Below are 202943 nucleotides of genomic sequence, written 5' to 3'. Positions count from 1 at the left end.
TTCCTTGCGTTTGCGTGGCATAAAGTGGCTCCTTGGCCATCAGTTTATGCCTCACACACAAAGGTTCGGATAGGCTCTTGCCAAATACCCAATCGCCCCCGCCCCCCTCACTCCACCGTCACCGACTTCGCCAGATTCCTCGGCTTATCAATATCCGTCCCCCGCGCCAACGCAGCGTGATAAGCCAGCAATTGCATCGGCACCGTATGCAGAATCGGCGACAGCGGCCCGTAGTACTCGTTGAGCCGAATCACCTCGATCCCTTCGCTCGGCACCAACCCGCAGTCCACATCCGCGAACACAAAAAGCCTGCCATTACGCGCACTGACTTCATGCATGTTCGACCGAAGCTTCTCGAGCAGCGCATCATTCGGCGCCACCGCAATAACCGGCATTTCATTACTGACCAACGCCAGCGGCCCGTGCTTCAACTCCCCGGCGGGATAAGCCTCCGCGTGGATATACGAAATCTCCTTCATCTTCAGCGCGCCTTCGAGCGCGATCGGATAATGCATCCCGCGTCCGAGAAACAGCATGTTGTCGCGTCGCGCGAGCAGCTCCGACCAGCCCATGATCTGCGGCTCCAGCGCGAGCACCTTCGACATCGCATCGGGCAGATGCCGCAGCGCACGCAGATGCGCCTTCTCGTCGTCTTCACTCAACCGCCCGCGCACCTGCGCAAGCGCAAGCGTGAGCAGGAACAACGCGACGAGCTGCGTCGTGAACGCCTTCGTCGACGCCACGCCGATCTCGATCCCGGCACGCGTGACGAACTGCAACGCGCATTCGCGCATCAGCGCACTCGTCGCGACGTTGCAGATCGCGAGCGTATGCATCATCCCGCGCTGCTTCGCGACATGCACGGCGCCGAGCACGTCGGCCGTCTCGCCGCTCTGCGACACCGCGACGACCAGCGTGCGCGGATTCGGCACGCTGTCGCGATAACGAAACTCGCTCGCAATCTCGACACTCGCCGGCAGCTTCGCGATGCTCTCGATCCAGTACTTCGCGGTCAGCGCCGCGTGATAACTGCCGCCGCACGCGAGCAGCAACACTGAATCGACATCGTTGAACACGCGCCACGCGCCGTCGCCGAACAGCTCCGGCATGATCGACGTGACGTCGAGCAGCGTATCGGCCACCGCCTGCGGCTGCTCGAAGATTTCCTTCTGCATGTAGTAGCGATACGACCCGAGATCGGCCGCGCCGCTGTGCGCCGCCACCCGCTGCACCGCGCGCTCGACGCGCTGGCCGGCCGCATCGACGATCCAGTAGCGATGCAGCTGGATATCGGCAACGTCCCCGTTCTCCAGATACGCGACGCGATCGGTGATGCCCGACAATGCGATCGCATCCGACGCCAGGAAATTCTCGCCATCGCCGACACCGACGACGAGCGGCATCCCGTCGCGCGCACCGACGATCCGGTGCGGCTCGTCGCGGCACATCACCGCGATCGCGTAGCTGCCGCGCAGTCGCGCGACCGCGCGGCGCACCGCGTCGAACAGGTCGCCGTCGTACAGATGATCGATCAGGTGCGCGATCGCCTCGCTGTCGGTCTGGCTCGCGAACACGTAGCCGTGCGCCTGCAGCTCCGCGCGCAGTTGATCGCAGTTCTCGATGATCCCGTTGTGCGATAGCGCGATGCGCGCGTTGTCGTCGCTCGGCGAGAAGTGCGGATGTGCGTTGAGCGTGACGGGCGCGCCGTGCGTCGCCCAGCGCGTATGCGCGATGCCGGTATAGCCCGACAGCGCTTGCGCGGCGATCTCGCGCTGAAGGTTGGCGACGCGGTCGACGCTGCGCGCGCGTGCCAGCGCACGGTCGCGATAGACCACGACGCCGCACGAATCGTAGCCGCGGTATTCGAGCCGCTTCAGCCCGTCGACGAGGTTCGGCAGGATGTCCCGCTGGGCAACCGCCCCGACAATTCCACACATATCGCGCTCCGTTAATGTCCTGTCTGGACCCGTGACAGCGATGGTAGAGGCGAGTCTATGGAATTAAATTTCAAAATACGTCGATAAATGAAACGAGACGGCGATCAGCTATCATGTTGAAATTAAATTTCACACCGTGACCGGAAGGAGCCGCCGATGGCCGGCATCACGCTCGATGATCTCGACCTGCGCATTCTCGCGATCCTGCAGGACGACGCGTCGGTGTCGAACCTGCAACTGGCCGAGCGTGCGCTGTCGTCGCCGCCGACCTGCATGCGCCGCGTGCGGCGGCTGACGGAGGCGGGCGTGATCCGCCGCCAGGTCGCGGTGCTCGATCCGGTCGCGATCGGCACGGCGGTCACGGCGTTGATCGAGATCAGCCTCGACCGGCAGACGGCCGAAGACTACGACGCGTTCGAAGCCTACGTGTGTGCGGAGCCGGCGGTCACGCAGTGCTACCGCGTGTCGCCGGGGCCGGACTTCGTGGTGGTGGCCGATCTGGCCGACGTCGCCGAATACGACGAATTCGCGCGGAGGCTGTTCACCGGCGCATCGAACGTGCGCAACGTGCGGACGTTCTTCTCGACGCATCGCGCGAAGTTCGAGGCGAACGCGCGAGTCGCGCATGCGATGCGCAAGCGCGCATAGCGTGAGGTGAACGCGTCGTTCGTCTTACGTCACACCGTTGCGCCCGCATCGGCCAGTTGCAGCGGCTTCCCATATCCGAAGCAATGCGCGGGCTCCGGAAATACGCGGTGCCGCACGTCATGCGCGTACTGGCGGATCGCGTCGCGCATCACCGCATTCGCATCCGCGTAACGCTTCACGAAGCGCGGCGTGTACGCATCGAACGCGCCGATCATGTCCTCGGTCACGAGCACTTGCCCGTCGCACGCGGGCGATGCGCCGATGCCGATCGTCGGGATCGTCAGCGTTCCGGTCAGGTGGCGCGCGAGCGCCTCGGCAGTGCCTTCGATCACGACGCTGAACGCGCCGGCCCGTTCGGCCGCACACGCGGCGTCGAACACCTGCGCGGCCGAATGCGGGTCCATCCCCTGCGCGCGAAAGCCGCCCGTCGCGTTGGCCTGCTGCGGCATGAGGCCGACATGCGCCATCACCGGAATGCCGCGCTCGGTCAGGAAGCGGATCGTATCGGTCATCTCGCAGCCGCCTTCGAGCTTCACGGCCTGCGCGCCGGTTTCGGCGAGCAGCCGCGCGGCGGAGCGGTACGCCTGCGCGGGCGATTCCTGGAACGTGGAGAACGGCAGGTCGACGACGACGCACGCCTGCGCGGCGCCGCGCACGACGGCCGCGCCGTGTGCAATCATCATGTCGAGCGTGACGCGCAGCGTATCGGGCATCCCGTACAGCACCATGCCGACGGAGTCGCCGACGATGATCACGTCGGCCACGTCGTCGACGAGTTTTGCCATTGGCGCGGAATACGCGGTCAGCGACACGAGGCTGCCGATCCCTTTGGTCGAGCGGATCGCGGTGACGGTCTTGCGGGTGGTGCGGGTATGAGCGCTCATGAACGGAAGCCGTGTGAAAGAAGAGCCGCCACGGTAGCATCGCGCTCGTTCGTGCAATGACCTTCGGAGGACGTCTTATGTTGCTGGCAGGACAACCCGGCGACCCATATGCAGTGCCGCCGATGGCGCGCCTGCCGAGGCCGCTGTACGTGCGCGCCTTCGGGATTCCCGGCAACGTGAGCGTCGATGCGCACAGTCATCCGTGGGCCCAGCTAATGTATGCGACGAGCGGCGTGCTCGAGGTGTCGACGCCGTCGGGCCGGCAACTGCTGCCGCCGCACTATGCGATGTGGATTCCGCCGCACGTGCCGCATGCGGTATCGACGCGCGATTGCGTCGCGTTCCACAGCCTGTATCTCGATGCGGCGATCGCACGGAGCGACGTGAACGACGATTGCACGATCCTCTGCATGACGCCGCTGCTGCGCGAGCTGGTGATCGCGACTCGCGAATTGCCGGTGAATTACGACGAGACGGGGCCGGACGGTGCGCTCGTGTGCGTGATCGCGGACCGGATCGCCCGCATGCAGCCCGCGCCGCTCACGGTGCCGCTGCCGCGCGATCCGCGCCTGCTGAAAATCGCGCGCGCATTGCATGCGGCGCCGGGCGATACGCGCAGTCTCGACGAATGGGGCCATCAGGTCGGCGCGACGCGGCGCACGCTGTCGCGGCTGTTCCGGCAGGACACGGGGCTGTCGTTCACCGAATGGCGGCAGGCCGTGCGGCTGCTCGCGTCGCTGCCGCTACTCGACGCGGGCGAGCCGATCGGCACGGTGGCCGCGCGGCTGGGTTACGACTCGACGTCGTCGTTCATCGCGCTGTTCCAGGCGAAATTCCGCGTGACGCCCGGCGCGTATGCGAAGCGTGAAGCGCGTCGGCCCGTATTGAGCGCGTGACGCGCGGCATGGGTCAGAACGCGAGCGTCTGCTGCACCGGATCACGCACGCCGCGCGCGAACCCGGCGCCTTCGAGCGACAACAACGCGCGTTTCCGTTCAATCCCGCCCGCATAGCCGGTCAGGCTGCCCGACGCGCCGATCACGCGATGGCACGGCACCATGATCGACACCGGGTTGCGGCCGACCGCGCCGCCGACGGCACGCGCGGCACTCATCGGCAGCCCGACGCGTTCGGTGATGTCGCCGTACGACACGAGCTCGCCGAACGGAATCGCGAGCAGTTCCTTCCACACGCTGCGCTGAAACGCGGTGCCGCGCAGATGAATCGGCACCGAGAAGGTTTCGCGCGTGCCGGTGAAATAGTCGGCGACTTCTTCGGCAACCTTGCGCGCGAGTGGCGACGCATTGCGCGCGTCCGCATCCGGCGCGATTGCCAGCGACGGATAGTATTTCTGGCCGACGAAGAACAGGCCCGTGAGCGCATCGTCCTCGATACGAATGGCGATGTCGCCCAGCGGGCTCGGAATCAGATGAGCGAGAGTCATCGCGAAGCTTCTCCTATGACTGTCCGGCCGGCGGCATCACAAACAGGCGCTCATCCCACACGACGGGTTGCGGCTCGTTCACGACGATTCGCGCGGCGTCGGGATGCGCGGGATTGACCAGCACGTTGGACTCGGCTCGGACGACAACGGAAGGCACGACCAGGAGCGCGGTGCGGGATTCGGTCAGCCATGCGTCACCGAACCGGCGCGCCTCCTGCAGTGCAGCCGCATTCCATCCTGCCGGCAAGGTTTCAGTCGTATGACGTTCAACGGGAACATCGTCGGGAACCGTTGCTTCGACCCATCCGTGTGTCTTCGGCACCTTGCCGATGCGCGCGTGCACGAGCACTTCGAGCATCGCGCCCGCGAAGGTCGATGCCGCATAGATCACCGGGCGGCCCGGACTATTGAAGCGGCCGCCGACCAGCATCGCGCCGGTACCGCTCCAGATCGCGTGTCGCGTGTCGGCAATGCGGAACAGCTTCATGCCGGCAGCCCATAGAACAGCTTCCAGAGCAGCTCTTCGACCCGGCGCGCACCGAGCTCGGTCAGCGCGACATCGAGCGGCGCGCGCCCCTCGAGTTCCGGATGCGGCGTCGACAGGAATTCCCGCGCGTCTTCTTCGTCATTCCAGACGTAGGTGGTCGTCGCAACGATCCGGGCCAGGCGCTCGGTCTTCTCCGATTCGTCTTGCGTTAGTCGATCGCGGCGGCGCTTATAGGTCGCCTCGGGAATGATGCGGGCGAGGAGCGCGCGCCGGGCGTCGGCACCTTGCGTCGCATGTTCGACGCCGGCGCGCAGCGCAGACTTCGGCAGACCTTCGCGCACAAGCGCCTCGAGCTCGGCCAGCGTATGCGGAACGGGTTGCAGATCCATGACCGCGGCCACCGCTTCAGGGGTAACAAGTGACATGGCCGACTCCCGGGTGAGGTATCAAATGATGCTTGATTATAGGCCATATGATACCGCGCGCGATATGCGCGTGCGATGACTGTGAACCATCGTTGCCGCCGATTCTGGCCGGAATCGGACCTGTGTCTCGGCGCCGCGGGCTCGCGTCACGGCCCCGTTTTGCCCGCAGGAAAATTCCGGAAAAACGATTAATGCCAATCTGCGAAACAGTCGTCTCTTTTTGCGCGGTCAATTTCGAGATGACTCATCGAAATCCCCGACTGACACGGCACCGGCCCACGCCCTATGCTTTGAAAAACGTTTTCCACGACTCGACAGGCAATCGGCCGCGCCACGAAAGGGCGGGCCGCCGCCCGTCCCGGCGCCCGTCGCCGGTCACGGACAGGCAACAACTTGCGGCGCGACGGGCGCGGCCGCGCATCGGAGACACTCATGCAATCTGCCGTCGTCGGCGCCGTGCGCGCCGCCGCCAGCCGCTACCGCTGGACCGTCTGTGCGCTGCTGTTCTTCGCGACCGTCATCAACTACATGGATCGCCAGATCCTCGGCCTGCTCGCGCCGATGCTCCAGCACGACATCGGCTGGAGCCAGGTGCAGTACGGCCGCATCGTGATGGCGTTTTCGGCGTTCTATGCGATCGGCCTGCTTTGCTTCGGTCGCATCGTCGACTGGCTCGGCACGCGCATCTCGTATGCGGTCGCGATGCTGGTGTGGAGCATCGCGGCGATGATGCACGCGATGGTCGGCTCGGTGATGGGCTTCGCGGCGGTGCGCGCGTTGCTCGGGATCGGCGAGGGCGGCAACTTCCCGGCCGCGATCAAGACCACGGCCGAATGGTTTCCGCGCCGCGAGCGCGCGCTCGCCACCGGCATCTTCAACTCGGGCGCGAACATCGGTGCGGTGTTCGCGCCCGCGATCATCCCGGCGATCGCAGTGGCCTACGGGTGGCGCGCGGCGTTCGTGATCGTCGGCGCGATCGGCATCGTGTGGCTCGCGGTGTGGCTGGTGCTGTATCGCAAGGCCGACACGCGCGCACTCGCCGACGCCTACGACGAGCCGCGCGACGAAGTCGAAGCGCTCGACGCGGCGAACGTGAACGCCGGCGCGCCGCGCTGGGGCGAACTGATCCGCAAGCGTGAGACGTGGGCGTTCCTGATCGGCAAGTTCCTGACGGATCCAGTGTGGTGGTTCTATCTGTTCTGGCTGCCGAAGTGGCTCAACGAGTCGCGCGGGATGGACATGCAGCATATCGGCCTGCCGCTCGTGTGCATCTATGCGCTGACGACGATCGGCAGCATCGGCGGCGGCTGGCTGTCGTCGGCGTTGCTGCGCGCGGGCTGGAGCGTGAACGGCGCGCGCAAGACGGCGATGCTGATCTGCGCATGCTGCGTGCTGCCGATCGCGTTCGTGTCGCAGGTGCAGAACCTGTGGATCGCGGTGCTGATCGTCGGCCTCGCCGCGGCCGCGCACCAGGGCTGGTCGGCGAATCTGTTCACGACGGCGTCCGACCTGTTCCCGCGCCGTGCGGTCGCGTCGGTGGTCGGCATCGGCGGGATGGCCGGCTCGATCGGCGGCGTGCTGTTCTCGGAAGTGATCGGCCAGGTGCTGCAACGCACGGGCCATTACTGGGTGCTGTTCGCGATCGGCGCGCTGGCCTATCTGCTCGCGCTGGCGGTCATGCACATGCTCACGCCGAAGATGAAGCCCGCGAAGCTCGACGCGTGATGACGTGTTGACGTGTTGGTAAACGAACGCGCCGCCCGGAGGCGGCGCGTTTTCATGTGCGGGGCGAGGAAGCGCCGGGTATCGCAGAAGGCGCGTGCGTCAGCCGACCGCGGCCGTCGATGCGCGCATGATCAGCCGCGGCTCGAACGTCGAATAGCTTGCGTCGGTGCGCCCGGCGAGCGCGTCGATCAGCTTCTGCATCGCGAGCTCGCCCATGTTCTCGCTCTGGATGTCGATGGTGGTCAGCGCGGGCGCCGCGTACTCGCCGTACGGCACGTTGTCGATGCCGGCAACCGACACGTCCTGCGGCAGCCGGAACCCGAGCGACGCGGCTTCCTTCATGAAGCCGAGCGCGATCAGGTCGTTGTAGCAGATCACCGCCTGCGGACGCTGCGGCCCGAGCATCACGCGCGAGCATGCGCGCTCGCCGGCCTCGGCGGTCGGCGCGTGCGCGTCGTGCACGTCGAGCGTGAGGCCTGCCTCGGCGAGACAGTCGCGCGCGCCCTGGATCCGTTCGTCGTTCACGCGCGCCGGCCCGAAGCCGAGGTACGCGATGTGCGTATGGCCGAGATTGAGCAGGTGACGCGCGAGCATGTAGGTGGCGAGCCGGTTGTCGATGCCGACGCTCGGAATCGGCAGGCCGGGGCTGCGCCGCAGCAGCACGAGCGGCTTGTGCAGGTCGAGCATCCAGCCGGCTTCCTCGTCGGGCATCCGCGTGCTGACGATCAGCCCGTCCACGCGCTGCGCGAGCGCCTCGATCAGCGAGCGTTCGCGCGCCTGATTCTCTTCGGTATCGACGAGCAGCAGCGTGTAGTCATGCTGGAGCGCGACGCGGTTCGCGCCTTTGACGACATTCGTGAAATACGGGTTGCTGATGTCGAGGATCACGACGCCGATGGTGCGCGTGCGTCCGGTGATCATCGAGCGCGCGAGCGGGTTCGAACGATAGCCGAGCCGCTCGATCGATTCCTTGAGGCGCGCCTCGACGGCCGGCGAAAAGCGCTGCGTGCCGTTCACGTACTTGGATACCGTCGCGACCGACACGCCGGCTTCCGCCGCCACGTCGCGGATCGTCGGGGAAACTTTTTTCATGAAGAGGGTAACGTTTTCGTTCCGTTGCCCCGGATTGTGGCAGAAAAAGCCGGCATCCGGCCACCGGCCCATATCGGGAAAGTTCGGATGGCTGCGGGCGGGTTCAAGCATTGACGGTCGGCTTTTGTCCCGAGTATAGTTGGAAAACGTTTTCCGCTTTCGGCTGATTTCACCGACTTCGGGCAACTTCCCGGACACCCTTCAGGACAGATTCAAGGAGACTCGATGAACGCCTCATCCACCGGCGCACGCAAGCCGTTCGGGCGCCTGCTGCTGACCGGCGCGGCCGGCAATCTCGGCCGCCAGGTGCGCGGCGCGCTGGCGAACTGGGCCGACGTCGTGCGCGTGAGCGACATCGCCGCGCTGGACGACGCGGCGCCGCACGAAGAAACCCGTGTCGTCGACCTGGCCGACCGGCCGGCGGTGATGGAACTCGTCGACGGCGTCGACGCGATCGTCCATCTCGGCGGCATTTCGGTCGACGCGCCGTTCGACGATCTCGTCGATGCGAACATCACCGGCACGTACAACCTGTACGAAGCCGCGCGCAAGCACGGCGTGAAGCGGATCGTGTTCGCGAGCTCGAACCATGCGATCGGTTTCCATCCGGTCACGGAAGTGCTCGATGCCGATTCGCCGCTGCGCCCGGACAGTCTCTATGGCGTGACGAAATGCTTCGGCGAGTCGCTGTCGCGCTACTACTTCGACCGCTTCGGGATCGAGACGGTGTGCCTGCGGATCGGCTCGTCGTTCGAGGCGCCGAAGAACCCGCGCATGCTCGTGACGTTCCTCAGCTATCGCGACTTCATCGAGCTCGTGCGCTGCTCGCTGTTGACGAACCGCGTCGGGCACGCGATCGTCTACGGCGTGTCCGACAACCCGGTGAAGTGGTGGGACAACACGAAGGCCGGCTTCCTCGGCTTCCGGCCGCAGGACAGCTCCGAGCAGTTCGCGGGGATGTTCCCGCTCACCGCGCCGACCGCCGACTACGACGATCCCGCGCAGCGCTACCAGGGCGGCGGGTTCGTCGTCGGCGAGCCGATGGAGCGCAACGCGAAGTAAGCGCCGCGCACGGCGTCGCTCAGCGCAGGATGTCCGTCGCCTTGTGCCGTTCATCCACGCCGTCGATCAGGATCAACGGGCCGCTCGCGTGCCGCGCGCGCAGCGGCTGGATCTGCTGGTACGCGTCCGATTCGTACCAGGTGCGAGCGGTGTCGAGATCCGGAAACGCGATCGCGATCAGGTCGCCGCGCCACTCGCCTTCGCGCACGTCGGGCCGCGCGCCGTGAATGACGAAATGGCCGTCGAACGGCGCGAGCGTGCCGTCGATGCGCTCGAGGTAGTCGATGATGTCGTCGCACATGTGAACGTCGTGCAGGTGGGCGATGGCGTAGGCGGTCATGGCGGGCTCCGTGGCGTCGATGCGATGCGTCGATCGATTCATTGATCGGTGCAGCCATGATCGGTGCGCGCGCGGCGCGCGTCGATTACCTGCGACGTAAGCAAATCCATCCGGCCGGGCGCGTCATGCGCGCTTGCGCATCAGTCGCGGATGCGGCACCGCCTCGGGTGCCGGCGCCGACTCGGCCGCTTCCTTGCCTAGCTTGTCGAGCATGCGTTGCGCGGCGCCCGCGCAATCCTCGCCGGCCTGCGATCCGCTGGAAGAACAAGGCGCTGCGCGCGCTGGTGTCGCAGCAGATGGCCGCGCAGTGCCAGACGCGGCGCTACCGCAAGTGGATGGCGGGGCGGGCGGCGCGTTAGGCGCGAGGGCGATGCGGCTCAGACCGGATACGCATCGTCGACCTTCAGGTTCGCGAGCCGGAACAGCGTGCGCAGCGTCTGCGGATGGATGTCGCGGCGCGCGGCGAGCGACGTCAGCATGAAGTCGAGCACCTTCGCGTAACGCAGCAGCACGAGGCAGCGCGCGAGGTCCGCATTGCCGCCGCGCATGCCTTCGGCGAAGTGGACCATCTGGGTCGACAGCGAGCGTGCCATCTCGAGTTCCATCTGCTGTTTTTCGGTCCATTCGAGCTGCGGCTGTTCGAGCAGTTTCGCGAGAAAGAGCTGGAACGACGTATCGGATGAGTTGGGCAGCGCATCCATGGGGAGCCTCGTTGCTTGCGTGGATCGTTCGGGCGTATCCGATGGACGGATCGCGATCCGGTTCATGTCCGCGCCGTCCGGTGACGCGGTTGTCGCTGCAATGCGAATGCAGGTTTCGTACCAGCGGCGCGATCCGGTTGTCGAGCAATGTCGACGCGGGGCGCGGCCGCGGTCATCGCGTCCCGCCGGTGCTGGCTTGCGTGGAAAATCGACGAAGGGATCCATACGCCGCGCGCGGTCACGATCGATCGCGCGTCAGGGCCCGGACGGATGAAATGCTTCAGCGATGTAACGTAACGCCGGGTGGAAACCGGTTGCATGTTTCGGTCGACGGATCGCCGGCATGGCGCGACGCCTGTGTGTCGGCGGTGCCCCCTGGCCTCGGACGGCTGCGTGCCGCGCGCCGCGACCGGGTTCGCCGCGCCGTCGAACGCCGCGGCACCTGCGCTGGATGTTTCATATCCGAGACGTTTTCGCGCGAGGCGATCGAGGTGCGTATGCGTATCCAACCGACGCCGCCTGCGCGATCCAACTGGCCCTGCGAATAACCGGACAATTGTGCATGGGCGGCCGCGCCGTGTTTGCGAACAATCTCCGCATCGTCCCTGCGAGGTTCGACATGAGCGTCCACGCCTTCTTCTCGGCCAACCTGCTGCTTGCCTACACGGCGTATTTCATCGGCACGGCCAGCCCCGGCCCGAGCAATCTCGCGATCATGTCGGTCGCCGCGAACCATGGCCGCAAGGCGGCGCTCGCGTTCGCGCTGGGCGTCATCTCGGGATCGATGTTCTGGGCGACGGTGGCCGCGCTGGGCGTGTCGGCGGCGCTGCTCGCATGGTCGAAGCTGCTGGTCGCGATCAAGCTGTTCGGCGGCGCGTATCTGCTGTGGCTCGCGTTCAAGTCGGGCCGCACCGCGTGGTCGGCCAGATCGGCCGATACGCTGAAGGCGGCGCCCGAGCAGAACCTGTCGCGCCTCTACGCGCGCGGCGCGATGCTGCACCTGACGAATCCGAAAGCCATCCTGGTGTGGGTGTCGATCGTCGCGCTGTCGTCGAACGGCGCGGGCGCGTCGCACGGCGCCGTCGTGCCGGGCTGCATCGCGATCGGATGCGTGGTGTTCGGCGGCTACGCGCTGGTGTTCTCGACCGACAGCGCACGCCGGCTGTACGTGCGCGGCCGGCGCGCGATGGAAGCGTGTCTCGCGGTGGTGTTCGGCGTGGCGGGCGTCCGGTTGCTGGCGTCGAACGTATAGGGCGGCGTGCGCAGCGCCGCGTCGGTGCTCCCGGCCCGCGCGTGGCGCGCACGCGCAAAAAAGCCGCTGCACCGGCGCGGGCAGCGGCTTGTTCGGGGCACCTTGCTTCAGAAAATGAAGCCGGTGTTGATGAACTTCGAGTAGTGATCCGACACGATCGAATCGAGCAGCTGCTTGCTGCCCTCGGTCTGCTTGGCCGCGACCATCGAGCGGATCGAGAACGCGCGCAGCGCATCGGTCACCGACAGCGTGCCTTCCGCCGAGTCCTTGCGACCCGCGAACGGGAACACGTCCGGCCCGCGCTGGCACTGGCAGTTGATGTTCACGCGGCAGACCTGGTTCACGAGCGGATCGACGAGCGCGCCGATCTGCGCGGGATCGGAACCGAAGATGCTGACCTGCTGGCCGTGGTCCGACGTCGTCACGTAGTCGAGCGCGGTTTCCACGTCGTCGAACGGCGCGACCGGAATGATCGGCCCGAACTGCTCCTCGCGATACAGCTTCATGCCTTCGGACACCGGATACACGACAGCCGGATAGAACAGCGTCTTGCTGAACTCGCCGCCCGAATGGTTGACGACCTGCGCGCCCTTGGCCTTCGCGTCGTCGATTGCGTCGGTCATGTACGCGGTGCGATGCATGCCCGGCAGCGGCGTGATGCTGACGCCTTTCTCCCACGGCATGCCGATCTTCAGCTGTTCGAGCGCGGCGGTGAAGCGTTTCAGGAACTCGTCGACGATCGAGCGATGCACGAGCAGCATCTTCAGCGCGGTACAGCGCTGGCCGTTGAACGACAGCGCGCCGAGCAGACACTCCTTCACGGTGAGGTCGAGATCGGCGTCGGGCAGCACGATCGCCGCGTTCTTCGCGTCGAGGCCGAGGATCGCGCGCAGCCGGTGCGACTTCGGATGCTGCTTCTTCAGGTGATCAGCGACCTTGCTCGACCCGATCAGCGCGAGCACGTTGATCTTGCCCGACGCGAGCATGTGCGGCACGACCACCGCGCCCGGCGCGTAGATCGTGTTGATCACGCCCTTCGGGAACGCGTCGCGGAACGCCTCGAGCAGCGGCTCGAACAGCAGCGTGCCGTACTGAGGCGGCTTGAACACCACGGTGTTGCCCATCAGCAGCGCGGGGATCAGCGTCGCGAAGGTTTCATTCAGCGGATAGTTGTACGGCCCCATGCACAGCACGACGCCGAGCGGCGTGCGGCGGATCTGGCCGATCGTGCCTTCCGCGATCACGAAGCGCGAGTTCGCGTTGTCGAGCTCCTTCAGCGCGTCGATCGTCTGCGTCATGTACGTGACGGTGCGATCGAACTCCTTCTGCGAATCGGCGAGGCTCTTGCCGATCTCCCACATGATCAGGTTCACGACCAGCTCGCGCTGCGCGACCATCCGCTTGATGAAGTCCTGCATGCACGCGATGCGCTGCTCAACCTTCATCGTCGGCCACTCGCCGCGGCCCGAATCGTACGCGCGCACCGCGGCGTCGAGCGCCGCGTCGCTTTCCGTCTCGCCCATCACCGGATAGCTGCCGATCTCCATCTGCGCGACGCTGCCGTCCGGCTGGCGCACGCACACGGGCGACAGCACCGTTTTGGTCGTGCCGTCCCACGGGCGCAACTCGCCGTCGACCAGCGACACGCGCTGATGGATCGGGGCGGCGAGCCGGAATTCGGCGGGGATGTCTTGATAGGCGGGAAATAGCTGCTGCAGGGAGGCGGAATCGGGCATGACGGTCTCGTTTGACAGGTGTCCGGAAAGGACGGGCGATGCGGAATCCTGAGCTGAATGATCCTCGATCCTTGAATCGGCATGATGACGCGCGCACGTCTTGACGTCACGCTACGTCACGCGATGGTGTGGCCGAAACCCGGATTGGAACCAGTTCCATTTAAAAGGAACGCCGAGCCGATTGCAACATTTACCGAACGCGATCGTTTGGCGCGTAAGCATTCTGTAGGACTGTTTCCAAATGCCGGAAATAAGCCGATCGGTGCGTTCGCAAACGTTTCACGGCGGCCGGTTTGGGCGGATAATGGCCACGCGCGGCGCAGAAAAAATTGCCCGGGGACCTGAGAGAAAACATAAGCAGTGAAGAAACGAGAGAAGGTGCCGCCGCGCTGCCGAAGCGAGGTCGGCTGCCCGGAGCGCCGGGTCGGGGTTGCCCGCCCGGCGCGCACCGGACTGTCGCGGTACGCCGCGATCATTCGACGTCTTCGTCGTCCTCCGCATCGAGATCGTCTTCCTCCCCGTCCCGCCCCGGCGCCGCATACGCGCTCGCCTGTTCCAGCAACCACGCGCGAAACGACTCCAGTGGCTTGCTGTGGCTGAGTTCCGTCGGATACACGAGGTAGTACGCCGAATCGCCGACCGTCGCCGCGTCGCACGGCACGACGAGGCCGAGCTGCTGCAGCTGTTCCTCGACGAAGAACTTCGGCACGAGCGCGATCCCGAGCCCGGCCGCGGCCGCGCTGATCAGCATCGTGTGGAGTTCGTAACGCACGCCCTGCATCGTGCGGATGTCCTCGACGCCGTGCGTCTCGAACCATTGCGCCCATGCGCCCGGGCGCGTCGTCGAGTGCAGCAGCGGATACGCGAGCAGATCCTCCACGCGTTCGACCGGTCCGTCGAGCAGCGCGGGCGAGCAGATCGGCACGACTTCCTCGCCGAACAGATAGTCGGACGACGTGCCCGGCCAGGTCGGCTTGCCGTAATGGATCGCGGCTTCGAAGTGCGTGTCCTCGAACGAGAACAAGTCGGTGCGGCTGCCCATGTTCACGCGCACGTCCGGCGTGCGGTCGTAGAAGCTCTTGATGCGCGGGATCAGCCAGTGCGACGCGAAGGTGGGCAGCACGGCGAGCTCCAGGTAGCCGCCGCCGCTGCCGTGCGCGATGATCGACAGCGTGTCGCGATCGAGCGCCTCCAGCGCGCGCCGCACCTGCGTGCCGTACAGCTTGCCGGCGCGCGTCAGCACGACGCGCTGCTTCACGCGCGCGAACAGCCGCACGCCGAGGCTCGCTTCGAGCGTCGCGATCTGCCGCGATACCGCGCTTTCGGTCAGGAACAGCTCCTTCGCCGCGTGCGTGAAGCTCTCGTGGCGCGCCGCGGCTTCGAAAGCCACGAGCGCACCCATGTTGGGGATCTTGAATTTGCGCATGAATTTGTCTGACGAAGGAACCCGCCCGAAGCGGGCCGGCGGACGAGGGCGGGAACCGTGAATAATTCCAAAAACTCATCACGTGTCAATTTAATCTCGCTTTACGCCCGGCTGCAACCCTTTGAATAATGCATCCCACGCAAGGTCAGGCGCCCGCTGGGCGGCCGGCCAACCGAGATGCCGGCACGTTTGCCGGCGATCCCCGACACGAGAATCCTGATGCGCAATCCGAATATCGACAGCCTGCTGACGAAGCTGCTGGGACAGGCAAAGACCGACGCCCTGTTCGCGACCCTGAACATGCCGGCCATCCTCGACGAATGGGAAACCGACGTCGTCACGCGCGCGGAAATCGCGCAGGCGATGAACATGGCGCTGTTCGAAGGGCTGCTCGAGCGTTCGGCGAATGGCCGCGCGTACACCGCCGAAGCCATCGAAAACGGCGGTTCGGTCTACTTCGACCACGGCGCGCTGCGCACGGTGCGCTGGCCGCACACGGGCGCGCTGCCGCCGGGCGAAGCCGCGTTCACGCGGATCCTGCGTCCGCTCGGCTTCCGCCTGAACGGCCGTTATCCGCTCGACAAGCTCGGCATGACCGGCCGCGCGTACGCGCATGAAGATGCTCCGGACGAGATCGCGCAGTTCTTCGTCAGTGAACTGCATCCGGAACGGTTCTCGAAGGAATTCCAGCAGGCCGTGACGAACGTCGTGAGCTCGTCGCGCGATCCGCTGTCGCCGGCGGCCGTCGCGCTGCTGTGGGAGATCGAGCGCGAAGGCTGGCTGCCGCTCGACGCCGCGCATGCATTGCTGCCCGAGATTGTCGGCGCATTCGCGCGCCAGCACGATGTGCCGAACGAACTCGACTACGAAACGCTGCTGCTCGAATCGGCCGAGATGGCATGGATCGCGACCGAAGGCAACGCGTTCAACCATGCGACCGATCGCGTGACCGACGTGTTCAAGCTGTCCGACGACGAGAAGGCGAAGGGGCGGCCGATGAAGCCGGAAGTCGAGCGCTCGCGTTCGGGCCGCGTGTTCCAGACCGCGTATCGCGCGGACATCGTCGAGCGCGAGTTCCGCACGCGCGACGGCGGCACGGTGAAGCGCAACGTGCCGGGCTCGTTCTATGAATTCATCACGCGTCGTCGCACGTTCGACCAGGCGGCGCGGCGCTGGGTGACGGACCTGCGTTTCGACGCGGGCAACGCGCAGGGCATCTTCAAGATGACGGCGAACGCGGCGAAGTAAGCGCGACGCACGCAAGACAAAAGGGCCGGCGGCTGATGACAGCCGCCGGCCCTTTTGCGTTGCATGAGCGCGTCGAGCGTCAGAACAGATGCGTGATCAGGTAGAACAGCACCAGCACGCCGAGCGGTACGCCCAACAGCCATGCGATCAGATACTTGCCCATGTCGTGGTCCTCCGCGTGGCCGCGACGCGGGACGCGTCGCGGCGGTGTGAGGAGACTGACGCGTTACAGCTCGCGATCGAACTCCTTCATTTGCTTCTCGGCTTCGTCGCGTGCGATCCCGTAACGCTCCTGGATCTTGCCGACCACATAGTCGCGGTTACCTTCGGCGACGGCCAGGTCGTCGTCGGTCAGCTTGCCCCACTTGGCCTTCAGCTTGCCCGACAACTGCTTCCACTGACCCTTGATCTTGTCTTCGTTCATGGTGTGCTCCTGTCGTAAAGGGAGAAAAGTGCGGCGCTAGGCCGCGTGACACCTCAGGCCTTCGCCTTCAGGCCGGATGCGTCGACGTGCTTCACGCCCTTCACCGAGCGTGTCACGGCGATCGCTTTCTTTACCGCGAGCTTCGAATGCAGCACGCCCGTCAGCGTGACGACGCCGTCCACCGTCTTCACGTCGATGTCCGTGCTCTTCACGCCTTTGGTGGTCGCGAGTTCGCTCTTCACCTTGGTCGTGATCCATGTATCGGTCACCGGCTGATCCGATTCGGCCTTCATGGATTTCTCGGTCGACGACGCCTGTGCGTACGCGGTCGTGAGCGGTGCGCCAGCGAGCAGGAAAGCCGCGCTGACGGCGAGCAGCGTCGAAAGGTGCGAGGTCTTGTTCATTGATGTTCTCCTTCGAGTGGCGTGAGTGAATGAATGCGGATGCAATGCGGATCGCGCCGCGCGTTATCGCGTCATCGCGCGATCGGCGTGTCGTAGCCCGGCTCGCGCGGCGGCATGTCCGGGCGCGGTACGTCGGGGGGTTGGGGCACAGGCGGGTCGGTGCCGGGCGACGGTTCGGGCGGATGGTCCGGAGCCGGTTCGGGCCGCGTCGGATCAGGTGTCTGATGCAGCTTCATCGGGTCGTCCTCCTCTGCGGTAGTTCAGCGCGTGAGCGCCGATGCAGTACCAGCGTACCGGCGCGAACGCACGCACACATCGCGCAAATTCACCGGGTTGCCTAGTGCGTTTGCACGGGGACGGAACGGCGGAGCAGGAACGGGAAATGCGCCGAGGGATGTGCGAGGCGCGACGGCATGCGCGGGTGCCGCCATGCGCGCCGCTTGGCGGGATAGCGCACGCTGGCGGCGCGGCACGCGAATGTACTATTGCGCATGGTGCATCCAAGCGTGCCGAGCGTATCGACGGCACGCGACCATCGCGACACGCGTCGGGCCGGCGCATGTGGGCGCCTGATGGCGCGGATGCGGCCGAACCGGCAACCATGCACACGACGTGGACGACCCTTCAATGGACGATCGAGTAAACGAACAGACGCTCAAGTCGCATACCGACCGGCGTCAGCTGTATCAGATCATCGCGGGGCTCACCGAAGGCGTGATCCTCATCGAACCCGACCAGCGCATCGTGTGGGCGAACGAGGCCGCACTCGCGATGCACGGCGTCACCGAGCTCGACGCGCTCGGCGCGGACGTGACCGAGTATCGCGAGCGCTTCCGGCTGCGCTACCGCAACAACAATCCTGTGAGCGACGGCCACTATCCGATGGATCGCGTGATCGCGGGCGAGGAGTTCAGCGACGTGACGGTCGAAGTCGAATCGGCCGCCGACGAGAACGTGAGCTGGGTCCACCGGATCCGCAGCCTCGTGCTGACGAACGCCGCCGGCGAGCCCGACTGCCTCGCGCTCGTGCTGCACGATGCGACCGAATGGGCGAGCGCCGAGGAGCGCTTCGAGCTCACGTTCAACGCGAACCCGGCGCCGGCCGTGATCTGCCGGCTCGACGACCTGCGCTACGTGAAGGTCAATCAAGGTTTCCTCGACATGACGGGCCACGCACGCGACGACGTGCTCGGCCGCTCCGTCTACGAAGTCGATGTGCTTGATCAGGCCGAGCATCGCGAACTCGCGATCGAGCGGCTCGGCGAGGGCGCGACGATCCCGCAGATGGAGGCCATGCTCAAGCGCGCGGACGGCGGCACGAAGGCGGTCGTCGTCGCCGGGCAGCCGATCGACATGAACGGCGAGGCATGCATGCTGTTCACGTTCATGGATCTCGAGCCGCGCAAGCAGGCCGAGCTCGCGCTGCGGCAGAGCGAGGAGTGCTTCGCGAAGGCGTTCAGGATGGCGCCGGTCGCGACCGCGATCGTCACGGCCGACCGCTTCGAGCTGCTCGACGTGAACGACGCCTTCGTCGCGATGGCCGGCCATGCGCGCGACGATCTGCTCGGCAAGTCCGCGGACGAGATCGGGCTGTGGGCCGAGCGCGGCGCGCGCCAGCAGATCGACAGCGCACTTGCGCGCGACGGCAACGTGCGCAACGCGGACGTGCAGATCCGCACGGGCGATGGCGACGTGCGCGATTGCGTGGTGTCGGCCGAACCGGTCGCGATTCACGGGCAGGATTGCCTGCTGATCGCGTTGCTCGACATCAGCGATCGCAAGCGTACCGAGATGGAGCTCGTCTACGCGATCGAGACCGCGATGCAGGATGCGTCGTGGTTCAGCCGCACGCTGATCGAGAAACTGGCGAACGTGCGGCGCGAGAATGCGCCGGACGCGGGCGCGCAGCTGTCGGATCTCACCGCGCGCGAGCGCGACGTGTTTGATCTGCTGTGTCACGGCCTCGCCGACAAGGAGATCGCCGGCCGCCTCGGGCTCGCGCCGAACACCGTCCGCAATCATGTCGCGACGATCTACGCGAAGCTCGACGTGCATAGCCGCGGCGAGGCGATCGTGTGGGCGCGCGAGCGTGGGATCGTCGGCGCGGCCGATGCGAATGGCGCGCGTGGCGACAAGGGCGCCGAGAAGGGCGGCGCGAACGTCAAGGGCTGACGCCGGGCGCGGGCCGTCTCCCCCATCGGTGCGAATGCACCATGTAGGCTGGTGCATCCGCATCTGCCGCGCGCGGTGCGCGGCTGCGATCCTGTCCACTCGGCGGTGCGACGCGGGCTGCGGCACCGTCGGCTCTCTCCCCAATTCGTTGCAGGAGACGACCATGGACAGGAATCGCATCGAAGGCAAGCTCAAACAACTGAAAGGTTCGGTCAAGGAAGCACTCGGCAAGGTGACGGGCGACCGCGCGACGGAGGCGGAAGGCGTAGCGGAACAGCAGGCCGGCAAGATCCAGGAGAAGGCCGGCGAAGCGGCCGACGAAGTGCGCCGTCATACGGGCAGCGACCGGCACTGAGCGCCGTTGACGCATCGCGCGATGCGTCGACGCTGCATGACGCGGTGATGATGCTCCATCGGCATCACCCCGCGCAGCCTTGATCCGAAGGCGTTTTTGCGCATACCGCCCGATCTTTCTCCCTTCCCGGCTCGCCATCGCGCGGGCCGGCGCCGTCCGTGCACACGGAACTTGATGACTATTCCTCACAACGTAGTTCCGATATTTCGTTTGCTGCACGCGTATTGGCTACCCACAATCGGTTCACCTCTTTCGCGCTGACAGGTTCTTCGGAGACGGAACCGCGGTGATCGACCGGCAGGCGCGCGCCTTTGGCGCGGCCCCGGCGACAGCAGAATTCACCGGCACGCGGGAGGTTGCCGCCGCGCGATGGTCGTGCGGCGCATCCGACCCATAGAAGAAGGATTGGCCGATGACGTTCCGCATTCGTTCGCTTTCCGGCATTGCACTGACCGCCGCGATCCTCGCGTTCCAGACGGGCGCGGCCCACGCGCAGGAAACGGTCGTCAAGGTCGGTGTGGCCGTGCCACTGACTGGCGGTGGCGCTGCCTACGGCAAGGACATCGAGAACGGCGTGCGCATGGCCGTCGACGAGGCGAACGCCGCGCATACGACGATCGGCGGCAAGCCGGTGAAGTTCGTCGTCGCGTCGCAGGACGACCAGAGCGACCCGCGCATCGGCGTACAGGCCGCGCAGCAGCTGACCGACGCGCAGGTGGCCGTCGTGATCGGCCACTTCAATTCGGGCACGACGCTGCCCGCGTCGAAGATCTACGCGAAGGCCGGCATTCCGATGATCACGCCGTCGGCGACCAATCCCGACATCACGCGCGCCGGGCTCGGCACCGTGTACCGCGTGATCGCCACCGACGCGCAGAACGCCGGCAACGCCGGCGCCTATGCGGCGAGCGTGACCAAGGCGAAGCGCATCGCGATCATCGACGATCGCACCGCGTTCGGCCAGGGCGAAGCCGACGAGTTCGAGAAAGCCGCGAAGGCGAACGGCGGCACGATCGTCGCGCGCGAATTCACGAACGACAAGGCCGTCGACTTCAGCGCGCAGCTCACGAAGATCAAGAGCACGAACGCCGACCTCGTGTTCTTCGGCGGCCTCGACGCGCAGTCCGCGATGCTCGTCAAGCGCATGCGCCAGCTCGGCATCCGCGCGCAGTTCCTGGCGGGCGGCGGCGTGATGAACGCGAACTTCATCAAGCTCGCCGGCAACGCGGCCGAAGGCGCGTCCGTGTGGGAGTACGGTCAGCCGCTGTCGCGTCTCGCGAAAGGCAAGCAGTTCGAAACGAAATTCAAGCAGAAGTACGGCGTCGACATGCTCGCGTATGCGCCGTTCGCGTACGACGCGACGTGGATCGCGATCAACGCGATGCAGAAGGCGAACTCGGCGAAGCCGGCCGATTTCAACGGCGCGCTGAAGGGCACGCGCTACGACGGCATCACCGGCACGATCGCGTTCACGAACACGGGCGACCTGAAGAACCCGAGCTCGACGCTGTATGAAGTGAAGAACGCCGCGTGGCAGCCCGTCACCACGCAAACGGCGGACTGAATACCCGAACGCGCGCGGACTTTCGCGGCGACGCCCAACGTGCTGAAATACCCAGGGCGATCGAATGTGATCGCCGCGCATGTCGGGGCGATTCGCCGGGCGGTCCGCACGCACGGCGCCGCGCGTGACGCGGCACGAACAACCTTCGGGCGCGGCCGGCTGGCCGCGCCTTTCACGTGCAACTGGAGTCAGTCGTGAGTTCTCAAGTCGTCATCGTCGGCGGTGGTGTGATCGGCAGCTCGATCGCCTATTTTTTGCGTGCTACCGATCCGACGGTGTCCGTTACCGTCATCGAACGCGATCCGACCTATGCGAGGTCGTCGTCGGCGCTGTCGGCCGCATCGATTCGCCAGCAGTTCTCGACGCCGCTGTCGATCGAGATGTCGCTGTTCGGGATCGACTTCCTGCGCACGATCGGCGAGCGGCTCGAGGTCGACGGCACGCGGCCGTCGATCGATCTGCATGAAGGCGGCTACCTGTTCCTCGCGACGCCGGCAGGCGATGCGACGCTGCGCGAGAATCATGCGCTGCAGACGAAGCTCGGGGCCGATATCCGCTTGATGGATCGCGATGCGCTGCGCGCGAAGTTCCCGTGGCTGAACGTCGACGATCTCGTGTCGGGCGCTTATGGCGCAAGCGGCGAAGGATGGTTCGACGGCTACGGGCTCGTGCAGGCGCTGCGCAAGAAGGCGCAGGCATTGGGGGCGCGCTACGTGCCGACCGATGTCACCGGCGTGGTTCGCGACGGTCGCAAGGTCACGCATGTGATGACGAGCGACGGCGAGCGCTACGCGTGCGACACGCTCGTCAACGCTGCGGGCGCGTGGACGCGCACGCTGTCGTCGATGATGGGTATCGACATTCCCGTGTATGCGCGGCGTCGCAGCATCTTCAACGTGTCGTCGCCGGCGCAGCTCACCGGTTGTCCGCTGCTGATCGATCCGACGGGCGTGTATTTCCGGCCGGAAGGGCGCACGTATATCTGCGGGACGTCGCCGAGCCCGGATCGCGATCCCGACGATCTGCCGCTCGACGAGGTCGATCACGACCTGTTCGACGAGGTGATCTGGCCGACGCTCGCGAATCGCGTGCCGGCGTTCGAAGCGCTGCGCGTGGAGAACTGCTGGTCCGGGTACTACGAGTACAACGTGTTCGATCACAATGCGATCATCGGGTATCACCCCGAGCTCGATAACGTCGTGTTCGCGAACGGCTATAGCGGGCACGGGCTGCAGCAGGGGCCCGCGACCGGGCGTGGGGTGAGTGAACTGATTCTGGGCGGGCGGTATGAATCGCTCGACCTGTCGTCGCTCGGCTGGGAGCGCGTGCTCGAAAACCGGCCGATCGTCGAAAAGAACGTCGTGTAGCGCGGCGTGACCGCCCGGTGTGGGGTGGGCGGGATTCTCCTTGTGTCTCAATCTGATTGGCCCGGCTTTTTGCCGGGTTTTTTTTGTTCTTTTGGGGAATGGGTGGGGGGGGCGGCAATCGGCCATGAAGCGCCGTTCGCCTACATGCACATTCGGACACTCGAGCGACCGCTCCAGTCGGCAAACGGCCGTTCCGATGAGAATGATTCAGATTCCGTTATCTGCCAAAGCGCTCCTGACCTGCACTCAGGGTGTTCAGAACCCGGTGAATTCTCAACCCGACGGATTGGCGCTGCGGCGACATGCTACGATCAACGCGATCCGACTTTCATCCCGACGCACAATGACGACAATGTATGAATTGCTCGGTGTGTGCGAGAACGCGACCAACGAGGAAATCAAGCGAGGCTACCGAAAGGCGGCGATGAAAGCGCATCCCGACCGCAACGTCGGGTGCGAAGCGGACGCGCATGCGCGATTTCAGGAGATCAAGGAGGCATACGCGATTCTCTCGGACCCGGAGCTGCGCCGCGTCTATGACACCGCTTACGCAGAGGAAATGCTCCGTCACGCACGGCTTCGCGAAGAAGAGGAGCGCTTGAACGCGGAGCGCGAAGCGGAATATGCGCGGTTCGTGGCATGGGCGATGCGCTTCGCCGAGCAAGGGCACAACCGCGACGTCGTGTTCGGTGTTCTGCTAGGCCGTGATTGCGATGTTCAACTCGCCGAGCGCATTGCCGGCAGCGTGGTCGAGTTGCATGCGTCGCGCCAGCCGGGCGCATCGCGGGACGGGGAGCGTGATGAGCAGATGCCGCAATGCGACGAGAGGGCGACACAGGCGGCATCGGCGCAGGCGTCAAAGAGCGACGCGCGAAGGAGTGGCGAACACGCGCATACGGACTTTTTCAGCGCTCTCTGGCACGGCGTGTTCGGGCTGCGCCGGTGAGCCTTGGTGTGTGACCAGTTCCGCGAACGCAGAACTCGACCGCGATCGGTGCCAACTTCGGGGGAGTTTTTTTGATCGACTGCTTCATGAATTGACGGCTAATTGGGCAGTAATCGGCCAAGAAGCGACATTCGTGCATCTGAGTACAATCGTCAACAATCAGCCCCAGACTTGATGGCCGTTTTCGGTTTGCGAGACGAAGCGATGAAGGTAACGATTGCGTACATCGAAGAACCCCCATTCGGCTGGACCGAAGCGGATGGCACCGCTACCGGTGCTGATATCGAGCTTGCGGAGACGATTCTGCGCCAGATCGGCGTCGATAAGATCGAGTATTGCCTGACGACGTTCAGCGAATTGCTACCCGGCGTTGAGGCAGGTCGCTGGGACATGAATGTCCCTCTCTTTGTGACGCCGCAGCGAGCCAATGCGGTTGCGTTCAGCTTACCCGTGTGGGCAAACGAGGACGGTTTTCTGGTTCGACCTGGAAACCCGAGAGCGCTCGTTAGCTATTCGTCAATCGCCAAATGTCCTGATGCGCGCCTCGGCATAATTGCGGGACAGGTGCAGCATGATTCGGCGACGGCGTCAGGTGTAAGCGAAGAGCAAATCGTCATCTTTGAGCACCAAGCCGACGCGATCTCGGCCATTCTCTCTGGCGCGATTGACGCATACGCGAGTACAGCCTTGGGAAATCGAATTATCGCGAGCCGGATGGGAAGTTTGGTGATCGAGGCCGTCGCGCACGAGCGAGATAGAAGTGGCAGCCGGCGGACGCCTCAGCTTGGAGCGTTTTCATTAAACCAAGGGAACGCGGATCTTCTAAAAGCGGTCAATCAGCGACTTCGTTCATATCTCGGCTCGCCGGATCATCGCGCTCGTATGGCGAGATTCGGGCTGACGGACCGCGAGATCGATCCAAGTGTCCTGAATGCAGGATAGGTCGGTGCTCGGCCAACAGGAGACGTTCCGCGCAATGGCATGAATCGTTGACAAACTGCTGACCGTCGGCACAGCATCAAGTCTTGGCGGCAGCCAGTGGCCATCTAGGACCGGCGATTGCTCTTAAGCAGCCCGTACAGCGCGCTATCCGACACCTCATCGCCAACCACCCACCGATCACGCAACAATCCTTCCCGGACAAATCCGAGCCGTTCGAGAAGGCGCGCCGAGGCTACGTTGCGCGGGTCGATATCCGCCTCAATTCGGCGTAAGTTCAGCGTGCCGAATGCGTGCTCGATCAGCGCGGAGGTGGCCTCTGTCATATAGCCGCCTCCCCAATGATTACGTTGCAGACTAAAGCCTATCTCCGCACGTCGGCATTGCTCATCCGCATGAAAGAGAGCGCAGTCCCCGAGCACTTCGCCGGTTGTCCGCAATTCGAGTGCCCAAATGAACTCCTGACCGTTAGCGGAGGTCCTCAACTTACGCGCGACGCGATCCATCGCCTGATCTAAGCAAGTCATCGTCGGAAACGGCAAATAGCGCATCGCGTCCGCGTCCGACCAGATGGCGAAAAGCGCTTGCACGTCTTCATCACGAAGCGGCCGCAGAATGAGGCGAGAGGTAGTCAGCGTGACGGGTTCGAACAACGGCATGACGGCTGGCAGGCGAGAATATAGAGGCCCCATTAAAACATGTGAGCCGCGCACCAACAACCGCATGCGTCGAACCGCATGGCGGCGCAGTGTGAGTGAGTCCGCTTTCGGGATTTGAATCCGTCCCTTCAGGGTCGATCGGCGCCGGTCGCGCGTTGCAGGGCGGCGGCTGGCCGCGTTCGGCCACTTTCGGTCGTTCAACCGCGCGCTCAGCCGGACGTTCGGATGTCCGTTGCACCTTGGATAACGGTTGCTCCCTCGGTCGCGTCGCTACTTGATGGGCTTCAACAGCCCGCTATCGGGCAAGCTCTGCTGGTCGGCCAAGCCGGATGCGCTCGTGATTACCCATCACGAGCGTCAAGCGATCGGGCAACCCGAAAGCCAAGATCATCGATTGCAAACGTCGGATGGCTACGGCGTCGATTCGTCGCAAGGCAGCCTCGTTCGGCATCCGCCCATCCGCCGCCACGAAACACGCGATACGAACCATAGACTTCCGGGTCGTATAGATCGGCGCACCACTCCCAAACGTTTCCTAGCGTGTCGAAAAGCCCCCAGTCATTTGCTTGTTTTTGACCCACCTCATGCGTGTGGCCCCCCGAGTTTTCTCTATACCAAGCTATATCGCCGAGTTTGCCGTATCTCGGACCATTTGTTCCCGCGCGGCAAGCGTACTCCCATTCAGCTTCGGTGGGCAGGCGATAGCCGTTACTTTCCGGGACAAGAGAAGCCCCCGTTCCATCGCCATGAAATTCATAACAGTCGAGAAGGCCGGCTGCCTTTGAAAGCATGTTGCAGAACCGGGTGGCATCAATCCAGGATACGTTGACTACTGGACATTGCGCGGCGACATGCGACGATGGCCATTGTCCGGTTACCGCAGCATATTGCGCCTGCGTGATGGGATAGCGGCCGATCAAAAAAGGCGGCAGCTCGACAGACCATCTACGACCAATTCTGTCGTCCCTCAATGCAATCGTTCCTGCGGGAACGCGTATCGTTTGTATATCGAGTGTTTCAGACAGATGTTCCATTTTCCTCATGACAATAGAAACTGCTTACAGCGGCAAAGGCCTCCAACGCAGTATCTAACAGGGCTTACCTCGTATTCACGGAAGCAGCATGAGTCGGGAGCGAGGTGCGCCAAAACGAAGGATGCGTTGGATCAAATGCGCGCGCGTTCGATAGCCGGGCGAAGCTGACGTCGCGCGAGCGACTGTTGTATGTTGAAAGCCGTCATTGTCGTCGAGCTGGGCCGAAGTGGGTCGGAAAGCACCATTCGTCCCCCCACAGCTAGCGGACCCTGAACGTCTGCAACTTAGCAGAGAGAAGCCGTTCCGCCGGCGCTCGTTGTCGTCAACTCGGCACGCGGAATACAACAGCCGACCCGTAGAGCTTTCCTAGAAGAAGTCAGCGCAGAATGCGACGGTTTGACGATTGATTCGTGTGCCGCGGCTGCATCCATTCGAACACCGCCCCTCACTCGACCGGCGGAACCGCGCCTTCTGACAAGGTTTTGATGAGCCTCTTGCGACGTCGTTCGAGATCCGCGATCTGACGATCGATAGCTTCGAGGCGTTGTCGCTGGATATCGGTGATCTGGTCGCACGAACGCGCGCCTTCGATCAGAAGCATGCAGTCCGGGAAACCGAGAATGTCTTCAATGGTGAAACCGGTCGCGATCATGCGCCGGATCTGCTTGACCTGCGTGACCGCCCTGTCGGGGAACATCCGGTATCCATTGTCCGCGCGCACCGACGCGAGCAAACCGTGTTTGTCGTAGTGACGGATCGATCGCACGCTTACGCCGGTGCGTTGCGAAACTTCTCCGATAGTCAGCAGTTCCTTTGGGGGCATCTTGTCCATGAAAAGCAGGCTAGCACAAAGCGCTTGACTCCGACATTAGTGTCAGGGTTCAGACTGAGCGGCCGATTCACATCAAGGCCTTCTTCATGCTCACCCGAATGCTCAGATACCTGCTGGCCGCCGCAGTCTCCGCGGCAACGCTATTTGCGTCGATACCTGACGCGGTCGCTGCTCCGACAAGCTATATGGTTACATCGAAGGATGGTGTAAGGCTTTCGGTTCATGAAAGCGGTAACCCCAACGGCCCACCGGTCATTTTCATTCACGGTTTGCTTGGCAGTCGCCTGAACTGGGAAGCGCAAGTGCAAAGCCCCGAATTGCGCAAATACCGGATCATCACCTACGATCTGCGCGGCCACGGCCTGTCGGATAAACCATCTGGCGCCACGCCGTATCACGATGGACGCCGGTGGGCCGACGACCTCGAAGCAGTCATCGCCGGCTCGCATGCGAGAAAACCCGTCGTGATTGGTTGGTCGCTTGGCGGTGTGGTGATATCGAACTACCTCGCAACGTATGGCGATGACAACATCACCGGCGCCGTATACGTCGATGGCGTCGTTGAACTCGCCCCCGGTCAGATCGTCGATCATCCCGCGGTCTATCGGGACATGAATTCGCCGGACCTGAAAACACATCTCGATGGCGAGCGTACCTTCATTGGGCTGTGCTTCAACCGTCGTCCGGATGCCGACACTTTCAGCCGATTGCTCGCCAACGCCGCGCTGGCGTCGTGGGACATGCAGAAGGAAATTCCGACGATGACGGTGTTTGCCGCCGAGGCGCTCAGCAAGACACGCGTGCCGTTGCTGTTCATATACGGCAGCCGCGATGCGCTGGTCGACACGCCCGCGACGCTGGCTCGCGCGACGGCGTTGAATCCTCGCATCCAGAGCAAAGTGTACGTCGATGCGGGTCACGCACCGTTCATCGAGGAACCCGACCGCTTCAATCACGATTTGGCGGAGTTCGTCAGGTCGGTGTCCGGGAAATGAAGCACTGGTGCTTTTAACCCGCACGCACCTTACGCCAGCAAGCACGCGATCAGATCATGCGTCGTGCGCACCTCGTACTTCCGCAGCAAGCTCGCGCGATGGATGTCGACCGTGCGCGGGCTGATGTTCAGCTCCTTGCCGATCTCCTTGCTCGTCAGGCCGTGAACCAGGAATGCCGCGACGTCGCGCTCGCGATCGGTCAACGTGCTCGTGACGTCGGGATGCTTTGCGCTCTCCGACAGATCGGTGAAGGTCCACACGGCCAGCTCGAAGGGCCGCTTCGAGTTGTATCCGAAGCCGCACACGGTGACCCAGAAATGGCTGCCGTCGACACGGCGCATGATGCGATCGTCGCTGAACCCGGCATGTTTCGCGAGCAGCGGCGCGAGGCGGCGGCCGGTCGTCGCGAAGTCCTTCTGCTGCGGGTACAGCTTCGCGAACGACTGGTCGATGATGTCGTCGCGGGTCGCCCTGAACAGTTGCAGTGCCTTCTCGTTGCACTCGACCATGATGCGCTCTCTGGCCACGATCGCCGCGACGGGCAGATGTCGGAAGAGATCTTCGTAATCGAGACGGGGCGTCGTGTCGGTCATGTTCGGCATCGTGTCGACGGGCCCGAACCGCGTTCGGACCAAGGCTATCGGGCAGGTTCGCTCCTGCCGGATTGTAGCGCTTGCCGAACACTCACCCGACTTGAAAGATGCAGCAATCGTGTCCTTCGCCCGCGCACTGGACTTCGGCCGAGTGCGCGCGCGGGCCCTTGGCAGCCGGGTGGGACGCGGTGTCGTTGACCCAGTCCATCGCGCCGGCGAACCAGCCCGCGAACATGTAGCACAGCTTGCCGTGCTTGTCGGGCTGGGCCAGCACGAACGACGAATGGTGCAGATGGATGCGCGCATGCGACGTTGCCGGATCGGCTTCGACGAGCGTGAACAAGCCCCAGCCGCGCTGCGACAGCCGCTTCAGATAATGCTCGAACACGGCCATGCCGCCGATGCCGTGTTGCTTTGCTTCCTTGTCGCACCAGTGATAGGCCGACTTGTAGCCGGCCGTATAGAGAATCGACGCATAGGCTTCGCGACCGAGCGCCTCTTCGACAGCGACATGATTGTTCGTGAAGAAGTGGCGCGGCACGTACAGCATCGGCAGCGCGTCGGTCGTCCAGACACCGGTATCCGGATCGACGTCGATGGGCAATTGCGGGTGCATGGCGGGTGCGTGGGAGTGCGTGGGTATCGGGCGATTCAACCGTTCCAGACTTCGCCGAATACCCGCAGCCAGTTTTCGCCCATCACCTTCTTGATGCGGGATTCGCTCCAGCCGGCACGCTGCATCGCGGCCGTGAGGTTCGGGAATTCGCCGATCGTTCGGATACCTTGCGGATTGACGACCTTGCCGAAGTCCGTCAGACGACGATAGCGGCCCTTGTCGTGCGTGATCCAGTCGAAGAACTCGGTGCTGTAGCCCTGCGTGAAGTCCGTGCCGATACCGACCTTGTCTTCGCCGATCACGTCGATCACGTATTCGATCGCCTCGAGATAATCGTCGATGGTCGCGTCGGCGCCGCGCCGCAGGAACGGCATGAACATCGTGACGCCGACGAAGCCGTTGGCCTCCGCGATCTCGCGCAGTTGATCGTCCGTCTTGTTGCGCGGATGCTCTTTCAGGCCGGACGGACAGCAGTGCGAGTAGGTGACCGGCTTCGTCGAACAGGCGATCGCGTCGGACGACGTCTTCGCGCCGACATGCGAAAGATCCACCATGATGCCGACCCGGTTCATCTCCTGAATCACTTCGCGGCCATAGCCGGACAATCCGCCGTCAGGTTCGTAGGAGCCCGTGCCGACGAGGTTCTGCGTGTTGTAGCAGAGCTGCACAACGTTCACGCCGAGTTCCTTGAACACTTCGATGTAGCCGATGTTGTCCTCGAACGCATACGAGTTCTGGAAGCCGAAGATGATGCCCGTCTTGTTCTCTTTCTTCGCGCGCAGGATGTCGTCCGTCGTGCGCACCAGCGTGAGGATTTCACTGTATTCGCGGATGTGCTGCTTCATTTCCGCGATGTTGTCGATCGTCTTCTGGAAATCGTCCCACACGGAGACCGTGCAGTTGACGGCCGTGACGCCGCCCTTGCGCATGTCTTCGAACACCGAGCGCTCGAACCTGGAAATGTTCAGGCCGTCGATGATGATGCTGGATTCATGAAGGCTGGTCATCGTGTCGCTCCGTGCGTTGATGTTGTGCGGGACGGCCGCTCAAACGGCACGTTCGACGCCGCGCTTGGCGGACTGGGCGGCTCTCCCCGTTGCCGGGCCGGCTTCCTCGAGTGCCGTCTTCGACGTTTCCGGCAGCGACAGACCGCCGATCATCGCGAAGATCGACACGGCGATCAGGTAGTACGCAGGCGACAGATTGGTGCCGGTCGCGGAGATCAGCCACGTAGCGACGAGCGGGGCGGTGCCGCCAAAGATCGTGTACGCGAGGTTGTAGGTGATCGCGGACGCCGTATAGCGGGTTTTCGTCGCGAACACTTCCGACATCAGCGGCGCCGTCACCACGCCCGAGAACACCGCGCCGATCGCGAGCAGCGCGACGCCGAGCAGCGAGTGCGACAACACGCCCGAGCCGCCCAGCGAGAAGGCCGGATACACCGACACGATGATGAAGATGCCGGTCGTGGCGATCGTCGCGCGGCGGCCGACGAGGTCGGAGAAGAGGCCGGCGACCGGGCACAATGCCGCGGCGAAGAGGAGAGCCAGCACCGTGACGAGGAGCGACGTGCCGCGCGACAGGTGCCCGGCCACTTGCAGGTAAGTCGCGAAATACGTCGTGAACGTGTAGAAGGACAGCGCCGTCACCGACACGAACGCGCCGAGCTTCAGGATGTTCCGCGACTGCGAATGCAGCGTTTCCATCAGCGGGGCATGCGCGATGTCGTGCTTGCCTTCGAGCGCCTGGAACGCGGGCGTTTCATTCAGGTTGACACGCAGGTAGACGCCGATGAGGCCGACCGGTGCCGCGATCAGGAACGGCACGCGCCAGCCCCACTCGATCATCGCCTGCGACGACAGCGACGACTCGAGCAGATAGGCGACCACCGCCGCGCAAGCGAACGACGAGAACGTCGATACCGGCACGAAGCTGCCGAAGAACGCGCGGCGGCGGCGCGGCGCATGTTCCATCACATAGGCGCATGCGCCGGCGTATTCGCCGCCGGCGGAAAAGCCCTGCACGCAGCGGATGATCGTGAGCAGCAACGGCGCCCAGTAGCCGATGCTCGCGTAGGTCGGCAGCAGGCCGATCAACGTCGTCGAGCCGGCCATCATCAGGATCGTCAGCGCGAGCGTGCGCTTGCGGCCGATCCGGTCGCCGATGACGCCGAAGATGAGCCCGCCGAGCGGGCGGAATGCGAACGCCACCGCGAAGACGGCGAATGTCTTCAGGAGTCCGATCGTCGGGTCGCCGCTCGGGAAGAATTCGCGGGTCAGGATGGTGGCGAGAAAGCCGTATGCGGCGAAATCGAACCATTCGACGAAATTGCCGATCGACGCTGCAGCGATCACGCGTCGTAACGTTCTGGTGTCGACGTCCTGGGTGGTCATGGTCGTGTCCTCTTCGTGTGGGGCGCTTTGGGTCGCGTCGAAACCCATGGTAGGGAGGACAATTACCTAGGTCTATACGTGTCAATTACCTAGGTAATCGGGGGCGGGGTGGGGGCGTGCGCCATGCGGGGCGCGGTATGTGGCGGGCTCAGGACCGTGATCGACAATCGCAGTGCCTGGGCAACGGTGTGTATGGGTTCGGCGGTTTAACGATTGCGCGAGGCGTGAGTCGCCCATGGGCTACAAAAAAACCGGATTTGCCGATTTTTGATGCTTTGGAACGACAGATGACATCGAGGCTACCGGCCGCTACTGATCTGCGCGAGGGTGTCACAATTGAGCCACTTCTAATCCTCGCCACTCGCTATGTTCCGTCCCGTCCTGCGGTTCGCATCGTTGCTTCTGTCGTTGATGATTGCCACCACGGCGCTGGCCGACCCTGCGTACTTCCACAAGACCTTTTCTGGCCGTATCGGCGACCGCTATGCGTTCGTGATGGATCTGAAAAATGTCGACGGAGTGCTGACGGGAAGCTATCGCTATGCCGGCAAGCGCGACGCTATCTACCTGAGCGGCAAGATTGACCCCTCAGGCAGATTCACGATGGACGAGACTGGAAGCGCTGGGCAGCGCACCGGCACGTTTACCGGCAAGGTAGCCAACGACTCGCTCGACGGCACTTGGGCGTCGGCTGATCGCGCGCGGCGCTTGCCCGTCGACGCACATCAGACCTCGGAAATTATCGTTGGCTCGAAACGAGAAATTCTCACGCAGGCGATCGGCACTTATGTGCTGGACGGCATCTCGGGAGCAGCGGGCGCCAACGGCATGTCCGATACGTGGCGAGAAAAGGGCCGGTGGAAAGCACAGGTTTCGTCCATCAGCATGGGGCGTCGCGAGTTCTCCGATGTGGCGCTGACTCGCGAGGACTTGCGCCGACTCAACAGCATGACGATCACGGTAGACGCGTCGCTCGCCACGCGCTTGAATGTCGATGGCAAGGTACTGCTGTCGATTCCTTACCGTGACGCGGGCATGCGGTACGAGATCGGCCAATCCCATAGCACTGTGATCGAGGCGGAGCTGAAGACGATGTCGCCCACCACTACAGTGCATGACGAACATCTCTACCTGCTCGCCAGCGACGCGATCGATCTCAGGGAGCCGATGTCAGGTAGCTATTTACCGGAAGAGAACCTGAACATCGTAACGGTCAGCTATGCCGTCGTGGACAAGACCTTCGATGTCTACCTGAGGGATGGCGACTGCTGCAGCGGTACGATATTCACCTTTCGGCGCAAACCCGCCGCCAATTAATGACCAAACCGCAAGACCTAGTGCATAGATATCGTTTGCGGCGGCGTTAATGACTATCGACAATCGTGGCTCGAATTCCCGCCCGTGCGCCAGAAGCGCCTTGGGCGGGCGGCACCTGTCGGCTATCCCGGCCGTCCGTGCGATCCAGCTCACGACGACATGTACGCGTTTACGCCCTCATTCCAGAATCCTGCCGGTTCGCCGATCCGCGAGCTGTTCAAGTACCTCTCCGAGCCGGGGATGATTTCGTTCGCGGGCGGCTATCCGGCCAGTGACCTGTTCGACGTCGACGGCCTGAACACGGCCGCCGAACGCGCATACGCCCAGCCGGTGCGCTGCCTGCAATACGGCCCGACCGACGGCCTTGCCGAACTGAAGCAGCAACTGATTGCGTTGATGGCGCGCCGCAACGTCGCGTGCACGCCGGCCGAACTGCTCGTCACGACCGGCTCGCAGCAGGGCCTCGACCTGCTGCTGCGCGTGATGGTCGCGCCGGGCGACGTCGTGCTGACCGAGCAGCCGGCTTATCCGGCGACGCTGTCGGCGATGCGCCTGCAGCAAGCGCGCATCGTCACGATCCCGGTCGACGGTGAGGGCCTCGACGTCGACCGCCTCGCGTCGCAACTCGCGTCCGGCGCGATCGCGCAGCCGAAACTGCTCTACACCGTCCCGACCTTCGCGAACCCGACCGGCGCGACGCTCACGCGCGAACGCCGGCTGAAGCTGCTGCGTCTCGCGGTGCAATACCGTTTCCTGATCGTCGAGGACGATCCGTACGGCGACCTGCGTTTCGCGGGCGAACCGGTGCCGTCGATGCTCGCGCTCGCGAGCGAAGTGGAAGGCGCGCGCGACTGGATCGTGCATTTCGCGAGCCTGTCGAAAACCGTCGCGCCGGGGCTGCGCGTGGGCTGGACGATCGCGCCGGCCGAGATCGCGCGACGCTGCGTGATCGCGAAGCAGACGGTCGACCTGTGCAGCACGCCGTGGACGCAAGCCACCGCCGCCGAGTATCTCGCCGACGGCGCGCTCGAACGCCATCTGCCGCGCATCACGGCGGCTTACCGGCGCAAATGCGACGCGATGTGCGATGCGCTGCGCGACGGTTTCGGCGATGCGATCACGTTCCATCGCCCCGAAGGCGGGATGTTCGTGTGGGCGCGGATCGGCGCGGTGTCGTCGGACGTGCTGCTGCAACAGGCGATCGCGAACAAGGTCGTCTTCGTGCCGGGCAAGGCGTTCTTCGCGGACAACGTCGACGCCGCATCGCTGCGGCTGTCGTTCGCCGCGCCCGACGTTGACGCGATCCGGGAAGGCGTGGCGCGCCTGGTGCGCGCGTATGGTGCGGCGCTGGCCGCGTGAGGAGACACCCATGAACATCGTCATCAACGACACCGCATGGCTGGATGAAGCGCCGGGCATGGCCGATATCCGTCCCGTCGAGCACAAGTCGTCGCAGATCGGCGCGGGGCCGCAATACGTCGCGGACGTGCTCGGCCGCTTCGGCGCGGATTCGACCGACACGAGCGACGCCGCACCGGTCGTCCTCGGCTATAACTGAACCGCGCGGCGTCGGGTTTGCAACGGACATCGTGGGCGCGTCGCGCGCTTCGCCACCGAAGAAACGGTTAAGCTAGCGCGACCGAATCCCGCAAGATCGCCGCGCCATCATGTCCGATCCCGCTTCCGAATCGCTCACGCACACCTACGACCGTCTCTGGTCGTGCCTCGAGTCCGGCGTCGGCACGCAGCGCTCGCCGTTCACGATGGTGCAGGCCGCGACGCTCGGCCTCGACGGCGCGCCGAAGGTGCGCACGATCGTGTTGCGGCAAGTGAGCCGCGCCGATCGTCTGCTGGCGTTCCATACGGATGCGCGGTCGGAAAAGGTGGCGGAGCTGCGCCGGGACCCTCGCATCGCCGTCGTCGCGAACGATCTCGACGCGCTCGTGCAGATTCGCGCGGAAGGCGTAGCGTCGATCTGCGACGACGAAGCGCAACGGCGCGCGATCTGGCAATCGAGCCGTCCGCATACGTTGCTGCTGTATCGCGCACCGTTGCGGCCGGGCACGCCGATCGAGTCGCCTGAAAAAGCGCACGTCACGCCCAGCCCGGGCGACGCCCCCAGCGACGACGGCTATCGGAACTTCTGCCTCGTCCACGTCACGGTAACGCGCATCGACTGGCTCGAACTCGCTCGCGCCGGCCATCGTCGCGCGATCTTCGACGTGAACGACGACGGCTACGAAGGCCGGTGGATCGCACCCTGACGTCGACGTTCGCCCGCCCGCTACAAACGCGTACAAATCAGACACATCCCGGATACATCAGACCTTTCAAATGGGTGACCGCCGCGTGACTGCCGCGTGCCCGAATGAAAGCGAAGGCGCGCCCGGGCGCGCGGCATGTTCACTTTCAACCTCACGAAAGGAGATGCCGAGCGATGTCTTCCACACCGTTTTCCCCGATGCGTCGGCACCTGCTGGCCACGTCCGTGGCCGCGGGTGTATCCGCGATGCTGCCCACCGCGCTGCATGCGGCAACCGGCGACACCGGCATACGCCCGTTCACCGCCCATATCCCCGATGATGCACTGGTCGACCTGCGCCGCCGCATCACCGCGACACGCTGGCCGGGCCGCGAAACCGTCGCGGACGAATCGCAGGGCGTGCGGCTCGCGCGCATGCAGGCGCTGCTGCGCTACTGGGGCACCGACTACGACTGGCGCAAGGGCGAGGCGCGCCTGAACGGCTTCCCGATGTTCATCACGGAAATCGACGGGCTCGACATTCATTTCATCCACGTCCGGTCGCGGCACGCGAATGCGATGCCGATGATCATGACGCACGGCTGGCCCGGTTCGGTCTTCGAGCTGGTGAAGGCGATCGGCCCGCTGACCGATCCGACCGCGCACGGTGCGAGCGCCGACGATGCATTCCACGTCGTCGTGCCGTCGCTGCCGGGCTTCGGTTTCTCCGGCCGCCCGACGAAGACGGGCTGGGGCTCGGACCACATCGCGCGCGCATGGGGCGAGCTGATGGCGCGCCTCGGCTATACGCGCTTCGTGTCGCAGGGCGGCGACTGCGGCTCGGTGATCTCGCACCGGATGGCGATGCAACGCGTGCAGGGCTTGGCCGGGATTCACGTGAACATGCCGGCGACGGTGCCGCCCGACATCGCGACGCTGCTCCAGGTCGACGCGCCGGCGCCGGCGTCGCTGTCGCCGAAGGAGAAGGCCGCGTACGAGAAGCTCGCGACGTTCTATCGCGACAACTGCGGCTACTCGGCGATGATGGTCACGCGTCCGCAGACGGTCGGCTACGCGCTCGCCGATTCGCCGTCGGGGCAGGCCGCATGGATGTACGACAAGATTTCGCAGTGGACGTACAGCGGCGGCGTACCCGAACGTTCGATTCCGCGTGACGAGATACTCGACGACATTTCGTTGTACTGGCTGACCAACACGGCGACGTCCTCCGCGCAGATCTACTGGGAGGATCACTCGAACAACTTCAACGCGGTGGACATCTCGCTGCCGGCCGCGATCACGGTGTTCCCCGGCGAGATCTATCAGGCGCCGCGCAGCTGGGCCGAGCGCAGCTATCACAACCTGATCTACTTCAACGAAGTCGACAAGGGCGGCCATTTCGCGGCATGGGAAGAGCCGGAACTGTTCGCACGCGAAGTGCGTGCCGGGTTCCGGCCGTTGCGTCGCGCGTAAGCACGGCTCGACGGGCGCGCGCGGGCCGGTTGCGATGCCGGCCTGCGTCCGTTGCCGCATCGGTGCAGGGGCGCGCCTGTGTTGCGCAGGCCCCGAAACGCACCGCGTCGCGGGCGTTTTTTGAATCGCTCTGTGTCGTATCCGAACACAGATACGTTGGGATACAAAGCGTCCGAATGGTTCGGATATAAATCCGGTGAAGCGATTCACACGGCGGCGCGAAGCGATGCGCGGCCGGCGTGAACGGCGATACCGGAGCGCCCGCACTTGCCGCGGGCCCCTTCCTTAGCGATCGACAATGGAGAACCAGTCATGCCTGATACCGTGAATAGCCGCCGCCGCCTGATCCTGGGTACGACAATCGCAAGCCTGAGCCTCGCCGATATCGGCTTCGGCTCGCTGGCGCATGCGCAGTCGGCGCCCGATGTACCGACGAACCGCGCGGCCGGCGCGGCGTCGCTCGGCACCATCCACCAGATCGACGCGGGCGTGCTGAACGTCGGGTATGCGGATCTCGGACCGAAGAACGGCCCCGTCGTGTTCCTGCTGCACGGCTGGCCGTACGACATCTACAGCTACGCGGACGTCGCGCCGCTACTCACGGCGGCCGGCTATCGCGTGATCGTGCCGTACCTGCGCGGCTACGGATCGACGACGTTCCGCTCGGCCGACACGCTGCGCAACGGCCAGCAGGCGGTGACGGCCGTCGACATCGTCGCGCTGATGGATGCGCTGAAGATCGACCGTGCGATATTCGGCGGCTACGACTGGGGTGCACGCACGGCCGACGTCATCGCGGCGCTGTGGCCGCAGCGCGTGAAGGCGCTGGTGTCGGTGAGCGGCTACCTGATCGGCAGCCAGCAGGCGAACACCAAGCCGCTTCCGCCGCAGGCCGAACTCCAGTGGTGGTATCAGTTCTACTTCTCGACCGAGCGCGGCGCGCTCGGCTATGCAGAGAACCTCGATGCGTTCAACAAGCTGATCTGGCGGCTCGCATCGCCGAAGTGGCAGTTCTCCGACGAAACCTTCGCGCGCAGCGCCGCGGCGTTCCAGAACCCCGATCACGTGGCGGTCGTGATCCACAACTATCGCTGGCGCCTCGGTCTCGCGAAGGGCGAAGCGAAATACGACGACATCGAGCGTCGGCTCGCGGCCGGCCCGGTCATCACCGTGCCGACGATCACGATGGAAGGTGACGCGAACGGCGCGCCGCATCCGGCCCCGGCCGCGTATGCGAAGAAGTTCACCGGCAAGTACCAGCACCGCACGATCACCGGCGGCATCGGTCACAACTTGCCGCAGGAAGCGCCGCAGGCGTTCGCCGAGGCGATCCTGCAAGTGGAGCATCTGTGATGCGGGCGCATATCGGAGTGGTGCGTCACGGCGCGAGCCGTGCGCTCGTCGCGGGTGTGTTGCTGGCCGGTGCGTTGTCGGCGAGCGGCCCGGCCGCGTTCGCGGAGCAGCCGAAGCCGGCCGCGTCGCCGATCTACGGTGTGACGATCCCGCCCGGCTACCGGAAGTGGGAAATGGTCGCGCCGGCCGAGGAAGCGGCGCCGCTCGACGAATTGCGCGTGGTGCTCGGCAACCCTGTCGCGATGCGTGCGCTCGAAAAGTCGACGCTGCCGTTTCCGGACGGCACGATCCTCGTGAAGCTCGCGTACAAGCGCAAGCAGTCGGACGAGTTCCCGTCGGCGACCGTGCCGGGCCAGGCGACCACCGTGCAGGTGATGGTGAAGGATTCGCGTCGCTATGCGTCGACGGGCGGCTGGGGCTTCGGGCGCTTCATCAACGGCGTGCCGGCCGATATCGGTCAGCACCAGACGTGCTTTGCGTGTCACCAGGCGCGCGTGAAGAATCACGACTATGTGTTCACGCGGTTGGCGCCGTGACGTGATTTGACGGGATCGGCTTGACGGAAAGGCGTGCCGCGCGAGGCACGCCTTTTTTTGTCGTGCGCGGATGACGGGAGATGGATCGGCATGCGGGTTTGTATCGCAGTGTGTCTGCGGCCCCTTCTGAAAAACTGGCATGCAGGAAGCACCGGTTTCGGAAACATGCCGGATACGTGGGCGGGTTCTACTGTCGACATGCAGGAAACATTCGATGCCAGCCATCTGGATCGGATGCCGAATGTTCGATACACCCACTTCCTTCTAGGAGAACACTCATGAAAGTCGCTCGAATCCTCGCCGTTGCCGTCCTCGCTTCGATCCCCGCATTGTCGTTCGCCGATACCGGCCACGGCCTCACGCGTGCCGACGTGCGCGCCGATCTCGTCCGGCTCGAGAAGGCCGGCTACAGCCCGGCCAGCGGCGAAGCCAACTACCCGGACGATATCGCTGCCGCGGAGAACGCCGTTGCCGCACAGCAAGTCGCGCGCTCGGACCAGAACGGTCCGTCGAAGTCGCAGGGTGACAACGTCGCCGCCGCGTCGGTGCCGGCCGCCCGCTACGCCGCGGCCGGCGACGCACGCACGGATGCCGCCAACGGCCTGTACGCGCATTCGTGATCAGCTGCCGCGCCTGCCATGCGCAGACGCGGCCGCATCGTAAACATTTCAGATGTACAACACGACAGGAAGGAGCAAGACGATGGTCGGTTTGACGAAACGGGTGCTGGTGTCCGCGGCGGTGCTGGGCGGCTTGTTCGGTGCGGTCGCGGCGCAGGCTGCGCCGAAGGAGGACCTGAAGGGCACGAACGTCGTGCTGGTGCACGGCGCGTTCGCCGACGGGTCGAGCTGGAACCGCGTGATTCCGCTGCTCGAGGCGCGCGGCCTGCATGTCGTAGCGGTGCAGAATCCGCTCAGCTCGCTCGCCGACGATGCCGCCGCGACGAAGCGCGCGATCGACGAGCAGAAGGGGCCTGTCGTGCTGGTCGGCCATTCGTGGGCCGGCGTCGTGATCAGCGATGCGGGCAACGACGACAAGGTGAAGTCGCTCGTCTATGTCGCCGCGTTCGCGCCGGACAACGGCCAGTCGATCGCCGATGTCACGCAGGGGCTGCCGGCGCCGGCGTGGGCCGGTGAGCTGCGCAAGGACACGGGCGGTTTCGCGACGCTGTCGGACAAGGCGATCGCGCAGGATTTCGCGCCGGACCTGTCGCCCGCGCAGCAGCGCGTCGTCGCGGCGACGCAAGGGCCGTGGTACGGTGGCTGTATTTCGCAGAAGGTCACGCAGGCCGCGTGGCATGAGAAGCCGTCGACGTTCGTCGTCGCGACGCAGGACCGGATGATCGATCCGAAGCTGCAGGAGACGATGGCGAAGCGAATCGGCGCGACGGTCACGCGTGTGAACGGCAGCCACGTCTCGATGTTGAGCCAGCCGAAGGCCGTGGCCGACGCGATCATCGCGGCGGCGGAGCGTGCGAAGCACGATACGCAGTAAGCGATGCGGCGCCGCGATGCGAATGGCGCGCGGCGCCTCCTTCCGGCCATCCGCCTCGAAGGAAGCCCCGTTGGGGGCATGGCGGAGTTTCTCGGAGCATATTCTGATGACGCAGCAACTCTGGCAACTGTCGGCGACTGAAATCGCGAAGCGGGTGCGGCAACGCGAAGTGTCCGCGCGGGAAGTGGCGGATGCGACGCTGGCCCGTCTCGATGCGGTGAACCCGGCGATCAACGCGGTGGTCGAGCATCGCCCGGACGATGTGCGGCGCCAAGCCGACGAAGTCGATCGCGCGATCGCGCGCGGCGACGATCCGGGGCCGCTCGCCGGCGTGCCCGTGACCGTGAAGATCAACGTCGACGTCGCGGAATTCGCGACGACCAACGGTACGCGCCTGCAGGAAAACCTGATCGCGAGCGCCGACAGTCCGTCGGTCTCGAACCTCAGAAAGGCCGGCGCGGTGCTGCTCGGCCGCACCAATTCGCCGACGTTCGCGCTGCGCTGGTTCACGTCGAATCTCGTGCACGGCCATACGTACAATCCGCGCAATCGGTCGCTGACGCCGGGCGGATCGAGCGGCGGCGCGGCGGCTGCGGTGGCCGCCGGGATCGGCCCGCTCGCGATCGGCACCGACATCGGCGGCTCGGTGCGTTACCCGGCCTATGCATGCGGCGTGCACGGGATCCGGCCGTCGCTCGGACGCGTGCCGGCGTTCAATGCGTCGTCGCCCGAGCGTGCAATCGGCGCGCAGTTGATGTCGACGACGGGGCCAATCGCGCGCACGATCGACGATCTCGCGCTGGCGTTGCGCGCGTTCGCCGCGCCGGACCCGCGCGACCCGTGGTACGTGCCGGTGCCGTTCGAAGGCCGCGCGGTGCCGAAGCGAGCGGCGCTGTGCGTGCGGCCGGGCGGCCTGCAGGTCGTGCCCGAAGTCGAGGCTGCGTTGCGCGATGCCGCGCGCCGGCTCGTCGATGCAGGGTGGACCGTCGATGAAATCGACGATACGCCGCCGATGCGCGAGGCCGCGTTGCTGCAGGAGCAGCTCTGGCTTGGCGACGGATTCGACGTGTTGACGAACGCGGTCGAGAGCGACGGCGATCCGGGCGCGGCCGCGGTGATCGCGGCTGTGCGCGGCAAGGTGCGTGATCTGCCGGCCGACGTGATCAGCCGCGCACTCGTGCGGCGTACGACGCTGACGCGGCAATGGCGGCTGTTTCTCGATGAATACGCGGTGCTGCTGCTGCCTGTGTCGTCGGAGTTGCCGTTCCCCGACGATCTCGACAGGCAAGGACCGGAAGGGTTCGAGCGCGTATGGGAGGCGCAGCTCACGCTGCGTGCGCTGCCGGCGATGGGGCTACCCGGGCTGGCGGTGACGACTGGGATCGTCAATGACGTGCCGGTTGGTGTGCAGGTGGTCGCCGCGCATCATCGCGAGGATTTGTGCCTGCTCGCCGGGCGCGACATCGAGGCGCGCGGCGCGGCGGTGACGGTGGTCGATCCGATCGTTTGAGGCGGCGACGGGCGCGGTGCATCGGCGATGCATCGCGTCCGTCGGGATCGTTATTCAGGAAGTTATGCCTGTGTTCGTATCAGGAGCGGGGAAGCGGCGAAAGCAGTTTCCATTCATCGTGTTCGCAGGCTCCCTCCACGACAACGCCGCTCAACGCCCCGTCAACATCCGCCCGCCAAGCCCCATCAGCAGCAGTCCGGCCGTCGTATCGAGCACGGCCTTGCGCTTGATCAGCAGCCGGCGCACGAACGGATGCGACGCGAGCAGCGCCATCGTGCAATACCACGCGCCCGAAATCCCGATCGACAGCGCGACGACCGTGAGATCGAACCACGCCGGTGTGTGGGCCGGCACCATCAGCGCGAAGACACTGCCGTAGAACGCGACGGCTTTCGGGTTCGTCATGCTGACCACATAGCCTTTCTTCGCGGCGTGCCAGCCGGAGGATGAAGCCGGCGCGGCGACGGACAACGGCTTGCGCGCGGTCAGCACCATTTTCAGGCCGAGCCAGATCAGGTAGGTCGCGCCCGCCAGCCGCAGTGCGGTGTGCACCCATGCGACGTGGGTCACGAGCAGGCTCAGCCCGCCGATCGCGATCGCGGCCCAGGTGCCCGATGCGGCAGCGAGGCCCAGCCCGGTCATCACGCCGGCGCGGCGCTGCGCGACCGCGCTCGACGTGACGATCACGAAGTTCGGGCCGGGGCTGGCCACGCTCAGCAGCAGGACGCCGGCGAGCGGCAGCAGGGTGTTGATGGTGGTCGACATGGATTTGGGGCCCGTGACGCGGAATGGGCCTTCATCTTACCCGGTCGACCTGCCGTACCTGCGTGCGATCCAGAAAAAAACGCGTGACGATCGACGTCGCCACGCGTTGCATTGCTTCGGAAACACCGCGCATGCCGGCGAACCGGCACGCCGCGGCACATCGTCGAATCGTCGGCTCGTCAGAAATCGAACCCCGGCCCGCCCGCACCCGGGCCGCCCGGCGCCGCGGCCGGCGCCGCATCCTTCGGCGCCTCGGACACCGTCGCATCGGTCGTCAGCAGCAGCCCGGCCACCGACGCCGCATTCTGCAGTGCGGTGCGCGTGACCTTGGTCGGATCGAGCACGCCCGATTCGACGAGATCGCCGTATTCGCCGGTCTGCGCGTTGTAGCCGAAATTGCCCGAACCTTCTGCCACCTTCGCGACGACCACGCTCGCTTCCTCGCCCGCGTTCGTGACGATCTGGCGCAGCGGTTCCTCGAGCGCGCGCAGCACGATCTTGATGCCCGCGTCCTGGTCGGCATTCGCACCCTTGAGTTCGCGGATCGCCTGCCGCACGCGGATCAGCGCGACGCCGCCGCCCGGCACGATGCCTTCCTCGACGGCCGCGCGCGTCGCGTGCAGCGCGTCGTCGACGCGGTCCTTCTTCTCCTTCACCTCGATCTCGGTCGCGCCGCCGACCTTGATCACCGCGACGCCGCCCGCGAGTTTGGCCACGCGCTCCTGCAGCTTTTCACGATCGTAGTCGGAGGTCGCCTCGTCGATCTGCACGCGGATCTGCTTCACGCGCGCCTCGATGTTCTTTGCATCGCCCGCGCCGTCGATCACGGTCGTGTTTTCCTTGCCGACCTCGATGCGCTTCGCCTGGCCGAGTTCGGCGAGCGTCGCCTTCTCGAGCGTGAGTCCCGTTTCCTCCGCGACGACTTGCCCGCCGGTCAGGATTGCGATGTCCTCGAGCAGCGCCTTGCGGCGATCGCCGAAGCCCGGCGCCTTGACCGCGACCGTCTTCAGGATGCCGCGAATGTTGTTCACCACCAGCGTCGCGAGCGCTTCGCCCTCGACGTCTTCCGCGATGATCAGCAGCGGCCGGCCGGATTTCGCGACCTGTTCGAGCACGGGCAGCAGGTCGCGGATGTTCGAGATCTTCTTGTCGTGCAGCAGGATGTACGGGTTCTCGATCTCGGCGATCTGCTTGTCGGGATTGTTGATGAAATACGGTGACAGGTAGCCGCGATCGAACTGCAGCCCTTCGACGACGTCGAGCTCGTCGGCGAGCGACTTGCCGTCCTCGACGGTGATCACGCCTTCCTTGCCGACGCGGTCGATCGCTTCGGCGATGCGCTGGCCGATCGATTCCTCGCCGTTCGCGGAGATCGTCGCGACCTGCGCGATCTCCTTGCTCGTGGTGGTCGGCTTGCTGATCGTCTTCAGCACGTCGACGGCCGCTGCCACGGCCTTGTCGATTCCGCGCTTCAGGTCGAGCGGATTGAGCCCGGCCGCGACGTACTTCTGGCCTTCGCGCACGATCGCTTGCGCGAGCACGGTGGCCGTCGTCGTGCCGTCGCCGGCGGCATCGCTGGTGCGCGACGCAACTTCCTTCACGAGTTGCGCGCCGATGTTCTGCAGCTTGTCCGCGAGTTCGATTTCCTTCGCGACTGACACGCCGTCCTTCGTGACGACGGGCGCGCCGAAGCTGCGCTCGAGCACGACGTTGCGGCCTTTCGGCCCGAGTGTGACTTTCACCGCGTTCGCGAGAATGTTGACGCCTTCGGTGAGCTTCGTACGCGCGACGTCGCTGAAAATGATTTCCTTTGCTGCCATGATTGCGCTCCGTTATTGATTGACGACCGCGACGATGTCTTCTTCGCGCAGCACGAGGAATTCGTTGCCGTCCACCTTGACGGCCTGGCCTGCGTACTTGCCGAACAGCACGCGCTCGCCGACCTGCAGGTCGGGCACGAGGCGCTGGCCGTCGGCGTCCTTGCGGCCGGGGCCGACAGCGATCACTTCGCCCTGGTCGGGCTTTTCCGCGGCGCTGTCGGGGATCACGATGCCCGAGGCGGTGGTGGTTTCCTGGTCGAGTCGCTTCACGATGACCCGGTCGTGCAAGGGGCGTAGGCTCATCTGTCCGTCCTGTTCTGTTGCGTCGAGATTGGTTGGCACTCTTTATCGGAGAGTGCTGACGAGTATAGGAACGCGTGGTGGCGCGATCCAATAACGGATTCGGAAAAGCATTTGCTTGGATGCGCTATGGATGCGTAGCGGGCGTCGGCGTGGAGCGCAAGCGTATGATTCCGACATCGCACACTCGCCCCGGGGAGTCCATGAGCGTGGCAACGACACCGGAAGCCGGACGTCAGCCGGGCTGGCTGCGTTTCGCCCCCGCGCTGTTCCTGCTGCTGTGGGCGAGCGGCTTCGTGTTCCTGAAGCTCGGGCTGCGCGACGCGGATCCGCTGACGTTCCTCGCGCTGCGCTATGCATGCGTGGTTGCGTTGCTCGCCGGGCCGTTCCTGTGGCTGCGTCCCGCATTGCCGCGCACACGCGACGAATGGCGCAATCTCATCGTCGTCGGCTTGCTGCTGCAGGCCGGCTATTTCTCATTTACCTATCTGAGCCTGAAGCACGGGATGTCGGCCGGCGCCGTCGCGCTCGTCACGTCGCAGCAGCCGATTCTCGTCGGGCTGCTCGCGCCGATGATCGCCGGCGAGCGCGTCGGCGTGATGCGCTGGATCGGCCTCGCGCTCGGCGCGGCCGGCGCGGTGATGGTGATCCTCGCGCGTTCGTCGGTTGCGGTGTCGTCGTCGTGGGCGCTGGCGTTCGCGCTGCTGGCGCTCGCGTGCATCACCGGCGGCACGCTGTGGGAAAAGCGCTTCGGCACTGACGTCCATCCGGTCACGGCGAACCTTGTGCAATACACGGTCGGCCTCGCGGTGACCGCGCCGCTCGCGTTCGCGCTCGAACCGATGCACGTGCACTGGACCGCCGGCCTCGCCGGTTCGCTCGCGTACCTCGTGATCTGCAATTCGCTGATCGCGATCTCGCTGCTGCTCGCGATGGTGCGATACGGCGAAGCGTCACGCGTGTCGGCGCTGTTTTTCCTGATTCCGCCGGCCGCCGCGTTGATCGCGCTCGTCGTGCTCGGCGAGACGATCGGTACGCTCGCATGGCCCGGCATGGCGCTTGCGGCCGGCGGCTTGTATCTGGTGATGCGGTATTGAGCGAGCGGCACGGGACACGTCGATCTCGTAACACAATTTATAGGTTCTGATGCGTGGGTGTCTTTGTGTGCGTGCGCGCGGTATGCCTCCACCCTGTTCGTGCCCAACCCGCGGTCCGTAGCGCCTCGCCGGCGTCTTGCAACGCGCCCATGTCCGCTTTCGGCCTGGCCGAGTGACGGGTCCGTTCCGTTCCATGAAAGCCGCGAGGTTGTCGCATCGTGTTTCGAAAAGTAGATTCGCCCGACGGTAACACCGGAGGGTCGAATGACTTCGATTGCGATCGAGTTGGGTTCGGGAAAGCGCGCGATGCTGACACGCGCGGGAGGTGCGCCGTTGTCGGCCAAGCAACGCGCTGCGGTCTCCGAATTGATGCTGCACTGGCCGAGGTACGTGGGCCTGACGACGAACGCGATGACGTACTTGCGGCAATTGGGCCTTGACGCATTCCGTGGTGCCCCGCTCGATGTGCTCCGGTCTGCCATCGAGGACGGCCGACTCATGGTCGAGATCGAGCGTCCAGCGGTTGCTGGCGGCGCTTGTGGTGATCTGCCGTCCACGCCGCCTTTCCCACGGGCGAATCGGTTCGCCCGTGTGGCGCCGCAGGCGTCGCTGCCGGTAGACAAGCCTATTCCGAGTTGGGCGCGACCAAGTGATGTATCGGCCGATGAGTTGATAAGCTACCTGGAAAGCGTCCTGGGGAACGCAGACAGCGGCGGCGCCGGTACGGCAACCGGGCTGGTTGGTACGCCGTTCGGCGACGCCGCACCGTTCTTGCCGCGGGACTTGCCTTTGCGCGACGATTCGTTGAATCTGGCCGCGCGTCGGCCGAACGAAGGGTTGGAGGCTGGCTGCATGGAGAAATACGAAGCGGCTATCGAGTTGTGCAATCGGCTGGCAAAGGTCATGGGCGGCCTTGCCGGTCTCGCACTGTGCAAGCAGAATGCGTTTATGGATTACCAAGAGTGCAGGGGATTCTAAATGGCTAAGCATTCGCCTTATGCCGTCGTGGTGATTTACGACGAAGACCAGCAAAGACTGACCGTAAAAGCGGCCGATCCGGACAAGCTCGCGCCGCAATTACAAGGCGTTCTCGAAATGCCGATCCTGTTGGACGAGTTCGACTATCGGATAGATGACGAGTTTGCGCGTCGCCTGGGTGCCGCAATGCTGAATCTCATCGCTGCCGGTCAGCCCGGCATCGAGAAATACATGAGTGTGACGCTTGAACCTATTCCGAGGCGGGGCGACGGCAGCCCCTGATGCTCGTAGAGGAATGCGACATGAGCAAACCGAGACGCGCAACCATCGTGTTTTACGACGAAGACACAGAACAGGTTACGTTGTGCACTGTGTTTCGCAAGGACGTGCAGGCCGTGCTTGATCGCGAAATGAATGCAGGCGTCGCCATCACGATTCCGCCACATGCCGAACCGATCGATGGGTGCCCGATTACAGATGAGGACGCGCGGCGACTATGCGGCATGGCACTGCTGATGCAGGCGGGCGTGCATCCTGAATTGCGCGAACGGCTCAAATTCGCGGCCGGGTCCGTCGACTGGTCGCCGGTTGGGCGTCCGGACGCAGACTGAGGATTCAGTGCATGAGCCGCAGGATTGCCGCGACGATCCTGCCAAAGATGCTGGATCATTGCCTGCCGTTTTCCTGCGGTTTGATAGCCAGTCCTATCGTTCGATTCCCTTCACTCGCTCCGGCGTTGAATGCCCGCGTAACGCACGGGTTGAGCAACGCCCGCGACGACGACCGTACGCATTTTCCCCGCCTGACGCACAATCGATCGCGTCATGCATGCGCTGCGCGCGCGAGCGCGCACCGCACCGTCTTCGATTCTTTCGTCAGAGGCACGAATCATGTCATCCCGCACCTATCTCGTTACCGGCGCGTCGCGCGGCATCGGCCTCGCAACCAGCACGCTGCTCGCTCGGCGCGGCCATCGCGTCATCGGTCTCGCGCGACATGCGCAAGGCATCGACTTTCCCGGCGAACTGATCGCGTGCGATCTCGCCGATATCGAACGGACGGCCGCGATGCTCGCCAACATCGGCGAGTCGGACGAGATCGACGGCATCGTGAACAACGCGGGCATCGCGTTGCCACAGCCGCTCGGCAAGGTCGATTTCGCATCGCTGCAGGCGGTGTTCGACCTCAACGTGCGCGCAGTGATCCAGGTCACGCAGCATTTCGCCGACGCGATGAAGGCACGCGGATATGGCCGCATCGTCAACGTATGCAGCCGCGCGATCTTCGGCAGCCTCGATCGCACCGCGTATTCGGCCGCGAAAAGCGCGCTCGTCGGTTGCACGCGTACGTGGGCGCTTGAACTCGCCGAGCACGGCGTGACAGTCAACGCGGTCGCGCCGGGCCCGATCGAGACGGAACTGTTTCGCCAGACGAGGCCGGTCGGCAGCGAAGCCGAACGCAAGGTGCTGGCAACGATCCCCGCACGCCGTCTCGGCACACCGCACGATGTGGCCGCGGCGATCGCGTTCCTGCTGTCGGACGATGCAGCCTTCGTCACGGGGCAGGTGCTCGCGGTGGATGGCGGCGGCAGCCTCGGCGGACGCAGCTGACGCAACACAACCATCGCGGCGCGCGTCGTAAAACACGAGCCGTGCCGCATATTCTCCTGCCCCGTTAGCATGTGACGAATCCGACTTTGGGCGCCGCGCGGGCGACGCTAAGATCGCCGATCCCGTAGATCGTGCGATCAACAACAATGAAAAAGTCCGCTTCGTCCTTGCTTGCCGTTCGTTTCCGTGTGGTCTGCGCCGCGATCGCGGGTGCGCTGTCGCTTGCGTCGTGCGGCGGCGTCGACAGCGATCCGCCGCCGCAGGCGAATGCGACGCCCGCGGCCAAGCGCCCGAACATTCTGTACATCATGGCCGACGATCTCGGCTATTCCGACATCCATGCATTCGGCGGCGAGATCAACACGCCGAACCTCGACGCGCTCGTCGCGTCGGGCCGCATCCTGTCGAACCATCACACCGGCACCGTATGCGCGATCACGCGCGCGATGCTGATTTCCGGCACCGATCACCACCTCGTCGGTGAAGGCACGATGGGCGTGCCGACCGACGAGCGGCGCGGCCTGCCGGGCTACGAGGGCTACCTGAACGATCGCGCGCTGTCGTTCGCGCAACTGCTGAAGGACGCCGGCTATCACACGTACATCGCGGGCAAGTGGCACATCGGCTCGGGGATCGTCGGCAGCGCGACGGGCAGCGGACAGACGCCGGACCAGTGGGGCTTCGAGCGCAGCTACGTGCTGCTCGGCGGCGCCGCGACGAACCATTTCGCGCACGAGCCGGCCGGCTCGTCGAACTACACGGAAGACGGCCGCTACGTGCAGCCCGGCCAGCCCGGACAACCGGGCGGCGCGGGCGGCAGTCCGGCCGTGTTCTACTCGGCGGACTTCTATACGCAGAAGCTGATCGCGTACATCGATTCGAACAAGCGGGACGGCAAGCCGTTCTTCGCGTATGCGGCCTACACGTCGCCGCACTGGCCGCTGCAGGTGCCGGAGCCGTGGCTGCACAAGTACGCGGGCGTGTACGACGCCGGCTACGACGCGATCCGCAACGCACGCATCGCACGGCAGAAGGCGCTCGGTCTGATTCCGGCCGACTTCAAGCCGTTCGACGGCCTGCCCGAAACGACGTCGGCGTCGCCGGCAACGGCGAACAACGGCACCGCGAACGCGAAGTACATCAGCGCCGTGCATTCTGCCGCCGACGGCTATGCCGACTACGGCACCGGCAAGGTCGACAAGCTGTGGGCGAGCCTGAGCTCGGCCGAGCGCCGTGCGCAGGCGCGCTACATGGAGATCTACGCGGGGATGGTCGAGAACCTCGACTACAACATCGGCCTGCTGATTCAGCACCTGAAGGACATCGGCGAATACGACAACACGTTCATCATGTTCCAGTCGGACAACGGCGCGGAAGGCTGGCCGATCGACTCGGGCGCGGACCCGACGGCGACCGACACCGCGAACGGGCAGGAGCCGATCTATTCGACCCTCGGCACCGACAACGGCAAGCAGAACGCGCAGCGGCTGCAATACGGGCTGCGTTGGGCCGAAGTGAGCGCGGCGCCGTTCCGGCTCACGAAGGGCTATTCGGGCGAAGGCGGGGTGTCGACGCCGACGATCGTGCGTCTGCCCGGGCAGACGCAGCAGTTGCCGACGCTGCGCGCGTTCACGCACGTGACCGACAACACGGCGACGTTCCTCGCGCTCGCGGGCGTCACGCCGCCGTCGCAGCCGGCGCCGCCGCTCGTGAACACGCTGACCGGCATCGACCAGAACAAGGGCAAGGTCGTCTACAACAACCGCTACGTGTATCCGGTGACGGGGCAGTCGCTGCTGCCGGTGCTGACCGGCTCCGCCACAGGTGAAGTGCATACGACGCCGTTCGGCGACGAAGCCTACGGCCGCGCGTACCTGCGCAGCGCCGACGGTCGCTGGAAGGCGTTGTGGACCGAGCCGCCGCTCGGCCCGCTCGATGGTCACTGGCAGCTGTACGACCTCGCGGCGGATCGCGGCGAGACGACCGACGTGTCCGCGCAGAACCCGTCGGTGATCGGCACGTTGGTCGACCAGTGGAAGACCTACATGAGCAACGTCGGCGGCGTCGAGCCGTTGCGTCCGCGCGGCTACTACTGAGGACGACACGATGCGGTTGCGCTTCTGGACGCTCGGCGCGGCGCTCGCGGCCACGCTGTTCGCGGCTGCGTTCGCGGCCGGCTATGCGAGCCCGTCGGCGTCGCCCGCCGGCGCCTTCGACGACGCGAATCGCGGCCGCCCGCTCGCGCCGCTCGGCTCGGAGCGGCAGTGCGAGCGCTACTCGGGCCTGCCCGCGGCGTGGCGCGACGACCCGAAGGCCGGGATGGTGCACCTGAGCGGCGGCGCGTTCGTGTTCGGCAGCACGCGCGGTTATGCGGACGAGCGTCCGATCGGCGACGGCAGGACGCATGTCGGCGGCTTCTGGATCGACCAGACCGACGTGACGATCGCGCAGTTCGCCGCCTTCGTGAAGGCGACCGGTTACGTGACCGAGGCGGAGCAGCAGGGCAGCGCGGCGGTGTTTCACGTGCCGGCGCGCGACGAGCTGAATGTACGTGACCTCGCGTGGTGGAGCTGGGTGAAGGGCGCGTCGTGGCGGCAGCCGCGCGGCCCGGGCAGCAGCGTCGATGAGCTCGGCAACCTGCCGGTCACGCTCGTCACGCAGCGCGACGCGCTCGCGTATGCGCACTGGCTCGGCCGCGACCTGCCGACCGAAGCCGAATGGGAATACGCGGGCAAGGCCGGTCGCGACGACGCGTCGCTCGACGCGGCGCCGCGCGACGCGCAGGGCAAGCCGGCCGCGAACTACTGGCAGGGTGCGTTCCCGGTGCTCGATACGGCCGAGGACGGCCATGCGGGCCTGGCGCCGGTCGGCTGCTACGCGGCGAACGGCTTTCACCTGTACGACATGATCGGCAACGCGTGGGAATGGACGAAGGACGCGTACACGGGCCCGCATCAGTCGCACACGAACGGCGACACGGCGGCCGTCGCGCCGCCGACGCGCCGGCACGACACGCCGATGGTGATCAAGGGCGGCTCGTTCCTGTGCTCGCGCGACTACTGCGTGCGTTATCGCGCGTCGTCGCGCGAACAGCAGGAAGCCGATCTCGGTGCGTCACATATCGGATTCCGTACGATTCTGAGGGATGCATCGTGAAACGCGTCGCGCATTGCGTCGCCGTATGGCTGGCCGTTGTATGCGGCCTCGTTCATCCGGATTGGGCCGTTGCCGCGGAAACCACCACGCGCACGGTGCGCGTCGGCGTGACGCGCGGCGTGCATGCGGAGATCCTCGACGCGGTGAAACGCGTCGCCGCCACGCGCGGGCTCGATGTCGACGTCGTCGAATTCGACGACGCGTCGCGCATCGATGCCGCGCTTGCGGACGGCAAGATCGACGCGGCGAGCTTCGAGGATGCACAGCGCCTCGCCGCCACCCGCACGGCGAAAGGCTACGCGCTGAGCGCCGTCGCACCGACCGTCACGCTGCCGATGGCGCTCTATTCGCGAAAGCTGAGGAGTCTGAACGAACTGCAGCCCGGCGCGACGGTCGCGATCCCGGCCGATCCGCGTGGAATGGCCCGTGCGCTCGTGCTGCTGCAGAACGACACGCTGGTGACGCTGCGCGCCAAGGTCGGCCTGCATGCGACGCTGCGCGACGTGACCGGCAACCGGCTCGCGCTGAAATTCGTTGCGCTGCGTCGCGACCAGCTCCATGCGGCGCTCGACTCGGCCGCGTTCGTCGCGATCGACAGTGACGACGCCACGCGCATGGGCCTGCAACCGGCGCGCGACAGCATCAACCTCGAGGACGCGCGCTCGCCGTATGCGAACGTGCTGACCGTGCGCGAGGCCGATCATACGAAGCCGTGGGTCGCGCAGCTCGTCGCCGCGTATCACTCGGACGACGTCGCGCATTTCATTCTGACGCGCTATCAGGACTCGGTGCGGCGGCCGTGGTAGACGACTACCGCCTCACGGCAACGCGTGCGGCCGCTGCTGCAACAGCGCGCCGACGCTGTCGTTGCGCGAACTGTTCCGGCATCGGCATCGCTTCATCGGCGCACTGACGGTGCCGACCGCCACGGTGGCCACGTCGCACGTGAGGAAAGCGGCACGCGATGCGTGCCTTACACTTGACGCTCTTTCAATCGTCTCCCAACGGAGCGCGCATGTACGCATCGACCTTCATTTTCCGCGCCGGGCAATACGACGACGAATTCCATCGGCTCGACCAGCAGATCGCCGACATGGCGCGTGCGACACCCGGCTATCTCGGCGAGGAAACCTGGGAGAACGCCGAAGCCGGGCTGATTCAGAACGTCTACTACTGGGAATCCGAGGCGGCGCTGCAGCAGCTGATCCAGCACCCCGCGCATCGGGAAGCGAAGGCGAAGCAGGCGCGCTGGCTGGACGGTTATCGCGTGGTGATCTCGCAGGTGCTGCGCGAGTACGGCGACGGCAAGCTCGCGCAACCGCATGCGGGGCAGCCCGCGTGAATTGACTGTCGAATCGGCGCGTCGGGCGTTCTGCGCGAACCGCCGCGCATCCGCCTGCCGCGTCAAAGCGCCTCGACCAGCAACCGGTTGCTCTTTTCGCAGTACTCGTGACACGCGGCACGCGCGGCGATCGATGCGCCGTGCACGAACTTCGGCGCGTCGGCGCGGCGCGACATCGACACGACGATCGACGGCGGCGACGGTTGCAGCGGCAGCTCGACGACTTCGCCGCTCGCGATCAGCGCATCGACGAACAGCACCGGAATCGCGGCGACGCCGAAGCCGTCGCGCACGAGCTGCACGATCACCGAGATCGACGGCGAGCCCGTGATGCGCGTCTCCGACAGCGGCACGCCATGCGCGTGCGCGAGCGTGCGCACGATGTCCTCGAGCGCACGATGCGGCGCGGTCCCGCGCCCGTAGGTGAGGATCGGCTGGCGCAGCACCTGGCGCGCGAGGCCCGTGCGCGTGGTCGGCAGCAGCCCCGCGCGCGCGATCCAGCGCACCGGATAGTTCGCGAGCGCGTCGCAGACGACCGACGCCTCGTCGCTGCCCTCCACCCGAATGATCAGATCGAGCTCGCCGGCCATCAGCCGGCGCTGCAGCACGACGCTGACGTCGACGGTCAGGTCGACCTCCAGTTGCGGATAGTCAGCGGCGAGGCGGCGCAGGTAGTGCGGCAGCCAGCTGTGCACGACCGTCTCGATCACGCCGAGCCGCAGCTTGCCGCGCAGCGCGCTTTCGCCGGCCGCGGCGGCCTGCAGCTCGTGCGTCGCCTCGACGACGGCCTTCGCATAGCCCAGCAGATACTCGCCGTTCGGCGTGAGCCGGAACTCGCGGCTGTCGCGATCGATGAGCACGGTCTGCAATTCATCCTCGAGCGCCTTCAGGCGCTGCGAGATCGCTGCCGGCGTCGCGTGCAGCGCGGTGGCCGTCGTGCGGAAGTTGCGCAGCTTCGCGAGCGTGACGAAGGTTTCGAGAAAACGCGTGTTCATGGCGGTCGGCGGGACGGTGGACGCGCAGCTTGTCGGTGAAGAAAAATGAACGGGACCGGGGAAAACCCGAGGATGCGTTAAGAAATTCTATACACCGGGCGCAAAAAAACTCGTTGGCGGCCAATTTTTTTCTTTTCTATTCTTCGCCGTAACCGCTGACGCAATTGCGTGAGCCCGACGACATCCCCGATCCGCCGACCACCATCATGACGCCTTCCGAATTCCGCCAGTCCGTACGCAGCGGCGCGTTCCGCCAGCCGACCGCCGGCCAGTGCGGCCCGTTCGCGCAAGCGAATCTCGCGATCCTGCCGAACGCGTACGCGCACGATTTCCTGCGCTTTTGTCAGGCGAACCCGAAGGCGTGCCCGCTGCTGGGCGTCGGCGAGCCGGGCGCGTTTCGGCTGGACGTGCTCGGCGAGGATCTCGACATCCGCACCGACGTGCCGAGCTACAACGTATACCGCGACGGCCGCCTGACCGAGCGGGTCGAATCGCTCGAGGCGCTGTGGCGCGACGATTTCGTCGTATTCGCGATCGGCTGCTCGTTCTCGTTCGAGGACATGCTCGCGCGGGAAGGCATCGCGCTGCGTCACATCGAAGAGGGTCGCAACGTGCCGATGTACCGCACGTCGATCCCGAACCGCCGTGCGGGGATCTTCGGCGGCCAGTTGGTCGTGTCGATGCGCCCGCTGCGCGGCGCCGACGCGATCCGCGCGGTGCAGATCACGAGCCGGTTCCCGGGCGTGCACGGTGCGCCGGTCCATATCGGCCATCCGCTTGAGTTGGGCATCGCCGATCTCGGCACGCCCGATTTCGGCGACGCGGTGACGGTGCGCGACGGCGAGCTGCCGGTGTTCTGGGCGTGCGGCGTGACGCCGCAAACCGCGCTGATGGAAGCGAAGCTACCGCTCGCGATCGCGCATACGCCCGGCTACATGCTGATGACCGACATCACGAACGCGTCGCTGGCCGTGTTCTGACCGGTCGGCACCCGCGGCCCGTACGGCCGCTGGGCCGGGCCCGACGCGGCGGAATGCCGCGAGGCGCAGACGATTCGCCCGGCCGCAGGGCAGCACGCAGCTGCGGCCCGACTAGCGCGACGCATGTACGCCCACACACGACACGCACCGCACGTACCACGAGCACGACACGCACCACACGCACCACAAGCCCGGCATTGACCGCACATTTCGACAGGAGCTTCACCATGGAAAGCAAGATCCTCGCGGCGCCCGCCGCCGACCCCGCGGGCCCCGCGCGCAACGGCCTGTTCGGATGGTATGCGGACGCGCAGCCGCGCGAGCGCCGCGCGTTCTGGAGCTGCAAGGTCGGCTACATGCTCGACGGGATGGACACGCAGATGCTGTCGTTCGTGATCCCGACGCTCGTCGCGACCTGGGGCATCTCGCTCGCGGACGCCGGCTTCATCGGCACGATGACGCTGCTCGCGTCGGCGGTCGGCGGCTGGCTCGCCGGCATCCTGTCCGACCGGATCGGCCGCGTGCGCACGCTGCAGCTGACCGTGCTGTGGTTCGCTGTGTTCACCGCATTGTGCGGGCTCGCGCAGAACTATCACCAGCTGCTCGCGGCGCGCGCGCTGATGGGCTTCGGCTTCGGCGGCGAATGGACGGCCGGCGCGGTGCTGATCGGCGAGGTGATCCGCGCGCGCGATCGCGGCAAGGCGGTCGGCCTCGTGCAGTCGGGCTGGGCGATCGGCTGGGGGCTGTCGGCGCTGCTGTATGCGCTGCTGTTCTCGGTGCTGCCGGCCGAACAGGCCTGGCGCGCGCTGTTCCTCATCGGCCTCGCGCCGGCGCTGCTGGTGGTCGTGATCCGCCGCTACGTGAAGGAACCGGACGTCTACGAGAAGGAGAAGGCCGCGCAGGCGCAGGTGGCCGGCAGGCCGCGCCTCACGGAAATCTTCGCGCCGAAGCTGCTGTCGACGACGCTGCGCGCGGCGCTGCTGACGACCGGCGCACAAGGCGGCTACTACGCGATCACGACCTGGCTGCCGACGTTCCTGAAGACGGAGCGGCACCTGACCGTGATGGGCACGGGCGGCTATCTCGCGACGATCATCATCGGCTCGTGGGTCGGCTACCTGACGAGCGCCTACCTGACCGACCGTCTCGGCCGCAAGCCGAACTTCATCCTGTTCGCGCTCGGCTCGATGGTGATCGCGTTCGCCTATACGTCGCCGGTGCTGAACCTCACGAACGCGTCGATGCTGTGGCTCGGCTTCCCGCTCGGGTTCTTCGCGTCGGGCATCTTCTCCGGGATGGGCGCGTTCCTCACCGAGCTGTTCCCGACGCGGGTGCGCGGCTCGGGGCAGGGCTTCTGCTACAACGTGGGCCGCGCGGTCGGCGCACTGTTCCCTTTCCTGATCGGCGCGCTGTCGAAGCACTACGGGCTCGGCGCGAGCATCGGCATCTTCGCGGTCGCCGCGTACGGCGTGATGATCGTTGCCGCGTTGACGCTGCCCGAAACCCGCGGCCGCGAACTCGACGCCGCGTAAGCGGGCGCCGGCCCGCCACCTTACCTCTTCCCTTTGATCGAAGCCCTCACGCGGCGCGCGACGCGCGCCGTGCGGCGGCGCTCGTCCTTCGCTTCAACGACGCATCGAGTTCATCGCCATGACTGACCGACACACTTTCCCCGTTTCTTCCGACGCCGCACGCTGGCAATTCTGGATCGACCGCGGCGGCACTTTCACCGACATCGTCGCGCGCCGGCCCGACGGCTCGCTCGTCACGCACAAGCTGCTGTCGGAGAATCCCGAGCAGTATCGCGATGCGGCCGTGGCCGGCATCCGCCACCTGCTCGGCCTGGCCGACGGCGAGCCGATTACGCCCGAACGCGTCGACATGGTGAAGATGGGCACGACGGTCGCGACCAACGCGCTGCTCGAACGCAAGGGCGAACGCACCGCGCTCGCGACGACGCGCGGCTTTCGCGACGTGCTGCGCATCGCGTACCAGAACCGGCCGCGCCTGTTCGATCTCGACATCGTGCTGCCCGATGCGCTGTACGAGACCGTCGTCGAGGTCGACGAGCGGATCGGCGCGCACGGCGACGTCGTCGTGCCGCTCGACGTGCAACGCGCGGAAGCCGAGCTGCGCCGCGTGTTCGACTCGGGCGTGCAGGCGCTGGCCATCGTGCTGATCCACGGCTATCGCTACACCGCGCACGAGCGCGCGCTGGCCGAACTCGCGCGCCGGATCGGCTTCACGCAGGTGTCCGTGTCGCACGAGGTGTCGCCGCTGATGAAGATGGTGTCGCGCGGCGACACGACCGTGGTCGACGCGTACCTGTCGCCGATCCTGCGCCGCTACGTCGAGCAGGTCGCGCACGAGATGCCCGGCGTGAACCTGCAGTTCATGCAGAGCAGCGGCGGCCTGACGCGCGCCGATGCGTTCCAGGGCAAGGACGCGATCCTGTCCGGCCCGGCCGGCGGCATCGTCGGGATGGTGCGCGCCGCGCGCGCGGCCGGCTTCGACCGCGTGATCGGCTTCGACATGGGCGGCACGTCGACCGACGTGTCGCACTACAACGGCGAATTCGAGCGCGTGTTCGAGACGCAGGTGGCCGGCGTGCGAATGCGCGCGCCGATGATGAGCATCCACACGGTCGCGGCCGGCGGCGGCTCGGTGCTCGGCTTCGACGGCGCGCGGCTGCGCGTCGGGCCCGAATCGGCCGGCGCGAACCCGGGGCCGGCCGCGTACCGGCGCGGCGGCCCGCTGACCGTGACCGACTGCAACGTGATGCTCGGCAAGATCCAGCCCGATCATTTCCCGCGCGTGTTCGGCCCGCACGCGAACGAACCGCTCGACCGCGACGGCGTCGCCGCGAAATTCGCGGCGCTCGCCGACGAGATTCACGCCGCGACCGGGCGGCGCGAGACGCCCGAGGCGCTGGCCGAAGGATTCCTCGAGATCGCGATCGGCAGCATGGCGAACGCGATCAAGAAGATTTCGGTGCAGCGCGGCCACGACGTGTCGCGCTACGTGCTGACGACCTTCGGCGGCGCGGGCGGCCAGCACGCGTGCGGCGTGGCCGACGCGCTCGGCATGACGCAGGTGTTCGCGCATCCGCTCGCGGGCGTGCTGTCCGCCTACGGGATGGGCCTCGCCGACCAGACCGCGATGCGCGAGCGCGCGGTGGAGGCGGTGCTGTCCGACGCGTCGCTGCCGGCGCTGAACGCGACGCTCGACCGGCTGACCGACGACGCGGTCGGCGCGCTGCTCGAACAGGGCGTGCCGCCGGAACGCATCGCGACCGAACGGCGCGTGCACTTGCGCTACCAGGGCACCGATTCCGCGCTCGACGTGCCGGCCGGCAGCGTCGCCGCGATGCAGCAGGCGTTCGAAGCCGCGTACCGGCAGCGTTACGCGTTCCTGATGCCCGGCACGCCGCTGGTCGCCGAACTGGCCTCGGTCGAGGCGATCGGCCGCTCCGATGCGCCCGTCGAGATCGCGCCGCTCGCGCCGCGCGACGAGGGCGCGGCGCCGCAGGCCCACAGCGCGGTGCGGTTCCATTCCGGCGGCCAATGGCATGACGCGGCGCTGTACGTGCGCGACACGCTGCTCGCCGGCGACACGATCGACGGCCCGGCGATCGTCGCGGAGCAGAACGGCACGACCGTCGTCGAACCCGGCTGGCGCGCGCGGATGACCGCGCAGGGCAACCTCGTGCTGACGCGCACGACGCCGCTGCCGACGCGCCGCTCGCTCGGCACCGACGCCGATCCGGTGCGGCTCGAGATCTTCAACAACCTGTTCATGTCGATCGCGGAGCAAATGGGGCTGCGGCTGCAGAACACCGCGTACTCGGTGAACATCAAGGAGCGGCTCGACTTCTCGTGCGCGATCTTCGACGGCGACGGCAACCTGATCGCGAACGCGCCGCACATGCCCGTGCATCTGGGATCGATGGGCGAGAGCATCCGCACGGTGATCGAGCGCAACCGCGGCCGCATGCGCGACGGTGACGTGTTCATGCTGAACGACCCGTATCACGGCGGCACGCACCTGCCCGACGTCACCGTCATCACACCGGTGTTCGCGGACGGCTCGGACACCCCGCTGTTCTACGTCGGCTCGCGCGGCCATCACGCGGACATCGGCGGCACGACGCCGGGCTCGATGCCGCCCGATTCAAAGCACATCGACGAAGAGGGCGTGCTGATCGACAACTGGCAGCTCGTGTCGGCCGGCGAGCTGCGCGATGCGGACACGCGCGCGCTGCTCGCGTCGGGCCGCTACCCGGCGCGCAACGTCGAGCAGAACATGGCCGACCTGCGCGCGCAGGTCGCCGCGAACCAGAAGGGTGTCGACGAGCTGCGGCGGATGGTTGCCCAGTTCGGCCGCGACGTCGTGCTCGCGTTCATGGGGCACGTGCAGGACAACGCGGAAGAAGCGGTGCGGCGCGTGATCGGCGCGCTGCAGGACGGCGCGTACCGCTATCCGCTCGACAACGGCGCGGAGATTCGCGTCGCGATCCGCGTCGACCGCGCGGCGCGGCGTGCCGAGATCGATTTCACCGGTACCTCCGCGCAGCTCGACAACAACTTCAACGCGCCGAAGGCCGTCTGCATGGCCGCGGTGCTGTACGTGTTCCGTACGCTGGTCGGCGACGACATCCCGTTGAACGCCGGCTGCCTGAAGCCGCTCACCGTGATCGTGCCGGCGCGCTCGATGCTGAATCCCGAGTATCCGGCGGCGGTGGTGTCGGGCAACGTCGAGACGTCGTCGGCTGTGACCAACGCGCTGTACGGCGCGCTCGGCTGCGTCGCGTCGAGCCAGGGGACGATGAATAACTTCACATTCGGTAACGCTCAATACCAGTACTACGAGACGATCGCGGGCGGCAGCGGCGCGGGCGACGGCTTCGCGGGCGTCGGCGCGGTGCAGACGCACATGACGAACTCGCGCCTGACCGACCCGGAAGTGCTCGAATGGCGCTACCCGGTGCGGGTCGACTCGCACCGGCTGCGCGCGGGCTCCGGCGGCGGCGGGCGCTGGCGCGGCGGCGACGGCGCGGTGCGGCGGATCCGCTTCCTCGAGCCGATGACAGCGTCGATCCTGTCGAACAACCGGATCCATGCGCCGTTCGGCGCGGCGGGCGGCGAGGCCGGCGCGCTCGGCCGCAACACGATCGAGCGGGCCGACGGCACGGTCGAGACGCTCGAGCATATCGGCCGCGCGCAGATGGCGCCGGGCGACGTGTTCGTCGTCGAAACGCCGGGCGGCGGCGGTTACGGCGCGGCGGGCTGAGCGGGCGCCCCGCAACGCGTGCGGAAGCGGTGCGGCGGCGGGCCCGCCGGACGGTTTTCGCGCCTGGCGGCGGGGCCGTCGTACCGGTTCCATTCAGGGCTGTGCAAAGCTGCGGGGGCCCCGGCGATATATTCACTTGCATTGATCCGCGCGCTATTGCCACGCGTATGGGAATAAAGACGGGCATTCCCGTCGTAAACGGAAATGGAAATTCCCCGCTTCCGCGCTCGACTCGAGGCGCCCCGACCCCTGCGGAACGCCTTGGGGTCGAGCGGTACGGGGCGGCCGGGATTCCCCGCAAACGCCCGTCCGACGGGGCACTCCGCCGATCCTGCCGCCCCGCTTCGGGGCCCTGCGCCCGCCCGCGCCCACCCCGCCAATCACGAAAAAGCCGCCGTGCCAATCGAGTCCCGATTCCTTGACACTCTCTGCCGAATGTGAGTGCCATTCTTGATCGTCATTTGATAAGATGGCTTACACATTCGTTTGGAAAACCTGCGCGCGAATGCGCAACCGCCGGGTCGCATTGGTTGGAAACAAATACGGAACGAGGGCCGCTGTCACGGCCATTACGACTGCCCCGCCGGATCCGCGCGCTGCGCGTCCGGGAATTGGGGTCAGCCAACTCGCCTCCGTCTACACTGTGCGTTTTTTCTGGATCGGGGCGTGTCCATGGATGACGAAAACGATAGCGAGGTGCTTGAAGCGCACGTCGGTACGCGCAGCCCCTGCTGGCGTCTCGGCAGCGACAGCAATGCGCTCGAGCTGGCGGCCGTCCGCGGCTTGACCAACGTCGCGGTGGCGCTGACCGGCGAGCAGGCCGCGCGAATTCGCGCGCTCACCGGCGTCACGTCGCACCTCGTGCTCGACCTTGCGCTGTTCGGCGACACGGTCAGCCTCCATCTGGTCGGCCGGAAGGTCGATACGTCGAACTGGGCCGGCACGGCCTCCGCCTATTCCGATACCGCGTCGGTGGCGACCGACCTGTCGCACGGGCTCGCGTTCGCCGAGCAGGTCGTGTCCGAAGTGAATTCGCTCGTCGTGATCCTCGACCGCAACGGCATGGTGCAGCGCTTCAACCGCCTGTGCGAGGAAGTGACGGGCAAGCGCGAGGTCGACGTGATCGGCCGCAGCGCGTTCGAGCTGTTCATGAGCCCCGAGCAGGGCGCGCAGTCGCGCAGCAACATCACCGGCTTTTTCGCGAGCAACCGTTCGTTCGCAGTCGAGCGCTACATCAACACGGTCAACGGGCCGCGCCTGTTCCAGTTCCGCAACAAGTTCGTGCAGAGCGGCAGCGGCGCCGACGAGCAGTACCTGATCTGCTCGGGCATCGACGTCACCGAGGAGCGTAACGCGCAGCAGCGCCTCACCGAACTCGCGAACACCGACATGCTGACCGGCCTGCCGAACCGCCACGCGATCAGCGAGCGCATCGGCGCCGCGCTGGCCGCCGACCGCACCGACATGCGCGGCCAGGTCGGCATCCTGTTCCTCGATCTCGACAACTTCAAGCGCGTCAACGATCACTACGGGCACATCACCGGCGACCGCCTGCTGCAGGACGTGTCCACGATCATCAGCGGCTGCCTGCCGTCCGGGGCGACGCTCGCGCGGCTCGGCGGCGACGAATTCCTGGTGCTGTTCGAGCACGGCACGCGGCCGCTGCTCGAAGCGACCTCGCAGATCATCCTCGAACGGCTGCGCACGCCGATCCACCTCGGGCTGATGGAGATCTACACGAGCTGCTCGATCGGCATCGCGATGTATCCGCAGCACGGTGATTCGCTCGAAACGCTGATCCGCAGCGCCGACACCGCGATGTACGTCGCGAAGGAAGAGGGCAAGCATACGTACCGCGTGTTCTCGCTGGAGATGAACCAGAAGGTCGCGAAGTACATGTGGCTCGACACGAACCTGCGCAAGGCGCTCGAGGAGGAGCAGTTCGTGCTGCACTACCAGCCGGTCGTCGACCTCGCGACCGGCGACGTGCGCAGCGTCGAGGCGCTGATCCGCTGGCAGTCGCCCGATCGCGGGCTCGTCGCGCCGATCGAGTTCATCCACTTCGCGGAGGAGTCGGGGCTGATCGCGCCGCTCGGACGCTGGGTGATGCGCACCGCGGCTGCCCAGGCCGCCGCATGGAAGGCGAAGGGGCTCGACGTGCGGATCGCGGTGAACGTGTCCGCGCGGCAGCTGCAGGACATGAACATCGTCCATCAGTTCGCATCGATTCTTGCCAGCGCGGGGCTGAAGCCGAGCCTCGTCGACATCGAGCTCACCGAAAGCAGCTTCATCGAGGACGAGGAAACGGCGCACGAGCTGATGAAGGAATTCCGCCAGCTCGGCGCGAAGATTCACCTCGACGATTTCGGCACCGGCTATTCGTCGCTGTCGCAACTGTCGCGGCTGCCGCTCGATTCGATCAAGCTCGATCGCAGCTTCATCACGGGCATCGATCGCAATCCGCGCTCGCAGGCGCTGGTGCGCTCGGTCGTGTCGCTCGCGAAGGCGCTGAGTTTCGCGGTCGTCGCCGAAGGCGTCGAGACGCCCGGGGAAGCGGAGTTCCTGAAGCAGGTCGACGTCGACTACGCGCAGGGTTTCTACTTCGCGCGGCCGATGCCGGCCCAGGCGTTCGAGGGCTGGCTCGCGGAAACGAGAAAGCTCAGGCTGATCGCCTGAGCCTGCCCGCATCACGGAGCGCGCCGCCCGCCACGCGGCGGCGCGCTCCATTCACATCACACCGTGCGCAGCTTCGACACGCGCCGGTTCTGCAGCATCACCAGACGTTCCATGTACGCGAGATCCTTCGGCTCGATCGTGAACGCCGCGTGAACCCATTCCTCGGTGATGTCCATCAGCTCGGAACGCGTGATCTGGAACACGCGCTCGCGTGCGCGCAGCATCGCGCGGATGCCGTTCAGCTTCGGCTTCGTCACGTCGATGAAGGTGCGCGTCGCGAGATACGCGTCGCCCGCGTCGAACGTCTGGTCAACCAGCCCGCGATCCTCGTACCACTCGGCCGCATGCGCCTCGCCGGACGAGATCAGCGATTCCGCGAGCCCGCGGTCCGCCTTGCGCGCGACCAGCGAATAGCCGCCCATGCCCGGGAACAGGTTGAACGCGATCTCGGGAAAGCCGAGCTTCGCGCCCTTCTGCGCAAGCATGTAGTGGTGCGCGAGGGCGGCCTCGAAGCCGCCGCCCAGCGCGCTGCCCTCGACCATCGCGATCGAGATCGAACCGGTGCCGAAGCCCGTGTAGATCTCGTACACGCCATCGATGCACGAGCGGGCATAGGCCATCAACTGATCGCGGCGACCGCTGCGGATCGCGTCGACGAAGAAGCTCAGGTCGCCGCCGACGTTGAACAGCTCGGGCACGAGCGAACCCGTCACCCAGAAGTCGAACGGCAGGCCGGAGTCGCGTGCGACGCGCGCGAGATGGATGATGTCGGTGACGAGTTGCTGGTTGAAGCACGGCCGCGGCTCCGATCGCAGCATCATCCACATGATGTTGCGGCCTTCTTCGTAGAACGCGGTGAGTTGCGTGAGTTCACCTGCTTCGTAAAACGGACGGCACGCCGGATGAGATTGGAGTTGCATGGTATGTCCTCGTGAGATGTGGTTTTGCAAAGAGCGCCGCGGCCGGCGCCGTGGACAACTGCCCCCGCACGGCGCCGGCCGCGAGGCACCGCCATTGTTGCGCGCACACAAAAGCCGAAATGCGGGGAAAAACGCACGACGGGGACGAGGAGGGGTATCGCGGTCGATGTGAGACGTGTGGACGATGCGAGCGGCGGGATCGATGCGATCGATGCGATCGCTTGGCGGGAGGACGTCGGGGAGTGGAGGCACGGAAGTGTGACGATGCGGCGACAATCGGCGCGCGCATGCCGTTCCGGAGACGTGTGGCGTGTCGGTCGTTTACGCGATGAAAACGACGCCGCGCCGTCGATCACATCTCATGGAATGTGCGGACTGGTGCAGCGACTGTGCATCGGTTAGCGTTGGAGGATGACGCCGCCGCTACCGCATGGCGTTGACCCGATGCGTGACCGACACGGGCGCGAACAATCTGCGGAAGAGGATGGAGTTGCGGCTGCGACGCGACAACGTCGAATGCACGATCACGAACTCGAACAACTCGGACACCATGCTGAAGATCGCGCTGACCTGCGCGAACGAACAGGCGCGCGGCAAGTGCGTCGGCGATTGTTGCTGACGCGCCGATGTCACGACCCACACATACGGCTGTACTCGCGCCCGAAACTTGAATGCATCACAACGCGACATAAAATAAAAGCAGGCCTTCGTGCCATTCAGTCTCTACGCCGCAAACGAACCCGACTGCGCGAATCGTCAATTGAGAAGAACGGAGGATGGCCACAGACCTCGCCGCGATCGGTGGCTGCTATCGCCGCACGATCTCGCGACAATGACGAGGGAAAAACGACGATGATGGTTACATTCCGATCCGCCGCCGCACCGGACATCGTCATGTTGCGCGATCTGGCGGAGTACCTGCTGGGGCTCGTCGGCAAGGGGCTGGAGGTCCGCGGAGTGATTTCCACTGACGAATTGCCGGGCGCGATCGCGCGGCTCGAGCTGGCGATCACGGATGACGTGGCGCGGGAAAGCGCGCACGAGCGTTCACCGCAGGCGCTGCGCAGCAAACTGTCGCCGCATGCGGGCGGGCTCGCGCAACGCGCGTGGCCGCTGCTGGACATGATGCGTGCGGCCAACGAACAGGGCGGTCACGTGATGTGGAGTGTGTAGGCGCGCGACGCGCGCCGGCTGCCCGGGAACCAGACCTCCGCTGCAAGGCCGACGGCCTGGCGTCGCAAGACGCCATACCGTCGGCCGATTTTTTTGCGCGGAGCGCTTTCCGCTTACGAATGGTGGTGCGTATGCGAGCGTGCCGAGCGCCGCGACGGGCGGTGCAGGAGCCGGTCGCGTATGCGCTCTCGGCTGCGCTGTTCCGCGAAGAACAGCACCGCGAACATGAGGACCGCGAGCAGCAGGATGGTCGCGACGATACCGTTTTCCATGTCGCCTCCGGCAGGTTGGGGAGCGAGGGATGCCATCGGCTGGCGTTAGCCGGCCGGTATGGGCATCAAGAGTCCGGCGAGCAGATGCGCGTCGCGCCGGCCGCGGCCGGCATCGCGCCAGCGTTGAAGCGCTGGGCCAGTGCAATCGCGACCCCGCACGCATCCGCGTCGTTGCGGACCACGTGGTGCGTGGGATCGAGCAGATGCGCGTCGCTCCGGCCGCCGCCGCCATCGCGCCAGCACATGATGGCGCGCGGCGGGTACTTCACGCCGAGCGCGAAGCCTTCGCCGGCCACCGGATCGACCCGCACTTCCGCGCGGCTCTCATCTTGATGGTAGGACACGGAAAGCGACGACTCCATCCCGATTCCCTTCTCGGCACCACCCGTTCCGACCCCGCGCCGCAAACCAGCACGTGCCGGCACGCGGGGGGCCCACGAACGAGTGCCGCGCCGCGTTCACGTCAGCATCGGCATCGCTTCGATCAGCGCAATCCCGAGCAGCGCGCCGATCGCGGCGCCGACCAGCTTCGGATGCCACCGCTCAAGATGCAGCGCGGTGAGCAGCGCACCGATCAGGATCACGCCCAGCAGCGCGAACGCGATCACGAGATAACCGATTTCGAAATCGTTGTTGATCAGCATGATGTCTCCTTCCCCATGTAGGCGTGTCGAATGCACCGGATCGTCATTCGTTTCGGCAACGTCGCACGCACGTTTTCACTGCCTGAATTATATGTCACAACGTGATATAAAAAGCGCTCCTGCGCGGAGCAGATCGTGAAAGTGCCCCCACGCCCCTGCATCCCGCGTGCCGCACTTCCTCGCCCGCATGTTGCGCCGCGGCGTGGCCGGCCGCCCAGCGGCTTGACGCTCGCGGGCACCTCACCCACACTGAATTGAACGACAGGGCGCGGCGCGCGAATGCGTGCCCGTCGCGTCCCGACATGAACACGAACGCGCGGAGAGCTTCGACGTGGTGCGTTTTCCGTTCCGAGCGACCGGCCGCCTGCCGGGCCGCGCCGCCGCGTTCGCGGTGGCCGTCGCCGTTGCCGTGCTCGCGCGTCCCGCGTTGGCCGACTCGGGTGACGAAGCGCCCGTCACGCTCGTCAGCGATGTCCACCTATTCGTGATCCAGCACGACGGCTCGCTCGACGAGGAAGACGATTCGACGCTGCGCGCGAACGATGCGAACGGGATCGACGCGATCGCGCAGCGCTACGTCTGGTTCGACAAGAACCTGGAGAAGGTCGAGCTGGTCGCGGCCGAGACGATCGATCGCGGCGGCGTCGCGCATCCGGTCGGGCCCGACGGCATCCGCGACGTCCAGGAGCCGCGTTCGGCCGGCGCGCCGACCTTCCAGGACGGCCTGCTGCGCACCGTCGTGTTTCCGGGCGTCGAGGCCGGGTCGAGCACGCGCATCGCGTTCCGCAAGGCGCGCACGAAGCCCGTCAACGCCGGTTACTTCGGCTACTACGTCGAACCGTCGCGCGAGCCGGTGGAGAACCAGCGGCTGATCTTCGACGTGCCGGCCGACATGCCGCTGCATGCGGACGCGCGCGGCTACGTCGCGCTGCCGCCGGTCACGGCGAACGGCCGCACGCGCTACGAGTTCGCGTACCGGCACGGCCCGTACGACCGCATCGAGAGCGGCTCGGTCGGCTATCCGACCTACGGCGACCGGCTCGTGGTGTCGACGCTGCCCGACTATGCGGCGTTCGCCGCGCGCTACCGCAACGCGGCCGTCGACCCGGGCGCGAACGATCCGGCCGTCGTCCAGCTGGCGCGCGCGCTCACCGCCGACGTCGCCGATCCGCACGACAAGGCGCGCCGCCTGTACGACTGGGTGCAGGCGAACGTGCGTTACGTCGCGATTTTTCTCGGCGAGACGGCCGCCGCGCCGCATCGCGTGACGGACATCCTGCGCAACCGCTACGGCGACTGCAAGGACCACGTCGCGCTGTTCGGCGCGTTGCTCGCGGCGGTCGGCATCCGCAGCGAACCGGTGCTGATCAACCTCGGCTCCGTGTACGCGCTGCCCTCCGTGCCCGGCTACGGCGCGGGCGCGATCAATCACGCGATCACGTGGCTGCCCGGCCTCGGCCTCTACGCGGACACCACGACGAGCGGCATCGCGTTCGGCTACCTGCCGCCGATCGTGATGGACCGGCCGGCGTTGCTCGTCGACACCGGCGTGCTGTCGCGTACGCCGGCCACGCAGCCGAAGCGCCGCACCGCGCGCGTGGAGATCGATGCGGCGCAACCGGGTGCCGCGCGGTTTCATGCGCTCGTCGTGGACGACGGCTGGACCGCGGAGCTCGAACGCACGCTGTTTCGCCGCACGCCGCCCGAGCGCGTGCGGCAGCTCGCGAACGAACGGCTGAGGCAAAGCGGCCTCCGGGGCCGCGCACGGATCGCGACCGGCGATCGCCGCGCGACGGACGGGCCGTTCGACGTGACGTATGACGGCACGCTCGATCACGTCGTGTGGCCGGACGGCACGACCGCCGTGCCCGCGCTGTCGAGCGTCACGGGCGGCATCGCGACGCAGGTCGAGGGGTGGCTGGCCGAACCGGTGCGCATGCAGCCGTGGGTATGTCTCGGCGGCACGTTCGACGAGACCGGCCAGATCGCGCTGCCGCCCGGCGTCGCGGTGACCGACTTGCCGACCGATACGGCCGTGCACGACCGCTTCATCGACTTCACGTCGCATTACGTATTCGATGCGGCCGCGCACGTCGTGCAGGTCACGCGCCGGATGACGGCGACGTTCGGCCGGCAGGTCTGCACGCCCGACGAATTCACGGCGCTGCGCGCGTCGCTCGAACGCATCGAGCGCGACACGCAGGCGCAGATCGTCGTGCGGGCAAGGCAACGTTGAACGCCGGGCGCGGCGCACGCGGCGCTCGGCACGATCGGACGCGCGGCCGGACTCGGCCGACGCGCGGGAGACGGACATGACGAAGCGGGAAGAGGAAATCGCCGACCTGTCGAAGGAATTGCTGGGCCGGATCGTGCAGGGCGCGATGATGAGCGGCGCGCCGGTGGATGCGCAACAGTGCGCGGCGCTGGCCGTGCGATGCGCGACGGCGCTGGTCGATCGGCTGGAAGCACGCAGCGGCTGAGCGGAATCGTCGCAGGCGAAGCCGGAGCGACTCGACAGGCGTTCGCCCGGGCCCGCGTTGTGCGTGACGCGTTACACGTCGGCGTGCGTGTCGCCGTCCGCGCGCACCGCGCCCGGCGGCCGCCCGACCACGCGCTTGAACGCCCGGCTGAACGCGGCGAGCGACCCGTAGCCTAGCCGGTACGCCACGGCCTCGATCGTCTCGCGGTCGCGTGCGATCCATTGCGCGGCGAGCCGCATCCGCAGCTCGGTCAGGTAGCGCACGGGCGTCATCCCGGTGGCCGCGAGAAAGCGCTCCGCGAACACCGAGCGCGACACGCCCGCTTCGGCGGCCAGTTCCGACACGCTCCAGTTGCGCCCCGGATCGCGATGCAACGCGACGATCGCGCGGCCGAGCTTCGGCTCGCGCAGCGCCTGCACCCAGCCGGTCGCGTCGCCGCATCCGCACTCGACCCAGCCGCGCACGATGAACGCGGCGACGACGTCGGCGAGCCGCGCGAGGATGCCCGCGAAGCCCGCGCGTTCGGCGCACGATTCGCGCTCCATCGCGTCGAGCATCGGGCGGATTTCCGGGTAGCGCGCGAGCAGCGTGCCGACGTGCATGAACTCCGGCATCGTCCCGACGAGCGGCTGCATGCCGCCGAGATCGAGCTCCATGCACGCGCTGAAGATCAGCGCGTCGCCGGCGGCCGGCTCCGCCGCGGCGCACGACGTCGCGGCCACCGACGCGACCGTGTCGCAGATCTTCGCGACCTCGAACCCGCCGATCTCGCGGCACGGCGCATCCGGATCGGACACCAGCGCATGCGTGCCGCCGTGCGGCAGCAGGATCGCATCGCCGGCCTCGAGCCGCACCGTCGTGCCGCCCGCGTCGCGCAGTAGCACGGGCCCGCGCCCGACGAAATGGAACTGCGCGCGGCCCGGCGCATGGCCGAAGCTCAGCCCGAACGGCCGCGGCACCTGGATCCGGCGGTACTGCACGCCGCTCAGGCGCATGCCCAGCAGCAGCTCGCTGACGAGGTCGTGCACGGCGGGCACGTCGGGAAGCAGGGGCTCGGCCATTTTGAGATTCGGACGATCGATCAATAAGAACGGATTGTATGTCATAGACCGTCCTGCCGTGGTTCCCTACGATAGGCCGTCATCAGTATTTTCCCTATCTCACTCGGAACGACGCATGAATCCCGGAATCTCCTCTGCCGCCGCCCCGGCGGCTCCCCGCGCCCCGGCCTGGGGTGCCGTCTTCGCGATGACGCTCGGCGTGTTCGGCCTCGTCACCGCCGAATTCCTGCCCGCGAGCCTGCTCACGCCGATGGCCGACAGCCTCGGCGTGACCGAAGGCGTGGCCGGCCAGGCCGTCACGGCCACTGCGACGGTGGCGCTCGTCACGAGCCTGCTGATCTCCGCGCTGACGCGCACGATCGACCGCCGGCGCGTGCTGCTCGCGTTCTCCGTGCTGCTCGTCGCCTCGAATCTCGCGGTCGCGTTCGCGCCCGACCTGACGACGCTATTGATCGGCCGCGTCGTGCTCGGCGTCGCGCTCGGCGGCTTCTGGACGATGGCGACGGCCACCGCGATGCGGCTCGTGCCGACCGCGATGGTGCCGCGCGCGCTGTCGATCATCTTCAGCGGCGTGGCGGTCGCGACGATCGCATCGGCGCCGATGGGCAGCTACTTCGGGCACCTGATCGGCTGGCGCAACGTGTTCCTGATCGCGGCCGGGCTCGGCGGCGTCGCGTTCGTGTCGCAGGTGATGACGCTGCCGTCGATGCCGCCGAGCGGCACGACGCGGCTGCGCACGCTCGTCGACGTGCTGCGCCGGCCGACCGTCGGCCTCGGGATGTTCGCGACGATCCTCGTGTTCACCGGACATTTCGCGTTCTTCACGTATCTGCGGCCGTTCCTCGAGCAGGTCGCCGGCGTCGGCGTGAACGGGCTGTCGGCGATCCTGCTCGGCTACGGGATCGCGAACTTCGTCGGCACGTCGCTCGCGGGCCGCGTGCTAGAACACCGGCTGCGGCCGATGCTGATCGGGATGCCGGCGCTGATGGTCGTGCTCGGCATCGCGCTCGTCGCGCTCGGCCGCGCGCCGATGATCGACGCGGTGCTCGTCGCGTTGTGGGGGATGGCGTTCGGCGGCGTGCCGGTCGCCTGGTCGACGTGGGTCACGCGCACCGTGCCCGATGAAGCCGAAAGCGCGGGCGGGCTGATCGTCGCGGCGATCCAGCTCGCGATCGCGACGGGCGCGGCGGCCGGCGGCGTCGTGTTCGACGCGAACGGCGCGAACGGCGCGGGCGGCGTGTTCCTGGGCGCGGCCGCGGTGCTGGCCGTCGCGGTCGCGACGATCGTGACCGGCGTGCCGAAGCGGGTAGGCGTCGCGCGGGCGCTGGCCGAATGATGGATCGCAGCGGGCCGGCGCGTGCGATCGCGCATCGGCCCGCTGCTCGTTGCTAGTTGCTAGTTGCAATGCGCGCCGCGGGAATGGCGGCGCGGCACCTGAAGCGTGGGACGGCAATTGCATCGGATGTAATCGTCCGCGGTCCGCTGTCCGCTGTCCGCCCCGGGCAGCGCCTAGCCGCCTTGCTTCACCACCGCCGCCAGCGCCTTCATCGCCTGCAGGTAAGGGTAGGGCCCGTGACTGATGCGCGCGACGCCGTATTCCGCGAGTTCGGCGAGCGTCGGCGTGTCGGCCACGCGCATGATGTTCACGGGCAGCGGCGACGCGGCCGTCAGCGCGCGAATCAGCGCCGGCGATTGCAGGCCCGGCACGAACAGGCCGTCAGCGCCCGCCGCCGCGTACGCGCGTGCGCGGGTCAGCACGTCGTCCAGAAGCCGTTCGTCGTGCGTGTCGGCCGCGGCCTTGAAGAACACGTCGGTGCGCGCGTTGATGAAGTAGCCGATGTCCGCGCGATCGGCCGCCTGCCGGGCCGCCACGAGGCGCGCGGCCGCGTCGTCGACGGTGCGCAGTTCGCCCGTCGCCGGAAAGCTGTCCTCCAGATTGCAGCCGATCGCGCCGGCCTCGATGCTGCGCGCGATCGTGTCGGCCACGTCCTCCAGCCGCTCGCCGTACCCGCTTTCGAGATCGACGGTGACGGGTAGGTCGGTTGCTTGCGCGATTCGCGCGAGCACTTCCATCACGAGCGCTTTCGGCATCTGCTCGCCGTCGGCGAACCCGTTGGCGACCGCGACCGACCAGCTGCCCGTCGCCAGCGCGACGCCACCCGCGTCGGCCACCGTGCGTGCGCTGCCGGCGTCCCACACGTTGAACAGCGCGAGCGGCTCGCCCGCGCGATGAAGCGAACGGAAATACGCGGCTTTTTCCTTCTTATTGCGACTCATGCTCGTCCCTCCGGTTGAAATGCCGATCGGTGATCGTATCGAACGATACGTCGATAGTGTCGAGCGCCGCGAGAAAATCGCGCGCGTCGAACAGTTCGCCGAGGCTGCGTACGCCGCCCGACGTCAGTGTACGGCCGCTCAGCAGGCGAACCGTCGCCTCGACGATGATCGGCGCGCTGACCGCATAAATGTCGCGTCCCGACGCGCTCGCGCGATGCGTGATGCCGTTCTGCACGACGATGGCGTCCATCACGAATTGCTGCGCCGAGCGGCCGAGCGCGTCGACCGGTTGCGGCGGCGGCGTGCCGGCATCGCGGATATCGCGCAGCGCGAGTGTCGCGAGCCAGGACTCGATCGTATCGATGCGCAGATGACGCGCGAGTGTCATCACTTCCGAGAACGGCAGCAATGTCATGTCGACGTCGCCGAGCGGCGACCGGAACGGCCACCGGCGCTCGCGGGCCGTCGTCGGCACCGCGGTCGGCTTGCCGTCCTTCTGCATCAGCCGGATCGCGTGATTGCGCTCGCCGGTCACGCGTGTGCCGCGTGTCGGATGCCAGCTGTCGAGGCCGGTCGCGACGTCGACGCGCTCGATCGGCCGGTGCGGGTCGACGACGGCCGTCACCAGCAGGTCGGCCAGGCCGCCGTAGAACGCGGCGGCCGGCACGAGCGTCACACCGGCGGCGCGTGCGCGGGCATCGCGCTGCTCGGTCAGCGTCTGAACGGACGGCTGCTCGGCCGTCAGGTCGAGATACGGGATACCGGCGCGCAACGCCGCATCGGCGAGCGGCAGCGCGGTATCGAGATAGGGGCCCGCGCAGTTGATCACCGCGTGCGCGTCGCGCAAGGCGGCGTCGAGCGCGGCCGGATCGTCTGCCGACGCGACGCGCCACGGCGCCGCGTCGTTGCCGCCTTGCGCGAGCCGCGCGGCATCGCGCCCGATGCGCATCGCACCGACACCGCGCCGTTCCAGTTCGGCGACGACAAATCGCCCGGTGTGACCCGTGGCGCCATACACTGCAACCGTCATTCGACCATTCATGACCCACTCCGATACAGACCGGTTTGTTTTATAGTACAGACCTGTAGCGCCGTCAACCCCGCGGTGCTATCATCGGATGCACTTTTGCGGGACAGGCGGCCCTCGGCGGCCGGGCTTGGATGAAACAGGAAACACACACGAAGGGGAGCGCGCCCGATACGCGCGAGCGCATTCTGCAAACCGCCAGCGCGTTGTTCTATCGGGAAGGGACGCGGGCGGTTGGCGTGGATCTGATCGTCGCGCAGGCAGGCGTCGCGAAGACGAGCCTGTATCGGCATTTCGCGACGAAGGACGACCTGATCGAGGCGTTTCTGCTGCGCGAGGATGCGGATTTCTGGGCGCACTGGGACGCGGTGGCCGCGCGCTACCGGCGCACGCCGCGCGAGGAACTGGATGCGCAATTGCAGTGGATCGGCGAGCGCATCGAGCGGCCCGGTTATCGCGGCTGTCCGCAGATCAACATCGCCGCGGAGTATGCGGACGGCAATCATCCCGCCCGCAAGGTCGCCGTCGCGCACAAGCAGGAATTGCGGCGCCGGCTGACGGAACTGGCGAGCGCGATCGGGATCGACGAACCGCAGACTTACGCGCTGCGGCTCGCGACCGTCATCGACGGCGCGCTCAGCAGCGGGCACGCACTGCACGCGCACGGCCCCGTGCGCTTCCTGCAGGAATTCGCGCAATTGCTGATGCCGACGAAGGGCAGGAAGTGAAGCGCGGGTAGTGCGGGGCCGCGCACGGCTTCAGCCGCGCGTGGCCGGATCTTCCGACAGCCTGCGCAACTGATCGCGCAACACATCGACTTCTCCGGCCGCGAACGGCTGTTCGATCTCGGCGTGCGCCTGCTGCCACAGCGGAAACGCGTCGGTCAGCAGACGATGGCCGGCCGGCGTGAGTTCGAGCAGGCGGCTGCGCTTGTCGTCCGGATCCTGCACGATCGTGACCAGCCCGCGCCGCTCGAGCGGTTTCAACGCGGCGGTCAGCGTGGTGCGATCCATCGCGAGCAGCGACGCGACTGATTTCATCGCGGCCGGTTTCGGCCGGTTCAGCGACATCAATAGCGAAAACTGGCCGTTGGTGAGATCCAGCGGACGCAGCACATCGTCGAAGATGCGCGCGAGATTGCGCGCCGCGCGCTGCATGTGCAGGCACAGGCAGCAATCGCGCACCATCAGCGTCGTTTCGAAAGGAAGCTTTTCATTGCGTGCCATGTTGCAATTGTGTTGATATCAACCTATCTTGTCAAGGGCGAGGAGCGGCAACCCGTCGTTCCCGCGATCGGACGGAGGAAGCATGAGTGCTCAACAGCAGTTGTATCTCGCGGTTTTCCTCGGCAGCAAGGAGAGCCCGGCCATGAAGGCGTGGATGGCGCTACCGGAGGAGGAGCGGCGCACGCGGGAGAAGGAAGGGATTGCCGCGTGGCATGCGTGGGTCGACCGGCATCGTGACGCGATCGTCGAGCTCGGCGGGCCGCTCGGCAAGACCAAATCCATCGGCAAGGGCGGCATCACGGACACCGCCAATGCGCTGAGCGGCTTTACCGTCGTGCGCGCCGCGTCGCACGACGCTGCTGCCGCGCTGTTCGAAGGCCATCCGCATTTCACGCTGTTCCCCGGCGACACGATCGAGGTGATGCCGGTGCTCGCGGTGCCCGGTATGTAAACGATGAACGCATGAACCATGCGCCGCAGCCTGCATGGAGACCAATTCCCGACAATCTGGATGGAGACACTGCAATGAAGCTTTACGGATTTGCCGGCACCCGCACGCAACGCGCGCTGTGGGGGCTGAAGGAACTGGACGCGGATTTCGAATTCGTGTCGGTCAACCTGCTCGCGGGCGAGCACAAGCGGCCCGAATTCCTGCACCTCAATCCGGCCGGGAAGGTGCCCGTGCTGGTGGATGGCGACCTCGTGATTCCCGAGTCGGCCGCGATCGTGCTGTATCTCGCGGACAAGTATCCGGAGAAGCAATTGCTGCCGGTCGATCTTGCGCGGCGTGCCGACGCCTATCGGTGGATCATGTTCGCGGTGACGGAACTCGAGCAGCCGCTGTGGCGCATCACGCGGCATACGTTCATCTATCCGCCCGAGAAGCGCTCGCCGGCCGACATCGAACTGGCGCGCGAGGATTTCAACGCGATGGCCGTGATTCTCGACAAGCATCTCGAAGGGCGTGAATTCATCGTCGGCGATACGCTGACGGTGGCCGATTGCGTGACGGCGTATCTGATCGACTGGGCGAGCGAATGCAACCTGATCGAACCGTTCCCGCAACTGCGCGCGTATCTCGAACGGTTGTATGCACGGCCGAAGGCGCCGCAGCGGATTGCGGAGGCGCGGAAGGCGGCGTGAGCGGGTGGTTGATCCGGCTTGACTGCGGGTCAACCACGAACATTGTTGCGAACTGTTGCCATTCGCTGGACGAGAACGTGGCCATCGTTTATCCCTCAGCTTCCACAAAAAAATCCGTGGCTGAGAGAAAAACATGGCTCGACAACGAAGTGCGCACGGTGCGCTCGCGCAATGGATAACCGGCCGTCAGTCGTATTTCCTGGAGGTGCCGGGGGCGCCTCGGGCGCAGGATCTGTCGATTATGTCGTTCGCGCTCGGCGAGCGGCTCGGCGAGCCCTATCGAATCGACCTGACGCTGACCAGCCCGGCTCCGCTCGCGCGTCCGGACTATCTCAATCGCCCGGCGATCTTCACGATCGAGCCGGCAGGAGCGGCCGGCGCCGCCGATGCGCTGCGTACCTTCGCCGGCTGCATCACCGCATTCGGCCAGATTCGCAAGACCCACGATTTCGTGTCGTATCGCATCGTTGTCGAGCCATTCGTCGCTCGCCTGCGTCTCGTCGAAACATCACGCATCTACCAGCAGCAGTCCGTGCCCGAGATCATCGAATCGATCCTGAGGCGGCACGAATTCCGCTCCCATCAGTTCTCGTTCAAGCTGCGGCGCGCCTATCCGCGTCTCGCGTTCCGCATGCAGTACCGGATGTCCGACTGGGACTACATCAGGTTGCTGATGGAACAGACGGGCTTGTTCTGCTTTTTCCGTGCCGGGCAGCATGGCGACGAACTGCATTTCGGCGACGACGTCGATGCCTACACATATCGTCCGGATGTCGTGATTCCGTATCGCGAGGCAAGCGGACTCGAAACCGGTCACGAAGCCGTGCTGTCGCTCGAGTCGCTGAGCGAAACAATTCCGCAGTCGGTGAAGGTTGCCGATTACAACCCGGACAAGGCCTACGACCGCTTCAATGCCGAAGTGAATATCGTTCGCGACGATCCGACGACGTGGGGCCGGCATTACGTCTTCGGCACGCATCATCTGGACGGCAACGAAGCCCGGCACGAAGCGCAGTTGCGCCACGAAGCCGCGGTTGCGTGGCAGGTCGTGTATTCCGGCACGAGTTCGGTGGTGGATTTCGCACCGGGGCTCGTCGCGAAGCTCGACGAGAAGCCGGCCGATGCGCCGCACGGGATCGTCATCATTGCCGTGCGTCACGAAGGCGGCCGGGATGCGTCGTACATCAACACGTTCGACGCGATTCCCAGTGGCCGGCCGTTCCGCCTGAAGCTCGACGAACGGCGCTGGCCGGCAATCGCCGGCACGCTGTCGGCGCGCGTCACGGCGCCGGATACTTCGCCCTATGCGCATCTGACGAGCGCTGGCCTCTACACCGTACGATTCGATTTCGACTTCGACGACTGGGCGGCAGGTGGTGAATCCGTGCCGCTCAGGCTGGCCAAACCGTTCGCTGGTGACAACCAGACAGGCTTCCATTTCCCGCTGCTCGCCGATACGGAGGTGGCGGTTGCATTCGTGGGGGGCGATCCGAATCGGCCTTATATCGCGTACGCACATCATCACAGTCAGGCGACCGACCTGGTGACGAGCCGGGACGAATTCAATACGCGCAACGTGATCCGCACGCGGGCAAACAACAAGCTTCGTTTCGAGGATCGGAAAGGACGCGAAGGCATCAAGCTGTCGACGGACTATGGCGGCAAGACTCAGGTCAATCTCGGCTATCTCGTCGACAGCCGGAAGGCGGTGCGCGGTGAAGGGTTCGAGGTCAGGACCGACGAACGCGGGGTACTGCGTGCGGGCAAGGGGCTGTTCCTGACGGCCGATGTCCAGTCGAACGCGAGCGGACAGGCTTTCGACATGACGGCGGCCCGCCAGCAGCTCGACGCGGCCCGGTCCCGCATGCGCAGCCTGGCCGAAGCGGTCGAGAAGGCTCGAGCAACGGTGGCCGCATGCGACGCACAGCAGGCATTGCTCGAATCGCAGATCAAGGATCTCGAAGCGGCTGTGTTGCTCGCGTCTGCGCCACACGGCGTGGCGATCACCAGTGGCGAGCACATGCAACTGGCGGCAGGCGGACATCTGTTCACGACGACGGGCGGCAATGCGGATGCGGCGATCGGCGGCAATTTCACGGTCGCGGCCGGCAATGCGGTATCGATGTATGCGAATGCGCAGGGGATGAAGCTGTACGCGGGCGCCGGCAAGGTCGACGTGCAGGCGCAGGCAGACGCGCTCGAACTCACGGCGCTGAAGGGCGTGACGATCGAGAGCACGTCGGATGCGGTGACGCTGAATGCGCAGAAGGCGCTGACGCTGATGTGCGGTGGTGCCTATATCAAGCTCGAAGGCGGAATCGTCGAGATCGGCAGTGCGGGCGAGATCCGGGTGAAAGGGCAATTGAGCGTCGGGCCATCCGCGACGCTGAGGCAGGCGTTGCCGCTGATGCCTGAACAGGAACAAACCGGCATGCAACTCTGGCATGCGTACCCGAATGGCGAGCCAGTCAGGAACGCACCGTATCGCGTGACGTTTCCGGATGGTTCGTGGCGCGAGGGCCGGCTCGATGCCAACGGCAGGGGCACGGTCGCGAATGTGCCGCGCGGCGGCGGCGCGGTCGAGTACCTCGAAGAAGACCACGATATTCAGGATAAGGCGCGCAAGTGGGTCGACCCGAAAGGAACGGCGCTATTTGCGGCGGTCGGTCGCGATGCCGGCCAGGCGGTGCCTAGTCTCGTCGGGCCCGTGATGGCGGCGGCGGTGCCGGAAAGCGACGCAGTCAGGCAAGGACTGGATGCGGCTGCCTCCATCGGGGCGGCAACATCCGGCGCCGCTGCCGGCGTCGCGAAAGGCGATGGCGCCGCGCTTGCTCGAGCCGCACTCGAACCGGTCGGGCAGCCGGTTGCGAATGCCGCTGCCAATCGTGCGACGGCCTCGGTATCGGATGTCACGCCTGCGCTCGTCAAAACCACCGTGTCGCGTTGATTCACGCTCCGCGTTTTTTCCCGTTCTAGACAGATAACAACCATGACCGGAACCGCCGCACCTTCCATCCCTCAGCGCCAGATCCCGAAGGCACTTCTTCAGAATGCCGAAGCACGGCGCGTCATCGTCGGTCCGGTCCCCGCGCCCCGGACGTCTCCGACGCTGATCCCGGCCGACGCCGAATCGGTCGGCAATCACGGCCTCGAAATCTTCGTGCAGTGCCTGTACATGGTGCCGTTCGTCGGCAATGCGATGTCGCTGTACGACGTCGGCGTCGATATCTACCGGATCTGCAGCGAGCCGGGCGGCACCGGGAAGGTGCTCAATTGGGGGATCCTCGCGATCGATGCGATCGGCGTTGTGCCGGCGGCGGGCAATGCGACGCGACCGGCGCGCGCGGTCGTCAAGGAGGTGCTGCTCGCGTTCGCGAAGGGCGCGGGCGCGGCGGTGCTGGTCGACCTGTTCTGGGCGACGGCCGGTGGCGACGTGCTTGCGTTCATGGCCGAACTCGACGTGTCCCTCGCGAAATGGAAGACCGACATCGTCGCAGGCGTGCGCGAAGCCTCGCGCACGGTGCGCCGCTTCGTGCTCGATCCCGTCTCCGTGGCCGAGCAGATGGGACGGGTCAAGAAGAACACGGGCTTCCTGTCGTGGGTGCCGTCGACGGAGGAGATCGCGCTCATTGGCATTGACCAGTTGCTCGAGGTCTCGGGGCAGCGCGACGCGATCGTCGCGTGGCTGGACGCGTTCGATCGCGACACGGGGCCGATGCTCGACCGGGCGTTCGGCAGCGTGGAGGAAGCCGGCAGTCTGCTGTTCATGGCCGGGCAGATCGCCGCGGAGATCAAGGCCCGCAAGGCACGCAGGATACCGTCGCATGTGGCGCAGGCCGCGCCGGGCACGATGCGCGAGCCGCACAGGAAGCCGGGCGAGCATCGTGATTCGACGCAGAAAGGCGCGGCGCCGAGCCCGCTGCCGGCGAAGAACGGATGCGGGTGCCCGAAAACCACGACCCCGAAGCCGGTCAATTACGCGATGGGCGACGAGAACCTCGAGCAGACCGACTTCGTGCTCGACGGCGTCGTGCCGATCGTGTGGACGCGACGCTACCGGTCGAGCCTCGCGGCCTACGACGGGAGCCCGCTGGGCGCGCGCTGGAGTAGCGCGTATCACCTGTCGCTGGAGGAACGGGATGGAACGTTGACGTTCTTCGATCCCGATAGCCGGGCGGTGCCGTTGCCGCCAGTCGGTATGGGGGAATCGCTGGAGGTGCCGGCCGAACAGTTCGCGGTGACGCGGCTGGATGGGCGCCACATTCGACTGAGCTATCCCGACGGCAGTCGAGAGGATTACGAACTGCATGGCTTCATTGCATCGGCTCGCTACCGTCTCATCTCCCGGACGAACCGCGACGGCCTCGGCCTGAGCTTCACCTACAACGCAGCCGGTGAACTCACGACGATCAGCGACGGCGTGGCCAACGCGATTCGCATCGACTACGTCGACGGCCGGGTGTCGGCGATCTACCGCGCGGGCGTCCCTGGCCTCGCGAACGAAGCACTCGCGCACTACACGTACAGCGCCGAAGGCGACCTGATCGGCCACGTCGACATGCTCGGCTTCCGGCGCACGTATGCGTACGAGCAGCACCTGCTCACGCGCTATACGGACTTCAACGGCAATCCCGCGAATCTGACGTGGGACTGGCCGGGGCGACGCGAAGGCGTGCCGGCGCCGGCCGATGCGCGCTGTGTGCGCACCTGGTACGGCGCCGAAGGGCAGCACGTCCAGGACGACACGCGCTTCGCGTACCACCGTGAACACTGGTACACCAAGGTCACCGATGCGGACGGTCATGCCACCACTCACCGCTACGATTTCCACAACCGGATCGTGCTGGTCGAACACCCGGATGGTTCGACCGAGTCCTATGAATGGGACGAACAGAACCGTCTCGTCGGCACCAAGAACGCGCTGGGTCACACGCAACGTTTCGCTTATGACGCGCAGGGGCGCCTCACTGCCGAAACCGACGCGCTCGGCAATACGACGCGCACTGAATACGATGCTGCCGGTCTGCCCGTCACGGTCACGACCGCGGACGGCCGCGTCACCCAAACCGACTACGATCCGCTCGGCCGCCCGGTCTCGGTGACGGATGCGTCAGGTCGCACGACCCGCTACGCATGGGGCGCTCAAAGTGAGCTGCTGTCGTTGACCGACCCGAAGGGCGGCGTGAAGCGCTTTCGCTACGACCACGGAGGACGGCTGGCGGAGGCGGCCGACTGCTCCGGCCACACGACGTACTACGGATACGACGAGCGCGGTCATCTGTCGCGGGTCACCGATGCCGCGGGGCACATTACGCTGTACAGCTGCGATGCGCGGGGACAGGTCACTAGCGTCACGCATCCGGATGGCACCGAAGAGCGCTTCACGTGGGACGGCGAAGGCAACCTGCGCACGTACCGCGACGGCGCACGCCAGACCACCGAATACATGTTCAACGCGCGCAGGCAGCCGATCTGGCGCAAGGACGCTGCAGGCCGGGAACTGGCGTACGGATACGACCGACAATGGCGGCTGGACACGCTGACCAACGAGAACCGCGACCGGATGCGGTTCAGCTACGACCAGTTGGGGCGCCTCGCCGAGCAGACGGACTTCGATGGCGGCACGACTCGCTACCGGTGGGACGACACGGGGCAACTGATCGGCTCGCAGACCGGTGATATCGACACGAGCTACGCGCGCGATCCGCTCGGCCGCCTGACGCGGCGGGAGCTGAAGGGCGCCAGCGGTCGCGCTCAGGTGATCGAGCGTTTCTATTACGACGCTCGTGGTCGGCTGACAACCGCGCAGGGTTACGGCAGTCGCGTGACCCTGCACTATGACGACGCCGACAACCTGATCGCGGAAGAACAGACGATCTACCCGGATACCGACAGTGCCTATACGACCGTGACCCGGCATGAATATGACGTGCTCGGCAACCGGATCCGCACGCAACTGCCGAATACGCGGACGATCGACTGGCTGCGCTACGGCTCGGGTCATCTGCATGGCGTACTGCTGGACGGTCAGCCGCTGGTGGATTTCGAGCGTGACGCGCTGCATCGCGAGACCCGCCGTCAATATCGGCACTTCGAGCAGCGGCGCGAATACGATCCGCTCGGCCGGCTGAAACGGATGATCGTGCGTCACGACGTACAAAGGACGTTACCGAAAGACTGGATCGTCGGGCGGGAGCTGCGCTACGACGCGGCGGGCCAGTTGACGCGCATCGACGACCGCACGCGCGGCGTCACGGATTACACATACGATCCCACCGGGCGTTTGTTGAAGGCGACGACGCTGGATTTGAAGGAGGTGTTTGCGTTCGATCCGGCGGGCAATCCGGTGGATCCGGAGAATATCCCGCCGCGCCCGAGCGAGGAAACGATCGAGTCTGTCACGGCGCGGATGCAGCGGCAGATGGCGCAGGATCGCGCGTGGTGGGACGCCCATCCGGGCGAACGATTGCCGGACGAGCAACTCGCGAGGCGCTTGGGGATCGCTGAGGAGTTCAATGCGCTGACCAGTTGGTACGACGCGCTGCCGAAGTGCGTCGGCAATGTGCTGAAGGAACTGAACCGCACACGCTACGATCACGATGCGAACGGCAACCTGGTGCGCAAGACTGAACCGGGTGGGGTGACGTGGCTGTACGAGTACGATGCCGCGAACCGGCTCAAACGGGCCGATCGTTACGCGAAGCCGCCGGCGGCGAATGAGGTTGACCGGATCGAGCGGACGCAAAGCGGCGTGACGTCGATACCGGGCACGGTGCGCCCGGAGTTACGCGTGAGCTTCACCTATGACGCGTTCGGCCGTCGCCGGTTGAAGGAAGTGGCGAGCAAGAACGGTAGCGTCGATCGAACGGTGTTCACGTGGGACGGCGACGTGCTGTTGATGGAGGAGCGGTTCCACGTCCCGCCGCCGCAGTTGGGCGAGCGTGATCCGCTCGCACATCGCGCGCCGCAGGTGGTACGAGAGGATCCGGACGATGCGTACTCGGTGCCGGTGGCGCAGCGGGTCCATACGTTCGGCGAGCGGCGGCAGTGGCAGGGCGCGTCGCTGTACCTGCACGAGCCGGGCACGTTCGTGCCGCTGGCACGACTGGACGAGACGCTGGTGGAGGCGGCGTTCGTTGCAACGGGCACGGACGGTCGGTTCGTTCAGGTGCCGGCCAAGACGCGGCATGCGACGCTGTTCTACCAGAACGATCATCTGGGGACACCGCAGGAACTGCTGGATGACGCGGGGAAGGTGGTGTGGCTGGGTCGGTATCGGGCGTGGGGCGGTGAGAAGATGGTGTGGCGGGAGACGCCGGAGCCGAATGAGGCGGGTAATGCGATCCGGTTTCAGGGGCAGTATCACGATGAAGAGACGGGGCTGCATTACAACCGGTATCGGTATTACGATCCGGATATTGGGCGGTTCGTGTCGAAAGACCCCATCGGGCTGCAAGGAGGCGTCAACGTTTATCAATACGCGCCGAATCCAGTACAGTGGGTCGATCCCCTAGGGCTCGCTACGGTTTCCAATGCACCTGATTTCGATACGGCTAGACGGGGGGCGTTTGAAAAGGCGGGAATGACTAATCCAGAGAACGTAGCGTTCTCGAAAATGGATCCAGTAACAGGTACCGTTGTTGAGTTCAAAGGTGCAGGTGGCGCCAAAGTAGCATATGACGCACCTCATGCAGATATGGACTCGGCGCAAGGCCACGATAAACCCCACATTGGATGGCAGACTGCTGGCAAACGAGGATGCGGGTGTCAGCGCGGAAATATTACTTATGAGGGACCACAACATCCCCATAGGCCCGACCAAAAGCTGTGAGGAGGTGTCTAGTAATGGAAAATCTTGATGCCGACGATTTCAAGGCTGAACTATCCATTGCACTGAAGAATTGCGGCCTGAGTGATCAGCAGCCAAGCAATAGGGAAGCACTATTACGAAAAATTCACGGCATATTTGTTGATGGAAATCCGCGTGCTTGGTGGACAAGTTTAAAAGAGAAGCCAATTGTATTTCAGTATGAAGACGATAGTGGCTACTTGCATCTTGCTGAGTTGGCTCCTTCCTCGACGCGAGACGTATGGTTTGTAGTGGATGAGGGTGACGAGGAAAAGTTTATCTTCGATGCTCCAATTCAGGCGATCTCCGAAGTTATAAAAGAATGTCGGTTCTTTGAGTATTACGTAGTCCCCAAAGACTTCTCGTGGATGCTTGCGGAAAATGATCACGGGGACTTGCTGTTCGTAACCAGCATGACCGACGCAGTACGACGATAATGAAGGGGGATTTGACCGCAATGGCAGGATTGTTCCAAACCGTACTACACGTCCCTGGCGTCGAGTACGCTGAGTATGTGCGAGATCCGAGTACAGGAATATGGTGGTCCGAAGGATAAACGGGGCATGGAAACAGGCCTGGAAATTATGCGATAAAAATGGTGTATGGATGGAGGGTGGAGATGTATGTGGTAATTAAATGAATAAGCATCAGAGCGATTCCGGGAAGAGGATTGATTGAAATTCAAGGAGCCGAAATGATTTACTCTGCTGAAGAGTTTGTCGCGCTGCGAGATAGTTCTATCAAGGAGGAGTATGATCGCGCTGCGACTGACGATGCTCCTGTTTTAGTGTGGAAAGATATTATTGATAGATTCCCGGAATACAGGAAATGGGTTGCTTATAACAAGACGGTTCCGCTTGAGATCTTGACGTTGCTTTGCAAATTTGAACCTGATGTTCGCCGTTTCATTGCCGTGAAGAGGAAATTATCTGATGAATTATTTGATATATTGTCAAGGGATCTTGATGCGATCGTTCGGCAGGGCATCGCTTCGAATAAAAGGACTCCTATTTCAGTAGTCAGAAGGCTTGCGGATGATGAGGACGAGGATGTTTCTAGAGTCGCCAAGTACAATCTCGATAACCGATCATGATCGGCAGTATATTCTTGGAGGCATTACTCGAGCACTATATCGCGCTCCAGCGGAGGTGCTTGTATCACCGGATCCAACGCACATTGGTCCCGTAACCCTGCGGATCTGCCAGCCGTTCGAGGGAGGCCGCACGGATCATGAGTTACGAATATAGATTGGTGTTTGACGACGCTGCCTCAGCGCAGCTTGTCATCGATTCACTGAAGTCCAGTGACGCCTGTGTCAAAGCGCAAGCTCAGGAAGTCTGCCTGAAGGACCGGGGCCTACAGACGTTGGCTGAGTATGATGCTAGGTTGACAAAAGAGAGTGATCGAGCACTATGGCTGGAAGTTAATTTTAGATCGCCCAATTTGTACAATTTATTGCAAGGAGCATTGAGCAGTAGGGTTGTTAGATGCTTCGAAGATGGGGATTGGGATGATGAAGTAACGCTGCAAGAGGCGTTTCGCATCAAGCAGTAACTAACTACAAGGGCCGCGTTAGCGGCCCTTGTAGTTAGCGAGGTTAGCGGTGATCCGGGCAGATGGTGATTCTTGAGCTAATGGATATTGTTTCGGGTTTCTGTCGCCCCGATATGCGAGTTTGGTAGACGTGTTGCACGGTATGGGTGCTACGCTGCCGAACAGCAGGCGATTCATATCGAAGGATTCGATCAGGCCGATCGTCTTAAGAATGTCTACGACACCTCGCCGGGCCCGCCGAGCGCTCGACAAAGCATCGACAGGTCGCGCAGCGTGAGATGTGCGGAAGCCGCTCGTTGCCGAACGTGTTCCCCGTCCGGATGCGTGTTGCGCACCACCCACGCCGCCTGAAGCCCCGCATTCAACGCGCCGACGACGTCGAGGTGGTAATCATCCCCGACATGAAGCAGTCCCCCCGCAGGCACGCCAAGCGTCGCGGCGGCCGCACGAAAAATCTCCGGCTCGGGTTTCGCGAAGCCGAACGCACGCGCGCTGAGCGTTTCGCGGAAGAACTCGCCGCCGCCCGTCAGCCGAAGGTCCGCATTGCCGTTCGTCACCGCGACCAGCGGAAAGCGCGCGCTCAGCCACGCGAGCGCCGAAAATGCATCGTCGAAGAACTCGACCTGGTTCCGCGCGGCATAAAACACGTCGTATGCGCGGTCGGTTAGCGTGACGTCTTCGTTCGCGCGTTCCAGCGCAAGCCGGATCGAGCCGATGCGCAACGCACGATAGTCGCCGACCAGATCCGGCCGCAAGCGTTCGTATTCGTCGCGCAACTGGTTCAGTGCCTGCGACGTGGGCAGCACGCGCGCGGTGTCGGGCGCGTGCGCGAGCAGCCACGCATGCAGCGACGCTTCGGCCCGTTCGACGGAGGGTCCGAACGGCCACAGCGTGTCGTCGAGATCGAACGAGATGGCGGAAACGTTGGTCAGGTGCATGGCGACGGAAGATACCACGCAGTCGCCGCTCACCACGGCCACGGGATCGCGCGCCCGGCGCCACTCTCGACAGCGTGCCGATACAGGAAACGCGCAACGGTCAGGTCCTGCAGCGCGAGCCCCGTCATGTCGAACACGGTGATCTCGCTCGCCGTGCGATCGACCGATACAGCCCCGGAGAGCACGTCGCCGATTTCAGTGCGCGGCAAATCCGGCGCCCACTGACACTCGCCGATGCTGCGCGCCTGCTCGTGATCGTCCACGAAAATCCGCGCACGCTCCAATACGCGCTCGGGAAGTTCGCGCTTGCCCGCGGTATCCGCGCCCACGCAAGTCAGATGCGTGCCCGGCTGGACCGCATCCGCATCGAACAGCGGGCCGCCGCCCGGTGTCGCCGTGATGACCACGTCGCTGTCGGCCACCGCATCGTTGCGGTCTCGTGCGACGCGGATGTCGCAGCGTTCGCGAAATGCCGATTCGAACTCCGGATCGATTTCGCCGCTGACGTTCACGTACTGCACCGCGCACCGTTGCGGCAGCAGCCTGATCGCATAGTCGAGCTGGACGCGCGCCTGCACGCCGGTGCCGAACACGCAGATGCGCGTGCTGTCGCGGCGGGCGAGCGCCTGCAGCCCGAGGCCGCCTGCCGCGCCGGTCCGCGCCGTGGTGATCGCGTTGCCGTCCATGATGCAGAGCGGGCGGCCGGTGGCCGGATCGAACAGCGCGATCGTCGCCTGATGCGGTTCGCCACCGCGGCCGCGATTGCTGGGCCAGAACCCGGCCGCTTTGAAACCGAGCAGATCCTGGCTCGCGACGTCGCCCGACTTGATCCCGAATACACCGCCGGTATGCAGCTTCTCGCGGACGACCGGGAACACGCGCCCGGCGCGTCGACTATGCAGCATGAAGGCCTCGCGGACCGCCGCCGTCACTTGTTCGGCTTGAAGGGCCGGTTCGACCACATCGCGGTCGAGAAGAAGGAGTTGAGCGTCTGTCGGCATGGTGGGCGAGCCTGTGGGGCAATGCGAATCGCGAGATTTATAGTTTGTACAGATATAGACAAACTGTCAATTTGGTCTGGATGAGGGAGCCGGGCATTGGTTCGCCGCACCGGCTGCCATGCTCGTGACGCTCACCACCCGTAGAAGCGCGGCCAGGTCTGTACCGTGCCGTCGCCGCTCAGCGCGTGGTATTCCGGATGTTGCGCACCGGTCGCGCACGCATGATTCGGCAGGATCCGCAAACGGGTCCCGATCGGAAACCGCTGCGCGATGCTCGTGTCGGGCGTATCGATGCGCGACACGATGCCGTGCTCCTGGTTGGCCGAACTCATCACGTACTCGCCGAGCACGTCGCCGTCTTCGGTACACACCTGCCCGTAGCCGAAATCCCGCGCCTGCCGCTGGGTGCCGCGATCGCGGCTCATCGCCATCCAGCCCGCGTCGACGATGGCCCAGCCTTTTTCTTCCTGGTGTCCGATGACGGTGGTCAGCACCGACAGCGCGATGTCGGCCTGCGCGCACACGCCGATGTTGTGCATCACGAGGTCGAACAGCACGTAGACGCCAGCGCGGACTTCCGTCACCCCCTCGAGGTTCGTCGCGGACAGCGCGGTCGGCGTCGAACCGATGCTCACCACCGGGCAGGGCAAGCCGGCCGCCCTGAGGCGCTCGGCGGCATGCACGGTGCGGCTGCGCTCCTGTTCGGCGATCGCGACCAGCGCGTCGTGCGTGTCGTATTCATAACTGGAGCCGGCGTGAGCGAGCACGCCGCCGAGCGCCATGCCGCCATCGACCAGCGCGCGGCCGACGTCGATCAGCAGGCCGTCGTCGGGCCGAATCCCCGAACGGTGGCCGTCGACGTCGACCTCGATCCACACGTCGAAGCGCTCGCCGTGCTCGCGCCCGAATTCGGCGATCGCGTTCGCGGTCTCCAGGCTGTCGGCGACGATCTTCAGGTCGCAGCCCTGGCGGCGCAGCGCCAGCGCCTGGCCCAGCTTGGCCGGAATCATCCCGACCGCGTAGACGATGTCGCGCACGCCGGCTGCGAAGAACTGTTCGGCTTCCTTCAGCGTCGACACCGTGATGCCTTGTGCGCCGGCCGCGATCTGCGCGTCGACGACCTGCTGGCACTTGGTGGTCTTCACGTGCGGCCGGAACTTGACGCCCAGCGCGTCGAGATGCGCCTGCATGCGCGCGATGTTGTTGCGCATGCGATCGACGTCGATCAATGCGGCGGGGGTGTTCAGGGGTGGGATGCCCATGGTGCGTTGCCTCGGTGGGTTGCCGACAGCGAACACTGTAGGGCGGTTGGCAAGCCGCGTGTTTAACGCATGCCAAATCGATCATTAAGCAGCATTTAATCGTGGAAAGCCGCTCAGGCCTTGCCGCGCCATGGCGGCGGATCGAGAAATTGCTTCGCGGCATCGAGAAAAACCCGTTGCCGCGCGGAGCGGCCGGTGCGCGACGGCAGCAGCGCGGTCACCGGCGCGGGCGGCAGATGCCAGTCGGGCAGCAGCCGCACCAGCTTGCCGTTCGCCAGCAGCGGCGCGACGTCCCATTCCGAGCGCTCGACGATGCCGAGTCCGGCCAGTGCCCAGTCGGTGATGACGGTGCCGTCGTTCGATGAAAGCGCGCCCGAGACGCGGATCACCGCGGATCGCCTGGCTTCACCCTGGTTGTCGCCGGGCTGCGAGAAGTGCCAGCGCGGGACGTCCTCGTCGTTCTCGCGCAGGCACAGGCAGTCGTAGCGGGCGAGGTCGGACGGATGATTCAGTTCGCCGATGCGACGCGCGTAACCGGGGCTCGCGCACAGGAAGCGCTCGTTGGGTGCGAGCGGATAGCCGATCCACGACGACGACTTCAGGGTGCCGACATGCACGACCACGTCGGCGCCCGACGCGCTGCCCAGCGGGCTCTCCGACAGGTGCAGCGAGATCTCGAGCTTCGGATGCGCGCGCTGCACGTCACGCACGATCCGCGCGACGTACTTGCGTCCGAAGCCGAACGGCGCGACGACGCGCAGTGTGCCCTGCACGTCGCCGTGATCACCGGAGATGTTGACCGGCAGCGCCTCTACGCGCTCGAGAATCTCGACGGCTTCCTGATACAGCCGCTGGCCTTCGTCGGTCAATGCGATGCCTTTCGGCTGTCGCACGGCCAGGCGTACGTCCAGCCGCGCCTCCATCCGCTGCAGGCGGATGGTGACCGCGGGCGGGGTGAGGTCGAGCAATCGAGCGGCGGATGCCAATGAGCGCGACGCGCCGATCGCGCGGACGAGTCGCAGGTCTTCGAGATCGAGCATTGCATGTCTCTTAATGCTGGCGTTGCGAAGCATTAAACAACACATCGCGCGAAGACGGTAGCGTTACACCGCGTCAACCAACCTGCGGCTTCGTGCCCATCACGCGTCCAGCCCGAAAATCAACGAACGATGCGCGCCCACGCCGGCTGCGACGCCCGATGCCGACGCGAACGTCGCATTCGTCATCAGGCTCGACGCATCGCCGGCCGCGAACACGCCGGGAACGCTCGTCTGCTTCCACGTATCGACGCGGATCGCCACGCCGAGCGGCCCTTCGTCGAACGCACAGCCGAGCTGTTGCGCGAGATCGCTCGCCATCTCCGTACGCGCGCCGATGAACAGCGCCTCGATCGGCACGACCTGCCCGTCGGCGAGCCGTAACGCTTCGATACGCGGTGCGTCGCCGAGGATCTCGACGACCGGCGATCGCTCGATACGCACGCCACGTGCGCCCAGCAACGCGGCTTCCTCTTCATTTGGTTCGACTACGCGTTGCGTGAACCACGTCGTCGGCCCCCAGTCCGGAATCAGGATCGCCTGATGCACCGAAAGCGGATGCGTCGCCAGCACGCCGAGTTGCCGATCCGACACCTCGTATCCATGGCAATACGGGCAATGCAGCACGCTGACGCCCCAGCGCTCCGCAAGACCCGGCAGCGCAGGCAACGCGTCGCGGATGCCGGTCGCGAGGATCAGCCGGTCGGCGCTGGCGCGACTGCCGTCCGCGAGCGTCACGTGAAAGCGGCCGCGCGCATCGCGTTCGGCGGTGCGCGCTTCGCCGGCGATGCGCTGCACGGTCGGATAGGCGGCGAGTTGCGCGGCGGCGTCGGCGACGATCCGCGCGGGCGGCTTGCCGTCCTGCCCGAAAAAGCCGTGCGCATGCGCCGCGAAACGATTGCGCGGCCGCCCGGCATCGATCACGAGCACGCGGCGTCGCGCGCGCGCCAGTTGCATCGCGGCCGACAGCCCGGCAAAGCTGCCGCCGATCACGATCACTTCATGATGGTTCTGCATGTGTTCACCCCTTTCCGGAATCCGTGCCAGCGAAGAACGTGCTTCGATGGCGGTCAACTCATGAAACACGAGAAGTTGCATGATAGGTCGATGGTATCATTCATGCAACTTCAGGAGTTTCGAGAGTGGGAGCCCTCCGGCGATGAGAACCGATAGCCGTTTGTCGCGCATGCTGCATGCGCTGATCCACATGGACCAGGCCGACGGCCCGCTGACGTCGGAGGCGATCGCGGCGATGCTGGGCACGAATCCGGTCGTCGTGCGGCGCCTGCTCGGCGGCTTGCGCGATAGCGGCTACGTGCAGTCGGAAAAAGGCCACGGCGGCGGCTCGGCGCTCGCCGTCGCGCTCGACGACATCACGCTGCTCGATGTCTATCGTGCGGTGGGCGAGCCGCCGGTGTTTTCGGATCTGGTGTCCGAGGATGCGCCCGAATGCCTGGTCGAACAGGCGGTCAACGCGCATCTGGCGGCCACGCTGAAAGAGGCCGAGGCGGTGCTGCTCGCGCGCTTCGGTGAGGTCACGCTCGGCATGCTGTCACGCGATTTCGAAGCGAAGGCGCCGCGCCGCCGCAAGCCGCGCTGACGCGCTGCAACATCGCGGCCGGCCGTCGATAGCCGGTAGTCCGACGTAATCCGGCGCGGCGCGAAACCGCCGCACCGCGGTGTTCTGTCCCCCAACTTCTGCCCGATTTGCCCGCCACAGGGCAAAATACGGGTTTTCCGCACCCGAGAGGGCGCGTCCGAATCACGCGCCGGGCGGCGGCAGTGCGCAGTCGCACGCCGTCGCCGGGCGCCCAGGCAAGATGCTCGCCGCGTCGCGAGCCCACAGGAGTCCAGACCCCATGCCCGAAACCAACCTGTCCTTCTTCGGCCGGCTGTCGCTGGCCGTCGGCACGTTCTTCTCCGTGCTCGGCAACCGCGAGTTCGCAGCCGGCGTGCTGCGCCTGCGCGACGGCGCGCCGGCACCGGTCGCCCCGGCCCCGGTCGCGCCGACCCCCGCCGCGGCGCCGGCACCCGCGCCCGTGAAGGCGCCGGCGCCCGAGCTGCGCGAAGCGAGCCCGCAAGCCGCGCTGCAACTGCTCGGCCTGCTGCAGCGCGATGCGCGCTTCATCGACTTCGTCGAGGAAGACATCGCCGGCTACGCGGACGCCGACATCGGCGCCGCCGCACGCCTCGTGCACGACGGCTGCCGTGCCGCGCTGCGCGAACACTTCACGATCGTGCCGGTGCGCGATGAAGCCGAAGGCAGCCGCGTGACGCTGCCGGCCGGCTTCGACGCGACGGCCGTGCGCGTGACGGGGAACGTGGTCGGTTCGGCGCCGTTCACGGGCACGGTCAGCCATCGCGGCTGGCGCGTGGCCGACGTGCGCCTGCCGAAGCTGACGGGCAGCCACGACGCATCGGTGGTCGCACCGGCGGAGGTGGAACTGTGAGCGATCCGCGCTATTCGATCGGTATCGACCTCGGTACGACCCACTGCGCGCTGTCGTATGTCGACAGCGCCGCGAGCGACGGCGAAAACATCACGCAGCAGGTGCTGCCGATCGCGCAGCTGACCGCGCCCGGTGCGCTGGAGTCGCGCGACCTGCTGCCGTCGTTCCTCTATCTTCCGCATGAAAGCGAGCTGACGCAGGGCGACCTGACGCTGCCGTGGACGGCCTCGCGCGGCTTCGCGGTCGGCGAGATGGCGCGCACCCGCGGCGCGGGCACGCCGATCCGCCTCGTGTCGAGCGCGAAGAGCTGGCTGTGCCATCCGGGCGTCGACCGCCGCGCGGCGATCCTGCCGAGCGATGCGCCGCCCGAAGTGGCGCGCGTGTCGCCGCTGGAAAGCTCGATCCGCTACCTGACGCACCTGCGCGAAGCGTGGGACCACGCGCATCCCGACGCACCGTTCGCCGACCAGGACGTGACGGTCACGATCCCCGCGTCGTTCGACCCGGCCGCGCGCGAACTGACGGCGGAAGCCGCGCGTGCCGCCGGCTACACGCGGATGACGCTGCTCGAGGAGCCGCAAGCGGCGCTTTACAGCTGGATCCAGAAGAGCGAAGGCGGCTGGCGCAAGCAGGTGCAGGTCGGTGACCTGATCCTGTGCGTGGACGTCGGCGGCGGCACGACCGACCTGTCGCTGATCGCGGTGGTCGAGCGCGACGGCAACCTGGAGCTGCATCGCGTGGCGGTCGGCGAGCACATCCTGCTCGGTGGCGACAACATGGACCTCGCGCTCGCGCACGTGGTCGCGCGCAAGCTCGCGCAGCAGGGCACGCAGGCCGATCCGTGGCAACTGCGCGCGCTGACCTACGCGTGCCGCGCCGCGAAGGAAACGCTGCTGTCCGACCCGACGACCGACGCGGTGCCGCTCGTCGTGCCGAGCCGCGGCTCGAAGCTGATCGGCGGGTCGATCCGCACCGAACTGACGCGCGCGGAACTCACGCAGACGATCCTCGAAGGCTTCTTCCCGCAAGTCGATGCGGCCGCGCGTCCGGTGAGCCGCGCGCGCGTCGGGCTGACGCAGCTCGGCCTGCCGTATGCGCAGGACGCGGGCATCACGCGCCATCTCGCGGCGTTCCTCGGCCGCCAGGTCGCGGCGCTCGACGCGCTGGAAGGCGTGCAGCGCACGCTGCCGGAAGGCGCGACGTTCCTGCATCCGACCGCCGTGCTGTTCAACGGCGGCGTGTTCAAGTCGGCGCTGCTCACGCAGCGCGTGCTCGATACGCTCAACAGCTGGCTCGCCGCCGAAGGTGCGCCGGCCGCGCGCCTGCTCGAAGGCGCGGACCTCGATCTCGCGGTCGCGCGCGGCGCCGCGTACTACGGCTTCGTGAAGCGCGGCCGTGGCGTGCGCATTCGCGGCGGCACGGCGCGTGCGTACTACGTCGCGATCGAATCGGCGATGCCCGCGGTGCCGGGGCTCGAACCGCCGGTGCAGGCGCTGTGCGTCGCGCCGTTCGGGATGGAGGAAGGCTCGGATGCGGCGCTGCCGCCGCAGGAGTTCGGGCTCGTCGTCGGCGAACCGGTGCAGTTCCGCTTCTTCGGGTCGTCGGTGCGCCGTCAGGACGAGGTCGGCACGCTGCTCGACTACTGGTCGGCGGAAGAGCTGCAGGAGCTCGAGGAAATCCAGGCCACGCTGCCCGCCGAAGGGCGCACGGTCGGCGAGATCGTGCCGGTGAAGCTGCATGCGCGCGTGACCGAAGCCGGCACGCTCGAGCTCGAGGCGATCCCGAGCGGGACGGACGAGCGCTGGAAGGTCGAGTTCGACGTGCGCGGCGCCGCCTGAGCGCGATGAAGCGCTATACCGTCGGCATCGACCTCGGCACGAGCAACACGGTCGTCGCATACGTCGAGGCCGGCTCCGACGCGATCCGCGTGTTTGACGTCGACCAGCTGGTCGGCCCCGGCGCGGTGGCCGCGCAGCCGCTGCTGCCGTCGGTGCGCTATCACCCGGCGGCGGACGAGCTGCCGCCGGACGCGCTGCGCCTGCCGTGGGCGGCTGCTCCGAAGGCCGCTGCGGCCGCGGCTGATGTGCCGCCGGCCGTGATCGGCCGTTATGCGCGCACGCTCGGCGCCCAGGTGCCGGGCCGGCTCGTCACCAGCGCGAAGAGCTGGCTGTCGCACGCATCGGTCGACCGGCTCGCGGCGATCCTGCCGTGGGGCGCGGCCGACGGCGTCGACAAGGTGTCGCCGGTCGACGCGAGCGCGAGCTATCTCGCGCACGTGCGTGCCGCGTGGGATGCCCGCTTTCCCGATGCGCCGCTCGCGAAGCAGGACGTCATCCTGACGGTGCCGGCCTCGTTCGACGACGGCGCACGCGCGTTGACGGTCGAGGCCGCGAGGCGCGCGAAACTGCCGGCGCTGCGCTTGCTCGAAGAACCGCAGGCCGCGTTCTACGACTGGTTGTACGGCCAGCGCGCGACGTTGCGCGACACGTTCGCCGCGCCGCGCCGCGTGCTGATCTGCGACGTCGGCGGCGGCACGACCGATCTCACGCTCGTCGACGTCGCGCCGGGCGACGACGGCGAGCCGACCTTCACGCGCGTCGGCGTCGGCAATCACCTGATGCTCGGCGGCGACAACATGGACCTCGCGCTCGCGCGCCTGGTCGAGCCGCGGCTGACCGAGCCCGGCACGCGGCTGTCCGCCGCGAGTCTGTCGCAGCTCGTCGAACGCTGCCGCGCCGCGAAGGAGCGGCTGCTCGGCGACGACGCGCCGGCGTCCGTCACCGTGACGCTGCTCGGCGCGGGCAGCAAGCTCGTCGGCGGCGCGCGCTCGGCCGAGTTGACGCGGCAGGAAGTCGAGCAGGTCGTCGTCGACGGTTTCTTTCCGCAGGTCGAGGCGGGTGAGCTGCCGCGCCGTGCGCGGGCCGCGATCGTCGAATTCGGCTTGCCGTATGCGAGCGATCCGGGCGTCACGCGCCACGTCGCCGCGTTCCTGAACCGTCATGCGGAAGGCCCGCTGCCCGACACGCTGCTGCTCAACGGTGGCGTGTTCCGCGCGGGTGCACTCGCCGGCCGCCTCGCGCAGACACTCGGCGCATGGCGCGGCGCACAGCTCGACGTGCTGCACAACGCACACCCGGACGTGGCCGTCGCGCGCGGCGCGGTGGCGTACGGCCTGGCGCGCGCCGGGCATGCGCCGCGCATCGGCGGCGGCTCGGCGCGCAGCTATTTCCTCGTGCTCGACGACGGTGAGGGTGAGAGCGACGCCGCGCCGCGCGGCGTCTGCCTGCTGCCGCGCGGTGCCGAGGAAGGCCGCGAGATCCGGCTCGAGGAGCGCACGTTCGCGCTGCAGCTCGGGCAGCCGGTACGCTTCCACCTCGTGTCGACGGTGGCCGAGACCGCGTACCGGCCCGGCGATCTCGTCGAGCTGGACGGCGGCGATTTCGTGCGGCTGCCGCCGATCGCGACGGTCGTCGACCGGCAGGCCGGCGGCGACGCACGCGAAACGCCGGTGAAGCTCACCGCGTCGCTGACCGAGGTCGGCACGCTCGAAATGCACTGCATCGCGACCGACGATGCATCGCGGCGCTGGCGGCTCGAATTCCAGTTGCGCGGCGATGCGCCCGCGCAGGGCGACGGCGCCGCGCTGGCGCGCCATCCGCAGCTCGACCACGCGATCGAGCTGATCGACCGTTCGTTCGGCAGCAAGGCCGCTGACGTCACGCCGAAGGACACGCGACGGTTGCGCGCGCAACTTGAACAGGTGCTCGGCCCGCGCGACGAGTGGGACGTCGCGCTCGCGCGCGAACTGTTCGACGCGTTGCTCGCACGGGCGCGTCGTCGGCGGCGCTCGGCCGATCACGAACGCGCATGGCTGAACCTGGCCGGTTATTGCCTGCGCCCCGGCTTCGGCCATCCGCTCGACGCATGGCGCATCGAGCAGCTGTGGCCGCTGTTCGACGACGGGATTCAGTACGTGAACGACGCGCAGGTGTGGTCGGAGTGGTGGACGCTGTGGCGGCGCGTGGCCGGCGGCCTCGACGACGATGCACAGACCCAGGTGCGCGACGCGATCGCATTCCTCGAACCGTCCGACGACAAGCGCCGCAAGCTGCCGTTCGACCCGGCCAAGGTCGGCCCGGCCGACATGACGCGCTTGTCCGCGTCGCTCGAACGATTGCCGGTCGAACGCAAGGTGGAACTGGCCGAGCGATTGATCGTGCAATTGCAGAAGCCGGCCGAGCGCACGCTGTGCGCGTGGGCGCTCGGGCGGATCGGTGCGCGCCGGCCGTTCTACGGCAGCGCGCACAGTGTCGTGCCGGCCGGGATCGCGAACCGCTGGCTCGACGCGCTGTTCGCGCTGGACTGGAAGCGGGTGGAACCCGCGGCCTTCGCGGCCGCGCAAATCGCGCGGATGACGGGCGACCGCGAACGCGATTTGCCGGACGACACGCGCGAAGCGGTGATCAAGCGCCTGTCGGCCGCGAATGCATCGGCGGCGTGGATCGACATGGTGCGCGAAGCGATTGCGTTCGACGAAGCCGACACGGCGCGCGTGTTCGGCGAAACGCTGCCGGCCGGGTTGAAGCTGCTGGCCGGTTGACGCAAGGGCGCGGTGCTTCGATCCGGTTCGCAGATCGAAGCATCATCCGGTCATGTGCGGTCGTGCGTCGCGGCCTGTCTCTGTCTCTCAGGCGTGCGACACGGGTTCGCGTTGCCGTTCCACCGATTCGATTTCCTTCACGTCACGGGTTGCCGCGCGCCGCGCGAGATGAATGCCCGCGAGCATGCAGCGCACCGAGCCGCCGGCCAGTTCGATCGTCGGCACGTCGAGCGGCAACAGCCGCGCGGAGCGTGCGATCGTCTCGCGTTGCTCGCCGGTGAGGCAGTCGAACGCACGCCGCGACAACGCGAGCACGCGCCCGTCCTTGCCCGACAGTTCCAGCGTATTGCCCGCGAAGTTCGCGATCTGCGCGTGATCGAGCGCGATCACCGTGCGGCCCGTTTCGGTCAGACGTTGCGCGATCTCGTCGCGGCGCCGCCGATCCGCGATCAGGTCGAGGCCGACCATCGCGAATTCGGTGGCGACGCTCATCATCACGTTCGTGTGATAGATCGGCTTTCCATTCGCGTCGGCCGTGTCGAAGCAGATCGGCTCGAAGTTGAAATTCGTGCAGAAGCGCTCGAGCGCGACCGGATCGGCGCGGCGCGAACGCGCGGTGTACGCGATTCGCGCGACGTGATCGAGCACCATCGCACCCGTGCCTTCCAGGAACACGTCGTCGTATTCGAGCCCCGAGTAGTCGATCACGTCCTGCACGCGGTACTCGGCCTTCAGCATTTCGATCACGTCCGCGCGCCGTTCGCGGCGGCGGTTCGCGCTGTACATCGGATACAGCGCGACGTGCCCGCCCGGATGCGTCGAGAACCAGTTGTTCGGGAACACGGAGTCGGGCGTGTCGCGTTCGCCGTGGTCGTCGAACACGTGCACGCGTACGCCCGCATCGGCGAGCGTTTGAGCGGCGGCCGTGACCTCGTCGCGCGCGGCGGCCGACACCGACGGCGGGCTGCTCGCGCCGTTGCCGGCCGTGCGCTGAAAGGCGTTGTCGGCGGCGGTCTGCGGGTTCGGCACGAAGCGGTGCGGCCGAATCATCACGACGGCGGACGGCGCCTGGATCGATACGAGATTCATGAAAGGCGGGAGCGAAGGGCAGGGGAGCGGGCGGCGCACCGGCCGCCCGCGGAGGTCGATCAGCGCGCGAACGCGGCGACGGCTTCGGTCACGAACGCCGCGTGACCCTGTGCAATCGCGGCCGGATCGTCGATCAGCGCGAACAGGTTCTTCGGATCGACGGCCGGCGGAATCAGCGCGATCTCGACGCCCGCGTTGTGCTGCTGCGCGAGCGCGTACAGGTAGCGCAGCGCCGAGTAGTCCTCCAGCGCGAAGCCGACCGAGTCGAACACCGTGACTTCGTCCGCGCGTTCGCGCCCGCTCGTCTCGCCCTGCAGCACGCGCCACAGTTCGGTCACCGGGAAGTCGGCCGGCATCTGCTGGATCTCGCCTTCGATGCGCGACTGCGGCTCGAATTCGACGAACACGCGGCCCGCCTGCAGCACGCCGGCTTCGAGCTCGGTCTTGCCCGGGCAATCGCCGCCCACCGCGTTCAGGTGCATGCCGGGCTCGATCATGTCGGCCGTGACGATCGTCGCATAGGCTTTGTCCGCGGTGACGGTCGTCACGATGTCGGCGCCGCGCACGGCATCGGCGGTCGACGCGGCGCGCACGATGCGCAGCGCCGGATATGCGGCGAGGTTCCGCACGAGCTTGTCGGTCGCGAGCGGATCGACGTCGAATACACGGATCTCCTCGATACCGAGCAGCGTGTGGAACGCGATCGCCTGGAATTCGCTCTGCGCGCCGTTGCCGATCAGCGCCATCGTGCGCGAGTCGGGGCGGGCGAGGGCCTGCGCGGCCAGTACCGACGTCGCGGCCGTGCGCAGCGCGGTGGTCAGCGTCAGTTCGGCGAGCAGCAGCGGGTAGCCGGTGTCGACTTCGGCGAGCGCGCCGAACGCCATCACCGTATGCATGCCGCGCGCGGCGTTCACGGGATGGCCGTTCACGTACTTGAACGCGAACAGCGACGCGTTCGCGACCGGCATCAGCTCGATTACGCCGTCGCGCGAGTGGCATGCGACGCGCGGCGACTTGTCGAAGTCGGCCCAGTGCAGATAGTCGGCGCGCAGCGTGTCGACGAGCTCTCGCAGGAACGGCGTGACGCCGGTTTTGGCGATCAGTCGGGCGGTGGCGGGAACGTCGAGGAAGCGAGTCATCGGTCTGTCTCCATTGTGTTGCCGGTATCGGTGTCCGGCGTTCTGGTCGACCGGGGCGGGCGCGTCGGCCCGGGCCCCGGCTCCATCAAATGCGGCGTGGCAGCGTGGGCTGCCGGTCGATGAAGTCATTATTTCCGGGAGTCGAGCCAACAAAAAGACAGCAAAAGCGGCAGATTTCTCGATAGACTTGACAAATTGCTACGCCGATTCGGCAATTTGTTCAATTCATGTGGGTCGGAATGCGTGCTCTCCGGCGGGCTGGCGGCCGGCTCGCGTTCGTCACGTTCAACAGGAAGGTTCGTTCATGATTACGCTCGACGACGTCGACCGGCAGCTCATCGCGCTGCTGCGCGATAACGCGCGGCTGCCTGTCGTCGCGCTCGCGAAGGAGTTGCGCGTCGCGCGCGCGACCGTGCAGAACCGGCTGACGCGGCTGGAGAAGAACGGTGTGATCGTCGGCTATACGGTGCGGCTCAAGCCGGCGGCCGAGCGGCACCGGATCCGCGCGCTGATGGCGATCGCGGTGCAGGGCAATCGCGGCGCGGAAGTGGTGAAGGTGCTGCGCGGGCATCCGAACGTCGCGTCGATCCACAGTACCAACGGGCGCTGGGATCTCGTGGCCGAGCTGCATGCCGATTCGCTCGAGCATTTCGATCGCGTGCTCGGCGCGATCCGGTTGATCGACGGGATCGCGAATACCGAGACGAGCATTTTGTTGTCGACGCACAAGGCGTGAGGCGGGCGGGTGGCACCCGCGTCAGCCTGCGTACAGGTTCGGGTTGCCCAGGCTTCAGGCGTGGGCCGCCGGCTCCGGAAACACTGGCTCGCCCAGCGTCAACATCAACCGGTTCGCCCACGCGAAGATCGCGACCGCGTGCGACAGGTCGAGAATGTCCTCATGCGTCAGCCCTTCGGCTTCCAGCTCGGCGATATCGCGCGCGTCGACCGTATCGGGCCGTTCCGTCAGCGCGATCGCATAGCGGACGATCGCGCGTTCGCGCGCCGTCGTGCCGGCCGTCGCCGGATCGTCGAACACCTGCTCGATCGCGTCGGTGCGTTTCGCGAGCTGCGTGAAGCGCTGTGCATGCACGGATGCGCAATACACGCAGCCGTTCACGCGCGACACGGCCGTGCTGGCCAGTTCGCGCTCCGCGCGCGACAGTCCGCCGGGGCCGTACATGATCGCGTTGAATACACCCGAGCGTTGCCGCAGGATCTCGGGAAGATGGACGAGCAGCAGGTAATAGTCGGACGTCTTCGCGTGCGGGTGGCTCGCTTCGAGCACGGCAAGCTGATCGGGTGTTGCGGCGTCGAGCGCGACGGTGTCGAGCCAGGCACGCCAGCCGAGCGTGTCGGACGTGAAGCCGTGGGCGGTCGTCGTCATGCGGCCTCCTTGGCGGCACGTGCCTGAAGCGCTTGCGCGGCAACGGCGACGCGCAGCTGATACGCGACGAACGCAACGAGCTGCGACAGCGCGACGATTGCGGGTGTCGTGAGTCCGGCGGACTTCAGCGCATCGAGATCGGACGGGCGTGCATCGACAGGGGAAAGCGTCAGCAGGCGCGCATGCGCAAGGATCGCGCCGGTGCGTCGAGGCAGTGCGTCGAACGCATCGGCGTCCGCGTGTGCGATATCGTCGAGCATGCCGCCTGCCTCGACCAGTCGTGCGCGATAAGTCTCGGCCAATGCCAGTGCATTCGATTTTTGTGCGACATACCGTGCCACGTGCAATCGTTCGGTTAGCGAAAGATCGGGCAGCGCGGGATCGAACAGCGCAGCCTCGCTTAGCCGAGTATGAAGCAGCACCTTTTCGCGCGCGCGGCGCAGCGCGGCGACCGCATCGCCGTCGCGCAGGCCGGCTACCGCATCGATCGTGTCCGGCGCGCCGGCCGGCGTGATGGATTCAGTCATCGTTTCAGGTTCCCTTCGTCGTCAATGTGATCGATGGACGCGCGCTCACGCATCGGCGTCGCGCCATTCATCGCCTTGCAGTTCCGCGTTCGCGTACGCGACGAGCGCGTCGTAGTGGCGATCGCGATCGGCGTCGAACAGCCGGCTCGCAATGCCGCGCGCGAGCCGCTCGGCGCCCGCGCTGATGGCCGGGATATCGCCGGACAGCTTGCCGTGGCTCAGGCTCGCCGCATGGTTGAAGCAGTGGATCCGCGTGATGGCCGCGCACGCGCCGGGCTCGCGCTCCTGGAACGCGAACGCGGGGCCGAGATCGGGCGACTCGGCAAGCTCGTCGAGCCACGCGCCCGCCTCCGGTCGATAGCGATCCTTCCAGCGCCGCACCTGCGCGCCGAACGACGCGAATTCCGCGCGGGTCGTCCAGTCCGAATGAAAGCCGGTCGCGAAGATCAGGAAGTCGACGGTGTAGCGCCCGCGCGGCGTCGTCACGTCGAGTCCGTCCGCGTGTTCGGCAAGCGTCTCGATCGGGTTGCCCGCATGGAAATGCGCATGCCCGTGACGCGACACGCGCAGTACGCTGTCGCGCGGCGGCGGCGTCTGCGACGTCAGCGCGTAATGCATGAAGCGCCATTTCGTCGCGTCGTCGAGATCGGCGTAGCCGTGCACGAGGCCCGGGCTGCCGATGCCCGTCAGCTTGTTGATGCGCGGAATGTCCGCGCGGCGGAAGAACAGGTCGACGCGTGCGGCGCCGGCTTCGAGCGCGGTGCCCGCATTGTCGAACGCGGACGCGCCCGCGCCGACCACGCCGATGCGCTTGCCCGCGAGCGCCGCGAAATCGATCGGCTCGGACGAATGGGCCCAGCGCGTGCGCGGCGCGCGCTGCGCGACGGGCGGCACGTACGGGCCGCCGAGCCCGTCGCGGCCGGTTGCGAGTACCACGTGCCGCGCGAGCAGCGTCTGCGCTTCGCCGTTGCCGCGCACATCGAGTGCGAGCAGGCCGTCGTCGCGCGGACGCAGCGCGACGAGCGTGGTGTCGTTGCGCACCTGCAGGTCGAGCACGCGCCGATACCAGCGCAGGTAGTCCATCCATTGCGTGCGCGGAATCTTGTAGAGCGCGTCCCACGCGTCGCGGCCGTATTGCGCTTCGAACCATGCGCGGAACGTCAGCGCAGGCAGCCCGAGCGCGGGGCCCGCGAGCTGTTTCGGCGAGCGCAGCGTGTCCATCCGCGCGAACGTGACCCACGGGCCTTCGTAGCCGGCCGGCGCGCGGTCGATCACGCACTGGTTGTCGATGCCGAGCAGGCGCAGTTCGGCGGAAGCCGCGAGCCCGGCCATGCCGCCGCCGACGATCGCGACGTCGAGCACGCGTGTGCCGTCTGCCTCTCGCGGCGGCACCCACGACGGCGCGGGCAGGTCGAGCCAGCGCAGGTCTTGCGCGAGCCGGGCTTCGAGTGCGTCGAGCGAGGTCGTCATGCGGCCTCCTTGCGCGAACGGCGGGGGCGGGTCGGGCGAGGCGCGGGCGGCGTGCGGCCGCTGCCCAGCCGATCGCCACGCAACAGCGCGTCGTGCGCGGCCGCTTCATGAAAGATCACGTCGTCGAGCAGCGCGCGCGTCGTGCGGCGCAGCGCATCGAGCAGCGCATCGACGGCCGCCGTGCGCGTCTTGCCGGCCGGTGTCGCGACGCCGAACGCGAACGGGATGTCAACGTCGAGCGCTCGCGCGACGACGCCGTCCACCGGCAGCGCGATACCCGTCGCCGGATCGACGATGCCGATCCCGATGCCCACGCGCGCGGCCATGACCGCATTCAGCGATGCATTGGTTTCGATGAACACGCGCGCGTCGACCCGCGCGGCCGCGAATGCCGCATCGATCCGCTGGCGCAGCCGGTGCCGGTTCGCGACCGTCACGATGCGGCGTTGCGCGAGATCGCGCAGCGCGATGCGTGGCTGCGCCGCGAGCGGGTCGCCGGCGGGCAGCACGGCGACGCACGGCGTCTGCGCGATCCAGTGCACGTCGAGTCCGGCGTGCGCCATCGGCAGCGTGACGACGCCGACATCGGCCGTGCCGGCCAGCACCTCGTGGACGACATGTTCGGCCGATTCGCTGCGCAACTGATAGTGCGGCGCGTGCGCGTGGTCAGGCAGCGCGGCGAGCGCGGCCGGTACGAGCGTGGCCGCGAGCGAAGGTGTCGCCGCGATGCGGACGGGTTCGGCGGTTTCATCGCCGAGCGCCCGTGCGCGTGCCTCGATCGCACGCAGGCCGACCAGCGAGCGTTCGACTTCCTCGTAAAGCAGGAAGGCGCGCCGCGTCGGCGTGACGCGCGGGCCGTGCCGGTCGAACAGCGCGTAGCCGAGATCGGATTCGAGTTCCTGGATCTGCCGCGTGACGGCCGGCTGCGAGCGGCCGAGCAGTTCGCCCGCGCCGGTTACGCTGCCGGCCGACATGACTGCGGAAAAGGCTTCGAGTTGATGCAGCTCCATGACGCGTTCCGATGATGCGATTTGCGCATTGTAGGAGCGCGAGCATGCGTGATTCATATAATGATTCTTGCTATCGACAGCGCAAAAACTTCGAAGCGCCCGTTCGTCGCGATGGCCGGTGGTGCGCGCGTGAGCATCGGTAGCGACCGGCGACGTGAACGAAACGCCAATCGAATCAACGCGATGCGATGCATGCCGATGCATCGTGCGACACGGGGTGTGCGGATGGCCGTTCGCGAGCATCACGCGCTTCGCGCCGCCCACGATATCGATATGCGCAAAACTTCGTTGGATCGTCCTGAACCGGGTGGTTACATGCCCTCACTCTTTTCGACTGACTGAAGCTGGGGGACGCATGAACGTTTCGGGGAACGACGCACGCGGCGCATGGCGGCGCGTGCTGGGCACGGTGGCGGCGCTCGCTGCCGCATGGGGCTTGTCGACGGGCGGTGCGCTCGCGGCCGGTGTGTCGGGCGAGCCGGTGGTGATCGGCGTGAGCGGGCCGCTCACGGGCCAGGACGCGCAGTACGGCGAGCAATGGAAGCGCGGCTTCGATCTCGCGCTCGACGAGATCAACGGCAGCGGCGGCATTCACGGCCGGCCGCTCGCAGTCGACTTCCAGGACAGCCGCAGCGACCCGCGTCAGGCCGTCGCGATCGCGCAGAAGTTCGTCGCCGATCCGCGCATCGCGATCGAGCTGGGCGATTTCTCCAGCGCGACGTCGATGGCCGCGTCGCCGATCTACCAGCGCGGGCAGCTGACCCAGTTCGGCTTCACGAACTCGCATCCAGACTTCACGAAGGGCGGAGACTATCTGTGGAGCACCGCGCTGAGCCAGGCCGAGGAGCAGCCGCTGCTCGCACGCTACGCGGTGAAGGAACTCGGCTTCAAGCGGATCGCGGTGCTGTACCTGAACACCGACTGGGGCCGCACCAGCAAGGACATCTTCGCGAAGGCGGTGGCCGGGCTCGGCGCGCAGGTCGTCGCGGCCGAAGGCTACCAGCCGACGGAGAAGGATTTCCGTTCGACGCTCGTGCGGATCGGTGAATCGAAGCCCGATTCGATCGTGCTGATCTCGTACTACGCGGACGGCGCGCAGATCGTGCGGCACGCTGCCGATCGCGGCGGTTGGCTCCGTGTATTCGCCGAAATTCCTCGAGCTGGGCGGCGCGGCCGTCGATGGCGTCTATACGGAATCGAACTTCTTCCCGGCGGAACCGCGCCCCGAGGTGCAGGCGTTCGTGCAGCGCTATCGCGCGAAATTCCATGCCGATCCCGATTCGTTCGTCGCGCGTGCGTACGACGCGCTGATCCTGTCGGCCGAGGTGCTGCGCCGCTACGGCACGACACGCCAGGCCGCGCACGACGGCTTCGCGAAAATCAGCGACGTGCCGAGCGTGATCTTCGGCAAGGTACGCTTCGATCCGCAGACGCGCCGCGTCGCGGGCGCACGCACCGTGTATCTGGTCGTGAAGCAGGGGCAGTGGGCGCTATGGGATGGCGCGAAGCCGCAGCTCGCCGCGCGTTGACCCCAGCCCTGAACAGCACGCACGTAACGGACGCATCGTGATGGCTTCCTGGCTCGACTACACGCTCAACGGCCTCATCGTCGGCAACATCTACGCGCTGCTCGCGGTCGGGCTCGCGCTGATCTTCGGCGTGTCGCACCTGATCAACTTCGCGCACGGCTCGGTCTACATGGTCGGCGCGTTCATCGGCTGGCTGTGCCTGACGCGCTTCGGGCTGCCGCTGCCGGTCGCGCTTGCCGCGGTCGTCATCGGTTGCGGCGCGCTCGGCGTCGCGATCGAACGGATCGGGCTGCGGCCGCTGCGGCACGCGGCACGCATCGCGCCGCTGCTCGCGACGATCGGCATCAGTTTCATCCTCGACCAGCTCGCGCAGCTCGCATTCGGCGCGGACCCGCGCGCGGTGCCGACGCCGCTGCCCGACTGGCATCTGCGAATTGCCGGCGCAACGCTCGGCTCGCTCGACCTGCTGATCGCGGGCATCGGCATCGCGGCGGCCGCGCTGCTGTACGGCTTCCTGCGATTCACGCGGCTCGGCTGGGCCGTGCGCGCGACCGCGCAGGATCGCGACGCGGCGCTGCAGATGGGTGTCGACGTCGATCGCGTGAACCAGACCGTGTTCGCGATCGCATGCGCGCTCGGCGGCGTGAGCGGGCTGCTGGTCGGCATGTACTACAACAGCATCGATCCGGCGATGGGCTTCCAGGCAACGCTGAAGGGCGTGGTCGCGCTGCTGATCGGCGGGCTCGGCAACGTGCCGGGCGCGATTGCCGGGAGCCTGCTGCTCGGCCTCGTCGAAAGCTATGGCGTCGCGCTGTTCGGCACCAGCTATCGCGACCTGTTCGCGTTCGGGCTGCTGATCGTATTCCTCGTATGGCGGCCGAACGGGCTGTTCAGCGCGAACCGCGCGCTGCCGCCCGAGCCGATGACGGGGACCTTCCTCGCGGCCGCGAAGGCCGTGCGCGCGCCGCGCCCGGTACTTGTCGTACTGATCGTGGCGGCGGCCTTGCTGCCGTGGCTCGGTGCATCGCCGTACGTGTTGCAGACGCTGACCAACGCGTGGCTGTACGGGTTGCTCGCGCTGAGCCTCACGCTCGTCGCGGGCACGGTCGGGCAGATCTCGCTCGGCCACGCGGCGCTGCTCGTGATCGGCGCGTATGCGTCGGCGCTGCTGTCGTCGGATCTCGGCTGGTCGCCGGCCGTGACGATCCTGTGCGCGGGCGTCATCACCGCCGTGCTCGGCACGTTGCTCGTCTATCCGGCGTTCCGGCTGCGCGGGCATTACGTGTCGATCGCGACGCTCGGCATCGGCGAAGTGGTGAGCCTCGTGATCCTGAACTGGGACGGCCTCACGCGTGGCCCGCTCGGCATCACCGGCATCGCGCCGCTGCCGTGGGCGACGACCGCGCGTGCCGCGTACTGGTTCACGTTCGCGGTGCTCATCGTGTTCGCGCTCGTGCAGGTGCGGCTGCTGCGTTCGCATCTCGGCCGCACGCTGCGCGCGGTGCGCGAGGATGATGTCGCCGCCCGTGCGCACGGCATCGCGCCGAACCGCTACAAGGCGATCGCGTTCGCGGTCGGCGGCGTCGCGGCCGGCGTGAGCGGCGGGATCGCCGCGCACCTGTACAGCTACATCAATCACCAGACCTTCGATTCGCAGGTGTCGATCCTCGCGCTGACGATGGTGATCCTGGGCGGCCTCGGCAACGTGCTCGGCGGCATCGTCGGCGCGATCGCGCTGATCGGGCTGCCGGAGTTGTTCCGCTGGGCGGCCGATTACCGGATGCTGATCTACGGCCTCGTGCTGCTGCTGCTCGTCCGGTTCCGGCCGCAGGGCCTGCTCGGCACGGTGTGAGGAGATACGCGATGACCACGACCCGACCCCTGCTCGACGTGCAGGGCCTGACGCGCCGCTTCGACGGCGTGACCGCGCTCGACGGCGCGAGCCTGACGCTCGCCGACGGCGAGCTGCTGAGCGTGATCGGCCCCAACGGCGCGGGCAAGTCGACGCTGTTCAACCTGATCGCGGGCGCCGACCGGCCCGACGCCGGCCGCGTGACGTTCGACGGCCGCGACATCACGGGCACGGCGCCCGAACGGCTCGCGGCGCTCGGCATCGCGCGCACGTTCCAGCACGGCCGCGTGTTCGGCAACCTGAGCGTGCTCGACAACGTGCTGATCGGCGCGCATGCGCGGCTGCGCGCGGCGCGGCCGGGCTGGCCCGCGCTCGGCGCGGCGGCCGAGGTGTGGCGTGCGCTCGTGCGGCCCGCGTCGGTGCGGCGCGAGGAAGCCGCGCTGCGCGAAGAGGCGCGCGCGATCGTCGCCGGGTTCGGCGAGCGGCTGACGCCGCGCATCGATCATCCGGCGCACAGCCTGTCGTATGCGAACCGGCGGCGCGTGGAGATCGGCCGTGCGCTCGCGCTCCATCCGCGCCTGCTGCTGCTCGACGAGCCGACGGCCGGGATGAACGAGACGGAGACGTCCGAGATGCTGCAATTGATCCAGTCGCTGAAGGCGCGCGGGCTGACGATCCTGCTGATCGAGCACAAGCTCGAACTCGTGATGCGCGTGTCCGATCGCGTGATGGTGCTCGACAACGGCGTGAAGATCGCCGAAGGCGCGCCGCGCGACGTGCGGCACGACCCGCGCGTGATCGAGGCGTACCTCGGCCGCCGCCATGCGGGCGGCGCGCCGGCCAACCGCACTACGCAGGCGGCCGCATGAGCGCACTTTCTTCGGAACCCGATACGACCATGACCGACGCGCTGCTGAAACTCGAACACCTCGACACGTTCTACGGGCCGGTGCAGGTGCACTTCGACGTGAACTTCGAGGTCGGCCGCGGGCAGATCGTCAGCCTGCTCGGCGGCAACGCAAGCGGCAAGTCGACGACGATGAAGCTGATTCTCGGGCTGATGCGGCCGCGCCGCGGCGTCGTGCGCTTCGACGGCGACGACGTGACCGCGCTCGCGACGCCGCAGCGCGTGCGGCGCGGGATCGCGGCCGTGCCGGAGGCGCGGCGGCTGTTCGGCGACATGAGCGTGCGCGAGAACCTGCTGATGGGCGCGTACACGCGCGGCGATCGTGCTGCGGTGGCCGACGACTACGAGCGTGTGCTCGACCTGTTCCCGCGTGTGCGCGAACGGCTCGCGCAGCGCGCGGGCACGCTGTCGGGCGGCGAGCAGCAGATGCTCGCGATGGCGCGTGCGCTGATGGCGCGGCCGAAACTGATCTGCATGGACGAGCCGACGATGGGGCTGTCGCCGCTCTACGTCGACAAGGTGCTGGAACTGATCGACGCGATCAACCGGCAGGGCGTGACCGTGTTCATGGTCGAGCAGAACGCGAGCCTCGCGCTGGAAATCGCGCATTACGGGTACGTGCTGCAGACGGGGCGCGTCGTGCTCGAAGGGCCCGCGAAAACGCTGCTCGACGATGAGCGCGTGCGCGATGCGTATCTCGGTGGGGAGGCGGTGGCGGCGTAGACGGTGTAGGCGGTGTAGGCGGCGTAGCGCGTTTCATCGCCCGGCATTCGCCGAGTTCGCACCGCCGATCTTGCGTTGCAGCCGGCGCTCGGGCTCTGTCCGATGCAAGTGAACGGCGTAGGTATCCCAAGGGAGCTCGATATCCTGTGCCGAGAGCGCGGCCGCCTGAATCATCAGTCTGCCCGCTTCGCCGCGATGATAGCCGCCGTGCGTGACGACATGGGTCAGCATCTCTTCGCGCGTCATGTATCCGTTGTCGCCATCGGTAAACACAAAGGGAATCGATTCCGACAGCATGTCGGGTGTGGCGGCCTCCACATAGTCGAGATACCAGCGATCGAGCGTGGCGAATGCCGCGCGCAGCGCTTCCGGCTCAGGCGTGTCAGGCGTGTTGTCGGACACGAAGCCGTGACGTTCGCCGCTCAGGTGCGCGGCGAATATCCGGTTCACCACGAGGCAATGGTTCATCAGCCGCAGCGCGAGATGACGCGCCTGCGCATGCCGTACCGCGTCGAGCCCCGACAGCGCTTTCAGCATTTCGTCATTGGCCCATGCCTGGTAGCGCAGCATGCGGGACAGGAGTGCGTTCGCGCTCATGATCGTTTCCTCGTCGGGTTCACCTAATATGTGAGTTTCGCCACCATTATTTTCAGTGGGAGCCCGCATGTCCACTCGCGTTTCCAGTGCAGCCGCCGTGATGCGCAAAGCCCCACGCCAGGCCCGTTCGCGTGCGACGGTGGACGTGATCGTCACGGCCGGGGCTCGCGTTCTGGACAAGCAAGGGTGGGCCGGATTCACGACCAACGAGGTCGCGCAGGTCGCCGGTGTGAGCATCGGCTCCGTGTATCAGTATTTCCCGAACAAGCTCGCGTTGGTCGATGCGATCCGGCGTCGCCATTTCGACGACGTGCTTGCCGTGCTGCAGCGCGCGCATGATCGTCGGGCGAGCACTGGGCGTCGGCTCGAAGGCCTGATCGGCGACCTGATCGCCGCGCATCGCGATTACCCTGCGCTGCACCGGGCGCTGCTCGATCTTCCCGATCCGGGCGGTGCGAAAGAAGCGTATGACGCGTTTCAGAAGGAATATCTGTGCAGGTATGCGCTGATCGTTGCCGCGTGTCGCGGGCGTGCGCCGGTCAAGGCCGATACGTTGACCGCACAGGTGCTGTCGTCCGCGCTCGAAGGCGTCGTGCACAACGCGGCCCGGCGCGGGTTGCTGGCGGATCCGAAACTGAAGCGCGAGCTCGTCAGGCTGGCCGGCGCTTACCTCGAAGAACACCGCGCGGCGACGGCGAATGTGCGCTCATGAGCCGCCCGGAAAAATCGTCACCGATACCGAAATTCACGGTAGATTGACGCTCTCCTGATTTCGAACACCACGGGGTGGCCGCGCCATGTTGACCTATTCCATCCAGAAAGTCGGCTACGACTTCAATCAGCTCGATCAGCAGGGCGCGACCGACTATGCGTCGTTCGTTCATGCGTTCGACGCGTTCCCTTGGGTGGCGCAGCACGTCGAATGGAACGAGACGCAGGACGGCCCGCTACCGGCGCTCGTGCTGCAGCATGCCGACGATCAGCGCGAGCTGTGGGTGACTGCGTTGACGGACGCGCTTTCGGACGGCTTCCAGCTGAATGCCGTTGCCATGCGGAGGAAGAAGGAGCTGTTCGGGATCGGCAAGGGGAAGCTGGAGCAGCACGTCGACACGATCGACGTCGACTCGCGCGCGGACGTCGACACGTTGTGTCGTCTTTTCTGCGATCGTCAGTATGACGAGCTGGACCGGCTGGTCGCGCGGCACGCCGAGCGCAATCGCTTCGACGACGACAGCGACGATTGATCGCCTGCCGCGCATGAGCCGGCGCAGGTTCGCCTGTTCATGCTTTTTCTGCTTCAGCCCTCGCCGCCCGCGGAAACGTCAACACCACCGCAAATCCGCCCGCCTCGGGAAACGCGAACCCCACGCGCCCGCCGTGCGCCTTCATCACTTCCTGCACGATCGCGAGCCCGAGCCCCGACCCTGTACGCCGTTCGCTGCCGTCCGGCGCGATCCGCACGAACGGCTGCAGCGCTGCGTCCCAATGCTCGCGCGGAATCCCGCGCCCGTTATCGGTGACGGTCAGCGTCACCGCATCGTCGCTGTTGCCCGCGGTCGCAACCGACACGACGATATCGTCCGCATGCCCATGCAGCAGCGCGTTGTGCAGCACGTTCGACAACGCTTCCTGCAGACTGATTGCATCGCCGTCGATCCACGCATGCGGCGCATCGCTCGCGAACGCGACGGCCACGTCGCGCTCGTCCGCGAGCGGAATCGTGCGGCCGAGCACGTCCTTCGCGAGCGCGACGAGTTCGACGGGTTGCAGCGGCACGGCCTCGGTACGATGGATCACCATCGCATGGTTGAGCAACTGCCCGGTGAGCCGCCCGACATCCGCGCTGGTCGCACGCAACGCATCGAGCCGCGCCGCATGACGCGCGGGATCGGCCTCGCCGTCGAGCAGCTCGATCTGCGCGTCGAGCCGCGCGAGCGGCGTGCGCATCTGGTGCGCGGCATCGGCGATGAAGCGCTGCATCGCGTTGATCCGCTCGGCCAGGCGGTGCATCAGCCCGTTGATCGACCCGATGATCGCGTCGATCTCGCTCGGCGTATCGACGGCCACCGGCCGCAAATCGGCCGGGTCGCGCGCGGCGATGATCGTGCCGATCTGCGCGAGCGGGCGCAGCCCGCGCCGGATCGCGAGGCCGCTCGCGCCGATCGCGAGCACGCTCATCAGCAGGATCAACGTCCACACCTTGATGCTCATGTCGTTCGTCAACTGCTGCCGCGCGTTGGTGGTTTGCGCAACCGTCACGAGCGCCCAGCCCGGCGTGCTTTCCTCGGGCATGTAGCGCGCGATCGTCGCGGTGCGGATCTGGTGCCCCTGATAGACGGCGTTCGCGAACGCGGGGCCCTGCTTCGCGGCGGCGAGCGTCGCGGAGCTCGCGAGATCGTTGTAGCCGGCCACCACGACGCCGCGCGAATCGACGACCTTGTAGTAGACGAGGTCGTAGCGCGACAGCGTCGACAGCGCGGCGACCGGCGGATTCAGCGCGAGCACGCCGCCTTGCACATACAGGTTCTCCGCGACCTGGATCGATGCGCCCGCAAGCAACTGGTCGTATGCGCGCTCGGCCGCGACGCCCGCGTAGTAGCGCGCGATCACCGCGAGGGCGAGCGCGCCGGTCGCGACGACGAGCGCGATGAACAGCAGCGTGCGCCCGAACAGCGTCTTCGGGAACCAGTCAATGTGCGGCAATCTGATACCCCATCCCGCGTGCGGTGCGGATCTCGACCGAGCTGCCCTGCAGCTTCCTGCGCACGCGCGTCACGTATTGCTCGACCGCGTTAGCGCTCGGCTCGTTGCCGAAACTGAACAGCTGGTTCAGCAGCTCGTCCTTCGAGAAGATTCGCTGCGGGCGGCTCGCGAGGATCTCGAGCAGCGCGAACTCCTGGCGCGACAGCGACAGTGGCTGGCCGTCGAGTTCCGCGAGGCGGCTGCTGCGGTCGATCACGAGGCCGCCGAGCGTCAGCACGTCGTTCGCGTGGCCGCTGTTGCGGCGCAGCAGCGCCTGCACGCGCGCTTCGAGCTCGCGGTAGTCGAACGGCTTCACGAGATAGTCGTCGGCGCCGAAGCCAAGGCCGCTCACGCGGTCGTCGATCGCCGAGCGCGCGGTGACGAGCAGCACCGGCGTCGTGCTGCCCGACGCGCGCAGGTTGCGCAGCACCGCGAAGCCGTCGAGCCCGGGCAGGTTCGCATCGAGCACGACGAGGTCGAAGCGCTCGACGCGCAGCAGGCTGTTCGCGGTCGAACCGTCGGTTTCGAGATCGACGGCATGGCCGAGCCGCGTGAGACGGCTGCGGATCGCCGCGCCGATTTCGGCATCGTCCTCCACGACGAGAATGCGCATGGTGCCGTTTGCAGGTAGAAGGTTAGGGGTTTTCCCGGGGCCGGGATGTCAGCATTTTCTCAGACTCGCTCGATAACCTGTGTACAGCCGGAACAAGCGATGACGGCATTAATACCAGAGGAGACGGCAACATGCAGCATGTCACGGGCACGACGAAGGCGAGGCGCAATGCTCGGCGAGGTGTGACGCCGGCTGCCGCGCGGCCGCTTGCCGTGCGCCGCACGCAGGCGTGCGCATGACGACGTCGCCACGCCGCCGCGCGTTGCTCGCCGCCGGCCTCGGCGCGTTCGCCGCGCCGTCGCTGGTGCGCGCGAAGCCGCGCACGGTGCGAATCTCGAAAGGCTATGGCGTGCTGTACCTGCCGCTGCTCGTGATGGAGAAGCAGCGCCTGTTCGAGCGGCACGCGGCGCGGCGCGGCCTGCGCGACCTCGCGCTCGACTGGGTGCTGCTCGACGGCGGCAATTCCGTCAACGACGCGATGATGGCCGGCACGCTCGACTTCGCGGGGGCCGGCGCGCCGGGCTTCATCGAGCTGTGGGCGCGGGCGCGCGGGATTCCGAATGTCGAGGTGATCGGCATCAGCGGCTTGTCGACGACATCGCTGTCGCTCAATGCGAACCGTCCGGGCCTTGCGTCGCTGCGCGACTTCACGCCGTCCGACCGGATCGCGGTGCCGGGCATCCGCACGTCGCTGTCGGCGGTCGTGCTGCAGATGGTCGCGAGCCGGCAACTCGGTGCGAAGCATTTCGCGCAGCTCGATTCGATCACCGTGAACCTGCCGCATCCGCAGGCGATGCAGGCGCTGATCCGCCGCGAGAACGGTGTGACGGCGCACTTCACGTCGCCGCCGTTCTCGACGCTCGAATTGCGGCAGCCGGGCATTCATCGCGTGGTGAATTCGGTCGACGTGCTCGGCCCGATGACGCTCGACGTCGTGTTCGCGCCGAAGCGGCTCGTCGATGCGGAGCCTGCGCTGGCCGCCGCGTTTCTCGGCGCGCTCGACGAAGCGAACCGCCTGATCGTGCAGGATCCGCGCGCGGCGGCCGTGCTGTATGCGGCGTCATCGGGTGTCGGCGTGTCGCACGACGACATGATACGGATGCTCGCCGCGCCGGACACGCGGTTCTCGGTGTGGCCGAACCAGCTGATGGACTACGTCGAATTCCTGTACCTCGCCGGCACGATCAAGGCAAAACCGCGCGCGTGGCACGAGATGTTTGCGCCGATGCTCGACGACTACCGGCCACGCTGAGCGCCGCCAGCCCACGATTTCATCGACCTGCACCGCGCCCGCGCGTTCGTCGCGCGGCGCCGATTCAACCGACAAGCAACCGATTCATGGAGGAACCCTTAATGAATGCTACTGAAACCCTGGACCCCGCGTCCGCCGACGAGCAGCGCGTCATGTCGAAGATCGCGCGGCGCCTGCTGCCTATCCTCGTGGTGATGTTCCTGATCGCGTTCATCGACCGGCAGAACGTCGGCTTCGCGAAGCTGCAGATGGTGCACAGCCTCGGGATGACGGAAGCCGCGTTCGGGCTCGCGTCGTCGCTGTTCTTCATTGGCTACCTGCTGTTCGAGGTGCCGAGCACGCTCGCGCTGCATCGCTACGGCGCGCGCGTGTGGCTCGCGCGGATCATGCTGACGTGGGGCCTCATCACCGTGCTGATGGGCTTCACGACGTCGATGCCGGCGTTCTGCTCGCTGCGCTTCCTGCTCGGCATCGCCGAGGCCGGCTTCTATCCGGGCGTGATCTACTACCTGACGCTGTGGTTCCCGCAGAGCTACCGCGCGAAGGTGCTCGGCATCTTCACGCTCGGCAGTGCGCTCGCGAACATGCTTGGGTCGCTGGTCGGCGGCGTGCTGCTGAGCCTGAACGGCGTGTGGGGCCTCGCGGGCTGGCAATGGGTGTTCGTGGCGACGGGCATCCCGGCCGTGATCGTCGCGATCGTCGTGTTCCGCGTGTTGCCGGCCTCGTTCCGCGAGGCGCCGTTCCTCGACGAGCGCGAGAAGCAGATCGTCGCGGCAGCGCTCGAGCGCGAGAAGCCGGCGCAGGCCGAGCACGGCCAGCCGTGGAAGGCGCTGCTCGATCCGCGCGTGATGCTGTTCGCGGCGACCTACATGCTGATGTCGACGTCGCTGTACGGCGTCACGTACTGGTTGCCGACGCTCGTGAAATCGTTCGGCGTGTCGAGCAGCATGAACGGTTTCCTGAGCATGCTGCCGTGGGCGCTCGCGGTGGTGCTGCTGGTGTGGCTGCCGTCGAAGCTGCGCCGCGCGAAGAGCATCCTGCGCACGATCGCGATCGTCGCGGCGCTCGGCGCGCTCGGCTTTCTGCTGAGCCTCGTGCTGCCGTCGACGCCGCTGCGCTTCGTCGCGCTCGTGCTCGGCGGCGCGTGCATCCCGCTGCTGTATCCGTGTTTCTGGTCGATGCCGCCGCGCTACTTCACCGGCGCGCGCGCGGCGGCGAGTGTCGCGGCGATCAACTCGATCGGCAACCTCGGCGGCTTCTTCAGCCAGAACCTGATGCCGTTCGCGGGCAAGGTGACGGGCACCGCGTTCGGGCCGATGATCGTGCCGATCGTGTGTCTCGCGCTGCTCGGAATCGGCGCGCTGGTCGCGTGGACGCGCTCGGAGCGGGGGATGGTGGCGGTGCGGGCGTGATGTGCAGGGTTGGATCACTGTCCAGGACGCGCCGGCTTGGCCGAACGGTAGACTGCCTTCGACGGAGGAGTCGTGGTACCATGCATTGCATATGTAATGCATGGAGAATGCAATGAAAACAGCGACCATGCCTGCACTGCGTGTCGATCCGCAGTTGCGGGAGGCGGCGGAATCCGTTCTCGAGCAAAACGAGACGCTATCCGCGTTCATGGAGTTGGCACTGCGTGACGGCATTGCGCGTCGCCGTCTGCAGCACGAGTTTGTTGCTCGTGGCCTGGCGTCGCGCGACGAGGCGCGACGTACCGGTGAATATGTCGATGCCGCGGACGTGCAGGTGGAACTCGAGGACATGCTGAAAGCCGCGCGTGCGACGAAGGCGGGCGATTGATCTATCGGGTCCGCTATACGCGTGCGGCGCGTGACGACCTGATGCGACTGTATCGATATCTGCTCGACCGCGATGTGGATGCGGCGGCTCATGCGGCGGAAGCGATCGAACAAGGTGTAGCGATGCTTCGACGGTTTCCGTTCACGTGCCGCAAGATCGACGCCGGGAATCCGTTTTTGCGTGAACTGATCGTATCGTTCGGCACATCGGGCTATATCCTGCTGTTCGAGGTCGAGGCCGCCGAGCAAGTCACGATCCTCGCCGTCCGCCATCAGCGGGAAGACGATTACCACTGATGCATGAACGATGCGGCCGGCGCCCGGAATCTGTCGACCTTGCCGCCATCGGTCACCCCCTGCGTCAGCGCGCCGCCCCCCGTCCATCATGCGCGATCGCCACATGCGCGGACGCCACCGGAATATCCACTTCCACCGTCGTCCCAACGCCCAGCGTCGTGTCGATCCGTAGCGTGCCGCCGACGAGATACGCGCGCTCGCGCAGGCCGACCAGCCCGAACGATCCCGATTTGCGCCGCGCACCGGGATCGAAGCCTGCACCGTCGTCGCGAATCGTCAGCGCAATGGTTTCGTCCCGGTACACGAGTTCCACGGTCGCGCTCGACGCGGCCGCGTGCCGTGCGACGTTCGCGAGCGCTTCCTGCGCGATGCGGAACACGGCGGTCGCATACGGCTCGTCGAGCTGCAGCTCGCTCGGCTCGACGCGCAGTGTGCACGCCATGCCGTGACGGTGCCGGAAATCCTCCACGAGCCATTGCATCGCGGCCGCGAACCCGAGGTCGTCGAGCATCAGCGGGCGCAGGTCGGATGCAATGCGCCGCGTGGCCGTCACCGCGCCGCGCGCGAGCGCATGCATCGCCGCGATCTTGCGCGCCAGCGGCGCATCGTCCTGCGGCACGTGATCGAGCAGCCATTCGAGATCGTTCTTCAGCGTCGCGAGCGTCTGCGCGAGTTCGTCGTGCAGTTCGCGCGCGATGCGGCGCTGCTCGGCCTCGCGTGCGCTCGCGCTGATCGCCGCGATCTCGCGCAGCTCCTCGCGTGACGCCTGCAGCGCCCGCTCCGCACGCACCCGTTCCTCGACTTCGCGCCGCAAGTCGCGGTTCGACGCGCTCAACTGCGCGGTGCGGGCCGCGACGCGCTGCTCGAGCCGCTCGTTCGCGTCGTTGAGCTGCGCGCTCTTCTGCACGACGAGCAGGTGCTGATAGCGCGCGCCGGCGAGCGCACGCACCGTCTGCGCATGCAGCCGGCCGTTCTCGAACAGCAGCGCGAACAGCACGACGCCCGACGCGACCAGGCCGTAGGTGCGCCCCGCGTAGAAGCCGAGATCGAAGCGCCCGTGGTTCAGCATCGACGACAACGCGATGTCGAACAGCCACGCGACGAGCACGATCATCACCCACAGATCGAGCACGGAATGGCGCCGCCGCTGCCGCCACATCAGCACGAGCGCGGCCAGGTTCAACGCCCAGACGATCGTGATCGCGGTCGTCATCGTCGCGGCCATCCGGTTGCCCTGCATGATGCGCGGCAGCAGGTCATGGCCGGCGGTCGCGAGCAGCGCGAGCGCGCCGGTCGCGGCGGCCGTCAGGACGATGCAGAGCAGCACCGGAAGCGTCGCGCGGCGCCGCTCGAGCGACGGCGGGCGGGCGCGCGGCGTCGCGCGCAGCAGCACGTACGCGGCGACCGCCAGCGGAAAGCCGCCGTGCCAGAACAGATAAAGCCACGCGGTGGTTTGCTCGCGCGCGCCGAGCAGGCCGGTCGGCGTGAACAGCCCCGGAAAGGTCAGCATGTGCGTGCCGGCCATGAACCCCGTGAACAGGTAGCCGGCCGCGAGCGCGAGCAGCGATTTCTCGCGCAGGATCGCGAACTGGCCGAGCAGCAGGCCGGCCGTCACCATGTCGTTGACGACGATCGCCGACTGGTACACGGGAATGAAGCCCCACACGCGAGCAAGCGGCACGCCCGCGAACGGCGCGAGCGCGACGAAGATCACGGCCGACACGATCACCATCGCGATCGCGAGCCGTCGCTCCTGCCGGCGGGGCGGCAGCGACGACATGAACAGGTGCGATGGATCCGGCGCGTCGTCGTCGTCGGTGGTCGGGGCGCGCAAGCGGAATGCGGGCATCATGCGTCGTCGACGCCGAGGTCGAGATCGTGGCGCACCGCGTAGCGCACCAGCGCGGCTTCGTGCGGCAGCTCCATCTTCTCGAGGATGCGCGTCTTGTAGGTGCTGACCGTCTTCGCGCTCAGCGTGAGTTCCGACGCGATCCGCGTGACCGTCTGGCCCGCGACGATGCGGCGCATCACGTCGAGTTCGCGCGCCGACAACCGTTCGTGCGGCAGCATTTCGACCGGCGCGCGCAGCGTGCGCGCGAGGCTTTCGGCCGCCTGCGGGCTCACGTAGACGCCGCCCGCCGCGACCTTCGTGACGGCCTGGACCAGCTCGGCGGTCGCGCTGTCCTTCGTCAGGTAACCGGTCGCGCCGGCCTTGAACGCGCGCGCGGCGTACTGCGCCTCCGCATGCATCGTCAGCACCAGCATGCGCAGCGCCGGCGCGCGCGTCTTGACGAGCCGGATCAGCTCGATACCGGTCGGCCCGGGCATCGACAGGTCGAGCAGCAGCACGTCGGCGTCGCCACGCTCGGCCAGCGCAAGCGCGGCCGTGCCGTCGCTCGCCTCGCCGACGATTTCGAAACCGCCGGCCGTTTCCAGGATGTGACGCAGTCCGTCCCGCATGACTGCGTGATCGTCAGCCAGAATTATCCTGATCACTAGCGTTCCTCTTCGGGATGCCGCCGCGGGCCGTTCCGCCGGTTGCCGCCGCGGCCGTTCTTCTGACCAATATATTCCGCCGAAGCCGGAAAAGGTGCACCTTCGGTAAATTTTTGAGACATTGAGGTGTGGAGTGTGTCTCGAAACGAAATAATCAGCGAGAAATGGTACAGGCGATAGGGCCAGATGGGGCGGGTATTCCCGAGGCGTCGCTGCCGCGCGGCGAGCCGTGTGTGTCGCGGACCGCCCTGATTCAGAGATAAACTGGTGCCTGATTGCCCTGTCGCGACCCGAGGAGCCTCCACGATGATCGATCTCGCCGACATCCTGCCGTCCGCGCTGCCCGACGCTGTCGCGTGGGCCGACGCGCAGGCGGCGCACGGGCTCGCGCTGGGCGTGCCGCTCACGCCCGCGCAGGCCGACGACGCGCGCATCGTGGGCGTCGCGCAACCGGAGCGGATCCGCATCGTGGTCGGCGACCAACTGCCGTTTCCCGACACGCCGGCGCTGGGCGCGATCGCGCGCGACACCGGGCTGCTGCGGCCGGGGACGATCGGCCTCACGCTCGGCCATGCGGTGTTCGTGCTGCGCGGCCACGACACGCGGCGTCTGCTCACGCATGAATTCCGCCATGTGCATCAGTACGAGGAAGCCGGGTCGATCGGCGCGTTTCTCGCGCGCTACCTGCACGAGATCGCGACCGTCGGCTACCACGATGCGCCGCTCGAGGCCGATGCGCGGCAGCACGAGTTCGACTGATGCGACCGGCCCGCACGAACATACACACCCGCCGATGAACCTTCCCCACGCCATGGCCGGCCCGGTGCGGACACGCCGCGCCGCCACGCCGCGCGACCCGCGATGAGCGACACGATCCACGCATGGCTGGGCGCGATCGGCGCGCATCCGCTACTCGTGCTGGCGGTCGTGTTCGTGACCGCCTGCGCGGAGGCGATCGCGCTGATCGGCACGGTCGTGCCGGCCGGCGCCGTGATGTTCGCGGCCGGCACGCTGATCGGCGCGGGCGCGCTCGACGGCTGGACGACGATCGGCGTCGCGGCCGCCGGTGCGATCGTCGGCGACGGCATCAGCTATGAGATCGGCCGCCGCTATGGCGGCGCGATTCGCAACGGCTGGGTGCGGCTCGGCTACGCGGACGCCTATGCGCGCGGCGAGCAGTTCGTACTGCGCCACGGAATGAAGAGCATCGTGCTCGCGCGCTTCCTGGCACCGCTGCGCGCGGTCGTGCCGGTCGTGGTCGGCTGCGCGACGCTGCCGCGCCGGTCGTTCTATCCGGTCAACGCCGTGTCGGCGCTGATCTGGGCACCCGTGCACATCGCGCCGGGCATCGTGTTCGGCGCGTCGGCGGCGCTGGCCGCGGCAATCAGCGTGCGGGTCGCCGCGATCCTGCTGGTGGTCGCCGCGCTGGTCGCGCTCGTGTGGGTCGGCGTGCGCCTGGCGCTGCGGCGCGGCTGGCCGTTGCTGTGCCAAGCGACCGGCGCGGCCGTGCATGCATCCGCGCGCCGCTGGCCGCGCTTCGGCGCGTGGCTGCACGACGCGATCGGCAAGGTGCGCCGCCTGCCGGGCGCGGTGCCCGTGTTCGCGCTGCTGTTCCTCGGCTGCGTGTGGCTGTTCGCCGGCATCGTGCAGGACGTCGTCGCGAACGATCCGCTGACGCACGCGGACATCGCGCTGTATGCGTTCCTGCAGAACCTGCGCACGCCGCCCGTGGACGCCACGATGCGCGCGCTCGCGGTGCTGCACGGACACGATACGGGGCTGATCGTCGCGGCCGCGTTTCTCGTCTGGCTGATGATCCATCGCTGCTGGGTGACGTCCGCGTGGTGGCTCGCGACGCTCGGCATCGCGGTCGTGCTCGTGCCTGCGTTCGGCGCCGGCGTGCCCGGCATGTCGCCCGCGAGCCTGCCGCCCGGCGCGCTGCACGTGGCGCTGCCCGACGCCGACGCGGCGTTCGCGATGCTCGCGAGCAGCGGCATCGGCTGGGTGCTGACGCGCGAGCGGCCCGCGTCGTGGCGGATCCCGGTCGTGACGGCGGTCGTGCTGTGGATCGTGCTCGGGGGCTTCGCGCGGCTCTATGTCGGCGATACGTGGCTGTCGGGCCTGCTCGGGGGCTGGTGCCTCGGGCTCGCGTGGTTCGCGGTGCTGGCGGGCGCCCATGCGTACTGGCGGGTGCACGAACACGTGCAGCCGCGCGGCGCGCTCGTCGCGGTGCTCGTCGTGCTCGCCACTGCCGGCGTGTGGACCGTGCCCGCGCAGTGGCAGCTCGATCGCGCGGCGCGTCCGCATGTCGGCGACGTCGTCGCGATGACCGTCGACCAGTGGATGCGTGGCGGCTGGCAGCGCGTGCCGACGCGGCGCACCGAGATCGGCGGCGATCGCGAGGAATATCTGCCGCTGCAATGGTGCGCGACGTCGGACACGCTCGACCGCCATCTGTCGCTGGCCGGCTGGCAGCGCGCGACGCCGTGGTCGCCCGCCACCGCGCTGCACTGGCTGTCGCCGCAGGCGCCGGCCGAGACGCTGCCCGTGCTGCCGCGCTACACGCACGGCGAGAGCACGCGCCGGGTGTTCGTGCGCGTCGACGCGGCCCATCCGGACAGCCGCCTCGTGCTGCGGCTATGGCGTTATCCGTACGTGCTGCAGGATGCGCTCGGCATGCGGCCGCTGTGGTACGGCGCGCTGTATCGCGAGACGCTGCATCGGCCCGCGCGGGTGATGACGGTCGTGCGCACGACGCCGCTCGACGATGCGGCGACGATCGCGCAGGCGCTGAAGGTCGAGCCGACGATCGAGCGGCCGCCGGCGGGGATGAGCGCGGCGCCGCCCGCGATGACGCTCGTGTGGATGGTGCAGCCTTGAAGCGCGCGCAACGCGTCAGGCGTGCGCCGGTTGCGCGGGGACGACGGACAGGCGCAGGCCGACCGTCTTGAGCACCGCGAGCAGGGTTTTCAGCGTCGGGTTGCCGTTGGGCGACAGCGTGCGATACAGCGATTCGCGGCTGATGCCGGCTTCGGCTGCGACCGCGCCGAGCCCGCCGTATGCTTCCGCGACCGTGCGCAGCGCGAGCAGCGCGGCCGCGCGGTTGTCGGGATCGTCGAGCGATTCCATCGCGACGCGCAGATAGGCCACCGCCAGCTCGCGGTCGGCACCGAGTTCGGCGACTTCCGCGTCGTGGTGCGAGACCGCGCCTTTGAGCTTGTTCACATTTGCCTCCGTTTCCAGTTCAACCAGTGTTCGTGCGCACGCCTGATGTCGTCGGATTGGCTGCGCTTGTCGCCGCCGGACAACAGCAGGATCAGCGCGCTGCCGTACCGGCCGAAGTACACGCGATAGCCGGCACCGACGTGGATGCGCAGTTCGATCACGCCTTCGCCGACAGGCTCGCAATCGCCGAAATTGCCGGTCTCAACGCGGCGCAGGCGTTCGCGAATCCGTGCCTGGATGACTTTGTCGCGGACGGTGTTCAGCCATTCGGTGAAAGGCTCGCGACCGTCGTCGCGCTGATAGCGAAGCAGTTCGAACTTGGAGAGCATTGTAACTTATAAGCTACATGAAGGAAAGGGATATCGCCGGGATGGCGTGAAGTGACGCATACGCGGGCCGACTGCCGAATCTGGACGAAGCACGAGGCAAGGGCGCTGCGCAGGAATGCCTGCAGAGCGCTTTCGCGACGTGGGGTTTCGGGCGATGAAGCTGGCTTCCCGAACGACGATCATTCTTTCATTCGGGACATGCGATGACGATTCGGCCGAATGGCCGATCGCATCGGGGCGTGAGGACACACACCGTATGGAGGAGGGATTGCTCGTCGCGTCGAGCTATGCGGTCACCGAGTCGTGGAAGCCGGCCGACTTGCTTCACGCGTCGGGCACGTCCTTGTGCTCGCCGGTCGCGTATCCGGCGGGCGTGAACAATTTGCCGTCGGCCGACGGATAGCGCGCGGCCAGAGTGCGAGCACCTTCTCCGTGTGCTTGTCGCTCATCGTCACGATCACATCGGCATGCTTGATATCGTTCGCGTTCCGTCGCATCGAACGACGCGCGGAGACGGCATGGCGCCAAAGCCGCGCCCCACCGCCTCGATCACCGGCCTCACTACGCGGTCGCAGCCACCCGCTGCGCGGCAAACCCCGCCAGCGTCCGCAACGCGTCCCGCGCCGAGCGCAGATAGAACGCCTGCAGATGAAACACATGCCAGCGCGCGGCATGAATCTCCAGCCGACACGGCACGCCGCACGCGAGCGCATGCGCCGCCAGTCGCTGCGCATCCGACAGCAGCACTTCCTGGTCGCCGGCCTGCACCAGGATCGGCGGCAGCCCGCGCAAGTCGGTGTCGAGCGGGCCGCGCGGCGCTACCGAGCCGCTCCCGTGATACCAGCGCAACCCCTGTTCGAGCCAGCCGCGACGGATCATCGGATCGTCGTGGCGGCGCGACGCGAGCGTGTCGCCGCCCAGTGCCGGGTCGGTCACGGGCGAGATCAGCAGCAGCGCGGCGGCAGCCGGTTCGCCACGCTCGCGCAGCGCGATGGCGAGCGCCAGCGCGAGCGCGCCGCCAGCCGAATCGCCGGCAATCGCGATCCGGTGCGGCGCATAGCCCAGCGCGCGCAACGCATCGTATGCGGCCAGCGCGTCGTCGAGGGCCGCCGGGCTCGGATGCTCGGGCGCGAGCCGGTAGTCGGGCACCCACACCGGCAGGCCGGCTTCGGTCGCGAGCCGCGTCGTCACGCCGCGATGCGTGTGCGGGCCGCCGAGACAGAACGCGCCGCCGTGCAGGTAGAGGATCGCGCCGCCCGCGTCGCCGCGCTTCGGCGCGATCACTTCGACCGGCACGCCGGCGGCCGACGTCCGGTAACGCAGCGTGCCGCCCGCGCCCGGCATCAGCGGCGACAGCAGCGCGACGACGCGGCGCTGCATGCGCGCGCCGAACGGCGGCCCGATCAGCGGCCGGAACGCGACGCTCAGAAAGCCGCGCAGCGAGGCGGCGGCGAGCGCTTCCACGCGACCGGCGGGCGGCGCGACGACGGCGCCGTGCGTCGGCGTGGCCGTGCCGGGCAGCGGCTGCGTGAAGCGATACGCGGACAGCCCCGTGAAGCGCGTGATCCATCGATAGGTCAGCGTGAAGCCGGGCCAGTTCGTGCTGTTGTGGCCCGATGCATCGACATACCAGCTCTTGCAGCCGCTCCACACCGAACCCGCGAGCCGCTGCTGCACGTGCGCGTTGAAGCGCTGGTAGCGGCGCGGGTCGACGTCGATCGCCGTCGCGCCGTTGCGCCGCATCGCGCGCACGCAGCGCATCACGTGCGCGATCTGGCTCTCGAGCATGTAGACGATCGAGTTGTGGCCGAGGTTGGTGTTCGGGCCGTACAGCATGAAGAAGTTCGGGAAGCCCGGCACGGTGAGCCCGAGATACGCCTGCGCGCCACGCCGCCATGCATCGTTCAGGTCGAGCCCGTCGCGGCCGGTGATGCGCATCGGCGACAGGAACGCGGTCGCCGCGAAACCGGTGCCGTAGACGATCGCGTCGACCGGATGGTGCACGCCGTCGTCGGTTTCGATGCCGGTCTCGGTCACGCGCCGGATGCGCTGCGTGACGAGCTCGACGTTGTCGCGGTCGAGCGCGGCGAGATAGTCGCTCGACAGCAGGACCCGCTTGCAGCCGATCGGATAGTCGGGCGTGAGCTGCGCGCGCAGCGCCGGGTCGCGCACGTCGCGCGCGAGCAGCTTGCGGAACGGCCGGCCGACCGCGACATCCATCAACCCGTGCAGCCGCGTGAAGGCGATCGCACGCGACTCGTAGCGCAGGTAGATCGATGCGCGATGCAGCTTCATCGCCCACGGCAGCCGGCGAAACAGCGCCTGCTCCCACGGCCGATACGCGCGATCCGGACGCGGCATCACGTAGGCCGGCGAACGCTGGAACACGACGAGGCGCTCGACGTCGGCGGCGATCGCGGGCACGAACTGGATCGCCGATGCGCCGGTGCCGACCACCGCCACGCGCTTGCCGCCGAGCGGATAGTCGCGATCCCAGTGCGCGGAGTGGAAGGCACGGCCGCGGAACGTGTCGATGCCGGGCAGGTCGGGCATCGCGGGGCGGCTCAACTGGCCGGTGCCGCTGACGAGCACGGCGGCGCTGAGCGTCGTGCCGTCGGCGAGCGTGACGTGCCACAGCGCACGGGCCTCGTCATGCTGCGCGCGCTCGACCTCGGCGCCGAAACGCAGATGGCGTGCAAGACCGTACTTGCGCGCGCAGTGCTGCAGGTACGCATGGATTTCAGGTTGCGGCGCGAATACGCGCGACCAGTTCGGATTGGGTTCGAACGAGAACGAGTACAGATGCGAGGGCACGTCGCACGCGGCGCCCGGGTAGCGGTTGTCGCGCCACACGCCGCCGACGTCGTGCGAGCGTTCGACGATCACGAAGTCGTGAATGCCGGCGCGTTGCAGCGCGACGGCCATGCCGACGCCGGCGAAGCCGGCGCCGATGATGATCGCCGACAGCGGCGCGGCCGGTTCGGCGGGACGTGACGTTTCAGGCGACGACATGGCGAATCTCCTCGGGCTGGATCGCATCGTGCGGCGCGCACGCTGCATAAACGGGGTCGCGGTGCACCGGCGCGGCGGCCGGTTCGCGCGCCGTGTCGGCCGACGAGCATGCCGGCACGCGCCGCACGCCGCGGATCAGGTCGACGGCCTTCTCGGCGATCATGATCGTCGGCGCGTTGGTGTTGCCGCCGATCAGCGTCGGCATGATCGACGCGTCGACGATGCGCAGCCCCTGCAGGCCGTGCACGCGCAATTGCGGATCGACGACGGCGAGCGCGTCGCGCCCCATCCGGCAGGTGCCGACCGGGTGATACACGGTGTCGGTGCGCCGGCGCAGCACGTCGCGGATCTCGTCGTCGGTCGTGACGTTCGCGGTGAACAGGTCGCGGGTGATCCATTCGGCAAGCGCCGGTGCCGCCATCAGCCGGCGCGTGAGCCGGAAGCCGGCGACCATGTCGTCGAGGTCGCGCGGGTCGTCGAAGAACGCGGGGTCGATGCGCGGCGCGGCGAGCGGATCGGTGCCATGCAGCGTGACCGAGCCGCGGCTGCGCGGTCGCAGCAGGCACACGTGGCACGACAGCCCGTGGCCGACGTGCAGCCGGCGTGCGTGATCGTCGACGAGCGCGACGACGAAGTGCAGCTGGATGTCGGGCGCATCGAGACCGGCCCGCGTTTTAAGGAAGCCGCCGCCTTCCGCGAAATTCGACGTCAGCATCCCGCGCCGTTCGCGGCGAAAGCGCGCGAACTCGCGCAGCATGCGCAGGCCGCCGCGCACGGACACGCCCATCGTGTCGACGCTGCGTGTGCGGTAGCCGAGGATGAAGTCCGGATGATCCTGCAGGTTGCGGCCGACGCCGGGCAGGTCGGCGCGCACCGGAATGCCGAGCCGCTGCAGTTCGCCGGCCGGACCGACACCCGACAGCATCAGCAGCTGGGGCGTCTGCAGCGCGCCGGCCGCGAGCACGACTTCACGCCGGGCGTGCAGCGTGCGCACTTCGCCGTGTTGCCGCAGCTCGACACCCGTCGCACGCGTGCCGTCGAACAGGATGCGCAATACCTGCGCGTGCGTTTCGACCGTCAGGTTGTCGCGCCGGCCGACGTGCGGCAGCAAATACGCGCGCGCCGCGCTCCACCGCTCGCCGTGCTTCTGCGTGACCTGATAGATGCCGACGCCTTCCTGCTGCGCGCCGTTGAAGTCGTCGGTGAGCGGCAGGCCGGCCTGCCGCGCCGCTTCCAGATAGCGCGCATGGAACGGGTTGTCGGTGCGCAGGTCGCTGACCCACAGCGGGCCGTCGCGGCCGTGAAAGGCGTCGTCGAAGCGCTCGTTGTGCTCGCTCAGGCGGAAGTACGGCAGCACGTCGTCGTAGGACCAGCCTTCGTTGCCGAGCGCGGCCCAGCCGTCGTAATCGACGCGATGGCCGCGAATGTAGACCATCGCGTTGATCGCGGACGAACCGCCGAGTGCCTTGCCGCGCGGCTGATAGCCGATGCGCCCGCCGAGTCCGGGCTGCGGCACGGTGTCGAACGCCCAGTTGTTCACGCGGGTCGGCAGCATCTCGACCGAGCCGGTCGGCACGTTGACGACCGCGTTGTCGCCGCGGCCGCCGGCCTCGAGCACGCAGACGGTCACGGCCGGGTCCGCGGTCAGTCGCCCTGCGACGACGCATCCGCCCGAACCGCCGCCGACGACGATGTAGTCGAAAGTCTTGCTCAAGGAATCGTCTCCCGATGGTCGATGGATCATGCGATGCGCGGCAGCCACCGCGTCAGCGCGCGCAGGCGATCGAGCCGCGACAGGCGGATCGCGAGCGGCGGGGCGGGGTCGCGGGCGAATGCTTCGCGCTGGCGTTCGAAGCGGGCCGCGAGATCGGTCGGGCGACTCGGTCGCATGGTGTCTCCTCCGGGGGGCGTGGGTGTCGTTCAGGCGACGACTGATGACGCCGATGGTGCGGGCCGCATGGGAAAACACCAATGCTGCTTCGGGACAATTGTTTTAGTATTTGGGCCAAATCGGCGCTTCGAGGGTTTCTCCGCATGAGCTTCTGGGACTTCACCCGGAGTCCGGCCAGTGCCCGGCTGCTGGTCGATTTCGGCGACGAGCGCGGCGTGTCGCGCACGAAGCTGCTGGCCGGCACGGGCCTCGCGGACGCGCAGCTCGACGATCCGAACGTCGAGGTGACGGCCGCGCAGGAACTGCGGCTGACCGGCAATCTGCTGCGCGCGCTCGGGCGTGCGCCGGGCCTCGGGTTCGAGGTCGGGCAGCGCTATCACTTCTCCGCATACGGCGTGTGGGGCTACGGGCTGATCGCGAGCGCGACCACGCGCGACGCGCTGGCACTCGCGATGCGCTTCCTGCCGCTCACGTATGCGTTCACGGTGATCACGTACCGCGAGGAAGCGCATACGTGCGTGCTCAATTTCGGCGCGCCGGAGCTCGATGCCGACCTGAGCCGGTTCCTCGTCGAACGCGACATGACGGCCGCCGTCGTGCTGCTGCAGGAAATCGGCGGCGACGATTTCGCGTTGTCGCGCTTCACGATGCAGGCCGCGAGCGCGGCGAGCGCATCCGCGTCCACACGCGCGCCCGCCCCGCGCATCGCCGGTGTCGAACCCGCGTTCGGCGCGCGTGCGAACAGCGTCGCGTTCGACCGCGGGTTTCTCGACCGGCCGCTGCCGCATGCGAACCCGCTGACGGTCTCGATGTGCGAGCAGATGTGCGTGCAGCTGGTCGAGGCGCGGCGCGCGCGGGTCGGCACGTCGGAGATGGTGCGGCAATACCTGACGGCGACGCCCGGCAACGTGCCGTTCTCGCTCGACGACATCGCGCGGCTGATGAACACGAGCCCGCGCACGCTGAAGCGCCGGCTGCAGGAGGAAGGCACGACGTTCCGCACGCTGCTCGCGCAGGCGCGCGGCGCGATGGCCGAGACGCTGCTCGGTGATGCGCACCTGTCGCTGACGGAAGTCGCCGAGCGGCTCGGCTTCAGCGACCTGTCGAGTTTCTCGCAGGCGTTCAAGCGCTGGTATGGTGTGCCGCCGGGCACCTATCGCAGCGGCCTGCTGCGCGACGGCGCCCGCACCAACGCGGCGTAGCGCCACGCGCCTCCCCCAACCCTTTCGCGAGAGAACCCGCATGATCACGCTTCGCCCGATGACCGAAGACGACTTCCCCCGCTTCTGGCCCACCTACCACGCGATCGTCGCCGCGCAGGAGACCTACGCATTCGATCCGGCGCCGACGCGCGAAGCTGCCCGCGCGCTGTGGCTCGATGCGCCGCTGTGCACGTGGGTCGCCGAGGAGGACGGCGTGCTGCTCGGCTCGTACTACCTGAAGGCGAATGCGGCCGGGCCCGGCAATCACGTGTGCAACTGCGGCTATATGGTCGCCGAGGCCGCGCGCGGCAAGGGCGTCGCGCGCCTGATGTGCGAGCACTCGCAGCAGGTGGCGCGCGAACGCGGCTTCCTCGCGATGCAGTTCAACTCGGTGGTCGCGACGAACGACGTGGCGGTCGCGTTGTGGCAGAAGCTCGGCTTCGAGATCGTCGGCCGCTTGCCGCGCGCGTATCGTCATGCGCGGCTCGGCTTCGTCGATTGCCTCGTGATGTTCAAGTGGCTCGGCGACGCGGCGGCCGCCGAAGCCTGATTCCACGCTCAGACGGCGAACGCGCCGTCGAACACGACCTGCCCGTCGAACGCGAGCGTGCCGCGCGCGAAGATCAGGTCGAGGTGATGACTGCCGTTCGCGCCGCCGCCGAGGCCGAGATGCAGGCCCGGATGGCGTTCCTCGAACCCGGCGTTGCGGCCGTACAGCCCGCGGATGCCCAGGTTCGTGCCGATGCCGAATTCCTCGATGCGCCGGTGATTGTCGTGCCGGTCGAGATACGACGTGAAGTCGCGCCGGAAGCCCGCGTCGTCGCTGTCGAAATCGACGATCAGGCTGTCTTCGACATGCAGCGTCGCGAGCCGCTCCGCCACACGGTACTTGATCGCGAACGGCACGGTGCCGAGAAACGTACCGCTGAACACGATCGAGCCGTGCAGGTCGGTGACGTGCGTCGCGATTTCGCCGGGCACGACGTCGAGATTGCCCATCCCGTCCACGCTCGTCCATTTCTGGTCCGGCGCGAGCGAGCCGGTCAGCGTGTTGCCGGCTTCGTCGATGAAGCTGATCTCTGACGCGCGAGAGGCCGCGTCGATCAGCCGGCCGTTGCGCGCGGCGATGTCGTCGAGCGATTCGGCGAACGCCTCGTCGAGATGCGGGCCGTAATCCTTGAACAGTACCGACTTGCTCCAGTGCTCGACGATCGCGGGACGGATCGCGGCCAGGAACGGCGGGCCGCTCGGTGACGGCGTCGGCAGGCACGAAGAGTCGTACAGCAGCACGAACAGGTCGGCGTGCGAGAGTGCGGCGGTGATTTCCGCGGGCGGGGTGCTTTCGAGGCAGAGGGTGGTCGCGTCGAGCGAGTCGGGCAGGGCGGAAAACGCGCGCAATGCGGTGTCGCGGTTGCGGGTGTCGTAGCCGACCAGCAGTTGTCCCGTCTCGCCGCGTGCGAGTTTGTCGCGCAGCGCGGGGTGAAAGCCCAGCGCGCGATGCAGGTTCAGCATGCGTGTCTCCGGAAGCGGCGGAAGGGCCGCAGCCCTTCCGCGAGAACGGGCTGGCCGCTCAGACCGGCCAGAGCGCGGTGCCGAACGGCACCACGGCATCCTCGACCATCATGTCGACGGCTTCGGGGTGCGTGTCTTCCTGCATCCAGTCAAGCAATTCGATTTGCCGGGTTTCCTGCATGTCAATTCTCCTGTGGTGAACATGAGTGATTCAACATGAAAGCGCGGTAAAGGGATTACCGCCCTCATCCGGAATTTTTTGAATACCGGGCGAGTGGCGTCGATATTAGTCTGACGATTTACCGAATGCAATGCGTCGCAAGGTTTTTAGCCAAAGCATGCTAAACAAGCGAGTTCGCTGCACATCGTGCGATCGACGCGAGTGAATCGAATTTCGACGGCCGCGATTTTTTATTGAATATCAGGGCATGATCGATAAATCGATTCGCGTGATTTTTTAAATCCGGAGTCCAATTGCATCGATCGTTTCGTTTTTTATCATTCGCGAACGATGGATGCGTCGCCGGGCCGTTACCGGTTTCAACCCAGCAGCGCCTTGCCGAGCGGCTTGACGGGCTAGTTTGCGGGCGACGTACGGTATCGCTGCTGACGGTGCAAGCAGCGCTCGTCGGCCGGTCAAGTATCATCGGTCGATCGGCGCACCGGGTCGAGCAGTCGGGACCGGCGCCCGCCATAACACGGAATCCACAGCGACGACGTCACGGCCCACGGCCCATGGCAGTCAAAGCCGCGTCGGCGTTGCGGAACCCAGGCCCCGGGCATCGGCCCGGGTCGGCCTCGAAAAACGACGATGGAGACACCGCGATGCGCGCAGCACCGCAACCGGAGCACGCCGGCCGAGCACGGCCGGACGCGAGCGCCACCGAACCCGACCGCATGGCCGCATGGCGGCTCGCGATCTGCCTGTCGCTCGGCAGCGCGATCGCGCTCGGCCTCGCACGCTTCTCGTATGCACTGCTGTTGCCGCCGATGAAGGCCGATCTCGGCTGGACCTTCGCGCAGGCCGGCGCGCTGAACACCGCGAACGCGGCCGGCTACCTGATCGGCGCGCTCATTTTCCCGTTCCTGTCGCGGCGCTGGCGCACGGGCACGCTGCTGGCGGCCGGCTGCGCGCTGACCGCGCTGCTGATGGCCGCATGCGGGCTCACGTCCGGGATGAACGCGCTGCTCGTGGAGCGGCTCGCGACGGGCGTCGGCAGCGCGCTGATCTTCATCAGCGGCGGCGTGCTGGCCGCGCGGCTCGCGTCTGCTGCGCCGCGCGATGCGGGGCTCCTGCTCGGGCTTTATTACGGCGGCACGGGGTGGGGCATCGTCGCGTCGTCGCTGCTCGTGCCGGCGACGCTCGTGCCTCGCGCGCATGGCTGGCAACCCGCGTGGTTCGCGCTCGCGTTCGGGTGCGTGCTGTTCTCCGCTGTAGCCGTGTCGGCGGCACGCCGCATCGAGCGCGCGCACGCGGCACCGGCCGCGCCGCGCGACGGCATCGCGCCGGCCGCCACCGCGCATCCCGCGCGCTTCGCACTCGCGCTCGCGGGCTACGGACTGTTCGGCGTCGGCTATATCGGCTACATGACATTCATCGTCGCGCTGCTGCGCGGCGCGGGGATGAGCGGGACGGTCGTGTCCGCGTTCTACGTGACGCTTGGCGTCGCGACCGTCGTGTCGGCGCGGCTGTGGTCGGGGCTGCTCGACCGGATGCGCGGCGGCCAGGCGCTGGCCGTGCTCAACGCGCTGCTCGGCGTCGCGACGCTGATGCCGGCGCTGTTCGTGCATCCGGCGGCCGCGTTCGCGTCGGGCGTGCTGTTCGGCGCGACGTTCCTGTCGGCGGTCGCGGCGACCACCGCGTTCGTGCGTCACAACCTGCCGCCGGAAGGCTGGGCGAAAGGCATCAGCGCGTTCACGACGGTCTTCGCGTTCGGGCAGATCGCCGGCCCCGTCGCGATCGGCTGGGTGTCGGACAGCGCGGGACTCGCGCGCGGGCTCGTGTATTCGGCACTGACGCTGTTCGCGGGTGCGGCGCTCGCGGCCGGGCAGCGCGCGCTGCGGGCGTCCTAGGGTCTGTTCATGCCGATCAAGGACGGGCTTGCGAACGTGTGTTGCCGGTCGTCAGCGGCAGGTCACCGCACACAGGCCGTGCGCGACACGCGATGAAACGCGCGGCTGAAGTAGATGAGGCTGTCGCCGTCGTGGCGCACACGAATCGACGTCGCCTCGATGAACATCACCGAATGCGAGCCGACTTCCTTCATCTCGGCGATCGTCCCCTGCAGGCTCGCGAGCGCGTCGCGCAGCACGGGCACGTCCTGCTCGCCGCGATCCCACACCGGCAGCTCGAAGCGGCGCTCCATCGGCAACTCGGTGAGCCCCGCGAAATGCCGCGCGAGCAGTTCGTGCTCGGCCGGCAGCACGTTGATGCACACGTGCCGATTGCGCTCGAAGATCGCGTGCATCGCGCTCGACCGGTTCAGGCACACGAGCAGCGTCGGCGGCGCATCGGTGACGGAACAGACGGCGCTCGCGGTGATTCCGCACCGGCCGTGCGGCCCGGCGGTGGTGATCACGTTGACGGCCGCGCCGAGGTGGGCCATCGCTTGCCGGAAGGCCTTTTGCGCGTCGGTCGGTTCGGCGCGCGCCGGTTGCGGGGTGTCGGTCGTGGCGGACATGGGCGCTCCTGATTGGATGAGTGCGGCGATCGTGCATGGTATCGATGCGGCATCGGATCGTCGACGATGATCCAAGCGTACGTCACGAAAAAGCCGGCGAACATTCGCACGATTGATGCCGAAGCTGGCGTTCCCGCCAACGCGTCTAAAGGTTCTACCTAGATGCGCGGCGCGGCGCGCGAAAAAAAGTGCGATCGGGCGTTCGCGCGGCACGTGAAGGGGTATTCAGCGCATTTTCGGCTCGTTATGATGTGCCGCATACCCCCGACGAACGACGCTTGCGTGACATGCGGCGCGTGCGATACCGATACCGATATTTTGCGAGACACCCCGATGACGTCACCCGCTCCGATCGTATACATCGTCGACGACGACAGCGGCATGCGGACGTCGCTCGCGTGGTTGCTCGAATCGGTCGGCATCACGTCCGAAGGATTCGCGAATGCCGCCGATTTTCTCGCGCGCTTCGACGTGAACCTGCCCGCGTGCCTGGTGCTCGACGTGCGGATGCCGGAGAAAAGCGGGTTCGACGTGCAGGCGGAGCTGAATGCGCGCGGCGCGACGCTGCCGGTGATCTTCGTCAGCGGGCACGGCGACATTCCGATGTCGGTGCGCGCGCTGCAGAACGGCGCGATCGACTTCGTCGAGAAGCCGTACAACTCGCAGCAGATGCTCGAGCGCGTGCAACGCGCGCTGCGGCTCGCGCAGCAGCGGCACGCGGTCGACCGGCATCACCGCGAGCTGCGCCAGCGGCTCGATGCGCTGACCGCGCGCGAGAAGGAAGTCCTGCGCGGCGTCGTCGACGGCAAGGGCAGCAAGCAGATCGCGTCGGACCTGTCGATCAGCGTGAAGACCGTCGACGTGCATCGGGCGAGCATCAAGGAGAAGCTCGGCGCGACGTCGATCGCCGCGCTCGTGCGCGACGTGATGGTCGTGTGGGGCGGCGACAACGAAACGCCGCGCTAGCTGCTGGCTAGCTGCGCGAATGCGCGCCGAAGCGCGCCACGTTCAACGCTCAACGCATGTACAACCCGCCGTTGATGTCCCAGCATGCGCCGTTCGCGAAATGCGCGTCGCCCGACGCGAGCAGCACCGCCGCATCCGCGACGAAACCGGCCGAGCCGAGCTTGCCGCCCGGCAGGCTCGCGAGCACCTGCCGCAGCTTTTCCGGCGCGACGCTCTCGTACACGATCGGCAAGTCGAGCGGGCCCGGCGAGATCGCGTTGACGGTCACGCCGTGCGCGGCGAGATCGCGCGCGAATACCTTGGTCAGCGTCAGCGTGCCGCCTTTGGCTGCCGCATAGTGCGCGCCCGTCGCCGAGCCGCCGTTCTGTCCGGCGAGCGACGCGATGTTGACGATGCGGCCCGCGCCGCGCGTCGCGAAGTACTGGCCGAATACCTGGCAACCGAACAGCACGCTGCGCAGGTTCACGTCGATCACCTGATCGAACTGCTCGGCCGTGATCTCCATCGCGGGCACGACCTTCGACGCGCCGGCATTGTTGACGAGCACGTCGATCGTGCCCCAGCGCGCGACGAGCGCATCGCGCGCGGCTTCGAAGTCGCGCTTCAACGTGACGTCGAGCGGCAGCGCGATCGCGCGTTCGCCGCTCGGGTCGAGTTCGCGCGCGTGCGCTTGAATGGCGTCGGCGGCGATGTCGGCCAGCGCGACGCGATAGCCGGCCGCGTGAAAGCGTTCGGCGATGACGGCGCCGAGCCCGCGCGCGGCGCCGGTGACGAGGACGACTCGATCTGACATGGTGCGTGATTCCCTGGTTCGCGGGCGCATGGCCGAAGCGGCGCCCGCATCGTGGTTCATGCGGCGAGCGCCGCCTCGAAGTGCGCGGCGACGGCGCACACCTGTTCGTCCGCACCCTTGCGTCCGACGATCTGCAAGCCGGCCTTCAGCGGCGTTCCCGCAAGCGGCAGCGGCAGGCTGAGCGCCGGGTGACCGCTCAGGTTGAACGGCCGGATCAGCGACGACATCGCAATCACCGACACACCGTCGCGTGCCTGCTGAAGCGTGATCGGCAACGCGGGCAGCGTCGGCAGCACCAGCACGTCCGCATGTTCGAGCGCGGCATCGACCTGCGCGGTGAAGCGCGCGCGCACGGCTTCGGCTTCGTCGAGCGCGGCCGGTGTCGTCGTCGCGGCCGTGCGCAGCCGCGCATCGAGATCGGCGCCGAGCTTGCCGGTCGCGACGAGATGACCGAACGCGCGCGACGTTTCCGCGTTGATGACGGCGAGCCCCGCCGCGAACGCGGCAGGCAGCTCGTCGAGCACGGCTTCGCGCACGCGCAGGCCCGACGCGCGCAGCGCCGTGTCGAGCGCGGCGACGATGGCCGCGTCGGCATCGACGATCACGTGCGCGATCGTGCAGCCGGCAACGGGCGCGGCTGCACGCGCGCGGTCGAAGCCCGGTGCGATGGCGGCCATCACGGCCGCGAGCGTATCGACGTCGCGCGCGAACGGCCCGACGCAATCGAGCGTGGTGTCGGCGGGCGCGACGCCGCGCCGCGACACGCGGCCGAACGTCGGCTTGAGCCCGGCCACGCCGCAGCAGGCGGCCGGCCCGCGAATCGAGCCGCCGGTGTCGGTGCCGAGTGCGGTGTCGACGACGCCGAGCCCGACGAGCGACGCCGAGCCGCTCGACGAGCCGCCCGGAATGCGCGTCGGATCCTGCGGATTGACTGGTGTGCCGGTGTAGTCGTTGATGCCGGTCATGCCGAACGCGAGCTCGTGCATGTTCGCCTTGCCGGCGATCTGCCAGCCGGCGTCGAGCAGCAGGCGGACCACGTCCGCGTGCCGCGCGGCGGGCGGCGCATCGGCGAGCGCGCGGCTGGCCGCGCGGGTCGGATGGCCGGCGATGTCGATCGTGTCCTTGATCGCGATCGTCGGGCCCGGGCCGCCCAGCGTGAAGGTGTCGATGAAGCCTGTCATGGTGCGATGGCGCGCGAGCGCAGTGAAGAGGTTCAAGGCCGCGACGCGGCGGCGAGCGGCCACGGGCCGTCGAGCACGCGCTCGGTGCGGAAATGGCGGATCAGCCACGCGGTGCCGCCGTCGGCCGGCGCGAAATCGACGGTCAGCCGCGCGGCGATCAGCTCGGCCGTGCCGTCCACATGGCGCGACGCCTGCAGCATGATCCAGCGGCCGCGCGCGGTCGCGAGATCGGCGCCGACGTCGATCGACTCCGACGTCAGGAAGTGCAGGTTCGCCGCGAAATGCGGCTCGGGCGGCAGATAGCGGCGCAGCATCGCGACGATCGCGTCCGTGCCTTCGAGGCGGCCGAACTTCCGCGCGTACTGCGGGCCGATGCCTTCCCACACCGCATCGGCCGTGAACAGCGCGGCGAGCGCCGGGCCGTCGCCGGCATCCTCGGGCACGTCGCACAGCGCCATGTAGCGCGTGATCGTCGCGCGCACCGCGCGTTCTGCGTCGAGCGTCGCCACGCGCCGTTCAAGTGCTCCGAGCGTTTCAAGCACTTCGATCGAGCGGGCCGAATCGGAGCCGGTCATCGCGCGCCTCACGACGCGGGGCGCGCGGCCGGCGGCACGGTCAGCGCACGGCCGACCCGCGCCTCGATCTTGCCGTAGCGCCACAGGTTGTATTCGCCGACGGGCGTCGTGCGATACAGGTTGCAGACCGCGACCGTCGTGTCGAAGTCGGCGACGTCGGCCATGATGTAGAACGTCCACGGCGCGCCGTCGGCCTGGCCGACGACGAGGCGGTCGTCATCCATCACGCCGAGCACGCGCACGCCGGGCATCGCCTCGACGGCGGCGAGCATCGCGCCGTACGCTTGCCACACTTCGCCGATCTTCTCGCGCGGCAGGTCGAAGAAGTTTTGCGACACGCCGCAGCAGAACAGCACGCGCAGCGGCAGCGGATTCGAATCGGACATGACAGGTTCTCCTGAAGAATGGGTTGAGCGGCGTCGCGGCGAAGCGACGCGAATTACAGATAGCCGGGAAACGGCGTGACGCCGGTGAACACCGCGCCCGCGCCGTCGAAGTTGCCTTCGCCGAGAAACGCGTGCTGCGTGACGACCATCGCGTCGCGCAGCAGGCGCTGCAGCGGATGCGTGCGATAGATCGCGGCCGTGCCGCCGAGGCGATACGCGCGCTCGACGACGCTCGCGCCTTCGCGGGCGATGTGCGTGGCGGCGAGCCTCAGCAGGCTGACCTGCTCGGGCGTGACGGGGTTCCCCGCGAGGATCGATTGCCAGACCGAGTCGGTCGCGTCGTAGAAGAACGCGCGCGCCGAGCGCAACTGCGCTTCGGCCTTCGCGAGCTCGATGCGGAAATACGCGCGGTCGGCGAGGCGCGGCGCGCCGGTGGTCGTCTGGCGGCCGCCCGACATCCGGTTCGCGACGTCGAGCGCCGCGCGGGCCAGCCCGAGGTTGACCACGGCGAGCACCTGCGCCGCATACGCGACGGTCGGATAGCGGTACAGCGGCTCGTCGACGGTTGCCTCGCCGCCGCGCACGAAGGTCCACGCTTCGGGCACGAAGCGATCGTCGACGCGCAGGTCGTGGCTGCCGGTGCCCTGCATGCCGACCACGCTCCAGTTCTCGACGATCTCGACGTCGGCGGCACGGAACACGGCCGTGCGCGGCTTGTTCGGCGCGGCGTCCTGCGCGCCGGGCACCGCGATGCCGACGCCGAGCCAGTCGGCGCCCTTGCAGCCGCTCGCGAATTTCCACGTGCCGTTCACGCGCCAGCCGCCGGGGGCCGCCTGCGCCGGCTGCACCGGGAACAGCCCGCCCGCGAACACCTGGTCGGGGCCGCTCGCGTACAGCTCGGCCTGCGTGGCGAGCGGCAGCGCGGCGAGATAGACGTTGGCCGAGCCGAAGCTTGCGACCCACGCGGCCGACCCGTCGGCGGTCGCGATCCGCTCGATCATGTCGAGGAACGCGCCCGGCGCGAGCGCGTCGCCGCCGAAGCGGCGCGGCGTGCCCGCGCGATAGATGCCGGCTTCCTTGAACAGCGCGATCACGTCGCGCGGCACGTGCGACAGGCGGTCGAATTCGTCGCGGCGCGCGGCCACGGTCTCGATCACGGCGTCGAGCGGCGACACCCGCGCGGCCGCTTCACGGACCGCGTGCGGCGAGGGGGACGCGGCGTCGATGGCGAGGGCGGCGTTGGGCATGGCGGTCTCCTGGGGATGGGGTTCGGTTGCGGGGGCAAGACGATGCATGGGCCTAGTCTAGAAACGTCGAAAACCCGCAGCAATTGGTGCGTAGGGCCGCGTGACTGGTGTCGCTCCGTGCCGGACTAAAGAAATCTTCAGATGCGGGCCGCGCACGCCGGTGCTATGTTGGACATCCGGTCGCGCGACGCCGCGCGCCTTCATCCGAATCCGATCATGAGTTTTCCCGACGAAGACGATTTCCACCGGCTGCTCGACGCATTGACCACCTGCGTGCTGCTGCACGACGCGCAGACCCGGGCGATCGTGTGGGCGAACCGCGCCGCGTGCATCGCGCTCGGTTTTTCCGTCGAGGAGCTGCTGCCGCTGAAGGCGCAGGACATGACGCGTCCCGAACCGAAATACCGCCGCGAGATCGCCGTAAGCGCGTGGGATCGCGCGCTCGTCGACGGCCCGCAGGTGTACGAGTGGTGCTACCGGTCGCGCACGGGCGTCGACATGCTGTCGGAGGCGACCGCCACCTACGTGCCGCTGCGCGGGCGCGACGTCGTGATGGTGCAGTTCCGCGACATCAGCGCGGAAGAGGCGGTGCGCCAGCAACTGCGCCGCTACGAGGCGCGGCTGCGCGAGTTCATGCAGGATCTCGACGAAGGGATCGCGGTCGTCACGCCACAGAGCCGCGTGCAGTTCATCAGCGAGTCGGGCCGGCGCGTGCTCGGGCTCGCGCCGGACGAAGCGCTCGGCGAGGTGCTCGACTACTGCAGCGCGGCCGACCGCGACCGGCTCGTCGCGCAGCTGCGCGATGCGCCGTCGGCGTGCCCGTCCGAGCCGCAGCGCTACCGGATCGTGCGGCGCGACGGTTCGACGTGCTGGCTGCGCATCCTGTGCCGGCAGGTCGAGATCGAAGGCGATCTCGACGGGCTGCTCGTGCAGTTTCGCGACGTGAGCGACGAAGTCGCGGTCGAGGACGCACGGCGTGCGGAAGCGCGCATGCTCGAATACGCGGGCCGCTACAACGCGATGGGCGAGATGGCGAGCGTGATTGCGCACGAGCTGAGCCAGCCGCTCGCGGCCGTGCGCAACTTCATCGAGGGCGCGGTGCGGCGGCTGAATGCGCGCGGCGCCGTCGACGATGCGATCTGGGGGCTGCGCAGCGCGGACCGGCAGGCCGAGCATGCGGCGCTGATCATCAAGAGCGTGCGCGAGTTCATCGTGAAGCGCGAGCCGGTCGTCGCGCTCGCCGACCTGCGCGAGATCCTCGCCGACGTCGCGTATTTCATCGAGCTGCGTGCGAAGGAGGCGGGCGTGACGGTCGCGATCGTGCAGGCCGATGCGCCGCTGCCGATCCGCTGCGAGCGTGTGCTGATCGGGCAGGTGGTGCTCAACCTCGCCTTCAACGCGATCGAGGCGTTCGCCGGCTGCGAGCGCACGCCGCGCACGCTGACGCTCGGCACCGCGAACGTCGACGGGCAGGCGGAACTGCGCGCGATCGACAACGGCCCCGGTGTCGCCGAAGGGGCGCACGACCGGCTGTTCGACGGCTTCTCGTCGTCGAAGGCCGGCGGCAACGGGATCGGGCTGTCGCTGTGCAAGAGCATCGTCACGCGTCACGGCGGCCGCATCGGCGCGAGCCCGGCCGCAGGCGGCGGGCTCGACTGTCGCGTGACGCTGCCGCTCGCCGACGCGCAGGCGTAGCCGCCGCGTTGCTTCATGTGCGTCACGGCATGACTGCGACGCGCGGCACACGATCAGCGTCCCAACGCCCGCGCGGTCTGGCCGCCGATCCCGAAGTCGGTGTTCGGGATGTCCTTGATGATCACGCGCGTCGCCTGCAACGGCGCATCGAGCACGTTCGCGCCGGCGTCCGACAGCGCGGCGATCAGCGCGCGTTTCTGTTCGTCGGTGCGCCCGGCGATCAGGATCGCGACGATCACCGGCAGCGACGGCGGCGCGCCGTCCGCGGCCGTGCGCCCGCCGAGGCCGATATGGGTCGCGGGCAATTCAGTGAGCAGCACGCGCACCGATTCGATCGGCGCGCCGATCGCGTCGACGGTCGCGCCGGACAGCCGCGCGATCAGCTCGGCCTTGCGTGCATCGTCGTGGCCGGCCGGCAGGAAAACTTCGAGTGTGGGCATGGTCGTCCGGAAAGGTGAAGGTGACCGGTTCACCGTTGCGCTGGCGGCGGCGAACCGGTGGCCGTTTGCAGGTGAAGGTGACCGGCTCACCGTTGCGCTGGCGATGGCGAACCGATGGCCGCTTGCAGGTGAAGGCGACTGGCTCACCGTCGCGCAGGCGGCGGCGAACCGGCCGCGCGTTACAGCAGGAAGCCGATCGCGCTGAGCGCTTCGGTCGAGTCGATCAGGCGCACGACCTTCTCGGCGATGCGCATCTCGCCTTCGGCATCGACGTGCAGCTTGTGCGTGACGTCGGCCGCGAACAGCGTCGCGACGCCGCGCTTGTACGCGACGACGACCTGCGCGGATTTCAGCTCGACGATGCCGGCGCTGCTGCTTTCCAGCGTGAAGCGCGACACGGTGCGCACCGTGCGCGCCGCGTCGCTTGCCGACGCCGAGTAACCGGACAGCATCCGCTGCACGCGCTTCTCGCGCATGTCCTGGTCGTCGAACACGTAGTTCAGCGTCGCCGCGAAATCGGTGGCGTCGGGATCGATCGGCACCACGTAGTGGCCGGCCGGATCCCACAGGTCGAGCCACGCGCGATAGTCGCGGCGGTCGAGCAACTCGGCTTCGCGCCACACGAATTCGACCGCGCGGGCGAAGGTCTGCTGCGAGAAAAGGGCGTTGCGGTCGTCCATCATGCTTGCTCCATCAACTTGCGCCATTGCTGGTAGGCCTCGCGCATGCCGGTCTCGTCGGTCGCATGCGCGGTCTTTTCGCCGTTCGCGGCGGTCGTCTCGCGGTTCAGCCCGCGGTTCACGAGGATCGGCACGTCGGGGCCCGCATGCGCGCCGCGCTGCACGCGCTCCCACGCTTCCGCGTCGTCGGGGCTGCCGAAGCCGAACGGGCCCTGAAAGTGCTCGTGGATGCGCAGCCGCTCGCGGTTCGCTTCGTCGGGGCCGCCGTCCATCGCGAGCGCGACGTGGCGGATCTCGGTTTCGTTCGCGGAAATCGGCCGCAGCACGCGGAAGAACGCCATCGACAGCGCGAGGTTCGGAAACAGGTTCAGGTTGAAGCCGACGCCCAGCAGCGAGCGCACGATGCGGCGCACTTCGTCCGGCGCGTGGCGCTCGGCGAGTTTTGCCGCGAGCGGCGCGAAGCGCTCGGGCAGCGGCGCGCCGTCGTCTTCGTCGAGATCGATCAGCTCGGGCATCAACACCGCGAGGCTGTGGCCGTTGCCGAGCGCGCGACAGAACGCGTGCTCGCTCGTCATGAAGCTCGTGATCGCGGCGGCTGTTTCATCGTCGATCGACTTCATCCACGACTTGTGCACGACCGGGAAGTGATAGAGATCCGTCGTGTTCTCGAGCTGGATCTTCCAGTTGCCCTTGAACTTGAACTTGTGCTCGCCGTTCGCCTTGATCGGGTAGCCGGCGCCCTGCTTCATGAACAGGTCGATCCACGGCTTCGCGCCGCCGAGGAAATCCTCGAGCGGTTCGACGTCGTCGTTGAAGCTCGCGAAGATCAGCCCTTGATACACGCCGACGCGCAGCTTCACGAGCGGCAGGTCGCCCTTCTCGCACACGCCTTCGTAGCCGTCGCCGTACGGCAGCGCGCGCAGCGTGCCGTCGAGCGCGTACGACCAGCTGTGATACGGGCACGTGAAGCCCTTCGCGTTGCCCTTGTGCGATTCGCACACGGTCGCGCCGCGGTGGCGGCAGCGGTTCTGCAGCACGTTGACCTCGCCGGTCTTGTCGCGCACGACGATCACCGGCTGGCGGCCGATCGTCGTCGTGATGAAGTCGCCCGGGTTCGGCAATTCGCTGTCGTGCGCGACCCAGATCCAGGTGCGGTAGAAGATGCGGTCGAGCTCGGCCTCGAACAGCGCGGGGTCGTGATACATCGCGGGCGCGATGCGGTCGGGCTGCGCGAGGCCATGCAACGCGCGGGTGTCGATCGTCTGGTAGGGAATGTCGCTCATCGTCGTCGTGGGGAAAGAGTCGCGAAGTCGGGCCGCGCTGTGCGCAGCGTCGGGAGACCAGTCTCGGCTTCTGCTACATATCCGTCAAATTGATCTAAAATTGCTGATCAAATAAATACGGCAAATGATGGAGGTCACGATGACATCGGTCGATCATCTCGATCTGAACCTGTTGCGGGTGTTCCAGGCGATCGTCGAGGAGCGCAGCCTGACCAAGGCCGGCGAGCGGCTCGCGTTGTCGCAGCCGGCCGTCAGCTATTCGCTCGGGCGGCTGCGCACGCTGTTCGACGATCCGCTGTTCGTGCGCACGCGCGCGGGAATGCAGCCCACGCCGGTCGCGCTCGAACTCGCGGGGATCGTCGGCAAGGCGCTCGACATGGTGCGGGCCGCGCTGCGCTATGCGGAGCGTTTCGATCCGGCGTCGAGCACGCGCACGTTCCGGCTGTCGCTGTCGGATGCGGGCGAGATGGCGTACCTGCCGGCGATCTGCCAGGCGCTGCGCGAGCGCGCGCCGCGCGTGACGCTGAGCGTGCACCCGCTGCCGGTGGAGGAGATCGAGGAGGCGCTGCGCGCGAGCCGGCTGGACTTCGCGATCGGCAACCTGCCGGAGCTGATGCCGCGCACGCGCCACCAGGTGCTGTTCGAGGAAACCTACGTGTGCATGACGGGCCGCCGGCGCGGGTTGCCGGCCGGCGCGGCGCTGAGCCTCGAGCAGTTCGTGCGCGCCGCGCACGTCAACGTGAAATCGGTCGAGCACAGCCACCACGCGCTCGACGACGCCTTGCGCGCGCAGGGCGTGGGCCGCAACATCGCGCTCGAAGTGCCGCACTTCGTCGCGCTGCCGAGCGTGCTGTCGGTCACCGATCTCTACGCGACGCTGCCGAGGCGGCTCGCGCAGATCCTGAACCGCGGCAATGCGTTCCGGCTGTACGACCTGCCGGTGACGCTGCCGCCCGCGCCGGTCACGATGCACTGGCACGAGCACTTTCACGAGGACGAGGGCATCGCGTGGATGCGCGCGCTGCTCGCCGAGATCGTCGAGCATTTCGACGAAGCGTGAGCGCGGGGGCGGGCCGACGCGACGCACTCGCGCATCGACGCGTCAGTGCACCAGCGCATCCGAGATCGACGCGCGGGCCGTCGCGATGCACTCGCGCATCGTCGCGTCAGTGCATCGGCGCATCCGAGATCGAGCGCGGGCCGACGCGAGCGCACCCGCGCATCATCGCCGTCAGCTCATCAGCGCATCAAAGATCGAGGACGAGCACCGCCGAGCGCGCACGCGACACGCAGCAGCAGATCACCGTATTGCTCGCGCGCTCGGCCTTGCTGAGGCAGTGGTCGCGATGATCGGGCTCGCCGTCGAGCACCGGCACCATGCAGGTGCCGCACACGCCTTCGCCGCATGACGTGTCAACCTCGATGCCGATGCGCGCGAGCGCGTCGACGATCGACGTGTCGGGCGCGACGCGCACCGATTGCCCGCTGCGCTGCAGCCGCACTTCGAAGCCTTCCGCCGGCGCGGCATCCGTGGCGGCATCGGCCGCGGCCGGTTCCGCCGCGAAGCGTTCGAGATGAATCGCGTCCTCGGGAATCCTCATTGACGCCGCCGCGACGACCGCATCCATGAACGGGCCGGGGCCGCACGTGTACACATGCGCGTGCGCGTCGATCGCTTCGACGCAGCGGCCAAGCTCGGCCGCCAGCGCGTCGGGCTCGATGCCGTAATGGAACGTCACGTGCGCGGCGAACGGGGCGGCTGACAGTTCGTCGACGAAGGCCGCGTGTTCACGGCTGCGCGCGAAGTAGTGCAACCGGTAGCGCGCGCCGCGCTGCTCGAGTGCATACGCCATCGACAGCAGCGGCGTGATGCCGATCCCGGCCGCGATCAGCACATGTTCGCTCGCGTCGTCCGTCAGACGAAACAGGTTGCGCGGCGCGCCGATTGACAACTCCGCGCCGATGCACACGTCGTCGTGCAGCGAGCGCGAGCCGCCGCGCGACCGTGCTTCCTTCTTCACCGCGAACAGATAGCTGCCGCGCTCGTCGGGGCGGCCGCACAGCGAATACTGCCGCGTGACGCCGGACGGCGCGGTGACGTCGATATGGGCGCCCGGCTCGTACGCGTCGAACGGCTGGCCGTCGACGCGCGAGACCCGGAAACAGCGGATGTCCTGCGCCGCGTCGATCAGCGCATCGATCCGGACCTGGTGGCGGTTCGCTTGCATGGGTGTTCCGTGGGGTAGGGAAGAAACCGGCGCGGCGGATACCGCGCCGTCATGCAGCCGAGAATAGGGATGGGCATCGAATAAATCAAATCGATAAAAAAGCGATGCCGGAATCAGTGGGATGGATAATTGAACCGCGGCCCGATCGTCGCGCGCTCAGCGTGCGGCGACCGCGTTGCCGCCGTCGACGGCCGCATTGGCGGCGTTGACCGACGCAGCCGCATGGCCGCGCTCGCGTTCGAGACTGCGGCGGTACTGCCGGCATCCGGCTGCCAGCAGCAGCGCGGCGAGCGTGGCGGCGACGACGTTGACGATCGACATCGAATGGCCGACCGCCGCCGGCGCGCCGAACACGCGATCGGTAAACAGCGCGACGACGGTCGTGCCGATGCCGAGTGCGATCAGGTTCGACACGAGCAGGAACAGCGCGGAGATCTGCGCGCGCATCTGGTTCGGCGCGAGCGTCTGCATCGCGGCGGTCGATGTCGGCATCGGGAACGACGCGAAGAACATCGCGACGACGAGCATCGCGAGCGACGCCGGCAGGCTGTCGAGCTGCGTGAACAGCGTCGCGGGAATCACCATGCACGCGGCGCCGATCGCGCCGGCGCGCATCGGCGCATCACTGCGTCCGCGGCGCAGCAGCCAGTCGTTGAGCCAGCCGCCGCAGAACACGCCGGCCGTGTTCGCGACCAGCAGTACGATGCCGAGCGTGTAGCCGGCTTCGACGGCCGTCATCCCGAAGTGGCGGATATAGAACGCGGGCGTCCAGCTCAGCAGGCAGTACAGCGTCATCGCATAGAACGAGAAGCCGAGGTAGTGGCACGTGAAGGTCGCGCGATGCGTGCCGACGAAGCGCAGCGAATCGCGCATCGACACGCGCCGCACGGCGCCCGAGCGATCCTGCGCGAGCCCCTTGCGCTGCGGGTCGCGCACGGTCGCGGCGAACAGCAGCGCGACGAAGATCCCCGGCAGCCCGACGATCAGGAACGTGACCTGCCATGCGTGCACCTGCCCGACGAGCGGCAGCGTGAACGCGCTCGCGTGCTTGAGCAGCGCGATCACGTAGCCGCCGATCAGGAACGCGACGCCGCCGCCGATGAACGAGCCGAGCGAATACACGGCGATCGCGCGGCCGAGCTTCTCCTTCGGGAAGTAGTCGGCGAGCATCGAATACGCGCCGGGCGACAGCGCGGCCTCCCCGACGCCGACCCCCATGCGCGCGATGAACATCTGCACGAACTGCTGGCTGAGCCCGCACGCGGCGGTCGCGACGCTCCACAGCGCGATGCCGAGCGCGATGATGCGCGGGCGCGCGTAGCGATCGGCGAGATACGCGACGGGCAGCCCCATTACCGCGTAGAACAGCGAGAACGCGAAGCCGTTGAGCAGGCTGAATTGCGTGTCGGTCAGGTGCAGGTCGCGCTTGATCGGTTCGATCATCAGGACGAGCACCTGTCGGTCGACGAACGAAAAGACGTACGCGAGCATGCAGATGACGACGACATACCATTCGTACGTATAGCGCTTGCCGTCGGCAGCGCGGGCCGTGGGTGCGGACATGCGGATTCTCCAGGAGCGGGCGGTGGAAAGGCGCGGCGCCGGCCTCGCGGGCCGGGCGCCGTCGCGGCGCGAAAGCGTGCGGGTGACACGTGTCGGAGACGCAGCGTAGTCGGCCAAATTCGGCCGCCATAGCCGGAGTGACAGCCGCGCCACACGGACCTTTACCGACCCGGATAAAGAAAACACCGAGGCCGTGCGTGCGGGGCGGCGCGCAGCGCGCGTGCGACGGGGCCCGCGCGCATCATGCGGCGCATCTATAAGCGTTATAGAGCGGATTGCGTCGACGTCCGAAATTGTCGTTCCTAGACTCGGCCCGGTTTTGATCGGCAGTGTTCGCACGAGATCGCGAACGCGTTTCACATCGAGCGGCGCGACGCCGACCGGCGCCGGAATGACTACGGGACGACGAAGATGAACCATCCGAACGGGCGGGCCGACCGGCTTGCCGTACCGCGTGCCACGCTGGTTGCCGCGCTCCTGGCGTGCGCGTCGCTGCCGGCCCTCGCGCAATCGAGCGTGACGCTCTACGGCCGCATCGACACCGCGATCGAATACGCGAACGCCGGGCCGAACCACGTGACGCGCATGGGCAGCGGCAACCTGTGGGCGTCGCAGTGGGGGTTGAAGGGCGTCGAGGATTTGGGCGGCGGCTACGCGGCCATCTTCAAGCTCGAGGACGGCTTCAACGCCGCGAGCGGCGCGCTGTCGAACAGCAGCGCACTGTTCGGCCGCGAGGCGTGGGTCGGCATCACCGGGCCGTTCGGCGGCGTGCAGTTCGGCGAGCTCTACACGATCCTGCACACCACGCTCGTCACGTACAGCCTGCCCGGTCTCGGCGCGGGCCTCGCGTGGGGCAACGCGACGAACAACTTCGTCGGGCCCGCGTTCCTGCGCGTGCGCAACTCGATGCGCTACACGTCGCCGCGCTATGCCGGATTCCTGCTCCGCGCGATGGCCGCGCGCGGAACCAACGGCGCGGCCGGCCAGCCGGCGACGCTCGGCGATACGTACGGCGCGGGCCTCAACTACGCGCGCGGCGGGTTGTCGATCGACGTCGACTACATGCAGCAGAAGTTCAGCCCAGTCGCCGCATCCGCGCTCGGCACAACGAGTACGACCGCGAACGGCAACTACACGCTCGGCGCGATCTCGTACGACTTCAGCGTCGTGAAGATCGCCGCGCTGTACATGCGCCATCGCGGCGGCCCCGACGTCGCGGCCGCGATCGACAGCCAGAGTGCGTATCCGCATAGCGACACGATGGAGCTCAGCGCGACGGTGCCGATCGGACGCGCGTCGCTGCTGCTGAGCATCGGCCACTACCGGAAGGTCGCGGACAGCGACGGCAACGCCGATTCGTACGGCATCCGCTTCGACTATCCGTTGTCGAAGCGCACGGTGCTGTACACGGGCGCGGCGATGGTGCGCAACGGCGCGCATGCGCGCTTCGTCGTGAACGGCGCGGCGGGCGGCGGCGTCGCGGTCGCGAAACCCGGCGCGACCGCCAGCTCGATCGTCGCGGGCATCCTCACGTCGTTCTGAGCGCCGAGATTTGCCCCTGGCCGCCTGCGCCGCTACGCGCAGGCGGGCGGGTGCGGCGCGAGCCATGCGTCGAACGGCGGCTGCCGGCCGATATCGAACAACTCCAGCAGCAGCGCACGCAGCCAGCGATGGCCCGGGTCCGCATCGAAGCGCCGGTGCCAGTACGCGTTGACGGCCCATTCGCCGGCCCCGGCGATCTCGTACAGCGTGCACGGCTGACGCGCGGCGAACGTGATCGCGACGGTCTCCGGCAGGATCAGCGCGTAATCGCCGTGTTCGAGCAGCGCCGGCACCACCATGAAGTCGGGTAGCGCAGCCCGCACGCGCGGCATCAGTCCGTGGCGCTCGAGTAACTGCATCGACTGCGGATGCGAGGTCACCGCGACGAAGCGCAGCGTGTCCGGCGCGTCGCCGTCGAGCACGAATTCGTCGGGCAGCGCGACGCGCCGCGCGGTGCGGCGCGGCATCAGCAACACGCAGCGCTCGTGCAGGAGCGCCGCGCGCTGGAAATGGCTCGACGCATCCGCGAAATGCCCGAGCGCGAAATCGATGCGGCCCGATTCGAGTGCGACGTTGAGCTGGCATTCGTCGACGTGCAGCGTCTCGATCACCGCGCCCGGTGCGCGCCGGTCGAATGCCGCGAGCAACGTCGGCAGGAAGGCGCTCGCCGCGAAATCGCTCATGTGCAGCCGGAACACGCGCTGCGTGCTGTCCGGCGTGAACCGCGAGCCTTCGTCGAGCACGTCCTGCAGGATCGCGAGCGCCTTGTCGACCGATATCGCGAGCCGCTGCGCGCGCGGCGTCGGCTCGACGCCGGTGCCGGTGCGCACGAACAGCGCGTCGCGGAACATCAGCCGCAAGCGGCCGAGCGCGTAGCTGACCGACGGCTGCGTGACGCCAAGCCGCAGCGCCGCGCGGCCCACGTGCCGCTCCTCGTACACCGCGCGAAACGTCTTCAGCAAGTTGAGATCGAGATCCTGCACGCGCAGGCCGTCGGGCGAATCGCCGTCGTGCGGTGAAGGTTCGGCGCGGGACGGGGCCGGCGGCCGGCTGGTGGCGGAGTGCGTCATGGTGCTTGCCTCGCGGTGACGGAAGGCGCGTGGCCGTAACGCCGCGCATAGGCCTTCGCGAAATGGCCGAAGCCATGAATGCCGTGCGCGATCAGCACATCGGTCACGCTGCGCGCGTCGCCGCGTTGCAGCGCGGCGTGCACCGCGGCCAGCCGGCGCTCGCGCACGTAGGCGGCCGGCGTGGTGTTCAGGAACGCGCGGAACGCATGCTGCAGCGTGCGCGGCGCGACGCCCGCGACGGCCGCCAGCGCGGCGAGCGCGAGCGGTTCGCCGAGATGCGCGTCGACGTGGTCGCATGCGCGGCGCACGTGCGCCGGCAGCGGCGGCGTGCCGCGCGCGAGCGCAGCGCTGTACGAATGCGGCAGGTGCGTGAGGAGCAGCGACATCAGCCATGCGGTGAGATCGGCGCCGAACGTCGTCGCCGATGTGCCGAGGCCCGGCTGCGCGCCGAGCCGGCACAGGTACTCGAACGTCGGCGGCACGAGCGCGGCGCCCGCGCCGTTGCCGTTGCCGCCCGCGGCGAGATCGAAGTGCAGCGGCCGCGTGAGCGTCGCGTGCAGCATGTCCTGCAGCTTGCGTTCGAGTGCCCCGCGCTCCAGCCGCAGCACCAGGTTGCGGCAATCCGGGCTCGTGCGCAGGCGGCTCGCGAGCGCGGGCGACGACACGGTCAGCTCGCCCGGGCCCGCACGCGCGATCCGCTGGCCGGCCCGCAGCTCGCACGCGCCCGATAGCGTCAGCCGGAACAGGAAGTGATCGGCATCGTCGCCGAAATCGATGCGCGTTTCGCGGCCGTAGCAGAGCTCGAGCAGCGCGCCGTGATGCAGCGGCACCTCGTACAGCTCCGCATGAAACGGATCGCGGCCGTGCGCGGCCATCCGGTGCGGCCCGAGCCGGTGCGCGACCGCGCGTTCGACTTCGTCGGGCGCATGCAGCGTGCCGAGCCGGTTCGGCGCATGTCGGGAGAGGGCGATGTCCATGCGGTGGCCTCGTGTCGGATGCGTGGGCGCGGCGTGATGCGCATCGCCGCGAATGCGTTGCGCGAACGGGCGTGCCGTTGCGCGTTTTGAAGCGACGCGATGCGCGCCGCCGCGTAGTCTCGGCAACACTCACTCACCGGGAGAAAACGATGAAGGTATGTGTACTGGGCGGCGGCCACGGCTGCCATGCGGCCGCGATCGACCTGTTCGAGAAGGGCCACGACGTGACGTGGTGGCGGCGCGACCGCGAACCGCATGCGCGGCTGCGCGAACTTGGCGCGCTGCACGTGACCGACTATCGCGGCGAGCGCGCGGTGCCGCTCGGCGATACACCCGGCGCGATCCGGCTGACCGACGATCTCGCGGCCGCGCTGCGCGGCGCGCGGCTCGTCGTGGTGCCGCTGCCGGCGCTGTCGCACGACGCGCTGGCCGCGCAGGTCGCGCCGCTGCTCGAGGATGGCCAGGTCGTGTTCCTGCCGCCTGGCACGTTCGGCAGCTTCGTGTTCGCGCGCGCGGCGGCCGATGCCGGCAACCGTGCGCGCGTCGCGTACGCCGAGACGGGCACGTTGCCGTACCTGGTGCGCAAGCACGGCGACAACGCGGTCGTGATCAGCGCATACGCGACGCGCCTGCCGACCGGCGTGTTTCCCGCGAACGCGGCCGGCTGGGCGTTCGACGTGCTGCGCGCCGGTTATCCGTCGGTCGAGCCGGTCGAGGACGCGCTGTCCGGCGCGCTGATGAACGCGGGCCCGGTGATCCATCCGCCGCTGATCCTGATGAACGCCGGGCCGCTCGAACACTTCGACGCGTGGGACATCCACAACGAGGGCACGCAACCGTCGATCCGCCGCGTGACGAACGCGCTCGACGCCGAACGCATCGCCGTGCGCGAGGCGCTCGGCTACCGCGCGCCGCATTTCCCGCTCGCGGACCACTACGCGACCGACGGCGACGAATGGATGTACGGGCGCGGCGCGCACGGCAAGCTGACCGACAGCGGCGACTGGCGCGAGAAGATCGATTTGCGCACGCATCGCTACATGCTCGAGGACACCCGGCTCGGGCTGTCCTTCATCGTGTCGTGCGGACGCTGGGCCAACGTGCCGACGCCCGTTGCGCAGGGGCTGCTGAGCGTCGCGTCGGCCGTCACCGGCCGCGACCTGTATGCGCAAGGGCGCACGCTGGACGGTTTGGGTCTCGCCGCGCTGTCGCGCGACGCGATGCGCGCGCTGCTCGATGCGGGGTACGCCGCATGATGGCCGCCCTCGACGTGACGCGCGTGCACGTGCTCGGCGCGGGACGCATGGGGCAGGGGATCGCGCTCGTGTTCGCATTCGCGGGCCTCGACGTGACGCTGATCGATTTCAAGCCGCGCGACGCGCAAGGATGGCGCGCATTCGAGGATCGCACGCGCGGCGAGATCCTGCGGCCGCTGCATGCGCAGGTCGCGCTCGGCCGCATCGATCGCGCGCAGGCCGAGGCCGTCGTCGCGCGCATCGCGCTGGTCGCGCGCGACGATGCGGTGCACGCCGTGCGCGATGCCGGCATCGTGTTCGAAGCGCTGCCGGAAGTGCTCGACGCGAAGGCCGACGCGCTGCGCTGGCTCGGCGCACATGTCGGTGCGCGCGCAACCATCGCGTCGACGACGTCGACGTTCGTCGTCACCGAATTGCAGCGCCATGTCGCGCACCCGGAGCGGATGCTGAACGCCCACTGGCTGAACCCGGCACTGCTGATGCCGCTCGTCGAGATCAGCCGCAGCGACGCGACGGATCAGGCGGTTGTCGACGCGCTCGCCGCGTTGCTCGAGCGCGTCGGCAAGAAGCCGGTGATCTGCGGGCCGGCGCCCGGCTACATCGTGCCGCGCATCCAGGCGCTCGCGATGAACGAGGCCGCGCGGATGGTCGAGGAGGGCGTCGCGAGCGCCGAGGACATCGACACGGCGATTCGCACCGGTTTCGGCCCGCGCTTCGCGGTGCTCGGGCTGCTCGAGTTCATCGACTGGGGCGGCTGCGACATCCTGTACTACGCGTCGACGTATCTCGCCGACGAGATCGGTCCGCGCTTCGCGCCGGCCGCGAGTGTCGTGCGCAACATGGAGGCCGGGCGCGACGGCGTGCGGACGGGCGCCGGGTTCCACGACTATGCGCAAGTCGATGTGCCGGCTTACATGCAGCAACGGCTCGGCGAGTTCGCGCGGCTGCTCGATCACCTCGGGCTCGCGCCCGGGTTCGACGCCGCACGGCGCGATTCCGGGGCCTGAGCGTCGCGCGGCGCGCGGCCGCGCGGTCATGCCGCGTCGCCGCGCGTGCTGGCGGCGGGCATACCGGCATCGGGCGTACCGGCATCGGGCATACCGGCTGCGGGCATACCCCGCGTCTCGCGCATCATGCACAGCGTCGCGACGGTCACGAGGCCGAGCGCAATGAGGAACAGCGACACGGGCCACGACGCGTGATAGCGCGCGAGCAGCGCGGTCGCGATCAGCGGCGACATCCCGCCGGCGAAGATCGACGCGACTTCATGGCCGAGCGCGACGCCCGAGTAACGCACCTCGGTACTGAACAGCTCGCCGACCAGCGCGGGCAGCGTGCCGATCATCGCGCCGTGGCTCACCGCCGTGCCGATCGTCAGCGCGAGCCACACGAGCGGCGTCGCGCGCGTGTCGAGCAGCCAGAAGAACGGAAACGCGCACGCGACGAGGCTCAGCGCGCCGATCAGGTACACGGGCTTGCGGCCGATCCGGTCGGACAGGCGGCCCCACGCGAGCATCGCGCCCATTTCGACGATCATCGCGATCATCACGCCGGTCAGCATCACGCCGTTCGGGATGCCGACGTATTTGCCGTAGACGAGCGAGAACGCGAGGAAGATGTATGCGCCGCCGTTTTCGGCGACGCGCAGCCCCATCGCGAGCAGGATTTCCTTCGGATGACGACGGATGCACTCGACGATCGGCAAGTGCGTGTGCGCGCCGCGCTTGGCGGCCTGCTCGTAGTCGCGGCTTTCCGGCAGGTGGCGGCGGATATAGATGCCGATCGCGAAGATCGCGATGCTCGCGAGGAACGGCAGCCGCCAGCCCCAGGTGCGGAACGCGTCGTCCGGCAGCGCCTGTGCGGCGAGGAACGCGGCCGACGACAGCACGAAGCCGCCGCCCACGCCGAGCTGGCTCCACGCCGCGTAGTAGCCGCGCTGCTCGGGCGGTGCGTTCTCGCTGATCATCAGCACGCCGCCGCCCCATTCGCCGCCGGACGCGACGCCCTGCAGCAGCCGCAACACGACGAGCGCCGCGGGCGCCCACAGCCCGACCTGCGCGTAGGTCGGCAGCAGGCCGATCGCGAACGTCGACGCGCCCATGATCAGCAGCGTCCACACGAGCGATGCCTTGCGCCCGTAGCGGTCGCCGACATGGCCGAACACGATCCCGCCGAGCGGCCGCGCGACGAAGCCGAGCGCGAACGCCGCGAACGCGGCGAGGCTGCCGGCGAGCGGCGATGCGCCGGGCGGAAAGAACACGTGGCCGAATACGAGCGCGGCGGCCGTGCCGTAGACGAAAAAGTCATACCATTCCATCGCGTTGCCGGCGACGGAGGCGATGACGATCCGGCGCAGTTGCCGGTCGGCGAGCGGCCGGGCGGCGCTCGGGGATTGCACGGTGTCGGTCGGGTACATGGCGGACTCTGAAGGGGACGAACGCGTGCCGTCTCTGGAGAGCGCATGCGGCACTGCGGGCTAGTGTTGTCGGCACCGCCGCCCCGGTCAAATCCACAAAAAAAGGGGAGTGTCATCACTCCCGCTGATGATGGTCGCGCCGCGCGCGGCCGTGCCCGCGCGCGCCGCAGCCCGTTACCGCTCGATCTGCCGGTTCCAGCGCGTATCCCACTGCGCACGGCGCGCGTTGATCGCCGCCCAGTCGACCACCGTCACCTTGCGCACGAGATCGTCGACGTTGCCGAGGCTTTGCTGCATCGCGGCCGGCATCTTCGCGAGGCGGTTGGTCGGGATCTGCTTGCCGGCTTCGGCGGCCTTCGTCTGCGCGGGCGCGGACAGCAGGAACTGCGCGAGCTTCTGCGCCAGTTGCGGATCCGGATTGTTCGCGACGACGCACAGGTCGACGAGCAGCAGCACCGGGCCTTCCTTCGGGTTCGCATACGCGACCGGAATGCCCTTGTCCTGCAGGTCGCCGACACCGGTCGGCGTCAGCGGGAACAGGCCGGCCTCGCCGGTCTGCACCATCTCGGAGATCTTCGCCGAGTTCGGGATGTACTCGACGACGTTCGGCCCGACCGTGCTCGCCCACTTGCTGAAGCCGGGCTCGACGTTCTGTTCGCTGCCGCCGAGCAACCGGTTGATCGCGAGGAAGCCGTGCAGCCCGAACGTGCTGCTCGACGCCGACTGGAACACGACCTTGCCCTTGTATTTCGGATCGGCGAAATCCATCCACGACGTCGGCGGCGCCCAGCCCTTCTCCGTGAACAGTTTCTTGTTGTACGCGATGCCGGTCATCCCGAGCTGCACGCCCGCGCCGACGTCGTCCTTCATCCGCGCGAACGGATACAGCTCCTTGAGCACCGGCGAATCGTCGAGCTTCTGGCACACGCCGAGGCTGACCGCGCGCGCCATCACGCCGTCGTCGAGGAACGCGACGTGGATCTGCGGCTTGTTGCGGTTCGCGAGCAGCTTCGCGAGCACGTCCGACGACGTGCCGGGCACGACGACCACCTTCACGTTGTTCGCCTTCTCGAACTCGGGCAGCACCTGGCTCGTATAGGCCTTTTCCATCGGGCCGCCGTTCATGCCGACGTAGATCGTCTTCGTTTGCGCGAATGCGGGCGCGGCGGCGCCGGCGACGCAGAGGGCGGCGGCGGCCGCGATCGTTCCGAACAGTTTCACTTGTGGGTCTCCTCTTGACGGAAAGGGGTGATCGGCGCGTGCGGCGCGAAGCGGCCGATCGAGAATGCATCGAGTGGCGTGGCGGTTTCGCCGGTCGTGACGAGCTCGGCGAGTACCTCGCCGACGCCCGGCGCGAGCAGGAAGCCGCCGCCGGAAAAGCCGAACGCATGCAACAGGTTCGGGGTCGTGCGGCTCGCGCCGATGATCGGGTTGTGGTCGGGCGTGCAGCCTTCGACGCCGCTCCACGTGCGGATCAGCAGCGCATCGCGCAGCGCGGGCAACAGCGCGCACGCGTCGCGCATCACCGCGCGCGTCGTGTCGACCGACGGCTGGCCGAATTCGCCGTCGCCGCGGCCGCGCCCGCCGCCGATCACGCAGTTGCCGCGCGCGACCTGCCGCGCGTACACCCCGCCGCCGTACACGCCGAGGTTGTGCGTGATGAACGGCGGCAGCGGCTCGGTCACCCACATGTTCGGGTAGATCGGCTCCATCGGCACGGCTTCGCCGAAACGTTCGGCGATGGTGTTCGCCCATGCGCCGGCCGAATTGATCAGCCACGTCGCCGTGCACGCGCGGCCGCCCGCCTGAACGTGAAAGCGCATGCCGTCGTGCCGGGCGTCGTCGACCGCTGCGTGCTCGAACACGTCGGCGCCCGCCGCGCGGGCCGCCCGCGCGAACGCGGGCGACACGATGCGCGGGTTCGCGTGGCCGTCGGTCGTGCACAGCGAGCCGCCGAGCGCCGCGCGGCCGAGCCACGGGTAGCGGCGGCGGAACGCGTCACCGCGCATCACCTGCAGCGGCAAGCCGCGCTCGCCGGCGAGCGTCGCATACGCATCGAGCGCATCGAGGTCGGCGTCGCTGCGCGCGAGCCGCAAGTGGCCCGACACGACGAATTCGCCGTCGATGCCGATCAGCTCGGGCAGGCGGTCCCAGATGCGCCGTGCGCGCAGCGCGAGCGGCAGTTGCTCGGCCGGGCGGCCCTGGCAGCGCACGCCGCCGTAGTTCACGCCGCTCGCCTGCGCGCCGCAGTCGCGGCGCTCGAACAGCGCGACGCGCAGCCCGCGCCGCGCCAGCGCCAGCGCGGCCGACGCGCCGACGAGGCCGCCGCCGACGATCGCGACGTCGTAGTGACGGCGTTCACTCATCGCGCGCCTCGTCGGGAATCGCCGCGACGTCGTCGCCCGCGAGCGCGGCCGAGATCGGCAACGGCTTCACAGGTGGTTGCGCGCGCAACCGACCGACGTCCGCGAGCGGGCGGCCGGTTTCGGCGGCCAGCACGAGAGCGGTCGCATCGCCGCACATGCGGCCCTGGCAGCGGCCCATCCCGGCGCGCGTCAGCGCCTTCAGCCGGTTCAGCTCGGTGGCCGCGCCGTCGTGGATGCAGCGCCGCAGCGTGCCCGCGTCGATCTCCTCGCAGCGGCATACGATCGTGTCGTCCGGGCAGCGTGCGGCCAGCTCCGGCGGCGGCGCGAACGCCGCCTCGAGGCCCGCGCGGAATGCGCCGAGCCGGACGAGCGTGCGTTCGAGCGCGGCCGCATCGGGCTTGCAGGCCAGCAATGGCGACGGCGATGACGTCACGATGCCCGCGTCATCGAGCAGCGCGAGCGCCGCGCGCCGCCCGGACGCCTCGGCCGCATCGGCCCCCGCGATGCCGGCGCCGTCGCCCGCGACGTAGATACCGCGCACCGACGTGCGGCCGGCCGCGTCGCGTTCCGGCAGCCATGCGTGGTTGAGCGGATCGAAACGGAACCGGCAGCCGGCGAGATCGGCAAGCTGCGTTTCCGAACGCAGCCCGAAGCCGAGGCCGAGCGCATCGCAGTCGAGTCGGCGCGGTGCACCGTTACCGGCGCCACGCCACGTGAGGCCGGTCACATGCCGCTCGCCGAGCACGCGTTCGAGCGTGACGCCCGTTTCGATCGCGACGCCGTGTGCACGCAGCCAGCCGATGTAATAAAGCCCCTTCGCGAAGGTCGCCGGCATGCGCAGCAGCGCCGGTGTCGCGGCGGCCTGCCGGCGCAGCGGGCTCGTGTCGAGCACCGCCGCGACCTGCGCGCCGGCCTTCGCGTACTGGTAAGCGACGAGATACAGCAACGGCCCCGTGCCCGCGAACACGATGCGGCTGCCGATCGCGCAGCCTTGCGACTTCAGTGCGACCTGCGCGCCGCCGAGCGTATAGACGCCGGCAAGCGTCCAGCCCGGCACCGGCAGCATGCGGTCGGTCGCGCCGCTCGCGATGATCAGGTGCGAGAACGGCACGGTCGTTTCACGGCCGTCCTGCAGCGTGTCGACGCGGCCCGCGCCGCACGCCCACGCGAGCGTGTTCGGCCGGTAGTCGACCTGCGGCAGCAGCGCGGCCATCGTCCGGTGCACGGCGTCCGCCTTCGCGGCCTCGAAGCCATACAGCGCGCGCTTGCTGCGGGCGAACGCGCCGTCGACCGGCGGCTGCCGGTAGATCTGGCCGCCCCAGCGCGCGTTCTCGTCGATCACGACAGGGCGCAGCCCCGCGTCGACCAGCGCCTCGGCCGCGCGCACGCCGGCCGGCCCCGCGCCGACGATCACCGGTCGCAGAGCGTCGCTCACGATGCGTCTCCGTTGATGGCGTGCTGCGCACCGGTGAGAATCCGCATGCCTTCGGCAATTGGCGTCGAGCATGCGCGCACGCGCGCGCCGGCCTCGGTGCGCACCCAGCAGTCCTGGCACGCGCCGATCAGGCAGAAGCCCGCGCGCGGCGTGCCGCTGAATTCGCTCACGCGCACGCGGCGTTGCGCGACGAGGATCGCGGTGAGCACGGTGTCGCCGGCAAGCGCCTGGGCGGGGCGGCCGTCGAGCGTGAACGCGATGGCGGCGCGCTCGCGTTCGGCGACGCGCACGAATTGCGGGCCGTCGTCGGCGATGTCGGTGGAACGGGAAACGGAAGTCATCGTCAGTGTTGGCCGATCAGGATGCGGTTCAGGCCGTACACGCGATCGAGCAGCAGCATCGCGCCGGCGGTGATGAGGATGACGAGCGTCGATACCGACGCCATCATCGGATCGATCGATTCGGTCGCGTACATGTACATGCGCACCGGCAGCGTGACCGTCTGCGGCGACGTGACGAAGATCGACATCGTCAGCTCGTCGAAGCTGTTGATGAACGCGAGCAGCCAGCCGCCGGTGATGCCCGGCACGATCATCGGCAGCGTGATGCGGCGAAACGTCGTCCACGGATCGGCGCCGAGCGAGCACGCGGCCTGCTCGATGCTGCGGTCGAGGCCCGCGACGGACGCGAGCACGAGCCGCATCACGAACGGCGTGATGACGATCATGTGCGCGAGCACCAGCCACGCGAACGAGCCGGTCGCGCCGATCAGCGCGAAGAAGCGCAGCAGCGCGATGCCGAGCACGAGACCGGGAATCACGAGCGGCGACAGCAGCAGCCCGTTCAGGAACGCGCGGCCCGGAAACGTCGCGCGGCCGATCGCGAGCCCGGCGGGCAATGCGATCGCGAGCGACAGCGTCGCCGACGCGAACGCGAGCTTCACGCTGTTGGCGAACGCGGTGACGAAGTCGGGATAGTCGAGGATCGCGCGGAACCAGCGCAGCGACAGCCCGTGCGTCGGCAGCGTCAGCGTTTCGTCGGGCGTGAACGCGACGAGCACGACGATCGCGAGCGGCGCGAGCACGAACAGGATCACGAGCGTATGGAACGCCAGGGCGATAGGGCCGTTCTTGCTCATCGGGAAGCGCCTCCGAGGCTGCGCGCGTAGCGGCGTTCGAGCACGCGGTAGTAGGTGAGCATCACGACGAGGTTCGCGATCAGCAGCAGCACCGCGATCGTCGCGCCGAGCGGCCAGTTCAGCGAGCCGAGGAATTCGTCGTAGACGGCGGTCGCCGCGACCTTCAACCGACGTCCGCCGAGCAGGCCCGGAATCGCGAAGGCGCTCGCCGACAGCCCGAACACCATCAGGCTGCCCGACAGCACGCCCGGCATCAGCTGCGGCACCACGATGCGGCGCAGCGTCGTGAACGGCGAGGCGCCGAGCGACAACGCCGCGTGCTCGGTCTGTGGATCGAGCCGCTGCAGCGCGGTCCACACGGGAATCACCATGAACGGCAGCATCACGTGAACGAGCGCGATCACGATCGCGAACGTCGTGTATTCGAGCTTGTACGGCCCGAGGCCCGCGAGCCCGAGCGCCTGGTTCACGAGCCCGCTGGTGTTCAGCAGCATGCTCCAGCCGAACGCGCGCACGACGACCGACACGAGCAGCGGCGCGAGGATCACGAGCAGGAACAGCGAGCGCCACGGGTCGCGCATTTTCGACAGCACGTACGCTTCCGGCGTGCCGATCGCGACGCAGATCACGGTGGTCAGCGCGGCGATGCCGAAGGTGCGCGCGAAGATCGTATGGAAGTACGACGAGCCGAGCACCTCCGCGTAGTGGCCGAACTGGAACGCGGCGATCGGGCCGGTGGCCGGGTCGAAGCGATAGAACGTGAGCGTGAGGGTCATCGCGAGCGGCACGAGCACGAGCGCGGCGAACAGCGCGAACGCGGGCGCGCACATCAGCCACAGCGGCGCATGCGCGCGCCACGTGGCGCGCGGCACGCGGCCGCCGGCAGCGCGCGGCGTCACCGCATCGCCTGCGGCGGCGGACGGCGCGAGGCCGGCCGTCGCACCGTCGGCGGGTAGCGGGCGGGTTGGCTGTCCCATTCAGGCCTCCCGGCGCATCACGCGCACCGCGTCGCTATGCCAGTCGACGCCGACCGGCGCGCCTTCCGCGAGCGGCTCCGCGCCTTCGTTCTGGCAGCACACGAGCACTTCGCCGAGCGCGCTGTCGACGCGGTACAGCCACTGGCTGCCGAGGAAGAAGCGGCTCGTGACGGTCGCGGCGAAGCGGCCTGCGCCGGGCGCGCACAGTCGCAGCTTTTCCGGGCGGATGCAGACCGACACGGCGTCGCCGACACGGATGTCGCGCTCGCGCGCCGGCAGGTGCGCGGTGCGGCCCGTTTCAGCGAGATCGTGGCCGAGGTCGATGCGGATCGCGTCGCCGTCGTGCGCGACGATCGTGCCGGGCAGCAGGTTCGCCTTGCCGATGAACTGCGACACGAAATGGTTCTCGGGACGTTCGTACGCGCGGTACGGCGTGTCCGTCTGCGTGATGCGGCCGGCTTCCATCACGACCACGCGGTCGCTGATCGACAGCGCTTCCGACTGATCGTGCGTGACCATGATCGTCGTCGTGCCGATCTTGCGCTGGATCGCGCGCAGTTCGAACTGCATGTCCTCGCGCAGCTTTGCGTCGAGATTCGACATCGGTTCGTCGAGCAGCAGCACCGGCGGTTCGATCACGATCGCGCGCGCGATCGCGACGCGCTGCCGCTGGCCGCCCGACAGTTCGCGCGGGAAGCGGTGCGCGAGCGCATCGAGTCGCACGAGCGCGAGCGCCGCGCGGATGCGCTCGGCGCGCTCCGCCTTGTCGACGCCGCGCATGTCGAGGCCGAAGCCGACGTTCTCCGCGACGCTCATGTGCGGAAACAGCGCATAGCTCTGGAACACGATGCCGAGCCCGCGGCGGTTCGGCTTCATGTGCGTGATGTCCTGCCCGTCGAGCGCGATGCGGCCGCGCGTGACGTCGACGAAGCCGGCGATCATCTGCAGCGTCGTGGTCTTGCCGCAGCCCGACGGCCCGAGCAGCGACACGAATTCGCCTTGTTCGACCGACAGGTTGACGTCGGCGACGGCGGTCAGCTCGCCGAACGATTTCGTCAGATCCGTAAGCGTGAGAAACGACATGGGGAGCTCCGGGTTCGCACACCGTGGCCGGTGCACCGATGACGCGGACTCTAGCCAGCCATATTTCGGAGCGTCAATTTGGAATTCTGCTCAACGGGAGGAATTTCGAAAAAATTCCGGTGAACGGAATGGAATGTCGAATCGAGTGGGAATCGTTCCGATGGATGAAGGGCGGCCGGCCCACGAAATGCGCGCGTCAATCCCGTGCACACCCGGATGCCCGCGCAATTTCGGCGGGACGACAATGGCGGCTACCGTATTCCGTTCACTGAAATCATCGAGGAGAGCCGGCATGCCAGAACCCCAGTCGCCCGGAATGTCGCCGGCCGCACGCGCGCCGCGACCGGACGAGGACGCCGCCGATCCGGCCGGCGCGCCGGGCACCGGCATGCTGCAGCGTGCGTTCGCGATCCTGCGCGCACTGGCCGGCATGCAGCAGGACGGCGTGCGCGTCACGCACCTTGCGAAGGCCGTCGGCCTCACGCAGGGCACCGCGCACCGGATCCTGCAATCGCTGATCGCCGAAGGGATGGTCGAGCAGGACGAACAGTCGAAGCTGTACCGGCTGAGCGTCGACTTTTTCGCGCTCGCCGCGCTGGCCGGCAATCCGAGCAGCATGCGCACGCTGTGCCGGCCCGTGCTGCTGCGGCTGTGCGCGAGTCTCGGCGAGACGATCTTCCTGCTCGTGAAGAGCGGCTTCGACGCGGTGTGTCTCGACCTGTGCGAAGGGCCGTTCCCGATCCGCTCGTTTACCGGCGATATCGGTGGGCGCATCGCGCTCGGCGTCGGGCAGGGCAGCCTCGCGATCCTCGCGTTCCTGCCGGAGGCCGAGCGCGAGGAAGTGATCCGCTTCAACGTGCCGCGCATCCGCGGCTACGGCGTGCTCGACGAGGTCTATCTACGCACCGAGATCGAACGCGTGCGGCAGCTCGGCTACGCGGGCCGCAACAGCGGCGTGCTCGACGGGATGGCCGGCGTCGCGGTGCCGATCCTCGATCGCACCGGGTATCCCGTCGGTGCGCTGAGCGTCGGCACGCTGGCGTCGCGCCTCGGCGACGACCGGATGCCGATGGTCGTCGAACTGCTCAGGCGCCAGGCCGACGCGATCGGCCCGCGCACGAATCCGTTCGACGCCGCGTTGCGGCGGCCGATGCACGGGCTGGCCGGGAAAACGGTATAGATGCGTCGCGCGTCGCGGTTTCGTCGGCTTGCTGACGCGAGTCCTTTACGTCTGATCAAAGCGCGCGTTGTCGAGCGCTTTGGTTTTACTCGCGACGGCGCGACGCCAACGGCCTGCCCAATCACGCCAGCGCCGCTTCACCAACACGAAACTGCGCGACGGCATCGCCGAGCCGCGTGCTCTGATCCTCGAGCGACAGCGCCGCGGCGGCGGCCTCCTCGACCAGCGCGGCGTTGCGCTGCATCGTCTGCTCCATCTGGATGACGGCGGCATTCACCTGCTCGATGCCGGACGTCTGCTCGTCGAATGCGATGCTGGTCTCGCCCATGATCGCGTTGACGCGCTCGACCGCGGTGACGAGTTCGGACATCGCCGAACCGGCGAGCGCGACGAGGCCGCTGCCGTCCTCGACGCGCTGCGTCGAGTTGCCGATGAGCTCGCGGATTTCCTTCGCCGCCGATGCGCAGCGCTGCGCGAGCCCGCGCACCTCGGTTGCGACGACCGCGAAGCCGCGCCCCTGCTCGCCCGCGCGCGCCGCTTCGACCGCGGCGTTCAAGGCGAGGATGTTGGTCTGGAACGCGATGCTCTCGATCACGCCGACGATGCCGGAGATCCGCGCGGAGCTGTGCGAGATCGCGGACATCGTTTCCACGACGCGCTGCATCGCGTCACCGCCTCGCGCGGCGATGCCGGCCGCGCCTTGCGCGTAAGTGCGTGCATCGCGCGCGTTGTCCGCGTTCTGGCGCACGGTCGCGGTCAGCTGCTCCACGCTCGCCGCCGCCTGTTGCAGCGACACGGCCTGCTGCTCCGTGCGCGCGGACAGGTCGACGTTGCCGCTCGCGATCGTGCGCACATCGCCGACGATCGTCTCCGTGCTCGTGCGGACCTGCGTCACGGTTTCGACGAGGCCGTCCTGCATCCGCTTCAACGCGTTCAGCAGATACGCCATTTCGTTTTTGCCGGGAATGACGACCGTGCCGGTCAGGTCGCCTTTCGAGATCCTGTCGAAGTGGTCGACGGCGAGATGGATCGGCTCGATGATCGCCTTCGCGAGCACGCGCTGCGCGAGGAAGCCGACGATCAGCGCGAACAGCGCGACCGCCGCCATCGCCCACACGATCCGGTGGAAGCGCGCGCCGGCCGCGTCGTAGCGCGCCTTCTGGCGCGCGACCTGGAACGATTCGAGCGCGTCGATCGCATACTGGTAGGCCGTGAACAGCGCCGGTTGTGCGGTGCGATGCGTGTCGAGGAAGTCGAACGCGTTGTCTTGGTCGAGTTGCGACATCGCCTTCAGGAACACCTGGTCGAGCAGTGTGCGACGACGCGTTTGCAGCGTGTCGAACAGGGTTTGCTCGTCGGCGTCGCGTGCATGCAGGCGCGTGTACGCGTCGAGTTCGTCGTTGCTCTGTTTCAGCAGCGTGTGAAGTTGCGCGATTTCCGCCTTCGCGGGCTGGCCGGCGCTGATGATCTGCGCGACGTCGCTCACGCGCTCGCGCAGCACGAGCATGCGCTCCGAGCTGGTTTTCAGGTGCAGCAGCGACGCGGTGTCGTCGCGGTACATCGCTTCGAGCGAGCCGTTTCCGGCATACAGCGCGGCGATGCATGCGCCGACGACCAGGACGAGCAGCGCCGTATAGCCGGCGATGGTCGCGACGAGTCCGCCGCGGATGGTGAGTTTTCGCATGACGTTCCCTTGCCGGCGGCACGATGGGCGGCCGACGGCGGATGTGGATTCCGGAGCACGAACGACGACGGGCGCCGCGTCGCGATGCGGGGCGCCGGGATTGCGAACGAGTTAACGGCGGCGATGACCGGAAGTTTTTATCCGAACGCGACGCGAACCCGACGGAATGCGACAGAAAGGGGAGCCGGCATGCGTTGGCGCGGCGGGGCAGTGTACTGAATGTGAAGGTGGCAGGGCGCGGGTGGGCAGCCGCATCGGTGGCGATTGCAGCTGCCGCACCCGCGTTGCCGTCAGCCGCCGGTCTGGAACCCGAGCGCCGCGGCCTTCGCACGCAGGTCCGAGAACCGGTCGGCGGCGGGATTGGCCGCCAGTTGCGACGGATCGATGCCCGACACCGAGCTGGACGGCGAAGGCGCGGTGGCTCCCGGACACGTTCCGCCGAACGGCCCTTGCGCGACCGTGAACACCGGCGCATCGGTACGCGCCGCGCCGTTGAGATCGAGCGCGTACGCGAGATTGAAGGTCGCCGGATCGCTGCCGCGCACACCGAGCGGTTTCAGGCCGAAGCGCCATTGCAGCAGCGCATGGATCGAGCTCGGGTCGAACGGATAGCGCGTGACCGTGCCGGCACGCACGCGCGGGCCGAGCAGCGCAAGCGGCACGCGAAAGCCGAGCTTGCCGTCGTTGCCGACCGCGTGCTCGTTGTTGCTGATCGGCCGGATCGGCGGCACCACGTGCTCGAGAAAGCCGCCCCATTCGTCGTAGACGATGATCATCAGCGTGCGGCTCCACGTCGGGCTCGTGCGCAGCGCGTCATACACCTGATTGAGAAATGCCTGCCCGTTGCGGATGTCCGCGTGGGGGTGGTCGTCGGCGGACGTACCGGCCTGCTCGCCCGAGAAAACAGGATCGACCATGCAGAACGGCGGCAGCGTGCCCGCCGCCGCATTCGACAGGAACTCCGAAAACGGACGCGAGATGCCGAGATAGCGCGTGCCGTAAAGCGCGGTGAACGGCACGTCGTGGTAGTAGTAGTTGCAACCGACGTTGGCGTCGCTCAGGTTGTCCCAGATCGTGCGCAGCGACGAGTTGTCGACACTGTCGGTGAGGCGGTCGGTGGCACCGCTATGCAGATAGAGGCGATTCGGGATCGTGTCGGTCAGCACGCCGGTGAAGTAGAAGTCGCCGATGGTGTAATTGCTCGCCACCGCGTTGAAGAACGGCAGGTCTGTCGCCGTGTAGAAGCCGATCGGCAGCAGGTCGCCCTGCGTCTGGCTCGTGCCTGGTGTGAGGAGAAAGCCGTTCATCGCCCCCGAGGCCAGCTGTACCCGTCCGCCCTCGTAGCCGTGGTTCGGGTCGTGGTACGCGCACGCCTGATAGCCGTATGCGGGATCGGCCGACAGTGAAAACGGTGCGTGGGTGGCGCCGAACGCGTCCTTGTATTGGCGGTTCGCGGGCATGCCCTCGGCGCCGGGCACCCAGCCCACGAAGTGATCGAACGAGCGATTTTCCATCGTGATCAGCACGATGTGATCGATGCCCGAACTCGCCGGGTCGGGCAACTTCGGCCGCGGCAGGCTGTAGCGATCGCCGGCATTCGGCGAAGGCGTGTCGCCGATTGACGGCGCGGGCGCGTTACCGTCCGGTGAATTGATGTCTCCATCTCCACCGCCTCCGCAACCCGGCAATGCGACACTGCCGGCCACTGCTGCAACACCGGCCAGAAAACGGCGGCGGTTGTAGCGGCGATATGCATTCGACTCGTCCATGACAACGTCTCCTTCGTTATTGGATGCGGCGCTGGCCAGCCGATCACGCATCGCCGCCGCGAAGCGACGCGCACTCGCCGTGCGGAAAAATGCGAGCGGGCGGAAGGCGCAACCTTCATGCCTGCGGGGCGCGTTCGATGCTGGCAGCCGCCGATGCTGTTGCGCGTTCGACGGTCGCTGGGCCTGCGGGCTGCCCCGCTTGCATGTGCGGGTCGCTACTGCGTGTTCGGCGCAGTGCACCATTCGTCGTTTCGTGCGCAACGAGGTCGTAGTCCGACGATTGAACGGCGCCAAAAGCGCAGGTCGTTGGTCAAAAGGAATCGACGATTGATGCATTGCGAGAAGCCGCGCCGTCAGCTTCGTGACGCTATGTCGTTTGCGAACGCGCGGTTGACAGTCGCTGCCGGATTGCGGAGAGTTTCGACATCGTTGTCGCGGGCGCAAGCACGGCGCGCGGGTTCCGTGCGTGTGCAACGAGCAAGACGATGGGGCGCACCCGACTGCCGCGCCGAGCCGAAATCGCTGCACTGTCGATGCCGATGGTTGATGGTCGGCGGACATGCTAGGATTTCCGACAAACAACTTCGGAGACTGCCATGCCGTTCATCTGCGAGAACGTTGAATGCCGTGCCGTGCTGGCTCGAGGGCAAGTCAGGTCACGTGAGGAGGACGCGGGCTGGTGCTTCTACTGCCCGGACTGCAAGGCCAGGAACGAGTTGAAGAATATCGGCGCGGCCGACGGCCCGGTCGAGCTGGTTCAGCCGGAGCGGTCCGGTCTTCCGCACAAGGTCGTCGCGACGGCCCGGCCACTCGAAGACGGCAGATACGCGGCGCAATTGCGCGTTCAGCGCGCGCTCGCGGTGAAAGGCACATACGCGGCCGAAGAGCAGTGGGAGGAACTTGGCGTGTTCCCCGACCCGCAAGAGGCCGTCGCGCATGCGAGGTCCTTCGCAACGGGTCTGCTTGAACCCACGACGTAATCATCGATACCGTCAGTTGTGCTGCGGGTAGTGCCACCGCACTCGCTCGGTAATGAATACGTGTCCTCGGAGCCCCGCACTGTCGTGCGGCTCTGAGCATCTTTACGGTTGCCTGAAACGAAGAAGGGGCGTCGTGCACGCGAGCACGACGCCCCTTTGCATTTCCCGCTCGCAATCCGTCAGTTATGGATATCGAACGAAGTCGGCGAGTCAGCGCGCGGCGCCTGTGATGCGCGCCATGCTGCGCCGGTAGCCGGCCGGCGAGAACGTGGCGTTCAACGCGGCCGTCGACGCGATCACGCCAACGTGCAGCCACCACGCGATCGCGAAGCCGCCGCCCGCGTCGCGCAGCCAGCCGATCAACCATGGGCTCGCGGCGACGATCAGGAAGCCCACGCCCTGCACGAACGCGGCGAGCGCGCCCGCGAGACGCGCGTCGGGCAGATGGTCGAGCGTGACGATCAGGCTCATCGAGAAGAAGCCGCCGAGCCCGAGGCCGACGCTCGTGACCCACAGCCACGGCGCGAACGCGGGCATCGCCGCGAAGCCGACGAAGCCGGCCGCCTGCAACGCGAGCGTGAACCACAGCACAGCGCGGCGATCGTGCGAACGTTTCGCGAGCAGCGGCATCGCGAGCGCGCCGATCGCCTGGAACAGCGCCATCCACGCGAGCAGGTTGCCGCTCGCCTGCGGGCTCATGCCGACGCTGCGATAGAACGCGGGCAACCACGCGACGAGGCTCGCATAGCCGCTGTTGCTGAGGCCGAAGAACAGCGCGAGCTGCCACGCACGCGGAATCCGTGCGAACGCGGCGACGGGCGCCGATGCCGTCGGGGCGTGCACCGCGTCGCGGGGCGCCTTCGCGCGCCACAGCGCGAGCGTGACGAGCGCGGGCACGGCCCACACGGCGAGCGACAGATGCCAACCGCCATGCGCGGCGAGCCATGGGCTCGCGATCGCGCCGAACGCACCGCCGCCGACCAGCGCGGCCGAATAAAGCCCCATCGCGAGCGGCAGCCGGTCGACGAACCAGCGCTTGGCGAGGCCGGGTGCGAGCGACTGGATCACCGCGACGCCCGCGCCCGCGACGATCGCGGTGACCACCAGCCCGCTGCTGCCGCCGGTCCACAGGCGTGCGGTGCAACCCGCGGCGATCAGCGCCAGCGCGACGCTCAGCGCGCGCTGCTCGCCGACGCGCCGCGCGAGCCCGACGCCGATGCCGGCGACGACGCCCATCAGCACGAACGGCAGCGTGGTCAGCAGCGCGGCCGCGCGGAAGCCGAGGCCGGTGTCGGCGCGCACGAGATCGAGCACGGGGCCGAACGCGGTCAGGAACGGACGCAGGTTGAGGCCGGCCAGCCCCAGCAGTGCGAGCGCGCCATAGGATACGGAAGCCGCGTGCGTGCGGGGAACGGCTTGCGCGGTGGCGGGGTCGGTCATCGAGATGCTCCGGAAGGGGCCGGTGGCCCTGTGATGCGATGCCGAAAGGGTAAAGGCGCGCTTGGCCCGCGGAAAATTAAATATTCGACTGGGCGTCAGTGCGGATAGTAATGGCGCGGCGCGGCGTGACAGGGCCGGATAGGCGAGGTCGGCACGGTGGCGGCCGTCGTACGGGCGGTGCGGCGGGTTGGTGCGATGCCGGGGGCACCTTGGACGCGCCGCTACACGGCCGGCGCGTGCGGGTCGCGGGCGTGTTCGCGAACCTGTTCACGGGCGGCGACGAGCGTCCGGATCCGCGCACGATCGGCCGGCGTCGCGGGCGTGAAGACCACGAGGCTCAGATCCGGGCGGCCCGTCACCGAGAACGCCGAGCATTCGAGTCCGATCCGGCCGGCCTGCGGATGACGAATCTCCTTCGTCCCTTCGTCCTGCGAATGAATGTCGTGGCTGCGCCACATCGCATCGAACTCCGCGCTCGCCGCGCGCATCTCGTCGACGAATGCCTGCACGGCCTGCGTCGCGCCGCCGCGCGCGATGTCGGCACGAAACGCGCCCACCGCGAATCGCGCGACGCGTTCCCAGTTCGGCTGCGCGTCACGTACCGCGGCATCGATGAAGATCAGCCGCAGGATGTTGCGCGCGGGCGGCGGCAGCGTGGCGTAGTCGGTCAGCGTGGCGGCGGCCGCGTCGTTCCACGCGACGACGTCCCACGTCGCCGTGCGCACGATCGCGGGGCTGGCGTCGAGCGAATCGAGCACGTGCTGCAGGCGCGGCGTCACGTCGCGGCTCGCGTGATAGCGGACCTCGGGCGGATGACCGAGGCCGATCAGGAACAGGTGCTCGCGTTCGGCGTCGTTCAGCAGCAGCGCGCGGGCGAGCCGCTCGAGCACGTCGGCCGACGGTGCGCCGCCGCGCCCTTGTTCGAGCCACGTGTACCACGCGGCGCTCACGTGCGCGCGCTGTGCGACTTCCTCGCGGCGCAGGCCCGGTGTGCGGCGGCGCGCGACGGGCAGCCCGAGCGCGGCCGGATCGAGTTTCTCGCGGCGGTCCCGAAGGTACGCGCCGAGCAGTTTGTCGGGTGCGTCAGCCATAGCCTGTTAGTTCGTTTACCGGTAAACCGTCACGTCTTCACCGTGCGCGACGCTCGACAGATAGTAAGCCTCTCATTCATCCGGAGGTGCTGAACATGCGTGTCTTTGTTACGGGAGCGTCGGGTTTCGTCGGCTCCGCGGTCGTCGCCGAACTCGTGGCCGCCGGGCATTCCGTGCTCGGCCTCGCGCGTTCCGACGTGGCCGCGGCATCGGTCGCCGCCTTGGGCGCGGACGTGCATCGCGGGTCGCTGGAGGATATCGACAGCCTCACGCGCGGCGCGCAGGGCGTCGATGCGGTGATCCACACGGGATTCAATCACGACTTCTCGCGCTTCGCGGAAAACTGCGAACTCGACCGCCGCGCGATCGAAACGATCGGTGCGGCGCTCGCGGGCTCGACGCGGCCGCTGATCGTCACGTCGGGCCTTGCGCTCGTCGCGCCGGGCCGCGCGGCGACCGAGGACGATCCGCACGTGCCGGTATCGGCCGGCTATCCACGAGCGTCCGAAGCCACCGCGGCCGCGCTGGCCGCGCGCGGCGTGTGCGCGTCGGTCGTGCGCCTGCCGCCGTCCGTGCACGGCGACGGCGATCACGGCTTCGTGCCGCGCCTGATCGCGTTCGCGCGGGAGAAGGGCGCATCGGCGTATCTCGGCGACGGCGGCAACCGCTGGCCCGGCGTGCACCGGCTCGACGCGGCGCGCGTGTACCGGCTCGCGGTCGAGCGCGGTGCGCCGGCCGCGCGCTATCACGCGGTCGCCGATACGGGCGTGCCGTTCCGCGAGATTGCGGAAGTGATCGGCCGCCGGCTGAACGTGCCGGTCGTGTCGAAATCGGCCGCGCAAGCCGACGAGCACTTCGGCTGGTTCGCGATGTTCGCGGGAATGGATGCGCCCGCAACGAGCGAGCGCACGCGCGCATGGCTCGACTGGGCGCCGACGCAGGTCGGGTTGCTGGCCGACATCGACCGGCCGCGGTATTTCGAAACCTGACGCGCGCATGCGGCGTGCCGTCGTTTCCGGTCGGCACGCCCGTCGCGCCCGTGTTCAGACGGTCACGACGATCTTCCCGACCTGCGTGCCGGCTTCCATGTACCGATGGGCTTGCGCGATGTCGTCGAACGCGAACGTGCGGTCGATCGACGGCTTCAGCGCGCCGGCCGCGAGCCCGTCGACGATGAAGCGCTTCGCGCGTTCGAGCCGCTGCGCGTCGCCGGTGATCTCGAACAGCTCGTAGCCGCGCAGCGTCAGATGGCGCGCGAGCAGGTCCATCACCGGCACCGGGATGTCGCGCGTGTCGAGCGCGCCGTACTGGAAGAACGTGCCGTTCGTGCGCAGCGCGCGCAGCAGGTTCGCCGCGGCGGGGCCGCCGACCGGATCGAACGCGATGCGCGCGCCGCGGCCGCCCGTCAGTTCCGCGACCTGCTGCGGCAGGTCCGCAGGGTTGTCGGCGATCACGTGCGCGGCGCCCGCGTCGAGCAGCGCCTGGCGCTTCGCCGCACTGCGCGTCAGCGCGATCGGCACCGCGCAGGCGCGGTTCGCGACCTGGATCGCCGCGAGCCCGACGCTGCTCGACGCGGCGCCGATCAGCACCGCGTCGCCGCGCTCGAGCCCGCCGAGTTCGATCAGCGCACCCCACGCCGTGACGAACATCATCCACGTCGCGGCGGCTTCCACGAACGACAGGTTCTCCGGATGCCGGACGAGCGCATGCACGGGCACGTTGACCACGTCGCCGTACATCCCGTAGTCGGCGAACGAGAATGACGGCACGACGCTCACCGCGTCGCCGACGGCGAACGCCGTCACGTCCGGCCCGACGGCGGCGACCACGCCCGAAGCTTCATAGCCGAGCGACGCGGGAAAGCGCGGCTGGATCGTGTATTCGCCGCTGCGGAACATGACTTCCGCGCGGTTGATGCCGATCGCCTTCACGTGCAGCAGCACTTCGCCGGGGCCCGGCGCGCGGACGTCGACGGTATCGATCTGCAGCACGTCGGGGCCGCCGATACGATGGAAACGAATGACACGGGACATGGCGCTCTCCTTCGATGAACGGGGTAGATGAAGGAGAACTGTAGGCGGGGGAGCGCGGCTGATAAACCTGCACTGGAATCACTGATTGTTATTCGTCGAATAACAATCGCCGCGCGCAAGCATGCGCATGCGCTACACCGGATACCGACGTGCGAACAATTCCGTGAGCCAGTCGATGAACACGCGCACCTTGTCGGGCAAGTGCGCGCGGTTCGGGTACATCACCGAGACGGGTTTCGGCTCGGCCGGCACGCCGGGCAGCAGCTCGATCAGCTGGCCCGAATCGATGCTCGGCTGTAGCGCCGGCCGCAACGCGTGCACGATGCCGAGGCCGGCGAGCCCGCACGACAGCAGCGCTTCCGAGTTGTTCGTGAGGAGACTGCTCGGCAGCTTCACGTTGACGAGTTCGCCGTTCGCGCGGAACGTCCATTCGAGCACCTTGCGATTGGCGCCCGTGAAGAAATTGACCGCGCGATGCGCGCGCAGCTCGTCCAGCGTGTGCGGCAGTCCGTGGCGGACGATGTAGGCGGGCGATGCGCACGTGACCATCGGCACCGCGCCTACCGTCCGCGCGATCATGCTCGAATCCTTCAGCGTGCCGACCCGCACAACGCAGTCGATACCTTCGCCGATCAGGTCGGCCGGCTGGTCGCTCGCGCCGAGCACGAGCTCGATCTGCGGATAGCGCTGCTGGAATTCGGGCAGCGCGGGAATCACGACCGTCTTCGCGAGCGCGACCGCAATATCCAGCCGCAGCCGGCCTTTCGGCACGACGCGCTGCTTCGGGAACGACGCGAACGCATCGTCGATGCTGCCGAGCAGCTGCACGCAGCGCGCATAGAACGCTTCGCCTTCGGCCGTCACGCTGACGCGCCGCGTGCTGCGGTTCAGCAGGCGGATGCCGAGTTCCTGTTCGAGCTGCTGCACGGCCTTCGTGACGGCCGGCCGATGCAGTTGCAGCGCATCGGCGGCCTGCGTGAAGTTGCCGCGTTCGACGATCTGTACGTAGATCTGCATCGTTTGCAGACGGTCCATGGTGCTTCCGGATGTCGTAGCGATCAGCCATCTTCGCACAGGGTTCGACGCGGGTTCGGCGTGGGTGCGAGGCGGGCGACGCGCGCCCGCCGCCCTTCATTCAACCGGATGCAGGTCCTGCAGCAGCGTCGGCACGAGCTCCGACACGGTCGGGTGGATGTGCATCGCGCGGCTGATCGTCGTGTACGGCGCGCCGGCGGCCATCACGTCGAGCAGCGCGTGCACGACCTCGTCGCCCGTCACGCCGAGGATCGACGCGCCGAGAATCGCGTGGCTGTCCGCATCGACGATCACCTTCATGAAACCCTGGCTCTCGCCTTTTTCGACCGCGCGGCCGACGCGCGTCATCGGCCGCGTGCCGACCAGCAGCCGACGGCCGGTCTGCTTCGCTTCCGCGAGCGTCATGCCGACGCGGCCGAGCGGCGGATCGACGTACATCGCGTACGCGGCGATGCGGTCGGACACCTTGCGCGGATCGCCGTCGAGCAGGTTCGCCGCGACGATCTCGTAGTCGTTGTACGCGGTGTGCGTGAACGCGCCGCGCCCGTTGCAGTCGCCGAGCGCCCAGATGCCGGGCACGTTGGTGCGCAGTTGATCGTCGACCGTGATGTAGCCGCGCGAGTCGGTCGCGACACCGGCCTGTTCGAGCCCGAGGTCGCCGGTGTTCGGCACGCGGCCGACCGCGAGCAGCAGATGCGAGCCCGCGACCTCGCGGCCGCCGCCCGCGCAATCGAGGCCGACCACGACGCCGTCGCCGTCGCGCCGCGCATTCAGGCAGTTCGCGTCGAGCTGCACGTCGATGCCTTCGTTCTCGAGAATCTCGCGCACGGCCTGCGACACGTCCTCGTCCTCGCGATGGATCAGGCGCGAGCCCTTCTCGACGATCGTGACCTTCGAGCCGAAGCGGCGGTACATCTGGCCGAATTCGAGCCCGACGTAGCTGCCGCCGATGATCACGAGATGCTCGGGCAGGAAGTCGACGTCCATCATCGTCGAGTTGGTCAGGTACGGCACCGAGTCGAGGCCCGGCATCTGCGGGATCTGCGCGCGCCCGCCGACGTTGATGAAGATGCGCTTGGCCTCGAGCAGTTCGTCGCCCACGCGCACTGCATCGGCGCGCTCGAAGCGGGCGTGGCCCTGAAACACGGTCGTGTTGTCGAGCCCGCGCACCCATTGCTCGACGCCGTGGTTCGAGCGGCCGGAGATCCGGTCCTTGCGCGCCTTCACGGCCTTCATGTCGACGCTGACGGGGCCGACCGACACGCCGTATTCTTCTGCGCGCCGCGCGAGCTGCGCGGCGTATGCGCTCGCGATCAGCGTCTTGGTCGGAATGCAGCCGGTGTTCACGCAGGTGCCGCCGAAGCGGCCGCGCTCGACGATCGCGACTTTCATGCCGGCGCCGGCGAGCCGCGCCGCGAGTGGCGGCCCGGCTTGCCCGGTGCCGATGACGATCGCGTCGAATTGTTGCGTCATGACGTCCTCCTGCGCGGGTTCAACGTGGGAAGGGCGGCGCGCAAGCCGCATGCCGCGCCGGCGCGCGCCTGAACTGCGATGAGCGCCTATGGTAGACCGGTTGGCGTGGGTGTGCGAGTTGCATGGATGCGCGCGAGACGGAACATGCTTCATTCCCGCCCCGTGGCAATGCGTTCCCCGTGATGTGTCCCTGCATCGACCGCCCGCGGCCGGAAGAGCCGGCGGCCGGCGCGGTGTCAACGTTTCGCTCGAGCGGATCGCTTGCGATCCGGCGCCGCGTTGGCTACGTCGACCGGAACGAACGGTGCCTCGAAGTGCTTGACGAGAAAGTCGATGAACGCGCGGGCCCGCGTCGATTCGTTGCGTTGCCCGGGATAGTAGACGAACAGGTCGGCGGACGGCAGGACGACGTCGGGCAGCACGAGACGGAGTCGGCCGCTCTGGATGTATTTGGCGAGATCCCACTCAGAGCGGATCAGGATGCCGTGACCGTCCAGCGCCCAGCGCAGCACGATGTCGCCGTCGTTGCTGGACAGCGAGCCGCTCACCTTCAGCGCTTCGAGGTGATCCTCCTGCATGAAGCGCCACACGCCGAACGCATCGTCGTTCTGCGTGTGGATGATGCAGCGGTGATGCGCGAGATCCTCCTTGCACTGCGGCACGCCGTTGCGCTCGAGATACTTCGGCGACGCACACAGGAACCGGCGATTGCTCATCAGGCGGCGCGCCCTCAAGCGCTGATCCGGCAACTCGCCGAACCGGATGGCCATGTCGAATGCGCCTTCGACGAGGTCGACCGGGCGATCGGTGACCACGAACTGGACATCGACGTTCGGATAGCGCTTCGCGAATTCCGACACCAGCGGTGCGATGGTCGTGCGCCCGAAACCGAGCGTCGCATTGATGCGCAGCCGCCCGTGCGGGTCCGCGGGCGTGCCCGCGATCGCGTCCTCCATCTCGCGCACCTGGTCGAGAATCTGCGTGGCGTACCGCGCGTACATCTCGCCTTCCGGCGTCAGGCTGACGCTGCGGGTGGTGCGGTTAACCAGCCGCTTGCCGAACCGCTCTTCGAGAATGCCGAGCCGCTTGGTTGCCGCGGGCGGCGTGATCCCGAGCGAGCGGGCCGCGCCCGACAGGCTCTTCAGTTTGGCGAGCTGGACGAAGAACTCGAAGTCGGAAGTCGAATCAGTTCTCACTTTGGGTAAAAAATGAAATGAATTAAGGTGAATTATAGGGCGCTCTCCGCGGACTATGCTCGGTCTCGTTGCAGCAACGTGCATGCAATCGAGCTACCCGCAAACGTGCCAGTCCAGGAGACGCCGCCATGAGAATCGTCGAGATTCGCGAACAAACCGTTCCGATCAGTTCCCCGATCCGCAACGCCTACATCGACTTCAGCAAGATGACGCTGAGCCTCGTCGCCGTGATCACCGACGTGATCCGCGACGGCAAGCCGGTCGTCGGCTACGGCTTCAATTCGAACGGCCGCTACGGCCAGGGCAAGCTCATGCGCGAGCGCTTCATCCCGCGCATTCTCGAAGCCGACCCCGGCGCACTCGTCAACGATGCCGGCGACAACCTCGATCCGCACCGAATCTGGGCGACGATGTTCACCAACGAGAAGCCGGGCGGCCATGGCGAGCGCTCGGTCGCGATCGGCACGATCGACATGGCGGTGTGGGACGCGGTGGCCAAGATCGAAGGCAAGCCGCTGTTCCAGCTGCTGGCGGACCGCTACGGCGACGGCCGGCCGGACCGCAGGATCTTCGTCTATGCGGCGGGCGGCTACTACTATCCGGGCCAGGATCACGAGAAGCTGAAGGACGAGATGCGCAGCTACATCGACCGCGGTTACACGGTCGTGAAAAAGAAGATCGGCGGCGCATCGCTCGACGAAGATCTGCGACGCATCGACGCGATCCTCGGCGTGCTCGGCGATGGCCAGAAGCTCGCCGTCGACGCCAACGGCCGCTTCGATCTCGACACCGCGATCTGCTATGCGAAGGCGCTTTCGCAATACGACCTGTTCTGGTACGAGGAACCGGGCGATCCGCTCGACTTCGAGCTGCAGGCGACGCTGCGCAATTACTACGACAAGCCGATGGCGACGGGCGAGGACCTGTTCTCGATGCAGGATGCCCGCAACCTGATCCGCTACGGCGGCATGCGCGCCGACCGCGACTGGCTGCAGTTCGACTGTGCGCTGAGCTACGGCCTCGTCGAGTATCTGCGCACGCTCGACATGCTGCGCCAGCACGGCTGGTCGCCGAGCCGCTGCATTCCGCACGGCGGTCACCAGATGTCGCTCAACATCGCGGCCGGCCTCGGCCTCGGCGGCAACGAGTCGTACCCGGACCTGTTCCAGCCGTACGGCGGCTTCCCCGACGGCGTGAAGGTCGACAACGGCTACATCACGATGCCGGACCTGCCGGGCATCGGCTTCGAAGGCAAGGCCGACCTGTACGCGCAAATGCGGAAACTGTCCGCATAAGCGTTGTCGGCAAGGTGCGCCGGACGCTCGACGGCGCACCGCATCACATTACAAAACAATCAATCGGGCAGGCGGAATCGGCGTTGGCGTTCAGGGCGATCGGCTGCATCGCCGGCACGCGTGCGCTTTCCGGAAAACAGGACGCCATGCACAGGAGACAGTCATGCTGGCATCACGCATTCGCAGAACGCTTTCCAAACTCTACGTCCAGGTTCTGATCGGCATCGTCGCCGGCATCCTCGTCGGGCACTTCTACCCCGATATCGGTGCCCAGCTCAAGCCGCTCGGCGACCTGTTCATCAAGCTGATCCGGATGTTGCTCGCGCCGATCATCTTTGCGTCGGTCGTGGTCGGCATCGCGCGCATGACCGATCTTCACGAAGCCGGCCGGGTGGGTGTCAAGGCCGTGCTGTATTTCGAAGCCGCGTCCACTGTCGCGCTCGTGGTCGGGATGGCGGTCGTCAACCTGGTCCGGCCGGGCAGCGGGATGAATGTCGATCCGGCGAAGATCGACGGTGCCGCAATCGCCAGCTACACGCACGCGGCGCAGCATCACGGCACGCTCGATTTCCTGATGAGCATCGTGCCGGGCAGTGTCGTCGGCGCCTTCGCGAACGGCGAGATACTGCCGATCATTTTCTTCTCGGTCATCTTCGCGGTCGCGCTCGCGAAACTCGGCCCGAGGACCGCGCCGCTCGTGGACATGCTGGACATGTTCCTGCAAGGGATGTTCGGGGTCGTGCGCATCGTGATGCATGTGGCGCCCGCCGGCGCATTCGGCGGGATGGCGTTCACCATCGCCAGATACGGGATCGGCACGCTCGCACAGTTCGGACAACTGATGCTGTGCCTGTACCTCACGTCGATCCTGTTCGTCGTCGTGGCGCTCGGCCTCGTCATGCGCGTGTGCGGATTGTCGCTGTGGCAATACCTGCGTTATATCCGCGACGAGATCCTGATCACGCTCGGCACGGCATCGACGGAAGCCGTGCTGCCGCAGATGCTGCTCAAGATGGAGCGAATGGGTTGCTCGCGTCCGGTCGTCGGGATGGTGCTGCCCACCGGCTATACCTTCAATGCCGATGGCACCGCGATCTACCTGACGATGGCGTCGCTGTTCATCGCGCAGGCATTCAACATCCACCTGTCGATCTGGGATCAGCTTCTGCTGCTCGGCGTGCTGCTGCTGACGTCGAAGGGCTCGGCGGGCGTCGCGGGCGCGGGTTTCGTCGCGCTGGCCGCAACCTTGTCGACCATGCATCAGGTGCCCGTATCGGGCCTGGTCCTGCTGCTCGGCGTCGATCGCTTCCTGAACGAGGCGCGCGCCGTCACGAACCTGATCGGCAACGGCGTGGCAACGGTCGTGGTGGCCCGCTGGGAAGGGGTGCTGGACCTCGACAAGGCGCGAGCCGTTCTCGATCGTCGCGCCGGGGCCGAGTCGCTCGTCGTGGACGAGCACGACGCGGGACCGCCGGCGCCGCATCGGCACACGCAGGCGAGCGCGCCGGGCATGCAATCGAATGTGCGCTAGTCGCGGCGTGTCAGGGACACGGACACGCGCATGACGAAACCTGCGCATGCTCGCCGCGCGCGGGTTTCATTCCTTGCGCCGCCACTGGCTGAACGACACCGGCTTGCGCGCGTCGGCCCGCACCACGCTGACGATGTCGGGCTTGCCGGGATCGACCGGAAACGATTCGGTGTGGATCTGGCTGGAAAACACCCAGCCGTGCGTCTGCGGGACGTAGTGGAACGTCACGTAGTCGGTCCAGTGCTGTCCGCATGCGACGTCGTTCTGCACCGTGAAATAGCGCCCCTTCACGGCGATCCCGCCGTCGGCGGCGGATTCCGGATCGAACGGGTCGCACTGCAGCGCGTCGTTCGCGCGCAGCACGACGTCGTCGTTGCGCGCGGCGAGCCGATAGGTGTGGTCGGCCTGTTCCTCATAGATCAGGAGCGGGCGCGGCGACGGCTGCTCGCGGTTGTCGGTCGCGCGATGCACGACGACGAGCAGGGTGCGCCGGCCGTTGCCGAGTGCGGGGCCGGGCTGCGCGACGAACGGCTGATAGCCGGCCGGCAACTGCGCGGCGATCGACGGCGGCAGCGGCGGCGCTGCCTGCGCATGGCAGCACCACGCGGCGAACAGCGGAACGAGGAGGGCTCGACGAACCGCCGCGGCCGGCGCGCGCATCGCGCCCCTCACAGATCCCGCCCGGGAAACGCGGTGCCGGGCACCGGATTGAACGCAACGGGCGGCGCGGGCGTGCAGCCGGGCGAACCATACAGTTGCCTTGCGGCGGCGAATTCGGGCAGCTCGATCATGGCGGGTGGTGCGGGATGGCGGGAACGGCAGCCAGCATAGCAGCGCGCCGGTCCTTCCGGCAGCTCGCGAAGCGTGCCAAAATCAGCGACTTCACCGTCGGCAATCGACACGATACCGACACGCAGGCGCCGGCGCTTCGGCGTCGCTGATCAAGGAGACTTCGATGACTGCATCGGCTGCCGTACTCGCCATTCTGGCCGCGCTGTGGCTCGGCGCGATGATTCCGGGCCCGAGTTTCGTGCTGGTGGCCCGCAATTCGATCGGGCTGTCGCGCCGCGACGGGCTCGCCACCGCGCTTGGCATGGGCGTCGGCGGGATCGCGTTCGGCGGCGTCGCGCTGGCCGGGCTCTACACGCTGCTGCAGACGGTCGAATGGCTGTACGTGGGGCTCAAGGTGGCGGGCGGCGCGTACCTGATCTACATGGCGTCGAAGATCTGGCGCGGCGCCGAGCGGCCGATCGCAATGGACGACCCGCAGGCAGCCGTCGCCGGCAGCGCGCGCAGGTCGTTCTGGATCGGCCTCACGACCCAGCTGAGCAACCCGAAGACGGCGATCTGGTATGGCAGCATCTTCGCGGCGCTGTTGCCGCAGCATCCGCCGCTGTGGTGCTACCTGGCGCTGCCGCCGCTCGTGTTCGGCGTCGAGTGCGGCTGGTACACGATCGTCGCGCTGTGCTTCTCGACCCGCCGGCCGCGCGAGCTTTACCTGCGCGCGAAGAAGTGGGTCGACCGCGTCGCGGCCGGTGCGATCACGTTGCTCGGGCTGCGGCTGATCCTGAACGCGCCGAAGGTCGGGATCTGACGACGGGCGGTGTCGCCGTGGCGCACCGCCGTTTTTATTCCCGTCAAGCAGGCCGCCACGGCCGGTCATGCCGGCGGGCGATGGCCAGCCCGTTCCATCCGACACGCGCAAGCGCGCGTCACGCCGCCGGAAACCGCTCGATCAGCGCCGCGAACCGCGCTTCATCCGGAAACGCCGTCACTTCATACCGCACCGGCCGGTGCGCGGTGGCCGTCATCAGGTCGCCGCATGCGTCCCGCAGCGCGGCCATCGGCACGTGGGCCGACTGCCGCGTCGCTTCGCGGTACAGCACGACGATGTCCGTCTCGGGCAGCAGCGTCGGCACGCCGTCGCTCCACACGCTGACGCTGAACAGCTCGCCGTTCTGCCGCCGGTACACGGTGTAGGTCGCGACGAAGATGTCGGTGCCGTCGCGCTTGTGCAGCTCGTCGAGCAGCGCCCGCTGATCCTGGTAGTCGCCGGCGAGTTCGTCCACGCGCAGCGCATGCAGTTTCGACTCCAGTCCTTGCGGAACGAAATTGCGCCACGCGGCGCCGTCCCAGCGCAGCATCAGCGACGGCAGCGGGCGCGGCTGCGCGCGCGCCTGTTCGGCGAGTTCGACCATCGTCGCGAGGCCGGCCGCATTGCGGTCGCCGGTGAGCAGCAGCACCGTCCGGTTCGGCGCCATCACCACCGGCGCGCCGGAGATCGGCTGGCGGTGCAGCAGGTCGGTCAGCAGTAGCCGCGCCGCATCGTAGTAGTCGCCGAACTGCGACAGGAACACGCCGTCGCGCAACGCGGCCCACGGCGCCGACGACATGCCGCGCAGGTTGTCGATCGCGACGTCGCATGCGTCGTCGAAGGTGACGCCCCATTCGGCGAGCCGCGCGGTCGTCAGCCGCGCGACGCTGAATTCGCCGTCGTACGCGATGCCGATCTCGAGGTTCTCGCACAGCGGCCGGAACGCGACCTCCGACGCGCCGGGCTGTCCGGCGAGTTGCAGCGCGACCGCGCCGCGCTCGGTCGCGCTGCGGATCACGGGGCGCAGCCGCGGGCGGACGTCCGCGAAGTTCGACGGGATCTCGTGCTGCATCATCGCGTTCGCCTGGCGCTTGAGCGTCGCTTCGCGCTCGGCCGGCTTCGCGCCCGCGTAATCGCGGAACAGGTTGTGCAGGTTGATGATGTTCGACGGGACATCCGCTTGCACGAGACGGCCCTTGTCGTCCTCGTGAAGCCACTCGCGCGTGTCGCCGGTCGCCCGCAGCGCGGCGATCAGGCGTTCGGCGAAGTCCTGCCGGGTCGGCGGTTTGCTGAAACGCTCGCGCAGGCGCGCGACGAAGTCTGAAAGCATCGTGAGCGGTCGGGCGGGCCCGTCTGTTATTGGTTCTGTTGTCATGGGCGGCGGCACCCGTCTCGCCGGGGCGCCGACTGCGGCCCGCGGATATCGGCCGGATATCCGTCACGCGTCCGGCGGCCCGCGCGCCGGGTGCATCGCGGCGCGGGCCCGCAGCGGGCGCGATCGCGCGGCGGGTGTCGCGATGGTACCGCACCTGCGTGGCGAAATAGTAGGCCGGTGAAGATCGGCGGCCGCCGGGCCGGGCGCCGCAGTAGTGCGCACGGTGGTGGCCGAAGGCGGCAAGGCGGTGTTGCTGGACGTATAGAGGATGCCGGCGCGACTCGCGCACGAACTCGGAAGGCTGCCCGGTACATCGCCAGGGCCGCGCCGGCTGTCCGTGATCCGCTCGATCTGCCCGCGAGCCTTGTGCGGCGGGCGTTCACGCCGGTTGCGCGGCACCCCGGGCCGGCGCGCTTCTCCGATTCTGGCGGTCGACCTGCCGCCGACGTGTAAACTGCTGCCTTTTTGACGGTTTGCAGCATGGTGCAAGCTCCTCCGCGCCCGGCACTGAGCGGCCCGACACTCGTCCGGCTGCTCGCGCGCCTGACCGATGCCGACGTCGCGGAATCCCGGCAGCCGCTGTCTGACCGCCTGAGCCAGTGGCTCGGCTGGACCGACGCGATCACGCTGTCGTCCGCGCTGAATGCGACCCCGCCCGGTGTCGCGGCCGGCGTGCGCGGTTACGATGCCGAGCGCGACGGCGCGCGCGTGCGCCACGACCTCGCGCAGGCGATCACGGCCGCCCACCGCCCACGCACGCGGCGGCGCCCCGGCGAGATGCCGCCGCCGCCCGCCGACACGGCCGATTTCGCGGACTTCCGCCAGAGCTGTCTGTCCCTGCAGCAGGAGATGGAGACCGCGATCGGCCAGTTGCGCGGCCGCCTGCGGATCGCGCTCGCCGCGCGTTCGCCAGGGATGGCGCGGCTCGCGGCGCTCGACGCGATCATGGAGCGCGTGCTCGGCGCGCGCGAGCGCAGCCTGCTGTCCGCCGTGCCCGCGCTGCTCGGCACGCGCTTCGAGCGGCTGCGCGACGCGGAACGGCAGGCGCTGGCCGATGCCGGCGCCGACGGAGACGCGCCGTCCGCCGCGGCGCTCGTGCCCGGCACGTGGCTCGATACGTTCCGCGACGAGATGAAAAGCATCCTGCTCGCCGAACTCGAAGTCCGGTTTCAAACGGTGGACGGGCTGCTCGCAGCCCTTCGTACCTGCTAATCCCTACGCTATGTCCAGAATTCGTCTTGATCTCGTTGTCTTCATCGCCGGCCTGCTCGCAGTCTGCTGGATCGGCGTCGGCTATGTCGCGTCGAACCCGCTCGCGGCGGCCGTCACGCTGCTGATCGGCGCGTGCTACGTCGCCGGCGCGTGGGAACTGCTGCGCTACCGGCAGGCGACCGCCACGTTGTCGCGTGCGGTGGCCGGCCTGACCGAACCGCCGGCGACACTCGACACGTGGCTCGATACGTTGCACCCCGGCCTGCGCGGCGCGGTGCGTGCGCGGGTCGAAGGCGCGCGCGTCGCGCTGCCGGGCCCGTCGCTGACGCCGTATCTCGTCGGCCTGCTGGTGCTGCTCGGCATGCTCGGCACGCTGCTCGGGATGGTCGTGACGCTGAAGGGCACGGGCGCCGCGCTCGAAAGCGCGACCGACCTCGACGCGATCCGCGCATCGCTGATCGCGCCGGTGAAGGGCCTCGGCTTCGCGTTCGGCACGTCGATCGCGGGTGTCGCGACGTCCGCGATGCTCGGCCTGCTGTCCGCGCTCGTGCGCCGCGAACGTGTCGACGCGGGCCAGCAGCTCGACGCGAAGATCGCGACGACGTTGCGCGTGCATTCGTCCGCGCACCAGCGCGACGAATCGTTCCGGCTGCTGCAGCGCCAGGCCGACGTGATGCCGGCGCTGGTCGACCGATTGCAGACGATGATGACGACGCTCGAGGCGCGCAGCGTCGCGCTGCACGATCGCCAGATCGAAAGCCAACAGGCGTTCTTCGATCGCACCGAGCGCGCGTATGCCGGCTTGGCGTCGAACGTCGGCGACGCGCTGAAGGAAAGCGCCGCCGAAAGCGCGCGCGTGGCCGGTGCCGCGCTGCAGCCGGTCGTCGCGGCGACGATGACGGGCCTCGCGCAGGAGATGGCCGCATTGCGCGATACCGTGACGGGCGCCGTGCAGCGTCAGCTCGACGGGCTCACGGACGGTTTCGAGAAGACCACCGAAAACGTGACGGCCGTCTGGCACCGCGCGCTCGACGAGCAGCGCCGCACGGGCGACGCTGTCGCGCAGCAGCTGCAGACGACGCTCGGCCAGTTCACCGACACCTTCGCGCAGCGTTCGACGGACCTGCTCGATGGTGTCGCGACGCGCCTCGAATCGACCGAAAGCCGCCTGTCCGACGCGTGGCGCGACGCGCTCGCGCGTCAGGAGCAGGTCGGCGAGACGCTGGCCGGCCAGCATGCGCAGGCGCTGGGCGACGCCGCCGCGACGTTCGAGCGGCATTCGGGTGCGGTGCTCGCCGCGATGCGCGATTCGCACACGGGGTTGCAGACGCAACTGGCCGCGCGCGACGAGGAACGGCTGTCGGCATGGAATGCTTCGCTGACCGCGATGGCGACGAAGCTCGGCGACGAATGGCAGCGAGCAGGCGCGCACAGCGCGGGCCGTCAGCAGGAAATCTGCGACGCGCTTGCACAAACGACGCGCGATCTGACCGCGCAAGCGGCGACGTTCGAGCAACGCTCGAACGAGCTGCTGTCGACGATCCGCGATTCGCACTCGGGCTTGCAATCGCAACTGGCTGCCCGTGACGAAGAACGTCTCGCGACTTGGAGTGCTTCGCTCGCGGAGATGGCGACGAAGCTCGGTGACGAATGGCAGCGCGCGGGCGTGCACAGCGCGGGCCGTCAGCAGGAGATCTGCGACGCGCTTGCGCAAACGACGCGCGATCTCGCCACGCAAGCGGCGACGTTCGAACAACGCTCGAACGACCTGCTGTCGACGATCCGCGATTCGCATTCGGGCCTGCAAACGCAACTGGCCGCGCGCGACGAAGAACGCCTGGCGACGTGGAATGCTTCGCTCATGGAGATGGCGACGAAGCTTGGCGACGAATGGCAGCGAGCCGGCGTGCACAGCGCGGGCCGTCAGCAGGAGATCTGCGACGCGCTTGCGCAAACGACGCGCGATCTCACCACTCAGGCTGCGACGTTCGAACAACGCTCGAACGATCTGCTGTCGACGATCCGCGAATCGCACTCGGGCCTGCAAACGCAGCTGGCTGCCCGTGACGAAGAACGTCTGGCGACGTGGAGTGCTTCGCTCACGGAGATAGCGACGAAGCTCGGCGACGAATGGCAGCGAGCCGGCGTGCACAGCGCGGGCCGTCAGCAGGAGATCTGCGACGCACTCGCGCAAACGACCCGCGATCTGACCGCACAGGCGGCGACATTCGAACAACGCTCGAACGATCTGCTGTTGACGATCCGCGATTCGCACACGAGCCTGCAGACGCAACTGGCCGCGCGCGACGAAGAACGCCTGTCCGCCTGGAACGACTCGCTCGCCGCGATGGCCGCCGCGCTGCGCGACGAATGGGCGCGCACGAGCGAACAGGCCGCGACGCGCCAGCAGGACATCTGCGACACGCTGACCCGCACGGCGAATGACATCACCGCGCAGGCGCAGGTGCACGCGAGCGACACGATCAACGAAATCTCGCGCCTCGTGCAGGCCGCGTCGGAAGCGCCGAAGGCCGCGGCCGACGTCGTCGCCGAGCTGCGCCAGCGCCTGTCCGACAGCATGGTGCGCGACACCGCGATGCTCGAGGAGCGCAGCCGCCTGCTCGCGACGCTCGAAACGCTGCTCGGCGCGGTCAATCACGCGTCCACCGAACAGCGCACCGCGATCGATGCGCTCGTCAGCACGTCGGCCGACCTGCTCGATCGCGTCGGCGCACGCTTCAACGACACCGTCGACGCCGAAACGCGCAAGCTGGATGCGGTGGCCGCGCAGGTCACGGCGGGCGCCGTCGAGGTCGCGAGCCTCGGCGATGCATTCGGTGCGGCCGTGCAGATCTTCGGCGAATCGAACGACAAGCTGCTGAACCACCTGCAGCGCATCGAGGCCGCGCTCGAGAAGTCGCTCGCGCGCAGCGACGAGCAGCTCGAGTACTACGTCGCGCAGGCGCGCGAGGTGATCGACCTGAGCATGATGTCGCAGAAGCAGATCGTCGAAGACCTGCAGCAGATCGCCGGTCGGCGCGCATCGGTCGGAGCGTGACGCATGCATGACGAAATCGACGACGGCGCGTCTGCCGCGCCGGTGTGGCCCGCGTTCGCCGACCTGATGTCGGTGCTGCTCGGCGCGTTCGTGCTGATTCTCGTCGGCGTGATCGGCATGCAGTTGCAGCTCACGTCGAAGCTCGAGGAAGCCGTGCGTGCGCGCCAGCAGGAGGCGCAGCAGCGCAAGTCGCTCGAACAGGCGCTCGCCGGGCCGCTCGCGGCCGGCCGCGTGACGCTCGTGAACGGCCGCATCGGCATCAGCGGCGCCGTGCTGTTCGCACTGAACTCCGACCAGCTGCAGCCCGAGGGCCGCGATCTGCTGAAGACGCTGGCCGGGCCGCTGGCCGCCTACCTGAAGACGCGCGACGAGATCCTGATGATCAGCGGCTTCGCCGATGACCAGCAGGTGCGCGCCGGCAACCGCCAGTTCGCGGACAACTGGGAGCTGTCGGCCAAGCGCGCGCTGACGGTCACGCGGGCGCTGATCGACGCCGGCGTGCCGGCGCGTTCGGTGTTCGCGGCCGCGTTCGGTTCCGAGCAGCCGGTCAGCTCGAATGCGGACGACGAAGGCCGCGCGAAGAACCGTCGCGTGGAGATCGCACCGGTGCCGCGCAAGTCCGCATCGAACGGAGGGAAGCCGAAGTGACGGACGACGCGACGCACGTGCGCGCGACGCTCGACGCGTGGCGCGAGCAGGGCGCCGACCGGCTCGATCCGGTGCGCTTCCATCGGCTCGACGCGCTCGAGAAGCGCGCGGCCGCGTTCGACGGCGACGCGCGCGCGTTGCTCGATGCGCGGCTCGCGACGCTGCTGGAAGGGTTTGCGGAGCTCGTCGCGCGCGCCGGTGAAGCGACAGGCGCGAGCGACACGGCGCAAGCCGCCGCGCAGGCACCTGCACGCGGCGCGCTCGGCGGGCTCGTCGAGCAGCTCGCGCGCGATGCGCAGGCCGACCGGCGCGGTGTCGATCCCGAGCTGATCGACTACTTCCGCACGATGTGGTCGAAGGTCCGGACCGAACAGCAGTATCGCCAGTCGCTCGACCAGGTGCCGCGCAACGCGGGGCCGCTCAATTCGAACAGCCTCGTGCATCGGTCGCTCGCGACGATGCGCGAGCTGTCGCCGGAATATCTGCAGCAATTCCTGTCGTATATCGATGCGCTCGCGTGGCTCGAGGATCTCGCCGGCGGCGGCGCGCAGCCGGAGAAGGAAGCGCCGCGCGCGAAGGCCGCGAAGCCGGCAAAACCGGCGGCGAAACCGGCGAGGAAGACCACGCGCACCAAGGCGCGATAACCCACGCGGTCGGCCGCGCCGATCGTTGCCTAGCGGCGCGGCGCCTGCGCGTCGATCGCCGCGCGCAGCGCGTGCAACGCGTCGGTGAGCGCCGACGCGAACGGCGGATGCGCGGCGATGCCCGCCGCATCGAGCTGGCTGCCGAGGATCGGCAACGCGATCGATGCGCGCTCGACGATGCACGCCGACATCACCGACAGCGTTTCCCGCAGCGCCGCGTCCGCATGCGTCGCGCGCGGCGACGCGTTCAATACCGCGACCGGCTTGTCCACGACGGCTTCGCATCCCACGACCCAGTCCAGCGCGTTCTTCATCACGCCCGTCACGCCGTGTGCGTATTCCGGGCTTGCGATCAGCACGCCGTCCGCGGCGTTCAGCCGCTCGATGAGGTCGCGCACCGCGGCGGGAGACGGATGTTCGGCATCGGGATTGAACAACGGAAATTCACCGAGACGATCGAAGCGCGTGATGCGCATCCCGCGCGGCGCGACGCGTGCTGCCGCATCCAGCAGCGCCGCGTTGTACGACTGCGCACGCAGGCTGCCGCACAGTGCGACGATGTCGATGCGGCGTTCGGAATCGGTTCGGGGTTCGGTAGACATCGAGGCGCGTGTCGGTAGGTGGGTTGCGCGGTGACGTCGCGCGGATCCGCCGGATTATCGCATCGCGGCGTGACCGAAGCGGCCCCCGGGCTCGACGCGCGAGCCGGGGCCGCGAATCAGCTGGGGATGTGCTGGAAACCGGCGGCGATCGCGGCGAGGCCCGCGATGCAGAGTGCGAACAGGATCAGGACTCGCGCGCGGACGGTCAGCACCATACGCGACGGATACGGGGCGGGCAATCCGACGGCGGGAGCAAAGCGATGAAACGCGGGGAATCGGCGTGTTTCGCGACAATCGGTCGCAAGCGAGCGGCGTGTGATGGCGATGCGTTTGCGTGAACAGGGCCCGGCGTGCGACATCGCGAGTGGGTTTGTATCGCACGTGCGCGACACGACACGGCAGCCGCTGCGTCGATCGCACGCGTTCCGCCCGGCTGCCATACCCGGGTCGCTCATCGAACCGATGAGCGCGACCCACCCTCACACCGCCTGCCGCCCGCCGAACGCCTGCTTGACCCGCGCGAACAGCCCGTGCCGAGCGATCCATTCCGCATACGCGCGATAGTCAGGATCCCGCATCAAATGCCGTTCTTCCGTCTTTGCCCGCGTGTAGTAGATCAGGTTGACCGCGACGAGCCCCGCGCAGTGCATGAGCCCGAGCTGCCAGCCGAGCGGCTCGACGAACGGCACCGACACCATCCAGTACGACAGGTTCTTCGCGATGTACGCCGGATGCTTCGTGAAGCGGTACGGGCCCGACGTGATGATCCCACGGTTCGTGAGGTTCGAGAAACGCAGCCCGAACGAGATCGTCGACAGCGCGTAGGTCATCAGCAGCAGGATGATCACCGCGCCCCAGATCACGCGGAGCGTCGGCGCGGACAACAGCCAGTTGTCCCAGAACAGCGAGCCTTCGTAGCGGATGTAGTTGTTCGAGATCAGCGACCAGAACGGCTGGTAGCACATCAGCGCGGCGACCCAGCCGAGCGTGGTCGGCTCGACGGTGCGCACGTGGCTGTCGAGGATGCGGAACGTGCACAGGTAGCCGACGGTGCCGAACATCAGGTCCATCGTGAACGACAGGTCGTACAGGAACACGAAGGTCGCGAGCGTCATCGGCGCGTGCATCGCGTTCGCGAGCGATGCGCTCAGGTGATCGGCGTCCTTCGACAGGTAGACGGTCATCAGCGGCAGGAAGAACGCCTTCACGCCCCAGCCGGCGAGCATCTCGCGCACGGGCTGCCAGCTCGCGGGCTGCTCGCGGCGGAACAGGAAGCGGCCCCACAGCAGGTACGCGTCGTCGGTCTCGCGCTGGTGGCGATCCATCCACGCGAAGTAGAACGGCGCGGCGACGATCACGTACGGTGCGAGCGAGCGCAGCAGCGACCAGAACGGCAGGTAGAACGCGCCGTGATATTCGGGCAGCAGCCAGTAGAGCAGGCCGATGCCGGCGTAGATCGATGTCAGCGCGCCGAGCCGCGTCGCGACGCGGGCGAGCCCGAGCGTGCGAACGGCCTGCCGCGACAGTCCCGCGCTCGGGCGCAGGTAGACGCGCGAGATGAAGATTTCGTGCAGCGCGATCGTGCCGATGATCGCGAGGCTGGCGATGACCGCGCGTGTGGCCGCGTCGAGGGTCGGCTGGTCGCGGGTGATCCACAGCGCGAACAGGCCGGCCGCGATGCCGAGCAGGCCGGCGCGCAATGGTGTGGCGGAACGGGGCGGGCGGTCCGGGACCGCGGCGATGCCGTCGATGGTGGAATTCATGATCGAATCCTCGTCGGGATGAGGGCCGGCGCCCCCGCTTGGCGGGTGACGCCGGCCGTCGGCCGGGCATTCGATTGGTACGCGCCCGGCCATTGGCCTGTGGTTTTGATGGGTGAAGCGTTACTTCTTCGGGGTGGCGCCGAGCAGACCGCCGAGCAGGTTCGTCACCGGCGCGAGCAGATTGTTCGTGCCGCCCGCGGCACCGGTCGAGCTGCCGGTCAGGCCGGTCGTGACTGCACCGCTGCCGGACGGCGTCGTCACCGTGCCGGCCGCGCCGCTCGGGCTGGCCGTGCCGAGCGCGCCCAACGCGCCGGCCGGCGATGTCAGCGAACCCGTCAGCGTGCCGACGGGACCACTCGTCAGCGCACCGCCGAGGTTGCCCGTCAGGCCGCCGCCCGGCGTCGTGACCGTGCCGGTCAGGCTGGCGCCGAGCGGAGTCAGCGAGTTGACGAGGCCGGTGACCGGCGCAAGCAGGCCGCCGACACCCGAGCCGCTGGTGCCGCCGGTACCACTCGTTCCGCTCGAGCCGAGGCCGCCGAGTGCACCCGTCACCGTGCCGAGCAGGCCGGTGATCGGCGCGAGTGGGCCGCCGCTGGTGCCACTCGTGCCGCTCGTTCCGCTGGTGCCGCCCGATCCGCTCGAGCTGCCGCCGCCGAGGCCACCCGTCAGCGTACCGAGCAGACCGGTGATCGGTGCGAGCGGGTTGGTGCCGCTGCTGGAACTGCCGCTGGACAGCAGGCCGCCGGCCGACGCCACCGTGTTGCCGAGCTGGGACACGCTGCCGCCGGCGCTCGTGCCGACCGGGTTGCCGGTCGCGCTGCCGACCTGCGAGCCGGCCAGGCCGAGGCCGCTGCCGAGCGTGCTCAGCAGGCCGCTGAGCGGCGCGCCGAGCAGGGTCGCGTTGCCGAGCGTCTGCGTGGCGCCCGGCGTCGTGACGCCGCCGGTCAGCGTGTTCGTGATCGGGTTGATCACGCTGCCGAGCTGCGTCTCGAGTTGCTGGACCGGCGCGCTGTTCAGCGCCGTGTTGAGTGCCGAGGCGGTCGAGTTGACCGCGGTGCCGACCGTGTTGACCAGATCGCCGACCAGCGTCGTGGCCGGCGCGAGCGGCGACAGCGGTCCGCTGCCGAGGCTCGTCACCGCGTTGCCGAGGTTGTTGACCGCGCCGCCGGCGCCGGTCAGCAGGCCGGTGGTCGACGTGAGCGTCGGGCCGAGCGGGTTCGGCGACACGCCGATCGAGCCGAGGCCCGCCGCGACGCCGCTGCCGAGCGACTGCACGCCGTTGCCGAGGCTCGTGACCGCGTTGCCGATGCTGGTGGCCGTCGTCGGGCTCGTGCCGGGGACCTGCACGCCGCCGATCTGGCTACCGCCGTTCGCGACCGTCGTGCCAAGTCCCGTGACGAGCGTGCCGGTTTGCTGGAGGACGTTGCCGAGCGGGGTGACGTTGCTGGAGGTGCCGGACGTGCCCGACGTACCGGAGGTGCCCGACGTACCTGAAGTACCCGACGTGCCGGAAGTGCCCGACGTGCCGGAAGTACCCGACGTACCCGAGGTGCCGGAGGTGCCCGAGGTGCCGGAAGTGCCCGATGTACCGGAAGTACCTGACGTGCCGGAAGTGCCCGATGTACCGGAGGTACCCGACGTACCGGAGGTGCCCGAGGTGCCGGAAGTACCCGACGTGCCGGACGTGCCCGAGGTGCCGGAAGTACCCGAGGTGCCGGACGTACCCGACGTGCCGGAAGTACCCGACGTACCGGAAGTACCCGAGGTGCCGGAAGTACCCGAGGTGCCGGACGTACCCGACGTGCCGGACGTACCCGACGTGCCGGAAGTACCCGAGGTACCGGAAGTACCCGAGGTACCGGAAGTACCCGACGTACCGGAAGTACCCGACGTACCGGAAGTGCCTGAGGTACCAGACGTCCCCGACGTACCCGAAGTCCCCGAAGTCCCCGAACTACCGCCGCCCGACGTTCCCGACGACCCCCCACCGGAAGTCCCCGAACTACCGCCACCGGACGTCCCCGTCGACGTGTTCCCGGATGCTCCCGAAGTCCCCGAAGTCCCCGAAGTCCCCGAAGTCCCCGAAGTGCCCGAAGTCCCCGCAATGCCGGACGTTCCCGACGTGCTCGGCTTGACCGACGGCGTGACCGGCCCGTCGACCGAGCCGCATCCGTAGAGTGTGACGAGCGACAGGACGGCCAGCGATACCGTCGTTTTCTTGAAGTAATGGTGCATGGTGCCCTCGACATTGGAAGTTGTGCCGAGGGCCATTACTGCAAATTCCGCGCCATGACATCTTTCGCGCGACGCACCGGCGCTTTGTTGCGGAAATCGGGAATATCGCCGCGATTTAAACGGAGGAATAGCGGTTTCGCGAGATGGGCATGCCAGGTGCGTCGATGCGCACGCTGCGATGTTCCCGTAAGGCGCCGTAACGCGCGGCGCGATGTTACGTAGCGTTCGTCCCGACGCGACGCGACGCGGGTGGCCGCGACCGGAACGCCGCCTCTTTGACGAAACGCCCGCGTGCCGCGAACATGACGCGAACCCACCCGGCCGCGGGCGACGCCGAAGCAGCCGCGACTTCAGACAGGACACCGACATGAGCGAACAGGACAGGGAACAGGGCAAGGCACGCCGCGCCGAAGTCATGGGCGATGCATTCGTCGAACGCGCGATGCGCGATCTCGACGGATTTTCGCGTCCGCTGCAGAACTGGCTGAACGAGCACGCATGGGGCAGCACCTGGCAGCGCGGCGGCATCGACCTGAAGACGCGCAGCCTCTGCACGTGCGCGATGCTGGCGGCGCTCGGCCGCGGCGCGGAACTGAAGGGCCATGTGCGCGGCGCGCTCAACAACGGCGCGAGTCTCGTCGAGATCCGCGAGGTGCTGCTGCACAGCGCGCTCTACGCGGGCGCCCCGGCCGCGGTCGAAGCGTTCCGCAGCGCGCGCGAGGTGATCGCGGAACTCGGGCTGTCGCTGCCCGGCGACGAAGCGTGACCGACGCGCGGTGCCCGCCCCCGCAGCGCCGGGGCGCCGCCATCCTCCGCGCGCTCGCCCCGTCTACCCGATGACGCTCAATGCTCGACGTGCGCACCCTGCGCCGGCACGTCGACCGGCGCGGCGGCAACCTCGAGCAGCCAGTCGGCGGTCGCGTCCGGAATCGTGACCGGCAGCATGTGTCCGCCCTCGACGACCGTCAGCCGCACACGCGCCGACTTGTTCGCCAGCGCCTCGCCATGCGCGCGCCAGTTGAGGATCGGATCGGCGCGGCCGTACAGCACGTCGACCGGCAGCGCGAGCTCCGCGTAACGTCGCTCCATCGCGGGCAGGTCGACGGGCGCCGACAGCAGGTCCGTCGCCGTCGCGTAGAACACATGCGGGCGCAGCCCGAGCAAACCGCCGCCCTTTACCGGGAAGTCGCGCGGCACGGCTTCCGGCGCGAACACCTGGCTGACGGCCTTGCGGCCGGTCAGGATCGTCAGCGGGACCGCGAAGGTCCACGACACGAAGCGGCGCACCAGCGGCGACGGCAGCATCAGCGGCTTGAACGGCGCCGGCGGCTCGGTCTGCTCGTGCGACAGCGGCGCGATCAGCGCGAGCCGGCTCACGCGCTCCGGATGGTTGAGGCCGACCGCGAGCGCGATCGCGCCGCCGAGCGAGTGGCCGACGAGCACCGTCCGGTCGAGCTTCAGCGCATCGAGGAACGCGGCGATCGTGCGGGCCTGCGCGAACACGTTCGCCTGCGAGCTGGCGCCGCGCAGCGAGCGGCCGGCGCCCGGCCGGTCGACGAGGATCACGCGATGGTGCTGCGCGAGCCGCGTGAGCGGCAGGTACGCGAAGTTGCGCCACTGCCCGGCGAGCCCGTGCACGAACACGAGCGGCGGGCCGCTGCCGTACTCGACGTAATGGATGCGATCGCCGCCGACGTCGACGAAGCGGCCTTCGGGCGGAAACGCGCGCGTCACGCGGCGCGCGATGAAGCCGGAAAACAGCGCGAGCACGGCGAGCACCACGACGACGCCGAGCAGCACGTTCTGGATCAGATGAAGCGTATGGCTCATGTCGGCCTCAACGGGTTTCGAGTACGGGTTCGGCAACCGGCGCGGCGGCCGGGCCGGCTGTCGCGCGGCGTTCGAACTTCATCGCCGAATCGGCGAGTCCGCTGAACTTCAGCGACGCGAGATCGAGCACGTAGTTCTGGTGGAATTTCCAGGGCTTGCGGTGCCCCTGCCTCGGCAGGATGCCGGCCGCGCGCTGGATGTAGCCCGAGCTCAGGTTCACCGCCGGCACGTCGCCGAGGTCGCCGGCGCCGAGCCGCGGCACGCAGGTGTCGTAGCCGTTGGCGCGCATGTGGTTGAGCAGCCGGCACACGTAGCGCGCGATCAGCTCGGCCTTCAGCGTCCACGATGCGTTCGTGTAACCGAACGACGACGCGAGGTTCGGCACGTCGCTGTACATCATTCCTTTATAGGACACGGTCTGCGGCAAGTCGACCGCGCGGCCGTCCACCGTGACGCGCGCGCCGCCGAGCATCTTCACCTTCAGCCCGGTCGCGGTGACGATCACGTCCGCGTCGAGCTGCTGGCCGCTCTTCAGCTGCAGGCCGGTCGGCGTGAAGCGCTCGATCTCGTCGGTGACGATCGATGCGCGGCCCGCGCGGATCGACTTGAACAGGTCGCCGTTCGGCACGAGGCATACGCGCTGGTCCCACGGCATGTAGCGCGGCGTCAGATGCTTCGCGACGTCGAAGTCGGGGCCGAGCTGCTTGCCAGCCGCGCGGATGATGAACCGCTTCGTCTGCTCGGGCTTGCGGCGCGACACGTTGTACAGGTACATCGTCAGCAGCACGTTCTTCACGCGCACGAGCCGGTGCGCGAGCCGCGACGGCAGCACGCGGCGCAATGCGTTTGCGATCCTGTCGCGTGCGGGCAGCGACACGATGTAGGTCGGCGAGCGCTGCAGCATCGTCACGTGTTTCGCGTCGGTGGCCATCGACGGCACCAGCGTGACGGCCGTCGCGCCGCTGCCGATCACGACGACGCGCCGGTTCGCATATGACAGGTCCTTCGGCCATTGCTGCGGGTGCACGATGCGGCCTTCGAACGATTCCATGCCGGCCCAGTCGGGCAGGTAGCCGCCGTCGTAGTCGTAATAGCCGCTGCACATGTAGAGGAAGCGGCACGTGTAGACGAGCGTGTCGACCGTGCCGTCCCGCGTGCGCTCGATGCGCACCGTCCAGCGCGCGCGGTTCGAATCCCAGTCGGCCGCGATCACCTTCTGGCCGTAGCGAATCGTCTTGTCGATGCCGTATGCGCGTGCCGTGTCGCGGATGTAGTCGAGTATCGTCTGCCCGTCGGAGATCGCCTTGTCGCTGTGCCACGGGCGGAAGCTGTAGCCGAGCGTGAACATGTCGGAATCCGAACGAACGCCGGGATAGCGGAACAGGTCCCAGGTGCCGCCGATCGCATCGCGCGCCTCGACGATCGCGACGCTCGCGTCCGGGCAGCGCTTTTTCAGGTGATACGCGGCGCCGATGCCGGACAGGCCGGCGCCGACGATCAGCACGTCGAGGTCGCGGCTGTCGCCGGATGCGGACGGCGCGTCGCGCCGGTCGGTCGTCGTCGAACTCATGCGAGATCCTTGGTCGGTGGGGTGGGGCGTGCGGCCGGCGCGTGCGTGCGTTCTCCCGCGGCGGCTGCCTTCGGGCACAGATTGCGTGCGCGTGCGCGGCGCACGTAGCGCAACACCAGCTGCTGGTATCCGGCGCCGAGCAGGCGCGCGATCCTGTCGAGGCGCCGTGCATCGGCGCCGACCAGCACGCGGCGCGCATTGCGCTCGACGCCGGCGAGAATCTGCCGCGCGGCGTCGTCGGCCGTCGTCGCGTTGATCAGGCGGTTCGCCTGGCGGCGGTGGGTCGCTTCGTCCTGGCCCGTGAGCGCGTGGATGCTGGTGTCGACGCGGCTCGCATCGACGATGTTGGTCGCGACGCCGCCCGGATGCACGCAGGTCGCGCTGACCGGCGCGCCGTCGAGTTCGAGCTCCATCCGCAGCGCCTCGGTGAAGCCGCGCACCGCGAACTTGGTTGCGTTGTACGCGCTCTGCGTCGGCATCGCGACGAGCCCGAACAGGCTCGACGTGTTGATCACGTGGCCGTCGCCCGACGCGCGCAGATGCGGCAGGAACGCCTGCGTGCCATGCACGACGCCCCAGAAGTTGATGCCGACGATCCATTCGAGATCGGCGAAGCGCACGGTCTCGGCGCTCGCGGCCAGCGACACGCCCGCGTTGTTGAAGACCAGGTTGACCTTGCCGTGTTCGGCGCGCACGAAATCGGCCCACGCGAACACTGCGTCGCGGTCGGCGACGTCGAGCCGCCGCATGCTCGTGCGCACGCCGTGCTTGCCGCACGCGGCCGCCGTGCCGGCGAGACCGACATCGTTGACGTCGGCGAGCGCGACCTCGCAGCCGCGCCGCGCGAGCTCGACCGCGAGGCTGCGGCCCATGCCGGAGGCGGCGCCCGTGATCGCGGCGACCTTGCCGGAAAAACCCTTCATTCGTCTTCCTCCCGTTCCGCTTGCACTGCGCCGGCGGCGTGCTTATTGTGGTGATATTCGTCACCACTTTAGTTTTCGGGTGTCCTGATGTCAAATAGCGAAATGGAGAAAGCACTCGAAACGGAAAAACGGGGGCGCGCGTACGGCGGTGTCGCGCCCGAGGTGCGCGCCGCCGAGCGGCGCGACGCGCTGATCCGCGCGGCGACGCGCGTGTTCGGCACGGTCGGCTTCCGCAAGGCGACCGTGCGGTCGATCTGCCAGCAAGCGAAGCTCAACGACCGTTATTTCTATGCGGCGTTCGACAGCACGGAGGATTTGCTGCGCTGCACCTACCTGCATCACGCGCAGCAACTGCACGACGCGGTCGAGCGGGCGGTGGCCGAGCGCGGCGGCGATCTGCGCGAGCGTGTCGACGCGGGGCTCGCCGCGTTCTTCGGCTTCCTGCGCGACCCGTGCGCGGCGCGCGTGCTGCTGCTCGAGGTGATGGGCGTGAGCGCGGATACCGACATGACCTACCAGCGGATGCTGATCGACTTCGGCAAGCTGATCATGGCGATCGGCGCGGCGCGCGAGGCCGTGACGCCCGCCGAGCGCATCGAGCAGCGGCTCGTCGGGCTCGCGCTGGTCGGCGCGATGACGAATGTCGGCGCCGCATGGCTGCTCACCGAGTATCGCGATCCGGAGGCCCAGATGATCGCGAGTTGCAGGAAAGTGCTGCTGGGGACGTTGAGGGAAGAGGGGTAGCGCGGGGCAAGCGCCTCGCGGTGCCCGGAATGAAGGGGTCGAAGCCAATTGCGCGCATGTTGCGATTTGATTTACGTTTTTCGCCTGGGTGAATTCATTACGCGCAATCGACACCGATAATTAACGGGTGGGGATCGATATTAAAAAGGCGCAGAATTTCACGGAATTGTCATTGGCTATATTCGTTTTTTGATTTGTCGGCCTGCGAATATAGGTAATCGAATTTAAATGAAACAAGCCGGCGCAACGCCAATGAAAATTGACGTTGCGCCGGCCCCGCGCGCGAAACGTGTCGCGCTCGTGCACCGCGAGATTACAAGCCCGTGTATGCGCCCCGGGTCCAGCCATCACCATCCCAGCACCATTCGGTGGTTGAGCCCCCACTCGTCGCGTACACGCGGATATGCACGGCGCTCCCGCTCAACCAGCACGTCGCCGACACGTTGTCGCCGGCCTGGTTGAACGCCCCCGTGTACCAGTTCGACCCGTCGTAGCAGCGCTCGGTGATCTTGTTGCCGTTGGCCGTGTAGACGCGAATCGACGGCGTGCTTCCCCAGGAAATTGCGGCGGTTTGCATGTTCAAACTCCTTGATTGGAATAAGGCGGAGAATTGAAGCGTTTCGGTAAAACGCGATTCCGCGCATTACCGGGAATAAGGTTAGATGAAAATCTCGAAAATCAATATGAGATTTTTTGTGAATAAATTGTGCGATTAATTCGGCGCGAGAAAATCCGTTGCCGCCGGCGCGGTTGCCGCGATCCGCGCCTTCATTGCGTCGATGAACGCGCGCACCTTCCGCGACGGCAACCGCGTCGACGGATACACCGCATGAATCCCCGCCCGCGCCGAGCGCCAGGCGGGCAGCAGCCGGACGAGCCGGCCGGCCGCGATGTCCTCTGCGGTCGCGAAATCCGTCAGGAACCCAAAGCCGCCGCCCGCGAGCGCGATCGCGCGGCAGGCCGTCGCGGTGTTCGACACGACCGGCGCGGTGCAGCGCACCGACGCATGGCCGCCGCTCGTGTCGTGGAGTTCGAGCGTATGCGGGCGTGACGGCGTCGACAGCATCACGAACGGCAGCGCGGCGAGCGCGTCCGGATCGCGCGGCAGGCCATGCCGTGCGACGAACGCGGGGCTCGCCACCACCCATTTCTCGTATTGACCGAGCTGCACCGCGCGATAGTTCGAATCCGCGAGGCGGCCGAGGCGGATCGCGACGTCGAGGTTGTCCGCGACCAGATCGACGACGCGGTCGTTCGCGATCAGTTCGACGTCGAGCCCCGGATGCGCATCGCGCAGCGCGACGATCGCCGGCGCGACGACCAGCGCGCCGTAGTCGATCGGCACGCTCACGCGCAGCGTGCCGCGCAACGGTCCCGCGTCGGACGACACCGCGTCGAGCGCGCTTTCGGTCGCGCGCACGATGTCGCGGCACGCGTCGTAGAACGCGCGCCCCGCATCGGTCACGCTCAGCCGCCGGGTGGTGCGCACCAGCAGGTTCGCGCCGACTTCCGATTCGAGGCGCTGCATGTGCGTGCTGACGACCGTCTTCGCGAGGCCGAGCCGCTCGGCCGCGGCCGTCAGCGAGCCGGCATCGACCACCGCGACGAAGATCGCCAGCCGGTTCAGGTTCACGTCGCGCAGATCGGCCATCGTTGATTGTCCTATGGGAAAGGATAATGTTTCAGCGATTATCCGCCTTCTGGATGTGAGCGGCGAGCGCTACGCTGCGGGCTGGTCGTCGCCGATTTCCGGCGGCGCGAGATCCAGGAGCCTTTCCATGCCAGCCGCCAGCAAGCCCGTCCGTCCGGTTCGTGTCTATTCGTTCCCGCTGTCCGGGCATGCGCACCGCGTCCGGCTGTTCCTGTCGCTGCTCGGGCTGCCGTTCGACATCGTCGACGTCGACCTCGCGGCCGGCGCGCAGCGCGAACCCGCGTTCCTCGCCGTCAATCCGCTCGGCCAGGTGCCGGCGATCGACGACGACGGCACCGTGCTCGCCGATTCGAACGCGATCCTCGTCTATCTCGCGAAGCGCTACGGCGACGCGCACTGGCTGCCCGACGATGCGGCAGGCGCGGCGACCGTGCAGCGCTGGCTGTCGTACGCGGCCGGGCCGATCGCATCGGGGCCGGCGGCCGCGCGGCTCGTCACCGTGTTCAACGCGTCGCTCGATCACGACGCGGCCAAGCGCACCGCCGCGAAGATACTCGCGGTGATCGACGGCGAGCTCGCCGGCAAGCCGTTTGCCGCCGGCGCGCAGCCGACGATCGCCGACATCGCCGCCTACACGTACATCGCGCACGCGCCGGAGGGCGGCGTGTCGCTCGAACCGTATCCGCACGTGCGGGCGTGGCTCGCGCGCGTCGAGGCGCTGCCGGGCTTCGTCGGCATGCCGACGACCCGTGCCGGCCTGCTCGCCGCCTGACGCGAAGCGCCACGACACGTCTTTACCGGGAGAAATGCGATGACCGCGCCGACCGCCGCCGTACCGGGCTGGGAACTCGACGTTGCGCCTTTTCATGCGGGCGAGCTCGCCGTGCAGCAGCGCGCGGGCGTGACGGAGGCCGCGGGGGCGGCCGGCCGGCGCGGGATCCGGCGCTTCATGCCGGACCAGCACCGGGCGTTTTTTGCGCAGCTGCCGTTCTTCGTGCTCGGCGGTGTCGACGCACACGGCCAGCCGTGGGCGACGCTGCGGGTAGGGATGCCCGGCTTCGTGACGGCGCCGGACGCGCGCACGCTGCACATCGACGGCGATGCGCTGCCCGGCGATCCGCTGGCCGGGGCGTGGCAGCCGGGTGAGCCACTTGGCGGGCTTGGAATCGAGTTCGACACGCGGCGGCGCAATCGCGTGAACGGCGTCGTGCGTGCGGTCGACGGCGGCGCGCTGACGATCGCGGTCGAGCAGAGCTTCGGCAACTGCGCGAAGTACATCCAGGGCCGCAAACCCACGTTCGTCGCGCGTGAAGGCGATGCGTCCGGCGCGGCCGACGTGTCGGACCGCTTGAGCGACGCGGATCGCGCGCTGCTCGCGCAGGCCGATACGTTCTTCGTCGCGAGTGCGAACACGTCGGCCGATGCGGGCGCCGCGCGCGGCGCGGACGTGTCGCATCGCGGCGGCATGCCGGGCTTCGTGCGCGTCGACGACGCGTGCACGCTGACGACGCCGGATTTCAGCGGCAACCGCTTCTTCAACACGCTCGGCAACCTGCAGCACGATCCGCGCGCGGGGCTGCTGTTCATCGATTTCGACAGCGGCGACGTGCTGTATGTCGCCGCGCGGGCGGAGATCGTGTGGGACGGGCCGCTCGTCGCGTCGTTCGCCGGCGCACAGCGGGTCGTGCGGTTTCATGTGGACGAAGTGCGGCGCACGCGGGGCGTGTTGCCGTTCCGGTGGTCGGTGCCCGAGCGGGCGCCGCAGTTTGCGGCGATGGCCGACGGCTCGGCGAACGCGGGTGCGCAGGTGGCTTCAGAGTCCGCATCCGCATCGCCGTCCAACTGGCGCCCGCTGCGCATCGCGAAGATCGTCGATGAAGCGCGCGCGATCCGCTCGTTTCATTTCGAACCGGTGGACGGCGGCGCGCTGCCGGCCCATGAAGCCGGCCAACATCTGACGCTGCGCATCGCGCTGCCGGACAGCGAGGCGCCCGCGATCCGCAGCTACACGCTCTCCGATGCACCCGGCGCACCGCATTACCGGATCACCGTGAAGCGCGAAGGACGCGTGTCGGCATGGCTGCACGACCACGCGCATGCCGGGATGACGCTCGATGCGCAGATGCCGCGCGGCCGCTTCACGTTCGACGTCGCGAGCCCGCGTCCGGCCGTGCTGGTGTCGGCCGGCATCGGCATCACGCCGATGTTCGCGATGCTGCGGCGCGCGCTGGCGGACGACACGCCGTCGCGCCGCGTCGTGTTCGTGCACGGCGCACGCGATACGGCCGACCGGCCGTTTGCGGCGGAGCTGACGCGCATCGCCGACACCGACGCACGCGTGGCGCTGCACTGGTTCGACAGCCGGCCGCAGCGCGACGGCGCGGCGCGGCCGGGCCGCGTCGACGTCGCGCAACTGAAGCGCATCCTGCCGTTCGACGACTACGATTTCTACCTGTGCGGGCCGTCCGCGTTCATGCGCGATTTGTACGACGGATTGCGTGCGCTGAACGTGCCGGACGAGCGTATCCGCTTCGAGGCGTTCGGGCCGTCGAGTGTCGTGCGCAGTGCGACCCGCGCGGCGGGAGCGCCGTCGGTGGCGAGCGTGCCTGTCGTGTTCCGACGTTCCGCGCGCGACGCCGCGTGGACGCCCGCCGACGGCACGCTGCTCGAATTCGCGGAAGGTCAGGGCGTGGCGGTGCCGTCCGAATGCCGGTCGGGGTCGTGCGGCACCTGTGCGACGCGGGTGCTGTCCGGGGCGGTCGATTACGTGCAGTCGTACGACGCGCCGGTCGAGCCCGGTTGCGCGCTGCTGTGCGTCGCGCAGCCTGCCGAAGGGGCCGCGGAGCCGCTCGTGCTCGACCGCTGACGCGCGTGCGGCATGCGGTCGCACAGCCCGTGCTGCGCAAAAAGCGCTCGCAACTGCTGCTTTTTCAGGAGGCCTGTCGGATCGACGATAGCGTCAACCGATAGAGGAAAAGGAGCAACATCATGAAACTGTTCAGCATGATCCGCCTGGTTCTGTGGAGTTTCTTCGGCGTACGCAACAGCAAGGCGCACGCGTCCGATCTCGCGAACGTCAACTTCACGCTGCTGCCGTTCGTCGCGATCGTGCTCGCGGTGCTGGTCGGCGCGGTGATCTACGGCGTCGTCCATCTGGTCGTCGATCCGACGGTGACGATGCAGGGGTTCTGAGCGCTCGCCGAATCACGCGGGCTCCCATTCCCGCGTTCCCGTCTCTCGCCTTCCGCCTCCCGCTTTGGCCGATTCTCCGGCCGTCAGCCCCGCCCGGGGTAAAATGCGCGCCACGCCGCGATGTCGCGTGCGACGGGCATTCCGCCGTTCCGACGAACGGCGCACGCAAACGCCCGGCGCCCGCACCGGGGCGTTCGAAGCGTCCCCTGCATGACAACACCGCGCGATGCAGCCGGCTGCCTGACACGCACCCGATCCACGGATCGGCCGCCGCGTCGGCGCCCGGCGCACCACCGGCATCCGATGTCCCATCCTGCGCATTCCCGATCGATCGGCACGCAAGCGGCCGGATCGCCAGGTTCGTCCGATGAATGTCGTGTCGACGAACGTGCCCGGCGACTCGCCGGGACCGTCGCCGGGTCATGCGCGAGGTCGCGCTTCGCGGCGGCATAACGTGTTTCGACAGGGTCGAGTGGCGAGTTTTCCATCCAGAACAATGACGGTGAATAGAACAACAGCGTCGCCCGCACGGCGGCGGCGCGCGAAGGTCGGCGTGGGCGTCGGTTTCGGCATCACGCTTTTCGCGGCGCAGGCCGCCGCGGCACAGGGCGACGCGCCGGCTCCCGAAGCCGATGCGGCCGTCAGCGCGACGCTGCCGGCGATCGCGGTCAGCGGCGAGCGCGGCGGCGCGTTTCGCGCGCGCGAAGCGTCGGTCGCGGGGCTCGACGACGCGCCGCTGCGCGACACGCCGGCCTCCGTCAGCGTCGTCACGCGCGCGCAGCTCGACGACCAGCAGGCAAAGCGCCTGAGCGACGTGGTGCGCAACGATGCGTCGGTCGTCAACGACTACGCGCCCGTTGGCTACTTCGAAGGCTTCGCGATTCGCGGCTTCCCGGTGGATCTCGCGAGCGCGATCCGGATCGACGGGCTGACGGTGTCCGGCGAGCAGAACGTGCCGCTCGAGAACAAGGAGCGCGTCGAGATCCTGAAGGGACTGGCCGGCATCGACAGCGGCGTGGTCGCACCGGGCGGCGTGATCAACTTCGTGACGAAGCGCTCGGCGAACGTCGCGAGCGTGACGACCGGCGTCGACAGCCGCGGCTCGACGTCGGCGGCCGTCGATCTCGGCCGTCGCTTCGGCCCCGACCACCAGTTCGGATTCCGGATCAATGCCGCGAAGGAGAACATGCACTCGTACATCGACGGCACGAACGGACGGCGCACGTTCGGCTCGATCGCCGCCGACTGGGACATCAGCCCGCGCGCGAGCCTGCAGTTCAACGCGGAATTCCAGCAGTGGATCCAGCGTTCCGCACCCGGTTACCAGCTGCTCGGCGGCACCGTCGTGCCGTCCGTCAACACGACGTCGAAGGCGCTCGGCACACAGCCGTGGGCGAAGCCGGTGACGACCGACGCGCTGAACCTGAACGCGCGCTTCGACTACCGGTTCAACGACGACTGGAACGCCTACATCGCCGCGGGCCGCAGCCGAACGATGATCGACGACAACAGCGCGTTCGCGTACGGCTGCTATTACGCGTCGAGCTGCGCGGCCGGCGCGACGTCGCCGTTCTTCTTCGGCGCGAACGGCGACTACGACGTGTACGACTTCCGCAGCCCCGGCGAATACCGCCGCAACGACGACCTGCGCGCGGTGACGACGGGCAAGTTCGCGACGGGGCCGCTGCGTCACGAGCTGACGCTCGGCGTGAGCGTGCAGCGCCGCGTCGTGCACATGGCGAACGCCGTGTACGACTACGTCGGCAGCGAGAACATCTACGGGCCCGACGTCGCGTTCGCGCCGTCGTCGAACACGGCCGGGCCGTCGTATCCGCAGCTCGATTCCTGGCAGTACGGCGTGTTCGGGCTCGACCGCATCAGCATCGGCGAGCACTGGCAGGTGCTCGCGGGCGGCAAGGAAGTGCTGCTGCGCCAGCGCAGCTGGAGCAGCCTCGACGGCGACGCGACGCACACCGACCGCTCGGTGTTCCTGCCGCAGGTCGCGCTCGTCTACAAGCCGGTGAACGTGCTGTCGCTGTATGCGTCGTACAGCAAGGCGCTGTCGCTCGGCGACCAGGCGCCGGTGCGCGCGACCAACGCGTATGCGTTCCTGCCGCCGGTCGAATCGCACCAGTTCGAGCTCGGCGCGAAATACGACTGGCTCGACCGGCTCAGCCTGACGGCCGCCGTGTTCTCGATCAGCAAGCCGTTCCAGTTCGCCGACCCCGATGCGTCCGGCACGAGCTACACGTTCGTGCAGCGCGGCACGCAGCGCCACCAGGGGATCGAGCTCGGCGCGGCCGGGCGGCTCACCGAGCGGCTGTCGCTGACGGCCAGCGTCGCGGCGATTCGCGCGCGCGCGTACGATTCGGGCTCGCCGGCGTACGAAGGGCACCAGATCATCAACGTGCCGGCGCTGCGCGCGTCGCTGTACGCGGATTACGCGGTGCCGGGCGTCGCGGGCCTGAACATGCTGGGCGGCGTCGAGTACAGCGGCGGCCGCAATGCGAACGAAGAGGGCACCGCGCGCGTGCCGTCGTGGTTCGTGTTCAATCTCGGCGCGCGCTATACGACGAAGATCGGCGGCCATCGCACGGTGCTGCGTGTGTCGGTGGACAACCTGTTCAACAAGTTCTACTGGCGCGACGCGGGCGAGCAGCAGGGCGACGCGTACCTGTTCCCGGGCGCGCCGCGCACCGCGCGCGTGTCGCTGACCTATGATTTCTGATCGACCGGATCCGGCCGCGTGACACGCGGCCCCGGCAGCTAACCAGGAGAGCATGGACGATGTCCCCACTCGAAATCGCCGGCGTGATCGTCAGCGCGCTCGCGATCTGGCTGACCGCGAAGCGGCGCATGCTGTGCTGGCCGGTCGGGCTCGCGTCGGTCGCGCTGTACGGCTGGATCTTCTTCGATGCGAAGCTGTATTCCGACATGCTGCTGCAGGGCGCGTTCGCCGTGCTGCAGGTGTACGGCTGGCGCCGCTGGATCGCGCAGCGTACGCTGGAGGCGAGCGGTGGCGCGGCGCCGGCAGGCGACGTCGCACCCGTCGCCGGCGTGCGGCCGCGCCAGATGCTGCCCGACCTGCTGGCGGCCGTCGTCGGCAGCGCGCTGCTCGGCGGGATGATGGCGCGCTGGACCGACGCCGCGCTGCCGTTCGTCGATGCGTCGCTGACCGCGTTCAGCCTCGTCGCGCAATACTGGACCGCGCGGCGCTACATCGCGTCGTGGGGGCTGTGGATCGTCGTGAACGTCGTGTACGTCGGGATGTTCGTGTTCAAGGCGCTGTATCTGACGGCCGGACTCTATGCGCTGTTCATCGCGCTCGCCGTCATCGGCTGGCGCGACTGGAGCCGGACGGCCGACGCGCTGCGCGCGAGCGCGAACCCGGCGAGCTGATTCACGCGCCGATTCAACTACGGAGCTACGTCGTTCATGTCATTTCCCCTCGAGCCGGACGGGCCGCTATCGCCGGACGTCGCACCGCCGCAGTTCGGCGTCGACGGCGAGCAGGCCGAACGCGACTGGCCGCTGATGACGCACGACGAGGTGGCGGCGCTGCTCGCGCGCATCGACGGCGCCGGCGAACCGGCGCGGCTGACCTGGCACAGTCCGCGGCAATTCGCGGCGGCCACGCTGGTGCGGATGACGGACGGACGCGCACTGTTCGTCAAGCGTCATCACGTGAGCCTGCGCGACGTCGCGGGGCTCGAGGAAGAGCATCGTTTCATCGCGCATCTGCGCGCGCGCGGGATGCCGGTGGTGGACGTGCTGGCCGATCGCAACGGCGCGACGGCTTTTGCGTGCGGCGACTGGACGTACGAGGTGCATGTGGTCGCGCCCGGCGTCGACGCGTATCGCGGCGTGATGTCGTGGCAGCCGTTCACGCATCCATCGCACGCTTACGCGGCCGGCCGCGCGTTAGCCGAGCTGCATCGCGCGTCGGCCGGTTACGACGCGCCGGCGCGGCCCGTGCGCACGCTGCTGTCGAGTTTCCGCGTGCTGTCGTCCGACGATCTCGCGGGCGCGCTCGAACGCTGGGTCGACGCGCAGCCGCTGCTGGTGCGCGCGCTCGGCACGCGCGACTGGCGCGGCGATGTCGCGGATGCGATCGGCCCGTATCACGCGCGCCTCGTGCCGCTGCTGCCCGCGCTGCCGCCGCTGTGGACGCACGGCGACTGGCATGCGTCGAACCTGCTGTGGACCGGTGCCGGCCCTGGCGCGCAGGTGCGCACCGTGCTGGACTTCGGCCTGTCCGATCGCACCTGCGCGGTGATGGATGTCGCGCTTGCGATCGAGCGCAACACGGTCGACTGGATGGCGCCGCCCGACGCGCGCCGCATCGAATACGCGCACATCGATGCGCTGCTCGACGGCTACGAATCGCTCGAACCGCTGAGCGACGATGCGTACGCGGCGCTGGTCGCGATGCTGCCGATCGTGCATACGGAGTTCGCGTTGTCGGAGGTCGCGTATTTCGGGTGCATCATCGACGCGCCGGCGATCGTCGATGTCGCGTACGACGGTTATCTGATTGGGCACGCGCGCTGGTTTGGTGAGCGAGACGGGCGGGAATTGCTCGAGTGGCTGGTGCGACGTCGGTGTGCGAAGCGGGGGAGCGTTTAACGCGCGTGCCGGACTTCTCCCGGCACGCGTGTCGACCGTCCGAACTTCATCTTCCTGTCGTGCGGTGGTCGTGCCGCACCTTCACTGAACCTGCCTGATCTCCGGCGCGGGACGCTGCCCGCGATCGCCGGGCAGCTCACGCGCCTGACCGGCATCAGCGGGTCGCGAGGCTGTCGTGATGGTCTGCCTGCGGCGTCTTCTCGCCGGCATGCATCGAAATCACATGAAGTTCCTTGTTGCGCGCGACCATCTCGGTGGTCGGCGGGTACTGCGTCTTGCTCGTCGGCACCACACCGTCGTGTTGCGCCTGCTTCAGCTCGTTGATGACTTCCGTGCGGGTCTTGCCCTGCGTTTGCGTTTGCGCGAACGGGGCTTGCGTGGTGATGCCGAGCGACAGCGTGGCGGTGATGAACAGGGCCGCGAGTTTTGTCGTTTTCATGGAGCTCTC

The 202943-nt window shown here is 67.5% G+C and carries 190 protein-coding genes and 3 pseudogenes; 96 read left to right on the top strand and 97 right to left on the bottom strand.

Annotated features, from left to right (window positions below; all coding sequences use genetic code 11):
* Window positions 1–107: 107 nt before the first annotated feature.
* Window positions 108–1937, bottom strand: coding sequence for a glutamine--fructose-6-phosphate transaminase (isomerizing) (glmS, locus tag SB771_RS03955; RefSeq protein ID WP_175662713.1), 1830 nt, complete (start codon window positions 1935–1937; stop codon window positions 108–110).
* A gap of 156 nt (window positions 1938–2093) precedes the next feature.
* On the opposite strand from glmS, the gene SB771_RS03950 reads away from it, so the two are divergent.
* Window positions 2094–2585 carry an Lrp/AsnC family transcriptional regulator gene (locus tag SB771_RS03950; RefSeq protein ID WP_034181959.1) on the top strand — a complete coding sequence of 164 codons (492 nt, stop codon included), beginning with the start codon at window positions 2094–2096 and terminating at the stop codon, window positions 2583–2585.
* A 29-nt stretch (window positions 2586–2614) separates the two neighbouring features.
* On the opposite strand, the gene panB is transcribed toward SB771_RS03950, so the two are convergent.
* Complete coding sequence (panB, locus tag SB771_RS03945) at window positions 2615–3469, bottom strand: 3-methyl-2-oxobutanoate hydroxymethyltransferase (RefSeq protein ID WP_105831685.1); 855 nt, start codon at window positions 3467–3469, stop codon at window positions 2615–2617.
* Between the two features lie 77 nt (window positions 3470–3546).
* Between panB and SB771_RS03940 the strand changes: the two genes are divergently transcribed.
* Window positions 3547–4365, top strand: a complete 819-nt coding sequence (locus SB771_RS03940; RefSeq protein ID WP_165752430.1) for an AraC family transcriptional regulator — start codon at window positions 3547–3549, stop codon at window positions 4363–4365.
* Window positions 4366–4378: 13 nt separating this feature from the next.
* Here the strand turns inward: SB771_RS03940 and SB771_RS03935 are convergent, their stop codons facing one another.
* The 3 genes from SB771_RS03935 to SB771_RS03925 are packed head-to-tail and all read right to left on the bottom strand — an operon-like array spanning window position 4379 to window position 5824.
* Entirely contained in the window at window positions 4379–4912 is a 534-nt protein-coding gene (locus tag SB771_RS03935) for a methylated-DNA--[protein]-cysteine S-methyltransferase (RefSeq protein ID WP_175662714.1), read from the bottom strand.
* Window positions 4913–4925: 13 nt separating this feature from the next.
* Window positions 4926–5399, bottom strand: a complete 474-nt coding sequence (locus tag SB771_RS03930; protein WP_175662715.1) for an RES family NAD+ phosphorylase — start codon at window positions 5397–5399, stop codon at window positions 4926–4928.
* Entirely contained in the window at window positions 5396–5824 is a 429-nt protein-coding gene (locus SB771_RS03925; RefSeq protein ID WP_175662716.1) for an antitoxin Xre/MbcA/ParS toxin-binding domain-containing protein, read from the bottom strand. Before SB771_RS03925 ends, SB771_RS03930 begins: the two co-directional genes overlap by 4 nt.
* Before the next feature lie 432 nt (window positions 5825–6256).
* Between SB771_RS03925 and SB771_RS03920 the strand changes: the two genes are divergently transcribed.
* Window positions 6257–7549 carry an MFS transporter gene (locus tag SB771_RS03920; RefSeq protein ID WP_175662717.1) on the top strand — a complete coding sequence of 431 codons (1293 nt, stop codon included), beginning with the start codon at window positions 6257–6259 and terminating at the stop codon, window positions 7547–7549.
* 99 nt (window positions 7550–7648) lie between these two features.
* Here SB771_RS03920 and SB771_RS03915 read toward each other — a convergent pair whose 3' ends face one another.
* Window positions 7649–8752, bottom strand: a complete 1104-nt coding sequence (locus tag SB771_RS03915; protein WP_175662718.1) for a LacI family DNA-binding transcriptional regulator — start codon at window positions 8750–8752, stop codon at window positions 7649–7651.
* 114 nt (window positions 8753–8866) lie between these two features.
* Here SB771_RS03915 and SB771_RS03910 point away from each other — a divergent pair, with 114 nt between their 5' ends.
* A complete protein-coding gene (locus SB771_RS03910) occupies window positions 8867–9703 on the top strand; it encodes an NAD-dependent epimerase/dehydratase family protein (protein ID WP_011660163.1) in 837 nt (278 codons plus the stop codon).
* A 19-nt stretch (window positions 9704–9722) separates the two neighbouring features.
* Here the strand turns inward: SB771_RS03910 and SB771_RS03905 are convergent, their stop codons facing one another.
* Together SB771_RS03905 and SB771_RS03900 are read right to left on the bottom strand one after the other, a co-directional pair.
* Window positions 9723–10043, bottom strand: coding sequence for a DUF1330 domain-containing protein (locus SB771_RS03905; RefSeq protein WP_175662719.1), 321 nt, complete (start codon window positions 10041–10043; stop codon window positions 9723–9725).
* Window positions 10044–10420: 377 nt separating this feature from the next.
* Window positions 10421–10744 carry a hypothetical protein gene (locus tag SB771_RS03900; protein WP_006749566.1) on the bottom strand — a complete coding sequence of 108 codons (324 nt, stop codon included), beginning with the start codon at window positions 10742–10744 and terminating at the stop codon, window positions 10421–10423.
* Window positions 10745–11363: 619 nt separating this feature from the next.
* Between SB771_RS03900 and SB771_RS03895 the strand changes: the two genes are divergently transcribed.
* Window positions 11364–11996 carry a LysE family translocator gene (locus SB771_RS03895; protein ID WP_175662720.1) on the top strand — a complete coding sequence of 211 codons (633 nt, stop codon included), beginning with the start codon at window positions 11364–11366 and terminating at the stop codon, window positions 11994–11996.
* Between the two features lie 107 nt (window positions 11997–12103).
* On the opposite strand, the gene SB771_RS03890 is transcribed toward SB771_RS03895, so the two are convergent.
* From SB771_RS03890 to SB771_RS03880, 3 genes are all read right to left on the bottom strand, one after another.
* Window positions 12104–13732: an NADP-dependent glyceraldehyde-3-phosphate dehydrogenase gene (locus SB771_RS03890; RefSeq protein ID WP_011660166.1), complete on the bottom strand. Its 1629-nt coding sequence runs from the start codon at window positions 13730–13732 to the stop codon at window positions 12104–12106.
* Window positions 13733–13848: 116 nt separating this feature from the next.
* Window positions 13849–14208 (bottom strand): hypothetical protein, encoded by a 360-nt coding sequence (locus SB771_RS03885; protein WP_175662721.1) that lies wholly within the window; start codon window positions 14206–14208, stop codon window positions 13849–13851.
* Complete coding sequence (locus SB771_RS03880) at window positions 14205–15158, bottom strand: LysR family transcriptional regulator (protein ID WP_006749569.1); 954 nt, start codon at window positions 15156–15158, stop codon at window positions 14205–14207. Before SB771_RS03880 ends, SB771_RS03885 begins: the two co-directional genes overlap by 4 nt.
* A 219-nt stretch (window positions 15159–15377) precedes the next feature.
* Between SB771_RS03880 and SB771_RS03875 the strand changes: the two genes are divergently transcribed.
* Window positions 15378–16406, top strand: coding sequence for a DUF1338 domain-containing protein (locus tag SB771_RS03875; protein WP_175662722.1), 1029 nt, complete (start codon window positions 15378–15380; stop codon window positions 16404–16406).
* Window positions 16407–16632: 226 nt separating this feature from the next.
* Here SB771_RS03875 and SB771_RS03870 read toward each other — a convergent pair whose 3' ends face one another.
* From SB771_RS03870 to SB771_RS03860, 3 genes are all read right to left on the bottom strand, one after another.
* A complete protein-coding gene (locus tag SB771_RS03870) occupies window positions 16633–16830 on the bottom strand; it encodes a CsbD family protein (protein WP_011660169.1) in 198 nt (65 codons plus the stop codon).
* 53 nt (window positions 16831–16883) lie between these two features.
* Window positions 16884–17234: a BON domain-containing protein gene (locus SB771_RS03865; RefSeq protein WP_011660170.1), complete on the bottom strand. Its 351-nt coding sequence runs from the start codon at window positions 17232–17234 to the stop codon at window positions 16884–16886.
* A gap of 71 nt (window positions 17235–17305) precedes the next feature.
* The gene (locus SB771_RS03860; RefSeq protein ID WP_006749573.1) at window positions 17306–17470 is read right to left on the bottom strand and encodes a hypothetical protein; all 165 of its coding nucleotides are present in this window, start codon (window positions 17468–17470) and stop codon (window positions 17306–17308) included.
* Between the two features lie 391 nt (window positions 17471–17861).
* Here SB771_RS03860 and SB771_RS03855 point away from each other — a divergent pair, with 391 nt between their 5' ends.
* The 6 genes from SB771_RS03855 (at window position 17862) to SB771_RS03830 (ending at window position 24580) form a co-directional block, all read left to right on the top strand.
* Complete coding sequence (locus SB771_RS03855) at window positions 17862–19406, top strand: helix-turn-helix transcriptional regulator (RefSeq protein ID WP_165752441.1); 1545 nt, start codon at window positions 17862–17864, stop codon at window positions 19404–19406.
* Between the two features lie 163 nt (window positions 19407–19569).
* A complete protein-coding gene (locus SB771_RS03850; protein ID WP_105831675.1) occupies window positions 19570–19761 on the top strand; it encodes a CsbD family protein in 192 nt (63 codons plus the stop codon).
* A gap of 412 nt (window positions 19762–20173) precedes the next feature.
* Window positions 20174–21325 carry a branched-chain amino acid ABC transporter substrate-binding protein gene (locus tag SB771_RS03845; RefSeq protein ID WP_105831674.1) on the top strand — a complete coding sequence of 384 codons (1152 nt, stop codon included), beginning with the start codon at window positions 20174–20176 and terminating at the stop codon, window positions 21323–21325.
* A gap of 194 nt (window positions 21326–21519) precedes the next feature.
* The gene (locus SB771_RS03840) at window positions 21520–22692 is read left to right on the top strand and encodes an NAD(P)/FAD-dependent oxidoreductase (protein WP_175662723.1); all 1173 of its coding nucleotides are present in this window, start codon (window positions 21520–21522) and stop codon (window positions 22690–22692) included.
* 343 nt (window positions 22693–23035) lie between these two features.
* Window positions 23036–23638 carry a J domain-containing protein gene (locus SB771_RS03835; protein WP_124903858.1) on the top strand — a complete coding sequence of 201 codons (603 nt, stop codon included), beginning with the start codon at window positions 23036–23038 and terminating at the stop codon, window positions 23636–23638.
* 204 nt (window positions 23639–23842) lie between these two features.
* Window positions 23843–24580: a transporter substrate-binding domain-containing protein gene (locus tag SB771_RS03830; protein ID WP_175662381.1), complete on the top strand. Its 738-nt coding sequence runs from the start codon at window positions 23843–23845 to the stop codon at window positions 24578–24580.
* A 104-nt stretch (window positions 24581–24684) separates the two neighbouring features.
* On the opposite strand, the gene SB771_RS03825 is transcribed toward SB771_RS03830, so the two are convergent.
* The 3 genes from SB771_RS03825 to SB771_RS03815 all read right to left on the bottom strand — a co-directional run bounded on the left by SB771_RS03825 (window position 24685) and on the right by SB771_RS03815 (window position 27102).
* Window positions 24685–25236, bottom strand: a complete 552-nt coding sequence (locus SB771_RS03825; protein WP_175662380.1) for a GNAT family N-acetyltransferase — start codon at window positions 25234–25236, stop codon at window positions 24685–24687.
* 341 nt (window positions 25237–25577) lie between these two features.
* Complete coding sequence (locus SB771_RS03820; protein WP_244096737.1) at window positions 25578–26270, bottom strand: formylglycine-generating enzyme family protein; 693 nt, start codon at window positions 26268–26270, stop codon at window positions 25578–25580.
* 445 nt (window positions 26271–26715) lie between these two features.
* Window positions 26716–27102, bottom strand: a complete 387-nt coding sequence (locus SB771_RS03815; RefSeq protein ID WP_175662378.1) for a MerR family transcriptional regulator — start codon at window positions 27100–27102, stop codon at window positions 26716–26718.
* An 86-nt stretch (window positions 27103–27188) separates the two neighbouring features.
* On the opposite strand from SB771_RS03815, the gene SB771_RS03810 reads away from it, so the two are divergent.
* Window positions 27189–28097 carry an alpha/beta fold hydrolase gene (locus SB771_RS03810; protein ID WP_175662377.1) on the top strand — a complete coding sequence of 303 codons (909 nt, stop codon included), beginning with the start codon at window positions 27189–27191 and terminating at the stop codon, window positions 28095–28097.
* Between the two features lie 29 nt (window positions 28098–28126).
* Here SB771_RS03810 and SB771_RS03805 read toward each other — a convergent pair whose 3' ends face one another.
* The 4 genes from SB771_RS03805 to SB771_RS03790 all read right to left on the bottom strand — a co-directional run bounded on the left by SB771_RS03805 (window position 28127) and on the right by SB771_RS03790 (window position 31699).
* Window positions 28127–28699 (bottom strand): PAS and helix-turn-helix domain-containing protein, encoded by a 573-nt coding sequence (locus SB771_RS03805; protein WP_012365329.1) that lies wholly within the window; start codon window positions 28697–28699, stop codon window positions 28127–28129.
* A gap of 82 nt (window positions 28700–28781) precedes the next feature.
* Complete coding sequence (locus tag SB771_RS03800; protein WP_175662376.1) at window positions 28782–29306, bottom strand: DUF5943 domain-containing protein; 525 nt, start codon at window positions 29304–29306, stop codon at window positions 28782–28784.
* 35 nt (window positions 29307–29341) lie between these two features.
* Complete coding sequence (locus SB771_RS03795; protein ID WP_175662375.1) at window positions 29342–30313, bottom strand: dipeptidase; 972 nt, start codon at window positions 30311–30313, stop codon at window positions 29342–29344.
* A gap of 39 nt (window positions 30314–30352) precedes the next feature.
* A complete protein-coding gene (locus SB771_RS03790; RefSeq protein WP_126226517.1) occupies window positions 30353–31699 on the bottom strand; it encodes an MFS transporter in 1347 nt (448 codons plus the stop codon).
* 366 nt (window positions 31700–32065) lie between these two features.
* Between SB771_RS03790 and SB771_RS03785 the strand changes: the two genes are divergently transcribed.
* From SB771_RS03785 to SB771_RS03740, 10 genes are all read left to right on the top strand, one after another.
* Window positions 32066–33016 carry a hypothetical protein gene (locus SB771_RS03785; protein ID WP_011660185.1) on the top strand — a complete coding sequence of 317 codons (951 nt, stop codon included), beginning with the start codon at window positions 32066–32068 and terminating at the stop codon, window positions 33014–33016.
* A gap of 159 nt (window positions 33017–33175) precedes the next feature.
* Entirely contained in the window at window positions 33176–34375 is a 1200-nt protein-coding gene (locus SB771_RS03780) for a PLP-dependent aminotransferase family protein (protein WP_410721762.1), read from the top strand.
* Window positions 34376–34385: 10 nt separating this feature from the next.
* Complete coding sequence (locus tag SB771_RS03775; RefSeq protein WP_105831658.1) at window positions 34386–34574, top strand: hypothetical protein; 189 nt, start codon at window positions 34386–34388, stop codon at window positions 34572–34574.
* A gap of 109 nt (window positions 34575–34683) precedes the next feature.
* Complete coding sequence (locus SB771_RS03770; RefSeq protein ID WP_175662373.1) at window positions 34684–35280, top strand: pyridoxamine 5'-phosphate oxidase family protein; 597 nt, start codon at window positions 34684–34686, stop codon at window positions 35278–35280.
* A gap of 173 nt (window positions 35281–35453) precedes the next feature.
* Complete coding sequence (locus SB771_RS03765; protein ID WP_006749613.1) at window positions 35454–36731, top strand: epoxide hydrolase family protein; 1278 nt, start codon at window positions 35454–35456, stop codon at window positions 36729–36731.
* Between the two features lie 312 nt (window positions 36732–37043).
* Window positions 37044–38084 carry an alpha/beta fold hydrolase gene (locus tag SB771_RS03760; protein ID WP_175662372.1) on the top strand — a complete coding sequence of 347 codons (1041 nt, stop codon included), beginning with the start codon at window positions 37044–37046 and terminating at the stop codon, window positions 38082–38084.
* Window positions 38084–38620 carry a cytochrome P460 family protein gene (locus SB771_RS03755; protein ID WP_165752455.1) on the top strand — a complete coding sequence of 179 codons (537 nt, stop codon included), beginning with the start codon at window positions 38084–38086 and terminating at the stop codon, window positions 38618–38620. The genes SB771_RS03760 and SB771_RS03755 overlap by 1 nt, the downstream gene beginning before the upstream one ends.
* Window positions 38621–38898: 278 nt before the next feature.
* A complete protein-coding gene (locus tag SB771_RS03750; protein WP_012365340.1) occupies window positions 38899–39240 on the top strand; it encodes a DUF4148 domain-containing protein in 342 nt (113 codons plus the stop codon).
* Window positions 39241–39322: 82 nt separating this feature from the next.
* Window positions 39323–40114 carry an alpha/beta fold hydrolase gene (locus SB771_RS03745; RefSeq protein ID WP_175662371.1) on the top strand — a complete coding sequence of 264 codons (792 nt, stop codon included), beginning with the start codon at window positions 39323–39325 and terminating at the stop codon, window positions 40112–40114.
* 106 nt (window positions 40115–40220) lie between these two features.
* Window positions 40221–41624, top strand: a complete 1404-nt coding sequence (locus SB771_RS03740) for an amidase family protein (protein ID WP_175662370.1) — start codon at window positions 40221–40223, stop codon at window positions 41622–41624.
* A 150-nt stretch (window positions 41625–41774) separates the two neighbouring features.
* On the opposite strand, the gene SB771_RS03735 is transcribed toward SB771_RS03740, so the two are convergent.
* The 3 genes from SB771_RS03735 to SB771_RS03725 form a co-directional block, all read right to left on the bottom strand.
* Window positions 41775–42389 (bottom strand): LysE family translocator, encoded by a 615-nt coding sequence (locus tag SB771_RS03735; protein ID WP_011660193.1) that lies wholly within the window; start codon window positions 42387–42389, stop codon window positions 41775–41777.
* 179 nt (window positions 42390–42568) lie between these two features.
* Window positions 42569–44209 (bottom strand): chaperonin GroEL, encoded by a 1641-nt coding sequence (gene groL, locus SB771_RS03730; RefSeq protein WP_175662369.1) that lies wholly within the window; start codon window positions 44207–44209, stop codon window positions 42569–42571.
* Window positions 44210–44221: 12 nt separating this feature from the next.
* Window positions 44222–44512, bottom strand: a complete 291-nt coding sequence (locus tag SB771_RS03725; protein ID WP_006749630.1) for a co-chaperone GroES — start codon at window positions 44510–44512, stop codon at window positions 44222–44224.
* 200 nt (window positions 44513–44712) lie between these two features.
* Between SB771_RS03725 and SB771_RS03720 the strand changes: the two genes are divergently transcribed.
* The 10 genes and pseudogenes from SB771_RS03720 (at window position 44713) to SB771_RS03675 (ending at window position 52692) form a co-directional block, all read left to right on the top strand.
* Entirely contained in the window at window positions 44713–45606 is an 894-nt protein-coding gene (locus tag SB771_RS03720) for a DMT family transporter (protein WP_175662368.1), read from the top strand.
* A gap of 264 nt (window positions 45607–45870) precedes the next feature.
* The gene (locus SB771_RS03715) at window positions 45871–46584 is read left to right on the top strand and encodes a hypothetical protein (protein WP_175662367.1); all 714 of its coding nucleotides are present in this window, start codon (window positions 45871–45873) and stop codon (window positions 46582–46584) included.
* A complete protein-coding gene (locus SB771_RS03710) occupies window positions 46585–46866 on the top strand; it encodes a hypothetical protein (RefSeq protein WP_105831649.1) in 282 nt (93 codons plus the stop codon).
* A gap of 20 nt (window positions 46867–46886) precedes the next feature.
* Window positions 46887–47195 carry a hypothetical protein gene (locus SB771_RS03705; protein WP_175662366.1) on the top strand — a complete coding sequence of 103 codons (309 nt, stop codon included), beginning with the start codon at window positions 46887–46889 and terminating at the stop codon, window positions 47193–47195.
* A 279-nt stretch (window positions 47196–47474) separates the two neighbouring features.
* On the top strand, window positions 47475–48194 hold the full coding sequence (locus SB771_RS03700) for an SDR family oxidoreductase (RefSeq protein ID WP_175662365.1): 720 nt from the start codon (window positions 47475–47477) through the stop codon (window positions 48192–48194).
* 146 nt (window positions 48195–48340) lie between these two features.
* On the top strand, window positions 48341–50290 hold the full coding sequence (locus tag SB771_RS03695) for an arylsulfatase (protein WP_175662364.1): 1950 nt from the start codon (window positions 48341–48343) through the stop codon (window positions 50288–50290).
* Window positions 50291–50300: 10 nt separating this feature from the next.
* Window positions 50301–51350 carry a formylglycine-generating enzyme family protein gene (locus SB771_RS03690; protein WP_175662363.1) on the top strand — a complete coding sequence of 350 codons (1050 nt, stop codon included), beginning with the start codon at window positions 50301–50303 and terminating at the stop codon, window positions 51348–51350.
* Window positions 51347–52156, top strand: a complete 810-nt coding sequence (locus SB771_RS03685) for a MetQ/NlpA family lipoprotein (RefSeq protein WP_175662362.1) — start codon at window positions 51347–51349, stop codon at window positions 52154–52156. Before SB771_RS03690 ends, SB771_RS03685 begins: the two co-directional genes overlap by 4 nt.
* A pseudogene (locus tag SB771_RS03680) lies at window positions 52063–52268 on the top strand (flagellin N-methylase); the annotation flags it as partial. The gene SB771_RS03685 and the pseudogene SB771_RS03680, both read left to right, overlap by 94 nt.
* A 97-nt stretch (window positions 52269–52365) precedes the next feature.
* Complete coding sequence (locus SB771_RS03675; protein WP_175662361.1) at window positions 52366–52692, top strand: antibiotic biosynthesis monooxygenase family protein; 327 nt, start codon at window positions 52366–52368, stop codon at window positions 52690–52692.
* 62 nt (window positions 52693–52754) lie between these two features.
* Here the strand turns inward: SB771_RS03675 and SB771_RS03670 are convergent, their stop codons facing one another.
* Complete coding sequence (locus tag SB771_RS03670) at window positions 52755–53687, bottom strand: LysR family transcriptional regulator (protein ID WP_175662360.1); 933 nt, start codon at window positions 53685–53687, stop codon at window positions 52755–52757.
* Between the two features lie 206 nt (window positions 53688–53893).
* On the opposite strand from SB771_RS03670, the gene SB771_RS03665 reads away from it, so the two are divergent.
* The 4 genes from SB771_RS03665 (at window position 53894) to pdeR (ending at window position 62632) form a co-directional block, all read left to right on the top strand.
* Entirely contained in the window at window positions 53894–54667 is a 774-nt protein-coding gene (locus tag SB771_RS03665; protein WP_011660204.1) for a putative hydro-lyase, read from the top strand.
* 227 nt (window positions 54668–54894) lie between these two features.
* Window positions 54895–56199, top strand: coding sequence for an MFS transporter (locus SB771_RS03660; protein WP_175662359.1), 1305 nt, complete (start codon window positions 54895–54897; stop codon window positions 56197–56199).
* A gap of 118 nt (window positions 56200–56317) precedes the next feature.
* Window positions 56318–59956: a hydantoinase B/oxoprolinase family protein gene (locus tag SB771_RS03655; protein WP_175662358.1), complete on the top strand. Its 3639-nt coding sequence runs from the start codon at window positions 56318–56320 to the stop codon at window positions 59954–59956.
* Window positions 59957–60628: 672 nt separating this feature from the next.
* Entirely contained in the window at window positions 60629–62632 is a 2004-nt protein-coding gene (pdeR, locus tag SB771_RS03650) for a cyclic di-GMP phosphodiesterase (protein ID WP_175662357.1), read from the top strand.
* Between the two features lie 56 nt (window positions 62633–62688).
* Here pdeR and SB771_RS03645 read toward each other — a convergent pair whose 3' ends face one another.
* A complete protein-coding gene (locus SB771_RS03645; RefSeq protein ID WP_105831642.1) occupies window positions 62689–63552 on the bottom strand; it encodes a crotonase/enoyl-CoA hydratase family protein in 864 nt (287 codons plus the stop codon).
* A 430-nt stretch (window positions 63553–63982) separates the two neighbouring features.
* Between SB771_RS03645 and SB771_RS03640 the strand changes: the two genes are divergently transcribed.
* Window positions 63983–64171, top strand: coding sequence for a DUF3617 family protein (locus tag SB771_RS03640; protein WP_175662356.1), 189 nt, complete (start codon window positions 63983–63985; stop codon window positions 64169–64171).
* A 233-nt stretch (window positions 64172–64404) separates the two neighbouring features.
* Window positions 64405–64725 carry a DUF1840 domain-containing protein gene (locus tag SB771_RS03635; RefSeq protein WP_175662387.1) on the top strand — a complete coding sequence of 107 codons (321 nt, stop codon included), beginning with the start codon at window positions 64405–64407 and terminating at the stop codon, window positions 64723–64725.
* A 113-nt stretch (window positions 64726–64838) separates the two neighbouring features.
* Here the strand turns inward: SB771_RS03635 and SB771_RS03630 are convergent, their stop codons facing one another.
* The 3 genes from SB771_RS03630 to SB771_RS03620 all read right to left on the bottom strand — a co-directional run bounded on the left by SB771_RS03630 (window position 64839) and on the right by SB771_RS03620 (window position 65641).
* On the bottom strand, window positions 64839–64997 hold the full coding sequence (locus tag SB771_RS03630; RefSeq protein ID WP_006749645.1) for a hypothetical protein: 159 nt from the start codon (window positions 64995–64997) through the stop codon (window positions 64839–64841).
* A gap of 65 nt (window positions 64998–65062) precedes the next feature.
* Complete coding sequence (locus SB771_RS03625) at window positions 65063–65341, bottom strand: hypothetical protein (protein WP_244097808.1); 279 nt, start codon at window positions 65339–65341, stop codon at window positions 65063–65065.
* Window positions 65342–65455: 114 nt separating this feature from the next.
* The gene (locus SB771_RS03620) at window positions 65456–65641 is read right to left on the bottom strand and encodes a hypothetical protein (protein ID WP_006749647.1); all 186 of its coding nucleotides are present in this window, start codon (window positions 65639–65641) and stop codon (window positions 65456–65458) included.
* Between the two features lie 331 nt (window positions 65642–65972).
* Here SB771_RS03620 and SB771_RS03615 point away from each other — a divergent pair, with 331 nt between their 5' ends.
* Window positions 65973–67877, top strand: coding sequence for a DUF3857 domain-containing transglutaminase family protein (locus tag SB771_RS03615; protein ID WP_175662354.1), 1905 nt, complete (start codon window positions 65973–65975; stop codon window positions 67875–67877).
* 76 nt (window positions 67878–67953) lie between these two features.
* Window positions 67954–68121: a hypothetical protein gene (locus SB771_RS03610; protein ID WP_165752471.1), complete on the top strand. Its 168-nt coding sequence runs from the start codon at window positions 67954–67956 to the stop codon at window positions 68119–68121.
* Between the two features lie 71 nt (window positions 68122–68192).
* Here SB771_RS03610 and SB771_RS03605 read toward each other — a convergent pair whose 3' ends face one another.
* The gene (locus tag SB771_RS03605) at window positions 68193–69227 is read right to left on the bottom strand and encodes an AraC family transcriptional regulator (protein WP_175662353.1); all 1035 of its coding nucleotides are present in this window, start codon (window positions 69225–69227) and stop codon (window positions 68193–68195) included.
* Window positions 69228–69297: 70 nt separating this feature from the next.
* Between SB771_RS03605 and SB771_RS03600 the strand changes: the two genes are divergently transcribed.
* Window positions 69298–70518 carry an MFS transporter gene (locus SB771_RS03600; RefSeq protein ID WP_175662352.1) on the top strand — a complete coding sequence of 407 codons (1221 nt, stop codon included), beginning with the start codon at window positions 69298–69300 and terminating at the stop codon, window positions 70516–70518.
* A gap of 173 nt (window positions 70519–70691) precedes the next feature.
* Here the strand turns inward: SB771_RS03600 and SB771_RS03595 are convergent, their stop codons facing one another.
* Together SB771_RS03595 and SB771_RS03590 are read right to left on the bottom strand one after the other, a co-directional pair.
* A complete protein-coding gene (locus tag SB771_RS03595) occupies window positions 70692–71459 on the bottom strand; it encodes an isocitrate lyase/phosphoenolpyruvate mutase family protein (RefSeq protein ID WP_175662351.1) in 768 nt (255 codons plus the stop codon).
* Complete coding sequence (locus SB771_RS03590) at window positions 71446–72501, bottom strand: saccharopine dehydrogenase NADP-binding domain-containing protein (RefSeq protein ID WP_175662350.1); 1056 nt, start codon at window positions 72499–72501, stop codon at window positions 71446–71448. Before SB771_RS03590 ends, SB771_RS03595 begins: the two co-directional genes overlap by 14 nt.
* 119 nt (window positions 72502–72620) lie before the next feature.
* Here SB771_RS03590 and SB771_RS03585 point away from each other — a divergent pair, with 119 nt between their 5' ends.
* The gene (locus SB771_RS03585; RefSeq protein ID WP_175662349.1) at window positions 72621–73214 is read left to right on the top strand and encodes a TetR/AcrR family transcriptional regulator; all 594 of its coding nucleotides are present in this window, start codon (window positions 72621–72623) and stop codon (window positions 73212–73214) included.
* A gap of 30 nt (window positions 73215–73244) precedes the next feature.
* Here the strand turns inward: SB771_RS03585 and SB771_RS03580 are convergent, their stop codons facing one another.
* Window positions 73245–73712 carry a MarR family winged helix-turn-helix transcriptional regulator gene (locus tag SB771_RS03580; RefSeq protein ID WP_175662348.1) on the bottom strand — a complete coding sequence of 156 codons (468 nt, stop codon included), beginning with the start codon at window positions 73710–73712 and terminating at the stop codon, window positions 73245–73247.
* 82 nt (window positions 73713–73794) lie between these two features.
* Here SB771_RS03580 and SB771_RS03575 point away from each other — a divergent pair, with 82 nt between their 5' ends.
* The 6 genes from SB771_RS03575 (at window position 73795) to SB771_RS03550 (ending at window position 83797) form a co-directional block, all read left to right on the top strand.
* Entirely contained in the window at window positions 73795–74163 is a 369-nt protein-coding gene (locus tag SB771_RS03575) for a YciI family protein (RefSeq protein ID WP_011660219.1), read from the top strand.
* A gap of 74 nt (window positions 74164–74237) precedes the next feature.
* On the top strand, window positions 74238–74855 hold the full coding sequence (locus SB771_RS03570) for a glutathione S-transferase family protein (protein WP_175662347.1): 618 nt from the start codon (window positions 74238–74240) through the stop codon (window positions 74853–74855).
* Between the two features lie 133 nt (window positions 74856–74988).
* Window positions 74989–77802, top strand: coding sequence for a type VI secretion system Vgr family protein (locus SB771_RS03565; RefSeq protein ID WP_244096736.1), 2814 nt, complete (start codon window positions 74989–74991; stop codon window positions 77800–77802).
* Between the two features lie 42 nt (window positions 77803–77844).
* Window positions 77845–82686 carry a polymorphic toxin type 47 domain-containing protein gene (locus tag SB771_RS03560; RefSeq protein ID WP_175662346.1) on the top strand — a complete coding sequence of 1614 codons (4842 nt, stop codon included), beginning with the start codon at window positions 77845–77847 and terminating at the stop codon, window positions 82684–82686.
* A gap of 14 nt (window positions 82687–82700) precedes the next feature.
* Window positions 82701–83141: a DUF6756 family protein gene (locus tag SB771_RS03555; protein WP_175662345.1), complete on the top strand. Its 441-nt coding sequence runs from the start codon at window positions 82701–82703 to the stop codon at window positions 83139–83141.
* Window positions 83142–83398: 257 nt separating this feature from the next.
* Window positions 83399–83797: a hypothetical protein gene (locus tag SB771_RS03550; RefSeq protein ID WP_175662344.1), complete on the top strand. Its 399-nt coding sequence runs from the start codon at window positions 83399–83401 to the stop codon at window positions 83795–83797.
* 676 nt (window positions 83798–84473) lie between these two features.
* Here the strand turns inward: SB771_RS03550 and SB771_RS03545 are convergent.
* From SB771_RS03545 to SB771_RS03525, 5 genes are all read right to left on the bottom strand, one after another.
* Window positions 84474–85196, bottom strand: coding sequence for an HAD family hydrolase (locus SB771_RS03545; RefSeq protein ID WP_175705238.1), 723 nt, complete (start codon window positions 85194–85196; stop codon window positions 84474–84476).
* Between the two features lie 29 nt (window positions 85197–85225).
* Window positions 85226–86197: an ornithine cyclodeaminase family protein gene (locus SB771_RS03540; protein WP_175662343.1), complete on the bottom strand. Its 972-nt coding sequence runs from the start codon at window positions 86195–86197 to the stop codon at window positions 85226–85228.
* Between the two features lie 131 nt (window positions 86198–86328).
* Entirely contained in the window at window positions 86329–87459 is a 1131-nt protein-coding gene (locus tag SB771_RS03535; protein ID WP_175662342.1) for a DSD1 family PLP-dependent enzyme, read from the bottom strand.
* Window positions 87460–87572: 113 nt separating this feature from the next.
* The gene (locus SB771_RS03530; protein ID WP_175662341.1) at window positions 87573–88499 is read right to left on the bottom strand and encodes a LysR family transcriptional regulator; all 927 of its coding nucleotides are present in this window, start codon (window positions 88497–88499) and stop codon (window positions 87573–87575) included.
* Window positions 88500–88598: 99 nt separating this feature from the next.
* Window positions 88599–89513 (bottom strand): NAD(P)/FAD-dependent oxidoreductase, encoded by a 915-nt coding sequence (locus tag SB771_RS03525; RefSeq protein ID WP_175662340.1) that lies wholly within the window; start codon window positions 89511–89513, stop codon window positions 88599–88601.
* 142 nt (window positions 89514–89655) lie between these two features.
* Here SB771_RS03525 and SB771_RS03520 point away from each other — a divergent pair, with 142 nt between their 5' ends.
* The 4 genes from SB771_RS03520 to SB771_RS03505 all read left to right on the top strand — a co-directional run bounded on the left by SB771_RS03520 (window position 89656) and on the right by SB771_RS03505 (window position 95546).
* Window positions 89656–90096 carry an Rrf2 family transcriptional regulator gene (locus SB771_RS03520; protein WP_175662339.1) on the top strand — a complete coding sequence of 147 codons (441 nt, stop codon included), beginning with the start codon at window positions 89656–89658 and terminating at the stop codon, window positions 90094–90096.
* 259 nt (window positions 90097–90355) lie between these two features.
* Entirely contained in the window at window positions 90356–90946 is a 591-nt protein-coding gene (locus SB771_RS03515) for a DUF2760 domain-containing protein (RefSeq protein WP_175662338.1), read from the top strand.
* On the top strand, window positions 90943–92784 hold the full coding sequence (locus SB771_RS03510; RefSeq protein ID WP_175662337.1) for an Hsp70 family protein: 1842 nt from the start codon (window positions 90943–90945) through the stop codon (window positions 92782–92784). Before SB771_RS03515 ends, SB771_RS03510 begins: the two co-directional genes overlap by 4 nt.
* A gap of 5 nt (window positions 92785–92789) precedes the next feature.
* The gene (locus SB771_RS03505; protein ID WP_175662336.1) at window positions 92790–95546 is read left to right on the top strand and encodes an Hsp70 family protein; all 2757 of its coding nucleotides are present in this window, start codon (window positions 92790–92792) and stop codon (window positions 95544–95546) included.
* Between the two features lie 87 nt (window positions 95547–95633).
* On the opposite strand, the gene ctlX is transcribed toward SB771_RS03505, so the two are convergent.
* Window positions 95634–96635, bottom strand: a complete 1002-nt coding sequence (gene ctlX, locus SB771_RS03500) for a citrulline utilization hydrolase CtlX (RefSeq protein ID WP_175662335.1) — start codon at window positions 96633–96635, stop codon at window positions 95634–95636.
* 59 nt (window positions 96636–96694) lie between these two features.
* Window positions 96695–97774, bottom strand: coding sequence for an ornithine cyclodeaminase (locus SB771_RS03495; RefSeq protein ID WP_175662334.1), 1080 nt, complete (start codon window positions 97772–97774; stop codon window positions 96695–96697).
* Window positions 97775–98078: 304 nt separating this feature from the next.
* Between SB771_RS03495 and SB771_RS03490 the strand changes: the two genes are divergently transcribed.
* Complete coding sequence (locus SB771_RS03490) at window positions 98079–98510, top strand: Lrp/AsnC family transcriptional regulator (protein ID WP_175662333.1); 432 nt, start codon at window positions 98079–98081, stop codon at window positions 98508–98510.
* 54 nt (window positions 98511–98564) lie between these two features.
* On the opposite strand, the gene SB771_RS03485 is transcribed toward SB771_RS03490, so the two are convergent.
* From SB771_RS03485 to SB771_RS03470, 4 genes are read right to left on the bottom strand one after another with little or no spacing between them, the layout of a single operon-like run.
* Entirely contained in the window at window positions 98565–99158 is a 594-nt protein-coding gene (locus SB771_RS03485) for a peroxidase-related enzyme (RefSeq protein WP_175662332.1), read from the bottom strand.
* The gene (locus SB771_RS03480) at window positions 99155–99685 is read right to left on the bottom strand and encodes a CMD domain-containing protein (protein WP_175662331.1); all 531 of its coding nucleotides are present in this window, start codon (window positions 99683–99685) and stop codon (window positions 99155–99157) included. The genes SB771_RS03485 and SB771_RS03480 overlap by 4 nt, the downstream gene beginning before the upstream one ends.
* A gap of 45 nt (window positions 99686–99730) precedes the next feature.
* Window positions 99731–101155 (bottom strand): NAD(P)-binding domain-containing protein, encoded by a 1425-nt coding sequence (locus SB771_RS03475; RefSeq protein WP_105831619.1) that lies wholly within the window; start codon window positions 101153–101155, stop codon window positions 99731–99733.
* Window positions 101152–102165 (bottom strand): LysR family transcriptional regulator, encoded by a 1014-nt coding sequence (locus tag SB771_RS03470; protein WP_175662329.1) that lies wholly within the window; start codon window positions 102163–102165, stop codon window positions 101152–101154. The genes SB771_RS03475 and SB771_RS03470 overlap by 4 nt, the downstream gene beginning before the upstream one ends.
* A gap of 60 nt (window positions 102166–102225) precedes the next feature.
* On the opposite strand from SB771_RS03470, the gene SB771_RS03465 reads away from it, so the two are divergent.
* The 5 genes and pseudogenes from SB771_RS03465 to SB771_RS03445 all read left to right on the top strand — a co-directional run bounded on the left by SB771_RS03465 (window position 102226) and on the right by SB771_RS03445 (window position 107176).
* Entirely contained in the window at window positions 102226–102507 is a 282-nt protein-coding gene (locus SB771_RS03465) for a hypothetical protein (RefSeq protein WP_244096735.1), read from the top strand.
* Between the two features lie 13 nt (window positions 102508–102520).
* Window positions 102521–103694, top strand: a pseudogene (locus tag SB771_RS03460) (ABC transporter substrate-binding protein).
* Window positions 103695–103734: 40 nt separating this feature from the next.
* On the top strand, window positions 103735–105546 hold the full coding sequence (locus SB771_RS03455; RefSeq protein WP_175662385.1) for an ABC transporter permease: 1812 nt from the start codon (window positions 103735–103737) through the stop codon (window positions 105544–105546).
* An 11-nt stretch (window positions 105547–105557) separates the two neighbouring features.
* Window positions 105558–106415, top strand: a complete 858-nt coding sequence (locus SB771_RS03450) for an ABC transporter ATP-binding protein (protein WP_175662328.1) — start codon at window positions 105558–105560, stop codon at window positions 106413–106415.
* Entirely contained in the window at window positions 106412–107176 is a 765-nt protein-coding gene (locus tag SB771_RS03445) for an ABC transporter ATP-binding protein (protein WP_175662327.1), read from the top strand. Before SB771_RS03450 ends, SB771_RS03445 begins: the two co-directional genes overlap by 4 nt.
* Before the next feature lie 33 nt (window positions 107177–107209).
* Here the strand turns inward: SB771_RS03445 and SB771_RS03440 are convergent, their stop codons facing one another.
* Window positions 107210–107773, bottom strand: a complete 564-nt coding sequence (locus tag SB771_RS03440) for a DinB family protein (protein WP_175662326.1) — start codon at window positions 107771–107773, stop codon at window positions 107210–107212.
* Window positions 107774–107840: 67 nt separating this feature from the next.
* Here SB771_RS03440 and SB771_RS03435 point away from each other — a divergent pair, with 67 nt between their 5' ends.
* Together SB771_RS03435 and SB771_RS03430 are read left to right on the top strand one after the other, a co-directional pair.
* Window positions 107841–108485, top strand: coding sequence for a TetR/AcrR family transcriptional regulator (locus tag SB771_RS03435; protein ID WP_175662325.1), 645 nt, complete (start codon window positions 107841–107843; stop codon window positions 108483–108485).
* A gap of 85 nt (window positions 108486–108570) precedes the next feature.
* Complete coding sequence (locus SB771_RS03430; protein WP_175662324.1) at window positions 108571–109017, top strand: hypothetical protein; 447 nt, start codon at window positions 108571–108573, stop codon at window positions 109015–109017.
* Window positions 109018–109054: 37 nt separating this feature from the next.
* On the opposite strand, the gene SB771_RS03425 is transcribed toward SB771_RS03430, so the two are convergent.
* On the bottom strand, window positions 109055–110476 hold the full coding sequence (locus tag SB771_RS03425; protein ID WP_175662323.1) for a sensor histidine kinase: 1422 nt from the start codon (window positions 110474–110476) through the stop codon (window positions 109055–109057).
* Window positions 110463–111128: a response regulator transcription factor gene (locus SB771_RS03420; RefSeq protein ID WP_006755221.1), complete on the bottom strand. Its 666-nt coding sequence runs from the start codon at window positions 111126–111128 to the stop codon at window positions 110463–110465. The genes SB771_RS03425 and SB771_RS03420 overlap by 14 nt, the downstream gene beginning before the upstream one ends.
* Before the next feature lie 235 nt (window positions 111129–111363).
* Here SB771_RS03420 and SB771_RS03415 point away from each other — a divergent pair, with 235 nt between their 5' ends.
* The 4 genes from SB771_RS03415 to SB771_RS03400 all read left to right on the top strand — a co-directional run bounded on the left by SB771_RS03415 (window position 111364) and on the right by SB771_RS03400 (window position 114476).
* Window positions 111364–112380 carry an ABC transporter substrate-binding protein gene (locus SB771_RS03415; protein WP_175662322.1) on the top strand — a complete coding sequence of 339 codons (1017 nt, stop codon included), beginning with the start codon at window positions 111364–111366 and terminating at the stop codon, window positions 112378–112380.
* A gap of 101 nt (window positions 112381–112481) precedes the next feature.
* Complete coding sequence (locus SB771_RS03410) at window positions 112482–113792, top strand: MFS transporter (protein ID WP_175662321.1); 1311 nt, start codon at window positions 112482–112484, stop codon at window positions 113790–113792.
* 112 nt (window positions 113793–113904) lie between these two features.
* On the top strand, window positions 113905–114180 hold the full coding sequence (locus tag SB771_RS03405) for a YlcI/YnfO family protein (RefSeq protein WP_166726023.1): 276 nt from the start codon (window positions 113905–113907) through the stop codon (window positions 114178–114180).
* Complete coding sequence (locus SB771_RS03400; RefSeq protein WP_175662320.1) at window positions 114177–114476, top strand: type II toxin-antitoxin system RelE/ParE family toxin; 300 nt, start codon at window positions 114177–114179, stop codon at window positions 114474–114476. The genes SB771_RS03405 and SB771_RS03400 overlap by 4 nt, the downstream gene beginning before the upstream one ends.
* 64 nt (window positions 114477–114540) lie before the next feature.
* On the opposite strand, the gene SB771_RS03395 is transcribed toward SB771_RS03400, so the two are convergent.
* Both SB771_RS03395 and SB771_RS03390 read right to left on the bottom strand, forming a co-directional pair.
* Window positions 114541–116328, bottom strand: coding sequence for a sensor histidine kinase (locus SB771_RS03395; protein WP_175662319.1), 1788 nt, complete (start codon window positions 116326–116328; stop codon window positions 114541–114543).
* Window positions 116325–116972 carry a response regulator transcription factor gene (locus SB771_RS03390; RefSeq protein WP_165752503.1) on the bottom strand — a complete coding sequence of 216 codons (648 nt, stop codon included), beginning with the start codon at window positions 116970–116972 and terminating at the stop codon, window positions 116325–116327. Before SB771_RS03390 ends, SB771_RS03395 begins: the two co-directional genes overlap by 4 nt.
* 306 nt (window positions 116973–117278) lie before the next feature.
* Here SB771_RS03390 and SB771_RS03385 point away from each other — a divergent pair, with 306 nt between their 5' ends.
* Both SB771_RS03385 and SB771_RS03380 read left to right on the top strand, forming a co-directional pair.
* Window positions 117279–117731 (top strand): hypothetical protein, encoded by a 453-nt coding sequence (locus SB771_RS03385; RefSeq protein ID WP_175662318.1) that lies wholly within the window; start codon window positions 117279–117281, stop codon window positions 117729–117731.
* 102 nt (window positions 117732–117833) lie between these two features.
* Window positions 117834–119852, top strand: a complete 2019-nt coding sequence (locus SB771_RS03380; RefSeq protein ID WP_175662317.1) for a VTT domain-containing protein — start codon at window positions 117834–117836, stop codon at window positions 119850–119852.
* A gap of 15 nt (window positions 119853–119867) precedes the next feature.
* On the opposite strand, the gene SB771_RS03375 is transcribed toward SB771_RS03380, so the two are convergent.
* Both SB771_RS03375 and SB771_RS03370 read right to left on the bottom strand, forming a co-directional pair.
* A complete protein-coding gene (locus tag SB771_RS03375; protein ID WP_006752118.1) occupies window positions 119868–120197 on the bottom strand; it encodes an addiction module antidote protein in 330 nt (109 codons plus the stop codon).
* On the bottom strand, window positions 120194–120526 hold the full coding sequence (locus SB771_RS03370) for a type II toxin-antitoxin system RelE/ParE family toxin (RefSeq protein ID WP_011660253.1): 333 nt from the start codon (window positions 120524–120526) through the stop codon (window positions 120194–120196). The genes SB771_RS03375 and SB771_RS03370 overlap by 4 nt, the downstream gene beginning before the upstream one ends.
* A 256-nt stretch (window positions 120527–120782) precedes the next feature.
* Here SB771_RS03370 and SB771_RS03365 point away from each other — a divergent pair, with 256 nt between their 5' ends.
* A complete protein-coding gene (locus SB771_RS03365; RefSeq protein ID WP_175662316.1) occupies window positions 120783–120929 on the top strand; it encodes a hypothetical protein in 147 nt (48 codons plus the stop codon).
* Window positions 120930–121087: 158 nt separating this feature from the next.
* Here SB771_RS03365 and SB771_RS03360 read toward each other — a convergent pair whose 3' ends face one another.
* From SB771_RS03360 to SB771_RS03350, 3 genes are read right to left on the bottom strand one after another with little or no spacing between them, the layout of a single operon-like run.
* Window positions 121088–123538 (bottom strand): alpha/beta hydrolase fold domain-containing protein, encoded by a 2451-nt coding sequence (locus SB771_RS03360; RefSeq protein WP_175662315.1) that lies wholly within the window; start codon window positions 123536–123538, stop codon window positions 121088–121090.
* Window positions 123525–125252 (bottom strand): GMC family oxidoreductase, encoded by a 1728-nt coding sequence (locus tag SB771_RS03355; RefSeq protein WP_175662314.1) that lies wholly within the window; start codon window positions 125250–125252, stop codon window positions 123525–123527. Before SB771_RS03355 ends, SB771_RS03360 begins: the two co-directional genes overlap by 14 nt.
* Before the next feature lie 26 nt (window positions 125253–125278).
* Complete coding sequence (locus SB771_RS03350; protein ID WP_175662313.1) at window positions 125279–125428, bottom strand: hypothetical protein; 150 nt, start codon at window positions 125426–125428, stop codon at window positions 125279–125281.
* Window positions 125429–125572: 144 nt separating this feature from the next.
* Between SB771_RS03350 and SB771_RS03345 the strand changes: the two genes are divergently transcribed.
* The gene (locus SB771_RS03345) at window positions 125573–126631 is read left to right on the top strand and encodes an AraC family transcriptional regulator (RefSeq protein ID WP_175662312.1); all 1059 of its coding nucleotides are present in this window, start codon (window positions 125573–125575) and stop codon (window positions 126629–126631) included.
* Between the two features lie 40 nt (window positions 126632–126671).
* Window positions 126672–127181: a GNAT family N-acetyltransferase gene (locus SB771_RS03340; protein WP_175662311.1), complete on the top strand. Its 510-nt coding sequence runs from the start codon at window positions 126672–126674 to the stop codon at window positions 127179–127181.
* Window positions 127182–127189: 8 nt separating this feature from the next.
* Here the strand turns inward: SB771_RS03340 and SB771_RS03335 are convergent, their stop codons facing one another.
* Both SB771_RS03335 and SB771_RS03330 read right to left on the bottom strand, forming a co-directional pair.
* The gene (locus tag SB771_RS03335; RefSeq protein ID WP_175662310.1) at window positions 127190–128143 is read right to left on the bottom strand and encodes a leucyl aminopeptidase; all 954 of its coding nucleotides are present in this window, start codon (window positions 128141–128143) and stop codon (window positions 127190–127192) included.
* Window positions 128144–128201: 58 nt separating this feature from the next.
* On the bottom strand, window positions 128202–128324 hold the full coding sequence (locus tag SB771_RS03330; RefSeq protein ID WP_006752127.1) for a hypothetical protein: 123 nt from the start codon (window positions 128322–128324) through the stop codon (window positions 128202–128204).
* Window positions 128325–128968: 644 nt separating this feature from the next.
* Here SB771_RS03330 and SB771_RS03325 point away from each other — a divergent pair.
* Entirely contained in the window at window positions 128969–130216 is a 1248-nt protein-coding gene (locus SB771_RS03325) for a YbfB/YjiJ family MFS transporter (RefSeq protein ID WP_175662309.1), read from the top strand.
* 62 nt (window positions 130217–130278) lie between these two features.
* Here the strand turns inward: SB771_RS03325 and hpaC are convergent, their stop codons facing one another.
* A complete protein-coding gene (gene hpaC / locus SB771_RS03320; protein ID WP_175662308.1) occupies window positions 130279–130824 on the bottom strand; it encodes a 4-hydroxyphenylacetate 3-monooxygenase, reductase component in 546 nt (181 codons plus the stop codon).
* 333 nt (window positions 130825–131157) lie between these two features.
* Here hpaC and SB771_RS03315 point away from each other — a divergent pair, with 333 nt between their 5' ends.
* Window positions 131158–131790 (top strand): response regulator transcription factor, encoded by a 633-nt coding sequence (locus SB771_RS03315; protein WP_175662307.1) that lies wholly within the window; start codon window positions 131158–131160, stop codon window positions 131788–131790.
* A gap of 49 nt (window positions 131791–131839) precedes the next feature.
* Here SB771_RS03315 and SB771_RS03310 read toward each other — a convergent pair whose 3' ends face one another.
* Genes SB771_RS03310 through SB771_RS03290 form a run of 5 tightly spaced genes read right to left on the bottom strand, consistent with a single transcriptional unit; the run spans window position 131840 to window position 135972 of the window.
* Window positions 131840–132583 (bottom strand): SDR family NAD(P)-dependent oxidoreductase, encoded by a 744-nt coding sequence (locus SB771_RS03310; protein WP_175662306.1) that lies wholly within the window; start codon window positions 132581–132583, stop codon window positions 131840–131842.
* 56 nt (window positions 132584–132639) lie between these two features.
* Window positions 132640–133764 carry an amidase gene (locus SB771_RS03305; protein ID WP_175662384.1) on the bottom strand — a complete coding sequence of 375 codons (1125 nt, stop codon included), beginning with the start codon at window positions 133762–133764 and terminating at the stop codon, window positions 132640–132642.
* A gap of 32 nt (window positions 133765–133796) precedes the next feature.
* Window positions 133797–134339, bottom strand: a complete 543-nt coding sequence (locus SB771_RS03300) for a nuclear transport factor 2 family protein (protein WP_175662305.1) — start codon at window positions 134337–134339, stop codon at window positions 133797–133799.
* A gap of 8 nt (window positions 134340–134347) precedes the next feature.
* Window positions 134348–134725, bottom strand: a complete 378-nt coding sequence (locus SB771_RS03295) for a hypothetical protein (RefSeq protein ID WP_011660268.1) — start codon at window positions 134723–134725, stop codon at window positions 134348–134350.
* 53 nt (window positions 134726–134778) lie between these two features.
* Window positions 134779–135972: an acyl-CoA dehydrogenase family protein gene (locus SB771_RS03290; protein WP_126226582.1), complete on the bottom strand. Its 1194-nt coding sequence runs from the start codon at window positions 135970–135972 to the stop codon at window positions 134779–134781.
* Window positions 135973–136113: 141 nt separating this feature from the next.
* Here SB771_RS03290 and SB771_RS03285 point away from each other — a divergent pair, with 141 nt between their 5' ends.
* Window positions 136114–137667 carry an ATP-binding protein gene (locus tag SB771_RS03285; RefSeq protein WP_175662304.1) on the top strand — a complete coding sequence of 518 codons (1554 nt, stop codon included), beginning with the start codon at window positions 136114–136116 and terminating at the stop codon, window positions 137665–137667.
* 53 nt (window positions 137668–137720) lie between these two features.
* Here the strand turns inward: SB771_RS03285 and SB771_RS03280 are convergent, their stop codons facing one another.
* The 3 genes from SB771_RS03280 to SB771_RS03270 form a co-directional block, all read right to left on the bottom strand.
* Window positions 137721–138107, bottom strand: a complete 387-nt coding sequence (locus SB771_RS03280) for a 2-hydroxymuconate tautomerase family protein (RefSeq protein WP_006752139.1) — start codon at window positions 138105–138107, stop codon at window positions 137721–137723.
* 179 nt (window positions 138108–138286) lie between these two features.
* Window positions 138287–138790, bottom strand: a complete 504-nt coding sequence (locus tag SB771_RS03275; RefSeq protein ID WP_175662303.1) for an aromatic-ring-hydroxylating dioxygenase subunit beta — start codon at window positions 138788–138790, stop codon at window positions 138287–138289.
* Window positions 138787–140070 (bottom strand): aromatic ring-hydroxylating oxygenase subunit alpha, encoded by a 1284-nt coding sequence (locus SB771_RS03270; protein WP_175662302.1) that lies wholly within the window; start codon window positions 140068–140070, stop codon window positions 138787–138789. Before SB771_RS03270 ends, SB771_RS03275 begins: the two co-directional genes overlap by 4 nt.
* A gap of 139 nt (window positions 140071–140209) precedes the next feature.
* Between SB771_RS03270 and SB771_RS03265 the strand changes: the two genes are divergently transcribed.
* Window positions 140210–141130 (top strand): LysR family transcriptional regulator, encoded by a 921-nt coding sequence (locus SB771_RS03265; protein WP_175662301.1) that lies wholly within the window; start codon window positions 140210–140212, stop codon window positions 141128–141130.
* 187 nt (window positions 141131–141317) lie between these two features.
* Here SB771_RS03265 and SB771_RS03260 read toward each other — a convergent pair whose 3' ends face one another.
* The gene (locus SB771_RS03260) at window positions 141318–142298 is read right to left on the bottom strand and encodes a PDR/VanB family oxidoreductase (RefSeq protein ID WP_175662300.1); all 981 of its coding nucleotides are present in this window, start codon (window positions 142296–142298) and stop codon (window positions 141318–141320) included.
* Between the two features lie 156 nt (window positions 142299–142454).
* Window positions 142455–143861: a spinster family MFS transporter gene (locus tag SB771_RS03255; protein ID WP_175662299.1), complete on the bottom strand. Its 1407-nt coding sequence runs from the start codon at window positions 143859–143861 to the stop codon at window positions 142455–142457.
* A gap of 411 nt (window positions 143862–144272) precedes the next feature.
* Here SB771_RS03255 and SB771_RS03250 point away from each other — a divergent pair, with 411 nt between their 5' ends.
* Entirely contained in the window at window positions 144273–145403 is a 1131-nt protein-coding gene (locus SB771_RS03250; RefSeq protein ID WP_175662298.1) for a porin, read from the top strand.
* Between the two features lie 32 nt (window positions 145404–145435).
* On the opposite strand, the gene SB771_RS03245 is transcribed toward SB771_RS03250, so the two are convergent.
* A complete protein-coding gene (locus tag SB771_RS03245) occupies window positions 145436–146473 on the bottom strand; it encodes a LysR family transcriptional regulator (protein ID WP_175662297.1) in 1038 nt (345 codons plus the stop codon).
* Window positions 146470–147450 carry an AraC family transcriptional regulator gene (locus SB771_RS03240; RefSeq protein ID WP_175662296.1) on the bottom strand — a complete coding sequence of 327 codons (981 nt, stop codon included), beginning with the start codon at window positions 147448–147450 and terminating at the stop codon, window positions 146470–146472. The genes SB771_RS03245 and SB771_RS03240 overlap by 4 nt, the downstream gene beginning before the upstream one ends.
* A gap of 149 nt (window positions 147451–147599) precedes the next feature.
* Here SB771_RS03240 and SB771_RS03235 point away from each other — a divergent pair, with 149 nt between their 5' ends.
* A complete protein-coding gene (locus SB771_RS03235) occupies window positions 147600–148706 on the top strand; it encodes an NAD/NADP-dependent octopine/nopaline dehydrogenase family protein (protein ID WP_175662295.1) in 1107 nt (368 codons plus the stop codon).
* Window positions 148703–149713, top strand: coding sequence for a 3-hydroxybutyryl-CoA dehydrogenase (locus tag SB771_RS03230; protein WP_175662294.1), 1011 nt, complete (start codon window positions 148703–148705; stop codon window positions 149711–149713). Before SB771_RS03235 ends, SB771_RS03230 begins: the two co-directional genes overlap by 4 nt.
* A gap of 26 nt (window positions 149714–149739) precedes the next feature.
* Here the strand turns inward: SB771_RS03230 and SB771_RS03225 are convergent, their stop codons facing one another.
* The 8 genes from SB771_RS03225 to SB771_RS03190 form a co-directional block, all read right to left on the bottom strand.
* Complete coding sequence (locus tag SB771_RS03225) at window positions 149740–151122, bottom strand: MFS transporter (RefSeq protein WP_175662293.1); 1383 nt, start codon at window positions 151120–151122, stop codon at window positions 149740–149742.
* A gap of 174 nt (window positions 151123–151296) precedes the next feature.
* Complete coding sequence (locus tag SB771_RS03220; RefSeq protein WP_105829946.1) at window positions 151297–152343, bottom strand: ABC transporter substrate-binding protein; 1047 nt, start codon at window positions 152341–152343, stop codon at window positions 151297–151299.
* Window positions 152340–153488, bottom strand: a complete 1149-nt coding sequence (locus SB771_RS03215) for an NAD(P)/FAD-dependent oxidoreductase (protein WP_175662292.1) — start codon at window positions 153486–153488, stop codon at window positions 152340–152342. Before SB771_RS03215 ends, SB771_RS03220 begins: the two co-directional genes overlap by 4 nt.
* On the bottom strand, window positions 153481–154923 hold the full coding sequence (locus tag SB771_RS03210) for an NAD(P)/FAD-dependent oxidoreductase (RefSeq protein ID WP_175662291.1): 1443 nt from the start codon (window positions 154921–154923) through the stop codon (window positions 153481–153483). Before SB771_RS03210 ends, SB771_RS03215 begins: the two co-directional genes overlap by 8 nt.
* Window positions 154920–155264, bottom strand: a complete 345-nt coding sequence (locus tag SB771_RS03205) for a (2Fe-2S)-binding protein (RefSeq protein WP_175662290.1) — start codon at window positions 155262–155264, stop codon at window positions 154920–154922. Before SB771_RS03205 ends, SB771_RS03210 begins: the two co-directional genes overlap by 4 nt.
* Before the next feature lie 2 nt (window positions 155265–155266).
* On the bottom strand, window positions 155267–156061 hold the full coding sequence (locus SB771_RS03200; protein WP_175662289.1) for an ABC transporter permease: 795 nt from the start codon (window positions 156059–156061) through the stop codon (window positions 155267–155269).
* Window positions 156058–157038, bottom strand: coding sequence for an ABC transporter permease (locus tag SB771_RS03195; RefSeq protein WP_175662288.1), 981 nt, complete (start codon window positions 157036–157038; stop codon window positions 156058–156060). The genes SB771_RS03200 and SB771_RS03195 overlap by 4 nt, the downstream gene beginning before the upstream one ends.
* Window positions 157039–158121, bottom strand: coding sequence for an ABC transporter ATP-binding protein (locus SB771_RS03190; protein ID WP_011660294.1), 1083 nt, complete (start codon window positions 158119–158121; stop codon window positions 157039–157041).
* A gap of 292 nt (window positions 158122–158413) precedes the next feature.
* Here SB771_RS03190 and SB771_RS03185 point away from each other — a divergent pair, with 292 nt between their 5' ends.
* Complete coding sequence (locus tag SB771_RS03185; protein WP_175662287.1) at window positions 158414–159301, top strand: IclR family transcriptional regulator; 888 nt, start codon at window positions 158414–158416, stop codon at window positions 159299–159301.
* Between the two features lie 121 nt (window positions 159302–159422).
* Here the strand turns inward: SB771_RS03185 and SB771_RS03180 are convergent, their stop codons facing one another.
* A complete protein-coding gene (locus SB771_RS03180; RefSeq protein ID WP_410721761.1) occupies window positions 159423–160985 on the bottom strand; it encodes a methyl-accepting chemotaxis protein in 1563 nt (520 codons plus the stop codon).
* A 290-nt stretch (window positions 160986–161275) separates the two neighbouring features.
* A complete protein-coding gene (locus SB771_RS03175; RefSeq protein WP_175662285.1) occupies window positions 161276–162754 on the bottom strand; it encodes an alkaline phosphatase family protein in 1479 nt (492 codons plus the stop codon).
* A 596-nt stretch (window positions 162755–163350) separates the two neighbouring features.
* Here SB771_RS03175 and SB771_RS03170 point away from each other — a divergent pair.
* Window positions 163351–163734: a hypothetical protein gene (locus SB771_RS03170; RefSeq protein WP_126226607.1), complete on the top strand. Its 384-nt coding sequence runs from the start codon at window positions 163351–163353 to the stop codon at window positions 163732–163734.
* A 210-nt stretch (window positions 163735–163944) separates the two neighbouring features.
* Here SB771_RS03170 and SB771_RS03165 read toward each other — a convergent pair whose 3' ends face one another.
* Both SB771_RS03165 and SB771_RS03160 read right to left on the bottom strand, forming a co-directional pair.
* Window positions 163945–165174, bottom strand: a complete 1230-nt coding sequence (locus SB771_RS03165) for a cyanate transporter (RefSeq protein ID WP_175662284.1) — start codon at window positions 165172–165174, stop codon at window positions 163945–163947.
* 221 nt (window positions 165175–165395) lie between these two features.
* Window positions 165396–166265 (bottom strand): helix-turn-helix transcriptional regulator, encoded by an 870-nt coding sequence (locus tag SB771_RS03160; protein WP_175662283.1) that lies wholly within the window; start codon window positions 166263–166265, stop codon window positions 165396–165398.
* Between the two features lie 95 nt (window positions 166266–166360).
* Between SB771_RS03160 and SB771_RS03155 the strand changes: the two genes are divergently transcribed.
* Window positions 166361–167254 carry an SDR family oxidoreductase gene (locus SB771_RS03155; RefSeq protein ID WP_175662282.1) on the top strand — a complete coding sequence of 298 codons (894 nt, stop codon included), beginning with the start codon at window positions 166361–166363 and terminating at the stop codon, window positions 167252–167254.
* A 54-nt stretch (window positions 167255–167308) separates the two neighbouring features.
* Here SB771_RS03155 and SB771_RS03150 read toward each other — a convergent pair whose 3' ends face one another.
* From SB771_RS03150 to SB771_RS03135, 4 genes are all read right to left on the bottom strand, one after another.
* Window positions 167309–168298, bottom strand: coding sequence for a zinc-dependent alcohol dehydrogenase family protein (locus SB771_RS03150; RefSeq protein ID WP_175662281.1), 990 nt, complete (start codon window positions 168296–168298; stop codon window positions 167309–167311).
* 132 nt (window positions 168299–168430) lie between these two features.
* On the bottom strand, window positions 168431–169333 hold the full coding sequence (locus SB771_RS03145; protein WP_175662280.1) for a LysR family transcriptional regulator: 903 nt from the start codon (window positions 169331–169333) through the stop codon (window positions 168431–168433).
* Window positions 169334–169429: 96 nt separating this feature from the next.
* A complete protein-coding gene (locus tag SB771_RS03140) occupies window positions 169430–170806 on the bottom strand; it encodes an FAD-containing oxidoreductase (RefSeq protein ID WP_175662279.1) in 1377 nt (458 codons plus the stop codon).
* Between the two features lie 236 nt (window positions 170807–171042).
* On the bottom strand, window positions 171043–172002 hold the full coding sequence (locus tag SB771_RS03135; protein ID WP_175662383.1) for a LysR family transcriptional regulator: 960 nt from the start codon (window positions 172000–172002) through the stop codon (window positions 171043–171045).
* 128 nt (window positions 172003–172130) lie between these two features.
* Here SB771_RS03135 and SB771_RS03130 point away from each other — a divergent pair, with 128 nt between their 5' ends.
* Together SB771_RS03130 and dctA are read left to right on the top strand one after the other, a co-directional pair.
* Window positions 172131–173297, top strand: a complete 1167-nt coding sequence (locus SB771_RS03130) for a mandelate racemase/muconate lactonizing enzyme family protein (protein ID WP_175662278.1) — start codon at window positions 172131–172133, stop codon at window positions 173295–173297.
* Window positions 173298–173460: 163 nt separating this feature from the next.
* Window positions 173461–174828, top strand: coding sequence for a C4-dicarboxylate transporter DctA (dctA, locus tag SB771_RS03125; protein ID WP_175662277.1), 1368 nt, complete (start codon window positions 173461–173463; stop codon window positions 174826–174828).
* Between the two features lie 66 nt (window positions 174829–174894).
* On the opposite strand, the gene SB771_RS03120 is transcribed toward dctA, so the two are convergent.
* On the bottom strand, window positions 174895–175488 hold the full coding sequence (locus SB771_RS03120; RefSeq protein ID WP_175662276.1) for a hypothetical protein: 594 nt from the start codon (window positions 175486–175488) through the stop codon (window positions 174895–174897).
* Between the two features lie 8 nt (window positions 175489–175496).
* A pseudogene (locus tag SB771_RS03115) lies at window positions 175497–175610 on the bottom strand (GCN5 family acetyltransferase); the annotation flags it as partial.
* A 173-nt stretch (window positions 175611–175783) separates the two neighbouring features.
* Between SB771_RS03115 and SB771_RS03110 the strand changes: the two are divergent.
* Window positions 175784–176422 carry a LysE family translocator gene (locus SB771_RS03110; protein WP_175662275.1) on the top strand — a complete coding sequence of 213 codons (639 nt, stop codon included), beginning with the start codon at window positions 175784–175786 and terminating at the stop codon, window positions 176420–176422.
* Window positions 176423–176540: 118 nt separating this feature from the next.
* Here SB771_RS03110 and SB771_RS03105 read toward each other — a convergent pair whose 3' ends face one another.
* The gene (locus SB771_RS03105) at window positions 176541–177752 is read right to left on the bottom strand and encodes a hypothetical protein (protein WP_175662274.1); all 1212 of its coding nucleotides are present in this window, start codon (window positions 177750–177752) and stop codon (window positions 176541–176543) included.
* A 525-nt stretch (window positions 177753–178277) separates the two neighbouring features.
* Between SB771_RS03105 and SB771_RS03100 the strand changes: the two genes are divergently transcribed.
* Genes SB771_RS03100 through SB771_RS03085 form a run of 4 tightly spaced genes read left to right on the top strand, consistent with a single transcriptional unit; the run spans window position 178278 to window position 183359 of the window.
* Window positions 178278–179009: a DUF3348 domain-containing protein gene (locus tag SB771_RS03100; protein WP_175662273.1), complete on the top strand. Its 732-nt coding sequence runs from the start codon at window positions 178278–178280 to the stop codon at window positions 179007–179009.
* Window positions 179010–179019: 10 nt separating this feature from the next.
* Window positions 179020–182067, top strand: a complete 3048-nt coding sequence (locus SB771_RS03095) for a DUF802 domain-containing protein (protein ID WP_410721166.1) — start codon at window positions 179020–179022, stop codon at window positions 182065–182067.
* Between the two features lie 3 nt (window positions 182068–182070).
* The gene (locus SB771_RS03090; RefSeq protein WP_175659723.1) at window positions 182071–182715 is read left to right on the top strand and encodes an OmpA family protein; all 645 of its coding nucleotides are present in this window, start codon (window positions 182071–182073) and stop codon (window positions 182713–182715) included.
* Window positions 182712–183359 (top strand): DUF2894 domain-containing protein, encoded by a 648-nt coding sequence (locus SB771_RS03085; protein WP_175659722.1) that lies wholly within the window; start codon window positions 182712–182714, stop codon window positions 183357–183359. The genes SB771_RS03090 and SB771_RS03085 overlap by 4 nt, the downstream gene beginning before the upstream one ends.
* A 29-nt stretch (window positions 183360–183388) precedes the next feature.
* On the opposite strand, the gene SB771_RS03080 is transcribed toward SB771_RS03085, so the two are convergent.
* The 3 genes from SB771_RS03080 to SB771_RS03070 form a co-directional block, all read right to left on the bottom strand.
* The gene (locus SB771_RS03080; RefSeq protein ID WP_175659721.1) at window positions 183389–183961 is read right to left on the bottom strand and encodes an NADPH-dependent FMN reductase; all 573 of its coding nucleotides are present in this window, start codon (window positions 183959–183961) and stop codon (window positions 183389–183391) included.
* Window positions 183962–184440: 479 nt separating this feature from the next.
* On the bottom strand, window positions 184441–185724 hold the full coding sequence (locus tag SB771_RS03075; protein WP_175659720.1) for an isoprenylcysteine carboxylmethyltransferase family protein: 1284 nt from the start codon (window positions 185722–185724) through the stop codon (window positions 184441–184443).
* Window positions 185725–185844: 120 nt separating this feature from the next.
* Window positions 185845–187071, bottom strand: a complete 1227-nt coding sequence (locus tag SB771_RS03070) for a collagen-like triple helix repeat-containing protein (RefSeq protein WP_341770272.1) — start codon at window positions 187069–187071, stop codon at window positions 185845–185847.
* Between SB771_RS03070 and SB771_RS03065 the strand changes: the two genes are divergently transcribed.
* Window positions 187031–187900, top strand: coding sequence for a hypothetical protein (locus tag SB771_RS03065; RefSeq protein WP_410721763.1), 870 nt, complete (start codon window positions 187031–187033; stop codon window positions 187898–187900). The two genes, SB771_RS03070 and SB771_RS03065, sit on opposite strands and share 41 nt — an antisense overlap.
* A gap of 426 nt (window positions 187901–188326) precedes the next feature.
* Window positions 188327–188725, top strand: a complete 399-nt coding sequence (locus tag SB771_RS03060) for a carboxymuconolactone decarboxylase family protein (protein ID WP_175659718.1) — start codon at window positions 188327–188329, stop codon at window positions 188723–188725.
* Between the two features lie 77 nt (window positions 188726–188802).
* On the opposite strand, the gene SB771_RS03055 is transcribed toward SB771_RS03060, so the two are convergent.
* The 3 genes from SB771_RS03055 to SB771_RS03045 are packed head-to-tail and all read right to left on the bottom strand — an operon-like array spanning window position 188803 to window position 192282.
* Window positions 188803–189789 carry an alpha/beta fold hydrolase gene (locus tag SB771_RS03055; protein ID WP_175659717.1) on the bottom strand — a complete coding sequence of 329 codons (987 nt, stop codon included), beginning with the start codon at window positions 189787–189789 and terminating at the stop codon, window positions 188803–188805.
* A gap of 7 nt (window positions 189790–189796) precedes the next feature.
* Window positions 189797–191359, bottom strand: a complete 1563-nt coding sequence (locus SB771_RS03050) for a flavin-containing monooxygenase (protein WP_175659716.1) — start codon at window positions 191357–191359, stop codon at window positions 189797–189799.
* Complete coding sequence (locus SB771_RS03045; protein ID WP_175659715.1) at window positions 191356–192282, bottom strand: SDR family NAD(P)-dependent oxidoreductase; 927 nt, start codon at window positions 192280–192282, stop codon at window positions 191356–191358. Before SB771_RS03045 ends, SB771_RS03050 begins: the two co-directional genes overlap by 4 nt.
* 102 nt (window positions 192283–192384) lie before the next feature.
* Here SB771_RS03045 and SB771_RS03040 point away from each other — a divergent pair, with 102 nt between their 5' ends.
* Window positions 192385–193026, top strand: coding sequence for a TetR/AcrR family transcriptional regulator (locus SB771_RS03040; protein ID WP_244100441.1), 642 nt, complete (start codon window positions 192385–192387; stop codon window positions 193024–193026).
* 313 nt (window positions 193027–193339) lie between these two features.
* Here the strand turns inward: SB771_RS03040 and SB771_RS03035 are convergent, their stop codons facing one another.
* Together SB771_RS03035 and SB771_RS03030 are read right to left on the bottom strand one after the other, a co-directional pair.
* Window positions 193340–193603: a fucose-binding lectin protein gene (locus SB771_RS03035; RefSeq protein ID WP_165752593.1), complete on the bottom strand. Its 264-nt coding sequence runs from the start codon at window positions 193601–193603 to the stop codon at window positions 193340–193342.
* Window positions 193604–193738: 135 nt separating this feature from the next.
* Window positions 193739–194677, bottom strand: a complete 939-nt coding sequence (locus tag SB771_RS03030; protein WP_175659714.1) for a LysR family transcriptional regulator — start codon at window positions 194675–194677, stop codon at window positions 193739–193741.
* 127 nt (window positions 194678–194804) lie between these two features.
* Between SB771_RS03030 and SB771_RS03025 the strand changes: the two genes are divergently transcribed.
* The 6 genes from SB771_RS03025 to SB771_RS03000 all read left to right on the top strand — a co-directional run bounded on the left by SB771_RS03025 (window position 194805) and on the right by SB771_RS03000 (window position 202495).
* Complete coding sequence (locus SB771_RS03025) at window positions 194805–195449, top strand: glutathione S-transferase family protein (protein WP_175659713.1); 645 nt, start codon at window positions 194805–194807, stop codon at window positions 195447–195449.
* 39 nt (window positions 195450–195488) lie between these two features.
* Window positions 195489–197543: a pyridoxamine 5'-phosphate oxidase family protein gene (locus SB771_RS03020; protein WP_175659712.1), complete on the top strand. Its 2055-nt coding sequence runs from the start codon at window positions 195489–195491 to the stop codon at window positions 197541–197543.
* Window positions 197544–197665: 122 nt separating this feature from the next.
* Complete coding sequence (locus tag SB771_RS03015; RefSeq protein WP_006750787.1) at window positions 197666–197869, top strand: DUF2970 domain-containing protein; 204 nt, start codon at window positions 197666–197668, stop codon at window positions 197867–197869.
* A gap of 496 nt (window positions 197870–198365) precedes the next feature.
* A complete protein-coding gene (locus SB771_RS03010; protein WP_175659711.1) occupies window positions 198366–200597 on the top strand; it encodes a TonB-dependent siderophore receptor in 2232 nt (743 codons plus the stop codon).
* A gap of 59 nt (window positions 200598–200656) precedes the next feature.
* Window positions 200657–201268 carry a nicotinamide riboside transporter PnuC gene (pnuC, locus tag SB771_RS03005; RefSeq protein WP_175659710.1) on the top strand — a complete coding sequence of 204 codons (612 nt, stop codon included), beginning with the start codon at window positions 200657–200659 and terminating at the stop codon, window positions 201266–201268.
* A gap of 36 nt (window positions 201269–201304) precedes the next feature.
* Entirely contained in the window at window positions 201305–202495 is a 1191-nt protein-coding gene (locus SB771_RS03000; protein WP_175659709.1) for a phosphotransferase enzyme family protein, read from the top strand.
* A 154-nt stretch (window positions 202496–202649) separates the two neighbouring features.
* Here the strand turns inward: SB771_RS03000 and SB771_RS02995 are convergent, their stop codons facing one another.
* Window positions 202650–202934, bottom strand: coding sequence for a DUF4148 domain-containing protein (locus tag SB771_RS02995; RefSeq protein WP_175659708.1), 285 nt, complete (start codon window positions 202932–202934; stop codon window positions 202650–202652).
* Window positions 202935–202943: the final 9 nt, after the last annotated feature.

It is taken from the genome of Burkholderia sp. SIMBA_051 (assembly GCF_046534915.1).
In the GTDB taxonomy this organism is placed as follows: Bacteria; Pseudomonadota; Gammaproteobacteria; order Burkholderiales; family Burkholderiaceae; genus Burkholderia; species Burkholderia ambifaria.
This window is presented reverse-complemented; position numbering and strand designations above follow the sequence as displayed.

Bases quoted from the DNA above. Each gene is read 5' to 3' on its own strand.
- SB771_RS03155 (WP_175662282.1), top strand. From the start codon at position 166,361: ATGCGTGTCTTTGTTACGGGAGCGTCGGGTTTCGTCGGCTCCGCGGTC.
- SB771_RS03750 (WP_012365340.1), top strand. From the start codon at position 38,899: ATGAAAGTCGCTCGAATCCTCGCCGTTGCCGTCCTCGCTTCGATCCCC.
- pdeR (WP_175662357.1), top strand. From the start codon at position 60,629: ATGGATGACGAAAACGATAGCGAGGTGCTTGAAGCGCACGTCGGTACG.
- SB771_RS03720 (WP_175662368.1), top strand. From the start codon at position 44,713: ATGAGCGTGGCAACGACACCGGAAGCCGGACGTCAGCCGGGCTGGCTG.
- SB771_RS03815 (WP_175662378.1), bottom strand. From the start codon at position 27,102: ATGGACAAGATGCCCCCAAAGGAACTGCTGACTATCGGAGAAGTTTCG.
- SB771_RS03585 (WP_175662349.1), top strand. From the start codon at position 72,621: ATGAAACAGGAAACACACACGAAGGGGAGCGCGCCCGATACGCGCGAG.
- SB771_RS03710 (WP_105831649.1), top strand. From the start codon at position 46,585: ATGGCTAAGCATTCGCCTTATGCCGTCGTGGTGATTTACGACGAAGAC.
- SB771_RS03020 (WP_175659712.1), top strand. From the start codon at position 195,489: ATGACCGCGCCGACCGCCGCCGTACCGGGCTGGGAACTCGACGTTGCG.
- SB771_RS03775 (WP_105831658.1), top strand. From the start codon at position 34,386: ATGAACATCGTCATCAACGACACCGCATGGCTGGATGAAGCGCCGGGC.
- SB771_RS03515 (WP_175662338.1), top strand. From the start codon at position 90,356: ATGCCCGAAACCAACCTGTCCTTCTTCGGCCGGCTGTCGCTGGCCGTC.
- SB771_RS03310 (WP_175662306.1), bottom strand. From the start codon at position 132,583: ATGTCAGATCGAGTCGTCCTCGTCACCGGCGCCGCGCGCGGGCTCGGC.
- SB771_RS03275 (WP_175662303.1), bottom strand. From the start codon at position 138,790: ATGATGGACGACCGCAACGCCCTTTTCTCGCAGCAGACCTTCGCCCGC.
- SB771_RS03735 (WP_011660193.1), bottom strand. From the start codon at position 42,389: ATGTCGACCACCATCAACACCCTGCTGCCGCTCGCCGGCGTCCTGCTG.
- SB771_RS03435 (WP_175662325.1), top strand. From the start codon at position 107,841: ATGTCCACTCGCGTTTCCAGTGCAGCCGCCGTGATGCGCAAAGCCCCA.
- SB771_RS03195 (WP_175662288.1), bottom strand. From the start codon at position 157,038: ATGGGACAGCCAACCCGCCCGCTACCCGCCGACGGTGCGACGGCCGGC.
- SB771_RS03655 (WP_175662358.1), top strand. From the start codon at position 56,318: ATGACTGACCGACACACTTTCCCCGTTTCTTCCGACGCCGCACGCTGG.
- SB771_RS03555 (WP_175662345.1), top strand. From the start codon at position 82,701: ATGGAAAATCTTGATGCCGACGATTTCAAGGCTGAACTATCCATTGCA.
- SB771_RS03465 (WP_244096735.1), top strand. From the start codon at position 102,226: ATGATTCTTGCTATCGACAGCGCAAAAACTTCGAAGCGCCCGTTCGTC.
- SB771_RS03065 (WP_410721763.1), top strand. From the start codon at position 187,031: ATGCTGGTGGCCGTCGTCGGGCTCGTGCCGGGGACCTGCACGCCGCCG.
- SB771_RS03740 (WP_175662370.1), top strand. From the start codon at position 40,221: ATGACGCAGCAACTCTGGCAACTGTCGGCGACTGAAATCGCGAAGCGG.
- SB771_RS03200 (WP_175662289.1), bottom strand. From the start codon at position 156,061: ATGAGCAAGAACGGCCCTATCGCCCTGGCGTTCCATACGCTCGTGATC.
- SB771_RS03705 (WP_175662366.1), top strand. From the start codon at position 46,887: ATGAGCAAACCGAGACGCGCAACCATCGTGTTTTACGACGAAGACACA.
- SB771_RS03805 (WP_012365329.1), bottom strand. From the start codon at position 28,699: ATGCCGAACATGACCGACACGACGCCCCGTCTCGATTACGAAGATCTC.
- dctA (WP_175662277.1), top strand. From the start codon at position 173,461: ATGCTGGCATCACGCATTCGCAGAACGCTTTCCAAACTCTACGTCCAG.
- SB771_RS03250 (WP_175662298.1), top strand. From the start codon at position 144,273: ATGAACCATCCGAACGGGCGGGCCGACCGGCTTGCCGTACCGCGTGCC.
- SB771_RS03225 (WP_175662293.1), bottom strand. From the start codon at position 151,122: ATGTACCCGACCGACACCGTGCAATCCCCGAGCGCCGCCCGGCCGCTC.
- SB771_RS03560 (WP_175662346.1), top strand. From the start codon at position 77,845: ATGACCGGAACCGCCGCACCTTCCATCCCTCAGCGCCAGATCCCGAAG.
- SB771_RS03055 (WP_175659717.1), bottom strand. From the start codon at position 189,789: ATGAGCCATACGCTTCATCTGATCCAGAACGTGCTGCTCGGCGTCGTC.
- SB771_RS03240 (WP_175662296.1), bottom strand. From the start codon at position 147,450: ATGGACATCGCCCTCTCCCGACATGCGCCGAACCGGCTCGGCACGCTG.
- SB771_RS03180 (WP_410721761.1), bottom strand. From the start codon at position 160,985: ATGCGAAAACTCACCATCCGCGGCGGACTCGTCGCGACCATCGCCGGC.
- panB (WP_105831685.1), bottom strand. From the start codon at position 3,469: ATGAGCGCTCATACCCGCACCACCCGCAAGACCGTCACCGCGATCCGC.
- SB771_RS03780 (WP_410721762.1), top strand. From the start codon at position 33,176: ATGTACGCGTTTACGCCCTCATTCCAGAATCCTGCCGGTTCGCCGATC.
- SB771_RS03255 (WP_175662299.1), bottom strand. From the start codon at position 143,861: ATGTCCGCACCCACGGCCCGCGCTGCCGACGGCAAGCGCTATACGTAC.
- SB771_RS03050 (WP_175659716.1), bottom strand. From the start codon at position 191,359: ATGAGTTCGACGACGACCGACCGGCGCGACGCGCCGTCCGCATCCGGC.
- SB771_RS03545 (WP_175705238.1), bottom strand. From the start codon at position 85,196: ATGCACCTGACCAACGTTTCCGCCATCTCGTTCGATCTCGACGACACG.
- SB771_RS03335 (WP_175662310.1), bottom strand. From the start codon at position 128,143: ATGCTGAACCTGCATCGCGCGCTGGGCTTTCACCCCGCGCTGCGCGAC.
- SB771_RS03940 (WP_165752430.1), top strand. From the start codon at position 3,547: ATGTTGCTGGCAGGACAACCCGGCGACCCATATGCAGTGCCGCCGATG.
- SB771_RS03185 (WP_175662287.1), top strand. From the start codon at position 158,414: ATGCCAGAACCCCAGTCGCCCGGAATGTCGCCGGCCGCACGCGCGCCG.
- SB771_RS03265 (WP_175662301.1), top strand. From the start codon at position 140,210: ATGACATCGGTCGATCATCTCGATCTGAACCTGTTGCGGGTGTTCCAG.
- SB771_RS03040 (WP_244100441.1), top strand. From the start codon at position 192,385: ATGGAGAAAGCACTCGAAACGGAAAAACGGGGGCGCGCGTACGGCGGT.
- SB771_RS03245 (WP_175662297.1), bottom strand. From the start codon at position 146,473: ATGACGCACTCCGCCACCAGCCGGCCGCCGGCCCCGTCCCGCGCCGAA.
- SB771_RS03160 (WP_175662283.1), bottom strand. From the start codon at position 166,265: ATGGCTGACGCACCCGACAAACTGCTCGGCGCGTACCTTCGGGACCGC.
- SB771_RS03875 (WP_175662722.1), top strand. From the start codon at position 15,378: ATGCGCAATCCGAATATCGACAGCCTGCTGACGAAGCTGCTGGGACAG.
- SB771_RS03485 (WP_175662332.1), bottom strand. From the start codon at position 99,158: ATGACGACGACCGCCCACGGCTTCACGTCCGACACGCTCGGCTGGCGT.
- SB771_RS03930 (WP_175662715.1), bottom strand. From the start codon at position 5,399: ATGAAGCTGTTCCGCATTGCCGACACGCGACACGCGATCTGGAGCGGT.
- SB771_RS03455 (WP_175662385.1), top strand. From the start codon at position 103,735: ATGGCTTCCTGGCTCGACTACACGCTCAACGGCCTCATCGTCGGCAAC.
- SB771_RS03950 (WP_034181959.1), top strand. From the start codon at position 2,094: ATGGCCGGCATCACGCTCGATGATCTCGACCTGCGCATTCTCGCGATC.
- SB771_RS03925 (WP_175662716.1), bottom strand. From the start codon at position 5,824: ATGTCACTTGTTACCCCTGAAGCGGTGGCCGCGGTCATGGATCTGCAA.
- glmS (WP_175662713.1), bottom strand. From the start codon at position 1,937: ATGTGTGGAATTGTCGGGGCGGTTGCCCAGCGGGACATCCTGCCGAAC.
- SB771_RS03785 (WP_011660185.1), top strand. From the start codon at position 32,066: ATGTTCCGTCCCGTCCTGCGGTTCGCATCGTTGCTTCTGTCGTTGATG.
- SB771_RS03095 (WP_410721166.1), top strand. From the start codon at position 179,020: ATGTCCAGAATTCGTCTTGATCTCGTTGTCTTCATCGCCGGCCTGCTC.
- SB771_RS03880 (WP_006749569.1), bottom strand. From the start codon at position 15,158: ATGCGCAAATTCAAGATCCCCAACATGGGTGCGCTCGTGGCTTTCGAA.
- SB771_RS03370 (WP_011660253.1), bottom strand. From the start codon at position 120,526: ATGCTCTCCAAGTTCGAACTGCTTCGCTATCAGCGCGACGACGGTCGC.
- SB771_RS03290 (WP_126226582.1), bottom strand. From the start codon at position 135,972: ATGCCCAACGCCGCCCTCGCCATCGACGCCGCGTCCCCCTCGCCGCAC.
- groL (WP_175662369.1), bottom strand. From the start codon at position 44,209: ATGGCAGCAAAGGAAATCATTTTCAGCGACGTCGCGCGTACGAAGCTC.
- SB771_RS03525 (WP_175662340.1), bottom strand. From the start codon at position 89,513: ATGCAGAACCATCATGAAGTGATCGTGATCGGCGGCAGCTTTGCCGGG.
- SB771_RS03830 (WP_175662381.1), top strand. From the start codon at position 23,843: ATGAAGGTAACGATTGCGTACATCGAAGAACCCCCATTCGGCTGGACC.
- SB771_RS03165 (WP_175662284.1), bottom strand. From the start codon at position 165,174: ATGACCGACCCCGCCACCGCGCAAGCCGTTCCCCGCACGCACGCGGCT.
- SB771_RS03480 (WP_175662331.1), bottom strand. From the start codon at position 99,685: ATGACTGAATCCATCACGCCGGCCGGCGCGCCGGACACGATCGATGCG.
- SB771_RS03280 (WP_006752139.1), bottom strand. From the start codon at position 138,107: ATGCCCACACTCGAAGTTTTCCTGCCGGCCGGCCACGACGATGCACGC.
- SB771_RS03920 (WP_175662717.1), top strand. From the start codon at position 6,257: ATGCAATCTGCCGTCGTCGGCGCCGTGCGCGCCGCCGCCAGCCGCTAC.
- SB771_RS03870 (WP_011660169.1), bottom strand. From the start codon at position 16,830: ATGAACGAAGACAAGATCAAGGGTCAGTGGAAGCAGTTGTCGGGCAAG.
- SB771_RS03150 (WP_175662281.1), bottom strand. From the start codon at position 168,298: ATGTCCCGTGTCATTCGTTTCCATCGTATCGGCGGCCCCGACGTGCTG.
- SB771_RS03120 (WP_175662276.1), bottom strand. From the start codon at position 175,488: ATGCGCGCGCCGGCCGCGGCGGTTCGTCGAGCCCTCCTCGTTCCGCTG.
- SB771_RS03755 (WP_165752455.1), top strand. From the start codon at position 38,084: ATGCGGGCGCATATCGGAGTGGTGCGTCACGGCGCGAGCCGTGCGCTC.
- SB771_RS03420 (WP_006755221.1), bottom strand. From the start codon at position 111,128: ATGCGCATTCTCGTCGTGGAGGACGATGCCGAAATCGGCGCGGCGATC.
- SB771_RS03865 (WP_011660170.1), bottom strand. From the start codon at position 17,234: ATGAACAAGACCTCGCACCTTTCGACGCTGCTCGCCGTCAGCGCGGCT.
- SB771_RS03665 (WP_011660204.1), top strand. From the start codon at position 53,894: ATGACGCCTTCCGAATTCCGCCAGTCCGTACGCAGCGGCGCGTTCCGC.
- SB771_RS03715 (WP_175662367.1), top strand. From the start codon at position 45,871: ATGACTTCGATTGCGATCGAGTTGGGTTCGGGAAAGCGCGCGATGCTG.
- SB771_RS03010 (WP_175659711.1), top strand. From the start codon at position 198,366: ATGACGGTGAATAGAACAACAGCGTCGCCCGCACGGCGGCGGCGCGCG.
- SB771_RS03170 (WP_126226607.1), top strand. From the start codon at position 163,351: ATGCCGTTCATCTGCGAGAACGTTGAATGCCGTGCCGTGCTGGCTCGA.
- SB771_RS03695 (WP_175662364.1), top strand. From the start codon at position 48,341: ATGAAAAAGTCCGCTTCGTCCTTGCTTGCCGTTCGTTTCCGTGTGGTC.
- SB771_RS03350 (WP_175662313.1), bottom strand. From the start codon at position 125,428: ATGCGACCGAGTCGCCCGACCGATCTCGCGGCCCGCTTCGAACGCCAG.
- SB771_RS03535 (WP_175662342.1), bottom strand. From the start codon at position 87,459: ATGGGCATCCCACCCCTGAACACCCCCGCCGCATTGATCGACGTCGAT.
- SB771_RS03635 (WP_175662387.1), top strand. From the start codon at position 64,405: ATGATGGTTACATTCCGATCCGCCGCCGCACCGGACATCGTCATGTTG.
- SB771_RS03900 (WP_006749566.1), bottom strand. From the start codon at position 10,744: ATGGATGCGCTGCCCAACTCATCCGATACGTCGTTCCAGCTCTTTCTC.
- SB771_RS03415 (WP_175662322.1), top strand. From the start codon at position 111,364: ATGACGACGTCGCCACGCCGCCGCGCGTTGCTCGCCGCCGGCCTCGGC.
- SB771_RS03620 (WP_006749647.1), bottom strand. From the start codon at position 65,641: ATGCTGATCAACAACGATTTCGAAATCGGTTATCTCGTGATCGCGTTC.
- SB771_RS03745 (WP_175662371.1), top strand. From the start codon at position 39,323: ATGGTCGGTTTGACGAAACGGGTGCTGGTGTCCGCGGCGGTGCTGGGC.
- SB771_RS03605 (WP_175662353.1), bottom strand. From the start codon at position 69,227: ATGACATACAATCCGTTCTTATTGATCGATCGTCCGAATCTCAAAATG.
- SB771_RS03090 (WP_175659723.1), top strand. From the start codon at position 182,071: ATGCATGACGAAATCGACGACGGCGCGTCTGCCGCGCCGGTGTGGCCC.
- SB771_RS03770 (WP_175662373.1), top strand. From the start codon at position 34,684: ATGTCCGATCCCGCTTCCGAATCGCTCACGCACACCTACGACCGTCTC.
- SB771_RS03340 (WP_175662311.1), top strand. From the start codon at position 126,672: ATGATCACGCTTCGCCCGATGACCGAAGACGACTTCCCCCGCTTCTGG.
- SB771_RS03410 (WP_175662321.1), top strand. From the start codon at position 112,482: ATGAATGCTACTGAAACCCTGGACCCCGCGTCCGCCGACGAGCAGCGC.
- SB771_RS03790 (WP_126226517.1), bottom strand. From the start codon at position 31,699: ATGACCACCCAGGACGTCGACACCAGAACGTTACGACGCGTGATCGCT.
- SB771_RS03230 (WP_175662294.1), top strand. From the start codon at position 148,703: ATGATGGCCGCCCTCGACGTGACGCGCGTGCACGTGCTCGGCGCGGGA.
- SB771_RS03380 (WP_175662317.1), top strand. From the start codon at position 117,834: ATGAGCGACACGATCCACGCATGGCTGGGCGCGATCGGCGCGCATCCG.
- SB771_RS03025 (WP_175659713.1), top strand. From the start codon at position 194,805: ATGCCAGCCGCCAGCAAGCCCGTCCGTCCGGTTCGTGTCTATTCGTTC.
- SB771_RS03270 (WP_175662302.1), bottom strand. From the start codon at position 140,070: ATGAGCGACATTCCCTACCAGACGATCGACACCCGCGCGTTGCATGGC.
- SB771_RS03330 (WP_006752127.1), bottom strand. From the start codon at position 128,324: ATGCAGGAAACCCGGCAAATCGAATTGCTTGACTGGATGCAGGAAGAC.
- SB771_RS03520 (WP_175662339.1), top strand. From the start codon at position 89,656: ATGAGAACCGATAGCCGTTTGTCGCGCATGCTGCATGCGCTGATCCAC.
- SB771_RS03855 (WP_165752441.1), top strand. From the start codon at position 17,862: ATGGACGATCGAGTAAACGAACAGACGCTCAAGTCGCATACCGACCGG.
- SB771_RS03470 (WP_175662329.1), bottom strand. From the start codon at position 102,165: ATGGAGCTGCATCAACTCGAAGCCTTTTCCGCAGTCATGTCGGCCGGC.
- SB771_RS03590 (WP_175662350.1), bottom strand. From the start codon at position 72,501: ATGAATGGTCGAATGACGGTTGCAGTGTATGGCGCCACGGGTCACACC.
- SB771_RS03325 (WP_175662309.1), top strand. From the start codon at position 128,969: ATGCGCGCAGCACCGCAACCGGAGCACGCCGGCCGAGCACGGCCGGAC.
- SB771_RS03450 (WP_175662328.1), top strand. From the start codon at position 105,558: ATGACCACGACCCGACCCCTGCTCGACGTGCAGGGCCTGACGCGCCGC.
- SB771_RS03850 (WP_105831675.1), top strand. From the start codon at position 19,570: ATGGACAGGAATCGCATCGAAGGCAAGCTCAAACAACTGAAAGGTTCG.
- SB771_RS03175 (WP_175662285.1), bottom strand. From the start codon at position 162,754: ATGGACGAGTCGAATGCATATCGCCGCTACAACCGCCGCCGTTTTCTG.
- SB771_RS03365 (WP_175662316.1), top strand. From the start codon at position 120,783: ATGGAGGAGGGATTGCTCGTCGCGTCGAGCTATGCGGTCACCGAGTCG.
- SB771_RS03575 (WP_011660219.1), top strand. From the start codon at position 73,795: ATGAGTGCTCAACAGCAGTTGTATCTCGCGGTTTTCCTCGGCAGCAAG.
- SB771_RS03300 (WP_175662305.1), bottom strand. From the start codon at position 134,339: ATGACCGGCTCCGATTCGGCCCGCTCGATCGAAGTGCTTGAAACGCTC.
- SB771_RS03100 (WP_175662273.1), top strand. From the start codon at position 178,278: ATGGTGCAAGCTCCTCCGCGCCCGGCACTGAGCGGCCCGACACTCGTC.
- SB771_RS03105 (WP_175662274.1), bottom strand. From the start codon at position 177,752: ATGCTTTCAGACTTCGTCGCGCGCCTGCGCGAGCGTTTCAGCAAACCG.
- SB771_RS03305 (WP_175662384.1), bottom strand. From the start codon at position 133,764: ATGACAGGCTTCATCGACACCTTCACGCTGGGCGGCCCGGGCCCGACG.
- SB771_RS02995 (WP_175659708.1), bottom strand. From the start codon at position 202,934: ATGAAAACGACAAAACTCGCGGCCCTGTTCATCACCGCCACGCTGTCG.
- SB771_RS03430 (WP_175662324.1), top strand. From the start codon at position 108,571: ATGTTGACCTATTCCATCCAGAAAGTCGGCTACGACTTCAATCAGCTC.
- hpaC (WP_175662308.1), bottom strand. From the start codon at position 130,824: ATGTCCGCCACGACCGACACCCCGCAACCGGCGCGCGCCGAACCGACC.
- SB771_RS03490 (WP_175662333.1), top strand. From the start codon at position 98,079: ATGATTACGCTCGACGACGTCGACCGGCAGCTCATCGCGCTGCTGCGC.
- SB771_RS03595 (WP_175662351.1), bottom strand. From the start codon at position 71,459: ATGAGTCGCAATAAGAAGGAAAAAGCCGCGTATTTCCGTTCGCTTCAT.
- SB771_RS03825 (WP_175662380.1), bottom strand. From the start codon at position 25,236: ATGCCGTTGTTCGAACCCGTCACGCTGACTACCTCTCGCCTCATTCTG.
- SB771_RS03385 (WP_175662318.1), top strand. From the start codon at position 117,279: ATGATCGATCTCGCCGACATCCTGCCGTCCGCGCTGCCCGACGCTGTC.
- SB771_RS03000 (WP_175659709.1), top strand. From the start codon at position 201,305: ATGTCATTTCCCCTCGAGCCGGACGGGCCGCTATCGCCGGACGTCGCA.
- SB771_RS03445 (WP_175662327.1), top strand. From the start codon at position 106,412: ATGAGCGCACTTTCTTCGGAACCCGATACGACCATGACCGACGCGCTG.
- SB771_RS03810 (WP_175662377.1), top strand. From the start codon at position 27,189: ATGCTCACCCGAATGCTCAGATACCTGCTGGCCGCCGCAGTCTCCGCG.
- SB771_RS03130 (WP_175662278.1), top strand. From the start codon at position 172,131: ATGAGAATCGTCGAGATTCGCGAACAAACCGTTCCGATCAGTTCCCCG.
- SB771_RS03345 (WP_175662312.1), top strand. From the start codon at position 125,573: ATGAGCTTCTGGGACTTCACCCGGAGTCCGGCCAGTGCCCGGCTGCTG.
- SB771_RS03845 (WP_105831674.1), top strand. From the start codon at position 20,174: ATGACGTTCCGCATTCGTTCGCTTTCCGGCATTGCACTGACCGCCGCG.
- SB771_RS03045 (WP_175659715.1), bottom strand. From the start codon at position 192,282: ATGAAGGGTTTTTCCGGCAAGGTCGCCGCGATCACGGGCGCCGCCTCC.
- SB771_RS03060 (WP_175659718.1), top strand. From the start codon at position 188,327: ATGAGCGAACAGGACAGGGAACAGGGCAAGGCACGCCGCGCCGAAGTC.
- SB771_RS03660 (WP_175662359.1), top strand. From the start codon at position 54,895: ATGGAAAGCAAGATCCTCGCGGCGCCCGCCGCCGACCCCGCGGGCCCC.
- SB771_RS03670 (WP_175662360.1), bottom strand. From the start codon at position 53,687: ATGAACACGCGTTTTCTCGAAACCTTCGTCACGCTCGCGAAGCTGCGC.
- SB771_RS03395 (WP_175662319.1), bottom strand. From the start codon at position 116,328: ATGATGCCCGCATTCCGCTTGCGCGCCCCGACCACCGACGACGACGAC.
- SB771_RS03885 (WP_175662721.1), bottom strand. From the start codon at position 14,208: ATGATCGCGGCGTACCGCGACAGTCCGGTGCGCGCCGGGCGGGCAACC.
- SB771_RS03690 (WP_175662363.1), top strand. From the start codon at position 50,301: ATGCGGTTGCGCTTCTGGACGCTCGGCGCGGCGCTCGCGGCCACGCTG.
- SB771_RS03910 (WP_011660163.1), top strand. From the start codon at position 8,867: ATGAACGCCTCATCCACCGGCGCACGCAAGCCGTTCGGGCGCCTGCTG.
- SB771_RS03110 (WP_175662275.1), top strand. From the start codon at position 175,784: ATGACTGCATCGGCTGCCGTACTCGCCATTCTGGCCGCGCTGTGGCTC.
- SB771_RS03540 (WP_175662343.1), bottom strand. From the start codon at position 86,197: ATGCCGACAGACGCTCAACTCCTTCTTCTCGACCGCGATGTGGTCGAA.
- SB771_RS03360 (WP_175662315.1), bottom strand. From the start codon at position 123,538: ATGTCGTCGCCTGAAACGTCACGTCCCGCCGAACCGGCCGCGCCGCTG.
- SB771_RS03895 (WP_175662720.1), top strand. From the start codon at position 11,364: ATGAGCGTCCACGCCTTCTTCTCGGCCAACCTGCTGCTTGCCTACACG.
- SB771_RS03035 (WP_165752593.1), bottom strand. From the start codon at position 193,603: ATGCAAACCGCCGCAATTTCCTGGGGAAGCACGCCGTCGATTCGCGTC.
- SB771_RS03505 (WP_175662336.1), top strand. From the start codon at position 92,790: ATGAAGCGCTATACCGTCGGCATCGACCTCGGCACGAGCAACACGGTC.
- SB771_RS03495 (WP_175662334.1), bottom strand. From the start codon at position 97,774: ATGACTCGCTTCCTCGACGTTCCCGCCACCGCCCGACTGATCGCCAAA.
- SB771_RS03630 (WP_006749645.1), bottom strand. From the start codon at position 64,997: ATGGAAAACGGTATCGTCGCGACCATCCTGCTGCTCGCGGTCCTCATG.
- SB771_RS03700 (WP_175662365.1), top strand. From the start codon at position 47,475: ATGTCATCCCGCACCTATCTCGTTACCGGCGCGTCGCGCGGCATCGGC.
- SB771_RS03145 (WP_175662280.1), bottom strand. From the start codon at position 169,333: ATGGACCGTCTGCAAACGATGCAGATCTACGTACAGATCGTCGAACGC.
- SB771_RS03260 (WP_175662300.1), bottom strand. From the start codon at position 142,298: ATGCAAGCGAACCGCCACCAGGTCCGGATCGATGCGCTGATCGACGCG.
- SB771_RS03405 (WP_166726023.1), top strand. From the start codon at position 113,905: ATGAAAACAGCGACCATGCCTGCACTGCGTGTCGATCCGCAGTTGCGG.
- SB771_RS03565 (WP_244096736.1), top strand. From the start codon at position 74,989: ATGGCTCGACAACGAAGTGCGCACGGTGCGCTCGCGCAATGGATAACC.
- SB771_RS03440 (WP_175662326.1), bottom strand. From the start codon at position 107,773: ATGAGCGCGAACGCACTCCTGTCCCGCATGCTGCGCTACCAGGCATGG.
- SB771_RS03860 (WP_006749573.1), bottom strand. From the start codon at position 17,470: ATGAAGCTGCATCAGACACCTGATCCGACGCGGCCCGAACCGGCTCCG.
- SB771_RS03475 (WP_105831619.1), bottom strand. From the start codon at position 101,155: ATGACGACCTCGCTCGACGCACTCGAAGCCCGGCTCGCGCAAGACCTG.
- SB771_RS03725 (WP_006749630.1), bottom strand. From the start codon at position 44,512: ATGAGCCTACGCCCCTTGCACGACCGGGTCATCGTGAAGCGACTCGAC.
- SB771_RS03890 (WP_011660166.1), bottom strand. From the start codon at position 13,732: ATGCCCGATTCCGCCTCCCTGCAGCAGCTATTTCCCGCCTATCAAGAC.
- SB771_RS03315 (WP_175662307.1), top strand. From the start codon at position 131,158: ATGACGTCACCCGCTCCGATCGTATACATCGTCGACGACGACAGCGGC.
- SB771_RS03600 (WP_175662352.1), top strand. From the start codon at position 69,298: ATGAATCCCGGAATCTCCTCTGCCGCCGCCCCGGCGGCTCCCCGCGCC.
- SB771_RS03580 (WP_175662348.1), bottom strand. From the start codon at position 73,712: ATGGCACGCAATGAAAAGCTTCCTTTCGAAACGACGCTGATGGTGCGC.
- SB771_RS03935 (WP_175662714.1), bottom strand. From the start codon at position 4,912: ATGACTCTCGCTCATCTGATTCCGAGCCCGCTGGGCGACATCGCCATT.
- SB771_RS03760 (WP_175662372.1), top strand. From the start codon at position 37,044: ATGCCTGATACCGTGAATAGCCGCCGCCGCCTGATCCTGGGTACGACA.
- SB771_RS03610 (WP_165752471.1), top strand. From the start codon at position 67,954: ATGACGAAGCGGGAAGAGGAAATCGCCGACCTGTCGAAGGAATTGCTG.
- SB771_RS03570 (WP_175662347.1), top strand. From the start codon at position 74,238: ATGAAGCTTTACGGATTTGCCGGCACCCGCACGCAACGCGCGCTGTGG.
- pnuC (WP_175659710.1), top strand. From the start codon at position 200,657: ATGTCCCCACTCGAAATCGCCGGCGTGATCGTCAGCGCGCTCGCGATC.
- SB771_RS03030 (WP_175659714.1), bottom strand. From the start codon at position 194,677: ATGGCCGATCTGCGCGACGTGAACCTGAACCGGCTGGCGATCTTCGTC.
- SB771_RS03915 (WP_175662718.1), bottom strand. From the start codon at position 8,752: ATGCTTGAACCCGCCCGCAGCCATCCGAACTTTCCCGATATGGGCCGG.
- SB771_RS03295 (WP_011660268.1), bottom strand. From the start codon at position 134,725: ATGTCCGATTCGAATCCGCTGCCGCTGCGCGTGCTGTTCTGCTGCGGC.
- SB771_RS03015 (WP_006750787.1), top strand. From the start codon at position 197,666: ATGAAACTGTTCAGCATGATCCGCCTGGTTCTGTGGAGTTTCTTCGGC.
- SB771_RS03285 (WP_175662304.1), top strand. From the start codon at position 136,114: ATGCGGGCCGCGCACGCCGGTGCTATGTTGGACATCCGGTCGCGCGAC.
- SB771_RS03795 (WP_175662375.1), bottom strand. From the start codon at position 30,313: ATGACCAGCCTTCATGAATCCAGCATCATCATCGACGGCCTGAACATT.
- SB771_RS03640 (WP_175662356.1), top strand. From the start codon at position 63,983: ATGGCGTTGACCCGATGCGTGACCGACACGGGCGCGAACAATCTGCGG.
- SB771_RS03075 (WP_175659720.1), bottom strand. From the start codon at position 185,724: ATGAATTCCACCATCGACGGCATCGCCGCGGTCCCGGACCGCCCGCCC.
- SB771_RS03205 (WP_175662290.1), bottom strand. From the start codon at position 155,264: ATGACTTCCGTTTCCCGTTCCACCGACATCGCCGACGACGGCCCGCAA.
- SB771_RS03675 (WP_175662361.1), top strand. From the start codon at position 52,366: ATGTACGCATCGACCTTCATTTTCCGCGCCGGGCAATACGACGACGAA.
- ctlX (WP_175662335.1), bottom strand. From the start codon at position 96,635: ATGAATCTCGTATCGATCCAGGCGCCGTCCGCCGTCGTGATGATTCGG.
- SB771_RS03215 (WP_175662292.1), bottom strand. From the start codon at position 153,488: ATGAGTGAACGCCGTCACTACGACGTCGCGATCGTCGGCGGCGGCCTC.
- SB771_RS03235 (WP_175662295.1), top strand. From the start codon at position 147,600: ATGAAGGTATGTGTACTGGGCGGCGGCCACGGCTGCCATGCGGCCGCG.
- SB771_RS03820 (WP_244096737.1), bottom strand. From the start codon at position 26,270: ATGGAACATCTGTCTGAAACACTCGATATACAAACGATACGCGTTCCC.
- SB771_RS03645 (WP_105831642.1), bottom strand. From the start codon at position 63,552: ATGCAACTCCAATCTCATCCGGCGTGCCGTCCGTTTTACGAAGCAGGT.
- SB771_RS03905 (WP_175662719.1), bottom strand. From the start codon at position 10,043: ATGACCGCCTACGCCATCGCCCACCTGCACGACGTTCACATGTGCGAC.
- SB771_RS03140 (WP_175662279.1), bottom strand. From the start codon at position 170,806: ATGACGCAACAATTCGACGCGATCGTCATCGGCACCGGGCAAGCCGGG.
- SB771_RS03190 (WP_011660294.1), bottom strand. From the start codon at position 158,121: ATGTCGTTTCTCACGCTTACGGATCTGACGAAATCGTTCGGCGAGCTG.
- SB771_RS03550 (WP_175662344.1), top strand. From the start codon at position 83,399: ATGATTTACTCTGCTGAAGAGTTTGTCGCGCTGCGAGATAGTTCTATC.
- SB771_RS03530 (WP_175662341.1), bottom strand. From the start codon at position 88,499: ATGCTCGATCTCGAAGACCTGCGACTCGTCCGCGCGATCGGCGCGTCG.
- SB771_RS03765 (WP_006749613.1), top strand. From the start codon at position 35,454: ATGTCTTCCACACCGTTTTCCCCGATGCGTCGGCACCTGCTGGCCACG.
- SB771_RS03080 (WP_175659721.1), bottom strand. From the start codon at position 183,961: ATGTCTACCGAACCCCGAACCGATTCCGAACGCCGCATCGACATCGTC.
- SB771_RS03835 (WP_124903858.1), top strand. From the start codon at position 23,036: ATGACGACAATGTATGAATTGCTCGGTGTGTGCGAGAACGCGACCAAC.
- SB771_RS03800 (WP_175662376.1), bottom strand. From the start codon at position 29,306: ATGCACCCGCAATTGCCCATCGACGTCGATCCGGATACCGGTGTCTGG.